Raw genomic sequence first — 230,686 nt, 5'->3', positions numbered from 1 at the left:
CATTCTCGTTCAACCGCTTGAAGTCCTGATTATTTTCGGGGCTGCATTTGGTGCGTTTTTGACAGCCAATCCGCTAAACGTTGTCAAACGGTCGTTCTCCTACACGTTACGTGCCATGAAGGGCCCCAAGAAGAAGGTCGCCTATGTCGAGCTTCTGACCTGCCTTTACGCAATTTTTCGACTTGCAAAGTCTAAGGGCGATCTGGCCCTTGAGAGCCACGTTGAAAATCCCGAAAGTTCCAGCCTTTTTGCCAATTTTCCGATTCTGACGAAAGATCACCACGCGCTGGAATTCATGTGTGACTATCTTCGCCTACTGACCCTTGGCACAACCAATCCATATGAGCTTGAAGCTGTCATCGATCAGGAACTCGAAACCCATCACGAGGAAGAGCACGCGGTTTCCGATGCCGTTCAGACTGTTGGCGACGGGCTTCCTGCCCTTGGCATTGTGGCTGCTGTTCTGGGCGTGATTGTTACCATGAGCTCCGTGACAGAACCCCCTGAAATTCTTGGTGGTCTGATCGCGGCAGCACTGGTAGGGACATTCCTTGGTATTCTCGGCGCATACGGGTTTGTCGCCCCGACGGCTTCTATCATCAAGAACACCGTTGATACAGATGCAAAATATTACACCTGTATCAAGGCCGCATTGATCGGACACATGCAGGGATATGCGCCCCAGGTTTCGGTTGAGTTTGCGCGAAAATCCCTACCGCATGGCCTAAGACCAAGTTTCAAAGAACTTGATGAAGCCTTGCAAAATGCACCAACAGCTTGATTTTCTTGAATAGTAAAGTTCCGGTTTAGGGAAAAATACGACGCATGCCTGATATCGTCATAAAGAAAATCAAGAAAGGTGGACACGGCCACCATGGCGGCGCATGGAAGGTTGCTTATGCCGACTTCGTGACGGCAATGATGGCGTTTTTCCTGTTGCTCTGGCTGCTTTCTAGCGCCACCGAAGAACAGCTTCAGGGGGTGTCAAACTATTTTACCCCGGAAACCATTTCACAAAACGACTCTGGGTCGGGTGGTTTGCTGGGCGGTACCAGTCTTGCCGAAGAAGGTGCGTTGCGGTCTGAATTTGGGTCACCAACCGTCAGTATGGATATTCCACCACAACAATCGCCCGATGAACGCGAAGCCATTCGCGTGGCCCAAATGGAAGAACAGGAATTCAATGAAGCCCAAGAAGAACTTCGCAAAGCCATCGAAAGCAGCGAAGAACTCCAAGGGCTAGAGAAGAATATCCGCATTGAAGATACCGATGAAGGCCTTCGCATCCAGCTGCTTGATGAAGACGGCACCGCAATGTTCCCAAGCGGCAGCCCCTCGATGGCCGAACATACGAAAAAGCTTCTGCAAAAGGTCGCTGAGATCATTGCAAAACTACCACAAGACGTTGCAATTGAAGGCCATACAGACTCGGTTCCGTTTAACCGCGCCGACGGTTATTCCAACTGGGAACTTTCCTCTGAACGCGCACTTGCAACACGCAGAACCCTTGAAGATCTTGGTCTGAATACGGACCGCTTTGCCAAAGTTGCCGGTCTTGCCGATACCGATCCACTGATGCCCGAAGCCCCTGATAACGAGCGCAACCGACGCATCAGCATTACGTTGCTGCGCGGTACCGGTGAACGCACCGCACTTGAGGGTGGTCAGGAAAGTGGTACAGGTGGGGAAACAACGGGCACGTCGGGGGAAAATATTGCCCCAAGGACATCACCAGCCCCGGTGCGACGTCCGTCATTCTCCGTCCCGTCACAGCCATAAAACAGCTGCGCAAACCGGGTTTGCGCGGTCCTTTTGTGTCTCAGCCCTTTAAACTGTCATAAACAACACTTAATCTCATATAATAGAGAAGGTTGAATGTGACCGGGACACAGAAAAGCTAAATGACAGTCAATCAGCGCCGACTTACCCAGCATTATTTCATGACGGCCCCAATGCCCTGCCCCTATTTGCCCGGGCGTTTTGAACGCAAGCTGGTGACAGAATTGCGTGGACCAGAAGCCAATGGTGTTCATGATCTTCTGTCACGTGCCGGATTCCGCCGCAGTCATTCAATTGCGTATCTTCCCGCCTGCAGCGATTGCAACGCCTGTGTGCCAGTTCGGGTGTCGTGTGCTGACTTCAAACCCGGTCGTTCTTTCCGCCGCATTCAAGCCAAGAACGACGACATTGTGCGCAGCATCGTTCCCGCATCTGCCACACAGGAACAGTTTCAGCTTTTTAGCACCTATCAGGATGCACGCCACGGCAATGGTGACATGGCACGAATGGATGCGCGTGATTACCGTGCGATGGTCGAAGACAGCACGATTGACACATCCATCTTTGAATACCGGCGTCCGGATGGCAGCCTGATTGCCGTCGCACTGGTTGATAATTTGTCTGATGGTCTTTCAGCGGTTTATAGCTTTTTTGATCCCAAGGAGCATAAGCGCTGTCTTGGGACCTACATCATTTTGGACTTGATAGCAGAAGCACAGGCGTTTGAATTTCCTCATATTTATCTGGGTTACTGGATTTCTGATTGCCGTAAAATGTCCTATAAAATGCGTTTCCAGCCGCTTGAAGGCTTCAAGAATGGTCGATGGGAAATCATGTCAGAAGACGCAATCCAAGCCCGTCCCGACGACACTGCCTGACCTTTCTTTCTCTACATTATACTAAAGTTCAATCACGCAACTCGATCCCCGGTTGCCTGCACCCAAAGACGCATATAAGCTGCCTGACAAAGTCAATTAACTGGCTTTTACATATAAATCATGAGCTTGCATCTTTGGGAGGCTGTAACAAATGAAACGTCGCCAATTTCTATCTGGCGCCGCAGTAGCAGGTGCAACTGCTGCCGCTGCATCGACCTTTGCCAAACCGGCAATTGCACAAGATGTCCGTGAATGGCGTCTGGTCACGACATGGCCAAAAAACTTTCCGGGTCTGGGTACGGGCGGAAATCTGCTTGCAGAATACATCAACAAAGCATCCGATGGCCGTCTGCAAATCACTGTTTTCGGTGCGGGTGAAATTGTCCCGGCATTTGAAGCAATCGACGCTGTTGGCAATGGCACCGTTGAAATGGGTCATGGTGCGCCTTACTACTGGAAAGGCAAAGTCGACGCGACCCAATATATCGCGGCAATGCCGTTTGGCCTGAACGCACAGGAACAGAATGCATGGTTCCAGTGGGGCGGCGGTCAGGAATTGGCCGACAAGGTCTATGCTGAACTGAACTGCAAATTCTTCCCGTCAGGCAACACCGGCACCCAGATGGGCGGCTGGTTCAACAAGGAAATGAATACCATTGATGACTATAAAGGTCTGAAAATGCGTATTCCGGGCCTTGGGGGCGAAGTCGTCAAAGCAGCTGGTGCAAACGTTGTGAACCTTCCGGGGGGCGAAATTCCGCCGGCTCTGCAGTCTGGCGCGATTGATGCGACCGAATGGGTTGGTCCATATAACGATCTGGCCTTTGGTCTCTATAAATCAGCGAAATATTACTACTACCCAGGTTGGCACGAGCCAGCGACCGTTCTTGATAACTTCATCAACCTGGATGCATGGAATGCGCTTCCAGATGATCTCAAGGCGATTGTTGCGCAGGCCAACACGGCCGTGAACCAGATGGTCCTGTCGGAGTTCACCGCACGGAACAATCAGGCACTTGAGACTCTGCGTGACAAGCACAATGTCGATGTACGTCCGTTCTCTGACGACATTCTGACGGGCCTTGGCAAACTGTCGGGCGAAGTACTGCGTGATCTCGTTTCGTCCAACCCACTGTCGCAGGAAGTCTTCGAAAGCCTGATTAAATTCCGGACCCAGTCGATCGCATGGTCGAAATTCTCGGAATTGTCCTTCGCACAGGCACGTATCCTGCCGTTCAAATACTAAGTCTCTGCCGTATGGTGTGCCGTCCTAAAATACGTTGACGGTTTTCAAGGAGCCAGCGGATATCGTCCGCTGGCTTTTTGATGCACTTGTTCTGGTGTTTGCATCGCCAGTGCGAGGTGCGGTCGCATGGTATTGTATGTCTGTATGGCCTCCTTGACCAGTTGCCTGAGATCTTCGAATGTCTTGCAGCGGTGAAACAGGAATTCCTGTTTGAGAATGCCGTTGATGCGTTCGGCCAGCGCGTTCTGATAGCAATCATATCCATCTGTCATCGACGGAGTGATCCTGTGTTTGCGCAAGACAGATTGATAGCAGCCAGAGCAGTACTGTAATCCCCGGTCAGAATGATGGATCAGGGGATGTGTCGTCAGTCGATTGCGCACGGCCTGTTTCAGGGCGCCAACCACATCCGATGCTTTCATTTCGCGGCTGAGAACATGTCCCATGATTTTACGTGAGAAGGCATCCGTTACCAGAGACAGATAATGGATGCCCTGGTCACTCTCGACATAGGTGATGTCGCTGACAAAAATCTCCTCGGGGCGAACCACCTTGCGTTCGATCAACAGGTTTGGGTGTTTGCGCATCCAGTGGTGACTGTTGGTTGTTTTGGTGAAGTTCTTACGCGGCCTGACCAGAAGGCGTTGTTCACGCAACCAGTCAAACAAACCGTCTCGCCCCAGCTTGATGCCAAGTCGGCGCAGATCCCCGGTAAGCAGGTGATAGAGTTTGCGTGTGCCGAGACGGGGCATGTGCTGACGCAAGCGCATCACACATGCATGCAACGGTTCAAGCTGCACCTGTCGCTGTCGACGACGGTGCAGTAATTGGTAAACCGATTGCCGCGACAAACCAAAACAACGGCAGCTTCTGCTCAGACTGACTTTGCCTTGCGCCTGTAGTGTTCTTGCAGTTCGGATGAATACTTTTTTCGCAAGCCCGCTCCATATTCCTGATCCAGAATGGTCATCATGCCATCAAGGACCATGACGCGGATCCGCTCATCCTCAAGCTCCCTTTCAAGACGCTTGATCTTTTGTTCCGGGGTTTCTTCCAATTTGGACATGGCTGTGTGCCTCGCTGTGGACCAGTCGAGATTACCATGTTTGCGCAACCAGTTCAGGACTGTACTTCGTCCCTGAATGCCATAGCGGTCCTGCGCTTGCTTATAGGTCAGTTCACCTTTTTCAACCTGATCAACAACAGCCAGTTTAAAGCCCATGTTGTAATCTCGTTGTGTGCGCTTACGACGCACTTTGCCTGAAGTAGACATTGTCATCTCCTGTAGGTGACAACGTATTTCAGGACGTGACATGGAAACGACAAAGGGCTGGCATTTTGCCAGCCCTTTTTTCATGTGCGCTTCATACAAACCATTCGATCCGAAAGATGCCCAGAAACGAAGAAGGGCACCCATTTGAGCCTGTGTGAAAACAGGCTTCCCAAGCGTTGTCTGATTTGAGAAACTGCCCGGAGGATGAATTTCGGGCAGTTTTTTTATGTCAGGCTTTATCGAAGGAACCAGTCGCGAACAGGGAACACTTTTCCCGGACCGGCTTGATGATCTTGTTGCCGATGACAATGGGGTGCGGGTGATTGATGCCTTTGTCTCGGCCCTTGATCTACAGGCACTGGGTTTTGTCCGGGTGCAGCCAAAGGCGACAGGTCGTCCGGGCTATCATCCTTGCGTTCTTCTGAAATTGTATCTGTATGGCTATCTGAACCGTTTGCGTTCGAGCCGGGGGCTGGAACGCGAATGCCACCGCAATATCGAACTTTTGTGGCTGCTGGACCGTTTGGCCCCTGATTTCAAGACGATTGCCGATTTCCGCCGAACGAACCGGGAGGGGATAGGCCGGGTTTGTCGCAGTCTTGTGCTGTTTCTGCGCGGGGAAGGGCTGATCGCGGGTCAGTGCCTGGCCGTGGACGGATCGAAATTCCAGGCAGATACCAGTCCGCAAAAAGTCTGGACGAAATCACAGCTTCAAAAGCGGATCGCCGATATTGACCGGCAAATATCGGACTATCTCGCAGAGATGGACGCCATTGACCATAGCCAGAATGCTACGGATGGCCCGTCGGTACACCCCGTCGGACGTCCCGGGCGGCACAGGAGGTAAAACAGGTGATGTGCGTGCAACCCTTGCAAAGTTGCGCGCGCAGAAAGCCGATCTGGCCCAGTCGGTGCTTCTGATGGACGAGATGGGACAGACACAGGTGGTTATCGGAGATGGGGATGCCCGGATCATGCGATCAGGCAAAGGCCGGATTGTCGGCTACAATCTTCAGTCTGCGGTCGATGATGCCCACGGGCTGATCGCTCATCATGAAGTGACACAGGCGACATCGGACCAGAATGAATTGCATCGGGTCGCCAAAGCAGCAAAGGACGTGCTTGAGCGCACAAAGATAGATATTCTGGCCGATGCGGGCTATGCCGATGCAGAGCAGATCGCGGCCTGTGACGAAGATGGCATCACCGCTTTTGTTCCCCATCCTCGCTCACGTAACACGCATGGTGATTTCTTTGAAAAGTCCGACTTCGACTGGGATGCAGCCAAGCAGCATTATATCTGTCCGGCAGGAAATGTCCTGTCCTTCGAGAATGCCTCGCGCAAGAACCAGAGCGCCAATTACGTGGCCGATCCGAAGGATTGCGCCGCCTGTGCGCACAAATCCCGTTGCACCAAAGTTGACCGGCGACGGGTCAGCCGCCATTTGCTTGAGGGGCCCCTCGAGCAAACGGCCCAACGCATGGCGGACCATCCCGAGGCGATGACACGACGAAAATCCCTTGTCGAACATCCGTTTGGCATTCTCAAACACATGATGGGAACACCGAGGTTCCTGTGCCGGGGCTTGCCTGCGGTCAAGGCAGAAATGGCCTTATCCGTCACAGCTTTCAATCTCAAGCGCGCCATCAACATCCTCGGGGCAAAAAACATCTTCGAAAGGCTCTTGCTCGCCCCCGTATGAGGAAAACACACACAGTTTATGAAAAACCCCGCTACAGGAGCAGCGGGGTTTTGACACAGGCTCATTTGGGTGCCCTTCTCGCAAGATCGTTTTGGATGCTGTTAGTGGCTAGAACAGAACGCTTGGTAGCCACGTCGCAAGCCATGGGAAGGCTGCGACAAGGCACAAGCCCAGCATCTGAATGACCACAAACGGAATTATACCGCGATAGATATCAAATGTTTTGATCGACGGCGGCGCCACCCCGCGCAGATAAAACAGCGCAAACCCAAATGGCGGGGTTAAGAAGCTGGTCTGAAGGTTGATGGCGATCATGATGCCCAGCCAGACCGGATCAATATCCATCTTAAGCAGGATCGGACCGACAATCGGGACCACAACAAACACGATTTCGATGAAGTCGAGGAAGAAGCCCATGAAGAACATCAACAGCATCACCACCAGCATCGCGCTAAACGCGCCACCCGGCAGGTTGTGCAAAAGGTCTTCAACCAGTTGATCGCCACCAAGACCACGGAACACCAATGAGAACACCGACGCGCCGAGCAGGATGACAAACACCATCGCGCTGACCTGAACCGTCTGACGCACAACATGGCGCAGAACTGCCATATCAAGACGACGATAGAATGCGGCTAGAACCATCGAACCGACAGACCCGAAAGCAGCCGATTCCGTTGGTGTGGCAATCCCGGTCAGGATAGATCCCAAGACAGCAACGATCAAAAGAGCCGGCGGCAAAAGTGCACGCAGCACCTCCCCCCAAAGCCCTTCCGGACGCTTGCCTTCGACAAGGGCCGGTGCAGATTCTGGGTCAATGATCGACTTGATGATGATCCAGCCGATATACAACGCAACCAGCATAATCCCCGGGATAAAGGCACCTGCAAACAGGTCCATCACCGAAATCGGTTCAGGGGCCCAGTTGCCAATCGAACGCTGTGCTTCGGCATAGGCCCCTTGCAGGATATCACCAAGCAGAACCAGCACGATTGATGGCGGAATGATCTGCCCCAAGGTGCCCGACGCACAAATAATACCGGTCGACAGTTTCGGATCATACCCGGCTTTGTTCATCGCAGGCAGGCTCAATAAGCCCATTGTAACAACCGTCGCACCGACAATACCGGTGGATGCTGCGAGCAACATGCCGACAATCACCACCGAAATACCAAGACCACCTCGCATGGTGCCAAACAGCATTCCCATGGTGGTCAGAAGTTTTTCGGCGATACGCGCACGTTCGAGCATCACGCCCATAAAGACGAACAGCGGGATCGCAACATAAAGCTCGTTGGTCATCACACCGAAATAGCGTGACGGCAAAGAGCCCAGAAGCGGCATATCAAACGCGCCAAGCGCATTACCAATCAGTGCGAAAGCAAGACCGGTGCCCGCAAGCGAGAAGGCAACCGGAAAACCAAGAATAAGCACGCCGCACGCAACGGCGAACATTACCAGGCTAAGAACTTCACCTGTCATCAAACGCCCTCGTGCTCTTCTTCGTTGATTTCAAATTCTTTATGACCGGCAAGCACCAGAACGCTACGCGCTGCCAGGGACAACCCTTGCAGCAGCATCAAAACGCAAAACACCAGAATCACGGATTTATAAAGGAACAGCCCCGGAAGACCGCCCGTTTCGTGCGACCCTTCAAGACGGTGCCAGCTGGTCACCACATACGGGTAGCTGTACATCAGGATCATGATGATAACCGGCATCAGCAAGAACAGCGATCCAAACAGATCAACCCACGCCTTATAGCGCGCAGATGCCGGACGATAAAACACGTCAACGCGCACATGACCACCATGCAAAAGCGTATATCCCGCGCCGACCATGAACATGATGCCGTAAAGCCACATATAGCTTTCCTGCATCGAAACCCAGCCGATCGCAAAGCCATATCGTAATGTGGCGACCAAAAAAGTAATCACCACCATCGGGATCACCAGCCAAGCCACCCCGCGACCGATCAGGTCATTCAGACCATCAATCGCGCGGACGAAATTTCCCAGAAATCTCACTTTCCACTCCCAAGCCCTTATGTATCGCACAGGAAAATTGCGGGCTTCCTGTTATTCAGGTTGCGAAGTTACATATTAAACATCGAAAGCGCTATATCTTTTGGTGCGTATTTCCGCCATTTCCGGGCATTTTTACTATCATGGATATTGTTTCAGATGTCTTTGGCCCGTCCGAACATAAAAAAAGCCGGATGGAACGGCTCCATCCGGCTTTTCAATCGTTCTGCGTTCAACAAATCAGAGCTTATTCAAACTTGTTGGACCGTGGGAAACCATTTGGCGGCAGGCGCCCTGCCCCGGCACGTTTGCCGGTCCATTCGGCGAGATCAGTCACGGTGCGCGTGCGACCTTCGTTGCCGCCCATGGCCCAGCTCAGACCGTCTTCAAGCTTGAACATGATCAGGTCTGAAAGACCACCTTGGCGGTATTTCTGCAAAATCACACCGCGGCCGCGCGTCATTTCAGGCACTTCGGCAATCGGATAGATCAAAAGTTTACGGTTATCGCCCAAAACAGCCACATGGTCGTGTTCGACCGGCAGGCATATCTTGGCAACTTCACCCGCGCCAAGATTAAGGATCTGTTTGCCGTTCTTGGTCTGGGCGACAACGTCTTTCTCAGCAACCTGGAAACCACGTCCGGCTGAACTTGCCACAAGCAGGTTACGATCATTCTTGTGAACAATCATGGAGACGATGTCATGTTCCTGTGGCAGGTCGATTGACAGACGGATCGGTTCACCATTGCCACGACCACCGGGCAGCTTGTCACACGACATGGTGTAACAACGCCCTGCCGTTGACAAGATAATCACTTTGTCGGTCGTAAAGGCCTTAAGCGCAAAGCGGCCTTCATCGCCATCCTTGAATTTAAGGTCGCCCAGGTCGGCAACATGCCCCTTAAGGGCACGAACCCAGCCCATTTTCGAACAAATGATCGTAATCGGTTCGCGTTCAATCAGAGCCTCAAGCGGGACTTCAATTTCCTCTGGCGCATCGCCGATCTCGGTACGGCGTTTGCCAAGTGCTGTTTTCTTGCCAAACTTTTCGCGCATCAGTTCGACTTCGTCGCGAATGCGTTCCCAACGCATTGTCTCGCTGGCAAGAAGCGCTTCCAGGCCTTCCTTTTCTTCGGTCAGTTTGGCGTGCTCGTTCTTGATTTCCATCTCTTCGAGCTTGCGCAAAGACCGCAGACGCATATTCAGGATCGCATCGGCCTGAACTTCTGTCAGGTCAAACGCCTTCATCAAAGACGCCTTTGGCTCATCCTCAAACCGGATGATGCGGATAACCTCATCAAGGTTCAGATAGGCAACAAGATAGCCTTCCAACACCTCAAGACGATGATTGATCTTGGCCAGTCGATGGTTGGAACGGCGGATCAGGACATCCTGGCGATGCGCCAGAAACGCGCGAAGAACTTCGCGTAAATTCATCACACGCGGCGTATTATCACCATCAAGAACGTTCATGTTCAAACCAAACCGGATTTCCAGTTCGGTGTTTTTGAACAACATTTCCATCAGATGTTCTGGTTCAACCGCACGGGTGCGTGGTTCCAGAACAAGACGGATAACGTCGGTCGATTCATCGCGCACATCATTAAGAAGCGGCAACTTCTTGGCAATCATCAAATCGGCGATGCGTTCAACCAGCTTGGCCTTTTGAACCTGATAGGGAACTTCAGTGATCACAACCTGATAGAGGCCATGGCTGAGTTTTTCCACTTCCCACTTTGCACGCAGGCGGAAGGATCCACGCCCGGTCGCATAGGCCTCAAGAATGTTTTCGCGCGGTTCAACCAGAACACCACCCGTCGGGAAATCGGGCCCCGGCACACAGCGCACAAGTTCGGCAATCGAGGTTTCCGGATTGTCGATAAGCTTGATCAGACCTTTACACAGCTCATCGGCATTGTGGGGCGGAATATTGGTTGCCATACCAACTGCAATGCCCGACGCACCGTTCGCCAAAAGGTTCGGAAACGCGGCGGGCATAACGATCGGTTCTTGTTCTTCACCGTCATAGGTCGAACGGAAATCAACCGCGTCCTCGTCCAGACCGTCCATCAAAGCCGCCGCAACGGCGGTCATACGGGCTTCGGTATATCGCATGGCCGCGGCGTTATCGCCGTCAATATTGCCAAAGTTACCCTGCCCATCGACAAGCGGATAACGCACCGCAAAATCCTGTGCCAGACGCACAAGCGCGTCATAGACCGACTGGTCACCATGCGGGTGATACTTACCGATCACGTCACCAACCACACGCGCGCATTTCTTAAACCCGTGTTCCGGGTTCAATTTCAATTGGCGCATTGCGAAAAGAAGACGGCGATGTACTGGTTTCAATCCATCGCGAACATCGGGAAGAGAACGCGACATGATCGTTGACATCGCATAAGCAAGGTAACGTTCGCTCAGCGCGTCGGCAAGGCGGGTTTCCCTGATTTGGCCGGCACCGGCCGGGTCGGAAGTCTTGGTGCTCATGAACGGTTTTTCTTATTTCTTTGCAGATTTGCAGAATGGACAGGTGTGACAACACAAACGGCTTTAGCGTCAATGTCTCACTGTTCTGGCAACATACTACGCCCGGCGTAGGAGTGGTCAACATGTGCTGTACAAAATGGGTGATTTATTTTTCTTGCACGGGTACGGACCGCCAGACATGACTGACAAGACGGTCGCGTGCCGCGACAGGCTTTAGGGCTTTTGCTTCGAAAATATCGCGGTGAATGAAGAACCCGGTAAGCTTAAGCCCATCGCGTATTTGATCAGAAAGCGGTGCGGCCATGCGTGCGTCCGATCCCCGCCCACCGGCAAGAAAGGCCGGCAATGGCAACAGACGATCACGATAGGCATGACCGGCTTCTTCCGCCACAGCCCGCCCACTTTTGGGCGACACATAAGCAAGCCCCGTGGTCGCATTTGTCGCCGCACAGCAATCAAGTGCAAGACCATAACCAAGTTCTTCAAGAAGGCCGACCTCCCAACGGATATAGGCCGGCAGCCACTGTTCGGCCTTTAAAGCCGACAGCAATGCGATGGTTCCATGGAATAAATCAGGATGGGATTCACGTTCGGGCAAGGTCGCATCAAGCATGGCACAGGCCGAACTCATCGCCATCAACGGCCCCGCAGACAGCAAAAGATCAGCCGCGTGCGCACCAGTTAACTCACAGCGAAATTGTCCAAGATGTTCCGCCAGCCGTGCCGACCACCCCACCCGCACTTCATTGCCCGGCTCAAGTGTACCGCGCATTGATTTGCTGGTGGCACCTCGCACCATGCCAGCATGGCGGCCATAATCACGGGTCAGGACGGATAAACGAACGGCATTTTCGCCGAGTTTGCGTGTCGAAAGAACAATGCCGTCATCACGCCAGTCCATGCACGCACCTTAGAAAAAGCCGCTGGGCACTATCAGTCGGGTCACAAGGAAAAAGAAACCAATCAAGCAGGACGCAAGACAGAAAAGCGCCACGCCCAGAATAGCTTTTCTACCCCAGGAACGGTTTTCGACGTCTTCGACAGCCATATCGATTGGATCGGTGGAATGTTTGGTCATTAATTCGGGCCTCCGCCCGTCATCTTCCAAAACAACCCGAGCAAAAAGATGCTCAGCGCTGCCAGCAGCGCAATAAGGTTAAGTGGTCGATGCAAAAAAGAAGTTTCGCGACGTACGGACGAACGATCAATCCGTTTCCGGAAAGGTTTTCTGGCAATGCGCGCAACAATCATTGCGGCAACGGCGCCAACAACAATCAAGACAACGCCCCAAAACGATCCGATTTCCATTATCTATCCCGTGATTGATAGCTCATCCGTACGGCGCGTTTAAGTCAGGCGTTGGGATCCAGGCCCCACATGGCGAACCGATTGGGATCGTCGCCCCAGTTTTCGCGCACCTTAACAAACAAGAACAAATGAACACGACGTTCGAAAATCGCCTCAAGTTCCTTACGCGCATCACTGCCCAGTGCCTTGATCCGTTTGCCCCCCTTGCCCAGAATGATGGCCTTTTGGCCTTCACGCTCGACAAAAATGGTTTGCTCAAGCTTGACTGAACCGTCTTTGCGCTCTTCCCAAAGCTCGGTTTCCACCGTTGCAGAATACGGCAACTCCTGCTGAAGCTGATAATATAGCTTCTCGCGGGTGATTTCCGCTGCCAGAAGACGAAGCGGCATATCAGACACATCGTCTTCAGGGAACATCCAAGGGCCATCAGGCATTTTTGCCGAAAGGAAATTAACCAGATCCTGTGTTCCGGCACCCTTTTTGGCTGAAATCATAAATACATCGGTAAAGACTTCATGCGCAAAAAGCTCCTGCGATAGGCGCAGAAGTTTTTCCTTATCCGTAACCTTGTCGACCTTGTTTAAGGCCAATATGGCTTTGCGGTGCTGATCTTTAAGCTGCTTGATGATGGCCTGATCTTCTGCAGTAACACCTGCCCCGGCATCAATCACAAGAACAATCAGATCCGCATCATCTGCACTGTTCCACGCGGCTTTAACCATGGCACGGTCAAGGCGGCGTTTGGGGGCGAAAATCCCCGGCGTATCAATGAAAACAATTTGTGCATCTTCGGTCATGACAATACCGCGCACACGGGTACGGGTTGTCTGCACCTTGGGCGAGACAATCGATACTTTCGTACCGACAAGTTGGTTCAGCAGGGTTGACTTGCCCGCGTTTGGTGCACCAACAAGTGCAACAAAGCCGCAGCGCTGCTGATAAGGTAATCTGTCTTCACTCACAGGTGTGGGAACCTCATTCATAGCTCAGTTTATCCAACATCAATTGGGCGGCTATCTGTTCCGCCTCACGTTTTGATTTGCCTTCGGCACTGACACTGTCGCCATCACTGGTGGTCAGTTCGATGGTAAAAACAGGTGCATGAGCCGGGCCTTCACGGCCAACCATTTCATACTTTGGAAGCGGCTTCCCGCGTCCTTGCAGCCATTCCTGCAACTGGGTTTTCGCATCCTGGGGCGGCTTGTTATCTTCATCAAGAAGCGGCGTCCACAGCTTTTCAATAAAGCTACGCGCCGGTTCCAAGCCACCGTCAAGATAGAGTGCGGCAATCACTGCTTCCATGCAATCAGATAAAATTGCCGGATTGGTATCGGCACCCGCAGCGCGTTCGCCTTTTGCCATCTGGATGTGATCACCCAGATGGATCTGGACTGCAACACGCGCAAGTGTCTCACGCCGCACAAGGGCGACGAAACGCTTGGCCATAGCCCCTTCGCGTTCGCGCCCGAAACGGGTGTATAGCATATCAGCCACGACCAGACCAAGAACACGATCGCCAAGGAACTCAAGGCGTTCGTTGCCCCCACTCAGTGCGTCTTTGCCCTTTGCCGCACTACGATGAGTTAAGGCGACACGCAGAAGGTCCGGGTCAGAAAAACCGTGATCAATTTCGGGGATCAGCGGTGCACCATCGCCCATCAGTTAACCCCTTGGAATAGGCGGTCATAGCGGATGCTGCCCAAATCATAGATCGGCTGCGAACTGTCCTTGGAATAGAACAGGAATTCAGCGCGGCCGACAAGGTTCTCAATCGGAACGAAGCGGAAGCGTGACGGGAATGCGCGGCTGTCTGCCGAATTGTCGCGGTTATCACCCATCATGAAGAAATGGTCTTCAGGTACGGTAAATGGCTCGGTGTTGTCACTTGGCCCCTGATCGCCAAACAGCTCAAGGATACGGTGCACTCGACCATTGGGAAGCGTTTCAAGATACTGTGCAACGGCTGCTGAACGCCCGGTCCCATCGGTCAGGATGTAATCTTCGATCCGTTCGCGTTCGACCATCTTGTTGTTGATGTAAAGACGCCCGTTGGTCACCTGAACGGTGTCACCCGGAAGTCCGATCACACGTTTGATGTAATCCTGCGACGTATCAGACGGCAGTTTGAAAACAACAACGTCACCGCGCTCAGGCTGTGATTCCATCACACGACCCGGTATCAGCGGCAGGCTGAAGGGCAAACTGTGTTTGGAATACCCGAACGAAAACTTTGACACGAACAGGTAATCGCCGACCAGCAAGGTCGGAATCATCGACCCGGACGGAATGTTAAACGGTTCATATGCGAATGTGCGAACCAGAAGCGCGATGAGAACGGCCCAGAAAACGGTTTTCAGAGTATCGAGAATTCCACCCGTTTTCTTTTTATGCACTAGCTTTTCCATTCCGTGTCTTACCAATCACTTTAATCTGTCAATCCGCCGAAATAACCACAACAGCGTTGGCCAATGGATATTCATCCGTCAACGTCACATACACTGATGCAATTTTCCCGTCAGGGGTCAATTCTTCAAGTCTTTTCAAAGCACCGTCTATCAAAACCATGTCGGGTTTACCACTGGGTTGATGCACAACCCCCATCGTATTGTGATAAACACCCCGGCGAAAGCCTGTTCCCAATGCCTTTGAGCACGCCTCTTTGGCAGCAAAAGACATGGCAAGCGACGATGCAGTCCGATGTGGGCGGCGCTTTGCACGGGCAATTTCAACCTCGGTAAAGACACGTTTCATGAAACGTTCGCCGTGACGCTCAAGGGCCGTCTCTATTCGGCGGATGTCACACAAATCTGTGCCAATCCCGATAATCATTTAGCACCCGTTTCAATGCCACGCGCCTCATCCATAAGACGGCGCATTTTGCCAATAGCAGCTTCCAGACCGACAAAGATCGCCTCGCCGATCAAAAAATGCCCGATGTTAAGTTCCGCAATAGCTGGCATCGCCGCAATCGGCTTGACCGTGTCATAATTCAATCCATGCCCGGCATGGATTTCAAGCCCGATCGCAGAACCATAGGCGACAGCCTTACCGATACGCTGAAGTTCCCGGTTACGGTCATCGTCGGTCTGTGCGTCACAATAGGCACCGGTATGAATTTCAACAACGGGTGCGCCAAGACTTTTGGCCGCATCAAGCTGTTCTTTCGATGCTTCGATAAACAGCGATACCCGGATACCAGCATCACCAAGCTCAGACACAAACCGCTTGAGATGATTGTGCCCACCAGCGACATCAAGACCGCCTTCGGTCGTGCGTTCTTCACGTTTTTCCGGAACCAGACAAACAGCGTGCGGCTTTGTTTCAAGCGCAATCGCCAGCATCTCATCGGTTGCGGCCATTTCAAAATTCAACGGAATATCAATATGTTCACGAAGTTTTTTCATGTCATCATCAGAAATATGACGACGGTCTTCGCGCAAGTGCGCGGTAATTCCGTCTGCGCCGGCGGCCTGCGCAAGGGCCGCCGCACGTGCAGGATCAGGTGCAGCACCCCCACGGGCATTCCGCACAGTCGCAACATGGTCAATATTGACGCCGAGCCGAAGTTTCGAACTCATGAAGTTTCATCCTGCTTTTTGGTGGCACTCTTTGCCGCACTTCCGATCTTTTCCTTCGCACTTTCAAGCATCGGCACCAAACCATGGCGATCCGATTTTTTCATGCGACGCAAAATACGGTTATGGCGATAAATCCCCACAGCGCGGCGCACCGGGAAGTAAAACAGCATCCAGACCACAAGTGAAGTCGGAACACAGCCAACAATCATCGGCCAGATAATATCGACAATGCCATGCCACAGATTTCCCAGTGTCGTGTGATCGGCCGGATCCCAATGGCCAAAAATCAATCCCCCGCCAATATAGCTCAGCCCCAAGGTGATGAAATCCCAAAGAACGGTCATATCAAAATGAACCGCCTGTGCGGTTTCATCCACACCGAGTATCCAGTTTCCGCTGGTATAAAGCCATATCCAGATAAACGGGAATGTCCAGGGATTACCGATAATCGTGCCCAGCAGCGATGCAACAAGATTGCTTCGCAAGACAAAGCTTAGAATCGCAGACAGAACAAAATGAAACCCGATAAACGGCGTAAAGGAAACCGCCGCCCCAATCGCAAAACCCGACGCAATGCTATAGGGGGAACCGGGCAAACGTGCGACACGATGGGCAAAATATTGCGACGAGCGCCGCCATCCGCCGCGCGGCCAAACCACGTTGCGAAACTTTTCAAAGGAATTTGGTTTGATGCGGCGCCGAAACATGCGGGATCAGTTCTGGGAAAAATCAGGTAAACCAAGACAAAGTCGAGGCATATGGGTAAGTGCTACCTGCGCACTTGGCAAGGCTTTTACGCCGAAACAATCGAAAAGGCGAAGGACGTTACGTTTCCCCATTACCCGCGCGCGCGCTCCACAGTATTGACCACCGGGGTTGCCCGCAAAGCGGCAATGATATTGGTCAGGTGCTTGACATCGACAACATCGACATCAATCAACATCTCAAAGAAATCCGTGGTGCGGTTGGTAAAGCGCAAATTGGTGATATTGCCATGGTTCTTGGCGATCACACTGGTAATGGAACTAAGCGCGCCCTGCTCGTGCCCGACGGTCAGGCCAAGGCGCCCGATAAAGTGTTCAGGGTCGCCATCATTGTCCCAGCCAACATCAAGCCAGCGTTCAGGTTGCTCGGTAAAGGTTTCAAGCGTATCACAGTCAATCGTATGGATGGTAACGCCCTTACCCGTCGTCACAATCCCGACAATGCGGTCACCCGGCAAGGGATGACAACACCCGGCATAATGCACCGCCATGCCCGGAATAAGTCCCTTAAGCGGAATGGCATGCTCGTGCTTGCGGGTGCGCCCTTTTTCAAGCGGTATAATCTTGCGTGCGGTTTCGGTGTCTTTTGATCCCGGGAACACGGCATGAACAACTTCGCGCCCAGTATGGTGCCCTGCCCCGACCGAGCTTAGCAACGACTCAACCGTCGGCAGTTTGAAGATTTTCAGAACACCATCAATGGCCTTGTCAGAATAATCGTAGCCTTCCTGACGGAACGCCTTTTGCAGGATCGCTTTGCCAAGGTCCTTGTATTGGTCTTCTTGCTGTTGGCGGATGAACCGGCGAATTCGCGCGCGTGCTTTGCCGGTAACAACAAACCGTTCCCACGTCGGATTAGGCGTTTGTGCCTTTGACGTCACGATCTCAACCTGATCGCCGTTATTCAGCACGGTGCGCAACGGCACCATCGCCCCATTGACCTTCGCACCGACACAGGTATCCCCGATATGGGTATGGATCATATAGGCGAAATCAACCGGGGTCGCGCGTGCTGGCAATGCAATGACTTCGCCCTTCGGGCTAAAGCAGAACACCTGATCCTGGAACATTGCGAGCTTGGTGTGCTCAAGGAACTCTTCAGGCTCGGACGCATGTTCAAGAATATCAAGCAGATCGCGCAGCCAGCGATACTGCACACCTTCTTTTTGCGGACCAGCCTTTTGCGAACCGCCTTCCTGCTTGTACGCCCAGTGTGCCGCAACGCCGTTGTCATTGACTTCATGCATCTCACGAGTACGTATTTGCACCTCGATACGATGGTTTTCCGGGCCAAGAACGGTTGTGTGGATGGACCGGTACCCGTTCGGTTTTGGGGTCGAAATGTAATCCTTGAACCGCCCCGGCACGACCTTGTAATTGGCATGCAAATAGCCAAGTACCTCGTAGCATTGCGGCATATCTTCGACCAAAACCCGAAACGCCATGATGTCAGACAGCTCACCAAAGGTGATGTTCTTACGCTGCATCTTCTGCCAGATCGAATATGGCCGTTTTTCACGCCCATAAATATCAACCTTCAGGCCCTGCCGCACGACGACGTCTTTAAGCTCGGAGACAATGCGATTAACAACATTGTCGTCTTTCTCACGCAGGAATTCCAACCGGGCAAGGATCGAGTCACGGCCTTCAGGGTTGATATGCTGAAACGCCAGATCTTCGAGTTCTTCCTTGATGTCATGCATACCGATGCGTTCGGCAAGCGGGGCATAAATTTCAAGCGTTTCTGCCGCAATGCGCACCCGTTTTTCGGGTTTGTCGATATAATGCAACGTGCGCATATTGTGCAGACGGTCCGCCAGCTTGACCAACAGAACCCGAATGTCTTCTGACATGGCAAGCAGCAGCTTGCGGAAGTTCTCGGCCTGCTTTGAATCGGCTGATTTCAACTCGATCTGGGTCAGCTTGGTAACACCATCCACCATCTTGAGGATGTTGGTACCAAACAGCTTGGTGATTTCTTCTGGCGTGGCATCGGTATCTTCGATGGTGTCATGCAGAAGCGCCGTGATGATCGTATCGCAATCGAGCTTGTAATGGGTCAGAATGCCCGCGACTTCGATCGGATGGGAAAAATACGGATCCCCCGAGGCGCGCTTTTGAGAACCATGTTTCTGGGTCGCATAGACATAGGCCCGATTAAGCGTGGTTTCGCACGCATCGGGGTCGTAAGCCTTTACCCGTTCAACAAGTTCATATTGGCGCATCATTCAGGGGCATCTCCGCAAATCACGACTGGGGCACAAACCGCGCCCCGTTCATAAGATAGTACGATTTGGACAAAAAAAAGCCACGGAAGATAAACACCGTGGCTTTTCTTTTGAAACGGTCTCACAACAACGTCGCTGTGACCTTATTCTTCTTCGGATGGTGCAACCACACCAACCGACGCATCTTGGACTGCTTCTGCAACCAGTTTCGGTCCGAAGTCATCTTCGGATTCTTCTGGTTCATCAGGTTCAACATGTCGCTGCAGACCCTGAACCAAGCCATTGCGCAGTTCGTCGAAATCAACTTTTTCTTCAGCGATTTCACGAAGCGAAACAACAGGGTTCTTGTCGTTGTCACGATCAATGGTCAGTTCAGCGCCAGCCGAAATGTTGCGTGCACGCTGAGCAGCAATCATAACCAGCTCAAAGCGGTTCGGAATCTTGTCTACGCAATCTTCGACGGTAACGCGCGCCATAAATGTCTCCAGAAATACTTTTGGGGTGTCCAGACCGAGCTTTATAGCGCCGGATCGTTTGTGTTGCAACAGCGAAACCACACTTTAGAACAGGTTTTCACTGCATTTTTCAACCATCTGCCTGTTGTCGTATCTGCTGATCGGACGGAAGATCGGAAATCAGGTCTTCGACCGACCTGTTCAAAACCGGATGTACCCACCCTGGCGCAACATCGCGCAACGGCAAAAGAACAAACGCCCGTTCTGCCATTCTGGGATGGGGCACCTGAATTCCGCCGTCTTCGGCGATCAACTCACGGCCATAAGCCACCAGATCAAGATCAATCACCCGTGCGGCATTGCGTTCGCGACGCACCCGACCAAATTCAGATTCAACGTCATGCAGACGTGATAGCAAATCATGGGCAGAAAGGTCCGTCGACAACCGCGCAACACCATTCACATACCAAGGCTGATCGGAAACGGGTACCGGGGCTGTTTCATAAAATGATGACACATCATCAACAGAAACATCGCCATCCTTGGTCAAATGTTCCAGTGCCGCCTTCAATGTCTGCGCTGGCGCACCATATTGATCGGTAGGCAGATTGGCACCAAAAGCGATCAGGATGGCGTTTTCAGACGTATATTGAGTGTTGGACGTTAACGAGGTGCTCACAAAGCAGGCTTTCGGGTCTGTTGGTGTCGGGAAAGACGGCATATCTAAGGGAGTCAGTATATTCTGTCCATGACATTCTGTGACATTTTCACCTTTCCTTGTCCCCGCACCCACGGTAAACATTTGATGTTCCGCTTTTTAGGAACGGCATACTTAAATTTGATGTTTGAGGAATTTATATGATGATTTTTTACCCGCAAGAGCGGATCGGGCTCTTTATTGATGGCTCCAACCTCTATGCTGCGGCACGTGCGCTTGGTTTTGACATTGATTACAAACGCCTTTTGGAACTGTTTTCGCAAAAAGGTCAGTTGATCCGTGCATTTTACTACACGGCCCTGATTGAAGATCAGGAATATTCCCCCATTCGCCCGCTTGTCGATTGGCTTGATTACAACGGCTACACCATGGTCACAAAACCGACCAAGGAATTCACCGATGCCACTGGCCGTCGCAAGATCAAAGGCAACATGGATATCGAGTTGGCAATTGACGTCATGGAAATGGCGCAACACCTTGATCATGTTGTTATTTTCTCAGGAGACGGTGATTTCCGTCGTCTGGTTGATGCCATCCAGCGTAAAGGTGTCCGTGTAACGGTTGTCTCCACGGTGAAATCGAACCCGCCGATGGTTGCCGATGAATTGCGCCGTCAGGCCGACAATTTCATCGAACTGACCGACCTTGAAGGCACAATCGCACGCAAGGTTCAGCAACGTCGTGACGATGATCATCCTGATATTGATGATCACCCCGACCACCCTGAACTTGATGATGAGTTCGATTACACCTGATTGAACGCAGTGCCCGCCCATCCTGATCACGACCGGTTACGGCCCGCACCGTAACCGGCAAACTGTCAGATCTGCCATGACCACCTATCAGCAGCCCGACCGAGATTGCCTACTTTGCCCGCGCCTTGTTGAATTTCGCCGGGCAAATCAGGAAAAATTTCCCCATTTCTATAATGGCCCGGTGCGGCCATTTGGCCCGATTAATGCCCGGCTTTTGATTGTCGGCCTTGCCCCCGGACTAAAGGGTGCCAATGCCACAGGTCGCCCGTTTACGGGCGATTATGCCGGCGATCTTCTCTATGACACGCTCAAGAAATTTGGATTTGCCAAGGGCACCTACGACAAACGTCCTGATGACGGGCTGGAACTGCTTGATTGTCGCATTACCAACGCCGTTAAATGCGTTCCGCCGGAAAATAAACCGACCGGGCCAGAAGCCAACACCTGCCGACCGTTCCTGATCAGTGAATTTGACGCGATGACCAACCTTTCGGCCATTTTATGCCTTGGTCAGGTCGCCCATCAGGCGATGATGCGCACCTATGGCTTGAAGCTTTCAGCATTTAAATTCGCCCACCGTGCATCACATCGCATGGAAAATGGCATCACATTGTTTGATAGCTATCACTGTTCGCGCTACAACACCCAGACCTATCGCCTGACGCCAGAGATGTTTGAAAACGTCTTTGTTGACATCCGCGCACATCTGGACGGTTAAATTGCCCGATATACCACCCATGCACGACTTACTCGACCGACCTGCTCAACGTCTGCCGATTGACGTTCTGCGCGACGTTTTTGGCTATGACAGTTTTCGCGGTCAACAGGCCGAAGTCATTGACCATGTGATTGCCGGCAACGATGCGCTTGTCCTGATGCCAACCGGCGGCGGAAAGTCGCTTTGCTATCAGGTTCCAGCCCTCTGCCGACCGGGGACCGCGATTGTTGTCTCGCCCCTGATTGCCTTGATGAAAGATCAGGTCGACGCGCTAAGCCAGCTTGGTGTGAAGGCCGCCTTTATCAATTCGACACTGGCCCCCGATGCCGCACGCGAGATCGAGGCACGTGCGATTGATGGCGATATCGATCTGCTTTATGTCGCACCGGAACGCTTTGCATCTGATCGATTTTTGAACCTTTTGGACCGCATTAGCATTTCGCTGTTTGCGATTGACGAGGCCCACTGCGTATCGCAATGGGGCCATGATTTCCGCCCCGAGTATCGTCGCCTTGATCTGTTGCCGACGCGCTTTGCCCATGTGCCGCGCATTGCCCTTACCGCAACGGCAGACACACCAACGCGTAAAGACATCGCAGAAAACCTTCATCTGACAGATGCCCAGTGTTTTTTGACCGGCTTTGACCGCCCCAATATTACCTACCGGATTGAAACCAAGGGCAACGCCAAACAGCGGTTATTGTCATTCTTAAACCGTGAACACGTCGAAGATGCCGGGATTGTCTATTGCCTGTCGCGTCGCAAAACCGAAGACATCGCCCAATGGCTGACCGATAATGGTCGCCCGGCCCTTCCCTATCATGCCGGTTTGACACAGGACGTGCGCCAACGCCATCAGGACCGCTTCCTGCGCGAAGATGGAATGATCATTTGCGCCACCGTAGCCTTTGGCATGGGGATCGACAAACCCAACGTTCGGTTTGTCGCCCACCTCAATCTGCCCAAAAGCATGGAAGCCTACTATCAGGAAACCGGCCGTGCGGGTCGTGATGGGTTGCCCGCCAATGCGTGGATGAATTACGACCTGTCTGACATCGTATCGATCCGCAGCATGGTCGCCGGGTCTGAAGCCCCCGAAGCGCAAAAACGCATTGAATCGCGCAAACTCGACGCGCTTGTCGGTTTGGCCGAAACCACCAAATGCCGCCGACAAGTCATCTTGTCGTATTTTGGCGAAGATCGCCACGAGCCATGCGGCAATTGCGACACCTGTCTTGAGCCGGTGGAAACATGGGACGCGACCGAGGCATCACGTAAGGCCTTGTCAGCGGTTTACCGCACCGGACAGCGGTTTGGACCGGCCCATGTGATCGAGGTTTTGATCGGACGCAAAACTGAAAAAATCCGCCAAAACGGTCACGACAACATATCGGTTTATGCAATCGGCAAAGACATCGCCCAGCCGCAATGGCGATCTGTTTTTCGTCAACTGCTGGCTATGGGGTATCTGCAAGTCGATGTCGAAGGCCATGGCGGCGTTTATCTGACCGAGGAATCACGACCGGTCTTACGTGGTGAAAAAGTCGTTGAAATGCGTAAAGACCCGGGCGAAAGCAAACGCGCAACAACGCGGCGCCTGCGCGATTTCGACACCGAATTTGAAAATGAAGAAGACCGCGATCTTTGGGAACGGCTGCGCACCATGCGCCGTGAGCTCGCCACTGGCCAGAATGTCCCGCCGTATGTGATCTTTAGTGACCGCACACTTTGGGAAATGGTGCGTTTCAAACCCCGCACCCTTGAAGACATGATGTCCATCAATGGCGTTGGTATGAAAAAGCTCGACCAATATGGCTTGGCATTTTTGGATGTTATGGACGGGCGGCGTTAATCACAGCCGCCCATCTATCTGAAGTTAAGTCAGGCCATTCGGAAAATGAGCTACTGATCTGCAAGTCCGGCCTTGATTGCGGTGAGGACTTCATCATCACCGGGTTTGACGCGCGTTTCAAAGCTGTTGATTAACGCCCCGTCCCGACCAATCAGATATTTATGGAAGTTCCACTGCGGCGCATTATCCGCACCAAGTGTTTGTTCCGCCCACTTAAAAAATGGGTGAGCGTCTGGCCCCTTAACCCCGGTTTTGGACGTCAGCGGGAAATCGATATCGAAATTGACTTCGCAAAAATCCTGGATTGCTGCGTCGTCACCATATTCCTGCCCCCCAAAATCACCTGACGGCACGCCCAGAACGACCAAACCATCGTCCTTGTAGTCGTCCCACAGCTTTTGCAGCCCCTCATATTGCGGCGTGTAACCACACATGGATGCGGTATTGACCAATAAGACGACCTTATCACGATAATCTGACAGATTAATTTCACCACCATCAATGGCAGGAAATGAAAAGTCATACGCAGTGTGCGCATCACCCGATGCCATACTTCCTCTCCCGGAAAAAATGACTATTACAAGAAGAAGCGAAAACAATACAACGAATTGAAATGACTTGCTACTTGGGTAATCGCGTCTAGCCATATCGTTCCTCCGTCCAGGGATCGGCGTTATTGTGATATCCGCGTTCTTCCCAGAATCCCGGTTTGTCGTGCTTGGCGAAATTGATCTCTCGCACCCACTTCGTACTTTTCCAGAAATAGAATTTCGGAATAACCACGCGAACCGGACCACCGTGCTCCTCGGTCAAGGGCTCACCTTCCCAATGGTGGGCGATGAGCACATCGTCATCAAGGAACTGATCAATGCGCACATTGGTCGTATAACCGTCATGGGCGGTGAACAAAACATGTGTCGCATCTTTGGTCGGTTTGACGATATCGGCCAGTGTCAGCGCCGACACACCATGCCAGTGATTATCGTACCGCGACCAACTGGTGACACAATGAATGTCATTCTTTGCCTGAACATTTGGCAGATCAAGAAGCGCTTCAAAATCAAGGATGAGCGGATTTTCCACCTCCCCCGTAATTGACAGTTCAAAAAGAATCTGGGCTGATATGCGGCGTAATCCCAAGATCAAGAACCGGCCAATCCTTGACCAAACGTTGGCCCGGCGGCAAACGGTTCTCGTGCTTTTCATCCGCAGCACCAGTCAGAAGACGACCGTCTTCAGCCCATTTGCGTTTGGCCGCAATCAGCTTGTCCTTGATTTTGCCACTGAAACTTTGCGTCACAGAACTCTCCCTTACTACAAGCTGATACGAAAAATGGCGCCGACATGTTCACCATGACGTCGCCATTTAATCACTAAATCTTGGGGCGTGTGCAATTCACATACGCGCGATGTTACCCGCTAACGGTCAATATCAGCTGAAATCGCGCAGAATACGCGCTTTATCACGCTGCCAGTCACGCGCTTTAACCGCTTCTCGCTTATCGGCTTTTTTCTTACCTTCTGCGATGGCGACTTCAAGTTTGGCGATGCCGCGTTCCGTAAAATACAGCTTCACGGGAACAAGGGTGAAACCCTTTTTGTTCAACGCGTCGTGCATTTTTGTGATTTCACGCTTACGCAGCAGCAACTTGCGCGGACGGCGTTCTTCGTGCCCGAACGGCATTTTGCTTTGATATTCAGGAATATAGCAATTCACCAGCCAAACTTCGCCATTTTTGGCCTCGGCATAGGATTCCTGAATATTGCCTTTGCCATCGCGCAGCGATTTGACCTCGGTTCCACGCAAAACGATCCCGGCTTCGAAAGTTTCCGTCAGGAAAAAATCAAAGCGGGCGCGCCTGTTTTGCGCGACGATATTCGTGTTATCGGTCTCTTTCTTGGGTGCCATAAATCAGCTTTAATCGCCTAGTGGCCGAGAATACCAGCGCCCTTAAGCGCGGCTTCGACCTTGCGTTTGGTTTCATCGGCAATCTCGACCATCGGCAGACGCATGTGGCGTCCGCACAGGCCGAGAAGTTCTGCCGCGTATTTTACAGGTCCGGGGCTGGATTCACAGAACATCGCCTTGTGAACCGGCATCAGTCGATAATTCAACTCCTGAACCTTCGAAAGGTTCCCTGCCGCCCATGCACTATGAAGATCAGCGCAGAGTTTCGGGGCAATATTTGATGTCACCGAAATGCAACCATGTCCGCCCTGTGCAAGGAAGGGAACAATTGTCCCGTCTTCGCCCGAAAGCTGGCAGAAATCAGCCCCTGCTGCCAAACGGGTCAATGCAGGACGCTCAAGATCGCTGGTCGCATCTTTAACACCGACAATACGCGGCAGTTTCGCAAGCGACGCCATGGTATCAACTGACATGTCAACGGTCGAGCGGCCCGGAATGTTGTAAATCACAATCGGAATGTCTGTCGCATCGTGAATCGCTTTGTAATGCGCATGCAGTCCCGCCTGGGTCGGTTTGTTGTAATAAGGTGTCACAACAAGAGCTGCATCCGCCCCGGCATTCTGGGCATGACGTGTCAGCGAAACGGCTTCTGCGGTCGAATTTGAACCTGTACCGGCGATAACCGGACCGCGCCCCTTGGCAACTTCCAGTGCCAGTTCAACCACGCGATGGTGTTCGGCATGGCTAAGGGTCGGCGATTTACCGGTGGTTCCGACAGGCACAACACCCGCCGTGCCCTGTTTAAGCTGCCAATCCACAAAATCCTGGAACGCCTTTTCATCGATCGCACCATCACGGTCAAACGGTGTAATCAAAGCGGTAATAGAACCCTTAAACATAGAGATCTCCAAATCTTGGATGGATTGAAAGCGGACGCGAAAATAGCGGCTGTTGGTCATTCCCGCAAGCACTGTATACATTAATAAGTCGGTTCTGCGATTGCGGTTGCAATTTCCGACGAGGACTGTTTGGCTTTTGTCAAATTCACTGCCATAATGCGCAGGTCTAAAGCGCAAAAGCTGCCGAAAGGCACAAGGGGACAATTACATGGCGCAAGCGTCTTTCCGCAAGATTTCGGTCTGCGCATTGGCACTGGGCTTATCGATGCTGATGCCAACAGGCAATCAGGCAAAGGCCGAGGCATACGAAGACAATCTTCTTCTAACGCAACCGCCCTCGCCGGCCTATTCCGCAGTCAGCCGGGCCAGACTGAATGCATTTCTTGATGCTCTTGAAAACGGGCGTACAGAAACGTTTGAGCAATTGCTCCCGAATTTTGAGGATCCGTTGCTGCAAAAGGCCGCAGAATGGATGTGGCTTGTTGCCCCGAATTCGGGGCGCAGCTTTGAAGAAATCACCACTTTTATCGACGCCCATCCAAAATGGCCCAGTCAGTCATTGCTGCGCCAGCGTGCCGAAGAAGTCATGACCGATGCGGTGCCTGACGCCGAAATTCTCGCATGGTTCAAACGATCTGCACCGGTAACCGCCGATGGCGCAACCCGCCAGATCAAGGCCCTTTTGAACGCCGGACAGGTATCTGCTGCAACCGCCTTGATCCGTGCAAGCTGGATCAACGAAAATTTCGGCAGTGGACAGGAACGCCGTTTCCTTGACCGGAACAGCAAATACATCGATCAGGATACCCATCAACAGCGCCTTGACCGCCTGTTGTGGGAAGGCCGACTTGGCCCGGCATCACGCACGATGGAATATGTCAGTGACGACTATCGCCTACTGGCAAAGGCCCGTGCAGCATTGCGCTCAATGAGTGGCGGAGTGGATGCGGCAATCAACCGCGTCCCTGAAAAATACCGCAATGATCCGGGATTGATATACGAACGTGTTCGCTGGCGTCGCATTAAGGACCGTGATCAGGAAGCCCGTGATCTGCTGCTGTCACAGGCAAATGATCTCGCCTACATCTCGATCCGCCCACAATACTGGTGGCTTGAAAAGGCCATTTTGGCGCGTCGCGCCCTGCAAAAGGGCCATATCACCGATGCCTATCGTTTGGTCGCCAACCATGGTCAGACCGATGCAGGGGATATTGCAGAAGCCGAATGGTATGCCGGGTGGATTGCGCTCGAGTTCCTTGGCGATGCGGATATTGCCCTAACGCACTTCCAGAACCTTTATGATGTTGTGCAGTACCCGATCAGCCTGTCTCGCGGTGCCTATTGGGCCGGTCGGGCCAGTGAAAAAATTGGCGACAAGGACCGTGCACACCATTGGTATAAACTTGCCGCGGAACATGCCCATACATTCTATGGTCAACTGGCAATCGATGCGCTTGGCGCCAAACCAAGCTATTCAGTGATCCAGCCGGTTCCGACAGCAGAACAACGTGCCGATTTTGAAAATCAGGAACTGACACAGGTTGTTCGCAAACTTGGCGATCTTGGCCTTGGCAACATCATCCGGCCGTTCATCATGGCACTGGTTTATGAACATGATGAACCGGAATATCTTGCCATGGCGACCGATCTTGCACGTGAATATGGCCGGGCCGACCTTGGCATTATTGCTGCCAAACGAAGCATCCGTTCTGGCAGCGGCTATCTTGATGCCGCCTATCCGGTCCATGAACAGGTTCCGTTGGGACGCAATCCAGATCCTGGCCTTGTACATGCGATCATGCGCCAGGAAAGCCTGTTTAACCCGAATGCAGTGTCGTCTGCCGGTGCACGCGGTTTGATGCAATTAATGCCCGCAACGGCAAAACGCATGGCACAGTCGCTGGATCTTGAATATGACACCGAACGTCTGACCGAAGACCCGTCGTTCAATATTGCTGTTGGACGTGCCTATCTTGCGCGGTTACTCGATCGTTGGGGCGGCGAAGAAGTCCTGACAATTGCCAGTTACAATGCCGGACCAACCCGTGTGCGCCAGTGGGTCAACGAATATGGTGATCCGCGTGATCCCGATGTTGATGTCGTCGATTGGATTGAAATGATCCCCTATAGCGAAACCCGAAATTACGTGCAGCGCGTGATGGAAGGAACCTATGTCTATCGCAGACGTTTTGCCCGCGACGAAATCGCGATGGGGCAAGACAACGCCAAGACCGACGAATAAACCACCGTTGCGCACAGTCGAAAAACACACCGGCTTGCGCAACGGTTACCATCGCACCAAATTTGATCCATCCTGCTTGTCAGAAGAAGGTCGAAAACATGTCCGATAAAGAACTTTCATCCTGCCGCGCATTTGTATTCGATGCTTACGGTACACTTTTTGACGTCGGCTCCGCCGTTGCCAAGTTTCGCGACACTGTCGGCGATGAGGCAGAGCGACTTTCCGCAGTCTGGCGGCAAAAGCAACTTGAATACACATGGCTGCGCAGCCTGATGGGTGATTTCACCGACTTCTGGACCGTTACTGGCGATGCCCTTGATTTCGCCATGGAACAGACTGGCAAAAAAGACCCGGTGTTACGTGCCAAGCTGATGGAAACCTATCTGTCACTTGATACCTTCCCGGAAGTTGTCGAAACGCTTAAAGCCCTTAAATCGCAGGGCCACAAGCTGGCCATCCTGTCGAATGGGGCCAAGCACATGCTGATTTCAGCGGCCAAATCATCGGGTATACTGACGTTGTTCGATCACATTATCTGTGTCGATGATCTCAAAACCTATAAGCCGCACCCAGATGTCTATCAGTTGGCAGTCGATCAGCTCGAAGTTGACGCCGCCGAGATATCATTCCAGTCGTCCAATGGCTGGGATATTGCCGGTGCCGGGCATTTCGGGTTCCGCACCGCCTGGATCAATCGCAGCAAACAACCGATGGAACGCCTGTCACATCAGGCTGATGTGGTGCTAAACGGTCTGGATGAACTTTTGCCCCTGATTGAGGGACCACAAAAAGCGTAACTGGGAAGACTGGACAGCGGTTTTTCTGACAGACGACATTACGACCAATAAAAAAGGCAGGCCAAACGGGCCTGCCTTTCATTTTATGGAACCAGCGGATCGCGACTTTTTGGTCGCGCCCTTGGTGATCATCTTTAGATCACTTGCTGTGTTGTTCTTTTTTGATATGAGACGCAACAACCTGCCCTGCCTGAATAACCGTCAGGCCACCTTCTTCGGCAAGGCCTTCAATACGGCGGCAGTGCCCTTCGATATGGGCACCGGGCTCGATCGACAGGCTTTCATGAAGGATATCGCCCATCATGCGTGCTGTGTCTGCCAGCGATACGTCACGGGCTCGGACTTGCCCGGTGACGGAACCGCAAATGCGAATCTTGTCGGCAACGATTTCGCCGCGGACTTCGCCAGATTGACCAATGGTCAGATTACGGGTGCGAATGTCACCATTCACAGAACCATCAACCTGCACATCAGATTCCGAGATCAGATCGCCGGTTACCCGAAGATCCGCATTAATTACTGAAAGGCCACCCTTCTTCTTGGCAGCAGAACCACCGTGATTAGTTGTTGCCGTTTGTTTCGTCTTGCTCGTTTTTGAAAACATAACGTCCCGCCTCAATGAACTTTATCGGATTGACCGGTTTGTCATTAACCAAGACCTCGTAATGAACATGGCTTCCCGTACTTCGACCGGTACTTCCCATCAATGCAACGATGTCTCGATAACCTACTTCATCGCCCTTCTTTACGAGGACCTTGTATAAATGCCCAAAACGGGTTCGAACGCCGTTCCCATGATCGAGTTCGACCATCTTCCCGTATTTGCCACTCCACCCTGCATGCACCACTTTTCCGGGTGCTGTAGCAAAGATCTTTGTTTTGACCGGCCCGGCAAGATCGACGCCGGAATGAAAGGCCCATTTCCCATTGATCGGGTCTTTTCGTTTACCGAACGGACTGGATAGATAATAAGCCCCTGCCGGTTCCCCGATCGGTGCCTTCGTTATTCGCTCATTCAGATTGGCAAGATGATCCATGCGATCATTCAAGGCCACGGCTGTATTGACGAATTCCTCGTCCTGCGGATGTTCGGGCTCAAACGCCACGAACGGACCACCAACCCCCGGTTCATCGGGCTTCATCGGCGGCAGGATAAATTCTTCCGGCTGCAAGCCGGTCATTTCAAGAACACTTTCCAGTTCAAGAATAGTACTGTCTGCGGTTTCTGCCACCCGCTGCATCGCCTGTTGCTGCACGGTATGCAGATCAGCAATACGTTGGCGCGTGTCACTCAGTTCAACCTGCAATTTTTTTGACCGCTGCAAGGCCTGATCCCGTTCACGCATGAGCCGCGACATCACAGTTTCAACTGTTTCGAGTTCATCGCGCAGTGCCAGATTGCGGTTGGTAATCCCGTCGATCTGCCCTTGAAGAGCCGACATCTGGTTGTCCATTGACGTCCGAAGCGCAGAAATACGGGTTTTTTCTTTCTCACTACTTTCGAGCTTGGACGTATAATCCTGTACACGCGCTTGAAGCTGCATGTTCTTTTCGGCCATCGACAGAAGGTTGCGGTGCGTCCCTTCCATCTGGGTCGTAATTTCGCCAAACCGACGCTGACTTTCTGTAACCCGCGTAATCAACTGGTTATAGGACAGCTCGCTGCGAAAAAGTTGCTGTTCGCGCGTCGCCAGCCTTTGATCAAGGTACCAACTATACCCCGACACACCGACCATCCACGTGATGGCAGCCGCCCCGAACGAAGCCAAACCGAGCTGTGCGTATTTTCCAAGCCGAAGCTGGTAAACAGAATCGTTTGATCGGACCAGTATCTGCCGGTCCGGGAACCATTTATTCACCAAGCGACGCGTGCGTTCAAACGCCGACATATTCAGTATATAACCCCTACTTGCCCGTACTCACGCATCCGGGACCCCCGATCACGCATTGTTTCTTCTTAGCCCCATCGATCTTATTTTTTGCTTTATCTTTACGCTACCTGTTACTCGCCACTCAGGCAAGCATGTTAACGCAACCTTAACTTCAAAATTTTCTCCGGTCGGTTGCTTTGCTATGGTACTTAATGGCATGTTCAATAGCTAATGTGCGGATCAGTAATGCCTTTTTCCCGTTTTTTGATCACCTGCTCCGCCACCTGGTTCTATAGCGGAAAAAGTCCAAAGGCCCCCGGCACGATGGGGTCTTTTGCCGCATTACCGTTCGGCTGGTTGTTGTGGGCTTACGGTGGCAACACCGCCCTTATCGTTGCCAGCATCGTTGTTTTCGTTTTCGGCGTGTTTATCGCTGATCGATACAGCCACATGATCGGCGTCCATGATGCCGGTGAAATCGTCATTGATGAAGTTGTCGGTCAATGGATGTGCCTGATGGTCATTCCGCTTGGCAATGGCTGGATTGATCTTGCCTGGCTGTTTGGGGCTTTCGTAGCGTTTCGTGTATTTGACGTTTTAAAGCCGTGGCCGATCCGCTGGGTTGATCGTCGTGTCGGGGGCGGGTTTGGCATCATGTGCGATGATGTTCTGGCAGGAATATTCGCAATGATCATACTTGCCGGCATCCATCATTTCATCAGCGGGGGATTTGTATGATGATAGATGACACTATCCTGACCGCCGCACGGAATCTGATTGAAAAATGCACCCAACAAGGCGAAATGATCGCAACGGTCGAGTCTTGTACCGGTGGATTAATCACCGGCGCACTGACCGCCGTCGATGGCAGCTCATCTGTGGTTGATTGCGGGTTTGTCACCTATTCCAACGAGGCAAAGCACTGCTTGGTCGGTGTAAGCCAAGATGTACTGGCCGAACATGGTGCCGTGTCACAACAGGTCGCCGAGGCGATGTGCGAAGGCGCATTGCAGCGCGCCCCGAATGCAACCATTGCCGTCTCTGTCACCGGCATTGCTGGTCCGGGGGGCGGAAGTGCCTTAAAACCAGTTGGCCTGGTTCATTTTGGCTGTGCAGGCAAAGGACGAGCAACCAAACTGTATCACGAAGTCTTTCCCGGTGATCGCCATGCGGTGCGTAAGGCAACCATCCTTCAGGCCTTTGCCATGATCAACGACATGCTAAGCGACTGATCAAGCAATATACGCCTGCCCCAACCTCCATGATCGAGATATAAAAGAGAGTTAGTCGCCCGATGGCGGCACGTTCGGCGCGCCATACACTTCGCGGGCGCGGTTTTCAAACGCCCCCACCATTCTTTTGACCGCTTCGTTAAAGACCACCCCGATCATCTTTTGCAAAAGAGCTGATCGGAATTCAAAATCAACGAAGAAATCAAGCCAGGTCCCGCCGTCCTCATCCTTTTCAAACACCCAATGGTTGTTGAGGTATTTGAACGGCCCTTGCAGATACTCGACATCAATCCGGTCCGGGCGCTGCAAGGTTACTTTGGACGTGTATTTCTCGCGGAACATCTTAAAGCCAATCACAAGATCGGCCTTAAGAACATCACCCTCACGGCTTCGTACACGCGATGCAACGCACCACGGCAAGAACTCGGAATAGGAATCGACATCCTCGACGAGTGCAAAGAGTTGTTCCTGCGTATAAGGCAGCTTCCTGCGCTCTGCATGCGTCGGCACTCGATATCTCCCCTTATCGTCGCGCGTGTCGTTTCTAACTTATTCGGCGGCTTCGGTCGCGCGTGCCGCTTTTGCTTTGGCCTGATCTGCCGCCGCCAGCTTTTTCTCACGTGCTTCACGCAGCTGTTCGAAATCGCGGTCCGCGTGATAGCTCGAACGCGTCAACGGCGTTGCTGACACCATCAAGAAGCCCTTGCCACGTGCCATCGATGCATATTCATCGAATTCATCAGGCGTGACGAACCGATTGACCGGCTCATGTTTAAGGGTTGGCTGCAAATACTGCCCAATTGTCAGGAAATCGACATCAGCAACCCGCAGATCATCCATCACCTGTGAGAGTTCCTTACGTTCTTCGCCAAAACCAACCATCAGGCCCGATTTGGTAAAGATCGTCGGATCAATCTGTTTCACCCGATCCAGAATACGCAGCGACTGGTAATAGCGCGCGCCCGGACGGATGTTGGTATAAAGACGCGGCACGGTTTCCAGATTGTGGTTAAACACATCCGGGCGTGCCTTGGCGACGATTTCAACCGCTCCCGGCTTATCACGGAAATCCGGGGTCAGAATTTCAATGGTGGTTTCCGGCGCTTTATAACGGATCGCTTCGATCACGCGGGCAAAGTGGGCTGCCCCGCCATCGGCAAGGTCATCACGGTCAACAGACGTGATCACAACATGCTTAAGCTGCATGTCGGCAACCGCCATCGCCAGATTTTCCGGCTCAAACGGGTCAAGCGCGTTCGGCATCCCGGTTTTAACGTTACAGAACGAACATGCACGTGTGCAGGTGTCTCCCATAATCATGAAGGACGCGTGTTTTTTCTGCCAGCATTCACCGATATTCGGGCATGCGGCTTCTTCGCAGACCGTATGCAGGTTCAGACCACGCGCAAGTTCGCGGGTTTCCTGATACCCCTTCGACGTCGGCGCCTTAACACGGATCCAGGACGGCTTGCGTCCTGATGGACGATCCGGGCGTTTTTGCTTTTCCGGGTGACGAAGTGCTTTCGCCTCGTTCTGCGCCGTCGACATAGAGTGACCTCCGAAGGATTTGACGGGCGGCAATGTGCCGCCACGCCGCGTATTTGTCAAACCGACATTCGTCAAATTACGTCATACCGGGCATGCTTGCCCGGTAAAACGCGATATTTTAGAAATGGATCGCACGCCCATAGGCGTCAAGGACCGACTCATGCATCATTTCCGAAAGTGTCGGATGCGGGAAGATCGTATGCATCAGGTCCTCTTCGGTCGTCTCAAGCCCCATGGCCACGACAAAGCCCTGAATAAGCTCAGTCACTTCGGTCCCAACCATATGCGCGCCCAGCAATTCGCCGGTTTTCGCATCAAACACGGTTTTCACCAGACCTTCGGGCTCCCCCAATGCAACCGCCTTGCCGTTGCCAATGAACGGGAATTTGCCAACTTTGACATCATACCCGGCGTCTTTGGCTTTGGCTTCGGTCAGGCCGACACTGGCGACCTGTGGATGGCAATAGGTACAGCCCGGAATCTTAAGCGGATCAATCGGGTGGACATTTTTGACACCGGCGATTTTCTCGACACAGATGACACCTTCATGCTCGGCCTTATGAGCCAGCATCGGCGGACCGGCAACATCGCCAATGGCATAGATGCCCGGTTCTGCGGTGCGCGAATATTCATCGGCGCCAATAACGTTGCGATCAACTTTGACTTTGGTGGTTTCAAGACCGAGGTTTTCGGTATTGCCAATCACACCAACAGCCGAAATCACGCGATCAACGGTGATTTCCTGTTTCTTGCCGTCTTTGGTCTCAACCGTCACAACAACGTTATCCGCATTGCGTTTCAGATTGGCAACCTTGGCTTCGGTCAGGATTTTCATCCCGTCCTTGGTCATCATTTTCTGTGCAAGGGCGGCAACTTCCTTGTCTTCGACCGGCATGATCTGCGACATGATTTCAACCACGGTCACATCCGCACCCATGGTGTGATAGAAGCTGGCAAATTCGATCCCGATTGCACCCGACCCGACAACCACAATGCTTTTGGGCATTTTGTCCGGCGTCATCGCCTTTTTGTAATCCCAAACCACCTTGCCGTCGGCCTCAAGCCCCGGCAGTGAACGGGCACGTGCGCCGGTGGCAATAATGTAATGCTTGGCCGTATAGGTGCCTGCATCCTTGCCTTCAACAACGATCTTTTTCGGGCCATCAAACTTGGCTTCGCCGTTGATGACGGTAACCTTGTTCTTCTTGAGAAGATGACCAACACCGCCGGTCAGCTGTTTGGAAACGCCACGCGACCGCTGAATGACGGCATCAAGATCAAAGGACGGCTTTTCGCACGAAAGGCCATATTCCTTTGCATGGTTCATATTGCGATATACTTCGGCTGAACGCAGCAACGCCTTGGTCGGGATACAGCCCCAGTTCAGGCAAATACCACCAAGATGTTCACGTTCAACAACAGCCGTTTTCAGGCCAAGCTGGGCAGCACGGATTGCGGTTACATAACCACCCGGACCTGCACCAATCACGATTACGTCGAAATTGCTATCCGCCATCGTAGGATCTCCTTCGCCTGCCCGTCACCGGTTACAGGTCTTGAAATTCAAATGCTTGCGGGGACTAATTAAAGTCCCCGCGCAACTTTGGACCCTCAGAGCAGCATGCTCAGCGGATCTTCAATCAGCTTTTTGAATTCGGCCATGAACTCGGCACCGACCGCGCCATCGACCGCACGGTGGTCAACAGACAGGGTGCAGCTCATGACCGTGGCAATGGCAAGCGCGCCGTCTTTAACAACCGGACGCTGTTCGCCTGCACCGACGGCAAGAATGCAACCCTGCGGCGGATTAATGATGGCAGAAAATTCCTTAATACCAAACATGCCCAGATTGGAAACCGAGAAGGTTCCGCCCTGATAATCTTCCGGCTTAAGTTTGCCATCACGTGCTTTGCCAGCAAGTGCTTTCATCTCGCCCGAGATTTCAGCAAGGCCTTTGGAGCCCGCATCACGCACAACTGGCGTAATCAGCCCACCCTCAATGGCAACCGCCACCGAGATATCCTGTTTCTTGCACATCAGGGTCGCTTTGTCGGTCCAGATGGCGTTCGCCGCCGGAACTTTTTTAAGTGCCAACGAAACAGCACGGATGACAAAGTCATTGACCGAGATTTTGACACCGTCACCAGCTTTTTCATTCAGCTGCTTACGGGTGGCAAGAAGGTTGTCGAGTTCGCAATCGACCGTCAGGTAGAAATGCGGAACCTGCTGTTTGGATTCTGTCAGGCGACGTGCGATGGTTTTGCGCATGCCACTGTTCGGAACTTCTTCGTATTCCGGAAGACCGGTCAAATCCGGGTTCCAGCCAGATGCCGCCGGTGTAGCAGAAGCAGCCGGTGCAGATGGCGCAGCCTCTGCGTCCGATTTCTTCTCAGCCGGTTTCGACGACATGGCCGCTTCGACGTCACGTTTAACAACGCGACCACGCGGACCAGAGCCGGATACAGCCGCAAGGTCAACACCTTCGTTCGACGCAATGCGTCGCGCAAGCGGGCTGGCCTTAACGCGCTCACCACCAGATACAGGGGCTGCTGGTGCCTGACTTGCTTCTGCCGGGGCAGAAGCAGCCGCTGGTGCGTCTTCTTTGGCGGGTGCAGGCTCTTTTGTTTCTTTGGAACCTGCCGCCGAGGTATCGGCTGCTGACGTATCAGCACCGTCAAGCGCGCTTTCGTCTTCGTCTTCTTCAAGCAGAAGCGCGATTACCTCGTTTACAGGAACACCCTCGCTGCCTTCGGCAACAAGGATTTTACCGATTTTGCCTTCATCGACGGCTTCGACTTCCATCGTGGCTTTGTCGGTTTCAATTTCTGCGATGACATCGCCCGATTCAACGGTATCACCTTCCTTGACGTGCCATTTTGCCAAGGTGCCTTCGGTCATGGTCGGCGAAAGCGCCGGCATCAATACTTTTACAGGCATGAACACATTCTCCCGGTAACGGGGCGGTGCGTTTTATAACCGCACCTGCCCCTGTCCGTATCACTTAGCGATAGCAAACGGCCTTGGCCGCATCGACGATGTGCTGCTCTTGCGGAAGTGCAAGCACTTCCAAGTTTGCAGCATACGGCATCGGAACATCTTCCCCGGCGACACGCGCAACCGGTGCGTCGAGGTAATCAAATGCATGTTCCATGACCGCCGATGCGATTTCCGCACCGATACCGGCGAAGTGCCAGCCTTCTTCACAGGTGACAATACGGTTGGTTTTCATCACCGAGCGAATGATCGTGTTCACATCCAGCGGACGGATCGTACGCAGGTTGATAACCTCGGCCGAGATGCCCTGCTCTGCCAGCTGTTCAGCAGCTTTCAGTGCCTTGCCAACCATGATCGAGAAAGCAACGATGGTGACATCGGTCCCTTCGCGTTCAATTTTGGCCTGACCGATTGGCAGAACGAAATTGTCGTCATCAGGAACTTCGAAGCTCTGACCGTACATCAGTTCGTTTTCAAGGAAGACAACCGGGTTCGGATCGCGGATCGCCGCCTTAAGAAGACCTTTGGCGTCTGCGGCCGAATACGGTGCAACAACCTTAAGACCCGGGCAATGTGCGTACCATGATGCATAGCACTGCGAGTGCTGGGCACCCACGCGCGATGCGGCACCATTTGGACCACGGAACACAATCGGACAGCCAAGCTGGCCACCAGACATATAAAGCGTCTTTGCTGCCGAGTTGATGATCTGATCAATCGCCTGCATGGCGAAGTTGAACGTCATGAATTCAACAACCGGTCGCAGGCCCATAAATGCGGCCCCCGTCGCAAGACCAGCAAACCCCTGTTCGGTGATCGGCGTATCAACAACACGCTTGTCACCAAACTCATCAAGCAGACCCTGGGTAACTTTGTAGGCCCCCTGGTACTCCGCAACTTCTTCGCCCATGACAAAGACGTTTTCATCACTGCGCATTTCTTCGGCCATTGCATCACGCAAGGCTTCACGCACCGACTGGGTTTTAAAGCTGGTGTAGGTTTTCTCATCCTGCGTTGCGTTAACAACACTCATGGCGCGCGGATCAGACTCCGCACGTTCAACCGTACCACTTGCGGAAACCGGGGCGGCTTTTGCCGTGCTCGGTGCCGGTGTTTCTTTTTCTTCGGCGGGTGCCGGTGCGGCTTCTGCTTTGGGCGCAGGTGACGCAGAAACATTATCAAGTGCAGATGCATCCTCGTCTTCGTCGAGGATGTACGCGATGACTGCATTCACCGCGACATTTTCGGTACCTTCAGCGATCACGATCTTGCCCACAGTACCTTCATCGACAGCTTCGACTTCCATCGTCGCCTTGTCGGTTTCAATTTCTGCGAGGACGTCACCGGATGCGACAGTGTCGCCTTCCTTGACAATCCATTTGGCAAGCGTGCCTTCGGTCATGGTCGGCGACAGCGCCGGCATCAAAACTTCAATCGGCATTGTTCCCTCTCTCCCGGGAAAAATCGTTCAAAAGCGGTTCGCGAGAGTTCGCGATCACGCGTCGATCAGAATATCGGTAAACAGCTGCGAAACATCCGGTTCCGGGCTGTTCTGTGCGAACTCGGCCGCTTTTGCGACGTCGGATTTCACTTCCTTGTCGATATCTTTCAGGCCAGCTTCGTCAATGATGTCGCCATCAATAAGAAGCTTTTTGACCATATCGATCGGATCGTGTTCTTTGCGCATCTTGTCGAGTTCGTCCTTGGTGCGATATTTCGCAGGATCCGACATCGAATGACCGCGATAACGATACGTTTTCAGCTCAAGGATATAAGGGCCCTTGCCTGCGCGGCAGTGTTCAACCGCACGTTCGCCAGCGGCTTTCACCGCCAGAACATCCATACCGTCAACCTGTTCACCCGGAATGCCATAAGCAGAGCCGCGCTGATAAAGATCAGGACTGGATGAATGACGCTGGGTAGAGGTACCCATGGCGTACTGGTTGTTCTCGATGCAATAAATCACCGGAAGCTGCCAGAGTGCGGCCATATTGAAGGACTCGTATACCTGCCCCTGGTTGACGGCACCGTCACCAAGATAGGTCAGGCAGACCTTGTCTTCACCGCGATATTTGTAATTGAAGGCAATACCGGTCCCAAGCGGAACCTGTGCGCCAACGATACCATGTCCGCCATAGAAATTCTTTTCCTTGGAGAACATATGCATCGAGCCACCCTTACCTTGGGAGTACCCGCCTTCGCGTCCTGTCAGCTCTGCCATCACGCCACCGGCATCCATGCCACATGCAAGCATATGTCCATGGTCACGGTAACTGGTGACAACACCATCGTCGCCGGTAACAGCAGCCTGCATGCCGACAACGACTGCTTCCTGCCCGATGTAAAGGTGACAGAAGCCACCGATGAGACCCATGCCATACAGCTGACCGGCTTTTTCTTCAAAGCGACGGATCAGAAGCATTTCACGGTAATATTTGAGGAGATCGTCACTGCTCGCCTGATTGTCGGCGCGCGTTGTGGCGCGTTTGCGTTTCGTGGTCGCCATGTTTCCTCCCGGTGGATGGCTGTCGCTTAAGCATCATGTATGAGCGCTTAATTCGGTACTGGACCACCGAAATGACTACCTAAAACCACGTGGAAGGGCAAGTAATCTAACACTGAATAAACCGTTGTTTTGCAACGCACAATTGCTGATAAACCATAAAATGGTTAATTATCGCAATTTCACAAATATACAGATTTTCAGAGTTTTCAGCTACTTGGGGCGATCCTTTAAAATCCGTTCATTCCCTCACGTCACAAATGCTATGCTTTTATGAACATAATATCGCATAGCCGTAAAAGAACAAATACAACCCCAGAAGGCATTCAATATCAACGCCCTCAACTGTTTTCCTGAGGAATTGGCATTTCAACCAAAAGTCAGTTGAAACAAAACCTTATCCAAAGGGATTTATTACTGAAGCCATTTCACAACTATAAATATTCACATCAAGCACAGGATTTGTGCCAAACCGGTGCCAAAACGGCAAAAGTTACAATAATTGCAATCAATGGATTCTCCGGCCTGTTTTAAAGCACCGGAAGAAACGATGACGTAGTGCCGGGAAGATTACTTCTGCGCTGTGATGGTTGCGGTGTCGCTGTAGCCATCATGATGGAAGATAATCACATCATCTGGATGGGCGGCATTAAGCATCGCACGCGCGCGTTCATCAAGCAGATCGGGGTCAAGATGCTTGGCGCGCAAGGACACAACATGTTGTTCAAGCAGTTTGCGCTTTTGCGTCGTCTCATCGCGGACCAAAGCAATCTCGGTGACACGATCCTGCATCGACCAATAGGTCAAAAGGCCGCGATCACCTTCCACACTATGGAAGATGAAATACGCCATTACTGTAAATGCGATGACCGGTGCAACAGCCTGTTTAAGGCGACGAAAGACCGGTGATGTTGAAGACATTTACCCCTGCCCGTGCGCACAAAGCCGATCTGACGGCTTAAAAAGTTATTCCGGCTCCGCAACATGAAAACAACATACGTTATTCTCATGCCTTATCAGGTAGATAGCACCTGCTAAGGTCAGAAGCCGGATAATATTACCCGTCAAGTAACACCCAAACGCGTAAAAATAGAGTTAACCGCGCGCTTCAAACGCACAAAAATACGGTCAAACAGGTAATTCTGAATTAGGAAAATGGTGTTGCAATAGCACGCAGAAGCAGCCGCTTCATACACCATTGCCTTGGCATCTCAACCTTTTCGGGCACCACTCATTGCCCATAGAAAACGGGCCATCCCGGAATTCCCGGAACGGCCCGCTTTAATATCTGTTGATCGTTAAAACCGATACGGCTTACTTCAGGATCGAACGCCCCGGATAATACGCACCGGCATCAAGCATCTCTTCGATGCGGATCAACTGGTTGTATTTTGCAAGACGGTCAGAACGTGACAGCGAGCCGGTTTTGATCTGACCACAATTGGTGGCAACCGCCAGATCGGCAATGGTCGAATCTTCGGTTTCGCCCGAACGGTGCGACATCACGGCAGTATAGCCTGCACGATGGGCCATCTCGACAGCTTCAAGCGTCTCGGACAGTGTGCCGATCTGGTTGACTTTGACCAGGATCGAGTTCGCCACACCCTTTTTGATGCCGTCGGCAAGACGGATCGGGTTGGTCACAAACAGATCATCGCCAACCAGCTGGGTTTTAGCACCGATTGCTGCGGTCAATTCTGCCCAACCGTCCCAGTCATCTTCGGCCATGCCATCTTCGATGGAGAAGATTGGATATTTCCCGACAAGATCGGCCCAGTATTTCACCATACCACCGGCATCAAGGGTCTTACCCTCGCCCGCCAGCACGTATTTGCCGTCTTTGTAAAATTCGGTTGATGCGGCATCAAGCGCCAGAACAACGTCTTCTTCCGGGCGATAACCAGCGGCCTCAATCGATTTCATGACATAGCTGATTGCCGCTTCGGTCGATGCGATGTTCGGGGCGAAACCACCTTCATCCCCGACCGAGGTGCTCAGACCGTCTGCTGACAGTGCCTTTTTCAGGTTATGGAAGATTTCAGCACCCATACGGATCGCGTCTGACCCGGTTTCGGCGGAGACCGGAACAACCATGAATTCCTGAACGTCGATGGCGTTATCGGCATGCTCGCCACCGTTGATGATGTTCATCATCGGTACCGGAAGGGTTCTGGCAAACGAACCGCCCACATAACGAAACAGCGGCAGGCCCGCATCTTCGGCCGCAGCCTTGGCTGTGGCAAGCGACACACCAAGGATCGCATTTGCGCCAAGGCGGGCTTTGTTCGGGGTACCGTCAAGATCGATCATCACGGTATCAACAGCAATCTGGTCTTCGGCATCCATACCAACCAGCGCTTCAAAAATCTCACCATTGACCGAGGCCACTGCCTTGGTGACACCTTTGCCCATATAGCGGTCTTCTTTGTCACGCAGCTCAACAGCTTCGTGTGCACCGGTTGACGCGCCAGACGGAACGGCAGCACGACCAAAGGCGCCATTTTCCAAAGTGACATCAACTTCGACCGTCGGGTTACCACGGCTGTCAAGGATTTCGCGGCCGCGAATATCGATAATAGCGGTCATGACTGAAACGTTCTCCTTAAGGACGAGGAAGCAAGCCCTTTATTGAGCCTGCGGGTTACAGTAAAAACAATGCCGCCAGACATGTTCTGGCGGCATTTTTATTTTCAGACGTCAAACATATCCAGACGAACCGGGTTGGCTTTGGCCACCTTGTCGAGTTCCATCAGGACCGAAAGAACTTCGGGGAGTTTGTTCAACGGAATTTGGTTCGGGCCATCGGAAATGGCCGTCGCCGGGTTATCGTGGGTTTCGATAAACAGTGCCGCGATGCCAACCGCAACGGCCGCACGTGCAAGCACCGGCGCGAATTCGCGCTGGCCGCCGGATGTCGTGCCCTGCCCGCCCGGCTGTTGAACCGAATGGGTAGCATCAAAGACAACTGGATAGCCCTGACGGGCCATGGTGGGAAGTCCGCGGAAGTCTGTGACAAGCGTGTTATAGCCAAAGCTGGTTCCACGGTCGCACAGCATAATATTTTCATTGCCGGTGGCGGCAATATTATTGGCGACATTGGCCATGTCCCAAGGGGCCAGGAACTGACCCTTTTTGACATTAACCACGCGCCCGGTTTTGCCCGCCGCCTGCAACAGATCGGCCTGACGGCACAGGAATGCCGGGATCTGCAGAATATCGGCAACTTCGCCCACCGCCGCACACTGATCAGGCAAATGCACATCGGTTACAATCGGAAGGCCGGTCGTGGCTTTGACCTCGGCCAGAATATCAAGCCCCTCGGACATGCCAACACCGCGTTTGGATGTGGTGCTGGTCCGGTTGGCCTTATCAAACGAGCTTTTATAGACAAGCCCAATGCCCATTCCCTCGGAAAGTTCCTTAAGGGCAATGGCCATTTCAAGCGCATGCGCACGGCTTTCAATCGCACACGGGCCCGCCAATACAGCAAACGGCCGGTCATTGGCGATTTCGATATTTCCGACTTTAACGGTTTTGATTTCGGTCACTTCACTGACTTTCACTCAGGGCTTCAGGCACGCAAGCGATTGGATTGGATCACACCAGACGACTGCGCTCTTTGGCAGCCTTGATGTAGGACACAAACAGCGGATGCGGATCAAGCGGACGCGACCGCAGTTCCGGGTGGAACTGAACGCCGATAAACCACGGATGATCCGGGTATTCGACGATTTCCGGCAACCGCCCATCCGGCGACAGGCCCGAGAATTTAAGCCCTTTTTCCTCAAGCTGCCCCATGAAGTTTACGTTAACTTCATAGCGATGGCGATGGCGCTCAAGCACGGTTTCACTGGCATAGATGTCGCGCGCACGCGATCCGTCAACCAGTTTGCACTCGTAATTGCCAAGACGCATGGTGCCGCCAAGATCGTCTTCATCCGAACGTCGCTCAACCGACCCACCGTCTTTGGACCATTCGGTCATCAGACCGACAAGCGGTGTTTTCGTCGGACCAAATTCAGATGACGATGCATCTTTAAGGCCCGCCAGGTTACGCGCCGCCTCAAGAACCGCCATCTGCATGCCAAAACAAATGCCAAAATACGGCACCTTGTTTTCACGGGCATAGCGCGCAGCGGCAATCTTGCCTTCTGCGCCACGCTCGCCAAAACCACCCGGCACCATGATTGCATCAAGCTTGGACAGGATTTCGCTAACGTCGCCCTCTTTTTCAAGCGCGTCTGACGCAATCCATTCCAGCTTAACCCGGACCTTATTGGCAATGCCGCCATGAGTAAGGGCTTCGGTCAGGGATTTATAGGCATCGGGCAACTGAATGTATTTGCCAACGATCCCGATGGTGACTTCACCTTCCGGGTTCCGAATGGTGTTGCAAATTTCATCCCACGGACGCAAATCGGGGTCCTGTGCCTGCAGGCCGAAGTGATGAAGCACTTCGTTATCAAGACCATACTGGTGATAGCTGATCGGCACCTGATAGATGTTATCAACATCATAGGCCGGGATAACAGCCGCTTCACGCACGTTACAGAAACGCGCAATCTTGCGGCGTTCGTTGATCGGAATTTCACGATCACACCGGCACAGAAGGATATCAGGCTGAATACCAACACTTTGCAGTTCCTTGACGGAATGCTGGGTTGGTTTGGTTTTAAGCTCACCGGCCGATGAAATATACGGCACCAAAGTCAAATGCATGAACAAGGTCCGGCCATCGCCAAGATCATTGCCCATCTGACGGATGGCCTCAAGGAACGGCAGGCTTTCGATATCACCAACCGTGCCGCCAATTTCGACCAGAACGAAATCCTCGGTCGCATCGGACTGAACGAATTCCTTGATCGCGTCGGTAATGTGCGGAATGACCTGCACCGTCCCGCCAAGGTAATCCCCGCGACGTTCGCGCGCAATCACATTGGAATAAATCCGGCCCGTGGTCACGTTGTCAGAACGGCGCGATGATACGCCGGTGAAACGTTCATAATGGCCAAGATCAAGGTCGGTCTCGGCCCCATCTTCGGTGACATAGCACTCACCGTGCTGATATGGGCTCATGGTGCCCGGATCAACGTTGATATACGGATCAAGCTTGCGCAGGCGAACGGTAAAACCACGTGCCTGTAGCGAGGCACCCAAAGCAGCCGACGCCAGGCCTTTGCCCAACGAAGAAACAACGCCACCGGTGATAAAGATATAACGAGTCATTTCTTTGCCTCATCTCAAAGCACAAAGCCTCGGTTCCAATGCAGTGCATCATGAACCGGGAAATACAACAATCAAAAAATGAGGCGGCAAGTTTGCCGCCTCGGGTCGTCGGTTATTTTGTCTAGCGGGTCGGAGCCGCGGGCCCGGTATCCTCAGCGGGTTCAGTAACCGCTGGGGCATCCGTGGTCGCCGAGGACGATGCTGCTGGAGCCTGCTCCAAGATGGAAGCCGGCTTGGTGTGGCTATTGGACTGGAGGGCCAGGATGATGCTGGTGATCATGAACGCGCCGGCCAGTATCGCAGTCGTGCGGGTCAGCAAGTTTGCGGCACCGCGTGAGCTCATCACGCCAAAACCGCCGCCGCCACCGCCGCCGCTGTTACCACCGATACCAAGCCCACCGCCCTCGCTGCGCTGTACGAGAATGACGGCAATCATGCCAAGCGCGAGAAGAAGGTGAATTACCAGAATAACTGTTTGCATGGTGTCGAAACTCTTGTCCTAACTTCCGATCCGAACACAACCTGCCCCGGATCGGGCATAAATTTGATGCGTATTTAACCCGTTTTATGGCTGTTGGCTAGGCGCAAGTTTCAATAATTTTCCAAAAATCATCAACCTTGAGGCTGGCCCCGCCGACCAAAGCACCGTCAACATCTTCGACAGCAAGCAATTCTGCCGCGTTGGACGGTTTGACCGAACCACCATAAAGAATACGGAATTCATCACCGTCTTCAAAACGTTCAACAAGTTCGGCACGAATTGCCGCATGAACCTCGGCAACTTCGGCAACACTGGCCGTCCGCCCGGTGCCAATGGCCCAGACCGGCTCATAGGCAATAATCGTGTTTTTCGCCGTCGCCCCATCGGGCACCGACACCGCAACCTGACCATTAACCACCGCAAGTGTCGCCCCAAGATCACGTTCCTGTTCGGTTTCACCGACACAGACAACCGCCGCCAACCCCGCATCATGCGCGGCAATGGCCTTCAGACGGATGGTGGTGGAACTTTCATCGTGATCGGCACGCCGTTCGGAATGCCCGACAAGAACATAACCCGCACCAATGTCAGCCAGCATCGGGGCGGCCACATCCCCGGTATGTGCACCCGACGTCGCAACATGGCAATCCTGCCCGCCAACCATAACAGCACTGCCTTTGGTCGCCGCAACAACCTCCGACAAAAGAGTTGCCGGCGGACAGACAAGAACGTCACAGCCCAAAACCCCGCGTTCGCCCGCCTTGGCCGCAAGGGCCGTGGCCAGCGCGACACCATCCGCGCGCAAACAGTTCATTTTCCAGTTTCCGGCGATCATGGGACGGCGTTGGGTCATGGATGTGGTCCTCTTGCTGGGTCAGGGTCAAACAGGCTCGGTATCTCTAACAAATGCGTCGTCGGGTGCATAGCCCGGTTACGATCCGTTACATTCTATCTTGATACGCGGTTTCTAGCACGCGGCATGCTCTGCGCCAAGCCCCGGAAACGGTGGTGATATGGCCCTTGTTTTGTCCTGCTTATTTGTTCTATGTAATCGGATGTTGCCGGGGGTACCTCTCGCCATTAAGATGCGCGACAATTCCGAACCGGGCTCCGTACCGTGACGGACAAAATTATAACCTGTCGAGACACCATTTCGACACCAAACCACGAATTGTTAGGCTTATTCATATGCTTGCTGGCATTCGCAAATTTTCGAAATCAATCTTTGCCAAAATCATCTTTGGCCTGATTGCATTGAGCTTCGTCGGCTGGGGCCTCAATGCGTCCATGCTTGACCTTGGAACATCACGTCAAGTCGCGGAAATCGGCAATCAGTCGATCACCCCCGTCGAACTGGACCGCGCTTTCCAGCGCAGTGTTCAGAACATGCGTAATGTGTTTGGTCCGAACTTCAACCAGCAGCAGGCCGTGCAAATGGGCCTCCTGAACAATACGGTTCAGTCACTGGTTTCCCAGAAGATCATGCGTGAAGACGCACGCGACAAGGGCATTGGCATCAGCGATGAAAAAGTCCGTGACGCCATCTTTGCGTCGGACAATTTCAAAGACCCGGCAACCAACCAGTTCAGCCGTGATCGTTTCATGCAGTCGCTCTATGCCGCAGGTTACACGGAACAGGAATTCATCGACGGCGTGCGTGGCGACCTTATGAGCCAGCAGATCGTTGGTAGCCTGACCGGCACTGCCGCAGTTCCTGAAATTATGGCACAGCAGATCGTTTCATATCGGAACGAACAGCGTTCGGGGTCATTCTTTACCCTTAACCGCGCAGAGTTTGACGACATCGCAACCGCCGATGACGCCACCCTTCGCAAATATCACGAAGACAATGCCCCGCAGTTTACCGCACCTGAAACCCGTGACGTCACCTTGGCGACACTGTCTTCTGCGGATCTGATCAGCACAATCAACGTGACCGACGCAGAAATCCTCGAATCCTATAACCAGCGCATTGCCGAATTCCAGACACCGGAAAAACGCACCGTGCAGCAGATCCTGTTTGCACCGAACGAAGAACAGACTGCCAAAGACGCTTACAAACGTCTGCAAGAAGGCGCTGACTTCATGGATGTCGCCAAAGAAGCCGACATGGACAGTTCTATGGTTAATCTGGGTGAATTCACTGCCAATGACATTCTTCCTGATTTGCGCGATGCAACCTTTGATCTGCCTGAAGGTGGTGTTTCCGAACCGGTTGAAACCGCTCTTGGCTGGCACATCCTGCGCGTTCCGTCGATCACAGCTGGCAAAACCCAGTCACTTGATGACGTTCGCGACACTGTTGTTGATGGCTTGAAACAGTTCAAAGCCGAAGACGCGATCTATGATCTTGCCGTCACCTTCGACGAAGAACTTGGTGCAGGCACCCCGATCAAAGATGCCGCACGCGAGGTCGGGGCAAAAACCTATGACCTGTCGGGCGTTGTCCGGGGCGAAGGTCTGGCCGGTCAAACCATCGATGGTTCGGATGAAATCAACGCCAAAATCTTTGAACTCGAAGGTGGCGAAGAAAGCCTGCTTGAAGAAACTGCAAACGGCGTACGCTATGTCCTGCGGGTAAACGAGATCACCCCGTCAGCCTTGCGTCCGTTTGAGGACGTACGTGACGAGGTTGTGGCCGCCTGGACAGCCGATGAACGTCAACGCCTGATGCTTGCCAAGGCCGAAGAACTGGCCAATGACATCAACAACACAGGTGCTGACATCGCCACCACGGCGGCCAATGATGGTGCGGAAGTCAAACAAAGCGGCCTGACCAAACGTGACGGCAATGGACTTAACGATGACGTTAGCCCATCTGTTGCCGCTGCCCTGTTCTCGCTTGAGGATGGCAAGGCCAAAGCACTCCAGACCAGCGATAACGTCATCATCGTCAAACTTGATGACATCAAGGCTGCCAATACGGATACCGCTGATGCGGCCCCTGTCACCGATGAGCTTAAACAAGCCATCAATCAGGACATCCTCGCGCAGTATCTTGATTACCTGAACGAGGAAATCTCGGTCAGCATCAACAACAGCGTGATCAACGAGCTTTATGCGCCCGCCGCGGCAAACTGATCATCCAACGCAAAGGGCGGCTTGTTTAAACAGGCCGCCCTTTTTCTTATAAAAACCCACCCACACCACAAGACCGGAAATCGGACATCCCCATGGAAATCAAACCGGATTTCACCAGATTCAAGCAAAACTATGAAAACGGCATTTCGCAGGTTCTCTCGACAGCGCTCACCGCGGACCTCGATACACCTGTCTCGGCTTTCCTTAAAATTGCCGACGGCATGCCCAACACCTATTTGCTTGAATCTGTTGAAGGCGGCGCTGTTCGCGGGCGTTATTCGTTCCTTGGCCTGAAACCCGATCTGATCTGGCGGTGCTTTGGCGATCGCGCCGAACTCAACCGGCGTGCCATGGCCGATGCCGACGCATTTGTTGCCGAAAAAGACGCCCCGCTCGAAAGCTTGAAAAAGCTGATGGCTGAAAGCCACATTACCCTGCCCGACAATATGCCCCCCATGAGTGCCGGTCTTGTCGGCTATATGGGCTATGACACCGTGCGTCTGATGGAAAAGCTACCCGACAGCAACAAGGATGAACTTGGTGTTCCTGATGGCATTTTCATTCGCCCGACGGTCACGGCAAGCTTTGACACCATCGCAGACACCGTAACCGTGGTAACCCCGGTGCGTCCTGAAGACGGCATAAGCGCCGATGCGGCCTATGATCTGGCCTGTGCGCGCCTCAATGACGTGGTTTTACAGTTTCAGCGCAATCTGTTTATCGACCGGCGTTCGAAATCGGTGCCCGACACCCTGCCCGCCCCCAAGATCAGCGTCAACGAAGCCGGGTTCCATAAAATGGTCGATCAGGCCAAGGAATATATCCGCGCAGGCGATATCTTCCAGGTGGTGCTGTCACAACGCTACACGTTGCCCTATCAGCTCCCGCCTTTTGCGTTTTATCGTGCGCTGCGCCGGATCAACCCGTCGCCGTTCATGTTCTATCTCGATATCGGCGGGTTTCAGGTGGTTGGCGCCAGCCCGGAAATTCTGGTGCGCCTGCGCGATAACGAAGTCACCATTCGCCCGATTGCTGGTACCCGCCGCCGCGGTCATACACCCGAAGACGACAAAGTCATGGCGCAGGACCTTCTGGACGATCCCAAGGAACGCTCGGAACATCTGATGCTGCTTGATCTTGGCCGCAACGATGTGGGTCGGGTGTCAAAACCCGGAACTGTGCGCGTCACCGACCGCGAAAAGATCGAATATTATTCCCACGTCATGCACATCGTTTCCAACGTCGTGGGTGAAGTTGACGAAAAATATGATGCGATGGACGTGCTTAAGGCAGGTTTCCCCGCCGGAACCGTCTCGGGCGCGCCAAAAGTCCGCGCCATGGAAATTATTGATGAACTGGAATCGGTCCGTCGCGGTATTTATGCCGGGTGTATTGGCTATATTTCCGCCGATGGCTCAATGGATACCTGTATCGCACTGCGCACCGCCGTCATCAAGGATGAACAAATCCACATTCAGGCCGGGGCTGGCATCGTTGTCGACAGCCAACCCGAACTCGAAGACAAGGAATGCCGAAACAAGGCAGGCGCGCTTATGGCTGCGGCCCGCGAAGCCCATCGGTTTGCTTAAGACCATTTAGTTCAGAACGATTTCGCACCACAAAGGGCCGCATCATGAATGCGGCCCTTTGTGGTAAATGGATGATTGTTGTCAGTCCGGCGGCTAGCCTGTCGCACTTTGCGTTGTACGCCTGAGAACCTCTGTCGCCGGGACAAGCACAAATCCCTTGGCTTTGAGCGATGGAATCCAGTTTCGAAGTGCTTTAAGCGTTCGGTCACGTGGATGGCCAATGGCAATGGCGTAGCCCTGCTTGGCGGCAACCCGCTCTATTCTTGCCAGCATATCAGCGATTTTGGCGTCATCATCGGCATCATCAATAAATACATCACGGGTGATGGCCGGCACACCGAAATCATTGGCGGTTGAAAAACCAACCGATTTGGCGCTGGTGCGTGAATCAAGGAACATCAAACCCCGCGACTTCATGACTTCCATGACGATCTTCATGCGGTCAGGGTCGGATGTGAATTTGCTGCCCATGTGGTTATTAACCCCGACATAACCGTCAAACTGATCCAGCATCCATGTCATTTCGTTTAAAATCTTTTGCCGGTCATACTTGGCCAACAAGGCATGCGGCCCCGGATCAACCGATGCCGACGATGGCTCCATGGGCATATGCAGCATCACTTCGTGTCCTGCCTTGCGCGCGGCATTGACCTGTGGCTGCAAATCGCGGGCATAGGGCAGATATGAAATGGTGACCGGTCCGGGAAGCAAAACCGTGCGTGCCGTACGCGGTTGGTCAAGCCCCGCATCATCAATGACAATGGCAATCACCGGCGCATTTCCGGCATTCGGGGCAAGGGCGGCATATTTGCGCCACGGCGCATTCCTGTCACTGTCTGGCGCAACACCGTGATCTGATCCACTGTCACCGGGAAGAATATCTGGTTCCGGTTTGTTGCCACGTGGTTTTGGTACTGCTGCCGTTTCAGGCGCAGCACCTTCTGTTTCTTCCTCGTTGCCAACAAGATAGCCCGTCCGACCGCGTGTAGGTGTGTCTTCCGAAAGCTTGTAGTCCTTGCGCAGTTTTGGCGTCGGGGCCGGTTCGGCCAGGGTATAATCCGGGGCCTTTTGATCGACGGCACGACCAAATTCATCCGATGCGCGGTCAAGTTCAAGCATACTGCCAACCGCAATGATCGCCGACAGAGTCCCGGCCACAAAAGCCCCGCCCAGCATCAAGCGACCGATACCGCCCGATTTCTTTTTCGGCGCAGACTTCTTGCGGGTTGTTTTTTTGGGTGCCGCCTTTTTACGTTTGGCGGGTTGTGCCCGACGTGCCACGTGGTCGTCTCCAGTCTTGTTTGCCCGGCCTCGTTTACCGGATCGTGCTACCCATATGGTGATTATAGGCCGACCCTGTCGGCTGTTGTTTTGCTGCTTTTACACCGCGTCTGGTTAGCACCCTGTTAACCCCGGACCATCACCACCCCATGCAGGCGAAAAAATCCTTATCCTGCTTCCGCTTGACGTGGCCGCAGGTGCGTTTATTCTCTGGCGACCTTGAATATGCATAGGCCTTTCTCGCGATGTATCTCCTCATCGACAATTACGACAGCTTTACCTTCAATTTGTGGCATTACCTGCGCGAACTCGGCCCCGAGGTCGAAGTGCGCCGTAATGACGAAATCACGGTTGATGAGGCTCTTGCACTGAACCCCGAAGGCATTGTGATATCACCCGGCCCCTGTGATCCGGAACGGGCGGGTATTTGCCTTGATCTGATCAAGGCAGCCGCGGGTAGGGTTAAGCTTCTGGGCGTGTGCCTTGGCCATCAATCAATCGGTCAGGCCTTTGGCGGCAAGGTCATCCGTGCGCCAAACTGCATGCATGGTAAAACCGATGCCATGAACCACAACGCGACAAGTGTGTTTGACGGGCTGCCCAGTCCGTTTACGGCAACACGGTACCATTCTTTGGTCATTGAACGCGACACCCTGCCCGATTGCCTTGAAATTACCGCCGAAAGCGAAGATGGTCTGATCATGGGGGTGCGTCATAAAACCCATCAAATTCATGGCGTTCAGTTCCATCCCGAAAGCATCGCGTCAGAACATGGCCACGCATTATTAAAGAATTTTATCGATTTTACCGGCGCATGACCCTGCACCGGACCGCAAACCGAGGACACCTGTATGTCAACTGATTATGATCTCAAGGCCATATTGGCCGAAGTCGCAACTGGCGAAAAGCTGAACGAAAAACAGGCCGAACAGGCCTTTAACGTTCTGATGTCGGGTCAGGCTACCCCATCGCAGATGGGCGCGTTCCTGATGGGGTTACGCCTTCGCGGCGAAACGGTCGATGAAATCACCGGGGCGGCCCGCGTCATGCGCGCCAAGGCGACCGGGATTATCGCACCTGAAAACGCGGTTGATACCTGCGGCACAGGTGGCGATGGCAGCGGGACCTATAACATTTCAACCGCAGCCGCGATTGTGGCCGCAGCCGCCGGTGCGACCGTTGCCAAACATGGAAACCGTGCCGCATCCTCCAAATCGGGATCAGCGGATGTTTTGATGGCGCTTGGTGTTAATATTGACGCCGACATGGCGCTTCTGGAAAAGGCGCTTAAAAACATCAATCTTTGTTTCATGATGGCGACCCGTCACCATTCGGCCATGCGCCATGTCATGCCAACCCGGGTTGAGATGGGCACACGCACCATCTTTAACCTTCTGGGCCCGCTTGCCAACCCGGCCAAGACAAAACGTCAGGTTCTCGGCGTTTTCGCCCGTGAATGGGTCGAACCGATTGCCAATGTGCTGAACCGTTTGGGATCGGTACATGCATGGGTTGTTCATGGTCATGACGGGCTTGATGAAATTTCAACCACCGGGCCGACTTTTGGTGCCGAAGTCAAAAATGGCAAAGTCACGACCTTTGAAATCAGCCCCGATGACTATGGCATTGAAACCGTAACCCTTGATGCACTTAAGGGTGGCGATGCCGATGTGAATGCCAAAGCCATTCTTGACCTTCTGGCCGGTCAGAAAAGTGCCTATCGCGATATCGTTTTGATGAATGCCGGTGCCGCCCTTGTGGTCACCGATATCGCAAGCGACCTTGCAGACGGCATTCAAAAGGCTGCCGACGCCATTGATAGCGGCAAGGCGGCAGAAACGCTGCAGGGCCTTGTTACGATCACCAACGAAGGAAACGCAGCGTGAGCGACGTACTGACCAAAATATGTGACGACAAACGCGATCACGTTGCAGCGTGCAAGGCGCGCACGACGCTTGGTTCCCTTGAAGCTGCGGCCAATGAACAGTCTGCACCACGTGGGTTTATCAAGGCGCTTGAGACGTCGGTGGCCGATGGTCGCTATGGCCTGATTGCCGAAATCAAGAAGGCATCCCCTTCAAAGGGACTTATTCGCGCCGATTTCAATCCGCCGGAACTCGCCAAGGCCTATCAGGCTGGCGGGGCGAGTTGCCTGTCGGTTTTGACCGATGCGCCGTATTTCCAGGGTGATGACAGCTATCTGGTCGCTGCGCGTGCTGCTGTGGATCTTCCGGCGCTTCGCAAGGATTTCATGATTGATCCCTATCAGGTGACCGAGGCGCGTGCACTGGGTGCCGATTGCATCTTGCTGATCATGGCGGCCCTTGAAGATGCACAGGCTGCTGAGCTTGAAGATGCGGCCCGTGCGCTTGGCATGGATGTTTTGATCGAAGTCCACAACGCTCCGGAACTTGAACGGGCGTTGAAGCTTAAGTCGCGTCTGATCGGGGTCAACAACCGCAACCTCAAAACCATGGAAACGTCACTCACCACCACCGAAGAACTGGCCGCCATGGTTGATGCGGACCGTTTGCTGGTCGCCGAAAGCGGTCTGTTCACACCAGATGATTTGTCGCGCATGGCAAAGGTCGGCGCGCAATGCTTCCTGATTGGCGAAAGCCTGATGCGTCAGGACGACGTTGCCACGGCTACCCGCACACTACTTGGCCACACGGCCTGATTGGGATCGGACAGTTTTATGGCAGACAAACTTTCCCATATTGATGCAGGCGGTAACGCGGTGATGGTCGATATTTCGGCCAAGGCCGAGACTGCCCGCATTGCCGTTGCCAAGGCCCGCGTTTTGATGTCGCCCGAAACAGCGAAACTGATTGCCGAACGCGGCCACAAAAAGGGGGATGTTCTTGCCATCGCCCAATTGGCCGGGATCATGGGGGCCAAGAAAACCCCGGATCTGATCCCGCTCTGTCATCCCCTGCCGCTGACATCGGTGACGGTTGATCTTGAACTGGTTGACGGCGTTGATGCGGTTGATATTACCGCCACCTGCAAGACCACGGGTAAAACCGGGGTCGAGATGGAGGCATTGACGGCCGCCTCTGTTGCGGCACTGACGGTGTTTGACATGTGCAAGGCGGTCGATAAGGGCATGCAGATTACTGATCTACGTGTGACCCGAAAAGAAGGTGGCAAATCAGGCACCTTCGTCGCCGATTAGACCCCATTCGATTATTCACATATTTTGAATAATGATGGCGATTAGACAGATTTGATGTGAAATCATATCGATGCGCTTGACCTGTAAAAAGAACTAAAGTAGAACATCTATGTATTCTTTTTGTTCTTGTTACAGGTTCGGAAAATATCATGCTGACGCGCAAGCAATATGAATTGCTGGTCTATATCGACAATTACCTTCGCGATCGCGGTATCTCGCCCTCTTTCGATGAAATGAAGGAGGCACTGGACCTTAAATCCAAATCGGGCATTCATCGCCTGATTACCGGGCTTGAGGAACGCGGGTTTATCCGCCGCCTTGCCCATCGCGCACGGGCACTTGAGGTCTTGCGCCTGCCGGAAAACAGCGATGATGATGCGCCCGAGACCCCGAACAATGTGACATCGCTTGCCAGTGCGCGCAAAACCCCGCATCGGCCAACAACGGTCCCGACGGCCTTTTCTGACAACAGTGACGCCATTTCGCTGCCGCTGTATGGCCGGATTGCTGCGGGTACCCCGATTGAGGCGCTGCGCGATCAAAGCACGATGGTTCAGGTACCCGCCGCCCTTCTGGGGGCTGGTGATCACTATGCGCTTGAGGTCTCAGGCGATTCCATGATTGATGCCGGGATTCTTGATGGCGATACGGTGCTGATCCAGCGGTGCGAGCAGGCCCATGACGGCACCATCGTCGTTGCCCTGGTCGATGACAGTGAAGCGACCCTTAAGCGCCTTAAACGCGGCCGCGGTGAAGTCATGCTTGAACCTGCCAACGCGCGTTATGAGACCCGATCATTGTCACCGGACCGGGTTCGTATTCAGGGGCGTCTGGTGGGACTTTTGCGCCAGTACTAAGGCAAGCCAGACTAAGCTCTGCCCCATACATACATCCATTTTTGTTTCGCCCGGCTTTGATGAAGGCCGGGCGAAATTTATTTGTATGATGATTACTTTTTTGGTGGTTTCGTGCTGTTTGTTACCGGCTGTTTTGCCGGTTCCGGTGCGGCTCAGCGGGCAATCCTGCCACCAATGACAATCCATGGCCAGCCGCCGGTTTCGGTTCGAACCGATCTCACCGGGTTTTCATGATTGTCCGGATCAATGGTCACTCCGCCCTGCCACCACAACACATCATCATCGACCAGAATATCAGCCCCTGCTGCGCGGCATTGGGTTTGGGGCAGATCACTTTTGAGATCGACCACGATATCGGCATTGCGACAGGCATAGAACGGGTTGGCGAATGTGTTGGCGATCACGATGGTCTTTTGCCCATCACCACCCATTACATCACCCCCCATCACAACACGGCACGGATCATTGGCACATGTTTGCAGATGCCGGTCTTCATTTTCAGGACGCAGCCCAAACCGTGCCATCCATAGGGATTTTTGAAATGAAGACAGTTTTTGCGGGATGTGGAGAACCTGTTGGTCGCGATCAAAAACCGCCCAGCTTTCCCTGTCCCCGGAAATCAGAATATCGGGTGAATGATGGCGCGATTGAATGATTATCCCCGCGATCAGTATCGGGATCACAGGTAACACCAACCAGCGATCCCGCCAGATCACGCACCATGTTAGCGCTAACATCGCGCAAGATACCGCCACGGCATCAAGGCCCGCAACGTACCATAATCCCCATTCGACACTGCCCAACCCGGATGCGGTATCAAGTAAAACGGTCAAACCGGGCTGCATCAACCACAGTACGGGGTATTCCAACCCAAAGGGCATCAGGGCAAGTGCGGCAACAATCAATGGCATGATCCAAAACGCCATTACCGGTATGGCAATCAGGTTTGCCACCACGCCCAAGGCCGATATCCGGCCGAAGTGATAGCCAATGATCGGGGCCGTCACAGCGGTAACAATGATGCCCGTGATGACAAGCCCGACCAGATAGACCATCACGCGTTCAAACCATGGTCGGGCTCCCTGCCCGTCAAGCCAACGCCGTCCCGGTCCATCATAAAAAGCAACCAGCGCGCCGACAGCGGCAAAGGAAAGCTGAAAACTTGCGCCCAAAACCACATCCGGTCGCAAGAGCAAAACAATCACCGCAGCCACCCCGACCAGACGCAGCGAAATGGCGCGTCGATCCAGTAGCAAGGCAACCCAAACCACAAGCAGCATGACATATGCCCGTTGGGTCGGAACGGTCGCGCCGGATAATCCGAGATAGACCAGCCCGGCCACCATCGCACCAACGGCGGCCCATTTCTTGATCGGATAACGCAAGGCAATCGTTGGGACTGCCGCCAAGCCCAAGCGGATCAGGAAAAATACCGTTCCGCACAGAAGCCCCATATGCAGGCCAGATATTGCCAAAAGATGGGCCAGTCCGGATTTTCGCAAATCTTCGGCAATATCGGGCCGGACATCACCCCGTTCACCAATGATCAGGGCCTTGGCAATTCCGGCTTCCGGGGGGCGCATACCATCGTCAATCCTGCGCGATACGTTTTGTCGCAAAACTTCGAAATAACTTAATAATGAACTGATTTCATTAGATTTATCACTTTGGGATCGAGACACTTCGAATTGACGACCAAAGGCAAAACCGGTTGCGCCAATATCACTAAAGTAAAGATTGCGGGCAAAATCGGGATCACCGGGCACGGACGGCGGGCGCAATGGAAACAGGCGGGCCTTGGCCGATATCTGATCGCCAATCGCAAGATCGCTATCGCCGAGAAAACTGATCCGCACTTTCCAATCAAAACCATCCTGATCCAAACCGTCGATATGCGTTGGATCGATGGTTGCGCGCAATCGGCTGCCACGCGGTTCAAGACCAGAAACCACGCCGGTCACTGTGGTTGAATACAACGTCCGCGTCAGAAGATTCGTTGACCCGGCCTGGGTATGAAGAGCGGCGATCAAAAGTCCGGCAACAAGACATGCCACCGATTCCAGGATAAACGCCACCATGGCCCGGCGGCGGGACCGCCAAAATCCGCACAGCAAAAGAATCAAAGCCAAGCCAGCCTGATGCGGCCAGATACGCGCAGGGAGACAAAAATACAGCGCACATCCCAACCCAAAGAAGAGAACCGATGACAGGAACCATTTATTTCTTTGACGTGCAACAGCCGATGCAATCTGTGAAGGTACCTCCACAAGATATTGTTTTTTCAATATTCCACTGAACTGTCTTCGACGAATGTCCAATAGCCTACCCGACGGTTAGTTTCTATCTAACATCGGCTGTGGTGCAACAGCGTGTCATTTGTGCTATAGCCTGCACGCCAAAAGTCCTTGCGACAAGCGACAACATCCAAATAACGGATATATTGAATGACGGTTGTTACCCGTTTTGCCCCGTCCCCGACCGGGTTCTTACACATCGGCGGCGCACGTACCGCCCTTTATAACTGGCTTTATGCCAAACATACTGGCGGCAAGTTCTTGCTGCGTATCGAAGACACTGACCGCGAACGTTCAACCCCTGAAGCTGTCGAGGCTATTTTTGACGGGTTGAACTGGCTGGGCCTGACCGCCGACGAAGAGCCGACTTTCCAGTTTGCCCGTCGCGACCGCCATGCCGAGGTTGCCCAATCCCTTCTGGATGCAGGCAAGGCATATTATTGCTATTGCTCGCCCGAAGAACTGACCATCATGCGCGAAAAAGCACGCGCAGAAGGCCGTCCGATGAAGTACGACGGCACGTGGCGTGACCGCGATGCGTCTGACGCCCCCGAGGGCATCAAGCCTGTCGTGCGGCTGAAATCGCCACAAGAAGGCGATGCGGTGATCAATGATCAGGTGCAGGGCGAAGTCCGGGTTGGCAACGAACAGCTTGACGATTACGTCATTCTGCGCGGCGATGGCACGCCGACCTATATGTTGTCAGTTGTTGTCGATGACCATGACATGGGTGTCACCAATGTCATTCGCGGCGATGATCATCTGACCAACGCATTCCGTCAGAAAGCTTTGTATGACGCACTGGGTTGGGATGTTCCAACATTTGCCCATATTCCGCTTATTCATGGCCCGGACGGTGCAAAACTTTCCAAACGTCATGGCGCGTTAGGTGTTGATTCCTATCGCGATGAAATGGGCTTCCTGCCCGAAGCGGTTAACAACTATCTGCTGCGCCTTGGCTGGGGCCACGGTGATGATGAAGTCATCTCCCAGGAGCAGGCAATTGAGTGGTTTGACATCACCGATGTCGGTAAGGGTGCGGCGCGATTTGACTTCGCGAAGCTGACAAACCTTAACGGCATCTACATGCGCCAGGCAGATGACAAGAGGCTAGTAGACGAGATTTCCCAACGGGTTGCGGCCCTGATTGGAAGCGATGCAATTGATGCAGCGCAAAAAGAAATCTTGATCAATGGCATGTCAGGCCTTAAAGAAAGGGCTAAGACACTCATCGAGCTCGCCGGTTCTTCGGCCTTCTACGTTACGGATGGCGTTACGTCATTTAACGAGAAAGCTCAGTCCCTCATTGATAGCGCACCCGAAGGTCTGTTTGCTGAACTGGCCAACAGTCTCGAAGCGCTTGATAGCTGGACCGAAGAGAACGTTGACGCAAGTGTCCGCGAAACTGCCGAAAAACTCGATCTTAAACTCGGTAAAGTCGCGCAACCCTTGCGGGCGGTGCTCACAGGTTCCAATTCTTCACCAGGCATCTTCGACGTAATGATCGTGCTTGGCAAAGAGCAAACGCTGAAACGCATCCGACATTTCGATGCATAACAACAGCGAATAACGAAAAAGTTAATAGTCTGTTTGCGCTTGGTGCGCCGCAGCATTATGCTGCATTCAACTTGAAACCGTGTTCGTTCAAACAGGGAAGGAAAAATAGTCATGGCTGATAATTCCAAGACTTCCCACACCGTAACCTTGACCGACAACGCCACAGGCAAGTCGATCGAGATGCCGGTGCTTAAGGGTAGCGTAGGACCGGATGTTATCGACATTCGTAAACTCTATGCTGAAACTGGATTTTTCACATACGATCCTGGCTTTACGTTGACCGGCTCCTGCCAGTCCGAGCTGACCTATATTGATGGCGATGTAGGTATCCTGCGCCATCGTGGGTATGCGATTGACGATCTTGCAGAAGACTTCAGACTTCCTGGAAGTTTGCCACCTGCTGATTTATGGCGAGTTGCCAAACGCCACCGAAAAGAAACAGTTCGAAACCGACATCACCCTGCACACCATGGTGCATGAACAGATGCGCAATTTCTATAACGGCTTCCGCCGCGATGCGCATCCGATGGCCATTATGGTTGGTGTTATTGGCGCGATGTCTGCTTTCTATCATGACAGCACCGACATCAATGACCCGCAGCAGCGTCTGATTTCGGCATATCGCCTGATTGCGAAAATGCCGACCATCGCAGCGATGGCATATAAATATTCGATCGGTCAGCCGTTCCGTTATCCGAACAACAAACTCGGTTATGCGGAAAACTTCCTGCAGATGATGTTTGGCAACCCGTGCGAAGAGTATGTTGTTAATCCTGTTCTGGCCAAAGCAATGGATCGTATCCTGATCCTCCATGCCGACCATGAGCAGAATGCATCGACCTCGACCGTACGTCTTGCCGGTTCTTCGGGTGCAAATCCGTTTGCATGTATTGCTGCTGGTATCGCGTCCCTTTGGGGACCGGCACATGGTGGTGCGAACGAAGCCGTTCTTAAAATGCTCAACGAAATCGGCGATGTTAAAAACATCCCGGAATATGTTGCAAAAGCAAAAGACAAGAACGATCCGTTCCGCCTGATGGGCTTTGGTCACCGCGTTTACAAAAACTACGATCCGCGCGCCAAAGTCATGCAGGAAACCTGCCACGAAGTTCTCAAAGAACTCAACGTCAGCGATCCGTTGCTTGACGTTGCGCAGGAACTTGAACGCATTGCACGTGAAGACGAGTACTTCATCGAGAAGAAACTCTATCCGAACGTCGATTTCTATTCGGGCATCATCTTTAAGGCGATGGGCATTCCGGTCAGCATGTTTACCGTGTTGTTTGCGGTTGCACGTACCGTCGGCTGGATCGCCCAGTGGAAAGAAATGATCGAAGATCCTTCGCAGAAAATCGGTCGTCCGCGTCAGCTGTTTACCGGCGTCGCAGAACGTCCGTTTGTTCCGGTCGACAAGCGTTAATTCGCGGCGACCACAGACGCGATCTGAACAAAAAGAAAGGCCCGGATTTTTCCGGGCCTTTCTTGCATCTAACGTATGAAGCGACGGTGTTTTACCAGCTTCCGGTGTTTTCCATGCTGGCCCATGGTTCAGCTGATTTGAGGTTTTCACCCTTTTGCAGGAACTCGATGGAAATGCCATCAGGGGAACGTACAAATGCCATCCGGCCATCGCGGGGCGGACGGTTAATGGTCACACCGGCATCCATCAGTTTCTGGCAGAGCGCATAGACGTCATCAACTTCATAGGCCAGATGGCCAAAGTTGCGACCGCCTGAATAGCTTTCCGGATCCCAGTTATAGGTCAGTTCAAGTTCCGGTGCCTTGGTTGCCTTGGCACTGTCAACATCAGCAGGCGGTGCCAGATAAATCAGGGTAAAACGCCCCTGCTCGCTTTCGATGCGGCGGGTTTCGCTCATGCCGAGCAGGTCACAATAAAATTTCAGCGAATCATCGATATTTTCGACACGCACCATCGTGTGCAAATAACGCATAACAATGTCTCCGTCATGAAGTGATCAATGACGTGAAACTATGCGTTATCAGGCGATAACGCCACCCTGCGTCGATTATTTTTTGGCGATGATTTTCAAAATCTGCTCGGCGGCCTTTTCACTTGGCGCACGCCCGCCAAACCCCAACAGGTGGCAGGCTTCGTCAAAGCCGTCCTTCTGCTCTTGGCGGATCGGACTGTCTCCGAGCAAGCCATCAAGTACGGGTGTAATATTGCCCGGCCGACACTTATCTTGCAGGAATTCGGGGATCAGCTTACGCCCCAGCACCAAATTGACGATGGTTACCGTATCAATCTTGATCAGGCGTTTGGCAATCCAGCCGGTTATTGCGTTCACCTGATAGGCAATAACATGGGGCACGCCGGAAATGGCAAGCTCCAAAGATACCGTGCCCGATGCCGCCAAGGCGCAGTACGCGGCGGCAAACGCATCGTGACGTTCCTGATCGGTTGAAACAACGATTGGCGACAGTGGCCAATCTTTCATTTCCGCGGTTACCGTATCGGCGACCTTGGCTACGGTTGGCACGACGATGCGTGTATCAGGATATTTGGCCGCAATGTCCATGATCACGGTCTTAAACACAGGCAACAGACGTTTGACTTCTGAATTGCGGCTGCCCGGTAAAACAGCGAGCAGCTTTGTTTTGTCGCTCAGACCATGCTTGGCCCGAAAACGATCTGCATCCCCATCGTGGCGCTCTTCGACGGCTGAGTGGCCAATAAAGGTGGTTGGCAGGCCTTCTTTTTCGAAATAGGGCGGTTCAAACGGCAGAAGTGCCAAAAGATGATCAAGGAAACCGGCAATTTTGCGCGCGCGCCCTTCGCGCCATGCCCAGACAGAGGGTGCGACATAATGGACAAGCGGGATGCCCTTGCCCTTTAACTTCTTACCAACACGAAAACTGAAATCGGGGGCATCGATTGTCACCACGACATCGGGTTGTTCGGTTTGGGCAAATTTTGCGGTCTGTGAAATACGCTTGAGAAGATGCGGGATGTGCGGCACGACTTCCGTCAGGCCCATGACCGACATTTCATTCATCGGAAACAGGCTGCTTAGGCCTTCGCGTTCCATGCGCGGGCCACCAACGCCGATAAAGCGCGCATCGGGTGCCTGTGCCTTGATGGCAGCCATCAAACGCCCGCCCAACTGATCGCCGGATGCTTCACCGGCAACAAGCATGATCTTAGGGCCGTTAGAAACGGTCTGATTGGTCATTGATCATCATCCGCGCGCAAACCAACGACAAACATCCCAAGCGCATCAGCACGGGCCAAAACCGCCTCACGATCAATGATCATGGTCCCACCGGCAAGAAGTGCGATGCCACGCAGGCCTGCCTTATGAGATTCTTCAATGGTTTTCAGTCCAATGGCCGGCAGATCAAGGCGTTTGTCCTGTTGCGGCTTGGCCGATTTCACCAGAACACCACCGACGCCTTCGCGTTTATAAAGCGCAGAACGGCGGAGCATTTCATCGGTGCCCTCAATCGCCTCAAGGGCCAGAACAAGTCCTTGTTGAACCACACAGCCCTGCCCGACATCGGCCTGACCAAGGATCCGGGCCACTGAAAGACCGTGTTTGGCGTCGCTCATCGCCTGTTCATCTGGCTGAACTGTGCCAAGAACGCCTTCTTCGACCGCCAAATCGGTCAGGATTTCATGCGCCCCGATCAGCCGGAAACCTTCGCGTTCCAGTTCCTGACCAACAAGACGCAAGAGCCCATCATCGCCCAGCGCCTTCATGCCGACTTTCATCAGAAGTTTGGTGGCGCGCCAATCAGGCCGCATGGCGGAAAAGCTTGGTCGTGCGACCTTGCCTGCCAACACAATATCAACGCAGTCCTCTGCGCGCATGGCATCAAGGATTTTAGCCGCCGCACCAAGACGCAAGGTGGTTTGTGGGTAGCTTTCAAGCGTCGGGTCATTGGCATGACCCTCAAGCATCACAACGAAAACAGCCCGCCCGGCAGCCTTGGCAGCAGCAGCCAAACGGGCCGGAAGCGCGCCGCCCCCCGCAATGATGCCCAATTTCGGCGGCGAATTATCCTGAGGAGCTGTCATATTTTGGTGTGCATACGGAACGCATGCTTTCTGCTTTCAGGAAGTCGATGATTTCCATCACCGGACCGAGGCCCTCGAAATCCTTGGAGACCTCTTCGACACGTTCGGCAAGCGTCCCTTCCTGTGCGAACAGCAGGCGATAGGCTTTGCGCAGGGAATGGATCGTTTCACGATCAAACCCGCGCCGTTTCAGGCCAATGATGTTCAAACCGGAAAGATAGGCCCGGTTGCCAATCACCGATCCATACGGGATCACGTCGCTGTCAACACCGGTCATGCCGCCGATCATGGCGTGTTTGCCGATGCGGACAAACTGGTGAACCGCCGACAGACCGCCAACAATCGCGAAATCCTCGACCAGGACATGGCCCGCCAAGGTTCCGTTATTGACCAGAATGCAATGGTTCCCGACATGACAATCGTGACCGACATGGGCCCCGGTCATCAAAAGGCAATCATCGCCGATTGTGGTTTCCATCCCGCCGCCTTCGGTGCCGGGATTAAGGGTGGCACCCTCGCGGATTTTGGTACGGTTGCCAACAATCAGGCGGCTTTGTTCGCCCTTGAACTTAAGGTCCTGCGGGGCATGGCCGACAGAGGCGAACGGATAGACCTCACATTCGTCGCCAAGGGTTGTCACACCCGCCATTGCCACATGGCTGTGCAGTTTTACCCGGTCCCCCAAGACAACCTTCGGGCCGACCACGCAATAGGGCCCGATTTCGACATCCTGACCAATCTGCGCGCCATCTTCGACGACGGCGGTTGGATGCACTTTTGACATTATCAGTTATCCCGGATCATCGCGGCGATTGTGGCCTCGGCAACAACTTGCCCATCCACTTTGACTTGGCTTTCGAATTTCCAGACCGGGCCACGGCTTTGTTTTTTGACCACGTGAATGTGCATGACGTCCCCCGGCGTTACCGGTTTGCGGAAACGGGCACTGTCGATGCTCATGAAATAGACGAGTTTGCCTTCGGCACCCTCACCAAGGGTCTGAACAACAAGAATGGCCGCCGTTTGCGCCATGCTTTCGATAATCAGAACGCCCGGCATGATTGGTTGCTGCGGGAAATGACCGGTGAACTGCGGCTCGTTCATCGTGACGTTTTTGATGCCGGTCGCCGACTCACCCGGGGCAATATCGATTACTTTATCGATCAGCAAGAACGGGTAACGATGCGGAATCATTTCCATAATGCGCTGAATATCAACACTTAACAGTTCGGTCATGCGTATCGTCCTTATTTCTTTTTTCGTATCAGACGCGACAAGGCCACCGTCTGCTTATGATAGTCCATGACCGGGACAGCGGGGCTTCCGCCCACGGTCTCACCCGGTCCGATATTTTTCATGACACCTGATTGCGCAGCAACTTTGGCGCCATCGCCGATTTCAAGGTGCCCGGTTATGCCAGCCTGACCGGCAAGAACAACAAAATTGCCAAGCTTGGTCGAACCGGAAATCCCGACCTGGGACACAATAACACAGCCCATGCCAAGTTCGACGTTATGGCCGATTTGCACCAGATTGTCGATACGACACCCGTTCCCGATCACGGTATCGGGTCCTGCCCCGCGGTCGATCGTCGCGTTTGATCCGACTTCGACATCGTTGCCGATGACAACGCGGCCAAGTTGGGGAACCTTTGCATGGCCTTGCGGACCCATGGCAAAACCAAAACCATCCTGACCGATACGTGCACCGGGATAAATCAGGCACAGATTGCCAATCAGGCTGTGGCTGATGGTTGCACCGGCACCGACCTTGCAGCCCGAACCAATAACAACGCCATCCCCGATCACCGCGTTGGACGCAATGATTGTGCCGTCACCGATTTCACAGTTGGCACCAATGACGGCACAGGCATCAATTTGAACCCCGGTGCCAAGCTTGGCCGTTGGATCAATCACTGCACGATCCGAAATGACACCATTACCCGTTTCAAATGGATAATACGCGGTTGCGGCCTTGGCATAGGCGCGGTAGGGATCATCGGTCGTAAAAAGCACCATGTTTTTGGGGGCGCGATCTGCAAATTCGGGACGCACGAAACACGCACCAGCGCTACTTCCGACAAACGCATCAATGTATTTGCGATTGTCAAAGAAGCTCAGGATTGTGCTGTCGGCGATTTGCAGCGGTGCGACATCATCAAAACGGCGTTCCGCGTCCGGTGCATTGACCGGGGTCGCACCAGTCAGCTCAGCGATGTCCTTAACGCTGAACGGTCCTTTGCGATGAAAGAAACGCGGATCAGCCATTACGAGCCTTCCTTGAATTCAACCTGGATAGTTGGCAGTTGCGCATTCATGCGGTTGAGGATTTCAGCCGATGCATTCATCCCCTTGGCATGGAGGATGACCTCACTTTTACGCAAAACCAAGGTTGATTTACGTTCTTCGGCCAGTGCGGCAACGATTTCAATCAGCTTTTTCTGAAACGTGCCGTTGGCAACCGCACGTGCTTCGTCAAGTACGCGGTTCCGTCCCTGTGCGAATTTCTGAAAATCGGCAACTTTCTGCTGAAAGGCCTTTTGCTTTTCCTGAAAGACATCGTTGGCAAGCAGGGTTCGCTGCTGAGCCATTTGTTTGTCTTCTTCACGCAGGGCCTGTTGGCGGGTTTCGATTTCCTGCTGATAGGCCTGCTGACGCTCTTTAAGCTGCTTATTGACGTCGCGCATTGCCGATGATTTACGCAAGATACCGTCGATATCGACGATCATGACGTTTGCAAGCGTCTCCGTCGAAAGCGCATCTTGCGCCCGAACTTCGGTTGACAAACCGATGCCCGAGATAACTGCAACAGCGAACGCGACGTTACGGATCGATTTCATAATGCTCATGTTAGAATCTGGTCCCGAAGTTAAGACGGAACACTTCCTCTTTGTCGTAATCTTCTTTCAAAACGGCCTGTGACAGATCGACACCGATGGGGCCAAACGGCGATTCCCAACCAACGCCAACCCCGACAGATCCACGCAGTGAACCTTCGTCATAGATTTCGCCAGGCCGGGCACCGTCTACACCTTCGGACGAACCGAAATCACTAAAGACGCGACCTTTAAGAGCAAACTCAGACGGCAGTCCAAGCGGGAAGTCCATTTGCACAGACCCCGTATAGTAGGTTTTTCCGCCAAGAGCATCGCCTGTGGCGATGTCCCGCGGCCCAACGCCAGCTGATTTCAAACCCACGCAGGTTTGCACCGCCTGTAAAGAAGCGCTGGGAAATGCGCGTGTCGTCCCCAATACCAAAGATGTACCCCGTCGACGCACGTGTCGAGAGCACCCACTCATTTTCACGATCCAGCGGATAATAATATCCACCTTCAATACGCGTGCGAAGATAGGTTTCATCACCACCGAGCCCGGCGAAATCGTTCGACAGCCGTGCGAAATAACCTTCGGTGGGAGAATAAGAGCTATCACGTTTGTCATAGGTCAGTGTGTGACCGATAGAAGATTCAACGAATTCTGTTTCTTCAGCCAACAACAGTCGTGACGCTTCATTTTCGTTGATGTCAGAATATGAATTCTGTTCCAGACCGTAACGGAACGAATGTGACAATTCCTCTGAATATTTGAACCCGGCGCGCAGGCGGCCACCCGTTTGCTCTTCGTCGTAAGAACTTTCGTCCTGATTGTCCTCTTCACGGCGATAAACATCAAAGCCAGCCGCGATTTCACGGTCCAGGAAATATGGCTCGGTAAAGGAAAGATCGACCTGTTGATCCGTCGATCCAAGTGTAAAGTTAAGACGCAAGTCCTGACCTTTACCAAGCAGGTTACGTTCACGAATACCGAGCTGACCAAACGCACCATTATCGGTTCCGTACCCGGCCCCAATCGAGAATTCACCTGTCGATTTTTCTTCAACGTCTACTTCAAGAACAGTCTGGTCAGGCGTTGTACCCGGCAGGGTCTTGACGTCAACCGATTTGAAGAAGTTCAGGTTCTCGATACGTTGTTTAGACCGCTTCATTTTCGAACTGCTAAACGCATCGCCCTCGACAAGGCGGAATTCACGCCGGATCACTTCATCAAGTGTCCGCACGTTCCCGACAACGTTGATGCGTTCGACATAAACCTTTGGTCCTTCGGCAATCGTGAAGGTCACATCAATTGTACCGTTTTCACGGTTCCGCTGAACATTTGGCCGAATATCAATGAAGGCATAGCCCTGATCGCCAACCTGGGTGGTCAAAACTTCAATGGCGTCATCGACCATATCGGCATTGTACCATTCGCCAGCCTCGATTTCGATCAGCGGCACCAGTGCCTCGGCATCAATTTTATCAATCTGCGACACAACATTGATCGTGCCAAACTGGTAGCGGCGGCCTTCGCTGACGGTATATGTGATGAAGAAGTCAGAGCGATCCGGTGTTAATTCCGCAACGGAAGACAGCACTTGAAAATCAGCGTAGCCCGCCGAAAGATAAAAACGACGCAGCAGTTCACGGTCGAACGTCACGCGGTCCGGGTCGTAATTGTCATCAGATGTCAGGATTTTCCACCAGGCACTTTCGGTGGTGCGAATAACTTCGAGAAGCTCACCATCGTCAAAGGCCTTATTGCCAACAAAGTTGACTTTACGAATGCCTGTCGCCTCACCTTCTTCAATCTCGAAAACCAGATCGACACGGTTTTGCTCAAGCTGGATGACTTTGGGCTCCACCGTGGCAGCAAACCGGCCATTGCGGCGGTAAAGTTCGAGAATACGCTGCACATCGGACTGAACCTTGGTGCGCGTGTAAACCACACGTGGACGCAATTGAAGCTCGGTGCTGAGCGTATCGTCTTTCAGACGTTGATTACCTTCAAAGGCAATACGGTTAATGATCGGGTTTTCAACGACATTAACCAGAAGCACGCCTTGATTGAATGAAATCGACACATCGGCAAAAAGTCCTGTCGAAAACAGGGCTTTAAGGGAATCGTTGATTTTCTGCGCGTCGTAAGGGTCGCCTGCTGCAACCGTCAGGTAGGCATCAACCGTCGCACTTTCGATACGATTGTTCCCATCCACCTTGATATCGCGGATTACACCCGAACTTTGGGCATAGGCAACCGTGGAAACAATCATTGGCGTCGTCGCGCCGAGCAGAGCCGCAACAATCGCGGCCGCTTTTACCGTACGCAGCAAGTTAACCCCCCTTTTGCCGTCATTCATTAGCCAGCAAGTCCTTTGAGGAAACTAAAGACGCCCAACTGCGTCAAATCGTTCCAGGTTGCGAAAATTATTAAGCTGAATACCAAACCCGCGCCAATACGGAAACCATATTCTTGTGCTTTTGCGCCCAATGGCTTACCGCGAATTGCCTCAATCGCATAAAACACCAGATGCCCCCCATCAAGAACCGGAACAGGCATCAGGTTAATCAACCCTAGGCTGATGGACAAATACCCCATAAAGAACAGCAAGGGACCAAAGCCACCTTCGGCGACTTCGCCAGACATTTGCGCAATGCGGATCGGTCCGCCCAATTCCGAACTATCACGATCACCACTGATCATTTCGCCAATGGCCGAGAATGTTTGTGTTGTTAAGGTATAGAACGACGTAAATGCCCGCCCCGCGGCATCAATCACGCCATCCCGACTGGTTTCAAAAGCCCCGGCTGTAATACCAAGACGCCCGAACGTCTGCGTGCCATCGCCCTCTTCGGGCGTTACAGCTTCCGGGATGACAAGCAGGTCAAGCGGTGCATCGTTGCGAACAACCGACAAACGCAGTTCTTCGGCCGGATGAGCACGGACAATTTCAGATAGATCCGAGAACCATTCGACCTGATCACCATCAATCGCGGTAATGCGGTCTTCGGCCAAAAGGCCGGCACTCGCGGCCGGGCTGTTGTCCATGACCTCGCCAACCACGGGCAAAGCGCGCTGTTGACCAACGGCTGCAAACAGGAAGGTGAAAACAACGATTGCAAACAGGAAGTTAGCAAGTGGGCCCGCAAAAACGATGGCAGCCCGTGCGGCAACACTTTTGTTATGGAACGCGAACTGTTTTTCGTCTTCGGCAAGGTCATCACGCTGCCCGGCACTTGCCGGGTTCATGTCGCCAAACATCTTCACATATCCGCCAAGCGGCAGAAGACTGACTTTCCAGCGGGTTCCTTTTTTATCAACCCAGCCAAACAGTTCCGGCCCGAAACCAATTGAAAAGGCTTCGACTTTCACGCCGTTTTTGATCGCAACCCAGTAGTGCCCGTACTCATGAACAAAAACGAGAACCGAGAGCACAAATAGAAAAGAAAGCAAGGTTTCCATCAAGACGTCCCTTATCCGGTAAAACCGGTGTTATTTACTTAAACAGCAGCAATGCGTGCTGCTGTTTCACGTCGGACCATGGCATCTGTCGCAAATACCTGATCCAGATCGACAAGGTCTTCCTTGCCGATTTTATCCATCATGTCCTCGACGATTTCCGCAATCGCAAGGAAGCCGATTTTGTCGCCAAGGAACGCTGCAACCGCAACCTCGTTTGCCGCATTCAAGACAGTAGGCAGTGTGCCCCCCGCCTGCAAGGCTTCTCGTGCCAAACGCAGTGCCGGGAAGCGAACAATATCTGGCGCCTCGAAGTTCAAACCTCCGATCGTGGCAAAATCAAGACGCGGTACGTTAACCTTGATCCGTTCAGGCCATGAAAGCGCATAAGCAATCGGTGTTCGCATATCGGGCGAGCCAAGCTGGGCCAGCACAGATCCATCAGCATATTCGACCATGCTGTGCACGACCGACTGGGGATGGACAACAATTTCGATCCGTTCTTCGGGAACCGGGAAAAGGTGGCGCGCTTCAATCAGCTCAAGCCCCTTATTCATCATGGTTGCCGAATCAATCGAGATTTTAGCCCCCATGTCCCAGTTTGGGTGAGCCAGCGCCTGCGCGCGGGTCACCGATTTCATCTCGTTCAGTGACCATGCCCGAAACGGCCCCCCGGATGCGGTGAGCAAGATACGCTCGATCTGTTCTTCGGCGCGGTCTTCGAGGACCTGAAAAATAGCACTATGTTCCGAATCGACGGGAATAAGGGTTGCGCCGTGCACCACAACTTCCCGGGACATAAGACTGCCCGCACAGACGAGCGTTTCCTTATTGGCAAGCCCGACCCGCGCACCACGGCGAATGGCCGCCAGTGTTGGCTTAAGGCCCGCCGCCCCGACAATCGCAGCAATGACAATATCAGATGGCCGTGAAGCCGCCTCGACAAGGGCATCTTCGCCAGCCGTCACCTCAATGTCGGTATCTGACAATGCGTCACGCAGTTTGGAGAAACAGTCAGGATCCCCAATGACAGCACATTTTGCGTCAAGGTCACGGGCGGTTTTGGCAAGTGCATCAACATTGCGGTGCGCGGTAACCGCATCGACGCAATATTTGTCAGCGTGCGTTTTTAGAATATCGACCGTACTTGTGCCGACAGATCCCGTAACGCCAAAAACACTGACGGATTTCTTCAAATTCATCAAACACCTGTCAGAAAAGAACCGGATGTATATCAGGCTCTATCGCAATGTGAGTCCAGCGAAACAGACAATGGCAAAGGCAACTGGAAACACCGTCAGCATTCCGTCCGCACGATCAAGCAGCCCACCATGCCCCGGGATCAAATTGCTGCTGTCCTTAACCTTGAAACGCCGTTTAAGGGCAGACTCACCCAGATCACCGATCTGAGCCACAATCGCCAGAACCATACTGACCAGAACAATGAGCCAGTTGACCGCATCATTGCTGAAATAGGTCACAAGACCGCCAATAACGCCAGCACAGAACATACCGCCAATCAAACCAGCCCATGTTTTCTTTGGACTGAAACGCGGTGCCAGTTTTGGTCCACCAATCGCCCGACCAAAGGCATAGCCGCCTGTATCGGTCGCCCAGACAAGGAAGAACAACCACATGATGGTCAGAAGACCGTCAGCATCCTGATTGCGCAACCACAATGCCGACAATCCGGCAAGTGAGATGTAAAGAACACCAAATCCAGCCAGCAGCCAATTTTTGCCCCCACGGGCAACGGCAATAATCACACCGATTGCAATTGGCATAAACGTAAGCGGGCCCTGCCCGGTCATTTGCATCAGCATGGCAACGCCAACGGCCACAGCTGCGACAATAGACACACCGTTATAATGGGCAGGCACGCACATGCGCGCCCATTCCCACATCATGCCCGCGCAAAACAGAAATAACAGAATGTCGAAATAGGGTGAACCAAACCAGACAGCGGCAATTGCCACTGGTGTCATGACCAGCGCAGAAAGAATGCGTGGTTTTAGTCCGGAATTCGTATCTTTTTGACGTTCGGTTTCAGATGACTGCACCAAAACGCCGCTCCCGTCCGGCAAAGTTGTCAATGGCTCTTTCCAGATGGCTGCGGTCAAAATCAGGCCAGAGAACGTCTTCAAAGACAAACTCTGTATAGGCCGATTGCCACAGCAAGAAATTGCTGATCCGTTGTTCACCACTGGTTCTGATCAGAAGATCAGGATCGGGCATGCCAACGGTTCAACAAGTTCTGTTCGATCAAGTCTTCGGTTACAGCATCTGCTGAAAGTTCCCCCGATGCGACTTTGCGCGCGATCTCGCGCACGGCCTGCGTAATTTCGGCCCGTGCCCCGTAGCTCAACGCAATCGTCAAGTTAAGACGCGTGTTGTCACGGGTTTGGTCTTCAGCCTTGGCGAGAAGGTCGCGAATATCATCGGCAAAACGTGTTCGGTCGCCGATGATGCGAATTTTTACGTTATTTCGGTGCAACGTCGCAAGCTCACGCTTTAAAAATAGCCGCAAAAGTCCCATCAAATCACTGACTTCGCTTTCCGGGCGTTTCCAGTTTTCCGTCGAAAACCCATAGAGCGTTAGATACTCAATGCCAAGCTCGGCAGATGCCTCGACCGTGCGACGTACCGCTTCGACCCCGGCACGATGCCCCATCGTGCGGGGTTTGCCACGCCCGCGTGCCCAACGACCGTTGCCATCCATAATGATGGCAACGTGACGCGGAACACACAGCAGTTCTTGTTGGTGAGTTTGCGAAGACAGAACAGCCATGATCAGACTTGCATGATTTCCTGTTCTTTGTGCGACAGCGTCTCATCGATGTCGGAAATGACCTTATCGGTCAGCTTCTGGATCTCTTTTTCTTCGTCATGCATCTCGTCTTTGGAGATGTCGCTGTCCTTTTCCCATTTTTTCAGCTGGTCCATGCCATCGCGGCGGACGTTACGGACTGAAATTTTGGCTTGTTCGGCATATTTTCCGGCAACTTTGGACAGCTCGGCACGGCGTTCTTCGTTCAATGCCGGAATCGGAACACGAACAAGGGTGCCATCAGCCGCCGGATTGAGGCCAAGGCCAGAATCCCGGATAGCCTTTTCAACGGATTTGACCATGGTTTTGTCCCATACCTGAACCGAAAGCATCCGGGATTCAGGAACACTGACAGAAGCCACCTGATTGAGCGGGGTCGGAACGCCATAGGCTTCGACCATGACCGGCTCAAGAAGGCTTACACTGGCACGTCCGGTGCGCAGACCGGTAAATTCCTTGTGCAGTACTTCTACGGCCCCTTCCATACGGCGGGACAGGTCCTTTTTTAGGCCAGCAACGTCAGACACGTTCAGTCTCCATTCGAAATAATCGTAAACGTCCCCTTTGCAGAGACAACATCTGCGAAGGCACCCGGATTATGCAAAGAAAATACGATAACCGGAATATCATTTTCGCGTGCCAAAGAAATAGCCGATGCATCCATCACACGCAAATCTTTGGACAAAACTTCCATATAGGTAAGTGAGTCGTAACGCTCGGCGGTCGGGTCCGTTTTCGGGTCAGCGGTATAAACACCATCGACCTGCGTGCCTTTAAGCAGCGCATCACAGCCCATTTCAACCGCACGCAATGCCGCAGCAGTATCGGTGGTAAAGAACGGATTGCCTGTTCCCGCAGCAAAGATCACAACGCGACCTTTTTCCATGTGGCGAACAGCACGGCGGCGAATATAGGGTTCGCAAACGGAAGACATTGGAATGGCAGACTGAACGCGAGTCTGAACACCATGGCGCTCAAGCGCGTTTTGAACCGCGAGCGCATTCATGATGGTTGCCAGCATGCCCATGTAATCGGCTGTGGCACGTTCCATGCCCTGAGAGGCACCTTTGACGCCACGGAAAATATTCCCGCCGCCAATCACCATGCAAACTTCAGCCCCCATGTCATGAACGACCTTGATTTCGCTGGCAATCCGGTCGACCGTCTCAGGATCGATACCATATTGCTGTTTACCTAGAAGTCCCTCACCCGAGAGCTTCAAAAGGACGCGGCGAAATTTCAGCTGGTCGTTTTCTGCCATGTCTTCAATGCCTCTTAATGCCGATGTCACACATTCCCAAAACGACGGGGAATGCAAAATTCAGATATAAAAAGACCGGCGAGTAACAGGGCGGATTTGCGCTGCCGACCTCGCCGGTCTGGATCATACACGAAATGGCGCGTAACGCACCATTTCGAAAAGATGTTTTATTTGTTCAGCTGCTCAGCAACTTCGGCCGCAAAATCTTTCTCTTCTCGCTCGATGCCTTCACCGAGTTCGAAGCGAACAAAGCCCTTAAGGGTAATCGGCTTGCCAGCTTCTTTAGCGACATTCTCGATTACGTTTTTAACTTTGTTTTCGCCGTCAATCACGAAGGTTTGCTCAACAAGAACAACCTGCTCGTAATATTTACGGATACGACCTTCGATCATTTTTTCAATGATCTCGATCGGACGGCCCGATTCTTTAGCCTGTTCGGTCAGAACGGTTTTTTCACGCTCGACCAGTTCCGGATCAAGATCCGCAACGGTTGCCGAAGCCGGGTTGGTTGCCGCAATGTGCATCGCGATCTGTTTGCCCAGACCTTCGAGAACAGCAGCGTCAGCTTCGGATTCCAGAGCCACCAGAACGCCGATTTTACCGAGATCGGTAGCAACAGCAGAGTGGATGTAAGAAGCAACAACACCTTTTTCGACCGACAGGCCAGCCGAACGACGAAGCGACATGTTTTCGCCAATGGTGGCGATCATGTGGGTGACCTGCTCTTCGACGTTACGCGATGTGCCCGGGAAAGCAGCAGCTTTCAGCGCATCGACGTCGCCATCAACAGAAACGGCCTGAACGGCAATTTCGTTGACAAATTTCTGGAAGTCTTCGTTACGCGAAACGAAGTCAGTTTCAGCGTTCAGCTCGACAACAGCACCTTTGGTACCGTTAACCGCAACAGCAACAAGACCTTCGGCAGCAACGCGGCCAGCTTTCTTGGCAGCATTTGCAAGACCTTTGGTCCGCAGCCAATCAACAGCAGCGTCGACATTGCCATCGGTTTCGGAAAGCGCTTTTTTGCAATCCATCATGCCAGCGCCGGTGGTTTCGCGAAGCTCTTTTACGAGAGCAGCGGTAATAGCCATTTCTTAAAGCCCCTATTACGCAATCAAGTTAACACCTAAAGAAACGGCGGCATCCTAGCCGCCGTTTCCCCGGGTACAAAATGAAAGTTATGCGGAAGCTGCTTCTGCAGCTGCTTCTTTCGTCGCGTTCGCTTCAGCCGGAACTTCTTCCGCTTCACCGAGATCCGCGCCAGAAGCGGTCATTTCTTCCTGAATACCATCAAGAACAGAACCAACGAACAGATCGCAATACAGCTGGATCGCACGGATCGCATCATCGTTGCCCGGAACCGGGTACTGAACGTTCGCCGGGTCAGAGTTGGTATCGAGGATCGCAACAACCGGGATGTTCAGGTTCTTGGCGTCTTGAATGGCAAGTGCTTCTTTGTTGGTGTCAACCACGACGATGATGTCAGGAAGACCACCCATGTCCTTAATACCGCCCAGAGCGCGTTCAAGTTTGTCGCGCGAACGGGTCAGGTTCAGGATTTCTTTTTTGGTCAGACCTTCGGCACCCGAAGTCAGGATTTCGTCCTGTTCTTTGAGGCGTTTGATCGAATTGGAAACAGTATTCCAGTTGGTCAGCATGCCACCGAGCCAGCGATGGTTCACGTAGTACTGGCCGCAACGTTTTGCAGCTTCAGCAACGATCGGGGATGCCTGACGTTTCGTACCAACGAAAAGAACACGACCACCTGAAGCGGTAACGTCACGAACGGCCTGCATCGCACGATGCAGCATCGGGACAGTTTCCTGCAAGTTCAGGATGTGGATGTCGTTACGTGCACCAAAGATGAACTGCTTCATCTTCGGGTTCCAACGGCGGGTGTGGTGACCAAAGTGGACACCAGCTTCCATGAGCTGGCGCATGGTAAAGGTTGGCAAAGCCATGATAATTCCTACCTTTTTCCGGTTAATACCTCCGCGAAAGGGAATTTCATGCCTCATGCATGAAACACCGGATGGACGAGTTGCCATATGACGGCAGTCGCCGCTCTTTCGCGTGCGATGTTCGAGCGGGTTTTAATCCCGTCCCGTAAAGAATGCAAGCCCTAAAGTACCTGTAAATGCGCGGCTTGTGAACCTTTTGGGCATTCACATTCCGATTCCATTCGAAACCGTCAGATTTCCTCGGCAAATTCAACGCCCGGAATAGCCCCGATGGCGCCGATCAGAGATGGCCCGACCTTATAACTGTCCTCAAGCTCGATCTCGGCCATGCGGCCATCGCCACACATGGATGACAGGGTCACAAGGCCCCTTCCCTTACCCACCGTTTCCAGCAATTCGCGGATTTCTGAAACCGGATCAGGGTGGTTCAACCGAATGCGAATGCCTTCGGCCGCCCCTGAAACAGCCTGTTCAAGATCCTCTACGCGCTGACCTTGAATGCGCAGTTGCCCCTCGCGCATTTCAGCCGCAACAATCAACAGAACCGGCCGCCCGGCATTGATGATTTCCTTGTATGCCGCCCAGGCTTCTGCCCAGAAAGCAACTTCGAAGCTGCCGGTCGGATCGGAGAACATGACAAAGGCAAATTTCGAACCGTTCTTTTTCGAAATCATTTCACGGGCATTGATCAAGGTTCCGGCGAGTTTGATCGCCCCTTTATTCTGCGCACGCATGCGGGCAGGCAGTTCCTTGATCGGCGCAATGCCAATCCGCTGAATACTTTTGCCGAACGTATCAAGCGGATGGGCCGACAGGTAAAAGCCGATGGCCGAGAATTCCTCGGTCAGTTTTTCCATCGGCACCCAGTCACGCTCATCAGGCAGTTTGATCGCGTCCTTGGCAAAGGCGCTTTCGTCACCAAACATCGAAATCTGGTCATCATTGCGCGCCTGCATTTCGCGCTGGGCAACGGCAATGACTTTATCAACATGCTCCAGCATGACTTTGCGGTTGGTTGCCAGACAGTCCAGTGCACCGGCACGGACAAGGTTTTCAAGCAGTCGTTTGTTGACGGCCCGGCTATCGATGCGCGATGCAAAATCGGTAAGGTCTTTAAACGGCCCGTTGGCTTCGCGCTCGGCAACTAGGCTTTCCATCGCCGCATCGCCGACATTGCGGATTGCCGCCAGCGCATAGCGGATTTTACCGCCGCTCTCGTGGTTTTCGACCGAGAAGGCGACTTGCGAATGGTTGATGCAGGGCGGCAGAATTTCGATTTCAAGCCGTTCGACTTCTTGTTTAAACACCGCAAGTTTTTCGGTGTTGTGCATATCAAGCGTCATCAACGCGGCCATGAATTCGACCGGATAGTTGGCCTTTAGAAACGCAGTTTGATAGGCCACCAGCGCATAGGCAGCGGCGTGCGATTTGTTAAAGCCGTAGGATGCGAATTTGGCGACCTGATCAAAGATGTCGGATGCCTGTCCGCGATCAACACCGTTCTTTTCCGATCCTTCGACAAACAGCGACCGCTGCTTTTCCATTTCCTCGGCGATTTTTTTACCCATCGCACGGCGCAGCAAATCTGCACCGCCAAGCGAATAGCCCGCCATGATCTGGGCCAGCTCCATGACCTGTTCCTGATAGATCATGATGCCATAGGTTTCTTGCAGGATCGGCTGCAACATCGGGTGCATGTAGTCAGGTTCTTCCTGGCCATGCTTACGTGCGATGTAATGGGGGATATTGTCCATCGGGCCCGGACGATACAGCGCCACGACAGCGATAATGTCTTCGAGCGTATCTGGCTTCAGACCGCGCAAAACGTCCTGCATGCCTTGCGATTCAAGCTGGAACACGCCGACGGTTTCAGCGGCAGACAACAGCTTGAACGATGGACGATCATCAAGCTCAATGGCACTGATATCAAAATCTTGCGGGACGTCTTTGCGTTGACGCATCAAATTGACGGCTTCGATAATCACCGTCAGGGTCTTAAGCCCCAAGAAGTCAAACTTCACCAGCCCGGCATTTTCAACATACTTCATGTTGAACTGTGTCACCGGCATGTCCGAGCGCGGATCACGATACAGCGGCACGAGCTCATCAAGATCGCGGTCACCGATCACAACCCCGGCCGCGTGGGTCGAGGAGTTGCGGTACAGCCCTTCGATCTGCATGGCGATGGTGAGCAAGCGGTCGATGTCCGGGTCTTCACGCGCAATCCGGCGCAAGTCCGGCTCCATATCGATCGCTTCTTTGAGCGGGATCGGTTTGGCCGGGTCACCGGGAATCATTTTACAGATTTTATCGACATAACCATACGGGATGCTCAGCACACGCCCGACGTCACGCACGGCGGCCTTGGCTTGTAGCTTACCGAATGTGATGATCTGTGCAACACGATCATGACCGTATTTTTTCTGCACATACTCAATCACTTCGCCACGTCGATCCTGACAGAAATCGACGTCAAAGTCTGGCATGGACACACGTTCCGGATTGAGGAAACGTTCGAACAGAAGCGAGAACCGCAGCGGATCAAGATCGGTAATCAAAAGTGCATAGGCCACAAGCGACCCTGCCCCCGACCCACGGCCCGGCCCAACCGGGATTTCATGATCCTTGGCCCATTGGATGAAATCGGCAACGATCAGGAAATAGCCCGGAAAGCCCATCTGATTGATGATGCCAAGCTCATACTCAAGACGCGTCCAATAGGGTTTGGCCGTTTCTTCCTTATCCGCGTCAGACATGTCAGGGGTATAGACGTATTTTTCCAACCGGCCCTTAAGGCCCTCTTCGGACATATGGCGCAGTTCATCAACCTCGGTGCGGCCTTCGCCACAATCAAAGGGCGGCAGGATCGGATCGATTTTTTCGACGTGCCATGAACAGCGTTTGGCAATCGCCACGGTGTTGTCGCAGGCCTCAGGGATATCGGCGAACAGGTTGCGCATTTCATCTGCAGTCTTAAACCGGTGATCGCGCGTCAGTTTCCAGCGTTCATCCTGCCCGACGACCGCCCCCTGCCCGATACAGATGAACACGTCATGGGCTTCATACATTTTGCCCGACGGGAAATAGCAATTGTTGGTCGCAACCAACGGCACATCATGATCGTAGGCCAGCTTGATCAAACCCGGTTCGACCTGCTCTTCAAGCGCCTCACCGTGTCTTTGCAACTCGATATACAGGCGATTGCCAAAGATGCCCTTTAATTTCGTCAGGCAGGCTTCGGCCTTATCGACCTGTTCCTCGGCCAGAAGGCGCGCCAACGGCCCGGTTGGACCACCGGTCAGGCAAATCACATGGTCGGAATATTTTTCGATATGCTCATACAGCGCTTTGGGCTCGCTTCCGGCCTCAGACGTCATATGGGCGCGCGAAACAATTTTCAGAAGGTTGAAATAACCTTCCTTATTCTGGGCAATCAGAACAAGGCGGTCGGGCATCGGTTCGCGCATGATTTTGCCAACAGCAGGCTTATCACCAAACCGTTCAAAACCCATTTGCACGCCAAGGATCGGCTGAATACCCGCACCACTCATGGCGCCTGCGAAATCAAGCGCGCCAAACATATTGTCGGTATCGGTCATCGCAACGGCGGGTTGGCCGTCAGCTGCACAAAGACTGGCAAGCTCCTTCGTCGTGATGGCACCTTCGGCAAGCGAATAGTTGGTGTGAACACGCAGATGGACGAAACCGTTTTCCATCGTAATTTTACCCCGGAAAAGAAGACAAAAGACTGGTCACGCGGTATTTCACACAATGGCGAAACACCGCGTTTAATCAGCTTAGAGAATTTTGAGCCGTTGCGAAAGATCGCTTAGGGACAGAACCTAGGCGAGTTCGGCTGGATCAAGTTCGACCAAATGACCATCACGCAAGGTCACAACCCGGTCCATCTGGCTTGCCAGTGCAGGGTTATGGGTTGCGATCAAGGATGCCAGACCCGTTTCACGCACCAGTGACATCAACATGCCAAAGACAGTTGCCGCGGTTTGCGGATCAAGGTTCCCGGTCGGCTCATCGGCAAATAAAACGTCTGGCACATTGGCAAGGGCACGCGCAATGGCAACCCGTTGCTGCTCACCACCCGACAAGCGCGCGGGACGATGTTCAGCCCGGTTTTCAAGACCAAGACAGCGCAGGAGTTCAAGACCGCGCACTTCGGCTTCGGAGCGTTTCAGGCCATTGATCATTTGTGGCATGACGACATTTTCAATTGCAGAAAATTCCGGCAGCAAATGATGGTACTGATAGACAAACCCGATGTGGCGACGGCGCATTTCGGTCCGCGCAAGATCGGACAGATCCGTGCTGCGCTTACCGCCAATCGACACCAAACCGCCGTCAGGCTTTTCAAGCAATCCGGCAATCTGAAGCAAGGTTGATTTACCCGCACCCGACGGCCCGACAAGGGCGACAATTTCGCCCTGATGGATTTCAAGATCGACTGATTTGAGGATTTCAAGCTGATCGGGGCCCTGATTGAAAACACGATCAATCTTTTCAAGGCGCAGAACAACAGTGCGCGACCGTTCCTGAGCGGTTGTTTTGACCTGATCACTCATAGCGCAGAGCCTCCACCGGATCGAGACGCGACGCCCGCCATGCCGGATAAACCGTAGCAAGGAACGTCAGTGTGAGCGACATGACGCAAACCAGAACGACCTCGCCGGTATCCATATCGGCCGGCAGTTGCGACAGGAAATAGATTTCAGCATTAAACAAATCGGTGCCCGTCAGGGTCTGAATGAATTGGCGGATATTTTCGATGTTCAGGCAGAACAACACACCGATGATCAAACCACTCAGCGTGCCCAAAACCCCGATGGATGCACCCGCCAGGAAGAACACCTTCATGATTGATTTGCGGGTCGCCCCCATGGTGCGCAGGATGGCAATATCGCGTCCCTTATCCTTGACCAGCATGACCATGCCCGAAATGATATTGAAGGCGGCAACAAGAATGATCAATGTCAGGATCAGGAACATCACATTACGTTCAACCTGTAACGCATTGAAGAACCCGGAATTTGATTGTTGCCAATTGACCAGCCGCAACTTTTCACTGGCAAGCGTTGTCAACAGCGTATCCATGGTGTCATCGAGTGACGAGATATCATCAAGCATCACTTCAAAATGTGTGATTTTCTCGGGCAGGCGGAAATAAAGCTGTGCGGCAGACAGCGGCATAAAGATAAAGCCACTGTCATATTCATACATGCCAATATCAAACAGCCCGGCCACGGTATAGGCCCGTACACGCGGAACAGCACCAAATGCGGTGACATTGCCCTTGGGCGAAATCAGATTGACGGTATCACCGACCCCGACACCAAGCTTCATAGCAAGGCGTGCGCCCATGATGATGCTGTCATCGCCCTTAAAATTATCAAGCGACCCAAACACGATGTTATCGGCAATGGTTTTACGCTGTTTAACATCGTCAGGACGCATGCCGCGCACAATGGCACCGCTTGCCCGACCATTTTTCGATGCCATAACCTGTCCTTCAACGACAGGAACGGACAGCTTTACATTGCCGGTTTCAGCGATCTCTTTTTCAATCGCATCATAATTGGCAATGCCGTCATTGCTTTGTGCATAGACAGATATATGCCCGTTCAACCCTAAAATCCGACCAAGTAATTCGGCGCGGAAACCGTTCATGACCGACATCACAATAATCAGCGTTGCCACACCAAGCATGATGCCCAGCAACGAGAAAATGGCGATAACGGAAACGAAACCTTCCTGCCGACGTGGACGCAGGTAGCGAAAGGCCACCATACGTTCGAACGGACTGAACATGGGCACTCTATCCTTGTGGAAGCTGGTCAGGAAATGGCCCCGCATGCGTAAACATCAAACGAAGCCGGAAATCACAACGGGGCAGCGATTGCTGCCCCGTGTTTTAATATTTGATCAGGCGCTAAGCTGGTTCAGAGCGGCATCGAAGGTAACTTCGGTTTTCTCACCGCTTCTGCGGTTTTTAAGCTCAACCACACCGTTTTTAAGTCCCTTCGGACCAATGACGATCTGCCACGGCAGACCAATCAGGTCCATATCGGCAAATTTACCACCGGCACGCATGTCACGGTCATCATAAAGAACCTCGATGCCAGCATTTGTGAGCTTGGCATAGGCGTCTTCGCAGGCCGCGTCACAAGCATCATCACCAGTACGCAGATTAATCAGGCCAACCTTGTACGGGGCAACTGCGTCGGGCCAGATGATACCGTTTTCGTCATGGGATGCTTCGATAAGCGCACCAACAAGACGCGAAACGCCAATCCCGTAAGAGCCCATCTGAACCGGCGTATCCTTGCCATCCGGGCCAAGAACAGTTGCGCCCATCGGTTCGGAATATTTCGCACCGAAATGGAAGATGTGACCAACTTCGATCCCGCGCGTCGTCACCAGATCATCACCCAGTGACTTAACCGCATCCTGTTCTGGATCATGCATGTCCTCGGTCGCAGCGTAATCTTTAAGTGTCGTCTGCACCCAGCTTTCAAGGCCGGTACGGTCATTGAGGTCAACACCCTGCCCGCTCAGATCTTTTTCCAGCCATTTCTGATCGCAGAAAACTTCACTTTCACCGGTTTCGGCAAGAATGATGAATTCGTGGCTCAAATCACCACCAATCGGGCCGGTATCAGCCACCATCGGGATCGCCTTCACACCCAAACGGGTAAAGGTCCGGCAATAGGCCAGGAAAATCTTGTTATAGGTGTGACGCGCGCTTTCATAGTCGATGTCGAACGAGTAGGCATCCTTCATCAGGAATTCGCGGCCCCGCATCACGCCAAAGCGCGGGCGGATCTCGTCACGGAATTTCCACTGAATATGATAGAGCATCTGCGGCAGCTGCTTATAAGAACGCACATCATTGCGGAAGATATCGGTGATGGCTTCTTCGTTGGTCGGCCCAAACAGCATTTTACGATCATGACGGTCGGTAATGCGCAGCATCTCCAGACCGTAATCATCGTAACGACCACTTTCCTGCCAGAGCTCGGCGGGCTGAATGGTTGGCATCAGCAGTTCGTTAAAGCCGATCTTGTCCTGTTCTTCACGAACGATCTGTTCGATTTTCTTGAGAACACGGTGGCCAAGCGGCAGCCAGGAATAGATACCCGCCGTGAGCTGGCGGACCATACCAGCGCGCAGCATCAAACGGTGAGAAGCAATCTGGGCTTCTGACGGGGTTTCCTTCAGGGTCGGCAGAAAGAACTGGGAAAGACGCATCAATGCCTCGTGATGAACAAATCTGAATTGTTGGGTTTATGAATTACCTTGCCCGGAAAATGCGACAGCATCGCGCGAAACGCAAGCTGGAACTTATGTTATCTGATCGCAGTCTGGTTAGTTTCCAATGATGGCAAAACTACGATTGTCCGCGAAGGCCTGCATCTGTGTGTACAGATTGCCCCCATAACGCCCACCGGGCGACGTTATCTGAACCCCGCCTGACGACAGGCTTCGATCAATTCGGCACTTGCACCATCGTCGCCCAGCGGTTGATCGTTAAAATAAACCCGACCGTTACGATAGGAAATCTTGCCGATGCTTTGCTCGCCACTGACGCCATCAGGGACGGAAATCCCGGAATATTCGAAGAAATCAACCGTCACCGGAAACTCAATTTCCTTTGGCAAGGAGTTCAGAATGTTGCTGCCACCGTTAAGATCAGCCGGTGCAACCTTTTTGCCCCGCACATCCACACCGGACTGATAGGCAACATCGTCGTCGGGCACATGTTTGACCAATTGCTTACAGGCCGAACGCGTTACCGTGATGGTTGGCTTGGCGTCTTCGCCCTGCGGCAGTGCTGCGGCATCATTGCCCGCGCCAACGCCATCTTGCTGCGATGACGGGAAAGGAGAATCGGCTTGCGCCCACCCTGTAGAGGGCAAAACAGAAATCAGTGCAACCGATGCCAAGGCCTTTAATAGTCTGATGTTAAGACCAGAAACATGGCGTTTAATAGGTTTAGACAATGAGTTACCATTCATCTTTGAGTTTCACCCTATCTGTGTGCAATGCAGCATCGAATCATTTGTGAATATTCGTCAAAACATCTTGCATAAAACGGAAACATGTGGCTTTTTAGTCCTCCGCTAACGGCGCAAGATCGTTGCGGTAGGCGTATCGCAGCCGCTCATAAAATTGCGGGAGGCTTTGTTGCCAATAAGCATACAAGAAGCAGGCGCGACGTCGAATTAAAACCTGTGCTAGATGCCCAGGTCTTAGGAGGAAGCATAAGAAGATTACGGGAAAAACAGCTATAAAAATAGTATCTTAGCAAGATCCTTTGGATCTTGCTTTTTTTTGGTTTATCGCCTTCTCGACCATTTTTGTGCAGCCCCAAACGACAAAACCCCGCAACATATGTGCGGGGTTTTCTGTTTTGGCAAAGGATCAAAACGCTTATTGTGGCGGACGGACTTCAATCATACCGCTGGTGATCACGAACCATGCCACCACCCATAAAATGCCTGAAATGGCACTGGTGGCCAGAACCTTTTTCCACATATGAGCTTGCTGCGGTGCGCCACTGTCATGACCGGCTTCGACATTTTCGGTGCGTTTGACGCCAAAGGGCAACACCATAAACAGAACCAGCCACCAGATGACGATATAGACCAGAGTTCCGGAAAACCAGTTCATGAAATGCTCTTTTTGTTGATGGTGAAGCGTGTGTCGATCACTTGATCAGATTGCGGGGCGGTTAATCGGGAGCCCCACAATCAGCTAAACCTGTTCGAGTTCAACCAGTGTGCCGTTGAAGTCCTTGGGATGCAGGAAAAGAACCGGTTTGCCATGCGCCCCGATTTTCGGATCCCCGTCGCCAAGTACGCGCGCGCCAGTCGCTTTAAGCTTATCACGCGCGACCAGAATATCATCGACCTCGTAACAGACATGATGAATACCACCAGAGGTGTTCTTTTCAAGGAACCCCTTTATCGGGGAATTTTCCCCCAGCGGATACAACAATTCAATCTTGGTGTTGGGCAGTTCAACAAAAACGACCGTTACCCCGTGATCCGGTTCATCTTGCGGTTCGGAGACCTTAACCCCCAGCACATCGCGATATTGCGCAATGCTTGCCTCAAGGTCGGGGACTGCGATGGCGACATGGTTCAGCCGTCCGATCATATTCTTACTCCTGCAAAGTGATCTGCCCGATCGCTTCTAATCTAGGTTAGCGTTAGCACCCGTGACAATTGCCCATTTGGTCGAATATGGCCACCAAACGGGATTTCAAAGCCCCTTTCTATTCCTTAACGCGGACCAGATGGACTTCGATCAGCGGACGCTTGCCAAGACGCTGACGCACAGGACGGCGTAAGGCTTGGCGGATCGCCAGGATCACAGAAGAATCATCAAGGACTTCCTCATCACCCAGCCGATCTACCCGATTGCCGATCTCAGCAGCAAAATGATCAAGACGGACATCGTCATCTGCCTCATCAAACAGGCTAGGTGCGGAAATCATCGGGTCCTTGACCATTTCGCCAAACTGATTGAGCACCACGGTGACAAACATCACGCCATTCCAGACGATACGATTGCGGTTACGGATGGTGTTTGCATCACGTTTGAGCAAACGACCGCCATCAAGTGCAAGAATGCCAGCTTCGGCCACACCAATGACCTGTGAATTGCCTGGCGATAGACGGATGACCGTCCCATCATGGGGGATCACCTGTTCAGGGATCTGGCATTCTGCCCCAAGGGCGGCCTGTTCGCACAAATGGCGAGTTTCACCGTGCACAGGGATCAGGATTTTTGGACGGGTCAATTGATACATCCGTGCCAAGTCCTGACGGCCCGGATGCCCCGATACGTGGATCGGTTCATCGCGTGCGGTAATGACCTTAATGCCACGACGGATCAAAAGGTTCTGGATATAGCCGATGGATTTTTCATTACCGGGAATCTCACGCGCAGAGAACACCACCGTATCGCCCGGATCGAGTTCGACCATCGGGTGATCGCCCTTGGCAATGCGCGAAAGTGCAGCACGCGGTTCGCCCTGTGACCCGGTGCAGAGAAACAGCACCTGATCCTTGGGCACTTCCATCGCGTCCTGATCGGTCAAAAGGTTCGGATAGGATGTCAGATAGCCGACTTCGCGGGCCGCCTCAGTCACACGATACAGCGAGCGGCCGACCAAACCAACACACCGGTTGTTTTCGTGGGCCGCTTCGATCACAGACTGCAGACGCGCAACATTGGTCGCAAAACACGCAATCGCGATACGTCCTTGCGGATGTTCGGCAAACAGTTTCGACAAATTCTTGGCAACATCGCCTTCGGAGCCAGCTTGGCCTTCGGAAAAGACATTGGTTAAGTCACAGACCAGCGCCATAACACCCTCGTCGCCAAGCTCTTCAAGCTTTTTGACATCGGATGCTTCGCCAATCTGCGGATCAGGGTCAAATTTCCAGTCGCCGGTATGAACGATCAACCCCTTGGGCGTGCGAATGGCCAAGGCATTGGGCTCAAGGATCGAATGTGTCATGGTGACAAATTCGATGTCAAAGCACCCCAAGGTAAACCGACCGCCCAGTTCGATCACATGGATCGGAACTTCGTCGGCAAAATCGGTTTCCGAGAGCTTGGCTTTAAGGAAAGCTGCGGCAAAGGGCGTCGCATAGATCGGGCACTTAAGGCGTTTCCACAAATACGGAATGGCCCCAAGGTGATCTTCGTGTGCGTGGGTCAGAACCAGCCCAAGAAGCTTGTCCTTACGCTCCTCGATAAAGGTTGGGTCGGGCATGACGACATCGACACCTGGCAGGCCTTCCTCGCCAAAGGAAACCCCCATATCGACCATCAACCACTGATCATCATACCCGTAAAGGTTCATGTTCATGCCGATCTCGCCAGAACCGCCTAGCGGCACAAACAGCACTTCGTCTTTTGGCAAATACAAATCCACGGACGGTCTTCCTTTACATTCGGCATTCTGATCAGGCGGGGCTTATGCCCCTGCCCGGTGCAAACCCTTATTGGGCCTGAGTATCTTTTTCCTGGCTGTTGCGACGGTAAATCATCAACAGGCCAAGCATGGTCAAATCGCCATGCAAATGTTCAATTTCGTCTACAGCCTTGGTAAACAGTGGCGCAAGCCCACCGGTTGCAACCACCTTGATGGTTTCAAGGCCCTGCTGTTGGCGAATACGCGCGAGCAACCCTTCGATCATCGAAACATAGCCCCAATACACGCCAGACTGCATGGCTTCAACGGTGTTTTTACCAACAACATTGCGCGGCGCCTCGATTGCGACCATCGGCAACTGGGCGGCTGCCATATGCAATGCCTTGATCGACAGATTGACGCCGGGCGCAATCACGCCGCCAAGGTAGTCGCCGTTGTGATCAACAACGTCAAAGGTGGTCGCAGTTCCGAAATCGAGAACCACAAGCGGACCACCAAAAAGCTTATGGGCGGCAACCGCATTGACAAGACGGTCTGCCCCAACCTCGCTTGGCCGGTCCATGATGATGTTCATGTCCAGTTTAACATCCGGATCACCAACCACCATTGGATCGACATTGAAATACCGACGACACAGGGTCTTTAAGCTAAATTCCGCGGCCGGTACCACCGTTGCGATAATCGCCCCGGAAATCGCATCAACCGGCACGTCTGAAAGCGTGAACAGATGATGCAACCAAACGCCCAATTCATCGGCAGTACGTTCGGTTGTGGTCGAGCAACGCCATTGCCCCTTGATGGTATCCCCATCAAAGACAGCAAAAACGATATTTGTGTTCCCGGCATCAATCGCAAGCAACATGAAGCTTACACGCCTCCACTTCGCAGCAAGATATTATTCAATTTAGCCCCTGAAGAAAACTTCGCCAGCACCAATTCGATGCTCAAACCCGCTGCCTTCTCTTAAGATAAGGGAACCATCATCATCAAGTCCGACGAAAGTTCCCTGCAACTCACGTTCCGTCAATCGGGCAACCACCGGCTCGCCAATGCCATATCCCCGTGTCAGCCACGCTTCGCGGATCGGCGTAAAGCCCTGCTGTTCCCAGATCGGCAACCAGTATGCAATACGTTCGACATAGACAGAAACAAGTTCATGAACCGAAACCGGTGCGCCAAGGGATGCAAGCGAGGTTGCCGGACGTTCGGAATCGTCGGGATAAAACGCCACATTCACCCCTGTCCCAATGACCAGATAGTCGGTTGACGACAGGTGATTGGATGCACTTTCAAGAAGAATACCGCAAATCTTGCGCCCATTGACCATCAGATCGTTGGGCCATTTGCAGTCGGGTCGGACCTGCATCCCCGTGACCGTTTCAATCGCCTCGGCCATGGCAACGGCAATCAGAAACGTCAGGCGTGCGGCCTCGGCAAGTGAACAGGTCGGACGCAGCAACAACGACGAATACAGGTTGCCCACCGGGGACGACCACGCCCGTCCGCGGCGACCGCGACCGGACGTTTGTGTTTTGGCTAAAACAAGGGCGCCACTCTGGGCGCCCTTGTCTGCGAGGCGTTTGGCCTCTTCATTTGTGTTATCGACCGAGTCCAGTTGGTGAAGGTAGAAACCTTCTGGAAGACGGATCGTGTTCGACTTCATACTTACTGGCCGAACAGTGAGGCGGCAGCAATAGCTGCGCTATCCATCAACGGGTTAGGGAAGAAGACAAAGGCCAGAATGGCGATCGTGGCAACCGCCATGATAACGTTCATTTCTGTGCCATTGCGATCAAACCCTTCGACCGGCTCGTCGAAATACATGACCTTGATGATGCGCAGATAGTAGTACGCACTGACAACCGAGGTCACCAGACCAATGACAGCCAACGTCACAAGACCGGCATCAACGGCGGCCTTAAAGACATAGAACTTGCCAAAGAACCCGGCGAGCGGCGGGATACCCGCCATCGAGAACATCAAGATTGCGGTAATCGCCGCCATCAGCGGTTTGGTTTTGGCCAGACCGGCAAGATCGGTGATTTCCTCATTCATCCGGTCATTACGACGCATGCAGAGGATCACGGCAAACGTGCCAAGGTTCATCACAAGGTAAATACCGAGATAAACCAGAACGCCGGTCACACCTTCCTCGGTGCCTGCGGCCAGACCGACAAGCGCAAACCCAACGTGACCGATGGACGAATAGGCCATCAGACGTTTGATGTTTTCCTGACGCAAGGCGGCAAACGAACCAACCAGCATCGACAGGATCGAGATCAGAACGATGATCTGCTGCCAGTCTGCAACAACGCTGCCAAACGGTCCAATCGCAACACGGACAAACAGTGCAAGACCCGCGATCTTTGGCGCGACCGCAAAGAATGCCGTTACCGGGGTCGGTGCACCTTCATAAACGTCGGGCGTCCACATGTGGAACGGTACTGCGGAAATCTTAAAGCACAGACCGGCAAACATGAATGCCAGACCAACCATTGCCCCAACCGGCAGATCACCGCCCGTAAGGGTATCGGCAAGAACTGCGAAATTGGTGGTCCCGGTAAAGCCATAGACCATCGACATGCCATACAGCAGCATGCCCGAGGCAATCGAGCCAAGGATAAAGTATTTCAAGCCCGATTCTGTCGAACCGGATCGTGTCACGGCGGATCGCAGCAACCACGTAAAGTGCCAGCGACTGCAGTTCCAGACCAAGATACAGCGACATCATGTCGGATGCCGAAACCATCGCCATCATGCCAACCGTGGCAAGGGTGATCAGGATCGGAAACTCGAAACGTGCCATGTTTTCACGTTCGGCAAACTTCATCGACATGATGATGCCGACACTTGAGCCGATCAGGATCATGACTTTGCAGAACTGTGCAAAGGCGTCTGCCGTGAACTGGCCAAAGAAGGCAGGACCGCCCTCGCCCGTCACCACAAGGATGACGGTGATGATCTGGGCGGCAACGGCCAGCCAGGACACGGTACGGAACGCTTTGTCCTTGCCGGCGAAAACCCCAAGCATCAACAGAGCCAAGGCAGAGACTGCCATAAAGATTTCGGGCAGTGCGGCCCCGAGGTTGAGCATAGAAACTCCCATGATCATTCCCCTCAATTCACAGCCAGCTGGGCGGCACTTGCCGCGGCAGCTTGGGCCGTTTCGACCTGGTTGACGAGGTTCTCAACCGAGACATGCATGATGTCGAGGAAGGAGACCGGATAGACCCCCATCCAGACAACAACGATCACAAGCGGTGCAAACAGCAGCCATTCACGCGGGCTCAGATCGAGGATCGATTTGAGGTTATCGTTTGTCAGGGCCCCAAAGATAATCCGGCGATAGAGATAAAGCGCATAGGCCGCACCAAGGATCAGACCGGTTGCAGCAAAGAACGCGACCCAGGTATTGGCTTCGAACGCACCGAGCAACGTCAGGATTTCACCAACGAAACCGCCCGTTCCCGGAAGACCAACAGATGCCATGGTAAAGAACATGAAGATCAAGGCATAGCTTGGCATGCGATGAACCAGACCGCCATAGGCGTCGATTTCGCGGGTGTGGATGCGGTCATAGACAACGCCAACACACAGGAACAACGCGCCCGATACCACACCGTGGCTAAGCATCTGGAAGATCGAACCTTCGATACCGTGCTGATTAAAGGTGAAGGCACCGATCGTCACAATCCCCATATGGGCAACCGACGAATAGGCAATCAGCTTTTTCATGTCCTGCTGGGCAAGGGCCACCAGAGACGTATAGATGATTGCAACAATCGACAGTGTGAAGATCAGCGGTGCAAAGGTTTCAGACGCCAGTGGCATCATCGGCAACGAGAACCGAAGGAAACCATAGCCGCCCATTTTCAAAAGCACACCAGCCAGAATAACCGAACCAGCTGTTGGTGCTTCGACGTGGGCGTCCGGCAGCCAGGTATGAACCGGCCACATCGGAACTTTCACCGCGAAGGATGCAAAGAACGCCAGCCACAGCCACAACTGCATATTATAGTCGAACCCGTATGCCATCAGCGTCGGAATGTCGGTGGTGCCTGCTTCGAAATACATCGCGAGCAGCGCAACCAGCATCAGGACCGAGCCGAGAAGCGTATAAAGGAACAGCTTGAATGCAGCGTAAACGCGGCGCTGACCGCCCCAGACGCCGATGATGATAAACATCGGGATCAGGACGCCTTCGAAGAACAGATAGAACAGCAAACCGTCAAGCGAACTGAACATGCCGATCATCATCGTTTCAAGAACGAGGAAGGCGATCATGTATTCCTTCACGCGCTTTTGGATTGCTTCCCATGCCGACAGAATACAAATCGGGGTCAGGAAGGTCGCAAGCAGGACGAACAGAACGGAAATACCGTCCACGCCCATGTGATAGGAAATGTTCAGGCCCGGCATCCAGTCCGCCTGTTCGACGAACTGGAAGTCAGCAGTTGTTTTATCGAAGTTCACCCACAGCATCAAAGATACAAGGAAGGTGAACACCGACGTCCAAAGCGCAACTCCGCGGGAATTGCGGGCGACATTCGCCTCTTCACCATTGATGAACAGCAGCAGAACTGCGCCCAGCAACGGCAAGAAGGTGACGATCGAAAGAATTGGCCAATCACTCATCGCCCGTTAACCCATCTTCCAAATTGTGTAGGAGACCAGCGCAGCAATGCCAATCAGCATTGCAAATGCATAGTGATAGACAAAACCACTCTGAATGGCGCTGACGCGACGTGCGATGTTACGGCAGGCAGCAGCAACCCCATCAGGGCCACAACCATCAATGATCGCACCATCACCCGATTTCCATAAGCCATAGCCAAGTGCAAAGGCCGGTTTTACGAAAATCTTGTCGTAGAGTTCGTCGAAATACCATTTGTTCAGCACGAAGCGATACAAACCGTTGAAGGTGTTCGCAAGGGTGCGTGGCAACGACGGAACAAGCTTGTACATCACAACCGCAATGGCAAAGCCGGTAATCATCGCAACAAACGGTGCCAGTTTAACCCAGCCCGGAACATGGTGTGCACTTTCAAGGGCTGTGTGGCCCTCGGCCATGAAGATCGCACCGTTCCAGAAGTTCAGCATTTCTTCGTAGTTGCCACCACCGAACCAGTCCTTGGCAAACCAACCGGCAAAGATCGCGCCGACAGCCAGGAACAGAAGCGGTGCTGTCATGACAGCCGGGCTTTCATGCACATGTGCCATGGTCCGTTCATCAGCGCGCGGAGCACCAAAGAAGGTCATGAAGATCAAACGCCAGCTATAGAACGAGGTCATAAGGGCCGCAAGGATCCCGGCCCAGAAGGCATAAAGACCAACATTGGTATGGGCAGCATAGGCACTTTCGATGACCAGATCCTTGGAATAGAAGCCCGCAAGCCCCGGAACACCGGTGATGGCCAGCGTACCGATCATCATCACGCCAAAGGTAAGCGGAACCATTTTCCAGATGCCACCCATTTTGCGCATGTCCTGTTCATCAGACATCGCATGAATGACCGAACCGGCCCCAAGGAACAGAAGCGCCTTAAAGAAACCATGTGTCATCAGGTGGAACACACCCGCAGAATAAGCCGACACACCGCAGGCAAAGAACATATAGCCGAGCTGCGAACAGGTCGAATAGGCAATGACGCGTTTGATGTCGTTCTGAACACAGCCGATGGTCGCCGCAAAGAACGCGGTTGACGCACCAACGATGGTAACGATCATCAAGGTGGTTTCCGCATATTCAAAGATCGGCGACAGACGCGCGACCATGAACACACCGGCCGTCACCATGGTTGCCGCGTGAATAAGGGCGGAAACCGGGGTTGGGCCTTCCATTGCGTCAGGCAGCCATGTGTGAAGACCAAGCTGTGCCGATTTACCCATCGCCCCGATAAACAGCAGGAAGCAGGTAATTTCCAAAGCCGAGAATTCATGGCCAAGGAACATCAGCGTCGCACCGGCGACTTCTTCGGCATTGCCAAAGATCACATCGAACTGAACGCTATCAAACAGCACATAGACCGCAAAGATACCAAGGGCAAAGCCAAAGTCACCAACGCGGTTAACAAGGAATGCCTTGATCGCAGCGGCCGATGCCGACGGTTTTGAATACCAGAAACCGATCAGAAGATAGGATGCAAGCCCCACCCCTTCCCAGCCAAAGAACAGCTGGATCAGGTTGTCGGCGGTAATCAGCATCAACATCGCAAAGGTGAACAAGCTGAGATACGCCATGAAGCGCGGCTTGTCCGGGTCATGCGACATATAGCCGATGGAATAGATGTGAACCATCGAGGAAACGCCGGTCACAACAATCAGCATCACACAGGTCAGCGTATCAATACGCAGCGCCCATGAAACATCAAAGTTGCCCGAGGTAATCCAGGTAAACAGTTCAATCGTCACCGGGTTGCCGCCAAGGGCAACATCGACAAAGGCAAAGATCGAAATGATAAAGGAAATTACCACGCCGCAAACGGTGACAAGCTGTGCCACGCGGTCGGCGGAGGAAACACCATGGTGGTGATGACCGTGCGCGTCATGCGGGGCATCTTTCGCGGTCGACATGGCGCCGACCAGCGTGATGGTCCCGGCAATGGCTGCCGCGATCAGGGGCAGGAATACAATCAACGGATACATATCTGCCTTACCCCTTCATCATGTTGATATCTTCAACCGCGATGGTGCCGCGGTTACGGAAGTAGACGACCAGGATCGCCAGACCAATTGCAGCTTCGGCCGCCGCAACCGTCAGAACGAAGATGGTGAAAACCTGACCGACGAGGTCGCCAAGGAACGACGAGAACGCCACAAAGTTGATATTGACCGCCAACAGCATCAGTTCGATCGACATCATGATGATGATGACGTTCTTACGGTTCATAAAGATGCCGAAGATCCCGAGTGTGAAAAGGATCGCCGCGACGGTCAGATAATGTGCAAGACCGATTTCCATCAGATCCCCCTTCCGACCGGAACTTTTTTGATTTCAAGCGTATCAGCGCGGGTACGCTTGACCTGCTCGGAGATTTTCTGACGGCGGACACCTTCACGGTGACGCAGCGTCAAAACAATTGCGCCAATCATCGCAACAAGCAGAACCAGTCCTGCCGACTGGAAGATGTATGCGTAATCGGTATAGATCAAACGACCAAGTGCCTCGACATTTCCGACCCCTGCGGGCGTTGGCTGGGCCAGAACCGCAACCGCCTCGTCGGTCAGCGTCCATCCGGCACCGACAAACGCCAGTTCGACGAACAGAACAACCGCGATCAGAACCCCGATCGGCAGGTAGTTCAGGAAACCCTGGCGCATTTCAACAAAGTTGATGTCCAGCATCATCACGACGAACAGGAACAGAACCGCGACCGCGCCGACATAGACGACGACGAGCAACATGGCGAGAAACTCAGCACCCAGCAGGACGAAAAGCCCGGCTGCGTTAAAGAATGTCAAGATCAGCAACAGTACCGAATGCACCGGGTTGCGAACGGTCACAACCGCTGTCGCGGACAGAACCGCGATGGTAGCAAACAGGTAAAAAGCCAAAGCCTGTACGACCATAAGGTACCCCCTTGGCGAATCGTTGCCGCCCCATTGGCAAACAACGATCCATGAACTCTCTTTATAACGATCAGACGCGACACTTACCGATAAGGTGCGTCTGCCTCCAATCGTGCAGCAAGCTCGGCTTCCCAGCGCTCGCCGTTTTCGAGAAGCTTGTCTTTGTCATAAAGAAGCTCCTCGCGGTTTTCGGTTGCGAACTCAAAGTTCGGACCTTCGACGATGGCATCCACCGGGCAGGCTTCTTCGCAGAAACCGCAATAAATGCATTTCGTCATATCAATGTCGTAGCGGGTTGTACGACGTGAACCATCGTCACGCGGTTCTACCTCAATGGTAATGGCCTGTGCCGGGCAAATCGCTTCACACAGTTTACATGCAATGCAGCGCTCTTCGCCGTTCGGGTAGCGGCGCAGGGCATGTTCACCACGGAAACGCGGGCTCAGCGGGCCTTTCTCATACGGGTAGTTCAGCGTCACTTTTGGCTTGAACATATATTTCAAGGTGAGCGCCATACCCGATACGAGTTCCGCGAGCAGGAAGCTCCGGGCCGTCCGATCAATAAATGACATCGTTTACCTCTCTCTTTCCGATGCGCGGCGATCAGGCCGGGACCTTGTCAAAAACTACCAGGAACGTAGCAACGAGCATGACCCAGGCAAACGACAGCGGCAGGAAGATTTTCCAACCCAGACGCATCAGCTGGTCATAACGGTAACGCGGGAATGTTGCACGGACCCAAAGGAAGATGAACAGAACGAAACAGATCTTCAGAATGAACCAGATCGCGCCCGGGATGAAGTCAAGGAACGGCAACGGTGCGGTCCAGCCCCCCAGGAACAGAAGAGCACACAGGCCGCTCATCAGGATCATGTTGGCGTATTCACCCAGGAAGAACAGCGCAAAGGTCATTGCCGAATAATCGACGTTATAGCCTGAAACCAGTTCTGCTTCCGCTTCGGGAAGGTCAAACGGTGCGCGGTTGGTTTCTGCCAGAATGGACACGATGAAGACGATGAACATCGGGAAGTGATAGATAAAGTTCCACTCCCATACGCCGCCAATCTGGCCGCGTACGATGTCGCTCAGGTTCAGCGAGCCGGTTGTTAGCAGAACCGAGATGATGATCAGGCCAATCGAAATCTCGTACGAGACCATCTGAGCGCCAGAACGCAGTGCGCCGAGGAATGCGTATTTCGAGTTTGAAGCCCAACCCGCCATCACGATGCCATAGACACCCAGCGAAGAAATCGCGAACAGGTACAGAATACCAACGTTCAAATCTGCCAGAACCATGCCCTCGTCGAACGGAATAACCGCCCAGGCAATGATGGCCAGAATGAAGGTCAGCATCGGGGCGATGATGAACACGCCCTTATTTGCACTTGTCGGAATGATTGTTTCTTTCAGAAACAGCTTCAGACCATCGGCAAGCGGTTGCAAAAGGCCAAACGGCCCCACAACGTTCGGGCCCTTACGGAGCTGAATAGCACCGATAACCTTACGCTCAGCGTAGGTCAGATAGGCGACAGCAACCAGCAGCGGGACCACAATCGCCAAAATCTTGGCGACGATCCAGACAAGTGGTTCAATATATCCGTCCCAAAGAAGTTCCATCGGTCAAACCGTATCTTTTGCGTTTCGTCCCTGAATTGGGACACCCCCTTGCGGAATAGGCGACGATCAGATCGCCGCCCCCCTTACTCAGGCAACCTTCTCGGTAGCCGCATCTTTGACAAAGGCCTCAGTACATTTGGCCATCGTCACCGATGCACGGCTGATCGGGTCGGTCATATAGAAATTGCGAACCGGGGACATAAAGCCATCTGACTTCATCTCACCTGCTTTACCGAAATCGGTCCATTCGGCCTTGGTCGGAACGTTCAGTGACGCGAAGGTCGGGCTGAGTTCCACCATGCGCGCGCGAACGGCATCGATATTGTTGTACGGCAGGGTTTTGTCCAGGGCACCCGAAAGTGCCCGAACAATCGCCCAATCCTCACGTGCATCACCACGCGGGAAGACTGCGCGCCAGCCCTGCTGGGCGCGGCCTTCGGTGTTGACGTAAGTTCCGTTCTTTTCGGTATAGGCAGCACCGGGCAAAATTACGTCCGCTGCCTGTGCCCCGGCATCCCCCATCGCACCCTGGTAAATGACAAATGCCTTTTCCAGTTTGCTCATGTCAACTTCGTCGGCACCCAACAGATAAACAACTTCAACAGCGCCTTTTGCAGCACCATCAAGGATGTCGTTGGTTGCCAGACCGCCCTCACCCGGGACAAAGCCCAGATCAAGACCACCGACACGCGATGCTGCGGTATGGAGAACGTTAAAGCCGTTCCACTCACCGGCAACCATGCCGAATTTCTCGGCAATTGCGCGGGTTGCGGCCAGAACAGCATCGCCATCTTCACGGTTCAGCGCGCCCATGCCGACGATGATCATCGGTTTATCGGCGGCATTAAGAACCTTGGCGAAGTCGTTCTTGCCATCAAGAATTTCGGCAAGGGTTTCCGGACCGGCACCAAGATAATCGTTCTTGTAGGTCGGGTCCCACTTCTCGCCGATGATACCAACGCGGAAATCACCGTTGGTCGCACGCCAGCGCTTACGCAGGCGGGAATTAATGATTGGTGCTTCGGCGCGCACATTTGCGCCAACGATCAGGCAGGCGTCTGCCTCTTCGATGCCCGCAATGGTCGTGTTAAAGATATAAGAGCTGCGCGGACCGCCAACTTTTGATCCGTCCTGACGACAATCAATGTTCGCAGAACCAAGGCTGCCCATCAGATCTTTAAGCGCCGTCATCGATTCACAATCGACCGTATCCCCGGCAATGGCGGCAATCTTTTTGCCATCCAGACCGGAAACCTTGGCTTTGATCGCGGCAAAGGCTTCGTCCCAGCTTGCCGGAACGAGTTTGCCATCAACACGGACATAAGGACGGTCAAGACGCTGACGTTTCAGGCCATCAATGGCGTAACGGGTTTTGTCCGAAATCCATTCTTCGTTCACGTCTTCGTTGATGCGCGGCAGAACACGCATAACTTCGGAGCTGCGCGCATCAATGCGAATGTTCGAGCCAACCGCATCCATAACGTCGATGCTGTCGGTTTTCTTCAACTCCCAAGGACGGGCGGTGAACGCATAGGGTTTCGAGGTCAAGGCACCAACCGGGCAAAGGTCAATCAGGTTGCCCGAAAGTTCGGAGTTGATCGATGCTTCGATGTAAGGTCCGACTTCGGTGTCTTCGCCGCGGTAAACAGCACCCATGGTGCCAACACCGGCGACTTCCTCGGAGAAGCGCACACAACGGGTACAGTGAATGCAACGGGTCATGATCGTTTTAACGATCGGGCCCAGTTCCTTGTCCTTCACGGCACGCTTTTTCTCGGCATAACGTGAAGAGTCAAAACCATAGGCCATGGCCTGATCCTGAAGGTCACATTCACCACCCTGGTCACAAATCGGGCAATCAAGCGGATGGTTAATCAGCAAGAATTCCATCACGCCATTACGCGCTTTTTTAACCAGATCAGAATCGGTTTTAATCACCATTCCATCTGCCGCAGGCATGGCACAGGATGCGACCGGTTTGGGCGCGCGTTCCATTTCAACCAGGCACATACGGCAGTTGCCAGCGATTGACAGGCGTTCGTGATAGCAGAAACGCGGGATTTCCTTACCGGCCTCTTCACAGGCCTGAAGGACTGTCGCCCCGGCTTCTACTTCAACTTCTATACCGTCAACTGTTAGTTTCGGCATGTCTCAATCCCTCTCAACAGGTCCTTCTCAGGCCGCGATCCGCGCGCGATATTCCTTAATCCGACGTTCCATTTCGGGACGGAAATGACGGATAAGGCCCTGAATTGGCCATGCAGCAGCATCGCCAAGCGCACAAATGGTATGGCCTTCGACCTGTTTGGTCACATCCCACAACAGATCAATTTCATCAAGCGTGGCTTCGCCGCGAACCATGCGCGTCATCATGCGCATCATCCAACCGGTACCTTCACGGCACGGCGTGCACTGGCCACAGCTTTCATGTTTGTAGAATTCCGACAGACGCGCGATGGCATAGACAATGTCAGTCAACTTATCCATGACAATCACAGCCGCCGTCCCCAGACCCGAGCCCACTTCACGCAGGCCATCAAAGTCCATCAGCACGTCGTCACACACGTCTTTAGGCATCAGCGGAACAGACGAGCCCCCCGGAATAACCGCCAGAAGGTTATCCCAGCCGCCGCGAACACCGCCGCAATGCTTTTCGATCAGTTCACGCAACGGAATGCTCATGGCCTCTTCGACGGTGCACGGCTTTTCGACGTGGCCGGAAATGGCAAAAAGCTTGGTACCGTGATTGTTCTCGCGGCCGAAGCTTGAGAACCACGAACCGCCCCGACGCAAAATGGTCGGAACCGCAGCAATGGATTCAACGTTGTTCACCGTGGTCGGGCAACCATAAAGGCCCGAGTTCGCCGGGAACGGTGGTTTTAGGCGCGGCTGACCTTTTTTACCTTCGAGGCTTTCGATCAATGCGGTTTCTTCGCCGCAGATGTAAGCACCGGCACCTAGATGCAGGTAAATATCAAAGTCCCAACCCGACCCACACGCATTTTTCCCAACAAGACCGGCTTCATATGCCTGATCAATGGCCAGCTGCAGGTTGGATGCCTCGTGATAAAACTCACCACGAATGTAGATATAGGCCGCATGCGCATTCATCGCAAAGCTGGCCAGAAGGCACCCTTCGATCAGAGTATGCGGATCATTGCGCATGATCTCGCGGTCTTTACAGGTGCCCGGCTCGCCCTCATCGGCATTAACCACGAGGTAGCTTGGACGACCATCAGATTCTTTGGGCATGAACGACCATTTAAGGCCGGTCGGGAAACCGGCACCGCCACGACCACGCATCCCCGATGATTTCATTTCATCGATGATCCAGTCGCGACCTTTTTCGATCAAACCCTTTGTACCATCCCAGTTCCCACGTGACTGCGCGCCCTTAAGGCCAAAGTCCTGAAAACCATAAAGATTGGTAAAGATACGATCCTTATCCTGCAGCATATCAGGCGTCCCCTTTGCTTGCATCGGCGTCCTGCGGTGCAGCACCGCAACCACAGAATGCTTTCAGAACCTTCGGACCATCAATCGGCTCGCAACCTTTACGGCCACTTTGCGGACCGACTTTTGGCTTTTCACCCTTTTTGAGGGCATCAAGGATGGCCTTGGTCGTATCTGCGGTCAGGTCTTCGTAATAATCGTCGTTAATCTGCATCATCGGTGCGTTAACACACGCGCCAAGGCACTCAACTTCGATCATGGTGAACTGACCGTCTTGCGTCGTTTCGCCAACACCAATGCCGAGTTCCTTTTTACAGGTATCGACAACGTCGGCAGAACCGCGAAGCCAGCACGGCGTTGTGGTGCAGACCTGGATGAAATTCTTACCCACGGGGGCAAGGTTATACATCGTATAGAAGGTCGCAACCTCATAGACACGAATGGCAGGCATTTCGAGCATGTCGGCAAGGTAATCCATTGCGACTGTCGGAACCCAATTGCCTTCGGTCTGACGCTGTGCCAGATCAAGCAACGGCATGACAGCACTTTGCTGGCGGCCTTCCGGATACTTGGCGATGATCTTTTTCGCTTTATCCAGATTTTCTGGCGTAAAGGCGAAGCTGACAGGCTGAAGCTCTTTCGGAGCTGGTCTTCTCAAATGGCTCATCGGTCAATCTCACCGAACACGATATCTAGCGACCCGATATTTGCAACGACGTCGGCCAGCATGTGGCCTTTTGACATGAAGTCGATGCCTTGAAGGTGCGGGAACCCCGGGGCGCGGATTTTGCAACGATACGGACGGTTCGAGCCATCCGAAACAAGATACACACCAAACTCGCCTTTAGGTGCCTCGACCGCGGCATAGCATTCGCCAGCCGGAACGTGGAACCCTTCGGTGAAGAGTTTGAAGTGATGGATAAGAGCTTCCATCGAACGCTTCATCTGCGCGCGCGACGGCGGTGCCACTTTGTTATTCTGAACAATAACAGGACCATCAGGCATATTCTTGACGGCCTGCTTGATGATTTTCAGAGACTGCCACATTTCTTCGAAACGCACGAGGAAACGGTCATAGCAGTCACCGTTCTTGCCGACCGGAATGTCAAAATCGAAATCTTCGTATGAGTCATAAGGCTGCGACTTGCGAAGATCCCATGCCAGACCGGATGCGCGAATATTCGGGCCGGTAAAGCCCCAATCAAGCGCCTCTTCGGCGGTCACGGTTCCGATATCAACCGTACGCTGTTTAAAGATACGGTTGCCGGTAAGAACGCGATCAAAATCGTTCAGGAAGATGTCAAACTGATCAGCCCAGGCATCGATGTCTTCAAGCAAGCCAGCCGGAAGGTCGGCAGCAACACCGCCCGGACGGAAATAGTTGGCGTGAAGACGGGCACCACAGGCGCGCTCATAGAATTCCATGAGCTTTTCACGTTCTTCAAAGCCCCAGAGAAGCGGCGTCATCGCACCAACGTCGAGCGCAAATGCCGTCATATTCAGGATATGGTTCAGGATACGGCCGATTTCGGCGTAAAGAACACGGATATACTGAGCACGTTTGGGAACTTCGACGCCCATCAGCTTTTCGATGGCCAGGCAATACGCATGTTCCTGGTTCATCGGTGCGACATAGTCAAGACGATCAAAATACGGCGTTGCCTGAATATAGGTTTTATATTCGATCAGCTTTTCCGTGCCACGGTGCAAAAGGCCAATATGGGCATCTGCACGTTCAATGACCTCGCCGTCCATTTCCAGGACCAGACGCAGAACCCCGTGAGCAGCAGGGTGCTGCGGACCGAAGTTCATGGTCATATTTTTGATTTTTTGTTCGGACATCAGGCCTTGCCCTCCGCCTTTTCATCGCCCGGGAGAACATTCTGGATGCCTTCCCATGGGCTTTCGAAATCGAAATTGCGGAAATCCTGAACCAGTTTGACCGGCTCATAGACGACGCGCTTCTGCTCATCGTCATAACGAACTTCGACATAGCCGGTCAGCGGGAAATCCTTACGCAGCGGATGACCTTCAAAACCGTAATCGGTCAGGAGACGACGGGGATCGGGATGACCGGCAAAGAAGATACCGTACATGTCCCAGGTTTCGCGCTCGAACCAGTCGGCGGCGCTGAAAAGCGAGACACAGCTTGGTACCGGGCTTTCTTCGTCAGTCCGTACCTTAACGCGGATGCGCAGGTTATGCTTAAGCGACAGCATATGATAGACGACATCGAAACGCTCGGCGCGTTCCGGGTAATCTGCACCACAAACGTCGATAAGCTGCTTGAATAAGCAGCCGGTATCATCCCGAAGGAAGGTCAGAACTTTTAGAATGTCATCGCGCTTGGCAATGACGGTCAACTCGCCGTAACGAATCTCGGTTTCGAGAATTTCGTTTGCAAGCTGGGACACCACAAGATCTTTAAGATCTTTCAATGCGGCGCTGTTATCGCTGAGCAGTTCGCTCATGCAAGCCCCCTATTACGGATCAGCGTGTCAAAACACCAGTTCGGCGGATTTTCTTTTGCAACTGCATCACGCCGTAAATCAGCGCTTCGGCTGTCGGCGGGCACCCCGGAACATATACGTCAACCGGAACAACACGATCACAACCGCGCACCACCGAATAGGAATAGTGATAGTAACCGCCGCCATTGGCGCACGACCCCATCGAAATAACCCAGCGCGGCTCTGCCATCTGGTCATAGACCTTACGCAGTGCCGGGGCCATTTTGTTGGTCAGTGTACCAGCAACGATCATGACGTCTGATTGACGCGGGCTTGGGCGGAAGACAAGACCATACCGGTCAAGGTCATAACGCGACGCAGCCGAATGCATCATCTCAACAGCACAGCATGCCAGACCAAAGGTCATTGGCCACATCGAACCAGTGCTTGCCCAGCTTGCGAGCTTGTCAAGATTGGCAAGGACAAAGCCCTTGTCATTCATCTCGTCAAACACGCCCTTAAGCAGGGTATCCTGATCCGTGCCGGGTGCCAGGGATGCGCCTGTATTGGTGCTCACTCCCATTCCAAAGCTCCCTTCTTCCATTCGTAGATAAATCCGACCGTCAGAACGGCCAGGAAGATCACCATCGAAACGAAGCCGAATGTGCCGATATCACCGAGGGTAACAGCCCACGGGAACAGGAACGCGACTTCAAGGTCGAAAATAATGAACAAGATTGCAACCAGATAGAACCGCACGTCAAACTTGATGCGCGCATCTTCGAACGGCGCAAAACCGCACTCATATGCGGACAATTTTTCGACATCCGGTGCCTGTTTGGCAAGAACCAGCGACGCGATGATGATTACCGCCGAAAGACCGACGGCGATCCCGATAAACACCAGGATCGGAAGATATTCCGAAAGAAGCTCTTGCATCTCTCTGACCTCTCAAGAACAGGCCTTTTGACCCGACCAGGTCCCCACCTGGCCAATATCGGCGCACCATAGCGTATGCACCGCACAAGTTCCAGACATTCGAACAGTTTGACCCGTCTTAAGTCCAGAAACTTTCTAATCTTTTCGTACCGTTTACTATCGTCCGATATCGGGCCGCACATCGATATGATCAAGACCCAATCGTGCGAAGCAACGTTAGCAACACATGAAAAGGCGATCGCGGAAAAGACGAAACGCCCGATAAAAGGCAACAGATGAAGGGTCATGGCGCGAGCGACGAGACTTGAACTCGCGACCTCCGGCGTGACAGGCCGGCGCTCTAACCAACTGAGCTACGCCCGCAAAATGACCATCATTCGGCGCGCCTTTGTTAGACCACCCCCAAAACCAAGTCAAGCAGCTAGCAATGTTTTCAACCCTTTCGACATTTAGCCGCGCCAACATCACCCTGTGAATGACAATTTCGCCTCCTTTTGTACTGAATTAACCCTTTCTGCACATTTTACGCCCTCAATTCGTTTGGGGTTTTGCATTGGGGCGTCAGCTTTTATAGAATTGTTGACAAATTTCTCCTATCTTACGGTGCGATAGGGGCAAGTTCGAACATCCCACAACTGATTTCGAACAGAGTCATTAGGACGGAGAAGACCACTCGTGGGGCGCGTTAAAGAAGAATACAGATCACTGGCCGGTCCTGAGAAAGCTGCGATTCTCATGCTCGCACTTGGCGAAGAACACGCGACCAAAATGTTCAGCATGATGGATGATGAGGAAATCAAAGAGATTTCCCAAACCATGTCGAGCCTTGGCACCATCGGGTCCAACATCGTTGAACGCCTGTTTGTCGAATTTGCAGATCAGCTTTCTTCAACCGGCTCGCTTGTCGGCTCGTTTGATACGACCGAACGTCTGCTCTCGAAAGTTCTGTCCGAAGACCGTGTTAACGGCATCATGGAAGAGATCCGCGGCCCTGCGGGTCGTACCATGTGGGACAAGCTCAACAACGTTAACGAAGCCGTTCTGGCCAACTACCTTAAGAACGAATACCCGCAGACAGTCGGCGTTGTGCTCTCAAAGCTTAAACCTGGCCACTCTGCTGCCGTGCTGTCGCTTTTGCCGGAAAACTTCTCAATGGAAGTGATCATGCGTATGTTGCGCATGGAGGCCGTGCAGAAAGAAGTTCTCGACAATATCGAAAAAACGCTTCGCACCGAGTTCATGTCCAACCTTGCGCGCGGTTCGCGCGGGGATAACCACGAACTTATGGCCGATATCTTCAACAGCCTTGATCGACAGAGTCAGGACCGGTTCCTTACCGCACTTGAGGAACGTAACCGTGACTCTGCGGAAAAGATCAAAGCCCTCATGTTCACCTTCGAAGACCTTGCACGCCTGGACAACAACGGTGTTCAGACCCTGCTGCGTCAGGTGGAAAAAGACAAACTGGCCTTGGCCCTCAAAGGATCGACCGATCAGATGCGCGACCTGTTCTTCAAGAACATGTCCGAACGTGCAGGCAAGATGATGCGCGAAGACATGGACGCACAGGGGCCTGTCCGCCTGTCGGATGTCGAAGAGTCGCAAATGATGATTGTGCAACTGGCCAAGGAACTGGCGGCACAGGGCCAGATCGTTATTTCCGAAGGCGGCGGCGAAGACGAGATGGTTTATTAAGCCCCGCGGCCACGTCAAAACGCTTTTACAAAGGACAGCCTCGCGCTGTCCTTTTTCTTTTATGCACCCTCAACAACGGCGAAGGCTGTTTTGCGCGCAGCCTAACCCTGCCCGCCATTTTAATTATGTGCTTTGATTATCCAATGATGACGTTCGGGACCGGGTCGGTAATCGACTTGATTTCCCAACGCAGGCGGTTCTGCCCACCAACCTTGGTAAACTCATCTGCGTTATGGCTGCGGATACCAGCAGACGTCCGAACTTCAATCTTGCCGGTCATTTGATAGCCCAATGCCGTCAGGCGCTCCTCATAACGATCAGGAACGAACCCACCACGAATTTCGACGGTATTGGAGTTTGTATAAAAGAACATCTCGAGAATGCGAGAATTGCGGCGCACAAAGACAAAGCTTTTGTCGCGCATGATATTGCTGCGGCGCTCATAATCAATGTTGAACACCCCGCGCCCGTTGTACGTTAGCTGCCGCACACCGGAATCGCGTTTAAGATCGGCCAAAACAACTGCGACCTTTTCCTTTTCCGCATCAGCATCAAGAGTGCCATCCAAAAGGCCTTCAGTGATGGTTGGCTGCACAAGCAAGCCCCGGTAGCTCAGCCGATAATCACCGTTGCGCTCCATACTGAGATCAATGGTGAAGGCTTCGGGGAGATAACAGCCAACAAGGACCACAGGCATCAACAGCGCCAGCAGGAAGCTCCTGAGGCGTCGTAGAGCGACTTTGCCGCCCAGTGACGACAGATCCCTGCAAAACGGCGTGAGCCACATTGAAATCAGTTTGGATTGACAGTCGTTCATTATGGTTATTTTCCAATTTCTCGTGGCCACAAGATCAAGATTGCCTGTCAGGCTAGCAAGCGTCAACTTTTACAGTCATTTACACCGGTCCGCGCCATGAATGGTCCTCGATACACCAGCGGTCCGATTCGCCAGGCCTTGCGCGATTTGTGCGCCTGCACCGCAAATATCATCGCACTGCGGCACTGTGGGCCCAGCATCCATATGGATCATACATTTTATGGATGACGCACTGCAGGATGCCCTGACGCCATTTGACCCGTAAAAAGGATTTGGTGCACCAAAAGCGTGGCTGTTTTGGACGCACTGTGAAAACTGGCGTTATGTGGGGAAATGCAGGAATTATCGGGAATGTGAAACAGGCAAAGAAAAAGGCACCCTTTAGGGGTGCCTTAATCGTGGTGGGTGATGAGAGATTTGAACTCCCGACCCTCTCGGTGTAAACGAGATGCTCTAACCAGCTGAGCTAATCACCCGATGTTCCCGCGCTGTATTCTGCGGAAGCGGGGCGGAACTTAGCATGCTTTTTGCAAAAAGCAATCGATACATTGCAGAAAATTGAAACTTCTATTTCAAGGGTATTTAACATTGCCACATGGTCAACCGTGGCACCCTGTTTTACGCGATTTACAGCAGAAAACGGCGCGATATCAAAACAGCCCGAAACGAATTTAATGGCGATGTGATTCGATCAAAAACAGACAAAGAAAAAAGGCACCCTTTAGGGGTGCCTTAATCATGGTGGGTGATGAGAGATTCGAACTCCCGACCCTCTCGGTGTAAACGAGATGCTCTAACCAGCTGAGCTAATCACCCGATGTTTCCGCGCTATCTTGCGAAAGCGGGCGGAACATAGCATGGATTTTAGAAAAAGCAATGCCGGTGACTAATGTCACCGGCATTTTTATTCAAAACATCGCCAAACTTAGTTGACGGCGTCTTTAAGGCCTTTACCAGCCTTGAATTTCGGCTGTTTCGATGCCGGGATGTCGATTTCTTCACCGGTGCGCGGGTTGCGACCTTTTGAAGCAGCGCGAGCAGCGACAGCGAAGGTACCGAAACCAACCAGACGAACTTCGTCGCCGGATTTCAAAGAATCGGTGATGGAATTGAAAACAGCATCAACTGCCTTAGCGGCGTCAGCTTTTGAAAGATCGGCTTTAGCAGCTACACTTCCAACGAGATCGTTTTTATTCACTTCCTGGCCCCCTTGTTTGGACGTTCGGAGTTATGAGGAAATTTGGTTTGCCCCAAACCTGTTGCATGGGCAGTGTAAGCAGGTCGCAAACATCTCGTCAATGCGAGAGACGCAGTTTTCTGCGGTTTCTGACGTTTTTTTCGATTTTTTGCACTTTACACTCCTCCAGACATAGACCTTTGTCGATTCTTGGCCAAAGTTATCCACAGAAAAAGGGGAGCAATCATGCTGCTCCCCTTTGATTTCTGCCAGTTCGGACGTTTGTTAATGAGTGGTCACACCACCAACATCCGATTCTTCGTCGTCTTTGGATTTGACGACAACGTCATCGACACCCTCTTCCCATTCAATCGGCACCAGCGGATTGACCAGTGCGTGGCTGAGAACCTCGTTGACATGCGACACCGGAATGATTTCCATACCGCGTTTAACGTTATCGGGAATCTCTTCGAGATCCTTTTCGTTTTCCTGCGGGATCAGGACAACTTTCACCCCGCCGCGCAATGCGGCCAGAAGTTTTTCTTTCAAACCACCAATCGGAAGAACACGACCACGCAAGGTGACTTCGCCTGTCATGGCGACATCTTTGCGCACCGGATTTCCTGTTAGAACCGAAACAACCGACGTCACCATGCCAACACCAGCGGACGGACCGTCTTTTGGTGTTGCGCCCTCGGGAACGTGAACGTGAATGTCACGTTTCTGGAACAAGGTCGGCTTGATGCCAAAGTCTACGGCACGCGACCGCACGAACGATGTCGCGGCCTGAATCGATTCAGTCATGACCTCACCGAGCTTACCGGTGGTTTTCATGTTGCCTTTGCCCGGTACAGTGACCGATTCAATCTGCAACAGATCGCCGCCAAATTCGGTGTAGGCAAGACCGGTAACAACACCGACCTGATCTTCACCCTCAGTTGCGCCATAGCGGAACTTACGGATTCCGGCATATTTACCAAGGGTCCGCGGCGTTACACGCACAGATTTGATGCTTTCGAGCATGATCCGTTTGGTCGCCTTACGGGCAAGACGGGCAAGTTCACGTTCAAGACTACGCACCCCGGCTTCGCGAGTGTAGTAACGGATCAGATCGCGCAGCGCGTCGTCCGAAATGCTCCACTCATCCTTTTTCAGGCCGTTATCCTTGACCTGTTTGGGGATCAGGTGACGCTTGGCGATTTCGACCTTCTCGTCCTCGGTATACCCCGAAAGACGAATGACCTCCATACGGTCCAACAGCGGCTGCTGCATCCGAAGCGAGTTCGCCGTGGTAACGAACATGACATCGGAAAGGTCGTAATCGACTTCCAGATAATGATCGTTGAAGGTCGAATTCTGTTCCGGATCAAGCACCTCAAGCAGGGCTGATGCAGGGTCGCCACGGAAATCCGAACCCATTTTTTCAATCTCGTCGAGAAGGAAAAGCGGGTTGGAGTATTTGGCTTTTTTCATACCCTGAACGATCTTGCCCGGCATGGACCCGATATAGGTCCGCCGGTGACCGCGGATTTCAAACTCATCGCGCACCCCACCAAGTGACATCCGCACAAAGCTGCGACCGGTCGCATTGGCCATTGATTTACCAAGCGAGGTTTTACCAACACCGGGAGGACCAACAAGACACAGGATCGGGCCTTTGACTTTTTTGGTGCGCGCCTGAACGGCTAAATACTCAAGGATGCGTTCCTTGACCTTTTCCAGACCAAAATGATCCTTATCCAGAACCTTTTTAGCCTTTTTCAGGTCGTGCGACACGCGCGAACGCTTGTTCCACGGAATAGACACCATCCAATCAAGATAGTTGCGCACCACGGTGGCTTCTGCCGACATCGGGCTCATATTGCGCAGTTTCTTGAGTTCGGCTTCGGCCTTTTCCTTTGCCTCTTTGGGCATTTTGGCTTTGTTCAGCTTCTCTTCGAGTTCAGAAGCTTCGTCCTTGCCGTCTTCACCCTCGCCCAGTTCTTTCTGAATGGCTTTAAGTTGCTCATTCAAATAGTACTCGCGCTGGGTTTTTTCCATCTGGCGTTTGACGCGGTTGCGGATCTTCTTTTCGACCTGCAGCACACCAATTTCGGATTCCATGAACCCGAAAATACGTTCCAGACGGTCACCAACAAGGGCGGTTTCCAGAAGTTCCTGTTTTTCGGAAATCTTAAGCGACAAGTGCGATGCAACCGTGTCAGCAAGCTTCGCCGGTTCTTCGATCTGATTGACCGAAACCAGGACTTCTGGTGGAATTTTCTTGTTGAGTTTGATGTACTGTTCAAACTGTGTGACCACAGAACGGGCGAGAGCCTCGAGTTCGCTGTCGTCTTCGTCAGCATCCTCACGCACACCGGCATGGGCCTGGAAGAATTCCGGATTATCAACGTATCCCGAAATTTCGGCGCGTTTACCGCCTTCGACCAATACCTTTACCGTGCCATCCGGCAGCTTGAGAAGCTGCAGAACAGTTGCAACAGTACCAACTTCATAGAGATCTTCGACTGCCGGATCATCAAGACCGGCGTCTTTCTGTGTGACAAGCAGGATCTGCTTGTCTTCGCGCATGACATCTTCGAGCGCACGCACAGACTTTTCACGTCCCACAAACAGGGGGACAATCATGTGCGGGAACACGACAATGTCGCGCAACGGCAGCACCGGATATATTTCGCCACGCGCTAATTCGACCATTATGTTCTATTCCCTAATCTGAGCCAAAACGTTGCTGCGGTCCTGCTTTAGGCCCCGCCAGCAACGCGAACATTCAAAAGATAATCTGAAATTCCCGCACCGCAATAGGTTGCCGGTGCGGGAAATTGATATCAGGCAGAGTGCTCGACACCTTCTTGACGTTCCGCATGGATCAGCAATGGTTTTGCTTTTCCTTCGACAACATCAGCGCTGATCACGATTTCCTCGACACTTTCGAGGGTTGGCAGGTCGAACATGGTATCAAGCAAGATGCCTTCCATGATCGACCGCAAGCCACGTGCACCGGTTTTACGTTGAATCGCCTTCTCGGCAATTGCTTTGAGCGCATCGGTCTGGAAGGTCAGTTTAACGTCTTCCATATCGAACAGACGCTCATACTGCTTGATCAGCGCGTTTTTCGGCTCGGTCAGGATCTGGACCAAAGCATCATCGTCGAGATCTTCAAGCGTTGCCAAAACCGGCAGACGACCAATGAACTCCGGGATAAGACCGAATTTCAAAAGATCTTCCGGCTCAACACCGCGCAAGACATCACCCGTGCGCCGCTCTTCAGGGCTACGAACATCGGCACCAAAGCCAATTGCGCTGCCCTTGCCACGCTGCGAGATCACCTTATCGAGGCCCGCAAATGCGCCACCTACGATGAACAGGATGTTGGTCGTGTCAACCTGGAGGAATTCCTGTTGCGGATGTTTCCGGCCACCCTGCGGCGGCACAGAGGCAACAGTGCCTTCCATGATCTTCAGCAATGCTTGCTGGACGCCCTCGCCCGAAACATCACGCGTAATCGACGGATTGTCCGACTTGCGCGAGATTTTGTCAACTTCGTCAATATAGACGATGCCGCGCTGGGCGCGTTCGACGTTGTAGTCTGCAGCCTGCAACAGCTTAAGAATGATGTTCTCGACGTCTTCACCGACATAACCGGCTTCGGTCAGTGTGGTGGCATCCGCCATGGTGAAGGGAACATCAAGAATCCGTGCCAAGGTCTGGGCCAGAAGCGTTTTACCGCAACCGGTCGGACCTACCAGCATGATATTGGATTTTGCCAGTTCGATATCTTCGTTCTTGCTGGCGTGATGCAGACGCTTGTAATGGTTGTGAACCGCGACCGAGAGAACTTTTTTCGCATGGCCCTGACCAATGACATAGTCATCAAGGACCTTGCAAATCTCTTGCGGAGAAGGCACCCCGTCAGCCGATTTGACGAGATGGGTTTTGTGCTCTTCGCGGATGATGTCCATGCAAAGCTCTACGCATTCATCACAGATGAATACGGTTGGACCGGCGATGAGCTTGCGAACCTCGTGCTGGCTCTTTCCACAGAAAGAACAGTACAGAGTGTTCTTGGAGTCCCCGCTATTCGATTTGCTCATACAAACCCCAATTACGTTTGACGTTATCTTTTATCGCCATGTTAGCCGGTAAACGATACCGATCTCAACGTTTAATCTGCGCTTTTCGGCCATTTGGCTACTTGATTGATATGGGATCGCCATTGTGGTTGCGAAACCCCTTACTCTAATCACCCAAACGTTTGAGTAACCCGCAAGTTCCAATCAACGGCCAAAAAGCCACGCACCCTCTTGTCTATGACTTAAAACTGCCATGAGGCAAGTCATAAAAAAACGCCCCGGCCAACGACCGGGGCGTTTTCACCGACCGTTATCAGACGATCAGTCTTTCTTTTCGGCGCTTTCCGTCTTCGGACGCGACGTAACCACCTCGTCAATCAGACCAAATTCCTTGGCCTGATCGGGGGTCAGGAAGTTATCACGCTCCATCGCATCTTCAATCGTCTTGAGATCACGGCCGGTATGTTCGACATAGATCTCGTTAAGACGCTGACGCAGTGCCAGAATTTCGCGGGCATGGATTTCGATATCCGATGCCTGCCCCTGGAAGCCGCCAGACGGCTGGTGGATCATGACACGTGCATTTGGCAGGCAATAACGCTTACCTTTTGCACCGGCCATCAACAGTAGTGAGCCCATGGAAGCCGCCTGCCCCATGCACACCGTAGAGACATCACAACGGATGTACTGCATGGTGTCATAGATGGCGAGACCAGAAGTCACAACACCGCCCGGAGAGTTGATATAGAGCGAAATATCCTTATCAGGATTTTCCAATTCGAGATGCAGGAGCTGCGCGCAGATCAACGACGACATGCCGTCATGAACCTGACCGTTGATGAAGACGATCCGCTCCTTGAGCAAACGCGAAAAGATGTCATAGGCCCGTTCACCACGGCTGGTCTGTTCAACCACCATCGGTACGAGCGAGTTCATCCGTTCTTCAATCATCAACTGCAATCCTCCTGCATGATCCCAAACCGATTCCGGTAAGGATGTATTCACTTCCGATTAGTCAGCTTTCTTTTTAGCAGCCGGCTTCTTGGCAGCAGCTTTCTTGGCCGGAGCCTTTTTCTCTGCGTCCTTTTTCGCCGGTGCCTTTTTGGCAGCCGATTTTTTCTTCGGAGCTTCTTCTTCCTCTTCAGGCTTCAGAAGCTCTTCAACGGTGACGGTCTTTTCTTCAACCTTGGCAAGCTCAACGATGAAATCAACGACCTTGTCTTCATATACAGGGCCCTGAAGCGCCTGCAAGGCCTGCGGGTTATTTTTGTAGAATTCAATAACCTGCTGTTCCTGACCCGGATATTTCTGGGCTTCGGCAACGAGAACCTTGTTGACGTCTTCCTGAGTAACCTGAATGTCGTTGTTACGACCAACTTCAGCCAGAAGCAGACCAAGAAGAACGCGGCGTTCTGCGATTTCGCGGAACTCGGCGGTCAGCTCTTCTTCGGACTTGCCTTTGGTTTCGTCGTCTTCCTGTCCAGCTTCACGGGCCTGTTTGATCTGACCAATGATACCTTCGAGTTCGTTGTCGACCAAGGAGGTCGGCAGTTCGAACTTGTGGTTCTCAGCCAGCGCGTCAAGCAGTTCGCGCTTCATTTTCTGACGCGCGACCGATTCGTACTCACGGCCGTAATCCTTGCGGATTGCGTCTTTGAGCGCCTCAAAGCTGTCCTGACCGAGTTTTTTGGCCAGTTCATCATCCAGCTCAGCCGGTTTCTTTTCTTTGATTTCTTTGACGGTCACGTCGAACTCGGCATCTTTGCCGGCAAGTTCAGCCGCACCGTATTCTTCCGGGAATTTAACTTTAACGACGAGTTCGTCGTCAGCGTTAACACCGGTAAGCTGTTCTTCGAAACCTTCGATGAACGAACCGGAACCCAGTTCAAGTTCGTAGGCTTCGGCTTTGCCGCCTTCGAATGCTTCGCCATCGATTTTGCCGAGGAAGTCGATAACGACAACATCACCGGTTTTCGATTTGCGTTTGCGCGCCAACGGAGCAGTGGTGCCCTGTGCCGCTGCAATACGCTCAAGCGTTTCATTGACTTTGGCATCGTCGAGTTCAACGACTTCGCGGGTCAGCTTCAGCTTTTTGAAGTCCATGGCTTCGATCGCCGGGATGACTTCAACAGCAATGTCGAACTCAAGATCCCCGCCTTCATCGAATTTGGTTACTTCGATTTTCGGCTGAACGGCCGGGCGCAGGTCATTGTCGTTAAGAACTTTGCCTGTGTTTTCGTTCACAGTGGCTTCAAGAACTTCGCCCATGACCGATTGACCGTAGCGCTGACGCAGGAGTTTCGCCGGGATTTTGCCCGGGCGGAAGCCTGGAAGGCGAACCTGGTCTTTGATCTCGTCAAGCTTGGCGACGACTTTTTCTTCGATGAGTGCGGCTGGCACCACGACTTTGAACTCGCGCGCCAGGCCTTCGTTTTTGGTTTCAGTAACCTGCATAGATAACTCTTTTGCTTGGTTCGAATAATGTCCGTTACGCGACGCAGTCCGGACGTCAGAAAGTCAAAATGACTAAACGAATATGTAATCTGGTCCAAATGTATGGTCTGCAGAGTGGTACGGGCGAAGGGACTCGAACCCCCACGAATTGCTTCACCAGGACCTAAACCTGGCGCGTCTACCAATTCCGCCACGCCCGCACACAAGCATACCAAACACGCCGGACGAACCGGCATGAGTGCGCCTTAATACAAACTTCGCTGACCTCATGCAAGCATCGCCTTTCGACATTTGCGTTCTGGCTTCAATTAAACCGCTTCAACACCCCAAAACCTTGCGGTTCTGCTGGCTTCGTTATGTCATGAAACTAACGCAAAAGGCGCTTCACACTGCTTGAAACAGCGATTTCGCCCTGCCCGACATAGTTTTCATGATTTTTTTCGATCATCGGCAGGTGATAAAGATAATTGACCATCATGCCAAATGACTGCGCCCAGCCGTCCGGCTTACCGTTACCGTTCCAGTTTAAACGCTCGATGCGTGCGCCATTACTGAGATGGAAATGTGCGACTGGATCAAATGCCGCCCCGGTTTCTGGTCGTTTGGCATTCAGAAGATACCATGCAGTCAAAAACTCGATATTGGTTTTGGTGCGTTCCCCCACCGCATCGGGGCTTTGTGCGGGTGGTTTTGGCCCCATCAATTCATCACAATCGTTTAATGCCGCTTCGATGATCTTGGGTAAGCCGGTTTCCGCCCCCTTTGCCATGGCATCAAGCTGACGATCCATCCAGATCCGCAGCCCCGGTATGGGGGATAAGGTACAAAACTGTTTTAGATGCGGCAAATCGCGTTGCAGTTGGCTTACCACCCGCTTGATCAGGAAATCACCAAAGCTGATCCCGGCCAAACCGGCCTGCGCATTCGAAATGGAATAGAAAATTGCTGTATCAGCCCTCTCGACTGATCCCGCATCATCGCCATCATGACCTTCATCATTATCGTCGGCTTGAATAAGCTTGTCGATGTTTCCGGAAATTCCGTTGACCAAGGCAACCTCGACGAAGATCAAAGGCTCATCTGGCATTCCCGGATGGAAAAAGGCAAAGCAGCGCCGGTCTGGTGCAAGCCGACGTTTCAGATCATCCCAGCTTTGAATGGCATGAACGGCTTCATAGGCAATCAGTTTTTCCAGAAGCGACGCGGGTGAATTCCACGTAATCCGTTCGAGTTCAAGAAACCCGATATCAAACCATCCCGCCAGCAAGGTCTTGAGATCACGTTCCAACATTGCCAGTCCGGGGGCTTCTTTGCGCCAGCGCAAAAGATCACCGCGCAGATCAACCAGAAACTTCACACCCTGCGGTAATGAATTGAATTCCTTAAGAATTGATCGAAATGGCGGCACAAGCGCATCGCGCAGTTCAGATTCGAGCAACGCCCTTTCCGCCAGATCATCGGCCATATCCCAATCGGTCATGATGGCCGCAACCCGATCACGATCAATCCCAAATTCATTGACCAGCAAGTGCAAGAAAGCCCGCTTACCATCGTCATCAAGACGCAAGAAATCATGACCAAGGGCGGCCGCACGCCCTCGTGCCGACACCGCCCCACCGCGCCCGGCAAGACAATCGGCAATCTGCCGACGCCAATGTTCCTGACGGCTCTGGTTTTCATCGCGTCCCAAACTGCGCACAACCGAACTGTCACGCAGTTCACGCCACGCACCACGCAGATTATCAAGTGTTCTGTCGAGAAATGTTTGCGACATGGTGGCCTCCAACGGCCTATTGGCAGAAAATATAATGCCCACCGGCAATTTTAAAATCTGGCATGACAACACAAGATACGCATCGCTTCGTCATGCTTGATGTCCTGATATATCGGTGTTGTTTTGTTCTGCGTCCAGCATCGCAACAAAGATGTCATCGAAATGACCACGCAAAGGCTAAGTAAAAGCTATTTGCGCGATGCCAGCCACAATTCGCGCAAGATCACCGGAAAATGATCGGGGATGTCCTCGGCAATCAAACCCGGCCCAATATCTGTGCCACTGCGCCCGTGCAACCAAACACCCATGCAGGCCGCATCAAACATTTCCATGCCTTGTGCCATAAGCCCGGCAATCACCCCGGCCAAAACATCCCCCGACCCGGCTGTTGCCAACCATGGGGCGTCAACCGCACTGATAGCGGCACGTCCATCCGGGGCCGCAATAACGGAGTCCGCCCCTTTTATCAGGACCGTGGCACCACTGCGCTTGGCCGCCGCACGCGCACGGGCCAGCTTATCGCCGTCAATATCGGGAAACAGGCGTGTAAATTCGCCTTCATGCGGCGTCAGAACCGTTGGTCCCTGCACGGCAAAACATAATGTAGAGGGATCGTCGGAGAAACTGGTTAGCGCGTCCGCATCCAAAACGGTTGACCGGCAAAGATGCAAAAGCTGCAACACCAGACTGCGCGTACTGTCACCAACTCCGTAACCCGGCCCAACAACAAAAGCATTATGCCGACAGTCGTTCAAAAGGGCTTCAAGCCCGGAAATGGATGCCGTCATAGTGCCCGGGGCATCGGCGGCATAGACCGGCAATACAGACGCATCGGAAACAATGGTCAACAACCCAACACCCGAACGCCGTGCCGCGCGCGCGACAAGCCGTGTCGCACCCGTCATCATGGTCCCGCCAAAAGCCAGCAAATGGCCACGATGATATTTATGACCATCAAGCCCCGGCCAGCGAATACCAGCCCGCCACAACACCGGATCATTGCGCCAGCATGTCGGGCGGATTTCCGACACCACCTGATCGGAAATGCCAATATCACGGATGGCAAGTTCACCGCACAGCTGCCGTCCCGGCAACAAATAGTGCCCCGGCTTGGCCCGACAGAATGTCACCGTCAGATCCGCCTTGATCGCACACCCCATAATGCACCCGGTGTTTCCGTCAACACCGCTTGGCACATCGACCGAAACCACCACAGACATGCTGTCATTGACCGATGCAACAAGGTCGGCAACGTCGCCGGTAATGTCACGCGCCAGCCCCGCGCCAAAAATACAATCAACAATCAGATCCGCACCAATCACCAATGCCGGTGACAAGCGTTCGGTTGCACCGTCCCACTGTTTGGCATGAAAGGCTGCATCACCGCCAAGGTGTTCGACCTCACCCAGCAACCCAAGCCGCACTGACCAGCCTTCGTCACGCAGCAATCTGGCAATGACAAACCCATCACCACCGTTATTGCCCGGACCACACAGAACCGAAACTGATCTGGGCGACCAATGGCGTACGATTTCCTCAAACACCTTCCGCCCGGCATTTTCCATCAGAACATCACCGGGAATGCCACCATCAATCGTCTTGCGGTCAGCGTCATACATCTGGTCGGTTGTTAGAATTTCAAACATTTTTCACCCTCAAAATTCCCTACCAACATTCCCTATCAACATCCTTGGCGCAGTCAACCTAAGCACCGACTGTAAATCAGCAACAGACATCGGTAGCCATTTGTTTTTCGCCTCAGTATATTGCAAACGATTTCGCGAGTCAGACAGTTAAGACAGTTACGATCATTTGCATTGGTGTTTTGGTCTGATCGGCCCGCATACGCGAGAATTCACAACGAGGCTTTTCCGGCATGCATGTTGTCGTTTTGGGCGCTGGCGTCATTGGGACGACGGCGGCCTGGTATCTTTTGGAAAATGGCCATCAGGTTACTGTCATTGACCGCCAACATGCCAGCGCACAGGAAACCAGCTTTGCCAATGGCGGGCAAATTTCGGCCTGTCATGCCACACCCTGGGCCAATTCAAGCACTCCCAAACAAATCCTGAAATGGCTGGGCCGCGAAGAAGCCCCCCTTTTGTTTCGGATGCGCTTTGACCCAAAGCTGTTTGCCTGGGGGCTTCGCTTCCTGCGCAACTGCACCGATGCACGGGCCAAAGAGAACCTTGAAAAGGCGTTGAGGGTTGCGGTGTACAGCCGTGACTGCCTAAAGCAACTGCGCAAGGATACCGGCCTTGACTATGATCACCGCCAACAGGGTATCCTTCACATATGCCGTGATGACGATGAATTAACCGCGGTCGAGACAGCCACCGCGCAAATGCGTGACTTTGGTCTGAACCGGCGCGTGGTCAGTGCCGATGAATGTTACGAGATTGAACCTACCCTGCGTCACAGCAAGGCCCGCATCATCGGCGGTAGCTTTACCCCCGACGATGAAAGCGGGGACGCGCAAAAATTCACCAGCCTTCTGGCAGAAAAATGTATCGAACGTGGCGCAATTTTCAAATTTGGCGCTACGATCACGGGCCTTGACCATGATCAGGGGCGCGTTACGTCTGTACGCACCGATCAGGGGGAGATTTCCGGCGATGCCTTTGTTGTCTGCTTGGGCAGTTACAGCCCGTTTTTGACCAAACCCCTTGGCATTCATCTTCCGATATATCCCTGTAAGGGCTACTCTATCAGCATCGACACCACCGGGCATGATGGTGCTCCGCAAACCGCCCTGATTGATGACAGTGTGAAAATGGTTTATGCGCGCCTTGGCAACCGGCTTCGCGTGGCGGGAACAGCCGAACTGGATGGATATTCCCTGCGAATGTCCGAACGTCGCAAACAGTTGATTGTTGATAAAGCATTCGAACTATTCCCGAATTCCGGCGATCGGTCCAAAATTGAGTTTTGGTCAGGCCTGCGCCCGGTTACGCCGGATTCTGCCCCTATTCTTGGGGGCACAAAATATGGTAATCTATTTCTAAATACGGGGCATGGGACGTTGGGTTGGACAATGAGTTGTGGATCAGGCAAGGCAATCGCCGACCTGATAAGCCGCAAACGCCCAGACATTCCACTAACGGGGTTAGGTATCGAACGTTTTTGAACGGGCGTTACTGACGAATGATGGGATCAGGGGACGACATGACCAGCAATACACCGATTGGCACGCATACCGTACCATTGGCAGATCAGGTCGTTCTTAACGCCCTTCCGTATGCCGCGATCATTTGTGACCGCAACGGCAAGGTCCTGCAATGTAACGAAGCCATTGCACGGATGATTGGCGTTTCCAAGGAACGCATGCTGGGCACCACCGCCGGTTTCCTGTCCAAGGGCCTTCTGAACGACATTGAAGATGTTTTCGCATCCGGACGGTCTTGGCGCGGTGACATTGTGCTGGTCAGCGCAAATAACGACAGCCACGTCTGTGACCTGTCGATTGCGCCGCTGGAATACTTCCAGAACAATGAGACCCGCACGGCTGTCTTGATGACACTTCTTGAAAATGACCGTCAAAAACAGGCCGAACGCAGCCTGATGGAACAAAACCGCAATCAGTCCGATGCCAATGCGTCAAAATCCGACTTTATCGCCAATATGGGCCATGAGTTACGCACACCGCTGAATGCAATTATCGGCAATTCCGAATTGATTGCCGAAGGCGTGCTTGGCGATATTACCGACGGATACCGTGATTGTGGTCGCGATGTTTTTGAGGCTGGCAAGCACCTGCTGGAACTGGTCAACAACGTTCTTGATGTTTCCAAGCTGTCGGCAGGGTCCATGACGTTGCAGTTAAACGACGAAGACCTTGTGAGCGTCATCAAAGAAGCCACAAAGCTTGCACGTGAAGATATTTCCCGCCACCAGCACAGCCTGCACTTCAATATTGCCGAAACACCAGTTCCGATGCGCTGTGACAAGCTCAAGATCAAGCAAATCCTGATCAATATCCTGAGCAATGCGGCAAAATTCACCCCTGATGGCGGTGTCATCACCGTTGACCTAACCCAGACGGACAAGGACATCACGATTTCCATCGCAGATACCGGTGTGGGCATGAGCCCAAATGACATCCCGCGCGCCTTTGCAAGGTTTGCACAGCTTCATCCGTCCGGGGTTAAGGAAAGTACAGGGACCGGTCTTGGTCTACCGCTGGCAAAGCTTCTGGTCGAACTGCATGGTGGCCGCATGAGCATCGAAAGTGCGCTTGGCAAAGGAACGACTGTGGGCATTACCCTGCCCCGTCTCTGATCACCGCCTGAATAGACAGATCCAAAATACGTAAAGCCCGCAACGGAGCACTTTGGCTTCTGATGCGGGCTTTGCTGTCTATTGGCCTCTGGTCTGGCTTATTGCTGCTTGGCAGAAAGGTTTATCTGATCGTGGCGTTGCCTGATTTCGTCGGGCCAACGGCTTTTGACGTACGAAAGGCTGGCCAGAATTTCCTCATCCGTCAGGACATCCTCAAAACCGGGCATCGCCGACTGATAATCATCCCCGGCCATGACCGATGGCCCATATTTGGTTAGAGCAAACAGCACCGCATCAGGATGATGCCACGTATGTCCGGTTTCATCATGAGGTGGTGCAGGTAGCAATCCGTTGGCATCGCGTTCACGCCAGTTGTCCTGTCCTTCGAATTGCCGACCGTGGCAGGACGCACAATTGGCGTCATAGACTTTCTTGCCAAGTGCGACCAACTTCAAATCATCCGGGCGAAGTTCAACGGATTGATCCCCACCAGCCCCCGGTCCGAAGAAAGTGATGATGCCATAAACAATGGCGGCACCAACCACCCCACCGATGACGAAAACGCCTTTATCTTTCACTGTGAACTCTCTCTTTGTTTTTTATCGCGCGTTTTTAACTGGCGAGATCATTGATGATGGGGCAATGCGGGCGATCATCCCCATGACAGGCATGCACCAGATGAGACAATGTCTTTTGCAGGCTTTGCAGCTCAGCAATCTTGCGTTCGATTTCCACCAGATGGGTTTTTGCGATGTTTTTGACGTCCGATGACGCGCGGTTGCGGTCTTCATACAGCGACAACAACACGCGGCAATCCTCAACCGAGAACCCAAGCCCGCGTGCACGCTGTAAAAAGCGCAACTTGTGCAAATCATCCTCACCATAATCGCGATAACCATTGGCAAGACGTCCCGGCGTCACCAGACCGATATCTTCGTAATACCGGATGGTTTTGGCGGGCAATCCACAAGCACTTGCTGCGTCGGAAATATTCATTTTTGTGCCCCCCGCGCTTTCCAGCGTCGCAGCATCACAGAGTTACTGACAACCGATACAGAACTAAGCGCCATCGCCGCCCCGGCAATCGCCGGGCTCAGCACACCAAAGGCCGCCAGAGGAACACCGATGACGTTATAGGCAAAGGCCCAAAACAGGTTCTGGGCAATTTTGCGACGGGTCGCGATTGAAATATCAATGGCGTCGGCCACCAACGCTGGATCGGAACGCATCAGGGTAATGCCAGCCGTTTCCATGGCAACATCGGTTCCCCCGCCCATCGCAATACCGACATCCGCTGCGGCCAATGCTGGCGCATCATTGATCCCGTCGCCAACCATGGCGACATGACGGCCTTCTTTACGCAGTTTTTCAACCGCCAGCGCCTTGTCCTGCGGACGAATACGCCCTTCACCGCGTTCAAGACCAAGTTGTTCGGCGACATAGCTTGCAACTTCCTGACTGTCACCTGACAGCATGACGCTGTTAATCCCGCGCGCCTTAAGGTCGGCAATCGTCTGTTTGGCTCTTTCGCGAATGCGGTCTTCAAGGGTTATAAAACCGGCATATTTGCCATCAATCGCGATCAGGATGACAGTTCGCCCACACGCCTCATGTTGCGCAATATCAGCCGAAATGACATCGGCATCCGGCATGGAAACTGATTGATCGCGCAACATGGTGTCCGTTCCGATGACAACTGATTTGCCTTCGACCGTTGCCATCACGCCAGCACCGGTTTTGCCCCGGAACTCGGTCACATCTGGGATATCCATCCCCTGATCACGAGCAATCGACACCATAGCACGGGCCAATGGATGTTCGCTGGCCGCCTGAACCGCGGCGGCAAAACGCAAAAGGTCATTTTGATCAACACCGTCAACAGGTTTGACATCGCGCACCGTCGGGCTGCCTTCGGTCAGGGTGCCGGTTTTATCAAAGATGACGGTATCAATGTTATGTGCCTGTTCAAGCGCATCAAAATTGCGGATCAGAATACCCGCGCGCGCCGCACTGCCCGTACCGGCAACCAGTGCCGTTGGTGTTGCAAGACCAAGCGCACAGGGGCACGCAATCACCAGCACCGATACAGCAGCCACGATGGATGCCTCCATCCCGAAACCGGCGAACAACCAACCAGCCAGCGTCACAAGCGCAATAACGATGATGACGGGGACAAAGACAGCAGAAACCCTATCCACCAGTTTTTGAACGGGTGCCTTGCCAGTTTGTGCCTTTTCCACCAAGCGAATGATGCGCGACAACGTGGTGTCGTCGCCAACAGCACTGACCTTGATATCAATTCGTCCGGTGCCATTGACCGCCCCACCGACAACCTCATCCCCGGCCACGCGCGCAACCGGGCGTGTTTCACCGGTGATCAGGCTTTCATCAAGTTCGCTTTCGCCCGCATCAACAATACCATCAACAGGCAAACGTTCACCGGGCAACACCCGCACGATATCGCCAACCTTCAGTTCGTCGATGGCAACATCAATATCCTTGCCATCGACGATTTTACGGGCACGGCGCGGACGCAATGCCATCAATTCGCGAATGGCGGCAGATGCCCCGCGTTTGGCACGGTCTTCCATGATCTTACCGCCAAGGATCAGGGTGATGATGGCGGCAGACGCCTCAAAATACAGATGTGATTGGCCACTCTGGGCGACAATCATGTTGTACAGGCTCAGGAAATAAGCCGACGACGTGCCCAATGCGACGAGGACGTCCATATTCGCACTGCGATGGCGTAATGCGGCAAACGCCCCGCGATAAAACCGCCACCCGATCAGGAACTGAACCGGTGTTGCCAAGGCAAGCTCAACCCACGCAGGCAAATGATATTCAACGCCGAGATACATCCAGATCATCTGAAGCACCAGCGGTGCGGTCAGAACAACCGACGCGCCCAGCAACAGCAACGACCGGTCAACCGGTTTGCCTGACCGCGCCGCGGTTTCGCTATCATTGTTGTTGTTTGCAGATGATTTATTCCGTGATGTCGCATGATACCCGGCATCTTCGACCGAACGGATAGCGATTTCATCACTCATCTGACCGGGAAGTGCGGTGATGCTGGCCTGCTCAAGAGCAAAGTTCACAGTGGCCTCTGTCACACCGGGCAATGCGGCCAATGCCTTTTCCACACGACCGGCACAGTTGGCACAGGTCATGCCATCAATGTCATAGGACCAGGTTTCTTCGGCGACGGAATAACCGGCATCCGCGACCGCCTGCGCAATGCGCCGCACATCCACTTTGTCGCCATCAAATGCGACATGTGCGGTATTGAGGGCAAGATTGACATCAACGCTTGTGACCCCCTCAAGTCCACCAACCGACTTTTCCACCCGTCCGGCACATCCGGCACAACTCATACCGGTGATTTCAAGATTCACGTCGCGGCTGTTGGCGCTTCGACTTTGTGGTGTTTTCGCGTCTGACGCAGGATCGTTGATCGCGGCGTCTCTTGCTTCTGTCCGGCTATTCATTTTCCTGAACCCTTAACGTGGTTTCATGTCTGATATAGGCGACGATAGACCTTCCAGCAACTGGAAGGTCAAGCAGGAAAATCAAACAACCGCGAACCAAATGCCAAAGCAAGGTCGCAACAAACAAAAGGGCCCCGAAATGCAACACTGCACCGGGGCCTTTTGGATATTAATTTATCAAGCCTTATCCTTGCGGGGTTGGCTCGCCAGCGGCTTTGAACTGGATGTAGTTTGGCAGACCCATCATATCGATCAGGCGAATTTGCTGTTCGATCCAATACGCATGGTCTTCCTCGCTATCATCAAGCAGCACGGTCAGCATGTTCCGGGTCTGGAAATCGTCTTCTGCTTCGGCAACCTTGATCGCCTTTTTGAGAAGATTGATCACGTGATACTCGTGTTCGAGATCATTTTTCATCATCTCGGGCACGGTTTTGCCGATCTTGATCGGCTCACGTGATGCGGTATCTGGCACACCTTCAAGGAACAAAATACGCTCGATCAAACGCTTTGCGTGTTCAAGCTCTTCGTCCTTTTCATGATGCATGCGTTCATACAGCGCGTGCAGACCCCAATCAGCATACATTTCTGCGTGGGTGTTATATTGATCGGCTGCCGACAATTCAGCGGTAAGCTGTTTGTTTAGCGCGGCGATAACCTTTTTACTGCCCTTCATGGCGTAAGCTCCTGATCTGATTAATCGCCGTCGCCCGAACGGCTCTGGATGTAATTCTGCATTCCAATGTTCTCAAGCTGCCATTGCTCGGTCTCAAGCCAATCGACATGCTCTTCCTGTGCTTCAAGGAATTTAACCAGCAGGTCGCGCGTGATAAAATCCTCGGCGGTTTCACAGGCCGTGATTGCTTCGCGTAGCAGCGGCAAGGAAGCCAATTCAAACTTCATGTCGCAGGTGACGATTTCCTCAACATTCTCACCAATCATGAGTTTATTGAGGTTCTGAAGATTGGGCAGCCCTTCGAGGAACAGAATGCGCTCGATGGTGTCATCGGCGCGTTTCATTTCCTTGATCGAGAGCTTGTATTCATACTCGCCCATTTCTTCGACACCCCAGTCACGGAGCATACGGGCATGCAGGAAATACTGGTTAATCGCAGTCAACTGGCTGGTCAAAATGCGATTAAGATACGTGATGATCTTGGGATCACCTTTCATCGTGGCTCTCCTGATGGTTCGGCTGACCAGATATTGGTAACCATACACCCTTGTTTCAAGGGAAAACCACGCCTTTGATTACCATTATCAATAATTTAGGCGTTTTTTGACAAATACTGTTTCAGCAGCCGTTTAGTAAAAATCATTCGTACGTTACCGCATGAGAATGCAAATCGGTTCGCCGCATTTATGGATACCTATCGACCATTTGGTGTAGTTACCCTGCCCGACTCGCACATCCCCGTGTAGTCCGCAAAATACAGACTAAAACACAAAAAGCCGGACAGATGTCCGGCTTTCGCATGGCATTCCCTTATTGAAAGGGTGCCTATATATCGCTGGCGTTATGCAATCGCGTCGCGAGCTGCCTTACGTGCAACGTCTCGAATCTGCCATGGGGAAATCCCGACATCATCAAGGTCGCGTTTATCAAGACCGTAAAGTTCATTCGCAACAGAGCGAGCATAGGCCCAACGGCGAACAGCAACAAAAATACTAGATAAGATCATGTTGAACCTCCTTGGGTTACTAAAAAAGAACGCTGCCTAAAGCCTGATCGTTTTGAGCTTCTGTGTTTGTTGGCGCGTTCTGCTCATCAACTTCTGCGATGCAATATGCCCAAAACTCTTTCGATCCTCAATCACCTAAGTTTGCATATCATCTATTCCAAAACTTCACAGGTTGAGAGCAATAAACTGAGAACCCCCGCCCTTGGGTCGTGGATAGAGCGATTACTCCTCTGATTTTTCGGGCATTCCACACGTCAGGGAAATTTTGCGTCGCAGCATATCAAAGCTGTTCCAGCAAGAATGAGGCGCAGCTATTGGCCAGCATCAAACCCCAGCGGTATCAACGGCAAAGCGTTTTGCAGCGCATGCACCTTAAGCGGCTCGGCAACACCTTTGACCGCATACTCCCCGCAATAGGTTGTTTTCTCTGGTATCAGACCTGCCAGAACGTCTGACACCAGCAGCGGTATTCCAATTTACTTGGTCAGCTTCGAACCGTGCGGTGCGATTAACCGCAACGCCCATCACCGTGAAATCAAGACGATACGCGCCGCCGACGTTGCCATAGACAACTTCTCCGTAATGAAGCCCGACACCAAAGGAAAGCGATGGCAAACCAAGTTCGGGCAGATCAGCAACAATCGGGTGGTGATCTTTCAAATCAATCTTTGCCAATTTGATGCGCACCGGGATGCCATGCCGATGAACTTCATCAATCGGCTTCCGATATAAGAACTTGAGTTCACGTATGCCATCGGAAACTTCGTGAAGTTCCGCCCCCTTTTCGATATCCCAAAGATAGGGCCAAACCGCGACCTGCGAGTGCAAAGATTCGAGCGGACAAAGTGCGCACGCAATGTGAAGTCCGTTAGATTTCACCTGAAACATTTACTGTTCCAAAACACAAGAGGATCGCTGATCAACCGTCCTTATACACGCTATCCAATCAATAACCGGGCCGCTATTCCACACCTCACTCACCCCGCCAACTGCCATGAAACGCATTAATCTTGTTTAAAATGTCCGCATTTGTGCGCACAAGTCACAGCTTTGATGCCCACAAACGTTCTAATTGTTTTTGCTGCTTTGCAATATATTTACGGGCTATTATACTATTTTTGTAACACTTTGTTTCAGTTCGCATTCTGGAAACGCCCTGTTACAGTTTTGTGGATGCAATAGATCGCCTCTCGCAGCATGTTGTCGCTGTAATTGGTTTAAAGCCAGGGAGGAAACATATAATGTATCTGCGCAAAACCATCCTCGCCACAGGTGTGGCGTTATCAGCTCTCGCAACTGCCAGCTTTGCTCATGCCGAGCCTACCGCTGAAGTCCTGCATTGGTGGACTTCGGGCGGCGAAGCAAAAGCTGTCGCAGCTCTTAAAGAAGATTTTGAAGCCAAAGGCGGCAAATGGGTCGATAGCCCGGTCGCTGGTGGCGCTGGCGATGCAGCCATGACTGTTCTGCGTTCGCGCGTTCTGTCGGGTGATGCACCGGCTGCTGTGCAGCTTAAAGGTCCGGCGATCCAGGAATGGGCCGAAGAAGGCGCACTCGCCGACCTTAACGACGTTGCCGCTGCCGAAAATTGGGATGATGTCATTCCGGCAGCAATCCAGGACGTCATGAAGTACGAAGGCGACTATGTTGCTGTTCCGGTGAACATCCACCGTGTTGACTGGATCTGGGCAAACCCGACCCTTCTGGCAAAAGTCGGTGCTGATACGGTTCCGACCACTTGGGACGAGTTCAATGCCCTTGCTGACAAACTGCAGGCTGCTGGCATTACGCCGGTTGCCCATGGTGGTCAGCCTTGGCAGGACGCAACCATCTTTGAAACCGTCGTTCTTGGCCTTGGCGGCCCGGAATTCTATCAGGAAGCACTGGTTGATCTGGACGACGACGCGCTGAATTCTGACACCATGAAAGCGGTGTTTGACCAGATGCGTAAAATCCGTGGGTATGTCGATGCCGACTTCCCGGGTCGTGACTGGAACCTTGCAACCGCAATGGTCATGAATGGCGATGCCGCCATGCAGATCATGGGCGACTGGGCCAAAGGCGAATTCCTTGCTGCTGGTAAAGTCCCGGGCAAAGACTTCCTTTGCGCACCGACCCCGTCAGAAAATGGTTACCTGTTCAACACCGACAGCTTTGCAATGTTCAACGTTTCTGGCGACGACAAAATCGCTGGTCAGAAACTGCTTGCTGAGCTGATTGTTGGTGAAAAATTCCAGGAAACCTTCAACCTTCTCAAAGGTTCGATCCCGGCACGTCTTGGCGTTCCGATGGACAAGTTTGATGATTGTGCGAAAAAATCCGAAGCTGACCTCAAGTCTGCTCAGGATGCTGGCGGCTTCCTGCCGTCGATGGCACATGGCATGGCGCTTCGCGGTCACCTTTCGGGTGCCATCGTTGACGTCGTGACAGCACATTTCAACTCCGACATGACGTCTGACGAAGCTGTCTCACGTCTGGTCGAAGCTGTTGAATTGGCCAAAGACTAATCTCATCTGATCAGAACAGTATTTCTGTCTGAATAGCGCGCAGGCCCCGGTTTTCCGGGGCCTGCTTCCCACTACTTTAACTTTTGAGGCAAAGGGTATGGGGGCTTCTCAAAGCACCGAAAGCAACCTGGCGGCCAGCATCCAACGTCATCTTTCCAAGATCGTGGTTGCACCGTCCTTTGCTGCGTCCCTGTTTTTCGTTTACGGGTTTATCCTGTGGACCGGCTATATGGCGTTTTCCAAGTCGCGCATGCTTCCCGTTTGGGATTGGGCAGGCTTGCGACAGTACGAACGTCTGTGGCAGATGGAACGCTGGCATGTTGCCATTGAAAACCTGTTTATATTTGGCGGTCTGTTTATTGTGACCTGCCTGTTTATCGGGTGCCTTTTGGCAGTTCTTCTCGATCAGCGTATTCGCGCCGAAGGCGCCCTTCGCACGATCTTTCTCTATCCGATGGCCCTGTCGTTCATTGTGACGGGTACTGTCTGGAAATGGCTCCTTAATCCGGGCCTTGGCCTTGAAAGCATGATGCATAACCTTGGCTGGGAGAGCTTCAAGTTCGACTGGCTGGTAAATTCAGACATGGCGATTTACACCGTTGTCATCGCAGCCGTCTGGCAGGCATCGGGCTTTGTTATGGCAATGTTCCTTGCGGCATTGCGCGGCGTTGATCAAGACATCATTCGCGCAGCCTATATGGACGGTGCCAGCCTGCCCCGCATCTATTTCGGCATTATCATTCCGTCAATTCGCCCGGTCTTCCTGAGTGCGATTGTCGTTCTGGCCCATCTGGCTGTCAAAAGCTTTGATTTGGTCATCGCCCTTACCGGTGGCGGCCCGGGCTATTCATCCGATCTTCCAGCAACCTTCATGTACACCATGGCATTCCAGCGCAACCAGCTTGGTATTGGCGCGGCCAGTGCGATGATGATGTTGGCAACCGTTATGGCGATCATTGTGCCGTACCTGTATTCCGAACTGCGCGGAGGCAAGAAAAATGGCTGATATTCAGACCTATAGCCAAGACGCAGGCTGGAAAAACGTCGTACTGCGCGGGTTGCTGTATCTCGTTTTGATCCTGTTTGCGATCTACTACCTCTTCCCGCTGATTGTCATGATTTCAACCTCATTGAAGTCGCTAGACGAAATTCGCGAAGGGTCCCTGATTTCACTTCCGCGTGTCATCACATTTGATGCCTGGAACTATGCCTGGAACGAGGCATGTGTCGGCGTGGAATGTACGGGTATCAAAATCTATTTCTGGAACTCGGTCAAAATGGCGGTTCCCGCTGTTCTGATTTCGACCTTCCTTGGTGCGATCAATGGCTATGCATTGACCAAATTCCGGTTCAAGGGTGCGAACATCGTTTTTGCCCTTCTGCTGTTTGGCTGCTTCATTCCGTTTCAGGTCGTTCTGCTGCCGATGTCGCAGGTTCTTGGCAAGCTTGGTCTTGCCAGTTCGACCCCGGGCCTTGTGTTGGTCCACGTCGTTTACGGCCTGTGCTTCACCACCCTGTTCTTCCGGAACTACTATGTTTCGATCCCCGACGAACTGGTTAAAGCAGCCACCATTGATGGTGCGGGCTTCTTCACCATTTTCTGGCGTATCATTCTGCCGATCTCGACCCCGATCATCGTGGTTTCGGTCATCTGGCAGTTCACCCAGATCTGGAACGACTTCCTGTTTGGTGCCTCGTTGGCCTCTGGCGCAAACGCACCAATGACTGTCGCACTCAACAATATCGTCAACACCACTACCGGCGTAAAGCAATACAACGTTGATATGGCCGCAGCCCTGCTGACGGGTCTTCCGACGTTGCTGGTTTATGTTCTGGCAGGCAAATACTTCGTCCGCGGCCTGACCGCTGGTTCGGTGAAGGGATAAGCAAATGGCATCACTCACCCTCGATAAAGTTCGCAAGGCATTTGGCCCTGTTGAAGTTCTCAAGGAAATCAACCTGTCGATTGACGATGGCGAGTTTCTCGTCCTTGTCGGTCCATCAGGTTGCGGCAAATCGACCCTTCTGAACCTGATTGCAGGTCTGGAAACGTCCACGGACGGGGAAATCCGCATTGGTGATCGCGTCATTAACGACGTGCATCCCAAAGACCGTAACATCGCCATGGTGTTCCAGTCTTATGCGCTCTATCCGAATATGACGGTGCGTAAGAACATCACCTTCGGTCTGGAAATCCGTGGCGTCTCAAACGCGGAACGTGACAAGGCAGTTGCCGATGTTGCGAAACTTCTGCAGATCGAACCGCTCCTGGACCGTAAACCAGCCCAGCTTTCAGGTGGTCAGCGCCAGCGCGTTGCCATGGGTCGTGCACTTGTGCGCGATCCGGACATCTTCTTGTTCGATGAGCCGCTGTCAAACCTTGATGCGAAGCTGCGCGTTGACATGCGTACCGAGATCAAGAAACTGCATCAGCGCCTTGGATCAACCATTGTCTATGTGACGCACGATCAAATCGAAGCCATGACCCTCGCATCGCGGATCGCGGTCATGAAAGGCGGCATCCTGCAGCAGTTTGATACCCCGCAGAACATCTATGAGCGCCCGAACAACATGTTTGTTGCTGGCTTCATCGGCTCACCATCGATGAACTTCATGGATGCGACCCTGCGCGATGAAAACGGCACGCTTTCGGTACATATTGACCGCGAAGGCAGCCCGATCAGCCTTCCGCTGTTTGAAGCGCCGGAAAGCTACCGCGCATATGCTGGCAAGAAAGTTGTCTTTGGCATCCGTCCTGAGGCGCTTACGCACAAACGTAGCAGCTCAGACTTTGCCGACAGCCAGTACGTCAATTTCGATAGCAAAGTCGAAGTGATCGAACCGACAGGTGCCGACACCATGACTGTGATTGAAATTGCCGGCAAAGAAATCGTCGCACGTGTCCGGCCAGACCGGGCACCGACACCGGGCGAGAGCATGACGTTCTTGGCCGACATGTCTCAGATCAGTCTGTTTGACCCGGATTCCGAGTTGCGGATCTGATCTGACTGGCGGGTGGTTCTGGGGGCCACCCGCCATTCTTCTTTTTGGCGTATGCCCAAATCGAAGGCGGCGTCAGAACATGCATCAAATTGCAGGTTCACGTAGATTGTAAACGGTCCCGCTGTGGGCCGTTTTTTTTTGTTACCGCATTCAACAGATCACGGATTGACCGTAACGCGCCGGGGCAGCGATATAATCACCTCAAGCCCCCTGCCCGGCATGTTGCGCAACGCAATATGGCCGTCATGGGCATCAACTACGGTTTTGACAATCGACAAACCAAGGCCACTGCCGCCTGTCTTTCGCGCGCGTGATCCTTCAACCCGATAGAACGGTAAAAACACCTTATCCTGATGCTCATCGGGAATACCTGGGCCTTCATCGCGGATGGTGACCAAAACCGTGTCGGCTGTTGCCTCAAGACTGACTTTTGCCCGATGACCGTATTTCAGGGCGTTTTCAATCAGGTTGGTAAAGGCACGTTTTAGAGTACCGGGTCGACAGGACAAACGGATGCTGCGTTTGCCGTCAAAGGAATGTGGTTCATCCCCGCCGCCAAACACCGTATGGACGGAACTGAATTGCAACGGTTGAGGGCCATCAAAGGACACAGGGCGACCAAGATCCGCGTAATCGTCACAGATCGCCTCAAGAACAGACACGAAATCAACGGTGCGTTCTTCTTCCTTCTGAATCCAGTCGCCCAGAAAGTCGAGCGCATCGTTTAAAAGGCTGTCCATTTCATCAAGGTCGCGCAGAACCGTTTCGCGCAACTCATCATTTTCAATGAATTCCGCGCGCAGGCGCAACCGCGTGCTGGGTGTGCGCAAGTCATGCGAAATCGCCGCCAGCATCCGGGTTCGGTCGCCAAGCATGCGCGATATCCGTTCGCGCAAATCGTTATAGGCCGCCGCCATCGACCGGGCTTCGGTCGGGCCACGTTCTTCGACTGGCGGATTATCGACTTCATCTCCGTGATTGATGATGGCACGTGTCAGGTTCTTGAACGGTCCAGCCAGCAAATCAGCAAGGGCTGCAAACACCGCCAAAACCGCGGCGACCCCCATCAAAAACATCAAGAAAACAAGCGACGGCGACGAATAGTTTGCCCAAAGTTCATCATGGCTCACCAGAAACCGTTTGCCCGATGGCATCATAATTTCGACCTGGGCTTCCAGACCAAGCCTTGCAATCTCGCGCGACAGCTCGGCGAGAAATAGGCTGGGATTTTCGGTGGCCTCGATGACGGCGCGCTGTTCAGCACTTAGCCGTCCACGCAGAAAATGGACCTTTACCGAAATCGGCCACCCGGTGTTGGCCAACCTGACCGGAAGGGCAATGTGCTGTGCCGGGCGGGAGAACAAAAGCAACGTCCCCAGATCATCGGGTGGTAATATCCGCAGTACCATGCCATCGCGCGCCGCGATATCAACGATATTGGACTCAAATTCGGGATTTTCGGCAATACGAAGCAGTTCGCGGATGGTAAAGCCCAGTGTGTAGGCCCGGCCGATCCGCTCGTTGCGTTCAATAACATAGAGGGATGCCATGGTACTGAGAATGGCGATGATCACGCCCCCCAGCATCATGAGCATAAAGATGCGCCCGCCAAGGGTACGCGGTTTATAGCGGCGAAGATGGTTGCTAAATTCCGCGAACATACCGCCCATCAACCGACCCTAAAGCGTTTGCGTATCTGCGCAGAACTGATAACCGATACCGCGCACGGTTTTGATCAGCTTGGGGTTTTTGGCATCTTTTTCGATTTTGCGGCGCAGGCGGCTGATCTGGATATCGATACTGCGATCAAACGGCAGCGAGCTTTGCCCACGCACGATATCAACCAGTTGTTCACGCGAAAGCGCACGCTTGTTGTTTTTCACCAATGCCAGCAACAGCGAAAATTCACCGGTCGAAAGGTGAACCGCCACGCGGTCGGCATCAAGCAATTCACGTGACCCAATATCAAGGGTCCATTCGCCAAAAATGATCCGTTTGGTTGGCGCGACTTCATTATCAACCGGCCCGGCAGTACCGGTTTCAAACCGGCGGAACACGGCACGAATACGTGCCAGCAATTCCCGTGGATTGAACGGCTTGGTCAGATAGTCATCCGCACCAAGTTCCAACCCAAGAATACGGTCCGTATCCTCACCCACCGCCGTCAACATAACAATCGGCACCTTGGATGTGCGGCGTACGTCACGGCACAATGCAAAGCCGTCTTCACCTGGCAACATGATATCAAGGATTACCAGATCGATTTTCCAGTCGCGTAAAGCCCTGTGCATCTCATTACCATCAGACACCGTGGTGATCCGAAAGCCATGTTGCAGCAGGAATTTTTTCAAAAGCTTCTGGATTTCCTGATCGTCATCGACAACCAGAATATGAGGTTCACGTCGCGTAGTCAGAGTCCCCACCTCCCTATGGTAGACAGGCCCGTTTGAGCCTTGGGCGGAGTTTAGTCGATAATGCCAACGGTTTGAACCATTTTACCAATTGTCGCTGATAAAAGAAAAAGCCGGGTGTTTCCCGGCTTTCTCCAATGCGTTTCAACGCCTTCACATCCTAGAATGTGATAGATTATTTCAGGTCATAAACCTTGGTGCTGCCCGATACTTCGGACGCAACAACAAGCATCGCATTGCCGGTCGGGCTGTCTGTCGCCGCGACGAACTGGAAGCCCTCTGGTGCGAGTTCACCAGCAGTGTCATGTTCCGGGCTGCCCGAAAAACGACGATCACTGTGATAAGTAACAAATTGCGGGTTGCTCGGGTTTGTCAGGTCATAAACCATAAAGCCACCCTGACGTTCCAGACCGATAAAGGCATAAGGCGTGCCGTTGACATAGCCCGATGCGATGCCTTCGGGTTCTGGCCCCTTGTCATCAGAACGGTTGTCGCGGCTGTAGTTTTCGGTATCCGATGCGTTAAATACATTTGCGTAATTTGCTGCCAAGTACTGCTCAAACGCATCACCACTGTCAAAGACCATTTGGCCATCGGCATCAAGGACCGAGAACGACCGCGCCCCAAAGCTGTAAATCACATCGACGTCACCATCACCGTCGGTGTCGCCCTGTGCGGTTGTGGTTTTCAACCGGCCCAGATTTTCATCTTTCTGAAGGCTGCTTGCGTTCGGGAAGGCAACCGGATCAAGGGTCAGCTTACCGACACGGGTTTCTTCGCTGTAACCGTCGTAATCACGTGAATTGCCCTCGTTGGCGATCAGAACCCACGTTTTGCCACCGATCTCAATCGCATCAATAGTGTCTGGCATATACATGCCCATGATCGGCCATGTGCGGATGTTGATCTTGCCATCCTTGTCGCTGGCATCAAATGCATGGACCGAATGATCCTTGAAACCAAGACCAGCAACGCGTTTCACAGTGGCTGTTTCAATATCAATGATCGCAACCGCGTTGTTTTCCTGAAGCGAGACATAGGCGGTTTTGCTGTCTTTACTGACTGCTATGTATTCCGGCTCAACATCCTGCGCGACGCTGGAGGTGCCGGGGTTTGATGTCCGCATGCCATATGGCAGGTCCCCATTGTTCAGGAACGTAAAATCAACGGTGCGCACATCCGCATCGCTCAGCCCGTCAACACCGCCCGACAGTGAAATAATCGAAACACTGCCTTCCGGATCGTTGGTAAAGGCGTCGTTTGGCTCACCTTCATTAGCAATCAGAACATATTTGCCATCCGGGCTGAATTTGATCATGTCGGGCAATGCGCCGACGGTAACAGCCGAGATGAAGTCCCCATCAGTATTGAAAAACACTGCCTGTCCGGGGGCCTGTTTGTCGGCATTTTCAACCGCAACTGCAACGACACCGTTCATGATCGCAACGCTGTTGGCACCCTTACCCCACGTCGAAAGCGTGATGGCACCGACCTTAGTCAGTTCACCCGGGGTTGACATATCAAGAATATCAATCGCCTTGTCGGCACCATTTACCACGAAAAGACGCTGTGTTTCCGGGTCGAAGGCCGGAATTTCAGCCGCACTTTCGTCAAGCATTGCTGTCCGATATTCGCCCATCGGGACAATCGTGAGTGGATGTGCACCAACATTGGCACTTCCATCGGCCATCATGACATTGTTGCTTGCGGTCCCGGCACAGGCGCTAAGCAGTACGGAAACGGCGGCAGTTGCCAGAAGTGAAGAACGCATAATTCCCCCTTGGTAAATGGTTCATCAAAACAGACAACCTGCGGATTTGCTGTAACCGTTTGATGATCAAATGGTGACCGTTTCATAAATATCTTTTGGCAATGACTGCTCCAATCGGCACGCCAAGCCGTAACAATAATCAAACCACCGTGTTGTCAGGACCCAAACCAGACAGGATTGCCTTCATGCCACAGATTAACATCGCCGTTATCGGCGCTGGAATGGCCGGTTTAAAAGCCGCAAGCACCCTTCATAACATCGGAATGAACGTCACCGTTTTTGAAAAAAGCCGTGGGCTTGGCGGACGTCTGGCATCCCGGCGCACCGATTTTGGTCATTTCAATCATGGTGCTCAATATGTGACTGCCCGAAATCCCGGATTTAATGCCTTCCTGCGTCAGGCAACCGACCATAAATCCGCACGAAACTGGCGCCCGAACCTTCATCGCGGCGACATAGAAAGTGGATCGATATACCCTACCAAAGAGACATCACAAAACCCCGACACCATCTCGCAACTTGATAAAACAGCTCAGACCAGCACGGTCGGCAACCTTGCTGTTGATTGCTGGTTTCAAGGGGCGCCACAGATGAATAAGCTGATCCATCCGCTGGTGGATGACTTTGACATCAAAAAGCAGCACCGCATCATCGCGATTAAGCCATTCGGCCCGCGCCAGTTCATGTTGCATGATGATCTTGATGGCACGTTTGGACCATTTGACGGTGTGATTGTCTCCGCACCCGCACCACAAACTGCGGATATTTTACGCCCGCTCAGCACCCGTTTTGATCCGATTGGTGATGTGGTGATGGCACCCTGCTGGGCGGTAATGGTGGCATTTGAAAAGCCGCTACCGACGGCCTTTGATGCCATGCTCTATCCGTCTCCGGAAATTAGCTGGGCGGCGCGCAGCACACAAAACGAAGGCGTCTTTCATACCCGCACCCCGGACCCATGGGTTTTGCACGCAACACCACAATGGTCACGTGAACATCTCGAAGAAGACAAAGACCGGGTGATTGAAAAGCTTCTATCGGCCCTTCGCGCCGCAAGTGGTGTCAAACTGCCCGAACTGCATAGTATCGCCGCCCATCGCTGGCGCTATGCCCGCACGGAAGTGCCGCTTGGCAAAAGCTATTTGAACGGTATGAATGGTCGGGTGATTGCCGCAGGTGACTGGTGCCTTGGCGCGCGGGTCGAAGCTGCATGGCGCAGCGGCCAAACCGCCGCGCACGCCATGATTCAAACCCTGATCGGTTAACGGCCAACAACAGAACGTACCAACATGCCGCGTAACGCAAACGGACAACGCTCTTCAAAGGCCGACTTGCCACAAAAGACCTGCCCGGCCTGCAATCGACCATTTTCATGGCGGCGTAAATGGAAAGATTGCTGGGACACGGTGCGATATTGCTCGGAGAGATGCCGCAACCAGCGCTCACAAAAAGAGCGACGTTAGTCAAAGCCAACGTCGCTCTTTTCATGCATTAAATGCACGCGATGACTACCCCCGGCAGTCAGCTACGTAACGATTGCAATTGCTTCACAAGCCCCGCAGTTGAGGCATCACGTGATGCCGCACTTTCAGTGCCCTGTACCATCGGAAGCAGTTCCTTGGCCAATTGTTTGCCAAGCTCAACACCCCACTGGTCATAGGAATTCACATTCCAGATGATGCCCTGAACAAAGATTTTATGTTCATACATTGCCACCAAACGGCCCAGCGTAAACGGCTCAAGCTGCTTATAGAGGATCATCGTGCTGGGCTTGTTACCGGCAAAAACTTTTTGCGGGGCAAGGACATCGATTTCAGCCGGGGTCAAATCACCACCGGCAAGCTCATCACGAACTTCTCCTTCGGTCTTACCGCGCATCAGGGCTTCGGCCTGTGCAAAGCAGTTGGCAACCAGCTTGTCATGATGGTTTGACAGCGGATGCAGCGCCTTGGCCGCGACAATGAAGTCCACCGGGATCAGTTCGGTTCCCTGATGGATCAGCTGATAAAACGCATGCTGCCCATTGGTGCCGGGCTCCCCCCAGATGATCGGGCCGGTTTCATAAGCAATTGGCTGACCATCACGAGTCACTGATTTGCCGTTACTTTCCATATCGGCCTGCTGCAAATAGGCAGGCAACCGCGAAAGATGCTGATCATATGGCAGGATGGCCTGGCTCGATGCGCCCAAAACATTGCGATACCACACCCCGATCAGGGCAAGGGTCACAGGAATGTTGGCGTCAAGCGGTGCCGTCTTGAAATGAGTATCCATCGCCTGCGCACCACGCAGCAATTCTTCGAACTTGTCATAGCCGACAGCAAGAATGATCGGCAGACCAATCGCCGACCACAGGCTATAGCGCCCACCAACCCAGTCCCAGAAACCAAACGCATTATCGGTATCAATCCCGAATGCTGAGACTTTTTCAAGCGCGGTTGAAACGGCAACGAAATGCTTGGCAACGGCACTTTCATCACCCAATGCCTTAATCAGCCAATCACGCGCCGAATAGGCATTGGTCAGGGTTTCGTCAGTGGTGAAGGTCTTTGACGCAATGATGAAAAGCGTTGTTTGCGCATCAAGGTGTTTCAGCGTATCGACAATATGCGCGCCATCCACGTTCGACACAAAATGGCACCGGATGCCGTCAACATGATACGGGCGCAGCGCCTCATTAACCATCACCGGACCAAGGTCCGATCCACCAATGCCGATATTGACGACATCTGTAATTTTTTTGCCCGTATGGCCCTTCCACGCACCCGAATGAACCCGCGCGGCAAAGGCTTTTAGCTGTGCAAGAACGTCCTTGATGGCAGGCATGACATCCGCACCATCAACTTCAACCGCATCGCCATCAAGATTGCGAAGAGCGGTATGAAGCACAGCACGGTTTTCAGTCACATTAATCCGGTCCCCGGCAAACATCCGGTCGCGCCAGCCTTCAACATTGGCCGCAGTCGCCAGTTCACGCAGCGCGACCATGACATCATCACTGATCAGGTTTTTCGAATAATCAACAAACAGGTCATCCAGTGACACGTTAAAGCGATCAAACCGTTTGGGATCGTTGGCGAACGCCTGACGCAGGTTCAATTTTTCGGAAACATCCGCACCAAGGCGATCAAGTTTTTCCCAGCTATCGGTCATTTTATCTGCGGACATACCACCCTCGGCCAATTCAAATCATTTCACACACAATCACCATGCCAGGCAGCCTAGCACGGTGATCATACTGTTTGTGGGACAGTTTGCGTAAAGAGTGTGGCGGTGATGGGGCTGCCGCCACGCTTACACGGTATTCCTAAATCCTCAACGCGCGGAAAGAAAGGTTTCGACTTCTTTCTCGGTCGGAAGCGCGTTGATCGCTCCGCGTTTGGTGGCTGTAATCGCGCCCACCGCATTGGCAAAGGCGCATGCGGCGCGCAGTTTTTCTTCTGATCCCAGCAAAGCCGGATCTTTTAAAAGCCGCGACAGGAAACCTGCCGTGCAGCCATCCCCTGCCCCGGTGGCATCCACGGCCGTGATTTTATAAGACGGGACAAAGCCGTAAAATTCCGGGGTGATAAAGCGCGATCCTTTGGGACCATAGGTCACAACCAAGGCCCGCCATCCGTCACACCACAAATCCTTGATGCCGTCTTCAAGGTCATCCTTGCCCGATACAAACAGGATTTCCTCATCCGACATTTTGACAATGTCGGCCTGACTGATCGCCAGACGCAGGATTTCCTGCGCTTTCTCTTCGCTTGGCCATAGCGGCAAACGAAGGTTGGGATCACAGGAAATAATCGCACCGTTTTCGCGCGCGATCTTGATCGCTTCAAGCGTCGCGGCACGCGGATCATCATCAATCATACACAGCGTTCCGTAATGGAACAGATCGGTCGATTTCAGCATATCCTGATCAAGATCAGCCGGTGAAAGCAGCATATCGGCCGACGGGCTGCGATAGAACGAAAATTCACGTTCCCCGTCAGCGCGCAACGACACAAAAGCAAGCCCGGTCAGGGCTTCCTTGGTCAGGACGATACCGGATGTGTCAACATCGGCACTTTTAAGCGTATCAACCAGAAAATGACCAAAGGCATCATCGCCCAATTTGCCAATAAAGCCGGTTTCAATACCCAGACGTTGCAATCCCACAGCCGCATTCCCCGGCGCGCCACCCGCAGCCTTGGCAAAAGCAGGCGCATCGGCAAGGCCGGTTCCCGTCACAGTCGGCACAAAATCGATCAGAAGTTCCCCAAGGCAAACAGCTTTTGCCGTCATTACGTTTCTCCGTTTTTATCACCCGGATCATGGATCGGGATCATATCATTTGCTGTGGGACGCACCGCTTTTAAATCGATTCAATTCATCACGCAAAGGAATTAGGCCGTTTCCTTCGAAACGACCTGTTTTCCGATCTTCGAACTATGACCGCGCGGCACTCAGACTGCCCACCCCTGATCCACTTCACGTCCACGATCAAGGGACCGCATCCATTCATCAAAACTGGCATCGCGATTAAGCTGTGCGCGGTAATGGCGATGCAACGCCGCAATCAACCGGCCATCACGGCCCAGTAAATCATCGGCATAGCCAATCATGCGTGAATTTGGCCATGCAATCGGACGAATGGTCCGAAGCTCGTTAAACAGACTATCTTCGTCAAGGTCAGGCTGCGCTTGTGCCATCAATGTCAGCATTGCCGCAGTCGAACGTGACACCCCCATATGGCAATGAACAAGCAAATGCCCGTTTGACCGCTGATCAACTGTATTTTTCAGTGCTTCACCAAAACGCAGCACCTCTTCGACAATGTCGGGGCTCGGCGCAATCATGTCGGCTTTATCATCAATAATGTCATGAAACCGCAGCAAGGTCCGTTCATGCGGGCTGTAATGCGTAAAAACATCCGGATCATCCCGATCAGGATCAATCATGGACAACACATGTGAAACAGCACTGCTGCGATGGGTTGGCAGCTCATCAATGCCGCAAATTGTCAGCATGGAAATGGAAATCTGTTTCATGTCGTTCTCCTAAGTGATGTTTTCACGACATAAGAGCACAGCAATCTAAAAAAACAAGGGCCGGACTCATGAAATAAGCCCGGCCCAATGCGTTAAACATTTATGTCGCAATGCTTATTTCGAACGGTTAACCGCATGAATGTTCAGCATTTCCCATGCCATTGTCGCCCCGGCAAGCGATGTGATGTCAGAAACATCATACGGCGGGGAAACTTCAACAACATCACTGCCAATCAGATCGATATGCCCGGCAAGGCCACGCAGGATTGAAACGGCCTGATGGGTGGTCATCCCGCCCAGAACAGGTGTTCCCGTCCCCGGTGCATAGCACGGGTCCAGACCATCAATATCAAAGGTGATATAGGCCGGACGATTGCCGACCGTTTCCTTGATCTTCGCAACAATCGCGTCAATCGACATGTTCTGAACATCCGGTCCATAGAGGATGTTAAACCCATGCGCCGATTCATTATGGGTCCGAATGCCGACCTGAATGGATTTTGATGGATCGACAATGCCCTTCTGGGCGGCATGCCAGAACATGGTGCCATGATCAATCCGGTCGCCGTCATCTTCCCAAGTATCGGAATGGGCATCAAACTGGATCAAAGAAATACCATCGCCATATTTTTCGGCATGGGCCTTTAACACCGGATAGGTGATGAAATGGTCGCCACCAATCGTCAGCATCTTGGATCCAGATTGCACGATATCGCGCGCATGATCTTCGATCATGTCGGGCAGTTTTTCCGGATGGCCCGGATCAATAACCATGTCGCCATAATCAATCACCGACAGTTCGGCAAAAATATCGCGCCCTGACGGGAAGTGCGGCGCCCATGCCAGATTGGCCGAGGCACGGCGCACGCCCTGCGGGCCAAGTCGCGTGCCCGGTCGGCTTGATGTCGCCAGATCATAGGGAATACCGGTTACCGCCACATCAATGCCGGTAAGATCGCGGGAATATTTGCGGCGCATGAACGACAGTGCGCCGGAATACATCGGCTCGCTGGTGTTCTGATGCACGGATTTCGCCGTAAAGGCGTTATCGCCGCCTTTGGAATCAATGACCCCGGTGCTGCTCATTTTTCATCCCTTATCTCTGAATGAAGACTAAAAGTCTGCTCAGGCGTCGCCCAGTGCAATCCAGGTCGACTTCATTTCACAATATTTGTCCAACGCATGCAGGGAACGGTCGCGACCTGTCCCTGACTGCTTGTAGCCACCAAACGGCATGGTGATGGAGCCGCCATCCCAACAGTTGACCCAGACAAGACCAGACCGCAGTTTCTTTGCGGTCAGATGTGCCTTGTTGATGTCACGCGTCCAAACGGCTGCGGCCAGACCATATGGCGTATCATTTGCGGTCTGAACAGCTTCTTTCCAGTCCTTGACCGAAATAACCGACAGAACCGGACCAAAGATTTCTTCCTTGGCGATGGTCATGTCGTTTTTGATACCATCAAACACGGTCGGCTCAACATAATAACCACCGGTTTCGGTGCGCGCACGTTTACCACCAGTACGCAAAACGCCGCCTTCGGCAGACCCTTTTTCGATGTAGCCCAGAACACGGTTCATCTGACCTTCATCGACAATCGCACCCATCTCGGTTTTGGGATCGAGCGGGTCACCCGGCTGCATTTTTGCACCCGCAGCAATGACTTTTTCGATCAGTTCATCCTTGATGCTTTCTTCGACAATCAGGCGCGAACCCGCGGTGCAAACTTCACCCTGATTATAGAAAATGCCACCTGCCGCAGCCGCAGCCGCCGCATCCATATCCGGACAATCGGCCAGAACGATGTTCGGGCTTTTGCCGCCACATTCCAGCCAAACACGTTTCATGTTTGACAGACCGGAATACTGCAAGAACAGCTTGCCGACTTCGCCAGACCCGGTAAAAGTCACGCAATCAACATCTTCATGCATGCCAAGCGCCTTACCCGCTGTTGGGCCAAAGCCCGGAACAACGTTCAGGACACCTTCGGGAATACCCGCTTCAACCGCGATTTCCGCGACACGAAGGGCGGTAAGCGGCGATTGTTCGGCCGGTTTCAAGATAATGGAATTGCCCATTGCCAAGGCCGGGCCAAGTTTCCACACCGCCATCATCAGCGGGAAATTCCAGGGCACAACAGCCGCAATCACCCCCAGCGGTTCACGGGTGATCATGCCAATCGCATTGATTTCCGATGGCGATACTTCGTCATAAATCTTGTCGATCGCCTCGGCGTACCAGCGAATGCATTTATATGAAAGCGGGATGTCATCGCGCGATGACAGCGTGATCGGCTTGCCCATATCAAGGCTTTCGAGCAAGGCGAGTTCAGCAGCATTCTTTTCGAGAAGATCGGCGAAATGCAGCAGGATGGCCTTGCGCTTTGCCGGTGCTGCTTCCGACCAGCTGCCTTTTTCGAAAACCGCACGGGCTGACGCCACCGCGCGGTTGACGTCTTCGACATCACATTCGGCAACCTTGGTCAGAACCGAACCATCACGGGGACTGATACAGTCAAAGGTCTTGCCGGATGCCGCATCGACATAGGCGCCATTGATGAACGCCTTATTGCGAATATCAAGGGCTGCGGCCTGTGCGGTCAGCTGTTCAAAATTCAACGGATTGGTCATCGGAAGTCTCCTGACGGATGGCGCTTTGGGCCTTGTTCGATTTAGATAATCATACACGGGCATTTTGCCCGTTTTATGACGTGATCAATAGGATGGCGGTGTCGCGGCACTGACAACTTCGCATTCACCATCTCCGACATTTCGGAAACGGTGCGGGATTTCCGCATTGAAATAATATGCATCTCCCGGGCCAAGAATCTTGACCCGCTCCCCAACGGTCACCTCAAGTTTGCCACGCACGATAACACCGGCTTCTTCACCCTTCTGGACAATCAGTTTGTCACCCGTATCACCGCCAGCCGGATATGTTTCATGCAGAACACGCAAATTACGATCCTTGCGCGTTGCCCCGACAAGACGCATCGACATCGTCCCGTCGGCCAGCTCAACAAGATCTTCCTTGTTAAAGAAAATCTCTTCACCGGTATCAAGATCGATGGTGAAGAAATCGATCAGGGTCATGGGGATTCCTGCCAAAACCTTGGCCAGACTATCAATCGACGGGCTGACGCGGTTTTGTTCGATCGTCGAAATCGTGCTGTTGGTAACACCGGCACGCCGTGCCAGTTCCCGTTGTGACAGCCCATACATGCTGCGCACAGCCTTCAGGCGATCCCCTACCTTCTGTGACATTCCTGTTCTTTTCCCTATCGCACGCTTTTTATATTTTTATGCGCGGTCAGACCGCATCAAGGTACCAGCGATATTCAAGCTGGGTCACCTCAGAGAAAAACTCGTCATATTCGGCACGACGGCAAATGTCGAAAACTTCAACAAACTTCTCGCCCAAATATTCTTTAACGATATCGCCTTCGACAAACCGGTCGAGGGCAGAAATCATGCTGCGTGGGACGATCTTGCCTCCGTGCTGTTCATAGCCGTTGCCAACTGTTGGCTCACCAGGATCAAGCTTGTTTTTCATGCCGTAATGCACGCCAGCCAAAACACAGGCCAAAACCAGATACGGGTTTGCATCCGCACCAGATACACGGTGTTCAACACGTGCGGCCTTCGGACTGCCTGCGGGAATACGCAATGCTACAGTCCGGTTGTTCAAACCCCAGTTCGGCGACATCGGCGCATAGGCCTTGTTCTGGAACCGGCGGAATGAATTCGGGTTCGGCGCAAAGATCGCCATGCTTTCAAACATCGCTTCCTGCAGGCCACCAATGGCAAAGCGCAGATTGTCTGACACTTCTTCATCGCCTTTGGGCGACATGACGTTATTGCCGTCTTCATCGCGCAAGCTGACATGGACGTGCAAGCCGTTACCAGCCTGATCAGAATACGGCTTTGCCATGAAGGTCGCGGTTACACCGTGATCCCATGAAATGCCCTTAACCACGCGTTTAAGCTGCATGGCATGGTCTGCGGCCATCATCGGGTCACTGACATGGCCCAGATTGATTTCGAACTGTCCGGGGCCAGCTTCGGCAACGATGGTATCGGCCGGGATACCCTGACGGTTCAGTTCCGCAACCGCATCATGAAGAACCCGTTCGAAATCCTCAATCTGCTGAAGACCATAAACCTGCACACCATCCGATGCGATCCCGCCACCAAGCGGCTGCGGGGGCAATGGCACGGCTGTTTCCCGATCCTGATCGGCAAGATAGAATTCAAGCTCAAGTGCCACAGTCGGATAAAAACCGTCCGCGGCCATGCGATCAACAACCGACTGCAAAACATTGCGCGGGTCGGCAAAAAAGCGCGAACCGTCAAGGTTATACAAGCTCATCATCACTTGGGCCAAAGGCAGTTCGCCATATGGAACACGGCACAGCGTACCGGCAATAGGCTTTGCTATATTGTCCTGATCACCACTGGACCACAGAAGTCCCGTGCCTTCCGGATTGTCACCGGTGATATCGACAAGACAGACGGAACCCGGCAGATTAACGCCTTCCTGAAAGCTTTTAAGGAATTTCTGTTTGCTGATTCGCTTGCCACGAAACACCCCGTTAACGTCGGGGATCAGCAATTCAATAAGTTCGATATCAGGATTTTCTTCAAAGAATCGTTGGGCTTCTGCCCTACTGTCTTCGACGAACGACTTGTTCATCGTCTTATACTCCCAGAAAAGGCCTCGTATTCGCAGGGTTTATCCCTGCCGCATCGTGCCGTGCCAAACAGCCCCGGTCAAGCCCATTCGTGCGATATATCGTGCAATTCGCGCAGCGTACAATTTCTGAATACGTGAAATTAATCAGCGGACACCAGCATCCCACAACAACCAGCAGATAACAAAAAACAACGCATTTTACCGCAAAATATTATCCAAAATTTCCTCTTGCAAAGGTGTTCAAAAAAACGAACACTAAAAGCAGATGTTCAACATATCGCACAAAACAGGCAAGTACCGCTGTCAGGAGACGCTATGAATAATTTCGACAAAACCGCCTATTGGCAGGACATAGATCAGGCACACCATATTCATCCGTTCACCGATACGGCGGACCTGAACAATCGTGGCACGCGCGTTATTACCCGCGCGGAAGGCGTATTTATCGAAGATTCCGACGGCAAACGTTATCTTGATGGTATGGCGGGGCTGTGGTGCGTCAATGTCGGGTACGGGCGCAAAGAACTTGCAGAAGCGGCCTATAAGCAGATGCTTGAACTGCCCTACTACAACAACTTCTTCCAGTGTGCGAATACGCCTGCGATTGAGCTTTCCAAAGTTCTCGCCGAAATCACGCCCGAAGGCCTCAACCACGTATTTTACGCCAATTCCGGGTCTGAAGCGAACGACACGGTTGTTCGTATGGTGCATCAATACTGGAATCTTAAGGGCAAACCTGAGCGCACCCACATCATCAGTCGCAAGAACGCCTATCACGGCTCGACCGTGGCCGGTGCGTCGCTTGGCGGTATGTCGGGCATGCATGCACAGGGTGGTTCACTGCTGCGCGATGTCGTTCATATTGATCAGCCCTACTGGTACGGCGAAGGCGGCGACCATACCCCCGAAGAATTCGGTCTGCTGACCGCGCGCAAGCTTGAAGAAAAAATCGAGGAACTTGGCGCAGACCGCGTTGGCGCCTTTATCGGTGAGCCGATCCAGGGGGCTGGTGGCGTGATCATTCCGCCGTCAACCTACTGGCCGGAAATTCAGCGTATCTGCAAAAAATACGACATTCTTCTGATTGCCGATGAAGTCATTTGCGGCTTTGGCCGGACCGGCAATTGGTTCGGGTCTGAGACCTTTGACATCAAACCCGATCTGATGCCGATGGCAAAGGGTATGTCGTCTGGCTACCTTCCGATTTCGGCGGTTATGGTTGGCGAACGCGTTGCCGATGTTTTGATCAATCAGTGCGGTGAGTTCACCCACGGCTTCACCTATTCCGGCCACCCGGCGGCGGCCGCCGTCGCCCTTGAAAACATCCGCATCATGCGCGATGAAAAAATGGTCGAACGGGTCCGTGATGACATCGGCCCGTATTTCCGCAAACAGCTTGACACCCTTAAAGACCATCCGCTGGTCGGGGCGGTTGAAGCGGTTGGCCTGATTGCTGGTATGCCGCTGGTTGATGACAAGAAAACCCGCAAAGCATTTGATAAGCCGGGCACCGTTGGCACCATCTGCCGCGATGCATGCGTTGCCAATGGCGTCATCTCGCGGGCCTGTGGCGACCGTATGGTTCTGTCGCCACCGCTTTGCATTACTCACAACGAAGTCGACGAGCTGGTCAAACGGCTCCGTGCGGCACTGGATGATACTGCCAAGAAAATCGGCAAAATGTAATCATCATACAATTTCTGTGACTTAACGAAATACCCGGCATGACCTATTCATCGCCGGGTATTTTTAATCCAGCGCATCCGATCCCATCGTTTTGCCCATCGCAACGAGTGCCCCATGCTCAAACGTATTTACCAGCCCGCCGCCTATCAAACTGACACCCTGCCCGACAGCTATTGGGTCGAAAGTGCTGCACCACTGCCAGATTGCGAAAAGCTTCCGATTGATGGTGCGCTTAAAACCGACGTCGCGATTATTGGCGGCGGGTATTGCGGCTTGTCAGCGGCCCTGGAACTTGCGACGAGCGGCACAAATGTTACCGTCTTTGATGCCGGACGCAGTGGTTGGGGTGCATCGGGACGTAATGGCGGTTTTTGCTGCATGGGCGGCAGTGGCAAGGGATACGGCTATCTTGCCAAACGGTTTGGCGAGGATGAAACCCGTAAATTTGCCCGTATTCAACGCGATGCAATTGATCTGGTCGATCAACGCCTGAGCGATTGGGCCATTGATGCCGACCGCCATTCGGATGGCGAGGTCGTTCTGGCTCATAAACCCAACCGGGTGCGTGAACTGCACGAAGAAATCGAAGAACTCAACCATTTCACTGACATTAAATCAGAACTTCTTGATCGTGATGCCCTTGTGGAACGTGGCCTGAATGCCGGGGAAACGTACGGCGGGCTGCATGTAAAAGCCGGATTTGGCTTAAACCCGATGAAGTATCTGATCGGATTACACGCACAGTGCATCAAGGCCGGTGTTCGAATATTCGAACAGGCAAAGATCGACCGTTTTGACGAAGCTGACGGCAAATACACCCTGCATGCAGGCGCAACCGAAATCACTGCCGATAAGATCATCATCGCCACCAACGGATACAGTGCGGAAAACCTGCCCGACTGGATTGGGGGCAAGCTGATGCCTGTCTTTTCGGGCATTTTTGTCACCCGCCCCATGAGCAACAATGAACTTGCCGCACAGGGCTGGACCAGCGACCTGATGGCATTTGACAGCCGGATTTTACTGCACTATTTCCGCAAACTGCCCGACAACAGGTTTCTGTTTGGTGGACGCGGCGGCATTACCGCCACCCCGGCTGCCTTTGAGGCGGGCAAACGCGACTTGTTGAGCAACTTTAACCGTATGTTCCCGGCATGGCATGATGTTGAGTTCACCCATCACTGGAACGGGCTAGCCTGCCTGTCACAAAGCTGGCGGCCCTATATCGGGCGGGTTCCCGGTCATCGGGATGTGTGGACAGCCCTTGCCTGGCATGGCAATGGTGTTGCGCTGGCAAGTCAGGGCGGCAAACTTCTGGCCCAACGGATGCAAGGTGCAATTGGCGACGAAGATCTGGGCGCGGTTCTTGGCACGCCAATGCATAATTTCCCGTTGCCAAAATTGCGCCGTGTCGCCCGGTCAGCGGCCTATCGATATTACGGATTACGGGATCGGTTTGCGTAATTGGTCAAACTGACATATGTCATGATGAACCGTCGCAGGTTGCGCTAATCCTGTGACATTCTGACCGCATCACAGGCCGATTGACCATGTCCGACAAACAGCCAACCCTTGCCGAAATCAAGGAACGCCGCGAAATCGCCACCCGACGGATCAAGAAAGACACCGGGATTGATCAGGACATGATCAAAAACATCGTTCACGGCTTTTACGCCAAGGTCCGAGAAGACGACATGCTCGGTCCGGTGTTCGAGGAAAAAGTAAAAAACTGGGACACGCACCTTGATCGCATGGTGATGTTCTGGTCATCGGTCGCACTGGCGACCGGCAATTATGACGGCCGCCCGATGCAAAAGCACATGCAGCTTAAAATCACCCGCCATCATTTTGACCGCTGGCTGCAACTGTTCGCGCAGACCCTTTCGGAATATTGCGATGAACCCGCAGCCAAGCATTTCATGGAACGCGCCCTTCGCATCGCATCAAGCTTTGAAGTCGGGATCGCGGCCCACAATGGGATTATCCTGTCCAAGGGCGAACGCTATGACCCGGTTGCAAACTGGGAACCAAAGTAAACCGATTTGGATGCACGACAACAACAAGGCATTGAACCCAAAAGAAAATTATATCAATCTGTGTATTATCAGTTTTTGATAAAACTGACCGCCGCGAAGCCCACTCCAGAATGGAACAAAAACGGAGAAAATAACGATGTGGTCTGGGATCCTTGTTGCCGTCCTTTTGCTGGTTACACTGGTTGCCTATACTTTGCACGGACATCGCCGCCATCTGGCCATTAGTACTGGCCCGAAAATTGATCGTGCATCACGTTCAAATACTGCCCTGCTGCTGATTGATTTGCAGGATGATTTCACATCAAGCACCGCAAAATACACCTATCCCGCCGAGGCGTTGAACAATGGCATCGAGGCTATCAACAAACTGGTGGAAACAGCCAATGCCAATGGATCACCTGTTATCTCCATACGGCAAACATTTGTAGGCTGGTACATCAATTTTCTCGTCAAATTGCTAAATGAGGGGCGCGGCAGTCTGACATCAAAGGGGCTCGATATTGATGCCCGGATTGATGGCGATATTGACCACGACATCGTTAAATCCCGCGCCGATGCATTCCATGAAGCTGAACTGGATCGTGTCCTGGATCGGCATCATATCGGCAAACTTATCATTGTCGGACTTGATGGGGATTTTTGCGTTAAGGCGACCATGCAGGCCGCACTTAACCGCGGCTATGATGTTTCCTTTAGTGATGCGACCACGCTTGCGCACAATCAACAAAACTGGCGCGAAACGAAGTCCCGCCTTGTGGCCCTTGGCGCGAAAGACGGGATTGATCAAACCAGTTACACCCCATCAGCGACAAAGCCGCAAAGCGAACCGGCTTAAAGCCTGTCGCGCAGCGAATACCAAACCATAGCCGCCACGAGCATCGGATAGCGTAGAGTTTTCCCACCCGGGAATGCCGGTATTTTCAAGTTCGACATTACGTCAAACCGCTCCATTGTTCCGGCAACCGCGTCGGCCATGATCTGCCCGGCCAAGGTTGCCATCGCAACCCCATGCCCGGAATAACCCGTTGCGGTAAAGACATTATCCTCGATCTTACGGAAAAACGGCATCCGGTTCATCGTAATCGCCAGAGTCCCGCCCCAGCCATAATCGATTTTAACGTCTTTAAGCTGCGGATAGACTTCAAGCATATGCGGAGAGACGAACGATTTGATGTCGCTGGGGAAGCGATAGCCATATGTTTCCCCGCCGCCAAACAGCATGCGGTTATCCGCACTGAGGCGGTAATAATTGATCACGAATTTTGAATCGGCAACCGCCACATCATCGCGGATCAGGTCGCGCGCCAAATCATCGGAAAGCGGCTCTGTGGCAATGATGAAATTATTGATCGGCATCACGCGCTTTGCCACGCGGTCTTCAAGCGCATCAAGATATCCGTTGCAGCCAAGGATCACTTTGTTAGCGCTAACAACCGCACCGTTTCTGGTTTTAACCATGACCTTGCCCGACTGGTTTTCATAGGATGTCACCACCGCATTTTCAAAAATGCGTGCCCCTGCGATGCGGGCTGCATCGGCAATGCCAAGCGCGAAGTTAAGCGGGTGAATATGCCCCGCCCCCATATCAAGCGACCCGCCATGGTAAAACTCCGTCCCCAGCATCTCACGCATTTCAGCACGGTCAACGTTGCGGATCTGGTTATAGCCATATTCGCTTTGCAGTTTTTCGGTGTAGGCATGGGTATCTGACACAAACCGCGCGCGATGATCCGCATGTAAAATGCCCGGTTTCCAATCACATTTGATGTCGTGTTTAGTGATCAGGGATTTGACAATATCCTTGGATTGCTCGGCAATATCCCAAAGTTTTTTGGCATCATCGCGCCCGACCATTTTTTCAAGGTCATCTTGTTCGCGCCGCTGGCCCGATCCGACCTGCCCGCCATTCCGGCCCGAAGCCCCCCATCCGACCCGGTGGGCTTCAAGCAGGATGACGTCAAAACCACGTTCGGCCAGATGCAAGGCTGATGACAACCCGGTAAAGCCGCCACCAATGACCACAATATCGCACGACTGATCCCCTTCGATTGTCTCGAACGGTGCGGTCTTATTGGCGGTCGCGGCATAATAGGATGCCGGATAGGTTCCTGCCTTGTCATTGGCGGTCAGCAAATTCGGGGTAAACACGAGGGAGCCTCAATTTGGTTGTTCTTTATCGCGACATCCTGCCCGATCAGGGGCATCTATCAAGGGAAAACAGCCGTTTCCAGCTCTATTTGGATGGATTTCACCGATTATACCAAAATAGGCATCGCCAAGGAAAAAGGATTGCGCAAAGACGCCGATAGAACGCGATACCTGCGGCCCTTTTTTAATCTCACCGATCAAGACCTGCGCAATTAAAACAGAGTCTTAAGCCCCTTGGGTCACGGCTTCGACCATGCGAAGGGCGGTTTTGGTTGCAGCACAGCCGCCACGCGCTGTGCAGCGCAAATCAGGATGCATCATCGCACCGATTTTCACCGTCTGATCAACCAGTTCGTCATAGGCCAGAACCGCATCGAACCCGGCCAGAACGGCCATCGCCGATGAAAAGGCGTGTGATACCCCCGCGACATTGCGCGCATGACACGGGATTTCAACATCCCCACCCACTGGATCACAGACCAGACCAAGCGTATTCATCAAGCACATCGCGGCTGCGTCAAAGCATTGTTTGGCATCCCCGCCGTATGCTTGCGCAACGCCTGCGGCCGCCATCGCGGCCGATGCGCCGGTTTCGACCGAACATCCGCCACATTCGGCGGCAAACGTCCCACGTGCAGCAAACACCGCCCCGATCACCGCCATGACCTGAAGTGCATCGGTGGCACCTTCGATATCAATCCCATGGCGGATCAAGCCATACAGCGTTCCAGGCACAACACCGGCACTGCCCGCCGTTGGTGCAGCACAGACCAGCCCCCGGTTTGAATCACGCTCCATCGCCGACAGTGCGCCCGCCATGGCATCCTGCAAAACCGCACCGCCAAGGCCCGCTGGCAGATTGGCATCGCGGACTTTCCGTGCGCGCAGGGTTAAAAACCGCATCACGTTGTCTTCGGGTTTGGCATCGAACCCTTCGGCAACCACGCGCAACATCAATTCACACCGTTCACGGAAAAGGACACGCGTCGCGTCGCGTGACAGGCCAAGGCGTTTGGCCTCCAGCACAAGGGCGGCATCGGCCAATGATCCGCCCTGCTCCTCGGCAACCGCAACCACCGCGTCACTGGTCGAAAACAAATCATCGGTCGCACAAACCGGATATTGCGATGCATCAGCATACCGAAGGTCGGTAACACCCTGACGCCCACGCACAGCGGCAATCAAATCCGCCCCCGGCAAAGATTGCAGGGAAACTTCAATGCGGTTGCGTTCCGGATCAACCGATGTTCCAAGCAGCTTGTTGCCGCCCGCCGCCAGTTGCCCGGCAATATCATCGACCACCAAAACAGCAGCCTTGCCCCAGATAAAGACAGTGGCACTTTTACCCGTTTGAAAAACCGGCGCGCCATTCATCGTGTCGATGTAATACATCCCCCCGCCAACTGATGCTCCGGCATACAGATCGGTTCGCGCTTCCCCCTCGACGGTTTCGACCGTTAGTTCAAGGTCAACGCGGTTAGGATGGTTGTTGTTTTCAAGCTCACATATCTCAATGGCGAACTGAAATCCCTCGCCCCGCATCACGCGCGGTAAAATATCGCGGTAATCCGAATCGGTAAGCTGCACCCCGGCAAGACCGGCGGCAAAGTTTTCATCCGAACTTTGTGCCTTATACACCGGCGCAAAAGAGCCGCGTGGATCAAACCTTACAACCGCATCTTTCAACACTTCCCCGTTTGAGCAAGACAGTTCACGCGCCAGTTTCGCCATCATATAGGGCGCAGCACAGTGCGAACTTGACGGGCCACGCATGACGGGACCAATAACGGAATTCAGCAGACTGATTTCTTGCATGACAGGATACTTTAAAGGGGCGAGGGAAAGTGCGATGTGGTCGATACAATATGTTCGAATGATCACCTGCTTATGATGCGAATGCAATCACCCAAACAAAAAATCCCCGGCCAATCGACCGGGGATTTTAAGAACAAATAGCGTCCCTCGCAGCATTTTAACGCTGTTTGGTTTCCCATTCAGGATGCACGAAGTACGGCGCATTCGATGGTGCCAGCGGATCTCGCCCGCGAATGATATCAGCCGCCTTTTCGCCAATCATAATGGTCGGCGCATTCAGATTACCTGTGGCAATCGTTGGCATGATTGAACTGTTGACCACGCGCAGGCCTTCGACGCCATACACGCGGGTTTGCGCATCAACCACCGACATGTCATCACTGCCCATCTTGCATGAACATGACGGGTGATAGGCACTTTCGGCGTGATCGGCGACCCATGCGTCGATTTCCGCATCTGTCTGAATGTCCTTGCCCGGAGCAATTTCACGCCCGCGCAAATCGGCAAAGGCTTCCTGACCAAATATCTCACGGGTCAGGCGCACCGATGCGCGCATTTCTTCCCAGTCTTCGGGATGGCTCATATAATTTGGATCAATGATCGGACGGTCTTTGGGATCGGCTGATGCCAGTCGCACCGTGCCGCGTGATTTCGATCGCATCGGACCAATGTGGGCCTGAAAACCATCGCCTTCGGCGGCCTTCGATCCATTGTAGTTAATCGCCGCTGGCATGAAATGATATTGCAGGTCCGGATGCTTGACGCCTGCTTTGGACCGGATAAACCCGCCGGCTTCGAAATGGTTGGTCGCACCAAGCCCGGTTTTAAACAGATACCATTCCAGACCGATCTTAAGTTTGCTCCACCAATCAAGCTTGCTGTTCAGGCTGACCGGTTTGGTGCATTCCATTTGAACATAAAGCTCAAGATGGTCCTGAAGGTTTTCACCAACGCCGGGAAGATCGGCAACGACATCAATGCCATGTTCGCGCAAATGGGCCGCCGGACCAATGCCCGACAACATCAAAAGTTTGGGCGAATTAATCGATCCTGCCGATAGGATGACTTCACGGTCAACCAACGCACGCTTTGTTTCGCCTTCGTGGATGAAATCAACACCAATCGCACGTTTATCTTCAAAAACAACGCACTGCGCGAATGCCTTATTGTAAACTGTGACGTTATCACGCTTGGCGGCCGGGTGAAGATACGCCTGTGCGGTGGACCAGCGACGGCCTTTATAGACCGTCATATCCATGGCCCCAAGCCCCTCCTGGCGATAGCCGTTCTGATCGTCAGTATGGGTATATCCGGCCTCAACGCCGGCCTTCATCCATGCCTTGTGAAGATCATTTTGGCACGCCCCCGTGGTCACATGTAGCGGACCATCCCCGCCGTGATATTCATCACCACCGGTATTTTCATTACGGGTATCGGCCTTGCGGAAATAGGGCAAGCACCGCGCATAATCCCATTCCTTAAGTGCGGCGTCTTCTTCGGCCCAGCGATTGTAATCAAGCGCGTGACCACGGACATAGGCCATCCCATTGATCGAACTTGAACCGCCCGAAACCCGCCCACGCGGCGTTTCCATGCGGCGGTTGTTCAGATTGGTTTGTGGGGTGGTCCAATAGGCCCAGTTATAGGTTTCCGACTGCATCGGATAAGACAAAGCAGTTGGCATATGAATGCGCCAATCCCACCAATGATCGACGGGGCCGGCTTCAAGGACCAGAACCTTAACATCACGGTCTTCTGACAACCGGTTGGCCAAAACAGCCCCGGCGGAGCCGGAACCGACAATTACGTAATCATATTTTTCAGTCTTGGTCGGGGTCAACATATTTGATCCCTTTATCTTTCAAGCGTTGCACGCAGCCATTCTCTGATTGGTAAAAGCCAATCAGTACGGCGCCTCTACATCGCCGGTTTCGACATAGACCGATTTGATACGGGTATAATGTTCAATCGCCGCACGGCCATTTTCACGACCCACACCCGATTTCTTCACCCCGCCAAACGGCATTTCAATCGGGGTGATGTTATAGGTGTTGATCCAGCAGGTCCCTGCTTCAAGGCGCGATACAACACGATGTCCGCGCGACAGATCCTTGGTAAAGACGCCCGCGGCCAAGCCATATGGCGTATCGTTGGCGCGCTTGATGGCCTCATCTTCATCGGTGAATGTCAAAACCGACATCACCGGGCCAAAGATTTCTTCTCGCACGATGGTCATGTCATCAGTACATCCGGCAAACACCGTCGGGGCAATAAACATGCCGCCTTCTGGCATGCCGTCTGAAACCGCATGGCCACCCAGAACGCATTTCGCGCCCTCTTTCTTGCCGGTTTCGATGAACGACATGATCTGGTCATACTGGGTTTTGGTCACAATCGGGCCGACCTGTGTATCGGGCTTTTCCGGATCGCCCAGCACAAGATCCTTGCTGCGCGCAATCAGTTTTTCAATGAAGGCATCGGCGACACTTTCATGGACAAAAACCCGCGTCCCGTTTGAACAAATCTGCCCCGATGAATAGAAGTTCGCCATCTGCGCACCCGACACCGCATTATCAAGATCGGCATCTTCAAACACGATCATCGGTGATTTGCCGCCAAGCTCCATGGTCACGGCCTTCATGCCGCCCGCCGCAACAGACGCCACCTTGGCCCCGGTTGCCGCCGACCCGGTCAGCGATACTTTATCCACGCCGGGATGCTCAACCAGCGATGCACCACACTCGCGTGCCCCTTGCACAACGTTATAAACACCATCGGGAAGACCTGCTTCCTGCAAGGCTTCGGCCACCGCAATCGCTGACAGCGGGGTGACTTCGGATGGCTTGTAAACAACCGCATTCCCGCACGCCAATGCCGGGGCAGCTTTCCAGCAGGCGATCTGGATCGGATAGTTCCATGCGCCAATCGCGGCACAAACGCCAACCGCTTCGCGGCGGGTATAGGCAAAGTTCGCCCCAAGGTCGATATGCTCACCCGCAAGGCTCCCGGCGACACCGGCGAAATATTCCAGGCATTCGACACCAGAAACCACATCGACAATTTCGGTTTCCTGAATGGCGCGGCCCGTGTCGCGGGTTTCAACCAGTGCCAGTTCATCGTTGCGATCGCGCAAAATCTGGGCGGCCTTGAACAACACACGCGCACGCTGAGCGGCAGGTGTCGCTTTCCAGATTTCAAATCCGGCCCGTGCGGCCTTTACCGCCGCATCAACATCGGCGGCTGTACTTTCATTGCCCTTGGCAAGAACAGTGTTGGTCGCGGGGTTCAGCGTGGTCATTTCCGCGCCAGAACCGTTGGTTTTCTTGCCGTTGATGAAATTCTGTATCTGGTAAAGGCTCATGTCAAAACTCCTGCGGGCCGCATCCAAACCGGGCGACCGTAATCTTGGTGTGTCTGTTCGGCTCAGCGCGCCGGCGAATTGGCCAAATAGAGATGCATGGTACCCAGCACCATCACACGCGCGGCCCCGACATCTGCGCGCCCGGACGAAAGCCCCGAACGTACCCAGATGCCATCAATCATGGCCGCCATTGCGGCCGAAATTTCGTCTGCCCGCTGATCTGTTGTCAGTTGGCGCAGCTCGTGGCGTAAATTGGATGCCAGTCGCTGAAAATAGATGCTGTTGATCCGGTGCAACGCCTTTGAAAACGGCACCTGCGCCCAGAAGGACAACCACGCCACAGTTACCTGCGGGGTGAATTGTTCTTCATTAAAGTTGGTGTTTACAATCGCTTCGAGCCGATCAATCGGCGTCTTGGCACGATCCAGACGCATGAGGTAATCATTGCGCAATTCCTGCATCAGAAACCGCATGGTTGCTTCGAGCAACGCGTTCTTGCCACCGAAATAATGCGAAATAATGCCCGATGACATCCCCGCCGCACTTGCGATACGCGAAATCGTCGTATCGGCAAACCCATGACGGTGAATGGTTTCAATCGTTGCGTCGATCAACTGCCTGCGGCGTACAGGCTGCATACCAACTTTGGGCATTCAAGCAATCCAATTCAAAGCGATCTGAAGGGCTTGAAACCGCTGCAACGTCATGCAGCGTACTTTTTAACCCTTCTCAATTGACGTATCGGGAATATGCTGTATTTTAATTGAACAATCAATCAATAAAACACGCCGATATTTGCGGCGCAATGATCAAGGGTGCTTCCTTTGCTGCGCGGCTTTGCGGCTGTTTTTGTGATTATTCCGGTCCATACGGACAGGTTCGGGGGAACCTTTTCGTACGGCTCTGGGCGAGTGTTAGCGACAACGATATTGCGTTGATGTTCGTCTGGCCTCCGGAACCGAGAGCTTCTGCAGACCGCCGTTTGCGGTCCGCAGTAACATTAGGTTTACACAAGGGAGAACCAGAAACATGACCAATCTTTCCACTTTCGGCCGTCTTCTTGGCAGCACCATTATTGCCGGTGCGCTTTTTGGTGCGGCAAGTGCCAAGGCAGCTGATAGCGAAGCCTGCAAAACCGTGACGTTCTCTGATGTTGGCTGGACCGACATCACCGCAACCACGGCAACCGCATCGGTTATTCTCGACGCATTGGGCTATAACACCGAAACCGAACTTCTGTCGGTTCCTGTCACCTACACCAGCCTTGCCAATGGCGACGTTGACGTATTCCTTGGCAACTGGATGCCAACCATGGCCGCTGACATCAAGCCCTACCTTGACAAAGGAACGGTTGTTAGCGCCGGTGCAAACCTTGAAGGGGCGAAATACACCCTTGCGGTTTCCAAGAACGCCTATGACGCAGGTCTGAAAGATTTCGCTGATATCGCCAAGTTCAAAGACAAACTTGATGGCGAGATTTATGGCATTGAACCGGGCAACGATGGCAACCGCCTGATTCAGGACATGATCGATGGCGATCAGTTCGGTCTCAGCGGTTTTGAGCTGGTTGAATCTTCTGAACAGGGCATGCTGTCGGAAGTTAAGCGTAAATCATCACGCGATCAGTTCATCGTCTTCCTTGGTTGGGAACCGCATCCGATGAACGCGAAATACGACATGGCCTATCTTGATGGTGGCGACGACGTGTTTGGTCCGAACTTTGGCGGTGCCACGGTTCACACCAACCTGCGTGCCGGTTACACCGATGAATGTCAGAATGCCGGTAAATTCGTTACCAACCTGAAATTCAGCCTCGCCATGGAAAACGAAATCATGGATGCGATCCTGAACGATGGCACCGACCCGGCCGAAGCAGCCTCCACCTGGCTTAAAGCCAACCCGGACGCGGCATATGCATGGCTTGACGGTGTGACCACTTTTGATGGTGGCGATGCCAAGGCTGCGCTGAAAAGTGATCTTGGCCTGTAAGCTTCGCATCTAACCGGCAACGTCCGGTTTTATGATCCTGCCGATACGCCCCCGGACCCGATAATTCGGACCTTTGCGTGGGCGTATCGTGCATTTAACTGATTTTAAAAACAAACGGAAATATTCCCATGGAATGGCTCACGGAAACAAAGATTCCGCTGGGACAGTGGATTTCGTCTTTGATGGATGCGCTTAACGAACATGCCGATTTCGTTTTCTATACCATTTCGGATGTTCTTGAATTCATTATTGAAAACACCATCGATTTTCTGCTGTGGCTCCCACCGCTTTTGATTATTGCCGGATTTGGCGCACTTGCTGCTGTGTTGCATAGGTCCTGGAAACTGACGGCCTTTACCATTCTTTCCCTGCTTCTGATTGTCAATCTTGGCTATTGGGAAGAAACCATGGAAACGCTGGCGCTTGTGATCTATGCATCGCTGTTTTGCATGGTTATCGGGGTGCCGCTTGGCGTTGCATCCGCCCACCGCCCGTGGTTGTATCAAGCCATGCGGCCGGTTCTTGATCTGATGCAGACGATCCCGACCTTTGTCTATCTGATCCCGACCCTGATCCTGTTTGGCCTAGGGGTTGTGCCCGGCCTAATTTCGACCGTCATCTTTGCCATTGCCGCCCCGATCCGCCTGACACACCTTGGCATTTCCAGTACGCCAAAGGCATTGCTTGAAGCGGGCGAAAGCTTTGGCTGCACACCGCGCCAGTTGCTGTTTAAGGTCGAACTGCCATCCGCCATGCCATCGATCATGGCCGGTCTGACCCAGTGCATCATGTTGTCACTTTCCATGGTGGTGATTGCTGCCCTTGTCGGGGCAGATGGCCTTGGCAAACCGGTTGTGCGCGCCCTTAATACCGTGAACATTGCCCAAGGGTTCGAAGCCGGTCTTGCGATTGTGATCCTTGCTATTGTGCTGGACCGCATCTGCCGTCGTGATAACAACGAAACATCGGGGCAGTGATCATGAGCAATGCTGTTGAATTTGATAATATCGACGTGATCTTTGGCAACCGTCAGGCAGAATCGCTAAAACTGCTCGATGAAGGCAAAACACGCGCAGAAATTGCCAAGGTGACAAACAATGTGCTTGGCGTTGCCGATGTCAGCTTCAATGTCCCACAGGGCGAGATTTGCGTTCTGATGGGCCTGTCAGGGTCTGGTAAATCATCGCTTTTGCGCTGTGTGAACGGGTTGAACAAAGTCTCACGCGGGTCGCTACGGGTATATGATGGTGACTGGTCGGTCAACGTCACAAAGTGCGATGGTCCGACCTTGCGCAAATTGCGTCGTGAGTGTGTCGCCATGGTGTTTCAGCAATTTGGCCTTCTGCCATGGCGGACCGTTGCCGAAAATGTCGGCTTCGGGCTTGAGCTCCGCGGCCTTGCCCCAAAGGAACGCCGCGAAATCGTTGATGAAAAGCTGGCCCTTGTCGGACTGGATCAATGGGCGGATAAATATGCCCATGAACTGTCGGGCGGTATGCAGCAACGTGTTGGCCTTGCCCGCGCGTTTGCCACCGACGCGCCGATCCTTTTGATGGATGAACCGTTTTCGGCACTTGATCCGCTGATCCGTAACCGCCTTCAGGACGAATTGCTTGATCTTCAGGAAAAGCTGAACAAAACCATCCTGTTTGTTAGCCATGACCTTGATGAAGCCATGAAACTTGGTAATTCCATCGCGATCATGGAAGGCGGCTATGTCGTTCAGCACGGCACGCCCGAAGACATCGCGCTTCGTCCGGCCAATGGATATGTTGCCGACTTTGTCGCCCATATGAACCCGGTCAATATCCTGCGCGGGCGGGCAATCATGCACCGTGTGACCAAGGATCAACGCGACGCAACCGGTGACATCGCGATTGACGATGAAGATCTTCGCATCACGCTTGATGATGGGATGGTTCAGGCCGCCAGCACGGCTGAAAGCGGACAGCTTAAGCTGATCACCTATGATGGCACCCTGCCCGTCGATCTTGATGCCACCGATAACTCGGTAGTCTTTGTCGCCCCTGATGACGTGTTGCTTAAAGTCCTGATTGAAATGCGGTCGATCACCCAGAACCCGGTCATCCTGACCCGTGAAGGCAAGATATCGGGCACCTTGGGCCGCCGGGAATTCTTTGACAGCCTGACGCAGACCGCATCTGCACCAGACTGATTTCAAATCATCACATTAAAAATGGCGGCTCAATCATGGGCCGCCATTTTTGTATGACGAATTCAAATACGGCCTATCCGCCTGTTACCGGAGGGAACAGGGCAATTTCCGATGCCTTGGTCACATCGGTTTGCGGTGTGGCATATTCCTGATCAACCGCAACCCGGATAATCGCAGGCTCGGCCAGCGCATCGGCGAAGTTCGCCCCGCGTCCAGGCAACCATTCCAAAAGATCGGCAACGGTTTTCACATCTTCGGGCAGTTCAACGGTTTCTTCGGCCATGCCGATACGGTCTTTGACCCACGAGAAATAGACCAGCTTCATATTCAATCCTGATGGTTGGCGTTCAATGATAGACATGCTTACGCAATCAGTGTCATCGCGCAAGTCCTGATCCCGTGATTATGGATACACAAAATACCCCTCAGGCGCGTTTTCCAACCGTGCCGTTAGATTGTCGATGAAGAACCGTTCAGCACGGCTTTGCGACATGCGCGGGTTGGTGACAAGGTAAATGTCAATCGCGGGCGGGGCGTCATAGGGCGGCAACCGCCAAAGCTGCCCGCGTTCCGTGGCATTCTGCACCACGTGGATCGGAAGCGGCCCAATGCCAAGCCCGGCATTGATCAACCGCCGGACTTCTTCAAGGTGGGGACTGACCGCAACCACCTTGCCCTTCATGCCTTCCTGTGCGCGCAAAACCGCCACAGGTGCCAGCGCATCGGAAAGCTGATCGGTGGAGAAGGACACAAAGGCCTCGCTTTTTAAATCGGCGAGTTTGAGGTCCTTTCGGCCAAACAAATGATGGGTCGGCCCACAGAAAAACCCGAAATGTTCGCGGTAAAGTCGGCGATATTCCAATCGGGGATGCTGTTCGCGAACCAGACAGATGCCAAAACTGGCCTGCTGGGACAGGACCTGATCAATCACATGGCCCGATGTCGCGACATTGATCTCATAGGTCACTTCCGGATGGGATCGATTGAACTCGAACAACGCATCATCAAGTGGCGGAAACACCACATGACTGGCCAACCAAAGATGCAAATGCCCGGTCAATTGATTGCCGCTGTCTGACATCACATCAGACAGTCGCCCAATGGCGCCGCATATTTCCCGGCATTCATGATAGAGTGCCAAGCCCTGTTCGGTGACCTCAAACCGGCCGCGTTCGCGGTCAATCAACCGCGCACCAATCTGGTCTTCAAGCCGCTTCAACGCGTTGCTCACACTGGGCTGGCGCAACAACAGCCGATTAGCCGCCCCGGTGATGGAGCGTTCTTCGACAATCACGGTAAAGGTATGCAAAAGGTTCCAGTCAAACTGGCGGCGCAGCAGTTCATTCATACCTGTTCTTCCCCATTCTTTTGCATCCCATAGTCATTGGCTATGGGATCTATTCTACTTATCTATTTGCGCTATATGCAAGTCTGAGGTGGAATAGCTTCTCCATTTAATCACGGCCAAATAAATTCGCACGGCACAGCCGGAGCATATAACGGGAGGCATAAATGGCCGCAGATATCGCCGGGGAGCGCAGAGCCCCGTGGGTGCTGTTATCACCATCGCTGGCAACAGTCGGGTTGTTACTCATCATCCCGATGCTGTTTATCGTCGTGTATTCGTTCTGGCTGCGCACCGCAACCGGAGCGGATCAGGTTGGCTTTTATCTTGATAACTGGATTGAAGTTCTGGGCGACCGGTTTTACCGCGATATCCTGTTTCAGACCTTTGCCATTGCCTTTTACACCACGGTAATTTGTGCATTTGTCGGTTATATCCCGGCCTATTTCGTGGCGAACACCCCGATGAAGTCCAAGGCATTTTTGCTTTTGATGCTGATGCTGCCATTCTGGATCAGCTACATCATCCGCACCATGTCATGGATCAATATTCTGGGCACATCGGGCGCGCTCAACACGCTGTTTCTGTCGATTGGCATCATCGATGAACCGATACAGATGCTTTATAACCAGACGACCGTTGTTTTGGGTCTGGTGCATTATCTGCTGCCGTTCATGATCCTCAATGTCTATGTCAGCCTTGATGGCATTGATAAAAACCTGACCGAAGCCGCCCAAAGTCTTGGCTGCACGGGATGGCAGGCATTTCGCGAAGTCACCTTGCCGCTATCGATGCCAGGTCTGGCGGCGGGATCATTGCTGTGTTTTGTGCTGGCAGCGGGCACCTATATCACCCCGATTGTTCTGGGCGGACCGCGCGATGCGATGTTTGCCAATCTGGTGTTTGAGGCCATCGTCACCCAGCTCAACTGGCCGCTTGGATCGGCACTTTCACTCGTCCTGCTCGCCCTTCTGGGTGTGCTGGTCGTCATCTACACCCGGTATCTTGGCGTCGATCAAATCGCCAAGAGTTTCAAGTAAGGGGCAAGAAGATGAAAATCATGTCTGGCTGGTCCCTGATCCGAATTGCCACGATCCTTGTCTATCTGTTCTTGTTTGCGCCGGTCGCAGTTGTGATCCTGCTGGCGTTTAATGCCAATCAGTTTGGCGGCTTTCCGATCGAAGGATTCTCGCTGCGCTGGTTTGAAGCGCTCTGGAACAATGATGCCATTGTGCGGGCATTTAAAACGTCACTGTTGCTGGGGCTTTTGACCAGTGCGGTTTCGACCACACTTGGCACCCTCGCCGCCCTTGCCATGGTCAGATACGATTTTCCTGGGAAACGGACCATTTCGACCCTGTTGGTTGCCCCGATCCTGATCCCGGAAGTCGTTCTGGCTGTGGCATTGCTGTTGTTTTTGCAGTTCCTGTCCATGCCCAAAAGCTTTGGCCTTCTTTTGATGGGGCATGTGGTCTTTACCCTGCCCTTCGTCGTTCTGGTGGTTCAGGCCCGGCTTGTCTCCATTCGTCGCGACGTTGAAGAAGCCGCCATGAGCCTTGGCGCAACACCGATCCAGACATTCTTTGAAATCACCCTGCCGTTGATGTTGCCTGCGGTGATGGCTGGAATGCTGTTTTCATTCACGATTTCCTTTGATGACATCACCGGCACGCTGTTTTGGAAACCGGGCGGCGTTGAAACCGTTCCGACCCAGATTTTCGCCATGCTGCGCAATTCCATCAGCCCGGAAATCAACGCACTGGGCGCTGTGATGGTGATCTTTACCATCGCACTGCCGCTGGTGGCGGCATCGGTATCACGCGTTCTGTCGATGCGCAAAATCCGCGCCAGTAACAGAACAAGTAACCGTGCCGATAACAACTCTGAACAAACTGCCTAACACGGACTTTGAATATCGCGAGAAACCGCCAAAACCAACAACAAGACCAACCGATAATAACGACCAGGAACATAACCGATTAACGGACAATTCCTTATCAGGAGGCCTAAATGGACGATACCAAACGTTACGAACGCCTGCTTAATCGCTATCGCGACGGTGACATCAGCCGCCGTACTTTCCTGACCGCCCTTGGCGCTGCCGGTGTTGTTGCCGGTGTCACGGGTGGCCCGATGGGCATGCTGGCCCGCAAGGCACATGCAGCCACACCTGAACAGGTCCGCTTTGACGGCTGGGGCGGCGTTGTGTCCGAGGCGTTTGAGAAATATGCCTTCGCACCCTATACCGAAAAAACCGGCATCGACGTTGTCTCGGGCACCTTTGGCGGGGCGGATGAATATATCGCGCGTGTCAAAGCCGGTCAGCCGGGTGAGTTTAACCTCGCCCATCTTTCCGGTGTGTTTGACTATGCCCGCTATCATGGTCTGGAACTGACGTCTGAACTGAACGAAGACAACATTCCGAACCTGAAAAACGTCATCCCCAGCCTGATTGAGCCGTTGCGCAAAATCACCGGCGGCACCCTGTCGGCTGTACCATATGATTATGGCACCACCGGCATTGCCTATAACCGCAAATACATCAGCGATGAAGAAGCCAAGGCCAAAGGTGCAAAACTGATGGTCGATGAAGCCTACAAAGGCAAAATCGGCGGTTGGGGCGAATGGAAAACCCGTATCTGGTACGGCGCACTTCAGTCCGATCAGGATCCGAACAACATCAAGGACATTGATGCCGTTTGGGACATGATCCGTTCGCATCGTGATCTGGCTCTTAAATATTGGAGCTCAGGGGCAGAATTGATGAGCCTTCTGGCCGAAGAAGAAATCTATGTCACCGAAGGCTGGTCTGGCCGTATCAAGGCGCTTCAGGATCAGGGCCATGACATCGGCTATCATGATCCGGCCGGTGGTCTGGGGTGGCAGGAATGCATCTTTGTCCTGCGCGGAAGCCCAATGGCTGCCTGTGAAGAGCTTTTGAACTTCATGCTTGAACCCGAAGTCGCGATTGCGGTTGCCGAAGGTCAAAGCTATCCGCCTGCCCTTGATCCGAACAAAGTCGAACTTGGCAAGATCATCCCGACCTTGCCAGCATTCGATCCGTCCGGAACGCTTTCATCACTCAGCTTCTTTGATCCGGCGTATTGGAACGAAAACGAAGCGGACTGGTCGAAAACCTTCTCCCGTGTTCAGCGCGGCTACTAAGCCGTTCCTGCTTACGTGAACCGGTGTCCTGGCCTTTGCACAACCGGCCAGGACACCTTCGCCGCCTTTTTCAAGGTGCGGCTTATCTCTGACAGGGTATTTAACAATGGCAGACACCGAAAACGCCGTTGAACTGCAAAATGTCGTCAAACGCTACGGCGAATTTACTGCCGTCAAACGCATTGACCTGACCGTACCAGACAACAGTTTCGTCACGTTTCTGGGTCCGTCGGGCTGTGGCAAAACCACGACATTGCGCATGATTGCCGGTTTGACCGATATCACCGAGGGCGATTTACTGATCCGGGGTAAGCGGGTCAACAGCCTGCCGATCCACAAGCGCAATCTGGGTCTTGTGTTTCAGAACTATGCCCTGTTCCCCCATAAATCGATTTTCGACAATATTGCCTTTGGCCTGAAATACCGCAAAATCAGCAAGTCTGACATCCGCGACAAGGTCAATCGTGCACTTGATCTGGTGCAATTGCCCAATGTTGCCGAACGCTATCCCAATCAGCTTTCTGGTGGGCAGCAACAGCGTATCGCGCTTGCACGTGCCATCGTGATTGAACCCGATGTTTTGCTGCTTGATGAACCGCTATCGGCCCTTGATGCCAATCTCCGCGAAGAAATGCGCGTCGAGCTTAAACGCATTCAGCGCGAACTGGGCATTGCCACGGTATTCGTCACCCATGACCAGTCCGAGGCATTGGCGATGTCTGACAAACTTGTTGTGATGAACAATGGCTTTGTCGAACAGGAAGGCGCGCCCCAAGACGTCTATAACAATCCGGCGTCCGCCTTTGTTGCCGACTTCCTTGGCCATTCAAACATCATTGCCGGCGCCCTTGGCGGTCCCGATGCGGCCTTTACCAATGTAAACTTGCAATCGGGCGAAACGCTTTTGACCACTGATGAGCAAACGGCCAAGGCCAATGGCTCCAAAGACGTCCGTGCGGTCATTCGGGCGGAAAAAATTGGCCTGTCCGAACAAGACGGATCGGGTGACGGCGTTATTTCCATTCCCGGCAAGATCAAGACTGTCGATTATCTCGGTCAACAGGCCCGATATTTTGTCGAAGCCAATGGCCGCGACTGGCAGGTCATAAATCCGATAGATGCCCGCCCCCATCAGGAAGGTGCCGATATCTTTATGCATATCGCTGCCCGCAATTGTGTGTTGTTGCCCGGTCACCAGGATTGATTTCACCAAGATTGATTTGCCAATCTGACCGGATCAGGAGAGCCACCAAAAATGACGCATACCGACAAAGCCCCGGTCGGTCACAACCGGGAATCCCGCCTGTTTTACCAAAGCCGGTCACGCCGTCCGCTGATTGACCGTGCAAAAGGCGTCTATATGTGGGACGTCGATGGCAAACGCTATATCGATGCATCCAGCGGTGCCATGGTCAGCAATATCGGCCATAGCGACCCGCGCGTGATCGCCGCAATGAATGCACAGCTTGAAAAAGCCAGCTTTGCCTATCGCCTGCATTTTGAAAATGATGCGGCGGAAAATCTGGCATGGCGCCTTGCCGAACGGGCACCGGGCGATCTGGAACGTGTTTTCTTTGTCTCGGGCGGCTCCGAGGCGGTTGAAAGCTGCATCAAACTTGCCCGGCAATACGCACTTGCAAAGAGCCAAGCCCAACGCACCAAAATCATTTCACGGTTTCCAAGCTATCACGGGTCAACCTTAGGCGCGCTTGCCATCACTGGCTACACCCCGATGCACGCGCCCTTTGCCCCGATGATGGTTGATCAGCCAAAAATACCTGCCCCAACCTGCTATCTAGATCGCGATGACCTGTCCGATCATGAACGCGGCATCAAATATGCCAACATGCTTGAGGCTGAAATCCTAAAACAGGGTCCCGAAACTGTCCTTGGCTTCATCATGGAACCGGTTGGCGGGGCCGCGACCGGGGCACTGGTTGCACCCGACAGCTACTATCACCGTATCCGTGAAATTTGCGATCAATACGGCATCCTTCTGATCTATGACGAGGTCATGACAGGGGCCGGTCGTACCGGCAAATATTTCGCCGCCGAACATTGGGGCATCACGCCCGATATCCTTGCCGTGTCCAAAGGATTGGCGGCGGGTTACGCCCCACTTGGCGCGATGATTGCGCCCGACCGCATTGTCGGACCGGTGCTTGATCACGGCGGGTTCATTCATGGTTATACCTATGCCGGAAATCCACTGGCCTGTGCGGCGGGCAATGCGGTTCTTGATGTCATTGATGAGGACGGGCTTCTTGAAAATGCCGCAACCAGTGGGGCTGCGTTAAAGGCTGAACTTGGTAAACTTGCCGATGACTTCACCATGATCGGTGATGTGCGTGGCCTTGGTTTGTTGCTCGCCATTGAGCTGGTTAAAAACCGCAGCACCATGGAACCGCTTGATCCCAAACATTTGGCAGCCGCCCGTTTGGTCGATATCGCCTATGACATGGGCCTGATCATTTACTGGCGCCGCACACGCGGCGGGTATCGTGGCGATCACGTCATGATTTGCCCGCCGATGTCGATCACCCCGGATCAGTTTGCCGACATTCTGGGTCCGCTGCGCGCCGCCCTTAGCGACCTTCAGGACGAACTTGCCCTTGCCGGAGCCTTCTCATGAGCCGTAAAGTCATCATTACCTGTGCGATTACGGGATCGGTTCATACCCCATCCATGAGCCCGCATTTGCCTATCACCCCCGATGACATTGCCAAACAGGCCATTGATGCCGCCAATGCCGGGGCATCGATCCTGCATCTGCATGCGCGTGATCCCAAAACCGGCTTTCCCAGCCCCGACCCCGATCTGTTTCTGGAATTTCTGCCCAAGATCAAGGCCGAAACAGATGCGGTGATCAACATATCAACCGGTGGCGGCATGACCATGACGGTCAAAGACCGCATTCGCGCCGCCAGCATTGCTGCGCCCGAAATGGCATCGCTGAATATGGGAACGATGAATTTTGGATTGTTCCCCGCCCTTGCGGTGGATCGCGACTGGCAACATGACTGGGAACCGGAATTCCTTGAAAACAGCCGCGACTTTGTTTTCAAAAACACCTTTGCCGACATCGAAACCATTCTCGCCGATCTGGGTGATGCTAATGGGACGCGGTTCGAATTTGAATGTTACGACGTCGGGCATCTTTATACGCTGGCCCATTTTGTTGACCGCGGCCTGATCAAAGGCCCGTTGTTCATCCAGTTTGTCATGGGCATTCTGGGCGGCATTGGGGCGGACCCGGATAACCTCGCCCATCTGAAACGCACCGCCGACAAGCTGTTTGGCGACCAATACCAGTTTTCGGTTTTAGGCGCGGGCCGCCATCAAATGCCACTTGCCAGCATGGCCGCCGCCATGGGTGGAAACGTGCGGGTCGGGCTGGAAGATAACCTTTATCTGCGCAAGGGCGAACTAGCCCCCGACAACGCGTCCCAAGTCCGCAAAATCCGAGAGGTTCTTGACGGTTTATCGCTTGAAATCGCAACACCCATTGATGTCCGTGCTCAACTTGGGTTGAAAGGCGGCGATAAGGTCGCCTTTTAGCCAAAACATCATCGCGCGACCAGCGCCATGGAACAAAGACAAAGACGCCATCACCCGTTACGACCACGCTTAACGTGAAAGGCGGCAGCCATGATGCATGCCTATTTCTCAGACGATCAGTTACGCCATCACGGCAAAACATTCATTGTTGCTGGTGAACGCAAACCGATCCCCGAAGTCCCCGAACGCGCCGAAATCCTGAGCGGGGCGGTATCGCGCCTTGGGCTGTCGCTGCATGCGCCGCGTGATTTCGGGATGGACCCGATTGCCGCCATTCACGATGCCAATTATTTGACATTTCTTCAAACCATCTACTCGGAATGGCAGACTGCCGGTGGGTCGGAACTGGTGATCCCCAATATTCACCCCTTTGACCGCAATGGTCCCTATCCGCGTCATCATGTCGGTAAGGCAGGCTTCCATCTGGGCGATACGTCCTGTCCGGTATCGGAAACTACATGGTATTCGGCCTATGCCAGTGCGCAAACCGCCATTGCCGCCACGCGTCATGTCCGTGATGACGGGGCCAACACCGCCTATGCACTGTGCCGCCCACCCGGCCATCACGCCAGTTCAAACATCGCCGGTGGGTTCTGTTATCTCAACAACAGTGCGATTGCCGCACAGGAATTGCGCGCCAAATATGACCGGGTGGCGATCCTTGACGTCGATCTGCATCATGGCAATGGCACGCAGCATATTTTCTATGACCGTGATGATGTCATGACGCTTTCGATACATGCCGACCCCAGTGATTTTTATCCGTTTTTCTGGGGCCATGCGCAGGAACGTGGCGAAGGTGCCGGGGTTGGCTTTAACCATAACGATCCCCTGCCCCTTGGCAGCGGTGACGCGGCGTTTCTCAGCGCACTTGACCGGGCATTGGCCGTGATGGATGATTTCAATCCGGGCGCGGTTGTCATCGCCCTTGGACTTGATGCATCGCGCGATGATCCGTTTGGCGGCCTGACGGTTAGCCCGGACGGGTTTGCCAAAATCGGTGAAAAAATTGGCACCCTTAAGTGCCCAACCGTGCTAGTGCAGGAAGGGGGTTATGTCAGTAACACGCTGGCAGAAAACCTGTATCAATTCATCAGCGCGTTTCGCACCACCAACGACAAAAACGCCCCAAAAAACGCTTAGACATCAGAAGGCCCCAAATGACCCATTCCGACATCCTGATTATTGGCGGCGGTATCGCCGGTATGTCTGCGGCATTCTTTCTGGCAAAGGCCGGAAAGTCCGTCACGGTTCTGGAACGCGAAGACCAGCCCGGGTATCACAGCACCGGCCGGTCTGCGGCTCTGTATAGTGAAACCTATGGCCCCAAAATCATTCGCAAGATGTCAACGGCAAGCCGGGATTTCTTCATCACCCCGCCCGACGGGTTTACCGATCACCCGATCCTGACCCCGCGCGGCATCATCATGACCGCAGCACCGGGCGAAGAAGCCAAGCTTGACGAAATCCTGACCGAAGGCCGCGCAAACGGGGCAAATTTTGTTTCCCTGACCCCGGCCGAGCTCAAAGAAATCATCCCGGTGATCAATACCGATCTGATTGCCAGTGCGGCCCATGAAACCGATGCCATGGACATTGATGTTCACGCACTTCATTGGGGCTTTATCCGCCAGTTCAAATCACTGGGCGGTACGCTGATCACCAAGGCCGATGTCAGTGCGATCAACAAAATAAATGGCACATGGCAGGTAACCCTTGGCAATGGGCAAACCCACAGCGGTGATATCATCGTTAATGCCACAGGCGCATGGGTCGATGACATCGCCACCAAGGCCGGTGTCAAACCGCTTGGCATTACGCCCAAACGCCGCACCGCCGTGATGGTGGATTTGCCGTCCGATGTGAATGCCCACGGCTGGCCACTGGTCGCCAGCCTTGATGAAAGCCTGTATTTCAAGGAAGACGCCGGACGGTTGCTGGTCTCCCCCGCCGATACCACCCCGACCGAACCCCATGATGTTCAGCCCGAAGAACTCGATATCGCGATCACGATTGACCGGCTGATGACCGCAACCAGCATCGAAGTCCGCCGTCCCGGCGAAAGCTGGGCCGGGTTGCGCAGCTTCTTTGCCGATGGCGATCCGGTTTCGGCCTTTGATCCGGCTGACGGCAGTTTCTATTGGCTGGCCGGTCAGGGCGGATATGGCATTCAAACCGCACCGGCCATGGGGGAATATGCTGCCAGCCTGATCTGTGGCAACGGCATTCCTGCCCATATGCAAAAACTTGGCATTACCGAAGATGCGCTCTCGGCAACCCGCCCGTCGCTGGTGACCGGAAAATAACCGGCTGCACCGCCCCGAACGGAGACACATCAATGACCCGCTTTGACCGCAACAGCTTGCGCAAGGCCGTATCAAACCGCACGACGCAGGCGATCGATGACCTGTGTGCGCTAGTACGTCATGACAGCTTGCTCGGCAACGAAGCCTCCGCACAGGGCTGGATTGCCGATCAGTTTGCCGACATGGGCCTTGATGTCGAACGGGTTGCAATTGATATCGACGCGCTGCGCGATCAACCGGGCTTTTCCCCGCCGGTGATTGATGATTATGACGGACGCGAAAACGTCATTGGCCTGCACCGCCCCAAAAACCCAACCGGGCGCAGCCTGATCCTTAATGGTCATATGGATGTTGTGCCAACCGGTCCCGCGAACAAATGGCGGCGCGGCCCGTTTGATCCTTATGTCGAGGGTGACTGGCTTTATGGGCGCGGTGCCGGGGATATGAAGGCCGGGATCATTGCCTATTGCCACGCGCTTCGCGCCCTTCACGATATCGGGTTGGAACCCGCAGCCCCGGTAATTTTACAATCGGTTATTGAGGAAGAATGCACGGGCAACGGCGCGCTGGCCTGTCTTCACGCCGGATATAAGGCCGATTGTGCGATCATTCCCGAACCGTTCAACCAAACCCTTATGACCGCCCAGCTTGGCGTGATGTGGTTTCAACTTCATGTGTCGGGTAGCCCGGCGCATGTTCTCGATACCTCGGCGGGCAGCAACGCGATTGAAGCGGCCTTTGGCTTCTTTGAAGTTCTTAAAGAAGTCGAAGAAATCTGGAACCATCCAACCCATCGTCATGCCACCTATGGCGCGCATGTTCACCCGGTGAACTTTAACCTTGGTAAAATTGACGGCGGCGAATGGGCATCAACCGTGCCGCCGGTTTGCTCTGCTGATATTCGTGTCGGGTTTTACCCCGGCATGGAACTTGCAAAAGTCCGCGAAACGATTGAGGCCGTCAAACAAAGTGCGATTGACAACCACCCGGCGTGCAAGGGTGCGTCGTTTGACATCACCTATCGCGGGTTTCAGGCCGAAGGATGCGAGATGGATGTCAACCATCCGATGATGACGATGATGGGCGACATCCATCAGGAAGTCACCGGCAACACGATCAAAAACTATGCCTCAACCGCAACAACCGATGCCCGGTTTTTCCAGATTTACGGCAACATCCCGGCCACCTGTTATGGCCCCAAGGCCCAACGCATTCATGGCATTGATGAACGGGTTTCAATTGCCAGCATGATGGAAGTAACCGAAGTTTTGGCCCTGTTCATTGCCGACTGGTGCGGCGTGCAAAAGCGTGCTAGCTAATTCGTATTATTGAATAATATATACTGAACCCCACAAGGAGAGTTTCATGACCATTCAACGTTTTCACACCGGCCCGCGTATGAGCCAGGCCGTTGTCCATGGCGACACCATCTATCTCGCAGGTCAAGTTGGCGATGCCAAAAGTGACATCACCAACCAGACCAAAGAATGTCTGGCAAAGGTTGATGCCCTTCTGGCCGAATGTGGTTCGAGCAAAGAAAACATCCTGTCGACCACCATCTGGCTGGCCGACATGAAAGATTTCGCCGCCATGAATGCGGTTTGGGATGCATGGGTTCCGCAGGGTCACACCCCGGGCCGTGCCTGTGGCGAAGCCAAACTTGCCACCCCTGATTTTCTGGTCGAATTCATGATTATTGCTGCCAAGCCGTAATATTTAACGACCCAACAAAAAACGCCCGGCAGAGCAATCTGGCCGGGCGTTTTTTGTTTTAATCGATCCATGCCGAAATGTTCAGGCGCGCTCTTCGCGAGTCATGATCAAGGATTTGGCTTCAAGTGTGCGATGCACCGGGCATTTATCGGCAATTTCCAACAGTTTTGCGCGGGTTTGATCATCAAGATCACCGACGAAGGTGATCTTGCGTTCGAACCGGTCAATCTTGCCGCCTTTTTGCGTATGTTCCTCGGCACACTCCGCACAATCATCGGCATGAATTTTATCATGCAGGATTTCCACCCGCACAGCTTCAAGCGGGATGTTTTTATGGTCAGCATACATTCGAACCGTCATCACCGTACAACTGCCAAGGGCGGCTGACAAAAACTCATAGGGCGACGGACCGCTGTCAAACCCACCGACTTTTTCCGGCTCATCGGCCAGCATGCGATGACGCCCGGCCATGACCATCGCCTGAAACTTGCCCTGCCCGGTTTCGCGCACGACAACACCGTTACCGATGTCGTTTTTCACCGCTTCATCGGCGGGAATATACCGCCCCGCCCAAGCCGCAATCACCGATGCGGCATACTCCGCATTCGCCGGATCACGCAGCAAATGATCGGCATCATCAAGGGATACAAAGCTTTTGGGATGCTTGGCCGCGTCAAAGATTTTCGCCGCATTTTCAATCCCGACGGTCTGATCCATCGGCGCATGTAAAACCAGAAGCGCCTTGCGCATCTGACCAACTGCACGCCCAATATCATGATTGGCCAGATCATCGACAAACTGGCGCTTGATCACAAACGGCCGCCCGCCGAGCGAGACTTCCGCCTCACCGTTGTTTTTAATGTCGTCAAGATGGGCCGCAAAGTTATGCGTGACGTGATCAACATCGGCTGGTGCGCCAATCGTCGCGATCGCGGTTGCTTCGGGCACGCGGTCAGCAACGGCCAGAACCGCCGCCCCGCCCAACGAATGCCCGATCAAAAGCTTCGGCGCCTCAAATTCATCCCGCAAAAAGTCCGCCGCCCGTTCAAGATCATCAAGGTTCGATGTAAAATTGGTCGAGGCAAAATCACCGCTTGATCCGCCAAGCCCGGTAAAATCAAACCGCAGCACGCCGATGCCTTGCAAGGTCAAAGCTTCGGCAATTTTGCGCGCCGCACTTAAATCCTTGGTACAGGTAAAGCAATGGGCAAACAGGGCATAGGCCTTTACCGGCCCGGTCGGCATATCAAGCCGCGCTGCCAGCTTGGCACCATGGGCGCCGTCAAAAGTTAGTTTAACGGGTTTTCCGGGCATCGACAGTCTCCGACCAAGGCAATGAACAAAACGAACTTTTATCTTACGCCACACACGATAAGATTACAGTAGCGCCACCACCGTAACACGGAAATTTTAATGATCATTCTGCAAACACCGCGCACCATCGTGCGTCAGGCAACCCTCGATGATGCTGCATTTGTCATCGAATTGCTCAATGAGCCGGGCTGGATACGGTTTATCGGAGACCGCGACATCCATGATCTTGATGCGGCGCGTGCCTACATCCACGAGCGGCTGCTTTCAAGTTACGCAAAACACGGTTTTGGAAGCTATGTCACATGTGAAAAATCAACTGACAAACAGATCGGTCTGATCGGCTTTGTCAAACGCGATACCCTTGATGCACCCGACATCGGCTATGCCGTTTGCGAAGTCCATCAGGGTAAGGGATATGCCTTTGAGGTCTGTCAGGCATTGGTGCAGCACGGATGGGAAAATCTCGGCTTTGACAAGCTGTATGGCTATTGCCTTCCCGACAATGTGGCATCGGTCAACTTGCTGGAAAAACTTGGCATGACATATCTGCGCGACGACGACGTCAATCGATCCGATGAGATGTGCCGACTTTACAAGTCAACCCGCCCATAAAACCGACACCACCAGCCTCAATATAAACCCCGCACCTTTGCAGAATGCGGGGTTTATATTATTTGCGCCGAATGCCGATCTTGCGCCCGACACCTGACGGAATTTCAAGGCCTGCGTGCGCGTCTTTGATCTTATTCAGTGTCGCCATGATATCATCGGGAAACGGTGCGGAACGCCGCTGTTCCATATTGATATGCATGGTGATGATTTCATTGGTCGATGCCAGCCAGCCCTCGGTCCCATGACGCATTTCATGATACATGTGAATGCGTTTCGTATCACAATCTAGCACGCGCGTATGGATCACAAACGGCGCATCAAGATGAATTTCCCGGTCATAGGTCACATGCATTTCAAGACCGAACGTCGATCCGCCGCGCTCCTTGGGATAGGTTGCCCCCATCCCGACCGCGTTTAAAAACGCCATCGATCCCAGATCAAACGCCACCACGTAATAGCCGACATTCATATGGCCATTAAAATCAATCCATTCCGGTTTGATCGTGCCGCGATATGCCTCAAGCGGTTGTGGCGCAAAAAGATCCGTACTGATCATTTCCCGACGGCCTTGACCACGGCAACGGCGGCAGCGAAATCTTCCAGCGAATGACCAACCGATTTAAACACCGTACATTCGCCGTCACTTTCGCGGCCCTTGACCTCACCGCGCGTCAGGCCAAACAGATCGCCAATGATGTCGGATTTTGCAATCGCACCACTGTCGATTGCCTGCACCACATCACCGCCCTCGGCACTCGCTCCCTCAAAACTATCGACATAGATGCGGCATTTGGTCATCACCGCATCATCGGTTTCGCGCATGGTCGGTTTAAACGCCCCCACCAGATCAACATGAGTGCCATCGCGCAACCAATCGCCACGCACCAGCGGCTCGGTCGAAAGCGTCGCACATGAAATCAGATCGGCAGCTTTACACGCACCTTCAAGATCATCCGTACCGGTGGCATTAAAGCCAAGCCCGGCAATCTCGGCGGCCAGTTTATTGGCCTTATCGCCATTGCGGTTCCAGATGGTGACATTCTTGATCGGGCGGACCGATGCATGTGCGCGGATCAATTGCGGCGCCATCGCCCCCGACCCGACCATCACCATGTCGGTGGTATCTTTACGCGCAAGGTAATCCGCGGCCAGTGCCGATGCCGCCGCCGTGCGGCGCGTGGTCAATTTGGTGCCATCAATCACTGCCGATGGCTGCCCGGTCACCGCATCAAGCAGAATATAGGTCCCTGACACCGCCGGAAGGTTGCGCGCCGAATTCCCCGGCACCACGGCGGCGACCTTTACCCCCGCCGCACCGTCTTTTTGCCAGGCGGGCATAATCAGGAAGGTCGCATCATCCTCGTTGCTGCGTTCCATGTTGAAATGGCTGCGCAGCGGCGCCTCGCAACCATGGGCAAACCCGTCACGAAGGGCTTCGACCAGATCACGGGGCCAAACAAACTTGTCGATATCTTCTGCCGAAACGAAACGCATGAGCCTTCCTGTATAACTATTTTTGATTTCAGTGTGGTAGCAGCCTCTTTTATACCACGTCACACCGTCTCAGTCACAGGAAGAGGACTGGTTTTTTATGCTGTTTTTTTGGGAGTTGACGTCGTTTTACGGCTGCAAAAACCGTTTGAGATGGCCAAACAGTGATCCAGTGCCCAGAAAGACTTCTTCAAGCACGGTAAAGTGGTTCGCACCCCACGCCTTATAGACAGGAACGGTCAGGCCAGAACGCCTGCAATATGCGGCATAGGCATCACTTTGCCGGACAAATTCCGGGCTTTCATTGCCGCCAACAATTGCCATCATTTTCACATTCCGTGGCACCGCATCAAGCATCGGTGAATTGTCCGCCGCCGATGCTTCATCAAGGCGGATATCATCATTCATCGTTGTATGGCGCACCGGTTCAAGGTCAAACACACCTGAAATCGGCACCACAGCACAAAACGGGTTGGGATCGCCAAGGATATCTTCCCAGTCACAGGACGCCAGTCGCGCAACGATCTGCCCACCTGCCGAATGACCTGAAATTGAAATCCGGTCCTGATCGCCGTTAAACTCACCCACATGCTGATAGACATATTTCACGCACCGCACCGCTTGCTGGGTGATCTCGGCAACCGTCGCATCGGGACATAAATCGTAATTTGCACAAATCACCGTAAAGCCCGCCGCCACCAAATCACGGGCGACAAAGGCATAATCCTTTTTGTCCTGACTGCGCCAATATCCGCCGTGGAAAAAGATATGTACTGGTGCGCCTGTATCGGGCGATAGAAACACATCCATGGTTTCTTTTGGCCCGTCGCCAAAACGAACATCGATTTTAGGTTTGAGTTGTGCCCGCGTTTCATCGGACAATTTCACGAAGCGGTCGAAATGGGTCATGAACTCCGGCACGGTTTCGCGCGGATTATATTGCCATTCCAGTTCTGCTGCTGTGAAACCGCCCCAACTCATCCGCTACCTCGAATTTACGGGTCTGTCTTGTATACGATTGACTATTCCACAACGATCTTTGTTTAATTTTTGACCATTTGCAAATACTTCACATGCGCTCTACGTATTTTTTGCACTCAATGGCCAACAATGATTGAACCTATCCGACCGGAATGCGAAAATGCGCGAAAGCAATTTCAGATCAACTGGATAAATCATGACGACTGCCCCAAATCAAAGCCCGTTCCCCGAATCCGACCTTGATCGCAATCAGATTTGGCACATGCTGGTCCCGCGCGACATTGCCGCCTTTGTCGCCGCCGACTGGTCGATGGTCGAAGATGATTTCAAGGCCGATGGGTTTTACGCGATTGATGCCTGCACGTCCGATGATCCCGACACCTGGAAAATGATGTTCCCCGACCTTACCGCTTACCGGAACGAATGGCTGCGCCAAGCAGTTGCGGCCAAGGATGTGCCCTATGCCGAAGACCTCTATACGGCGGTTTTTCGCGCCACCACGCTTGATAAAATCGACATCACCGGCAACCGTGCGCTGGTCCGCAAACATTTTAACGGGCGTATAAAAAAAGCAGACGGCACTGAAGACCGTCTGCTTTGGAAAACCCATTATTACTGCGAAAAACAAGATAGTGGTAAATGGCTGATTACCGGATTTACCGGCTATCTGCCCAATCACGATCCGGCTTAACGGCCTTAAAGAACCTTGCCGCGCGCCGCGACATCAACGGTTTTAATGCTTTCCCCGCGCACCAGATGAACCTGATCAAGCATATTGCTAACCACACAAACATGGTTGGGAATGATTTCGATCCGTTCGCCAATTTCAAATGGCGTCAAATCCGGCTCGAAATGCAAAACACCGTGTTCTTCGGAAAGGCCAACCACATCGACCTCGGGATGGCCAACCACATAGCCAAATCCTTCAAGCCCCAAAAGATCGGACGTCAAAACTTTTGACCCGGCATCAATCACGGCCCGCCCCGGCGCCGGAAGCGATACCACTTCGGCCACAACCCGCAACGCGCAATCGTCTTCACCGCACACATCGCGCGCCATCAACGACCGGTCGTTATAGATATAGGTCCCGATGCGATGCTCGGTGACATTGGCAACTTCGTGCGCCTTCCACATATCTGGCGTCCCGCCGGAACTTCTGATCGGGCAGGCAATGCCAAGCCCGTCAAGTAACGCCATCGCATCGCCGAAGAAGCCGCCAACCTTTGGCCCACCGCCAGCCGACGGATAGGTCATCAAACCGGCAAAGGATACACCGGGCAGGCTTTCAATTTTCTGCGCCAGCGTTACCGCAGTATCCGGGGTCTGAACCCCACAACGCCCACCCCCGGTGTCACATTCGACCAGGATTTCAAGCGGCTTGTCACTATCGGCAAAGGCACGCGAAAGACCCTCAACCACGGCCACATTATCGGCCACCACGCGTAGCGTTTTCACCCGGTCAAACACGGCCCGCAAACGTGCCAGTTTTCGGGTCCCCAGCACGTTATAGGTCAAAAGGATGTCATCAAGCCCGGCATCGGCCATAACCTCGGCCTCGCCAATTTTCTGACAGGTAATGCCCTTGGCCCCGGCGGCCAGTTGCTGTTTGGCGAATGCCGGGATTTTGTGGGTTTTGATGTGCGGGCGCAATGCAATGCCATGTTTATCGCAATAGGCCTGATAGGCATTTACGTTGCGATCCACGGTATCAAGATTGATCACCGCACATGGGGTATCAAGTTCAGGATATTGCGGCGAGCGGGTCATAAAAACCGTCCTTCATTTTCGGTGGTGACGCGAAGGGTATTTGATCATCAACTTGCCTTGGCAGCAAACGGATCATCAACAATTGGCCAAAGCGGACGGTTCAAATGACGGTATCCATTGGTTTTAGGATCCGACGGATAGGGACCATGCACATCCACATAAATGATTTCACCGGCAATCTTGGCAAAGGAATCGTAGAAGTGATTGGTCGATTTGATGAACAGATATTTTTTTGATTTTGGATCAATGCCCATATTCGAAAACAGGCTGGGATCGAAACTTTGTGACCGGTTGGAATTCAGGATGACCTCCCCACCACCCGGCAGCTCAATCACCGCACAATCGCCAAGCGGAACAATACTTTCACCAAAATACTGCCACGCATTGCGTTCAAGCTTTTTGACTTTGACCTCGGCATCAATTGGTGCACCAGCATGGGCACCCGTTTTACCCCCGAAACGAAGCGGCAAAGTCGCCCCCTCGCCGGCCGAAAAACAGGTCCGCACCGCCATCGGGTCCCAAAGGGTACCCACGGCAAAATCACGTAGCCCCCGTTTCATCACCGCACGCAGCAACATGGTGCTGTCGCCCGGCACCCCGCCGCCCGGATTGTCCCAGACATCGGTCAGAACAATCGGCTTGGCATCTGATACCAACGCCTGATCAAGGGCGACGTCCGGTGTCACAAAACTCGGGCGGGTGGCCCCACGGAAACCAAACAACTCGACCCCCAGGTCGTTTGCAACCTGCTTGGCTTCCGCAGGGTTATTGTTGGTGGTGACAATCACCTTGGCCCCAAGGTCTGGGACGTCACCGGCCATAAATCCATGAATGAATGATACCGACAGGATATCGCCCGTGCCTTCCATATCCTTGGCACGGTCGATAAAGGATCGCATCGGTTCACGCGATGTCGGCAACACCTCGATCATATGGCAATCAAATACTGCCTTGGTCGGGATGATTTCGCCCCGCAGTGTTTTCAAAACAAGGTCAACAACCGCGCGCCCTGTTTCGACAAAATCGGTATGGGGAAATTCCTTGAACGCGACAATGACATCCGCGTTATTCACGCGCAAATCGGTCAAATGGCTATGCGGATCAAAACTGGTGCCAATTACCACATCCGGCCCGACCATGGCGCGAATGCGTGCAATCAGATCGCCCTCACAATCAAGGTAATCCTGTGCGACCATTGCGCCATGCAGGCCAAGGATCACACCGTCAACCGGCATGGCGGCCCGCAACTGGCCAAGGACCTCATCGCGAAGCTTCTCATATGTTTCGCGGTTGACCAACCCGCCCGGCTCGGCCCAGGTGGCGGTTCCTTCGATCAAATCCCAACCTTCTTTGGCGGCACGAAGGCGCCCTTCGGTAAAGACGGCACTGCACAGGGTCGGGGTAACCGGATGCTGCCCCGGCGGTGCATAAAAGCTTTCCTGAAAATCGGAAAAATCAGTACGTAAAGGTGAAAATGTATTGGTCTCGGTTGCAATCGAGGCGCAAAAAATCCGCATGGCCCGTGCCTTTTGTTTTTGGTCTTTTAATAACGGTTTAGGGTTTGAAGGGGCGAGGTTTTCGCCCCTTCAACAATGCAAAGGCTTATTCAGCCATGTAGCGATTATCGTTGGCTTTCTCGACTTCTGCTTTGAACAGGTCGAGCAACTCAACACCTTCGTCGCCAAGGCTTTCCTGAACGTGTTTGATCACGACCGGCTGGGTTGCCTCTTTGAACTTTTCACGGTCTTCAGCCGACAATGCGGTGATTTCCATTTTGTCTTTAAGACCGGCCAAACCACGATCAGATGCCTCGATCACACGCGAAACACCACGGCTTGCAACAACGCAGGACTGGGCGGCATAGCGCACGATTTTCTGCTGGTCTTCGGTCAGGTCATCCCAGAATGCTTTTGACAGCATCATGGTGTAGGGCGAAAACAGATGGTTGGTCAGGGTCAGATAGCCCTGTACTTCGTTGAACTTGGCAAAGGTCACGGTCGGAACCGGGTTCATCTGACCATCAATCACACCGGTTTGTAGACCGGCATAAACTTCACCCCATGCCATCGGATAGGCTTCGGCACCCAGTGCCTGCATGATTTTCTGATGCGATGGCAGCGACATGGTGCGCACACGAATGCCTTCGAAATCTTCAAGTTTGGCAATCGGGTGTTTGGAGTTGGTTACAGCAAAGAACCCGCCGGTGTCGGGGAAGCCAAGAACCTTAACATCGGCAAGGGTTGCTTCGATGTCTGCGGCCAGTTTTTCGCCAAACTGACCATCAAACACATCATAGGTCGATGCGTTGCTGTCAAAGGCGAATGCAAGGTTCAAAACGTCGATACGCGGGTAGTAGGATGCCAACGCCCCGGTGGAGGTCAGGGTTGCCTGAATGATACCATCACGCACCATCTGCACATGTTCCGCAGCCGAACCAAGCTGGTTGGACGGATAGACTTCAACTTCGATTTCGCCATTGGTGTCGGCTTCGACGATGTTGGCAAAAACAGCCGTACAGGCATGGGCCGGATTTTCAAACGGATCGGCCTTGTTATCATGGGCGAATTTCAGGACTTTCGTCTCGGCAAATGCCATTGACGTGCTGCCCATCAGCATTGCGGTTGCCAGGGCGGCTGCGCCCAAACGTTTTGCGGTTTTCATTATACTGCCTCTCCTTGATTAACGACTTTATGGTGTCCGATTGTTGGTTCATGTCGCACCCCGGCCCGGACCTGACCGGGGGCTATTTCGATGCCCCGTGCTTAGCGGAAACCCAGCAATCGCGGTATCGCAAGGGCCAAGTCCGACCAAAAGGCAAACAGGAACAGCACACCCAGTTCGGCCAGCAAAAATGGCCAAAGCTGCGCAGCGATTTTTTCAAGTTTTTCACCCGTGACCGATGACAGCACAAACAAGCAGGCCCCGACGGGCGGCGTCATCAGTGAGATATTGAGCGCCAGAACAAAGATGATCCCGGCATGGATCGGATCCATCCCGATCTGCATGGTCAGTGGCACCAGAACCGGGGCGAGAATGATCAATATCGCGTTGATATCCATCACCATGCCGATCATCAGCAGCATGCCAACGATCATGAAAATGACGATGTACCGGTTGTCCGAAACGCCCAGAACCATGTTCGCGACTTCTTGCGGGATGCGGTTAAAGCTCAGCCACCAGCCAAGGATCGATGCAAAGGCAATGATGACAAAGATCACCCCGGTCACACGCGCCGTTCTGATCAGCATCCTGAAGAAGGCATTGAATGTCAGGGCCCGGTAGATGAACACACCGATAAATAAGGCGTATGCAACCGCGACGGACGCCGCCTCGGTCGGGGTGACGATCCCGCCCAAAATACCGCCAAGGATAATCAACGGCATGATCAGCGCTGTGATCGATGATTTGAAAATCTTCCAGACTTCCAAAAGCGACGCCCGGCGTTCATTTTTTGGCAGGTTCTTGGACCGTGCCGTCACGGCAATCACGGTCATGCAAATCAGGCAAATCATAAGCCCGGGCAAAATACCTGCCGCAAACAGCCCGCCAATCGAAACCCCCATCAACGACCCATACACAACCATCAAACCCGATGGTGGAATGGTCGGACCAATGATCGATCCTGCTGCCGTCACCGCACAGGCATAATCACGGCGATATCCGCGTTCGACCATGGCCGGCACAAGGGTTTTGCCAAAGGCGGCCGCATCGGCGGTTGCCGCCCCGGTCAATCCGGCAAAGAACACAGACGCCAGCATATTGGTATGCGCAAGGCCACCGCGCAGATGCCCGACAAGTGCTTGCGCAAACAACACCAACCGGCTGGTGATGCCGATATGGTTCATGATCTCACCGGCCAGAATAAAGAACGGCATGGCAAGGAACGGAAACACGTTCAGACCGTTGAAAACCTTGCTTGGACCCTGGGATAAGAAAATCCCCCCGCCCATATCAAACAGGCCCGCAACACCGGCGACACCAAGGGCAAAGCCAATCGGCATGCCCAAAACCATCAGGACAACAAAAATAATGGCGACGATCATTCTGCGCCCTCCGCAATATCAATCGGAACGAAGCGGCCCTGATCGCGCAAGGCAACAAGCAAAAGCTGAATGGCCGCCAGCAATGACGCCACCGGCACAGCCGCATAAGGCAGCGCCAGGGACATGCCAAAAATCATGGCCTGTCGGCTCATGCCGCCCATGGCAAAATCAAATCCGTAAATCGCCAGATACAAAAATGCCGACAATGCGATCAAATCGACCAGAAACAGGATGGATCGCTGTAGTGGCATCGGCAGACTTAAAACGACCATGCCAATGCCGATGTGTTCGCGCCGTGCGATCCCGGCCGATATCGCCAGTAAGGCCGACCAGATCATCAAATAGCGCGCCAGCTCTTCGGGCCACGGCAACTGCCAATGAAAGATATATCGATCAATAACGCCAAGCCAGACATCGAGAACAAGGGTCAACATCAAAACCGCGATGACGCGTTCGACGACCCAGTTCAAAGACCGGCTCATGGTTGCTGCTGCTGTTTCAACACGGCGTAATGCCATCTTCGCCAAACTCTCCGCTGATGAATCTTTTATGTAATTTTTCTACATACTGAGTATCATTTTGTAGCTTGTCTACATATTTTTGACATGTATCGAGCGATTTTTCCACTATTGACCTTCCTAAAAAGCTGATTTAGGTAGTTAAACTACATTTTTAGATGGGCGTCGTTTTCAATCGCCCCCACCAGCCACAACAGGGAGATTATCCATGGCGATCAAACATTACGGCAATGAACGCAGCGGTGCCGGTGGACAGAAGCTGCCATTTTCACCTGCTGTTCGTGCAGGCGACTACGTCTATATTTCCGGTCAGGTTGCCATGAAAGAAAATGGCGAAATCGAATATGGCGGCATCGAAGATCAGACCCGTCTGACCATGGAAAACGTCAAGGCGACCTTGGCCCTTGCCGGGTGTACGCTTGATGATGTGTTTAAAATGAATGTCTGGCTGGCCGATACACGCGATTTTTGGACGTTCAACCGCGTCTATGCCGAGTTCTTCCCGGGCGAGCGCCCTGCACGCTCCACAGTACAATCGCAGATGATGGTCGATGCCAAGATTGAAATTGAAGCTATCGCTTATAAGCCTGAATAGTGATACTTCCCAAGGGGGTGCCGTTAATGGCACCCCTGCCCGTCCTTTGAACAGTACCGGACAAGACCCATGCAACCAACAGCCGACATCATCAGTCTGTTGCGCAGTCAATCGGGGAAATTCCCCAACCGCGAACAACAGGTTGCCGATTATGTCAGCGAGCATCTCGAAGCGGTGACCACCATTGCCCTTTCGGAGCTTGCCGAAAATGTTGGTGTAAGCGAACCAACCGTAATCCGGTTTTGTCGTACATTGGGCTGTGACGGGTTTCGCGATTTCAAAATGCAGCTGGCGCAAAATTTGGCCGTCAGCATGCAATATCTAACGTCCGAGGATATCTCGGACGATACGACCGCTGCCGATGTTTTATCAAACCACGTTCTTGGCGTGATCATTGATAACCTCCGCCTGCTACGTGATCAGATTTCGTCCGATCAGGTTGATCAGGCCGCCGACATTCTGGTCAAGGCCCGACAGATTGCCTTTTTGGGCGTCGGGGGCGGTTCGACAACTGTGGCCTTTGATGCCGCCAACCGTTTTTTTCGGCTGGGTATCCCCGCACAATCGCAAAGTGATGGCTATTTACAGCGCATGCTGGCGTCCACCCTTGGCCCGGAGGATGTGATTTTTGCCATTTCCACCAGCGGCCGACCGACCGAGCTGATCCATTCTGCAGCCATTGCTCGGCAATATGGTGCCAAGGTCATATCGCTGACCCATCCCGACAGCCCCCTTGCGGCCGAAAGCGATCTGGTGGTGGCGATTGATATGCCCGAAAACCCCGATATCTATAAACCGACCGCCACCCGCCATGCATTTCTGGCAACGATTGATGTGATTGCCACCGCCGTTGCGCGCCGCATGCCCAATCAGGCCAAGGAAAAGCTGCGCCGCATCCGCTCGTCCCTGTTAACCATCAATCCACCAACGGGCCGTCAGCCGATTGGCGACTAAGCCACCACGCACATCCGTATCCAGCATCAAAGGTTCCCCCAATGTCCCATATTGCCTTTATCGGTGAATGCATGATCGAACTGTCGGGCTCAAAACCCGATGCGATTTTTGGCGCCGCACAGCTTGGCTTTGCCGGGGATACCTTAAACGCTGCGACATATATGGCGCGGACAGCGCGTCTTCTTGCTGATGGCAAAGCGCAGAACACCAACGATGTTAGCGCTAACATGGCATCCTACATCACGGCATTGGGCACAGACCCCTACAGCAACGCGATGCTGCACGCATGGCAGCAAGACGGTATTGGAACCGACCTCGTGCGCCAGATTGACGGTGCCTTGCCCGGCCTTTATGCCATTCAGACCGATGCCCATGGCGAACGCAGCTTTTCGTACTGGCGCGCACATGCTGCGGCCAAACAAATGCTGTCTGATGGTCATGACGATAAAATCAGAACCGCCTTTCCACAATTGGACGGCATCTATCTTTCGGGAATTACGCTGGCGATCCTGTCGGAGTCAGATCGGACAAAAATGATCAAGCTGGTGGCTGATTTCGCCGATCAGGGTGGCAAGGTTTATTTCGATACCAATCACCGCCCGCGTCTTTGGTCTGATAGCCAAACCGCCATTGCCGCCTATACGGCGATTGCCCCGCTATGCCACACGGTTCTGCCGACATTTGATGATGATGCGGCCCTGTTTGGTGACGCATCCCCGACCAATACCGCCAAACGCTGGCTGGCTGCCGGGGCTTCGGAAGTCATCGTAAAGTCGGGCGGTGATCCGACATTCTATGCAACCCAAACCGGCGACACCGGATCGATCACGCCCCCCGTTATCACCGACATTGTCGATACCACTTCAGCCGGGGATTCGTTTAACGGGGCATTCCTTGGCGCAAAGTCACACGGAAAGACAACCCCACAGGCCATTGTAATTGCACAACAAGTGGCCGGCCGGATCATTGGCCGCCACGGGGCATTGGTTGACATCAGCGACCTTACCCTCGCCTAAGCCCCACCTTAATAATCAAGCCTGTATTGAATACCAGCCGTACTATCAATCTCGGTGGTTTCGCTGGTCACACTGATGTTCGGGGTGATTTCAATTTCGACTTCGACCCCGCTTGATCCCGGAGTTGAACCGGCCTTGGTGCCGACATAGACCCCGTCGGTCAGATACTTGCCAACCTTGACCTCCGGCCCGTCTTCACCGCCACCGACCTGTAAAACATCGGCACCAATAAACCGGCGCACACTGCCGACCACATCAAGGCCGCCGCCACCGCCCGACAATTCATTTAACGCACTGGCAAGCTGGACGGCCTCAACAGCACTCAGGCTGCCTTGCGACTTACCAAACAGGACTTGAGACAGAATTTCATCTTCCGGCAAGGACGGATTAGACGTCAGCACGAGTTCAGGGTCACTTGCTGGCCCCTGAAAACCTGCGGTGACTTCAAGCTCGGACGTTGTATAGACCCCCTTGATGTCGAGCATCGGATCAGGCGGGGATGCGCCGGCAAACGTGATGCTCGAATCCTTGATCACGAATGTTTTGCCAATGATATCAAGCTGCCCGCGCAACGCTGACAATTTGCCGACAATGCGCGGATCATTGGTTGTGCCTGAGATATCAAGCGTGCCGCCCCATTCGGAATCAAGCCCCTTACCGCGGACAAAAAGTCGTGCGGGGATGTTTACCGTTACATCAAGATTGCCGACAAAGCCGCCTTTTGCTTCCTGTTCTTTTTTGGCTTTTGCTTCTTCCTGTGCGCCCGGAAGGTTGGCAACATCAAGGCTTGGAACCGATTCAGGCAAGGCAAGGCTCAAGTCCACCTCACCGCGCTGAAGCGTCACGGTGCTTTTGATGTCCGCCCCGCCTTCGGTGCCCGTGACAGATGTGTCAACATCGGCCCAGAATTGCAGCTCATCTTTGCGCGACAGCGCCATATTACGGAGCTTAAGGCCGACATCGTATTTGACCATTGATCCTTGGTTAAGGGCCAGATCAACCGACCCATCAAGTGTCCCCGAACCACCATCGGTCGCGGTTATCGACGGGATTGAAAGCCCGGTCTGGTCAAAGTCACCGCTGAATGTCAGCCCATCAATAATGGTGCCGTATTCAAGGTTTTCATACGCACCATCGGCAAGCTTGATGTCACCTTTCCACGCGATGTCATCAAGACGCCCACTGACATCAAGGGCCAGCTTGATGTTGCCCGAAAGATCATGATCAGGCGCCGGGACATAAGGCCAGAATTCCGCAATCTCACCGTCAAGGCGCACCGATCCGACAACAGGTGCCGACATATCGGGACTAAATTCCTGCTCAAGGATTGAAATCGCCAAAGGCACCTTCCCATTGGCTTTCAGTATCTGCTCATCGGCATTGCCCAGAGATGCGGCACCGGAAAGCTCGGCATCTTTAAGGCTGACGTCCAAATCCATTTCAAGCGGCTTGAGCCCCTTGGCCGCCTTGGCAGTAATGCCGTCAATTTGACCTTTGACCGACGCAGTTGGCGTCTCACCCGGCTTTTCACGCAGCATGGCCGCAAGGTTCGCAGTCCCGTCAAGGCCATCAAACCCGGCAATCGCCCCCCACGGGCCAAGATCAACACCCTCAAGCGTGACATCAGCAGAAATCATCTGCTTTGCCTTGTGGTCAAGAACCGCACGCAACTGACCGCTGCCAACCGTGATATCGGCATCAAGCTGCTGGGTACCATCGCTTTTCTGAACAAAGCTTAATGGTTCACGCAAGGCAACTTTCTGGTCTGCGATAAAGACATCAAATTTGCTGGCATCCACACGCAGATCATCACCAAGACCAAGCTTGGTAAGCGCATCAACTGAAAACGGCACGTTGGCTTGCCATGTGCCACGGGTCTTAAGCGACACATCAAGCGCGTCCAGCCCACCATCAGCCCCAACCGTCACGTCATTGATCGCAACGTCACTGGCAAAGATATCTTTGCCTTCAACGGTCGCACTGATTACGGGGGCCTCAAACGCATTGGTAACGTCTGCGGCAAGATTGATATGATCGACCCTGATCGGGTCTTCACCCGGTGCAGCCTCCAGACGCAGCCCCTTGGTCGTCGCCGTCACATTGACGGTTTGCTGTGTACCGTCAGGCACCAGCGCGATGTCGGCTGTCATTGCACCATTGGTAAAGGGCACACCAAAATCAGACAGCATCACCGCATCAAGTTTCGATAGTGCAAATTTGCCCTGCATCGGCACGGCGTATTCAGGCAGGGTGATGTCCCCGCGAAGGTCAATATGCTCCCCGCGCAGGAAAATGCCCTCAACCCGCAATGCGTCACTTGGCAGAACAACATTGGCCGCAAGATCATATTTGGCATTCGCGCGGTTGAATTTGACCGTATTCGTCAGTGACAACACCGATTGCGCCGACCATCCCATCTTGCTGACAAGCTTGACGTTTTCAAGAACCTGCCCCGCCGCATCGACCTTGGCGGTGCTAAGGTTAATCAGCCCGGCGGGTGCACTGGTCGGGCCATAAAGTGCGATGGTCAATTTCGCCGGTGCAATCGCAACCCCGATCCCCGGCGGCACGGTTCCCGGTGCAATATCAAGATTGGCGTCGATGGCCATTTGACCAAATGTTTCAGTCAGATCGACCTTTGCCGCCCCTGTCACTGTGGCGGCTTGAACCTGATTGAGGTCAATGGCCATATCAAATGCCGGGCTGATCGCAACCGATCCGGCAAGGGTCGGCGACGGGCCAACAATCCGATCAAGATCAGAAATGCCAAATCCGGTTTGCGTGCCATTGACCGCAACGTCAAAACCGCCACCATTTTCCATCGACCATTTTATGTCCGACAGGGAAACTTGCCCCTGCCCGGATAAATCAAGCCCGGAAATAGGCCCAAAGATCGAAAGATCTGCCACATCAAACGTCAGCCCCGCATCAGACACAACCATGGCATCATCAAGCATTGCCTGCCCCCGCACCGTCATCGCGGGCGTTTCAAGCAACAACTGATCCAAGTTGATCGTGGCAAAGTCCGATGAAATCACACTTTCAAGCGACAGAGACTGATTGTCCCCGACAATCGCACCAAGACTATCATCCTGCCAAACATGGCCTTCGGTGGTCACCGTAACCGATGCCGCAAGATCATCATCGCCAATAATCTCGCCAGATACAGGTGCAAGATCGGCACGGGCCGAAAGTCCAGCAATGGTCGAAACTGGCGTTTCTATATCGCGTCCATTAATCGAAAGCTGCACGTCGGGCAGATCAAAACCACCCTTGGCGGCAAGATCAACATTAAGCATCCCCCAGCGGACCTGATCATCGATCAGGGACGATAAAACAGGATCGACATTGGCCGATATTTTTGCCGCAACCTGACTTTCGGCAAGATCGATATCCGCCGTACCCGACACATCCAACGCACCGGGCATTTCAACAGCCAGACGGTCAAACGAAAGATGGTCATTTTCAAGGTCAAACGAACGCCCCGGAAATGCCAAGCTCGATCACCTTGCGCACTTGCTCGGGCAATTGATCAGAAATCAGTTCAAGTGGCTCCAACCCGCCATCAAAGCCAAAACCAACCGCATCCGACGACAGCTGCACACCAACATCACCGCGAAGGGTCGCATAACCACTGGCCGACAGGTCAATATTACCCTTCCAGTCGCCCGCAGGCCCCGCCCCCTTAAGCAATATCGTTATGTCAGCTGCACTTTCCGGTTCCAGCCCGGCAAGTGTCATGACAAGGCCTTCGCGGTCAATCTTACCGTCAATGTCGGCACGAAGTTTCTGGTCTGGACCATCAAAATCCAGATCGACTGCCAACCGGTCCGCACCACCATCAAGCGGGGTTAAATCAAGTTTCGCCTTGGCCGAAAGATTACGTCCCACCGCCGCACTGGCATGCAGTTCATACAAAAAGCTTTTGCCCGATACCGGATCAACAATCGCGATCTCATCAAGGGCCAGTTCATCCAGCCCGATCTCAAGCGGCAGCGAAAACCCGGAACTTTCTTCGTCGGTTTCTTCTTCGGGTTCGGATGGTGCTGTTCCATCTGGCAGGATCACGCTGGTGCGCGCCATTGACACCCGGTCGATCTGTAACCGCCCCGTCAGAAGGGCCAGGGGCGACCAGTCAAAGACACCGTTACTAAGTTCAAGATGGAAACCATCGACGTCGCGGGCCATTAAAAGGCTGTCGATCTGCAATCCGGTCCAGATGCTGCCTTCGACCCGGCCAAGCTCAAACTGGCTGTCCGTGGCCGCAGCAACTGTTTCATTGATCATTGGTGTGATCGCACGCAACACTGGTCCGGTACCGGCAACACCAATGATCACCAGCAAAAGCACGATGAACGCACCCAATGCCATCGCACTTCGGCGCACCCACTTTATCAACGGGTGTTTCGATGCGGCGGGCTGGGTGGGACGTGGGGACAAGGGATCAGACTTGGTCAAAATGCCTGCCCCAGACTGATGTAGAACTGATAATCGTCATCAACATTTTCACGTTTATCAAGTGGCACGGCGACGTCAAAACGCAACGGCCCGACTGCCGTGTAATAGCGGAAACCAAGCCCAGTCGCCCACAGCAACGAAATGTCGTCAGGATTGTTGCTTTCATACACATTGCCGCCTTCGATAAACGGCACGATGCCAAAACTTTCGGTAATGCGCGCGCGAAATTCAAACCCGACTTCCAGCACAGAACGCCCACCAACCGGATCGCCATCATCGGCAAGCGGCCCGACCTTTTGATACTCATAGCCCCGGATCGAACCACCACCCCCGGAATAGAACCGTTTGTTCGACGGTAAATTGCCGCGTTCTTCACCAATGATGGTACCCGTGCGTGCACGGGCTGCCATGACATAATCACCGTCATCATCAATCGACAAATATTGCGACCCGCCCAGTGAAACGGACGTAAAGCTGGTGTCGGTATCGGTCAACCCGACATAGGGCGATACATTAAGTTCAAGACGGTTACCCTCGGTCGGGTCAAGCGGGTTGTCGGTATTGTCATGCTTTAAAATGCCGCGCAAACCGCCCAGATAGAATTGCTCATTGGGGGAATCCGCACCGGTCAGGTCTGAATATTCCGCTGTGAAGCCAAATGTCCCCGACCAGTTTTCACCCAGCCTGCGTTCGACACCGACAAAGCTGTCGACCAGTTCCCCCTGATACGCATCAGTATCATGGTTCTTGGCATTGCCCTCGGCCACAAGGGCCTGACGACGACGCAGGAACTGCGGTTTGCGAAATTCTGCGGTGAGCCCCTGCTCCTGACCAGATGCCTCAACCCCTAACCGCAATTTTTCGCCCGCACCAAACAGGTTACGATGTTCCCAAAACGCATTGGCCCCCGGCCCGTCGGCGGTTGAAAAGTTAACACCACCACCGATCGAACGGTGTTTGCGTTCAACCACTGTGATGTTAACGGGAATTTCGCCGCTGTCACTGATGGGGCCAACTGGCTTGACGATGACGCTGTCAAACAGGTTGGACTGCGCAAGATCGCGTCGCGTGGTTCTGACCTGTTCGGGATCGTATTTTTCGCCCGCCCCCCAACTCCGGTAACCGGCGATGAAGTCGGCATCGACTTCCTCTGCACCATTGACTTTGACTGCGCCGAAATTGGCCTCGGCTCCGGCATCAAATGCATATGTTACGGAAATTGTCTTATTGGCGGTGTCGGCCATGACGGTGCGTTTCCCTGCCTTAGCCAACGGGTATCCGCGGCTACGCAGTAAATCAACGCCATACTGTTCGGCTAAAATAATAGGTTCCGCCGTGGCGCGCTGCCCGATTTGCAAATGGGTTGCTTCAAGTTCGGCATCGGTTGCTGCGCGCTCGATCACCTTGTCGGGATAAGTTGTTTTAAGATCAACCGCCTCGATCAGGTAAGGTGTTCCGACATCAATCTGATAGCTCAGAACAAGCGGTGTTGGTGCATCGGCACCTTTGGCCTGTTCACTGCCCGCAGCACTGGCGTCAATATCGCCGTTTTTGTTTTCTGTCGGGTTTTCCGATGCGTTTTCAGACCCATCTTCGGCGTCTGGCGATTGGGGATCGACCGGATCAGTTGATACTTTTTCGGTAATGTCAAAGGTGACCTGGGCCTCATAGAAACCCTTTGAACGCAATACAGCCTGAAACCGTTCAATGTCATCTTCGGCACGGCGTTGAAGACCCGCACGTGACGCAGTCGGGCGCGACTGCAAACGCCGTGCGGTACTGGCCCCATTCAGACTTGCGATCAATTGTTCTTCTTGCGGATCAATACCGGTAAGTTCCACTTCATAGGGAATGGTCGAACGGAGATCGTTCTGCTGAACGGCCTCATCCTCGCCAAAGCCAAACCCCACAGCGCCCTCATCCGACGAACAGCCTGCAAGCAACGTTCCCGCCATTAAAAGCGGTACAAATGCAACACGTCGGCCATAAGACCGGAAGTTGTGGAACATGCAGTCTGTCAAAAAACGTCGTATCCTTTTGCTTCGTTCCAACCGGGCCTTTGGGGGCCGTTATTTTGACCGATAACAGTCTTTTGGTTTGCTATCATTTACGGCGATGGCGCGTCTTGGGATCAGAACAACTTTTAAAGCAGTTATCTGAAAACACCATATTTTCAATTACTCTACAGGTCGAGGACCAGCTGTGCCAACTCGCATGTAAAAATGGCATGGCAATGACCCATAATCGCACTTGTCAGAAAAATACATTGAGCGTACCGGGGGTTGAATGCACGATGCAGCGTGCCCCCAATTGCAGGAGATCCATCTCGTGACATCGACACAGTCCAATGCAGTCATTCTTCGTAATGCCATGCCTACCGATATTGACGGGCTTTGCGCACTTGAGACAGCGAATTTCACAAGTGATGGTATCACACGTGCATCCTTTTTGCGTTTTCTGCGCCGTAGCTCGGCGCGTCTTCTTGTCGCGGACGCAGGGGACGGCGAACATCCCAACGTTGTCGGCTACGGTTTGTTGTTGTTGCGCGAAAATTCGATAACAGCACGGATATATTCACTGGCAATTTCCAAAGACTGGCGGGGCATCGGTCTGGGCACGCAACTTCTGGCCGGGATGGAAAACCTTGCCATCGAAGCCGGCTGTCTTCGCATTCGCCTTGAAGTACGCATCGAAAACGATACCGCCCGTGGCCTTTATGAACGCCATGGATATCAAAAAGTTTCCGACCTGCCCGGATATTATGAAGATGGTGCCGATGGCATCCGTTTGCAGCATGACCTTTATGATGTCATTGCCGAAAAATCGCCTGCGGTTTCAACCGGTGCACCGCTCATCCTTGTTGATCGGCTGTCTGACATCCCCTTTGCCGTTTCGGGCGCGCGCGTCATGCGGGTGCGCGATTATCTCGCCCTTGATCACGGGGTGCGCAACCGCCGTGTGATCAACCTGTGCCGGTCCTATGAATATCTGTCGCGTGGTTATTATTGCAGCCTGCTGGCCGCGGCCCGCGCTGAACGCGTGATCCCAGAAGCCGATGTTTTGCTGGACCTCAACTGGAAACGCCTGCAAAAGGCCGCACGCAATGATCTTGGCCCGCAAATTACCGAGGCGCTGACAAAACCGGGCGATCATCCGACCTATGTTGATGTCTATTTCGGGCGCAGCACCGACAAACGGTTTCGCCACATCGCCCTACGGGCCTTTGATCAGTTCCGCTGCCCGATCCTGCGGCTGCATCTGAACAATAAAGATGGCAAAGCCTCTTTACGCGAAATAGAAGCCCCATCGCTAAGCCAGCTTAACAGCAGCCATATGACCGCATTCGAAGCCGCCTTGCGCGCCTATTTGCGTGGACGCGTGCGCAAACAGGGCAACGTCACCCAACCCACCGCCCTGGTCGCTATCTTGCACGACCCCGACGAAGTCATGCCGCCATCAGACAAGGACGCCATTGCCCTTTTCATACAGGCCACCGCCGACCTTGGCGCGCGCGCCGAATTGATCACGGCAAAGGATTTCCATCATCTGTCAGAATTTGATGCGCTTCTGATCCGCGAAACCACCGCCCTTGATCATCACACCTATCGCTTTGCCAAACGCGCGGTAAAGGAAGGCATCCCGGTGATTGATGATCCGGACTCGATGCTGCGCTGTACCAACAAGGTTTATCTGGCCGAATTGCTGCGCACGCACCGCATTCCGGCGCCGAAAAGTGCGATTTTCGATAAACGCCGCATTGGTGAAATCGGTCAGCAGTTTAGCTTCCCGTCGGTTCTGAAAGTGCCCGACGGATGTTTTTCACGCGGCGTGCGCAAGGTGAAATCACCCGAACATCTGGCCGAAGTTGCCAGCGATATGTTCAAGAATTCCGAACTTCTGGTCATTCAGGAATATGTCGAAACCACCTTTGACTGGCGCATTGGTGTTCTGGGCGGCGAAGCGATCTTTGCCAGCCGCTATTTCATGGCGCCGGGTCACTGGCAGATCGTCAAACATGAAGACGACGGTAAAAGTTACGAAGAAGGCGGGTTCGAAACCGTCGCCATTGAAGACGCACCCGAAGACATCGTCACAACCGCCCTTGCCGCCGCACGGTTGATGGGCGACGGGCTTTATGGTGTCGATATGAAAGAAACCCCAAACGGTCCGATGGTGATTGAGGTCAATGACAACCCCAACATCGATGGCGGGGTTGAGGATGCCGTGCTTGGGATGGAGCTGTATCGCCGCATCATCGCCCATCTTCTGGGCAAGATCGCCCGTCCTTAATCACGCGGCGTGCAGACAAATCAAAGGTCGGGGATCAAAAGCGCGGATCACCCGGCCTTTTTGCTAACAAATACCGCCGCCTGGACTTTATCGCGGCCATAGCGTGCCATCAGATCAAACTCATGGCGCAGGATCGGAAATGACAGGCAATCACTGCCGTTAAACGGGTCATGATCATCGCCAATATCAGGATCGGTGACATAGACAAACCGGTCATCAAACCCCGACACCACCACCCAGTGGGGAATTTTATCGCCGTAAATGCGGTACTGGCTGATCAGGACCAGCGCCATCTGGCCGTTACGCATGCGGTTTTCGATCTCGGTCACGCCAAACGCACCAACAGATACGGGAATGCCTGCCTGTTCGATCTGACGGGCAAAATCATAATGCACCAGTTCGACCACTTCGCGGCTTTTGGCTTTGCGCACGGAATCAACAAAAAGCGGCCCATCGCGGCTGCGCAAAACCTCGACGTTAAACCCGCGTCGATCTGCCGCCAATGCCAATCCCAGCGGACCACAGCCGCCATGACCTGAGGTCATGAAAATGGTGGTGGCTTCGCGCCACAATGCGATTTCAAGGCTCCTGTCCATTTCAACCAATGGATCAAGCGCATTCATCGCCATCATCAAGGATGCCGGACCACAGGTGAATGGCAGGGTCTGGTGATAAAAATGGATCGGCGATGGCAGGCGCATCGATTGGGGGACGAGCACCCTTTCCATGCGCAGAGCATCGGTATGATCGGGATAATAATCAGGATACAGTGCAAATTCACGGTAACCGGCACCGTGAAACAGCGCGATGGCAACCGCGTTGCCTTGACTGACCTCAAGTCGCAAAATCGGCGCACCGAAATCAAGGCTAAGCTCTTCTGCCTGCCCCACAAGCGCGCGCCCAATGCCTTTTTGGCGAAAGTTCGGATCGACCGCCATCGAATAAAGCCGGGCCAACGCTACGTTGCTACGAAAAACCACCAAGGCATAGCCAACAACAGCACCGCTACATTCGGCAACGCGCAGACGTGCGGTTTCACTACCGATAAAGCGTTTGAACGCCCGGCGGCTTAGTCGGTCAATGTCAAAGGAACGGTTTTCAATGTCACACAGGGCATCAAGATCCCCGTCATGTGCCAATCGAAACCCGATCTGGCTGTCATCAAGTTGGCCCAAAATCACACCTGCATTGCGCACCCACGACATTCAAAGCATGTCACGGCGTCATATCGACACGAAACGTTTAAATGCAATAGTGCAATTTCGGTAAGCGTGCCGCGCGTTTATGCTATGCAGCACTTCATGCAAGCACCCAACACTCAGCCGCGTGCGGAAATGCGTGGGACCAACGGCGACATATCATATCCGGCATCTGACGCTGATTTGATGATGTCTTGCATCGGCAGCTTACCCGCACTGGCCAAAGACCACAGGATCGTGCAACGCGTGCCACTGCGGCAATAGGCAAATACCGGCTTTGCTGCCGCGGCAAGATTGGCGGCAAACGCATCGGCATCAGCATCGGCAACATTGCCGCTGGCGACGGGCTGAAAAATCGCTTTCATACCCGCAGCTTCTGCCTTCGCGGCAATTTCCGCAAACGATGGCTGCCCCGGGTCTTCGTCATCCGGGCGATTGCAAATGACGGTTTTGAAACCGGCTTTGGCAATCTCGTCAATGGCCTCGATTGGCAATTGCGGCGATACGGTCAGCTCATCACTCAAGCGTTTCATTTTTGTCTGTCCCCTTACAGCAGTTGCTATAACCGATGCCATTATCTGGCGGCTATGGCAACTGCCTGCGGGAAAAATACAGACAAAACCCATCTTCCTCGATGTCCGTCCGCTAGATATCTACCGGATGTCTGACCTCATTTTCCGCCGATTACATCCGCGTCGAACAGGTCCGTATCCCCAAAACGCGATACATCGGGCAAAACCGGAATACTGCCGTCACCAGCATCACAACCCCGGCGGCAACCATCAGCCAGCCATAAGCCCCGAACGCAACGGTCGCATCATCGGCTTTAACCATCACGAACGGCACGGCCAAAAGTGCAAGCCCAAGAACAATCCGAAAGATACGATCCAACCCACCAATATTTTTCATGGTTCTTCCTCGTCAACAGATACTGGTAAAACACCACAAAACCATTACATCATAAAATAATGGAATACATTGACATGGCGCAATGTGGTGCGAAAACCTGTGACGACAACGGAATTACGCTGCCAGTATCTTGTCGCGATGCCCCCCACGTGCCAAAAGACAAGAAACTTGAATGGGAAATCCGATACATGAGCACCCTCGCCGCGACGCAACCTGCACCTAAAATTGAACCCGCTGATGACTTTCCGGTTTGGCAGGAAAGTCATCCATCGGGCACATTTTCCGACTGGCTGAAAGCATCGGTCTGTGATGACTGGAAACGGGTAACACACCATCCGTTTACCGATGCCTGGGGTGACGGTGCCCTGCCCGGCGCCAACCTGAAAAATTACCTTATTCAGGATCATCGTTTTATTGACCGGTTTGTCGCCCTGCTCGCTGCCGCAGTTTCCCGTGCGCCAACGCTAAAAGACCGCATTCCGGGGTGTCAGTTCCTTGCCCTGTTGACCGGTGCTGAAAACACCTATTTCGAACGATCATTTGACGCGCTTGGCGTTTCAGACGCGGACCGCGAAAATCAACCCGACTGGCCCGCAACCAAAGCCTTCAAACAGCTGATGACCGATGCAACAAACAGCAACAGCTACACCAACATGCTTGCAGTTTTGGCAGTTGCCGAAGGCACCTATCTTGGTTGGGCAGACCGGGTCAACACGGCCATCGTCAAACGCCCGGATGACTTTTGGTATTCCGAATGGCTCGATCTTCACATCGGTGCGTATTTCGAAAGTGTGATTGCCTATCTAAACGATCAGCTTGATCAGTGTGGCCCGGACCTATCGGCCGATGACCGCGCGCAATGCCTTGATCATTTCCGCCGCGCGACATCGCTTGAAGTCGCTTTCTTCGATACCGCGTGGGGACCACAGGAATGACGACCATTCGCCGGTTCAAAGACAGTGACGCGCCACAGATGACGGCGATTTATCTTCGTGCTGTGACCGAACTTGGCAAACTTCGCTATCACCCCGAGCAAGTCGTCATCTGGGCAAAGCTTACCCCTGATGCGGACCGATTGACCGAATTGATGAACGATGGACGTAACGGATTTGTGGCCGTCACATCAGACGACACAGTCGTCGCGTTTGGCGATCTCGAAGCAGATGGTCACATCCATTTTCTTTATGCGGATCCTTGCGTTGCCGGGACCGGTGTCGTCTCCACCCTTTATGACGCGATCGAGGCCAAGGCCATCGCCGACAATCTTGGCAAGATGTATTGCGAAGCCAGCGAACTCGCCAAAAGCTTCCTGCTGAAAAAGGGATTTAAGGTCGTCGAACGGCGCGACTTTGAAGTCGCAGGCGTTGCCATTCATAATTACGCCGTTGAAAAACGCCTGCGCGCACCGTCGCCCCGACAGTAGCTTAAACCAACTCAGATTGACGCCAGCCAATTGCCCAGTTCGGTCATACGGCGCTCCGCAAGACGCGCATTGTCATCAACGCCATATTGCCACGCCAAATCTTCCCGTCCGGGATGGTTATGCAGGGTCTCCCAGTCGTTTGCCATACGATCAAGTGCACCCTGATCGGCAAACAGACCCGCATCAATCAGGCGCTGCCCATAACGGCGGAAAATTGCCGCCAATTCGGCAAGCGTATATTCCGGATGATATTGCACACCCCAGAATCGCAGCCCGTCATTCTCCATGACAAACGCCTGAATATCGCTGTAATCGTTGCCCGCCAGAATAACCGCCCCTTCGGGCGCAACGGACACTTCGTCCATATGAACCGTCAAGGCCGAAAAACACGCCGGTTTTCCCAAATACATCGGGTGGCGGACTCCTTCCGGGGTCAATTGGATCATGCGCCCGATGCCAATTTCACGCCCCTTGGGGATGGCACGCACCTGCCCGCCAAACGCGCGCGCAACGATCTGCATGCCCCAGCAACTGCCAAATACCGGAATACCACTGGCGACCGTCGATTTCGCAAGCGGTAACTGGTTAAGCACCGCTTCGTCGTCGATATAGGCGTTCAGCGCCGATCCGGTCCAGGCAATGCCATCAAAATCCGAAAGCTTTGCCCCGCTTGGCAAACAGTCGGGACCGTCATCAGCAGGACGAATGATCGTGATATCAAGATCGGGATCAAGGTGCTTAAGGGCCGCTTCATACCCCTCGCCAGATGGTGTTCCGCCCAGAGAACGGTTAAGTTCGTTCACTGCACGCACATTGCCATCGACAATTAAAATTTTCATGCTTCCCTCATTCCAACACCCTGATCCCGCAAAAGACGCATTTACGCGATGCCCCTAGCCAAGATCACCGACACAGGCCCGGCGGAATATCGCCGTATAGTCAACAACCGAAAGTTCAATCGGGTTGCCACCATCAGACGGATCGCCCTTGGCCTTGACGGCAACTTCGTCGGCGCGATCAACATCAACACCGATTTCGGCCAGGGTATTAACCACCCCCAACCGTGAACGAAACGCCATAACCCATTCAAACAAAGTGTCAAAACCGGGTGATGCAAGGTCTAAAAGACGACACACGACTTTGCATTTTTCTTCAATCGCGCGGCGGTTGGCCTGCATGACATAAGGCAGCAAAATCGCATTGGTCAGACCGTGATGGGTATCGAAAATCGCCCCGACCGGATGGGCCAGTGCATGAACACCGCCAAGCCCCTTTTGGAACGCGGTTGCCCCCATGGATGCCGCAGCCAGCATATCGGCACGGGCTTCAATATCGCTTCCATTATCGTAGGCACGCGGCAAGGCCTCAGCGATCAGGCGCATGCCCTCAAGTGCAACACCTTCGGCCATCGGGTGATAGCCCGGCGCGCAATACGCTTCAAAGCAATGCACAAAGGCATCAACACCCGTCGCTGCCGTCACATGCGCAGGCAGACCAACCGTTAGTTCGGGATCAGAAATAACGATGGCTGGCAGCATTTTGGGATGGAAGATGATTTTCTTTTCGTGGGTGTCTTCCTTGGTGATCACACTGGCACGGCCAACCTCGGACCCCGTGCCCGATGTTGTCGGCACGGCAATAATCGGCGCAATACCGTCTGGGTCCGCACGCGTCCACCAGTCACCGATATCCTCAAAATCCCACATCGGACGGGTTTGTCCGGCCATCAGGGCAACGGCCTTGGCCGCATCAAGACCCGACCCACCGCCAAAGGCGATGACGCCGTCGTGGTTCCCTGCCCGGTAAACAGCCAGACCATCATCAACGTTCTTGCCCGTAGGGTTGCCCTTGACCCCGGCAAACAGGCCGGTCGGAATTCCAGCAGCCTCATTTGCAGCAATCGCATCACGCACCATCGGCAGGTCTTTAAGACCCTCATCCGTGATCAGAAGCGGCTTTTTCATGCCTGTCGCCTTGCAGGCATCAGGCAGTTCGGAAATACGGCCCGGACCAAAGCGAACAGAGGTCGGGAAGCTCCAGTTTCCAACAATCTTTTTCGTCATGTCTGTATCCTTTGCGCCAATCGGCGTCGTTAAATCTTTGTCCGCAGATGGAAGCTTTTAGGACGGGTAAGAAACTCGTAGCCGACTTTCGACAACGTACATCCCCGTCCTGAATTCTTAACCCCGGTCCAAGCAAGGGCAGGATCAAGATAATCCGCCCGGTTCATAAACACCGTCCCGGTCTGAAGCTGATCACCAATGCTCAGGGCCGCATCTTCATCTGTTGTCCAGATTGACGCCGTCAGACCAAATTCGCTGTCATTCATCAATGAAATGGCTTCTGCATCTGATTTGACTTTCATGATGCCGACAACCGGACCGAAACTTTCTTCGCTCATCACCCGCATCGAATGATCAACATTGATCAGAACCTGCGGTGCCAGATACGGCGTCCCTTCTGCGTTGGCGGCAAATTTTGTCGGATCAATCAGGGCCTTTGCCCCGTCACGGACGGCATCGGCAATCTGACCGCGCACAAATGCCGCCGAGGATGCACGCACCATCGGACCAAGATTGGTATCCGCATCAATCGGGCTGCCAAGTCGGTACCGCCCAACAAGATCAGCAGCCTTTTCGACAAACGCGTCAAAGACGCTTTCGTGGGCGTAAATACGTTCGATCCCGCAACAAGATTGACCGGTGTTAAAGAATGCACCGTCAATAACGTTTTCCACAGCATGGTCGAGATTGACATCAGAACGGATATAAGCAGGATCCTTACCGCCCAGCTCCATGCCGGTTGCGATGAATTTACCGCCGACGGCTTTCTGAACGGCGTGACCACCGGGCACCGATCCGGTGAAATTGACAAAATCGACGCGAACATCACCCATCAGTTTTTCAGCATTGGCATGACTAAGATGCAGATACTGGAACAGTCCCTTGGGCAGGCCTGCGGCCTCAAACGCCTGCGCAAAGCGTTCTGCGCACAGCGGGGTTTGATGCGAATGTTTCAGAACCACGGCATTACCAGCCATCAAGGCCGGTACAACACCATTCACCGCCGTCAGGTATGGGAAGTTCCAGGGCGCGATGATTGCAACAACGCCAAGTGCCTCACGACGGATAAACCGGTTGAACCCGTCCTTCTCGCCCGGATGATAATCGGCAAGGGCTTCGGGCGCGATGTCGATCATGTAATCGGCACGTTCTTTAAAACCGGCAACCTCGCCTGCACCCTGGGAAATCGGACGGCCCATTTGCCAACTGATTTCTGCGGCAATTTCGTCCTTCTTTGCGACAAAGGCGGCAACGGCCTTGCGCAGGATTTCCTGACGGGTTGCAACTGGTACGCTGCGCCATTCGGCTTGCGCCGCCCGGGCAACATCAAGTGCGGTATTGATCTCGGTCGCACCAGCAAGCGGGCGCTCGACATAAACCGAACCGTCAACGGGCGAGATAGTGCGTAAACTCTCAGACATAGTGCCTCACAGTTAAAGATGTGATGAGTGATTTGATCGAGGTATCAACAGGGTTGGTTCCACTCGACAGTCCCGATCAAATAATTTCGAAATAACGCTGCAATTCCCAATCGGTGATCGCCTTGCGAAACTCGCGTTCTTCCCATTCGCGTGACTGGGCGTAATGGGTGACGAATTCTTCGCCAAACAACGATTTTGCCGCTTCGGACTTGCGCAGGCGTCCGGCGGCCTCAAAAAGCGTTGCTGGCAATGTCACGTCTTCTGGGAATTCTTGTTCATAGGCGTTGCCGACAACCATTTCGCCCGGCTCCACCTTGTTCTCGATCCCCCAAAGTCCTGAACCAATCGCTGCTGAAAGCGCGATATAGGGGTTTATGTCCGCCGCAGCAATCCGATATTCAACCCGCTGCGATTTTTCACTCCCCGGAATGACCCGAAGAGCCGTTGTACGGTTTTCAACGCCCCAGGTCGCCGTTGTTGGCGCCCAGAAACCGGGAACCAGACGGGAATAACTATTTACCGTGCACGCCACCATCGACAGCAGCTCAGGCATCAGTTTCTGTTGCCCGCCAAGGAACCAGCGCATTTCATCGGACATGTTGTCGGGCTTATCGGCGTCATAGAATGCAGCACGGCCATCCTTGCCCTTAATTGAGACATGCATATGCCCGGACTGTCCCGGCCAATCGGGCGACCATTTTGCCATAAAGGTTGCCATCCAACCGGCCCGTTGCGCCAAAACCTTGGTAAAGGTCTTGAAAAGTGCCGCCTTGTCAGCAGCCATAAGGGCCTCGTCATGCATGATCGCAGCTTCGAGAACCCCCGGACCGGTTTCGGTATGCAATCCCTCAATCGGGAAATCCATGCTTTCGCCAAGTTCAAGCAGGTCGCGATAGAATTCCGAGTGCACTGAATTGCGCAACATCGAATACCCATAGAAACCCGGTGTGATGTTGGTCAGATTGCGATAGTTTTTCTCCCGCACGGAATGCGGCGTTTCCTCAAACAGGAAGAATTCGAACTCGCACGCGGCTGAGACGTCGTATCCCATGTTCGATGCCTTATCGAGGACACGGCGCAGCGTTCCACGCGGACAAACGGTTTCCGCCCGTCCTTCGAACTCACCCAGAAACAGGATTGTGTCGTCTTCCATCGGTAATTCACGGCAGCTTTCCGGGATCACCCGTACCGGTGCATCCGGATAGGCCGTATGCCAGCCGGTGAATTCCGATTTATCATAAAGCTGATCATTTGAATCCCAGCCCAGAACCACGTCACAAAAAGCAAAACCGGAATCAAGAGCCGACAAAAATTTATCGCGATGCATATATTTGCCGCGCATAATTCCATCGACGTCGAACACCCCGATTTTGACGAATTTGATATCACGTTCCTGAATAAGTTTTCGTGCGTCATCGGCGGTTTTGACATCTTGCGCCTGCATCGGTGGCCTCCTGTTATTTGGGCTTTGTTATTACGTCAAATTGGTCGTTTTTCCTGGCTTTCTCGACGCATTTTTTTGATTTTCTCAACGAAAAATATATTACATTTTCGGACAAATATACATAAATTTTGATTTTTTGTATTATTTATTACAACTTAAAAATACTTCAAATTCAAGTAGATGCAGGGCACCGAATATCCGAAAACATCTGGTGCCCTGCCCGCTCAATTTGATCGGCTTAGCTGTAACGATACGGCTTACCAGCCTTCTCCATCACAGCAGCATACTGCTTGAAGATATCGACAACCTTCGCGCAACGCGGACTGGTCTGTGCGATCTCGTCCCAGAACTTGTGTGCTTCGGCTTCAACCGTTGCCCATTCCCTGTCCGGGATTGAGGTCAGCTTCATCTTTGTGCCCTGTGTACGGAGTTTGGCTTCGCCACCCCAGTACCAGTGCTGACGATAATAGTGGGAACTGTCCATGCACAATTTAAACAGCACTTTCAAATGGTCAGGAAGCTCATTCCAGCGTTCTTCATTGGCAAAGAACGAACCACACCAGGCACCGGAGATATTGTTGGTCAGGAAGTAATTGGTCACATCTGCCCAACCGACCGTGTAATCCTCGGTAATGCCTGACCATGCGATGCCATCAAGCTCGCCGGTCTGAACTGCAACCTCAATGTCTTCCCATGGCAACGTCACTGGAACGACCCCGAAACGTGACAGGAACTTACCCGCCGTCGGGAAGGTAAAGACGCGCTTGCCCTTCAGGTCGGCAAGGCTGTTGATTGGCTCAACAGTTGCAAAGTGGCAAGGATCCCACGAACCAGCCGAAAGCCACTTAACGCCTTCAACTTCGCCGTATGCTTCTTCCCAGATTTCGTTCAGGCCGTATTCTTCAAACAGGACCGGAACATCAAGGCTGTAGCGGGTGGCAAATGGGAAATAACCGCCAAAGACCGAAACATCAACCGGGGCTGCGATCGAGTCATCGTCTGACTGAACCGCATCAATGGTACCACGCTGCATGGCACGGAAAAGTTCACCGGTCGGGACCAGCTGATCGGCATAGTAAAGCTCGATTTCCATTTCACCATTGGCGACCTTGTTAAAGGCATCAATCGCCGGTTTGATCACATGCTCGCCCAGTGCCGGGCCCGCATATGTCTGCAAACGCCAAGTGATCTTTGCGTTCTGTGCCTTGACGTAAGGCGAAGCAAACGCTGTGGTACCGGCTGCAGCAGTTACAATACCGGCTTTTTTCATAAAGTCGCGTCTCGTCGTCATTGTATCATCTCCCTGATCGATGAAGTTTGTTAACGCACTTGTTGTACTGCCCTGCCCGTCAATCGGGCTCGACAGCGCCTCCTCTTCTTGAAAATCAAAACCTCCCCTGAATTGCTTTTTTTGTGGCTGGCGGGGCCACTTCGACCCCGCCAGTAGTGGGTCTTCAGGCTGTTCACCGGGCGTAGTGCCATTCTGGCAGCCACAGCGCGATTTGCGGGAACACCATCACAACGCCAAGCGCAATCGCCATAATGATCACAAACGGCGTAATCGACTTATAGATGTCCTTTAATGTCACCTCCGGCGGTGCCATGGCGCGCATCAGGAACAAATTGTACCCAAACGGAGGTGTCATATAGGCGATCTGACAGGTGATCGTATAAAGCACGCCATACCAGACCAGATCGAAACCAAGTGCACCGACCAGCGGCACATAAAGCGGCGCGACAATCACCAGCATTGCAGTGTCATCAAGGAACATCCCCATCAGGATGAAGGAAATCTGCATCATGATCAGGATTTGCCACGGACCAAGTCCCAGCTGATCAACAAAGAAACCCTCAATCGCCTTGACTGCGCCCAAGCCATCAAACACCGCCCCGAATGCGAGGGCCGCCAAAATGATCCACATGAACATGCAACTGATCGACAGCGTCTTGCGAAGGGTTTCTTCCATGACCGACCGATTAAGGCGACGCTTGGCCAAGGCCGCAAGGGTTGCGGCAAGTGCGCCAACGGCCGAACTTTCAACAAGCGATGTAATCCCCATCAGGAACAAACCGGTCATCGAGAAGAAGATGAAAAGCGGAACAACCCCGGCCTTGAGCAAGCCGATCTTTTCCGACAACGTGATTTCCGCACGTTCTTCCTTGCTAAGTGCTGGCCCCATATCAGGCTGTATCCAGCACCGAACGGCGATATAAAGGATAAACATCCCCGCCATCATCAAACCGGGGAATACGCCCGCAAGCCACAGTTGCCCGACAGGCTGACGCGCAATCATGCCATAGAGCACCAGAACGACGCTTGGCGGCACCAGAATACCCAGCGAACTGCCCGCCTGGATCACCCCGGTCACCATGACTTTGTCATAACCGCGCCGTAAAAGTTCCGGCAAGGCGATACTGGCGCCGATGGCCATGCCCGCAACGCTAAGACCATTCATGGCAGAAACCGCAACCATCAAGACAATTGTCCCGATGGCAAGGCCCCCGCGCACCGGCCCCATCCAGACATGGAACATCCGGTACAAATCATCCGCCAGCCCGGATTCCGACAGCATATAGCCCATGTAAACAAACAGCGGCAACGTCAGAAGCGGATACCATTTCATCAGCTTCATGGCGGCACTGAACGCCATTTCTGATCCGCCGTCGCCCCACATACCAAGGGCAAAAACAACCGCGACAAAACCAATGGCACCGAAAACCCGTTTCCCGGTCAGAAGCATCAGCATCATCGTGGAAAACATCAGAAGAGCAATCATTTCATAACTCATGAAAGACTCTCCCCACGGGCTGCGGCTAGATCCTTAAAGAAGGTCGCAATCGCCTGAAGCAGCATCATAAACACGCCAAATGTCATGATCGACTTTATCGGCGTCATGGGTGGCGACCACGCCGAATAGCTGGTCTCGTTATATTGAAAAGCATATGAGGTCGACGAAATGCCGCCATACAGCAAAAATGCCAGATAGAAGATCAAAAACAGGATTGTAATCGCATCAAGTCCGGCCTGTTTGCGCGGCGACAATGCGCCATACAGCAAATCCATCCGGACATGTGAGTCCAGTTGCATGGAATAGCCGCCCCCGAGCAGAAAATACGACACCATGATAAATTGTGCGGCTTCCAGCGTCCAAAGAGCCGGGAACTCCATCAGCTTGGTGACCGAGGAATAAATAAGCACGGCAAGCATTGCGAAGATCAAATACATGGCAAACCGGCCAATAATCCGATTAACGCGATCCACCCATCTGACATAGGTTTTGATAAACTCAGGCATTTAACGCCACTCCAACATCTCCCAGTTTATAGGTCGCAACGGCCCGTAACGCCCCGGTCAGACGCAAATATACCTGTTGCCGTCCACACCATGTGCGGACAGATCCAGTATCGACGTCTGCTTTGAACGGAAAGACTTCAGGCCCTGACAACCCATATTACGCCCCCTTGAATGCATGCCCCCATGACGGGACATGCCGCGTGATAACCCGCCTCCCTGAAAGACCGAACAATCACCAAGTCATTGAATTATTTTGCTGCTTTTCGCGGCATGGGTTTACCCCTTTGTAATGAACGTTACATGAATTCAATTTTCATGACAAGAACATCAGTTGTTGTAAAATTCATTACAATCATTGTATTTGTATGACAGGCAGGTTAAACCGCGCCTGACCCTACCTATGCTGGGGTATTTGACCATTCTGGGTGGATGGTATGAACGGGGAAAATTGCACTTGGACGTGACGCCGCAGGACACAAAACCAACCGTCGCCGAACAAATCACGCAAAAGGCTGATACGCTGACGGCATCGGAACGCAAGCTGGCCCATGCCCTGCTTGGCAATTATCCAATGGCTGGGCTTGAGACGGTTGCGACTTTTGCTGATCGTTGCGGCGTTTCTGCCCCGACTGTCCTGCGTTTCGCCAGTAAAATCGGCTTTGACAGCTACCCCGACATGCAGGCCAGACTACGTGGTGAACTCGAAGCCCGCCTTCAGTCACCCTTGACCCGAAGCAGCCTGCCCCGGTCACGCAACCGGTCCAGCCATCCGATGGGTGAATTGCTTCATGAAATCGCCGAAGCAGCAACCAACAACATTCGAACCAGCCTTGCCAATATCAATCCGGCGGAATTGCAAAGTGCAATCGAACTGATCGGTGACTGCAAAGGATCTGTTTATTTGCTGGGGGGGCGGTTCACATCCGCACTTGCGGTCTATGCCTATGAACATCTTCGTACCATGCGAAGCCATGTCCGCCGCGTGTCGGGCCAAAGTGCAAAATGGGCAGAAGACCTTCTTGATATCGGCAAACGCGACGTTCTGGTTATCTTTGATGTCCGTCGCTATCAGTCTGATGTGATTGCCTTTGCCGAAGCCGCCTCAAAACAGGACGCAAAGATCATCCTGTTTACCGACCAGTGGCTAAGCCCCATCGCCCAGTTTGCCCGCCACGTTTTCCCGGTACGCATCGAAACCGGCACGACATGGGACAGCTCGGCCGCCAGCATGGTCATGCTTGAAGCCCTGCTCGAAGGTGTGGGTCAACATAACCCTGACCAAGTTCGCGCGCGCATCAAACATCTTGAAGCTTTGCGCCGCCCCTCACAGCCATAACTTCAGGGCAGTACCGCTCAGAAAACCGCTCCCACACATCACGTGCGTCAGCAGTATCTAATCGCGCAATCCACGCTTGGCCGTGGCCAGAACCCGGTCGATATAGGCATCCGATTGCCCGACATAATTTGCCGGATCACGCACCGCGGCCCAATCAACCGGCGCATCGGTCAGTTTGGGCAATTCATCAAACAGATTGGATTGATTGGCCGCCGACTGCGCCAAGCCATCCTTGACCAGCTTATCAGCCGCATCCCGCCCGACATGATCGGCAAGGGCAAATGTTGCCGCCTCGGCCAGCATCGCCCCGCGTGACAAATCAAGGTTGTCCGCCATGCGGTCCTGATTAACTTTAAGCGCGGGCACCATATCGACCGCCTGCGCAAGTGCGGTTCCCGCCGCCATAATCATTTGCGGCAAGGTTAACCATTCCAGAAGCCAGCTTGACCCGGATCGTTCGTGATCATGAAGCTGCGATTGGGCAAAGGTACCCAACTGACCGGCATTGAACCGCGCCAACGTCACCAGCATTTCCGCCTGCACCGGATTGGATTTATGGGGCATGGTCGATGATCCCCCGCCTTTGCCCGGCTGGACTTCGGCAATTTCCGACTGTGCGAGTAAAACAAGGTCCTGACCCATTTTACCAAGCGCGCCGGTTAACGCTGTTAACTGAGCTGCAAAATCAACCAAAACATCACGCTGCGCATGCCATGGCATGTCGCTGGTTTCAAGATCAAGTTCCTCGGCCAGATTGTTTTCAACCGCCGTGGCCTTGGCACCAAGGGATGCCAACGTTCCCGCCGCCCCACCAAACGACAGGCGCAGCAAATCATGCGAAAGCCCCTCAATCCGACGATCAATTCGCACCAACGGCGCCAACCATCCCGCCGCCTTAAGGCCAAAAGTCGTCGGCACCGCCTGTTGGGATCGGGTTCGGCCAATCATCACCGTGTTGCGGTGTGCCTCAGCATGGGCCGACAGCAGTTTGGCGAGTTTGCGAATGCGACGACGGATGATCGACACCACATCGCGCAACCGAAGCACAAGTGCGGTATCCACCACATCCTGACTGGTCGCGCCAAAATGGACAAAGCGGGCATCCTCCCCACCAATTTCGGCCTTAAGCGCCTTGACCAGTGCCGGAACCGGCACGCCTGAACTTGCTGTACCCGCCGCCAAACTCGCCGGGTCGGGCTGAAAATCGCGGCACACTTCGGCAATTCTGGTCGCACTTGCTTCGGGGATCACGCCCGCGCGCGCTTGGGCGGCGGCAAGGGCGGCCTCAAACAACAGCATCGATGCAATCTGCGCGCTATCCTCAAACAGCTCGGCGATTTCGCGGTCAGCAAACAGATCGCCAAGCAGGGCGGAATCAAAGGGCGAAATGGTCATCAGGCTTAATCCACCATCATCAACAGGTGTGAAATCAGGGTCAGAGTGTCGCGCCACCAACACCGTTGGTCAACACCGCAAAAAGCAAAGCCCCTGCCCGTCAAACGGCACAGGGGCTTCGATTTAAAAATCAGTCAAGATTAAACAGCTTCAAGCGCAATCGCGATGCCCTGACCAACACCAATGCACATGGTCGCCAGCGCATATTTACCGCCAGTGCGTTTAAGCTGAAGGGCTGCCGTCCCTGCAATACGTGCGCCTGACATACCCAACGGATGACCCAGCGCAATCGCCCCGCCATTCGGGTTCACCCGCGCATCGTCATCGGCAATGCCAAGATCACGAAGGGTCGCCAAACCTTGCGACGCAAAGGCTTCGTTCAACTCGATCACGTCAAGCTGATCGGTGGTCCAGCCCAAACGCGCCAAAAGCTTTTTGCTGGCCGGTGCCGGGCCAAAGCCCATGATGCGCGGTGCAACACCCGCCGTCGCCCCGCCAACAACCTTTGCAATCGGCGTCAGGCCGTATTTTTTAACCGCTGCTTCAGACGCAATGATCAGTGCCGCCGCGCCATCATTGACACCCGATGCATTGCCCGCCGTCACCGACCCACCTTCGCGGAACGGGGTCGGCAATTTAGACAGCTTTTCCGCCGTCGTACCCGGACGCGGATGTTCATCCTTATCGACCACAATCGCATCGGCTTTGCGCTGGGGAATGGTCACCGGGGTAATTTCCTCGCCCAGAATACCGTTTTCCTGTGCGGCAACCGCCTTATCCTGCGAACGGGCTGCAAACGCATCCTGATCTTCGCGCGAAACGTTGAAATCCTCGGCTACGTTTTCACCGGTTTCGGGCATGGAGTCCACGCCGTACTGTTTTTTCATCACCGGGTTCACAAACCGCCAGCCAATCGTCGTGTCATAGATTTCCGCATTGCGCGAAAAGGCCGAGGATGCCTTGGGCATCACAAACGGTGCACGTGACATGCTTTCAACACCACCGGCAATCATCAGATCGGCTTCACCGGCCTTGATCGCACGCGCGGCAATAATGATGGCATCCATGCCCGACCCGCACAGGCGGTTGACCGTGGTTCCGGTCACTGTTTCAGGCAACCCCGCCAAAAGTGCGGACATGCGTGCAACGTTACGGTTGTCTTCACCGGCCTGATTGGCACAGCCAAAAATAATGTCTTCCACCGCGCCAAAATCGACACCGGGATTGCGGTCCATCAACGCCTTGAGCGGAACAGCGCCCAAATCATCGGCACGCACCTGCGACAGGCTGCCACCAAAGCGGCCAATCGGGGTGCGGATGTAATCGCAAATATATGCGTCAGCCATGTTCTTGATCCTTGCTGGCAGTCTTACTGCTGGCCTTCATGGGCCTTGGCGGTACGGGCATGCAGTTCACGCAGAACTTTAAGCTCGTTTTCATTCGGGATCGGAGTTTGCGCAACTTCATCCGCAAATTCAACGTCCCAGCCGGTATTTTCGATAATATCTTCGCGGGTCACCCCGGGATGGATCGACGTCACGATGAACTGTTTGCCCACCGGATGCGGTTCCATGATGCAAAGATCGGTAATCAACCGCGATGGCCCTTTGGTATCAACGCCGTAAGACGCGCGATCGTCCCCGCCCTTGCCATGCCCAAGCGACGTGACAAAATCGATTTTTTGCACAAAACCACGTTTGCTTTGTTTCATCACCAAAAACACTTCGCCACAACTGGTCGCAATCTCCGGCGCACCACCACCGCCCGGAAGGCGGACTTTGGGATCGTCGTAATCGCCAATCACAGTGGTGTTGATGTTGCCAAATTTATCAAGCTGAGCAGCACCTAGGAAGCCGACCGAAATCTTGCCACCCTGTAGCCAATAGCGAAACATTTCCGGCACGGCCACGGTGTTCATCGCCGTTTCACACAGCTCACCATCGCCGATGGATAACGGCAAAACATCTGGCTTGGTGCCAATCGTGCCACTTTCATAAATCAATGTCAGTTCCGGCGCATGGGTCAACCGCGCCAGATTACAGGCCGCAGATGGCATCCCGATACCAACAAAGCACACATCGTCGTTTTTAAGCGCGCGTGCGGCGGATACCGTCATCATTTCAGTCGGGGTATAGTCAACCATGATCTTTTCTCCGCTTACGCTTTGTTAGCTTCACGCTTGGCCGCGAAATCCTCGGGCCCGCCATTCATCACATGTTCTTCGATCCAGGCGGTAAACGCCTCACGATCGCGCGCAATCGGATCCCACGCCTTATAAAACGCATTGTCGCGTTTGTAATATCCTTGGGCATAGGACGGATGTGCGCCACCCGGCACCTCGACAATCGCGGTCACGGCCCAATTCGGCAACATCACAGCATTTGGTGAAATCGCCCCGAAATCATCAACGATCTCTTCGACCGTAATGATCGATTTCTTCGCGGCCAGAACAGCTTCTTTTTGCACGCCGACAATGCCTTCAAACAGGACATCGCCCTTTTTGTTGGCTTTCTGGGCATGCACAACCGTCGCGTCCGGGCGGATTGACGGCACCGCGGCCAGACTTTCGCCAGTGAACGGGCATTCGATGAACTTGATGTTCTTGTTCACTCGCGGCAATTCCGCACCACGGTATCCCTTAAACACCGCACACGGCAGGCCCGCCGCCCCGGCGTCATAGGCATTTGCCATCGCCGCGTGACTGTGTTCTTCGATTTCAAGTTTGTGCGGCCAGTGTTCCTGAACCGCTTCGCGCAGGCGATGCAACGATCCAACCCCGGGATTACCACCCCATGAAAACACCAGTTTCTTGGCACAACCCGCCCCGATCAACTGATCGTAAATCACATCTGGCGTCATCCGGATCAGGGTCAAATCCTTGATCCCCTGACGGATCACCTCATGCCCGGCGGCATGCGGGATCAGATGGGTGAACCCTTCCATCGCGATGGTGTCGCCATCCTTAATACAGGATGCGACGGCTTCTTTAAGCGTCATGAAACGTGCAACCACGGCAAAAACTCCTGTGGTATCAAACCAACAAAACAGAACAAACGCGGGGCCAGGGCCCCTGATAACGTTAGGAATAAGGGTCGATGGCTGTGACAGCTGGCTTTCCCCAAAGCAGCACCCACAGCCATCGCGCCAGATCGACTTACACGTCGAAGAACACGGTTTCCGCATTCCCCTGCATGTGGATATCGATCCGGTATTCAATCCCGGTCAACGTTTCGACACGCTTGGCAATCAAGGTGTCGCGACGATCGGCGGGCACTGATTGCAGGACATCGTCCTTGGCATTCAATGCGGCCTCATCATCGAAATAAAACCGGGTAAAGGCGTGGACAAGCATGCCGCGCATAAAGACAATCACATTGACAAACGGTGCCTTGGCATCTTCGACGACCCCCGGTTTGATCGTCTCAAACCAGAACCGGTTATCAGCATCTGTGCCCGTGCCGCAACGGCCAAGCCCCCGGAAACCGCTATCGGCAACATCAACCGGGTTTTCGCTGTAAACACCACTGGCATCGGCCTGCCAGATTTCGATCATCGCATCGTTAACCCGGTTACCTTCGCCGTCAAAAACGGTGCCGGTAATGCGAATATGCTCGCCATCGGCATCCGGGCCCGCAACGACCGGATCGGCAATGTCGGTAAAGTCATAACCATATTGCTTAGGCGTCAAGCCATAGGCGAAATACGGGCCAACCGTCTGTGAGGGAGTTTCACCATATGCCATGACTTAATTCTCCATCGGGGTGGCGTTGCGTCCGCGCAGGACAATGTCGAACTGATATCCAAGGGCAAAGCCCTCCTCGGTCTTCTCAAGCGAGAATTTGGCAATCAGGCGCTCGCGCGCCGCCGCATCCTTGGTCTCAAGAAAGATCGGATCAAGATCAAGCAACGGATCACCGGGAAAATACATCTGGGTGACAAGACGGGTGGCAAACCCCGGACCAAACACCGACAGATGAATATGGTTTGGGCGCCATGCATTGAAATGGTTGCCCCACGGATAGGCCCCCGGCTTAATCGTATAGAACATGTAATTACCGTTGGCATCGGTGATGCACCGGCCCGATCCCCGGAAGTTCGGATCAAGCGGTGCGTCATGCTGGTTGACCTTATGCACATAACGCCCGGCCGCATTGGCCTGCCAAACTTCAACAACAATATCAGGCTGCGGGCGGCCATCGGTATCAAGCACACGCCCATGCACCACAATGCGCTCGCCAAGCGGCTCACCATTGGTGATGCCGTTTTTGGTCAGATCGAAATCAAGTTCACGCACCGATGCCGGGGCAAAACGCGGGCCGGTGCCCTCGGTCAATCCTGATTTGATCGCAAGGGGCGCGCGCGACGGGCCACGCAGCAAGGTGGACTTGTAACCCGGCGCAATAAGCGGGGCGTGGGATCCCCAATCACGCGGTTTGAAAACGGACATGTGACTACTCTCCCTTGGGCGCCGCATCGATCTCGGCATAGGTTTGTTTGGCAATGCGGAATGCCGTATTGGCGGCGGGAACACCGGCATAGACCGCAACATGCATCAGGGTTTCACGGATATCATCACGCGTCGCCCCGGTATTGAGTGTCGCGCGGATATGCATGGCAAGTTCTTCTTCATGACCAAGCCCCGCCAGAAGCGCGATGGTCACAATCGAGCGTTCACGCTTGGTGAATGTGTCACTCGTCCAGACACCGTTCCAGACATTTTCCGTGATATAGCGTTGAAAACCTTCGTCAATTTCAGTGATGTTTTTCGATGCACGATCTACATGCGCATCGCCCAAAACAGAACGGCGGGTTTTCATGCCAACGTCATACCGGCTCTCAGACAAGGTTATTCTCCTTGGTAAATCGGTCGATCAACCGGGTAAGCTGTTCCGGGGTTTCGATGCATGGCAAATGCCCGACCCCGTCGATCAGTTCAAATGTCGCATTCGGGATCATGTCCGCCATCGCGCGCACCACATCGGGCGGCGTTGCAAGGTCAACCGATCCACAGATGCATAAGGTCGGCACAGAAATTTTGCCCGCCGCATCGCGCAAGTCCCCGTCGCGAAGTGCCACACAGGTACCGATATAGCCATCTGCGGTCGTGCGGACCAGCATGTCGCGATACATCGCGGTTTCAAGCGGGCGGTTGGCACGGAAATCCGGCGATAACCAGCGTTCCATAATCGCATCACCCAGAACCTCGATCCCGTCGGCCTTGATCGCCTCAATCCGGCTGTTCCAGCCGTCATAATCGCCAAGTTTCGATGCGGTATCACACAGGATCAGGCCACGAATACGTTTGGGCTGCTCGGCAATAACTTTCTGGGCAATTAAACCACCCACCGACAGACCGCACAGGATCACGTCATCAAGACCAAGATGATCGAGCAACCCGATCAGGTCATTGGCATGCAGCGAAACGTCATATGGCGCATCACCAATCCCTGAAAGCCCGTGACCGCGCTTGTCATAGGTCACAATGTTAAAGCGGTCCGAAAGCCCGGCAACAACATCGTCCCAGATCCGCAAATCGGTACCGAGAGAATTCGAAAAAACCAGCACCGGTCCGTCTTTTGGGCCGGTCTGGGCATAATGGATATGTGTCCCGTTGATCGGGGCGACGTGTAAACTCATGTCGTTTCCACCCTGACTATTTCGCCCTACATTCTCAGACGGTTTTGGTTATGTAAAATGAGGATTTGCGTATTTTGCATAACTATATAAGTATACAAGTATCATAAATAAGACGATCATAATCACAATCCGCCTCAGGGTAGCAGGGTAGCAGGGTAGCAGGGTAGCATGCTGGACCAACGTATTAAGTTTCGCCACCTGACGTGTTTTCTCGAAGTTGCCCGCCAACGCAGCGTTGGCAAAGCCGCCGATACATTGTCAATCACCCAGCCCGCCGTCTCAAAAACCATCCGTGAACTCGAAGAACATCTTGATGCGCGGCTGTTTGACCGATCCAAACGCGGTGTCACCCTGACCGATTTTGGCAAGGTGTTCCTGCGCTATGCCGGGGCCAGTGTCACCGCACTCCGTCAAGGTGTTGACAGCATCAGTCAGGTCCGCATGCAAGGTGGATTGTCGATCAATCTTGGCGTTCTGCCCACCGTTGCGGCAAGTGTGATGCCCGCCGCCATTCGCCGGTTCAAGGCGCTTAGCCCCGATACGACCGTAAAGGTTGTCGCCGGGCCAAACGTCATGTTGATGGGGCAATTACGCGTTGGTGAACTTGATCTGGTGGTCGGACGGCTGGCCGAACCCGATCAAATGTCGGGATTGTCGTTCATCCATCTCTATTCCGAACATATTTCGCTGGTGGCCCGCCCCGGCCATCCATTATTGGCCGATAAAAACCCCGACATCACCCGCATTCGCGAATTTACGGTTCTTGTTCCGCCCAAACACGCGATCATTCATTCAACGGTTGATAAAATGCTGATTGCCCACGGGATCGGTGCGCTGCCTGACCGGATCGAAACCGTTTCGACATCTTTTGGTCGCGCCTTTACCCGTGAAACCGATGCGATCTGGATCATATCAAACGGGGCGGTCGCCTCCGATATCGCCGAAGGCAACTTGGTTGAACTGCCGATTGATACCAGCGACACCTTTGGTCCGGTGGGCTTGACCACCCGAATTGACAGCCCGGTATCGCCCCCCGTCGAAATGCTGATCAATGCCGTCCGTGAAGAAGCATCCGCCCATCACACAACACTTTCGAGCAGGAAGTCATAATCGTTTGGTTATGCATATGTGCTTACATATCATTATACATAACCATCTCGTGCCCATTAGATTGGTTCAAAATCGGCATGGCAGAATTGCGTCAACCGCAGGCCATCCCTAAAAACAGTAATAAAAACAACAACAAAATACCTTGGAAAACTTCGTACTTTAAGGGTGCGCATCGTGGCTGAAACGTTTGCCAGCGTCATGAACGCGGCAAAACGTTCAAAGGAGGAAGAATGAAACACATCACCAAATTGCTGGCTGGTGCTGCTGTCGCGACCATGGTGTCGTTCGGCGCACACGCACAGGAAGTTACCCTGACCGTTCACCATTTCCTGGGTCCGAAAGCACCGGCCCAGTCGAAAATGATCGAACCTTGGGCAAAGAAAATCGAAGAAGAATCAAACGGCCGCATCAAGTTTGAAATCTTCCCGTCCATGTCTTTGGGCGGCAACCCGCCGGAACTGTATCGTCAGGTCCGTGACGGTGTTGCCGATATCGTCTGGACCCTGCCGGGTTATACCCCGGGTGTGTTCCCGCGTTTGGAAGTCTTTGAACTTCCGGGAGTTCACCTTGGTGATGCACGCGCAACCAACCTTGCGATGTGGGACCTCAAAGACGAATACGCCGAAGACCTTAAAGACGTTCATACCCTTGCGGTTCACGTTCATGCCGGTCAGGCCATCCATCTGATCGAAAAAGACGTCCGCACGGTTGAAGACGTCAAAGGCCTGAAATTGCGCACCCCGACCCGTACCGGGTCATGGATGATCGAAGCATGGGGCGCTGAACCTGTTGGCATGCCGGTCCCGGCCCTGCCGCAGGCAATGTCACTTGGTGTTGTTGATGGCGGTCTGGTGCCGTTCGAAGTCGTACCGCCGCTTAAACTTGCTGAACTGGTTGCCTATTCCGTCGAAGGCGAAGGTGTGAATTCACGCTTTGGCACCTCGACCTTCCTGTTCGCGATGAACAAGGACCGGTATGACAGCCTGCCTGATGACCTCAAGGAAATCCTTGATCGCAATTCCGGTCGTGAGTTTGCCGGTCATATCGGCGATGTCTTTAACGACGTCGAAGAAGTCGGCAAAAAAATGATCAACGATGGCAAAGGCCAGGTCGTTCAGCTGACAGCAGAACAAAAAGCAACCTTTGATGCCCCGGCCGCAACCGTTGTGGATCGCTGGATCGAAGAAGCAAGCTCGAATGGTATCGACGGTGCAAAACTGGTCGAAGACGCCAAAGCAGCCGTTCTGTCCCATACCAAGTAACCTTTCCAAGGTACTGGAAAATCTTGTGGGGTCACGTATCATGCGATGCGTGACCCTGTTTTTCCCGCGAGATTGTTAAGGTCCGGACCCTAATCATATGAAAAACGTGCTGAATAAGGCTGCTGCCTGGTTTGCCGTTGCCGGCGGGTTTCTTGCCCTGCTGATTGCTGTGGTGACGATGGTCAATGTGACCGCCTTTGGCCTCGACAAACTGGCCCGACTGTTTGACGCCAATGTCCCTGCGATCATCGGCTACGAAGATTTCGTCAGCATGATCGTCAGTTCGGCTGCATTGATGTTCTTTCCCTACTGCCAATCGCGCCACGGCCATGTCGCTGTTGATGTGTTCATTAAAATGTTTCCGACGTGGTTTGCCCGTGTTGTTGACACGGCATCGGGCATCTGCATGACGCTGCTGGCACTGTTCCTCGGTTACATGATGGTCCATGGCCTCATCGAAGTGCGCAGCGACAATACGCTTTCGGCAATTCTGGGGTGGCAGATCTGGCCGTTTTATCTGCCGGGCATCGCATCGATGTTCCTCTGGGCGCTGATTGCCGGAAATCAGGTTTTCGAAAGAGAGTCCAATGTCTGAACGCGAATTAATCGGCCTTGGTGGCCTTGGGCTGCTGTTCTTTATTCTCGCACTGCGCGTTCCGGTTGGTCTTGCAATGGTTGGGGTCGGGATTGGCGGCAACTATGTGCTCAGCCTGTTCTTCCCGTTCCTGCGCTTTGATCCGTATTTGCAGCAATTCAAATCCCTGTTTTACGGGATTGTGTCGAACTATGAACTGTCCGTCGTGCCATTGTTTGTTCTGATGGGCTATCTTGCCAGTCAGGCCAACCTGTCACGCGACCTGTTTCAGGGGGTCAATGCCATCCTTGGCCGGTTCCGGGGTGGCGTTGCCATGGCCGCCATTGGTGCCTGCGCCGGGTTTGGTGCGGTCTGCGGATCATCACTTGCCACCGCATCGACCATGGGCAAAGTCGCCCTGCCTGAACTCGACCGGCTGAAATATTCGCCGCGTCTGGCAACCGGCACACTGGCGGCGGGCGGCACACTTGGCATTCTGATCCCGCCATCGGTCGCCCTTGTGATCTATGCGGTCACCGTCGAAGCATCAATCATTCAGATGTTTCAGGCCGCCATCATTCCGGGCCTGATTGCGGTCCTGTTCTTTATGGCGGTGATTGCCATTCAGGTGCGCATCAACCCGTCCCTAGCCCCGATACCCGCCCCGATGCCGCCTGCGGAACGCAAAGAAGCCCTGCTGCGCCTGATCCCGGTCATGGTGATCTTTGGCGCGATCATTCTTGGTCTGGGTGCCGGTCTGTTTACCCCGACACCGGCGGCCGGTGTTGGCGTGTTTGCGATCCTTGTTTACGGCGGTTATATGCGTTGGCGCGGCAAGGGTGGCTTGACATGGCAAGGTCTGCGTCAGTCGCTCAAAGACACGGCGGTAACGTCTTCGATGATTTTCTTCATCCTGCTGGGTGCGGAAATCCTCAAAGGCTTCTTTAGCCGTGCCAACCTTCCGGCCTATATGGCCGAAGCCGCCGCCACCAGCGGCCTTGATCCATGGTTGATCATGGTTCTGATGCTCCTTGCCCTGATCGTTCTGGGCTGCTTCATGGAAAGCTTATCCATGATCGTGGTCGTCATCCCGTTCTTCTGGCCGGCCTTGGTCGACATCAATGGTGGCGATTGGGCAACGGCAGCGACCGCTGCCTATGGCATGGGGGCCGAGGACCTTAAAATCTGGTTTGGTATTCTCGCCCTGATTGTCGTCGAACTGGGGCTGATAACCCCGCCCGTCGGGCTGAATGTGTTTATCATCAACGCGCTGGCCAAGGGTGTCCCGATGAGCCAGACCTTCCGCGGTGTGATGCCGTTCTTTGGCGCAGAGATCATCCGTATTTTGCTGATCATCTTCGTTCCGGCACTCACCTTGTTTGTGCCCTCGTTCCTCGGTGGATAGCCAGATACCAATAAAAACACCAAAGCCCGCCATTTTCGATGGCGGGCTTTTCTTTTGATCACACCCAAAACAGGGTAACCTTGGCCGTCCGTTTCAGTGCCCCATCATAAGAAAGCCCATGCGCAACAGCATCCCGATCTATAAACTTTATGGCGAACGTGATGCCGATGCCCGAACGGCTGGCGGGTTTGATGCCACGCGCGATCCGGAAAACAGCACCGCCGAACCACAACCGATCACCGAACCGGAATTCTTTCACCTTGAAAGCATCCCAGAACGGTCGCGCCTGCATGACTGGCACATCAAACCGCACCGCCACACCAACCTGTTTCAGTTGCTTTACATCAGCCATGGGCAGGCAAACATCAGTTTCGATGACCAGCATTTCACCATGCAATCGGGCCATCTGATCACGGTCCCGCCGGGCACTGTGCATGGTTTTAAATTCAGTGATGATATTGATGGCTGGGTGATTTCACTGACCGATTATCACCTGCAACAAACGCTGGCCCCCGCCCCCAAACTGCTTGCCCGGCTTGATCAGGCCGTCTGCGTTGATACGGTCACCGGCACCACATCCGCGCAACAAAGCCCGATCGACTTTCTGATCCATCAACTGGTCCTCGAATATTACAGCCACAAAACCGGCCGGATGTTTGCGCTGCGCCATATTCTGGGATTACTGTTGCTTGATATCGGGCGCAACACCCCGCAGCACAGCACCACCACCCGCCTGTCGCGTCAGGAACAGAAAACCGGCAAATTCCGTAAATTTCAGGCCCTTGTCGAGACGTTCTACAAACAGCACAAACCGCTTGAATTCTATGCGCGTGAAATCGGCATCACCACCACACAGCTTAACCGCATTGCCAAGGATATCTATGGCATGACCGCAAGTGAGGTGCTGCAAAACCGCCTGATGCTGGAAGCAAAACGCACCCTGATCTATACCGACATCGCCATTCAGCAAATCGCCGATGAACTGGGCTTCCGCGATGCCGGCTATTTTTCACGCTTTTTCGCCAAGCATGCCGGAATCCCGCCAGCAGAATTCCGGCGTGATCATCGCTAAGATCAAAACCGTCATTCCCGCGACGGCGGGAATCCATAACGTCATCTCAACCCGTTATGGTTTCCGGGTCTGCGCTGTGCGGCACCCGGAATGACGCATTCTCGCATTCCGGGCTATCGCAACATGGCCCTATAACCAGCCACCCGTCCCGCTTAGATGTTCTGGCAAATCCTTAAGCGGCAGCTTGGTCAAATCCTTGGTGATTTCACCCTCAACCGTCAGTTCAACCGCCTTTGACATTTTCTGGCGGACCGTGCCCATGATTTTTGGCGGTGCCACCACAATCAGATTATCAAACTTCCCGTCGTTACGCTTGGCCGTCAGGTACGACATCACATCATCAACAAATTCGACCTGTGCATGTTCATGCGGGTCGGTACTTGGCGGCATGGCGTGGCGTTGCTGATTGCCGCCGGGGTTGGCAAAACCGCGACCGGGTTTGTCACTGGCAATGTCCGAACTTGACCGATTATCGGCAATCATTTCATGAACGGTTTCCAGATGACGGCCTTCGGCATCGTGACGAACGGAAATCACATGCGCGCGGCCACCATCGGCGACAAGGATCCACTGGTTTTTATGGGGCATTTCAAACCTGCCATTCGTTGTTGCAGATACCTCGCCAACGCCCGCAAACGCCATGATGTTCCAGCCAATCCCCCGAAAAACAAAAAGGGCCGATCCTCTGACCGGCCCTTTGATCTCTTTCGCGGAATGTCGTTGCGTCTAACGCCAGCCCAAAAGCCAGCGATCCAACCGCCCCAGCAACCACGAAACGCACAATCCCATCAAGGACAACACCACCACACCGGCAATCAGTTGATCGGTCTGATACAGGTTCCCGGCCGCCAGAATAAGCGCGCCAATCCCGTATTGCGCGCCAATCATCTCGGCGGCAATCAGCAAGATAATCGCAATCGACGATGAAATGCGAAAACCCGACAATATGGTTGGAAGCGCGCCCGGCAAGATGATCTTGCGCACCACCGAGGTCATCGGCAAATCAAAGCTTTGCCCCATGCGGATCAGGTTGCGCTGCACATTATCGACCCCGCCAAACGTATTGATCACGGTCGGGAAAAACACGCCAAAGGCAATGGTGGCAAATTTCGATGGCTCGCCAATGCCAAACCAGATGATAAACAACGGCAACAGCGCGATTTTCGGGATCGGAAACAGGGCCGACACCAGAGCCACACCGGGCGATCTGGCCCATGTAAACATCCCAACCAGAAAACCGACGATCAACCCGGCCACCGTCCCCATGATCCAGCCACCGACAAGGCGCTGCAACGACGCACCAAGGTGCAACCAAAGATCACCCGACACAATCAACTGCCAAAGGGCCTTGGCCACCGCAACCGGGCTTGGCATCGCAAGTTCGGAAATAAACCCGGTGCTTGATCCCAATTGCCAAAGCGCAATCACCACCACAAAGCTGGCCCATGCCGCCACCGGATTGGATTTCGGGTTAAACCCCGTCGCCCGGAACCGCACCAGTGATGCAGGTGCGCCCTGCTCAACATCACGCGACATGGTCAAGCTCCTTGTCGGCCGCAATTGCCTCATCGCGGATCAACGCCCAAAGGGCCTGCTCATGCGCGATTAATTCGGGCATGCCCTCAACCCGATCCTTGATCGGCACGTCAATGTCATGAATTTCCTTGATCGTGCCCGGACGCCGGCGCAATGCCACCACCTTATGGGCCAGCCGCACCGCTTCATTCAGGTTATGCGTCACATACACCGCCGTCATGCCGGTGCGCGCAAACATGTCGGAAAACTCATCAAGCAATAAAATCCGCGTCTGCGCATCAAGGGCGGATAATGGCTCATCCATCAACAAGACTGCGGGCCGCACCGCCAACGCGCGCGCAATCCCCACCCGCTGCTTCATACCCCCCGAAAGCTGCTTGGGGTACGCATCGGCAAAATCCGAAAGATTGGTTTGCGCCAAAACCTCGGCAATGCGGTCATCACGTTCGGACTTGGATAATGCATGGTCTTCGAGCACCAGACTGATATTGCCCGCAACCGTGCGCCACGGCAAAAGCGCAAAGTCCTGAAAAACATAGGTCAGCGGGTTCAAACACCCCTCGGGCTTTGCCTGATCACACATCAGGACCTCCCCGCCGGTCGGCTTCAACAACCCGCCAATAATCGACAATAACGTCGATTTTCCACAGCCCGACGGCCCGATCAGGGCCACGACCTCACCCGGTTCAATGCCAAAATCAATGTCGCGCAATGCTTCGACCTGATCATAGCTGTGACTGACATTCTTGATATGAAGGCGCATCGCGCTCTCTTTTTAAAAGGACTAAAAAAATAACAACCGGCCCGAAGGCATGTCGCTTCGGCCCGGCTTAAAATCAGATGATCTTACTGACCCAGCAGTGCGATAAAGCTGGTGTCGATGAACTCATCCGGGTTGGCATCGGCCGAAACATACCCACGCTCCTGATACCATTTGACCTGCGCTTTGACGTCCTCGACATCAAGCTTGCCGTCCTCGGTGATGAACATCGCGCCATTGCGGATTTTCGGATAGGCCTTTTCAGCCGGATCGTCGCTATAGACATACTTATGCACGATCTCAAGAATCTCGTCGGTCGTGTCACTTTTCACAAGCTTGCCGTCACCGTCGGTTGCCAAAAGCCCCGCCCGGTAATCAGCCACACCTTTTTGATAGGCGCGCACGAATTTCTCGACCACATCGCGGCGTTCTTCAACATTGCGCGCCGATGTAAACAGACCACCAACCTGATAAGGCACATAATCCTTCACCCAGCCAATGATGTGTGCGGCCCCGGCATTGGCCAGCGGCTTTGCAATGTGCGGCACAATGATCATGCTATCGACCTGCCCGCTTTTAAGCGCACCAATCATGTTGGGCACGGACTGAAGCGGCTTAAGCTCCATGCTCTCAAGGTCCACACCGGCCTTTTCCGCCACATTGCCAATCATGTAGTGGAAGCTCGATCCAACTTGCGACAGCGCAAAGCTATGCCCGCCCAGCTGATCAACCGATGTCAAACCAGCCTCAAACGCCTTGTTCGACGCCAAAATCGCCGATCCATCATAGCCGACATCTTCATGAAGCTGCGCGCCAATCACCTTAAGCGCACCCTTGCCCGCAAGGTTAAAGAACCCGCCCGTGAAGGCGGTCACGCCAAAATCAGCATCCCCCGATGCAATCGCCACCGCAACCGGCTGGGCCGACCGGAAAAACGTAATTTCCGCATCAAGCCCTTCGTCGGCGAAATAGCCCTTTTCCTTGGCAATGAACAACGGCGAACTTGAAACGAATGTCAGCGCGGCAATATTGATTTTCTCTGCCGCACTTGCCGCACCCGCTCCCAACACAGCCGCACCAAGGGCAACCGCCAGCACCGAACGACGGGTCGCCTGCATGGCCCCGCGCATCAAATCATGTGAACGCATGTTTCCTCCTCAAAACCATTTTTTGTTCATTTATGTGTTCGCAATTTTGGTAGCCGATTAAGCGCCAAATTGCCAATGTTTAGCGTCTATTGCATGAAAATTGGCGGGTTTTGCCCCAAACAGGCAATCAGCATGAAACGATATTTCACCCGGCAGTGGAACGCCCGGCACCAGATTCCCGCCTGCGTGTTGTGTCCCGTGAGATTAAGAAGTGCTTCCAAAGGAGCCTTGTAACCGAGGGATCTCAATCGTGTTCTGTTATAGTTGTCGATGAAGGTTCTTATGAAATCGTTTCGTTCGGCGTGAGTTGAGAATCGATTGCGCCCGGCATTTTTCCCGTTTGCGGGGGCGTTTGCGAGGGCTTCGCCGAGGCGACGGTTGAAACGCTCGACCTTGCCATTGGTCTGTGGTCGATAGGGACGGGTCAGCTTGTGCTTGATCCCGTGTGCGGCGCAGACTTTGTCAAAAGCGTGCTTTCCGGTTCCTTTGTTGCGCGTTGTCCAATAAGCGCCGCCAAACCGGTCGGTGAATTCCGAACCGTTATCCGTCAGAACGGTGTGAACAGGATAGCCAAAGGCATCAAGGAAGCGCCCAAGGCAGGCCGCAATGGTTTCTGCACTTCGGTCCTGGACGATCTCGACATGAGCGAAGCTTGTCACGCGTTCGATGGCAACAAAGACGTAGGCCGGTCGCCCGCCGATCCGGGTCAGATGTTTGAGATCGGCATGGACATAGCCAAACGCCACCGGCTCGAAAGTCTGCGACACCTGTTTAGGGGCTGCAGGCCTGCCAGAGACGCCATGGCGTTTGAGGCAGCGATGTAAAGACGAGCGCGAGATGTCGGCCCGCACACAGCGGTGCATGACTTCCAGAATATCGTCAATGGACAAGCCAAGCCGCGAGCGTAGTTCAACGGCGATTTCTTCCTCGCAAGCGTCAAAGCGCGTCTGGATCCGTTTTGGGCGATGCGAGTGATCTTCAACATCGGCCCGGCCTTTCCATCGTCGGATGGTGGTCGCGCTTACGCCGAGTTCCACGGCCAGTTCGGCAACGGAAGCACTGCTTGCTTGAATGTAGGCGCGCGTGCGTGGCGTTGTGGTGGCATTGGCATGCAGCTTCAGATCCATGATACAGCCCTCTTCTTGAGATAAGCCATGCCTCTTTCTACACTATCACTATACAACCAATCATCCGAAATAAAACACGCAGGCGGGAATCTCGCCCCACAAGCTCCACACCCCGCACCCCACACCCAAAACACCCACACAAATTGCCACCCCACCCGAAACGCGATAAAACCAGCACACCACCTTCACCCGCACACAAGGCCAATCATGCCAGAACAATCCCCGACATCCGCCCCAACCCCCAACGGCAAAACCGCCATGATCATTGGTGCAGGTCCCGCCGGGCTGATGGCCGCCGAACGGTTGGCGAGCGAAGGATATGCGGTGACATTGTATGAAGGCATGCCCAGTGCCGGGCGCAAATTCCTGATGGCCGGGAAATCGGGCCTCAACATCACCCACAGCGAAGATTTGGAAACGTTCCTGAGCCGCTACGGCGCATCGCGCGAACGCCTCGAACCGCACCTTAGAAAATTTGGCCCCGCCCAAATCCGCGACTGGTGTACGGGACTTGGGATTGAAACCTTTGTCGGGTCGTCGGGCCGGGTGTTCCCCACCGCGATGAAGGCAAGCCCGCTTTTGCGCGCATGGCTCAAACGCTTGGATGGTTTGGGCTGTAAAATCCACTATCGCCACTATTGGACCGGCTGGAACGACGCCGATCAGGCGGTTTTCAAAACCCCCGACAGCCCGACAAATGGCGAAACCACCGCCACGGCCGACATCACCGTGCTGGCCTTGGGCGGCGGAAGCTGGAAACGGCTGGGATCAGACGGCAAATGGATGGATATCCTGCAAAACGCCGGGATCACATGCACCCCGTTCAAACCGGCCAATTGCGGCTTTGACGTCAACTGGACCGATCATCTCATCGACAAATGCGCTGGCCATCCCGTCAAACCCGTCACGCTCACCTGCGGCACCCAAACCGTGCGCGGCGAATTCGTCATTTCCAAAACCGGGATCGAAGGCAGCGCGGTCTATGCCATCTCGGCACCTTTGCGCGATCAATGGCTTGAAACCGGGGACGCCACCCTCACCCTTGACCTCGCCCCCGACCGCACAGTCAACGACGTCACCACCCGCCTCGCTAAACCGCGCGGCAAAAACTCCATAGGCAACCATTTACGCAAAACGCTGGGCCTCGACGCCACCAAAACCGCCCTGATTTTCGAAGTCACCTCACGCGAAACCCTGAACGACCCCACCAAACTCGCCACCGCGATCAAGGCCCTCCCGATCAAAATCACCAAACCCCGCCCAATCGACGAGGCCATCAGCACCGCTGGCGGCGTCGCATGGGAAGAACTCGACGAAACTTTCCAACTCAAAAAACGCCCCAGCACCTACTGCGTGGGCGAGATGGTTGATTGGGAAGCACCGACAGGGGGGTATTTATTGACGGGGTGCTTAGGAACATAAAAGATATTAAACTGGACAAAAGATAGTTGATTGAAAGTTTAATTTTGAGCAGTCCTAAGAACCATCATTATGTACCAATTTTCTATTCGTCTCGGTGGACCGATAGCGATAGTAAGTTACTGCGTTATTATCGCCCTTACGGGACCAAGATCGTTTCTGATCGCAAACCACCAAGTCTTGTTGGATATCAGTACAACTTATATGGTCCACTCGAAATACAACTGATGAAAAGCATTGACGACTTAGCTGCTAAATCTTTAAAAAAAATGGAAATATTGGACAGCTGCACTAACTTATCCGAAAAGTACAAGATGGCATGGTCTCAGTTCATCGTAGTTCAGCAGCTGAGGCTTCCCCAAGACATTCTACAAATAGAAAATGTTGTTCGTACAGAATGGGTACAAAGAAAGGGCAAGATCACATCCGATTTAATAAATGATTTTGGTCCAAGTTTATCAAGCTATCAAATCGGCGAATTGATAAAAATTCGCGAAGAAGACGTTGATCAAGAAACATATCAAATAATAAAAAACGTAATCCGAAACAAATCAATGACTTCATTCATAATGGGAATGTCGTGGGAAATAATAAATACAGAAAAATCACGATATGACCTCCTAACTTCTGACAACCCAATATACTTGACTGGAAACTTTGAATCGAAGGAAGCGTTCCTGATGATCCCAATCGGACGCTACAGAATATTCGTTGCAGCAAATTCAAAACGGACCATAGATTTCTTAAAAAACCGCCCCTCTGATAGATTGGTCAAATCTCTGAACAAACTCACAGCTCAACACGCTGTTCATTCCATTTTCTCTTATAACGAGGCCCATCATAGACTGATTGAGAACAATTTTTCGACGCGTCGATACGCCAGCCTAGCTGAACAACTTGCACACAAACGCAAGTTGCCAGTTGTAGACCCCAAGTCTCCTCTTTTTTCTAACATCTGAGGAAAAGAAAAAAGGGACAGATTTATTTTCCACCCTCCATCAGCTCCCTCAAAACCTCACTCTTGCGACCAAGGCTCCAATTCATCCGCATCAACTCTAAAGACTGCCGCAATTTTCATCGCCAGTTTCTTTGACAGCGGGCGGGCACCACGTTCGATGGTTCCGATATAGGTTCCGGTCACACCGACCTTTGCCCCCAATTCTTCCTGCGTTAGATCGTAATGCTCACGATAAACCCGCACCGGGTTCTCACCTGCACTAAGGCGATGAATCACTGCCGCAGGAAAGCGAACGCCATCATCATTCGCAAGCGCCTGCTGCAAGGCCATCGCGTCAAGGTCGTCCTCGCTGGGGCGGAAAACCCGCACATATTCATCCCACGGCACAACGGCAAATTCGGGTTTTTCGTCTTTGTAAATAATCTGGTGGGGCGCATTCATCGCCAGTCTCCTAAAGCTTGTCGTAAACGTCACCACGCGGACCAACTTTCAGCACATCAAGAATGACGCCGTCCTCGGTATAGATCACACGGTACTGGCCAACACGTAACCTGCATGCTGCAACACCTTTGAGTGGCTTTATATCCAGATCGGTGCGATGCGAGTTTTGCGCGATCAGGTCTATTTTTCCCGTGATGCCGTCACGTATCTTTTTCGGTATTTTGCGCAGCGCCTTACGGGCTTCTCTTGCATAGACAACCTGCAACATTTCCCGCCCTTTCAATGCAAACTTTTAATAACATTTAGACAAACAAATGAAAAGAAATTTCGGACACCGCCCCATACCACCATACCTAATGACAATGCACCGAACCCGCCTTGTTATCCATATGGCAACACTGACCGGGCGGGGAGCTTTTGCGGCAGCCGCCGCCATGCTCAACCATCTGATCCGTCACGGATAAGCCGCCTGCCGCATGAACCGGCACCGGGTCTGCACCAAGTGCAAACACGGCACCAATCACCAAAATCATCATCACTTTCATCATCCGTCCTCCCCTGTATATTCCAATATGTTTCTATGATGATACGCGCCAAACCGATGCGCGAATACTACCCACAAGGGCAGGACCAATTTGCATTCATGCGCGGCCTGTGCCTTAATGCCCGCTCCCGAGCCAAACACTCCAAAAGCAAAAACAGCGAGGCAAGAACCATGGTCGACGCCAGTAATGGCGATGCCAATCGTCATGATATTTCCGATAGCGCATCTGAACTGACCCGCATGACGGATGCCGATCCGCAAAGTCTGGCGGCCTATTACGATAAATGGGCCGAAAGCTATGACGCCGATTTGCCCAAGATGGGCTATGACGCACCAGTGCGTGCGGCCGCCATCATGGTCGCACAGGATATCGCGTTTGATGCCCCGATTTTGGATGCCGGATGTGGCACCGGCCTGACCGGGCAGGAACTGGCACGCGCCGGATATACCGACCTCACCGGGATTGATTTATCGCTGGAATCACTGCAAGCCGCCGAGGCCAAGGGCGTCTATCGCCACCTTAAAAAGCGCGACATGAACAAGCCGCTGGCCTTTGGCGACAATGGTTTTGCCGCCGTGCAATGCATTGGGACGCTCACCTATGTGCGCGAAAAACGCAAACTGATGGCCGAGTTTTGCCGCGTGGTCAAACGCGGCGGCATCGTCAGCTTCACCCACCGCGCCGATCTGTATGACGAGACCTTTGTTATGGTCCTGACCGCCACCACGCGTGCGGGACTCTGGGAACAAATATCGCATTCCGACCCAATGCCCTATCTGCCGAACCATAAGGATTTCGGCGATAAGACGCATGTTTTCTATGATGTCTACCGCGTGAAATAATCCCGCGATATCAGCCCCCTACATCACATTTCCCACCCAAAACCTGGAACACCCCACGCCATAAATGCGATCCATTCGCACTTTTATAGTTGACAAGATCAACCATTTTTAGGTAGTTGATTATGTCAACCAGTTGTGGCGGTGTGTTTATCCCCCAGTGTCCAAGCGCCCCACGTTTGCGGCCCTGCCCCAAAACCGCTCCGCATCACAGACCATTTACCATTTGCACCCCTCGCGCCACCAACGCCCGGTGCCACCACGAAAGCGATCTTGCCCCATGCCCTCTTTGCTCCGCGTTTCCCCCACGGTCTACCCGGACGGCCTGCCCGCCCCGCGCAACATCCTTGCCGCCGCCGCCGTGTTATTGACCATCACCATGGCCGTGCTGGATGGCACGATCATGAATGTCGCGCTTCCAACCATCGCACAGGATCAGGGGGTATCACCGGCCCATGCGATCTGGGTCGTCACCGCCTATCAGTTGGCGATTGTTGTCTCCCTGCTCCCGCTTGCCGCCCTTGGCGAAGCCATTGGCTTTCGCAAGGTTTACCTGAGTGGCATTGCGATTTTTGGCGTTGCATCGGGCCTTTGTGCCATCGCCCCCAATATCGAGTTTCTGACCGCGGCCCGCGTGTTACAGGGCCTTGGCGGGGCGGCGTTGATGAGCATCAATGGGGCCGTCATGCGCCACATCTTCCCGCAGGCCAAACTCGGCCGCGCCATTGGCTGGATCGCGATGACGGTGTCGGTCTTGGCCGCTGCCGGGCCGACGATTGCCTCTGGTATTCTGGCGGTCGCAGGCTGGCACTGGCTGTTTTTGATCAATGTGCCGATTTCCATTCTGGCGATTGTCATTGGCTATTTCGCCCTGCCGTTTACCCACCCGACCCGCACCCGGTTTGATGTCATCAGTGCGCTGTTAAACGTCTTTGCCTTTGGTGGCCTGATTTCCGCCCTTGGCAATGTCGGGACGCAAAGCCACCCGGCCCTGATCACCGCGCAATTTGCCATTGCCATTCTGGCGGGCGTGGCCCTGGTGCGTCACCAATTGTCCAAAGACCGCCCGATGTTGCCGATTGATTTATTACGCCTGCCGGTCTTTGCCTGTTCCATCGGATCATCTGTCTGTGGTTTTTGCGCCCAGATGATTGCGTTCGTCGCACTCCCGTTCTATTTCCATGATGTGTTGGGATATAGCGCGACCGTCACAGGACTTTTGATGACCCCATGGCCGCTTGCCACCGCCATTGCCGCCCCGGTTGCCGGACGGCTGGCCGATAAATATTCGCCAATCCGCCTGACCGGCATGGGCATGGCGCTGTTTGCCTGCGGGCTTTATGCCACCACACTGGTGTCAACGGCGGGAAGTTACGGCGAAATGATTACCGCGCTGGCACTGTGTGGGGTTGGCTTTGGCCTGTTTCAGGCCCCCAACAATCGCCTGATGCTGACCTCCGCCCCGCGTGATCGTTCCGGTGGGGCCAGTGGGATGTTGTCCACCGCCCGTCTGACCGGGCAATCAATTGGGGCGGCCACGGCTGCCATCCTGATTGGCACCAGCGGGTCGTTTGAACTGCACACGATCATGAGCTTTGCGGCCGGTGCGGCACTGCTTTCGGCCATCATCTGCGAAGGGCGTCGCCATGCCCTTCGGACCGGATGGATCACACGCCCGGCGGGCATGTAAGGACAGGACCATGAAAACCGACCCAAACGCCCCAACCGCGCCAAACGCCTCAACCACCCCAAACGATCCGGCACATGTTCCCGGCGAAACCCTGCATCGGTTGATCCATGCCTATAAACGCACGACCATGAATGCGATGCAGGCCGCAGATATGCCGATGCCGATGTCGCACAAGCGCGTGCTGAAATGGATCATCAAGCTGCCGGGCATCACCGCCCAGCAAATGGCCGAAAAATCCGGTCAGGACAAAGGCCGCATCACCCGGCTTATCAAAGAAATCGAAAACGAGGGCCTGATCGAAAGACGGCCCCATCCCGAAGATCGACGCAGCCAGACCCTGCATTTGACGCCCGCCGGTGACACACTGATGACCGAATTTCGCAGTGTCGAACAAGACGTCAGAACCCGAATGACGCGCGGGCTTACGCCACAGCAGATCCAGACATTTGTCGAAATCGCCAATCTGATGGCCGACAATCTGGAAAACCCCAATTGCAAGAAAACGGTCCAGCCGGACGAATAAATCCCAATGGACCAAGGAGCACCAAAATGAGTAAACCTGCCCCACGCGACCTGACCGTGATCGGCAAAAAATATGTCACCCCCGACATGCTGCGCGTCACCCTTGGCGGCGACGGCATGGAAGGCTTCCCCGACGATCAGGCAAGCGCCTATGTCAAACTGATCTTCCCGATTGAGGGCGATGAAAAGGACCGCGTTTTGCGCCGGACCTACACCATCCGTCATGACCGCACGACCGATCAGGGCCGCGAAGTTGACATTGATTTCGTCATGCACGGCGACAGTGACGATGGCGCTGATCACGGTGGCCCAGCCTCAAACTGGGCCGTCAATTGCCAGCCCGGTGACATGATCACCATCGGCGGCCCCGGCCCGAAAAAGCTGGTCGATACCACCGCCGACTGGTTCCTGATTGTCGGCGACATGACCGCCCTTCCGGCCGTGTCGGTCAATCTTGAAATCCTGCCTGCGGATGCACGCGGGTATGCGGTGATTGAAATCCATTCCGAAGCCGACATGCAGGAATTGGCAAAACCGGACAACATCACCATCGAATGGGTGATCAACCCGCATCCGGGCACCAACAGCACTGCCCTTGTCGATGTGGTCAAAAAACTGCCGTGGCATGAAGGCCAGATTTCGGCATGGGCGGCCTGTGAATTTACCGCCATGAAGGAACTGCGCAGCTATTTCCGCGATGATCGTGATCTGGGCAAGGATGATCTTTATATTTCAAGCTACTGGAAACAGGGCCTGAACGAAGACAACCACAAAACCATCAAGGCCGAAGACGCCAAAAGCGCGGCCTAAACCCCGCCACAACAGGCACCCAAATTCCAAAAACCATTCGGGCCCCTTGTTGGGGCCCGATTATTTTGGGTCTGCCATAATGCTACCGGGTAAACATCCGTTCCCGTCAAACGTACTGCGCATGCAGCCGCGCCATACGGCGACGGGCGAAAAAGCCGGCATGCTGGGTGGTTTGGACGTTTTCGGGGCTCAACGCGCCGTCCTCTTTGCGCCAAAAGGCCCGGCTGGCACCGACCACGCCCTTTTCGGAACTATAGACGGCGATCACGATGATCTCGACACGGCACGCATCGCCGGTTTCAATCGCATTGCTGCGCGAAATCCCGTCCGCACTGTTGTTCATCTCTGCCCGACGCCAGATACGATTGAGCAAATGCGCAAACGCGCCCAGCTCAATGCATTTCCCCGACCCAAGCGGCCCTTGAACCGTCACTTCGTCCAGCCGGGCCGACAGCATGGATTTCTGCTCGTTCCCGTGTGAATCCCGCTCCGGGTCGGCATCGGT

Annotated in this window: 213 protein-coding genes, 4 tRNA genes and 4 pseudogenes (2 of these 221 cut by a window edge); 68 read left to right on the top strand and 153 right to left on the bottom strand. The window is 53.4% G+C overall.

Features of this window, described 5'->3' with window-relative positions; all coding sequences use genetic code 11:
- The 4 genes from motA to AC0VXT_RS09240 form a co-directional block, all read left to right on the top strand.
- Positions 1 to 781, top strand: the 3' portion of a protein-coding gene (motA, locus tag AC0VXT_RS09255; protein ID WP_101300554.1) for a flagellar motor stator protein MotA. The gene continues 74 nt to the left of window position 1, outside the view; only the last 781 of its 855 coding nucleotides appear in the window; its start codon lies off the left edge, out of view; its stop codon occupies positions 779 to 781.
- A 44-nt stretch (positions 782 to 825) separates the two neighbouring features.
- Positions 826 to 1,779, top strand: coding sequence for a flagellar motor protein MotB (locus AC0VXT_RS09250; protein ID WP_475548374.1), 954 nt, complete (start codon positions 826 to 828; stop codon positions 1,777 to 1,779).
- A 122-nt stretch (positions 1,780 to 1,901) separates the two neighbouring features.
- Positions 1,902 to 2,657 carry an arginyltransferase gene (locus AC0VXT_RS09245; RefSeq protein WP_475548373.1) on the top strand — a complete coding sequence of 252 codons (756 nt, stop codon included), beginning with the start codon at positions 1,902 to 1,904 and terminating at the stop codon, positions 2,655 to 2,657.
- A gap of 151 nt (positions 2,658 to 2,808) precedes the next feature.
- Positions 2,809 to 3,903 (top strand): TRAP transporter substrate-binding protein, encoded by a 1,095-nt coding sequence (locus AC0VXT_RS09240; protein WP_475548372.1) that lies wholly within the window; start codon positions 2,809 to 2,811, stop codon positions 3,901 to 3,903.
- 44 nt (positions 3,904 to 3,947) lie between these two features.
- Here AC0VXT_RS09240 and AC0VXT_RS09235 read toward each other — a convergent pair.
- Positions 3,948 to 5,176, bottom strand: a protein-coding gene (locus tag AC0VXT_RS09235; RefSeq protein WP_475546142.1) for an IS3 family transposase whose coding sequence is annotated in 2 segments (ribosomal slippage) — positions 3,948 to 4,828 and positions 4,828 to 5,176 — 1,230 coding nt in all. Because the reading frame shifts where the segments join, the coding sequence is not laid out codon by codon here.
- A 226-nt stretch (positions 5,177 to 5,402) separates the two neighbouring features.
- Between AC0VXT_RS09235 and AC0VXT_RS09230 the strand changes: the two are divergent.
- A pseudogene (locus AC0VXT_RS09230) lies at positions 5,403 to 5,745 on the top strand (transposase); the annotation flags it as partial.
- Positions 5,746 to 5,973: 228 nt separating this feature from the next.
- Complete coding sequence (locus tag AC0VXT_RS09225; RefSeq protein WP_475545816.1) at positions 5,974 to 6,879, top strand: transposase; 906 nt, start codon at positions 5,974 to 5,976, stop codon at positions 6,877 to 6,879.
- Positions 6,880 to 6,987: 108 nt separating this feature from the next.
- Here the strand turns inward: AC0VXT_RS09225 and AC0VXT_RS09220 are convergent, their stop codons facing one another.
- From AC0VXT_RS09220 to folK, 15 genes are all read right to left on the bottom strand, one after another.
- Positions 6,988 to 8,361 (bottom strand): TRAP transporter large permease, encoded by a 1,374-nt coding sequence (locus tag AC0VXT_RS09220; protein ID WP_475548371.1) that lies wholly within the window; start codon positions 8,359 to 8,361, stop codon positions 6,988 to 6,990.
- Positions 8,361 to 8,906: a TRAP transporter small permease subunit gene (locus tag AC0VXT_RS09215; RefSeq protein WP_022732307.1), complete on the bottom strand. Its 546-nt coding sequence runs from the start codon at positions 8,904 to 8,906 to the stop codon at positions 8,361 to 8,363. The genes AC0VXT_RS09220 and AC0VXT_RS09215 overlap by 1 nt, the downstream gene beginning before the upstream one ends.
- Before the next feature lie 244 nt (positions 8,907 to 9,150).
- Positions 9,151 to 11,394: a DNA topoisomerase IV subunit A gene (parC, locus tag AC0VXT_RS09210; RefSeq protein ID WP_022732308.1), complete on the bottom strand. Its 2,244-nt coding sequence runs from the start codon at positions 11,392 to 11,394 to the stop codon at positions 9,151 to 9,153.
- A 145-nt stretch (positions 11,395 to 11,539) separates the two neighbouring features.
- Positions 11,540 to 12,295, bottom strand: coding sequence for a DNA repair protein RecO (gene recO / locus AC0VXT_RS09205; RefSeq protein ID WP_475548370.1), 756 nt, complete (start codon positions 12,293 to 12,295; stop codon positions 11,540 to 11,542).
- 9 nt (positions 12,296 to 12,304) lie between these two features.
- Entirely contained in the window at positions 12,305 to 12,472 is a 168-nt protein-coding gene (locus AC0VXT_RS09200; RefSeq protein WP_475548369.1) for a hypothetical protein, read from the bottom strand.
- Positions 12,472 to 12,702, bottom strand: coding sequence for a hypothetical protein (locus AC0VXT_RS09195; protein WP_022732311.1), 231 nt, complete (start codon positions 12,700 to 12,702; stop codon positions 12,472 to 12,474). Before AC0VXT_RS09195 ends, AC0VXT_RS09200 begins: the two co-directional genes overlap by 1 nt.
- Before the next feature lie 44 nt (positions 12,703 to 12,746).
- Positions 12,747 to 13,685, bottom strand: a complete 939-nt coding sequence (gene era, locus AC0VXT_RS09190; RefSeq protein WP_022732312.1) for a GTPase Era — start codon at positions 13,683 to 13,685, stop codon at positions 12,747 to 12,749.
- A complete protein-coding gene (gene rnc, locus AC0VXT_RS09185; RefSeq protein ID WP_022732313.1) occupies positions 13,678 to 14,361 on the bottom strand; it encodes a ribonuclease III in 684 nt (227 codons plus the stop codon). Before rnc ends, era begins: the two co-directional genes overlap by 8 nt.
- Positions 14,361 to 15,107 carry a signal peptidase I gene (gene lepB / locus AC0VXT_RS09180; protein WP_022732314.1) on the bottom strand — a complete coding sequence of 249 codons (747 nt, stop codon included), beginning with the start codon at positions 15,105 to 15,107 and terminating at the stop codon, positions 14,361 to 14,363. The genes rnc and lepB overlap by 1 nt, the downstream gene beginning before the upstream one ends.
- 28 nt (positions 15,108 to 15,135) lie before the next feature.
- Positions 15,136 to 15,531: a holo-ACP synthase gene (acpS, locus tag AC0VXT_RS09175; RefSeq protein WP_022732315.1), complete on the bottom strand. Its 396-nt coding sequence runs from the start codon at positions 15,529 to 15,531 to the stop codon at positions 15,136 to 15,138.
- Complete coding sequence (locus AC0VXT_RS09170; protein ID WP_475548368.1) at positions 15,528 to 16,280, bottom strand: pyridoxine 5'-phosphate synthase; 753 nt, start codon at positions 16,278 to 16,280, stop codon at positions 15,528 to 15,530. Before AC0VXT_RS09170 ends, acpS begins: the two co-directional genes overlap by 4 nt.
- Positions 16,277 to 16,987 carry a DUF2062 domain-containing protein gene (locus tag AC0VXT_RS09165; RefSeq protein WP_022732317.1) on the bottom strand — a complete coding sequence of 237 codons (711 nt, stop codon included), beginning with the start codon at positions 16,985 to 16,987 and terminating at the stop codon, positions 16,277 to 16,279. Before AC0VXT_RS09165 ends, AC0VXT_RS09170 begins: the two co-directional genes overlap by 4 nt.
- 131 nt (positions 16,988 to 17,118) lie before the next feature.
- Entirely contained in the window at positions 17,119 to 19,272 is a 2,154-nt protein-coding gene (locus AC0VXT_RS09160) for a RelA/SpoT family protein (RefSeq protein WP_430470331.1), read from the bottom strand.
- 143 nt (positions 19,273 to 19,415) lie between these two features.
- Complete coding sequence (gene rpoZ / locus AC0VXT_RS09155; protein WP_022732319.1) at positions 19,416 to 19,748, bottom strand: DNA-directed RNA polymerase subunit omega; 333 nt, start codon at positions 19,746 to 19,748, stop codon at positions 19,416 to 19,418.
- A 109-nt stretch (positions 19,749 to 19,857) separates the two neighbouring features.
- Complete coding sequence (gene folK / locus AC0VXT_RS09150) at positions 19,858 to 20,406, bottom strand: 2-amino-4-hydroxy-6-hydroxymethyldihydropteridine diphosphokinase (RefSeq protein WP_475548367.1); 549 nt, start codon at positions 20,404 to 20,406, stop codon at positions 19,858 to 19,860.
- Between the two features lie 182 nt (positions 20,407 to 20,588).
- On the opposite strand from folK, the gene AC0VXT_RS09145 reads away from it, so the two are divergent.
- From AC0VXT_RS09145 to recQ, 3 genes are all read left to right on the top strand, one after another.
- Entirely contained in the window at positions 20,589 to 21,200 is a 612-nt protein-coding gene (locus AC0VXT_RS09145) for a LabA-like NYN domain-containing protein (RefSeq protein ID WP_028791546.1), read from the top strand.
- A gap of 76 nt (positions 21,201 to 21,276) precedes the next feature.
- Positions 21,277 to 21,918 carry a uracil-DNA glycosylase gene (locus tag AC0VXT_RS09140; RefSeq protein ID WP_475548366.1) on the top strand — a complete coding sequence of 214 codons (642 nt, stop codon included), beginning with the start codon at positions 21,277 to 21,279 and terminating at the stop codon, positions 21,916 to 21,918.
- Between the two features lie 19 nt (positions 21,919 to 21,937).
- Positions 21,938 to 23,770 (top strand): DNA helicase RecQ, encoded by a 1,833-nt coding sequence (gene recQ / locus AC0VXT_RS09135; RefSeq protein ID WP_475548365.1) that lies wholly within the window; start codon positions 21,938 to 21,940, stop codon positions 23,768 to 23,770.
- A 50-nt stretch (positions 23,771 to 23,820) separates the two neighbouring features.
- Here recQ and AC0VXT_RS09130 read toward each other — a convergent pair whose 3' ends face one another.
- The 5 genes from AC0VXT_RS09130 to dapA form a co-directional block, all read right to left on the bottom strand.
- Positions 23,821 to 24,321, bottom strand: a complete 501-nt coding sequence (locus AC0VXT_RS09130) for a glutathione peroxidase (protein ID WP_475548364.1) — start codon at positions 24,319 to 24,321, stop codon at positions 23,821 to 23,823.
- 88 nt (positions 24,322 to 24,409) lie between these two features.
- Entirely contained in the window at positions 24,410 to 24,853 is a 444-nt protein-coding gene (locus AC0VXT_RS09125; RefSeq protein ID WP_475548363.1) for a molybdopterin-dependent oxidoreductase, read from the bottom strand.
- A 19-nt stretch (positions 24,854 to 24,872) separates the two neighbouring features.
- Positions 24,873 to 25,070 carry a hypothetical protein gene (locus AC0VXT_RS09120; protein ID WP_475548362.1) on the bottom strand — a complete coding sequence of 66 codons (198 nt, stop codon included), beginning with the start codon at positions 25,068 to 25,070 and terminating at the stop codon, positions 24,873 to 24,875.
- A gap of 132 nt (positions 25,071 to 25,202) precedes the next feature.
- A complete protein-coding gene (gene smpB, locus AC0VXT_RS09115; RefSeq protein WP_022732326.1) occupies positions 25,203 to 25,679 on the bottom strand; it encodes an SsrA-binding protein SmpB in 477 nt (158 codons plus the stop codon).
- A 17-nt stretch (positions 25,680 to 25,696) separates the two neighbouring features.
- The gene (gene dapA, locus AC0VXT_RS09110; RefSeq protein WP_475548361.1) at positions 25,697 to 26,578 is read right to left on the bottom strand and encodes a 4-hydroxy-tetrahydrodipicolinate synthase; all 882 of its coding nucleotides are present in this window, start codon (positions 26,576 to 26,578) and stop codon (positions 25,697 to 25,699) included.
- Between the two features lie 208 nt (positions 26,579 to 26,786).
- On the opposite strand from dapA, the gene AC0VXT_RS09105 reads away from it, so the two are divergent.
- Both AC0VXT_RS09105 and AC0VXT_RS09100 read left to right on the top strand, forming a co-directional pair.
- Complete coding sequence (locus AC0VXT_RS09105) at positions 26,787 to 28,820, top strand: lytic transglycosylase domain-containing protein (RefSeq protein WP_475548360.1); 2,034 nt, start codon at positions 26,787 to 26,789, stop codon at positions 28,818 to 28,820.
- Between the two features lie 98 nt (positions 28,821 to 28,918).
- On the top strand, positions 28,919 to 29,617 hold the full coding sequence (locus AC0VXT_RS09100; RefSeq protein ID WP_475548359.1) for a haloacid dehalogenase type II: 699 nt from the start codon (positions 28,919 to 28,921) through the stop codon (positions 29,615 to 29,617).
- Between the two features lie 139 nt (positions 29,618 to 29,756).
- Here the strand turns inward: AC0VXT_RS09100 and AC0VXT_RS09095 are convergent, their stop codons facing one another.
- Positions 29,757 to 30,221 carry a bactofilin family protein gene (locus AC0VXT_RS09095; RefSeq protein WP_475548358.1) on the bottom strand — a complete coding sequence of 155 codons (465 nt, stop codon included), beginning with the start codon at positions 30,219 to 30,221 and terminating at the stop codon, positions 29,757 to 29,759.
- A complete protein-coding gene (locus tag AC0VXT_RS09090; protein WP_417823651.1) occupies positions 30,178 to 31,506 on the bottom strand; it encodes a peptidoglycan DD-metalloendopeptidase family protein in 1,329 nt (442 codons plus the stop codon). The genes AC0VXT_RS09095 and AC0VXT_RS09090 overlap by 44 nt, the downstream gene beginning before the upstream one ends.
- Positions 31,507 to 31,734: 228 nt before the next feature.
- On the opposite strand from AC0VXT_RS09090, the gene AC0VXT_RS09085 reads away from it, so the two are divergent.
- Together AC0VXT_RS09085 and AC0VXT_RS09080 are read left to right on the top strand one after the other, a co-directional pair.
- Complete coding sequence (locus AC0VXT_RS09085; RefSeq protein ID WP_022732332.1) at positions 31,735 to 32,226, top strand: phosphatidylglycerophosphatase A family protein; 492 nt, start codon at positions 31,735 to 31,737, stop codon at positions 32,224 to 32,226.
- A complete protein-coding gene (locus AC0VXT_RS09080) occupies positions 32,223 to 32,720 on the top strand; it encodes a CinA family protein (protein ID WP_475548357.1) in 498 nt (165 codons plus the stop codon). Before AC0VXT_RS09085 ends, AC0VXT_RS09080 begins: the two co-directional genes overlap by 4 nt.
- 51 nt (positions 32,721 to 32,771) lie before the next feature.
- On the opposite strand, the gene AC0VXT_RS09075 is transcribed toward AC0VXT_RS09080, so the two are convergent.
- From AC0VXT_RS09075 to tpiA, 12 genes are all read right to left on the bottom strand, one after another.
- A complete protein-coding gene (locus tag AC0VXT_RS09075) occupies positions 32,772 to 33,230 on the bottom strand; it encodes a type II toxin-antitoxin system RatA family toxin (protein ID WP_101300585.1) in 459 nt (152 codons plus the stop codon).
- A gap of 39 nt (positions 33,231 to 33,269) precedes the next feature.
- Positions 33,270 to 34,268 carry a lipoyl synthase gene (gene lipA, locus AC0VXT_RS09070; RefSeq protein ID WP_475548356.1) on the bottom strand — a complete coding sequence of 333 codons (999 nt, stop codon included), beginning with the start codon at positions 34,266 to 34,268 and terminating at the stop codon, positions 33,270 to 33,272.
- A 118-nt stretch (positions 34,269 to 34,386) separates the two neighbouring features.
- Complete coding sequence (gene lpdA / locus AC0VXT_RS09065; protein ID WP_022732336.1) at positions 34,387 to 35,784, bottom strand: dihydrolipoyl dehydrogenase; 1,398 nt, start codon at positions 35,782 to 35,784, stop codon at positions 34,387 to 34,389.
- Between the two features lie 95 nt (positions 35,785 to 35,879).
- Complete coding sequence (locus tag AC0VXT_RS09060) at positions 35,880 to 37,205, bottom strand: pyruvate dehydrogenase complex dihydrolipoamide acetyltransferase (RefSeq protein ID WP_475548355.1); 1,326 nt, start codon at positions 37,203 to 37,205, stop codon at positions 35,880 to 35,882.
- A 64-nt stretch (positions 37,206 to 37,269) separates the two neighbouring features.
- Positions 37,270 to 38,703 carry a pyruvate dehydrogenase complex E1 component subunit beta gene (locus AC0VXT_RS09055; RefSeq protein WP_475548354.1) on the bottom strand — a complete coding sequence of 478 codons (1,434 nt, stop codon included), beginning with the start codon at positions 38,701 to 38,703 and terminating at the stop codon, positions 37,270 to 37,272.
- A 54-nt stretch (positions 38,704 to 38,757) separates the two neighbouring features.
- Positions 38,758 to 39,768 (bottom strand): pyruvate dehydrogenase (acetyl-transferring) E1 component subunit alpha, encoded by a 1,011-nt coding sequence (gene pdhA, locus AC0VXT_RS09050; protein ID WP_022732339.1) that lies wholly within the window; start codon positions 39,766 to 39,768, stop codon positions 38,758 to 38,760.
- 567 nt (positions 39,769 to 40,335) lie between these two features.
- Positions 40,336 to 40,686 carry an FtsB family cell division protein gene (locus AC0VXT_RS09045; RefSeq protein ID WP_022732340.1) on the bottom strand — a complete coding sequence of 117 codons (351 nt, stop codon included), beginning with the start codon at positions 40,684 to 40,686 and terminating at the stop codon, positions 40,336 to 40,338.
- A 393-nt stretch (positions 40,687 to 41,079) separates the two neighbouring features.
- Positions 41,080 to 42,351 carry a phosphopyruvate hydratase gene (eno, locus tag AC0VXT_RS09040; protein ID WP_022732341.1) on the bottom strand — a complete coding sequence of 424 codons (1,272 nt, stop codon included), beginning with the start codon at positions 42,349 to 42,351 and terminating at the stop codon, positions 41,080 to 41,082.
- Between the two features lie 104 nt (positions 42,352 to 42,455).
- A complete protein-coding gene (gene kdsA, locus AC0VXT_RS09035) occupies positions 42,456 to 43,313 on the bottom strand; it encodes a 3-deoxy-8-phosphooctulonate synthase (protein WP_412778373.1) in 858 nt (285 codons plus the stop codon).
- A gap of 49 nt (positions 43,314 to 43,362) precedes the next feature.
- Positions 43,363 to 44,991 carry a CTP synthase gene (locus AC0VXT_RS09030; protein WP_022732343.1) on the bottom strand — a complete coding sequence of 543 codons (1,629 nt, stop codon included), beginning with the start codon at positions 44,989 to 44,991 and terminating at the stop codon, positions 43,363 to 43,365.
- A gap of 121 nt (positions 44,992 to 45,112) precedes the next feature.
- Positions 45,113 to 45,472, bottom strand: a complete 360-nt coding sequence (gene secG, locus AC0VXT_RS09025) for a preprotein translocase subunit SecG (RefSeq protein WP_101300590.1) — start codon at positions 45,470 to 45,472, stop codon at positions 45,113 to 45,115.
- Positions 45,473 to 45,569: 97 nt separating this feature from the next.
- A complete protein-coding gene (tpiA, locus tag AC0VXT_RS09020) occupies positions 45,570 to 46,325 on the bottom strand; it encodes a triose-phosphate isomerase (protein ID WP_417823645.1) in 756 nt (251 codons plus the stop codon).
- Between the two features lie 335 nt (positions 46,326 to 46,660).
- Here tpiA and AC0VXT_RS09015 point away from each other — a divergent pair, with 335 nt between their 5' ends.
- The gene (locus AC0VXT_RS09015; protein ID WP_475548353.1) at positions 46,661 to 48,553 is read left to right on the top strand and encodes a peptidyl-prolyl cis-trans isomerase; all 1,893 of its coding nucleotides are present in this window, start codon (positions 46,661 to 46,663) and stop codon (positions 48,551 to 48,553) included.
- A 92-nt stretch (positions 48,554 to 48,645) separates the two neighbouring features.
- Entirely contained in the window at positions 48,646 to 50,142 is a 1,497-nt protein-coding gene (trpE, locus tag AC0VXT_RS09010; RefSeq protein WP_475548352.1) for an anthranilate synthase component I, read from the top strand.
- Between the two features lie 93 nt (positions 50,143 to 50,235).
- On the opposite strand, the gene AC0VXT_RS09005 is transcribed toward trpE, so the two are convergent.
- On the bottom strand, positions 50,236 to 51,423 hold the full coding sequence (locus AC0VXT_RS09005) for a divergent polysaccharide deacetylase family protein (protein ID WP_475548351.1): 1,188 nt from the start codon (positions 51,421 to 51,423) through the stop codon (positions 50,236 to 50,238).
- A 245-nt stretch (positions 51,424 to 51,668) separates the two neighbouring features.
- Between AC0VXT_RS09005 and AC0VXT_RS09000 the strand changes: the two genes are divergently transcribed.
- The 5 genes from AC0VXT_RS09000 to lexA all read left to right on the top strand — a co-directional run bounded on the left by AC0VXT_RS09000 (position 51,669) and on the right by lexA (position 55,458).
- A complete protein-coding gene (locus tag AC0VXT_RS09000; protein ID WP_475548350.1) occupies positions 51,669 to 52,241 on the top strand; it encodes an anthranilate synthase component II in 573 nt (190 codons plus the stop codon).
- Positions 52,242 to 52,274: 33 nt separating this feature from the next.
- The gene (gene trpD, locus AC0VXT_RS08995) at positions 52,275 to 53,309 is read left to right on the top strand and encodes an anthranilate phosphoribosyltransferase (protein WP_475548349.1); all 1,035 of its coding nucleotides are present in this window, start codon (positions 52,275 to 52,277) and stop codon (positions 53,307 to 53,309) included.
- The gene (trpC, locus tag AC0VXT_RS08990) at positions 53,306 to 54,103 is read left to right on the top strand and encodes an indole-3-glycerol phosphate synthase TrpC (protein ID WP_475548348.1); all 798 of its coding nucleotides are present in this window, start codon (positions 53,306 to 53,308) and stop codon (positions 54,101 to 54,103) included. Before trpD ends, trpC begins: the two co-directional genes overlap by 4 nt.
- A gap of 18 nt (positions 54,104 to 54,121) precedes the next feature.
- Entirely contained in the window at positions 54,122 to 54,601 is a 480-nt protein-coding gene (gene moaC / locus AC0VXT_RS08985; RefSeq protein WP_475548347.1) for a cyclic pyranopterin monophosphate synthase MoaC, read from the top strand.
- A gap of 149 nt (positions 54,602 to 54,750) precedes the next feature.
- Entirely contained in the window at positions 54,751 to 55,458 is a 708-nt protein-coding gene (gene lexA / locus AC0VXT_RS08980) for a transcriptional repressor LexA (protein ID WP_102782798.1), read from the top strand.
- Positions 55,459 to 55,610: 152 nt separating this feature from the next.
- On the opposite strand, the gene AC0VXT_RS08975 is transcribed toward lexA, so the two are convergent.
- Positions 55,611 to 57,587 (bottom strand): ComEC/Rec2 family competence protein, encoded by a 1,977-nt coding sequence (locus AC0VXT_RS08975; protein WP_475548346.1) that lies wholly within the window; start codon positions 57,585 to 57,587, stop codon positions 55,611 to 55,613.
- A 315-nt stretch (positions 57,588 to 57,902) separates the two neighbouring features.
- Between AC0VXT_RS08975 and gltX the strand changes: the two genes are divergently transcribed.
- Both gltX and AC0VXT_RS08965 read left to right on the top strand, forming a co-directional pair.
- Positions 57,903 to 59,309: a glutamate--tRNA ligase gene (gene gltX, locus AC0VXT_RS08970; RefSeq protein WP_475548345.1), complete on the top strand. Its 1,407-nt coding sequence runs from the start codon at positions 57,903 to 57,905 to the stop codon at positions 59,307 to 59,309.
- Between the two features lie 111 nt (positions 59,310 to 59,420).
- Positions 59,421 to 60,729, top strand: a pseudogene (locus AC0VXT_RS08965) (citrate synthase).
- Between the two features lie 91 nt (positions 60,730 to 60,820).
- Here AC0VXT_RS08965 and AC0VXT_RS08960 read toward each other — a convergent pair.
- From AC0VXT_RS08960 to AC0VXT_RS08755, 42 genes and pseudogenes are all read right to left on the bottom strand, one after another.
- Complete coding sequence (locus tag AC0VXT_RS08960; RefSeq protein ID WP_022732358.1) at positions 60,821 to 61,261, bottom strand: VOC family protein; 441 nt, start codon at positions 61,259 to 61,261, stop codon at positions 60,821 to 60,823.
- A gap of 75 nt (positions 61,262 to 61,336) precedes the next feature.
- A complete protein-coding gene (gene lpxB, locus AC0VXT_RS08955; protein ID WP_475548344.1) occupies positions 61,337 to 62,503 on the bottom strand; it encodes a lipid-A-disaccharide synthase in 1,167 nt (388 codons plus the stop codon).
- Positions 62,500 to 63,348, bottom strand: a complete 849-nt coding sequence (locus AC0VXT_RS08950) for an LpxI family protein (protein ID WP_475548343.1) — start codon at positions 63,346 to 63,348, stop codon at positions 62,500 to 62,502. Before AC0VXT_RS08950 ends, lpxB begins: the two co-directional genes overlap by 4 nt.
- Positions 63,329 to 64,132, bottom strand: coding sequence for an acyl-ACP--UDP-N-acetylglucosamine O-acyltransferase (lpxA, locus tag AC0VXT_RS08945; RefSeq protein ID WP_022732361.1), 804 nt, complete (start codon positions 64,130 to 64,132; stop codon positions 63,329 to 63,331). The genes AC0VXT_RS08950 and lpxA overlap by 20 nt, the downstream gene beginning before the upstream one ends.
- Positions 64,133 to 64,134: 2 nt before the next feature.
- The gene (gene fabZ / locus AC0VXT_RS08940) at positions 64,135 to 64,584 is read right to left on the bottom strand and encodes a 3-hydroxyacyl-ACP dehydratase FabZ (protein ID WP_022732362.1); all 450 of its coding nucleotides are present in this window, start codon (positions 64,582 to 64,584) and stop codon (positions 64,135 to 64,137) included.
- A gap of 11 nt (positions 64,585 to 64,595) precedes the next feature.
- Positions 64,596 to 65,615 (bottom strand): UDP-3-O-(3-hydroxymyristoyl)glucosamine N-acyltransferase, encoded by a 1,020-nt coding sequence (gene lpxD, locus AC0VXT_RS08935; protein ID WP_475548342.1) that lies wholly within the window; start codon positions 65,613 to 65,615, stop codon positions 64,596 to 64,598.
- Positions 65,615 to 66,196 (bottom strand): OmpH/Skp family outer membrane protein, encoded by a 582-nt coding sequence (locus tag AC0VXT_RS08930; protein ID WP_475548341.1) that lies wholly within the window; start codon positions 66,194 to 66,196, stop codon positions 65,615 to 65,617. The genes lpxD and AC0VXT_RS08930 overlap by 1 nt, the downstream gene beginning before the upstream one ends.
- A gap of 1 nt (position 66,197) precedes the next feature.
- A complete protein-coding gene (locus tag AC0VXT_RS08925) occupies positions 66,198 to 66,545 on the bottom strand; it encodes a BamA/TamA family outer membrane protein (protein ID WP_475548340.1) in 348 nt (115 codons plus the stop codon).
- Complete coding sequence (bamA, locus tag AC0VXT_RS08920; RefSeq protein WP_475548339.1) at positions 66,427 to 68,523, bottom strand: outer membrane protein assembly factor BamA; 2,097 nt, start codon at positions 68,521 to 68,523, stop codon at positions 66,427 to 66,429. Before bamA ends, AC0VXT_RS08925 begins: the two co-directional genes overlap by 119 nt.
- Complete coding sequence (gene rseP, locus AC0VXT_RS08915) at positions 68,523 to 69,626, bottom strand: RIP metalloprotease RseP (RefSeq protein WP_475548338.1); 1,104 nt, start codon at positions 69,624 to 69,626, stop codon at positions 68,523 to 68,525. The genes bamA and rseP overlap by 1 nt, the downstream gene beginning before the upstream one ends.
- Before the next feature lie 38 nt (positions 69,627 to 69,664).
- Positions 69,665 to 70,825, bottom strand: coding sequence for a 1-deoxy-D-xylulose-5-phosphate reductoisomerase (locus AC0VXT_RS08910; protein ID WP_475548337.1), 1,161 nt, complete (start codon positions 70,823 to 70,825; stop codon positions 69,665 to 69,667).
- Positions 70,826 to 70,864: 39 nt separating this feature from the next.
- Positions 70,865 to 71,683 (bottom strand): phosphatidate cytidylyltransferase, encoded by an 819-nt coding sequence (locus tag AC0VXT_RS08905; protein ID WP_240626342.1) that lies wholly within the window; start codon positions 71,681 to 71,683, stop codon positions 70,865 to 70,867.
- Positions 71,670 to 72,411 (bottom strand): annotated as a pseudogene (locus AC0VXT_RS08900) (isoprenyl transferase). The gene AC0VXT_RS08905 and the pseudogene AC0VXT_RS08900 overlap by 14 nt, the downstream one beginning before the upstream one ends.
- Positions 72,412 to 72,413: 2 nt before the next feature.
- On the bottom strand, positions 72,414 to 72,977 hold the full coding sequence (gene frr / locus AC0VXT_RS08895) for a ribosome recycling factor (RefSeq protein WP_101300630.1): 564 nt from the start codon (positions 72,975 to 72,977) through the stop codon (positions 72,414 to 72,416).
- Positions 72,978 to 72,979: 2 nt separating this feature from the next.
- Positions 72,980 to 73,711, bottom strand: coding sequence for a UMP kinase (pyrH, locus tag AC0VXT_RS08890; protein ID WP_022732371.1), 732 nt, complete (start codon positions 73,709 to 73,711; stop codon positions 72,980 to 72,982).
- Between the two features lie 167 nt (positions 73,712 to 73,878).
- A complete protein-coding gene (gene tsf, locus AC0VXT_RS08885; protein ID WP_475548336.1) occupies positions 73,879 to 74,802 on the bottom strand; it encodes a translation elongation factor Ts in 924 nt (307 codons plus the stop codon).
- Between the two features lie 87 nt (positions 74,803 to 74,889).
- Positions 74,890 to 75,672 carry a 30S ribosomal protein S2 gene (rpsB, locus tag AC0VXT_RS08880; protein WP_022732373.1) on the bottom strand — a complete coding sequence of 261 codons (783 nt, stop codon included), beginning with the start codon at positions 75,670 to 75,672 and terminating at the stop codon, positions 74,890 to 74,892.
- A 230-nt stretch (positions 75,673 to 75,902) separates the two neighbouring features.
- Positions 75,903 to 79,388 (bottom strand): DNA polymerase III subunit alpha, encoded by a 3,486-nt coding sequence (gene dnaE / locus AC0VXT_RS08875; protein ID WP_475548335.1) that lies wholly within the window; start codon positions 79,386 to 79,388, stop codon positions 75,903 to 75,905.
- Positions 79,389 to 79,514: 126 nt separating this feature from the next.
- Positions 79,515 to 80,249: an ABC transporter ATP-binding protein gene (locus AC0VXT_RS08870; protein WP_022732377.1), complete on the bottom strand. Its 735-nt coding sequence runs from the start codon at positions 80,247 to 80,249 to the stop codon at positions 79,515 to 79,517.
- Positions 80,242 to 81,492, bottom strand: a complete 1,251-nt coding sequence (locus AC0VXT_RS08865; protein ID WP_022732378.1) for a lipoprotein-releasing ABC transporter permease subunit — start codon at positions 81,490 to 81,492, stop codon at positions 80,242 to 80,244. Before AC0VXT_RS08865 ends, AC0VXT_RS08870 begins: the two co-directional genes overlap by 8 nt.
- A gap of 114 nt (positions 81,493 to 81,606) precedes the next feature.
- Complete coding sequence (gene proS, locus AC0VXT_RS08860; RefSeq protein ID WP_102782810.1) at positions 81,607 to 82,932, bottom strand: proline--tRNA ligase; 1,326 nt, start codon at positions 82,930 to 82,932, stop codon at positions 81,607 to 81,609.
- 206 nt (positions 82,933 to 83,138) lie between these two features.
- Entirely contained in the window at positions 83,139 to 83,684 is a 546-nt protein-coding gene (locus tag AC0VXT_RS08855; RefSeq protein ID WP_475548334.1) for a hypothetical protein, read from the bottom strand.
- A gap of 430 nt (positions 83,685 to 84,114) precedes the next feature.
- Positions 84,115 to 84,354 carry a DUF1467 family protein gene (locus AC0VXT_RS08850; protein WP_022732382.1) on the bottom strand — a complete coding sequence of 80 codons (240 nt, stop codon included), beginning with the start codon at positions 84,352 to 84,354 and terminating at the stop codon, positions 84,115 to 84,117.
- 84 nt (positions 84,355 to 84,438) lie between these two features.
- Complete coding sequence (mce, locus tag AC0VXT_RS08845) at positions 84,439 to 84,843, bottom strand: methylmalonyl-CoA epimerase (RefSeq protein WP_475548333.1); 405 nt, start codon at positions 84,841 to 84,843, stop codon at positions 84,439 to 84,441.
- Between the two features lie 118 nt (positions 84,844 to 84,961).
- On the bottom strand, positions 84,962 to 86,632 hold the full coding sequence (locus tag AC0VXT_RS08840) for a ribonuclease J (RefSeq protein ID WP_475548332.1): 1,671 nt from the start codon (positions 86,630 to 86,632) through the stop codon (positions 84,962 to 84,964).
- Between the two features lie 67 nt (positions 86,633 to 86,699).
- Positions 86,700 to 87,494 carry a type III pantothenate kinase gene (locus tag AC0VXT_RS08835; protein WP_101300643.1) on the bottom strand — a complete coding sequence of 265 codons (795 nt, stop codon included), beginning with the start codon at positions 87,492 to 87,494 and terminating at the stop codon, positions 86,700 to 86,702.
- A gap of 42 nt (positions 87,495 to 87,536) precedes the next feature.
- Complete coding sequence (locus tag AC0VXT_RS08830; RefSeq protein WP_101300645.1) at positions 87,537 to 88,295, bottom strand: biotin--[acetyl-CoA-carboxylase] ligase; 759 nt, start codon at positions 88,293 to 88,295, stop codon at positions 87,537 to 87,539.
- A 2-nt stretch (positions 88,296 to 88,297) separates the two neighbouring features.
- Positions 88,298 to 89,738: pseudogene (gene nuoN / locus AC0VXT_RS08825) on the bottom strand (NADH-quinone oxidoreductase subunit NuoN).
- 11 nt (positions 89,739 to 89,749) lie between these two features.
- Positions 89,750 to 91,267, bottom strand: coding sequence for an NADH-quinone oxidoreductase subunit M (locus AC0VXT_RS08820; RefSeq protein WP_475548331.1), 1,518 nt, complete (start codon positions 91,265 to 91,267; stop codon positions 89,750 to 89,752).
- A 6-nt stretch (positions 91,268 to 91,273) separates the two neighbouring features.
- Positions 91,274 to 93,277, bottom strand: coding sequence for an NADH-quinone oxidoreductase subunit L (nuoL, locus tag AC0VXT_RS08815; RefSeq protein WP_475548330.1), 2,004 nt, complete (start codon positions 93,275 to 93,277; stop codon positions 91,274 to 91,276).
- Positions 93,278 to 93,284: 7 nt separating this feature from the next.
- Entirely contained in the window at positions 93,285 to 93,593 is a 309-nt protein-coding gene (nuoK, locus tag AC0VXT_RS08810) for an NADH-quinone oxidoreductase subunit NuoK (RefSeq protein ID WP_022732390.1), read from the bottom strand.
- A complete protein-coding gene (locus AC0VXT_RS08805) occupies positions 93,593 to 94,201 on the bottom strand; it encodes an NADH-quinone oxidoreductase subunit J (protein ID WP_022732391.1) in 609 nt (202 codons plus the stop codon). The genes nuoK and AC0VXT_RS08805 overlap by 1 nt, the downstream gene beginning before the upstream one ends.
- An 83-nt stretch (positions 94,202 to 94,284) precedes the next feature.
- Positions 94,285 to 94,773 carry an NADH-quinone oxidoreductase subunit NuoI gene (gene nuoI, locus AC0VXT_RS08800; protein ID WP_022732392.1) on the bottom strand — a complete coding sequence of 163 codons (489 nt, stop codon included), beginning with the start codon at positions 94,771 to 94,773 and terminating at the stop codon, positions 94,285 to 94,287.
- 31 nt (positions 94,774 to 94,804) lie between these two features.
- Complete coding sequence (gene nuoH, locus AC0VXT_RS08795) at positions 94,805 to 95,818, bottom strand: NADH-quinone oxidoreductase subunit NuoH (RefSeq protein WP_475548329.1); 1,014 nt, start codon at positions 95,816 to 95,818, stop codon at positions 94,805 to 94,807.
- 87 nt (positions 95,819 to 95,905) lie between these two features.
- The gene (gene nuoG / locus AC0VXT_RS08790) at positions 95,906 to 97,966 is read right to left on the bottom strand and encodes an NADH-quinone oxidoreductase subunit NuoG (RefSeq protein WP_475548328.1); all 2,061 of its coding nucleotides are present in this window, start codon (positions 97,964 to 97,966) and stop codon (positions 95,906 to 95,908) included.
- 27 nt (positions 97,967 to 97,993) lie between these two features.
- The gene (nuoF, locus tag AC0VXT_RS08785) at positions 97,994 to 99,274 is read right to left on the bottom strand and encodes an NADH-quinone oxidoreductase subunit NuoF (protein ID WP_475548327.1); all 1,281 of its coding nucleotides are present in this window, start codon (positions 99,272 to 99,274) and stop codon (positions 97,994 to 97,996) included.
- Between the two features lies 1 nt (position 99,275).
- The gene (gene nuoE / locus AC0VXT_RS08780; RefSeq protein WP_101300654.1) at positions 99,276 to 99,938 is read right to left on the bottom strand and encodes an NADH-quinone oxidoreductase subunit NuoE; all 663 of its coding nucleotides are present in this window, start codon (positions 99,936 to 99,938) and stop codon (positions 99,276 to 99,278) included.
- Positions 99,935 to 101,113, bottom strand: a complete 1,179-nt coding sequence (locus tag AC0VXT_RS08775) for an NADH-quinone oxidoreductase subunit D (RefSeq protein WP_101300655.1) — start codon at positions 101,111 to 101,113, stop codon at positions 99,935 to 99,937. The genes nuoE and AC0VXT_RS08775 overlap by 4 nt, the downstream gene beginning before the upstream one ends.
- Positions 101,113 to 101,742: an NADH-quinone oxidoreductase subunit C gene (locus tag AC0VXT_RS08770; protein ID WP_022732398.1), complete on the bottom strand. Its 630-nt coding sequence runs from the start codon at positions 101,740 to 101,742 to the stop codon at positions 101,113 to 101,115. The genes AC0VXT_RS08775 and AC0VXT_RS08770 overlap by 1 nt, the downstream gene beginning before the upstream one ends.
- A gap of 19 nt (positions 101,743 to 101,761) precedes the next feature.
- The gene (locus AC0VXT_RS08765; RefSeq protein ID WP_022732399.1) at positions 101,762 to 102,304 is read right to left on the bottom strand and encodes a NuoB/complex I 20 kDa subunit family protein; all 543 of its coding nucleotides are present in this window, start codon (positions 102,302 to 102,304) and stop codon (positions 101,762 to 101,764) included.
- Entirely contained in the window at positions 102,295 to 102,660 is a 366-nt protein-coding gene (locus AC0VXT_RS08760) for an NADH-quinone oxidoreductase subunit A (protein ID WP_022732400.1), read from the bottom strand. Before AC0VXT_RS08760 ends, AC0VXT_RS08765 begins: the two co-directional genes overlap by 10 nt.
- A gap of 286 nt (positions 102,661 to 102,946) precedes the next feature.
- Positions 102,947 to 103,023, bottom strand: a tRNA-Asp gene (locus tag AC0VXT_RS08755).
- Positions 103,024 to 103,335: 312 nt separating this feature from the next.
- Here AC0VXT_RS08755 and fliG point away from each other — a divergent pair.
- A complete protein-coding gene (gene fliG / locus AC0VXT_RS08750; protein WP_022732401.1) occupies positions 103,336 to 104,355 on the top strand; it encodes a flagellar motor switch protein FliG in 1,020 nt (339 codons plus the stop codon).
- Between the two features lie 136 nt (positions 104,356 to 104,491).
- Here the strand turns inward: fliG and AC0VXT_RS08745 are convergent, their stop codons facing one another.
- The 11 genes from AC0VXT_RS08745 to AC0VXT_RS08695 all read right to left on the bottom strand — a co-directional run bounded on the left by AC0VXT_RS08745 (position 104,492) and on the right by AC0VXT_RS08695 (position 116,296).
- A complete protein-coding gene (locus AC0VXT_RS08745) occupies positions 104,492 to 105,172 on the bottom strand; it encodes a hypothetical protein (RefSeq protein ID WP_475548326.1) in 681 nt (226 codons plus the stop codon).
- Between the two features lie 399 nt (positions 105,173 to 105,571).
- A tRNA-Val gene (locus AC0VXT_RS08740) sits at positions 105,572 to 105,648 on the bottom strand.
- A 263-nt stretch (positions 105,649 to 105,911) separates the two neighbouring features.
- Positions 105,912 to 105,988, bottom strand: a tRNA-Val gene (locus AC0VXT_RS08735).
- 109 nt (positions 105,989 to 106,097) lie between these two features.
- The gene (locus tag AC0VXT_RS08730) at positions 106,098 to 106,370 is read right to left on the bottom strand and encodes an HU family DNA-binding protein (RefSeq protein ID WP_475548325.1); all 273 of its coding nucleotides are present in this window, start codon (positions 106,368 to 106,370) and stop codon (positions 106,098 to 106,100) included.
- 264 nt (positions 106,371 to 106,634) lie between these two features.
- On the bottom strand, positions 106,635 to 109,046 hold the full coding sequence (gene lon / locus AC0VXT_RS08725) for an endopeptidase La (protein WP_475548324.1): 2,412 nt from the start codon (positions 109,044 to 109,046) through the stop codon (positions 106,635 to 106,637).
- Positions 109,047 to 109,177: 131 nt separating this feature from the next.
- The gene (clpX, locus tag AC0VXT_RS08720; RefSeq protein ID WP_022732405.1) at positions 109,178 to 110,443 is read right to left on the bottom strand and encodes an ATP-dependent Clp protease ATP-binding subunit ClpX; all 1,266 of its coding nucleotides are present in this window, start codon (positions 110,441 to 110,443) and stop codon (positions 109,178 to 109,180) included.
- A gap of 300 nt (positions 110,444 to 110,743) precedes the next feature.
- Positions 110,744 to 111,373 (bottom strand): ATP-dependent Clp endopeptidase proteolytic subunit ClpP, encoded by a 630-nt coding sequence (clpP, locus tag AC0VXT_RS08715; RefSeq protein WP_475548323.1) that lies wholly within the window; start codon positions 111,371 to 111,373, stop codon positions 110,744 to 110,746.
- A gap of 60 nt (positions 111,374 to 111,433) precedes the next feature.
- Positions 111,434 to 112,876, bottom strand: a complete 1,443-nt coding sequence (gene tig / locus AC0VXT_RS08710) for a trigger factor (protein ID WP_022732407.1) — start codon at positions 112,874 to 112,876, stop codon at positions 111,434 to 111,436.
- Positions 112,877 to 112,991: 115 nt separating this feature from the next.
- Positions 112,992 to 113,076, bottom strand: a tRNA-Leu gene (locus AC0VXT_RS08705).
- Between the two features lie 167 nt (positions 113,077 to 113,243).
- On the bottom strand, positions 113,244 to 114,650 hold the full coding sequence (locus tag AC0VXT_RS08700; protein ID WP_475548322.1) for a malonyl-CoA decarboxylase: 1,407 nt from the start codon (positions 114,648 to 114,650) through the stop codon (positions 113,244 to 113,246).
- A 188-nt stretch (positions 114,651 to 114,838) separates the two neighbouring features.
- The gene (locus tag AC0VXT_RS08695; RefSeq protein WP_475548321.1) at positions 114,839 to 116,296 is read right to left on the bottom strand and encodes an NAD(P)H-hydrate dehydratase; all 1,458 of its coding nucleotides are present in this window, start codon (positions 116,294 to 116,296) and stop codon (positions 114,839 to 114,841) included.
- A 230-nt stretch (positions 116,297 to 116,526) separates the two neighbouring features.
- Here AC0VXT_RS08695 and AC0VXT_RS08690 point away from each other — a divergent pair, with 230 nt between their 5' ends.
- Entirely contained in the window at positions 116,527 to 117,777 is a 1,251-nt protein-coding gene (locus tag AC0VXT_RS08690) for a D-amino acid dehydrogenase (protein WP_475548320.1), read from the top strand.
- 38 nt (positions 117,778 to 117,815) lie between these two features.
- Entirely contained in the window at positions 117,816 to 118,928 is a 1,113-nt protein-coding gene (locus AC0VXT_RS08685) for a PAS domain-containing sensor histidine kinase (RefSeq protein ID WP_475548319.1), read from the top strand.
- 98 nt (positions 118,929 to 119,026) lie between these two features.
- Here AC0VXT_RS08685 and AC0VXT_RS08680 read toward each other — a convergent pair whose 3' ends face one another.
- The 7 genes from AC0VXT_RS08680 to AC0VXT_RS08650 all read right to left on the bottom strand — a co-directional run bounded on the left by AC0VXT_RS08680 (position 119,027) and on the right by AC0VXT_RS08650 (position 124,989).
- Positions 119,027 to 119,506, bottom strand: coding sequence for a c-type cytochrome (locus AC0VXT_RS08680; protein ID WP_475548318.1), 480 nt, complete (start codon positions 119,504 to 119,506; stop codon positions 119,027 to 119,029).
- 34 nt (positions 119,507 to 119,540) lie between these two features.
- A complete protein-coding gene (gene cueR / locus AC0VXT_RS08675) occupies positions 119,541 to 119,924 on the bottom strand; it encodes a Cu(I)-responsive transcriptional regulator (RefSeq protein WP_475548317.1) in 384 nt (127 codons plus the stop codon).
- Positions 119,921 to 122,419 carry a heavy metal translocating P-type ATPase gene (locus tag AC0VXT_RS08670; protein WP_475548316.1) on the bottom strand — a complete coding sequence of 833 codons (2,499 nt, stop codon included), beginning with the start codon at positions 122,417 to 122,419 and terminating at the stop codon, positions 119,921 to 119,923. Before AC0VXT_RS08670 ends, cueR begins: the two co-directional genes overlap by 4 nt.
- A 184-nt stretch (positions 122,420 to 122,603) precedes the next feature.
- Positions 122,604 to 123,095 carry a bacterioferritin gene (gene bfr / locus AC0VXT_RS08665; protein WP_022732415.1) on the bottom strand — a complete coding sequence of 164 codons (492 nt, stop codon included), beginning with the start codon at positions 123,093 to 123,095 and terminating at the stop codon, positions 122,604 to 122,606.
- 20 nt (positions 123,096 to 123,115) lie between these two features.
- Positions 123,116 to 123,592 carry a bacterioferritin gene (gene bfr / locus AC0VXT_RS08660; RefSeq protein WP_475548315.1) on the bottom strand — a complete coding sequence of 159 codons (477 nt, stop codon included), beginning with the start codon at positions 123,590 to 123,592 and terminating at the stop codon, positions 123,116 to 123,118.
- A 344-nt stretch (positions 123,593 to 123,936) separates the two neighbouring features.
- On the bottom strand, positions 123,937 to 124,101 hold the full coding sequence (locus AC0VXT_RS08655; RefSeq protein ID WP_022732417.1) for a DUF1127 domain-containing protein: 165 nt from the start codon (positions 124,099 to 124,101) through the stop codon (positions 123,937 to 123,939).
- A 372-nt stretch (positions 124,102 to 124,473) separates the two neighbouring features.
- A complete protein-coding gene (locus tag AC0VXT_RS08650) occupies positions 124,474 to 124,989 on the bottom strand; it encodes a hypothetical protein (RefSeq protein WP_475548314.1) in 516 nt (171 codons plus the stop codon).
- A gap of 353 nt (positions 124,990 to 125,342) precedes the next feature.
- Here AC0VXT_RS08650 and AC0VXT_RS08645 point away from each other — a divergent pair, with 353 nt between their 5' ends.
- From AC0VXT_RS08645 to AC0VXT_RS08630, 4 genes are all read left to right on the top strand, one after another.
- Positions 125,343 to 126,605: an ABC transporter substrate-binding protein gene (locus tag AC0VXT_RS08645; RefSeq protein WP_276651368.1), complete on the top strand. Its 1,263-nt coding sequence runs from the start codon at positions 125,343 to 125,345 to the stop codon at positions 126,603 to 126,605.
- A 97-nt stretch (positions 126,606 to 126,702) separates the two neighbouring features.
- The gene (locus tag AC0VXT_RS08640; RefSeq protein WP_022732420.1) at positions 126,703 to 127,611 is read left to right on the top strand and encodes a carbohydrate ABC transporter permease; all 909 of its coding nucleotides are present in this window, start codon (positions 126,703 to 126,705) and stop codon (positions 127,609 to 127,611) included.
- The gene (locus tag AC0VXT_RS08635) at positions 127,604 to 128,491 is read left to right on the top strand and encodes a carbohydrate ABC transporter permease (RefSeq protein WP_475548313.1); all 888 of its coding nucleotides are present in this window, start codon (positions 127,604 to 127,606) and stop codon (positions 128,489 to 128,491) included. Before AC0VXT_RS08640 ends, AC0VXT_RS08635 begins: the two co-directional genes overlap by 8 nt.
- A gap of 4 nt (positions 128,492 to 128,495) precedes the next feature.
- Positions 128,496 to 129,608 (top strand): ABC transporter ATP-binding protein, encoded by a 1,113-nt coding sequence (locus AC0VXT_RS08630; RefSeq protein WP_475548312.1) that lies wholly within the window; start codon positions 128,496 to 128,498, stop codon positions 129,606 to 129,608.
- A gap of 158 nt (positions 129,609 to 129,766) precedes the next feature.
- Here AC0VXT_RS08630 and AC0VXT_RS08625 read toward each other — a convergent pair whose 3' ends face one another.
- The 3 genes from AC0VXT_RS08625 to AC0VXT_RS08615 all read right to left on the bottom strand — a co-directional run bounded on the left by AC0VXT_RS08625 (position 129,767) and on the right by AC0VXT_RS08615 (position 133,790).
- Complete coding sequence (locus AC0VXT_RS08625) at positions 129,767 to 131,278, bottom strand: sensor histidine kinase (protein WP_101300675.1); 1,512 nt, start codon at positions 131,276 to 131,278, stop codon at positions 129,767 to 129,769.
- 9 nt (positions 131,279 to 131,287) lie between these two features.
- The gene (locus AC0VXT_RS08620) at positions 131,288 to 132,031 is read right to left on the bottom strand and encodes a response regulator (RefSeq protein ID WP_028791561.1); all 744 of its coding nucleotides are present in this window, start codon (positions 132,029 to 132,031) and stop codon (positions 131,288 to 131,290) included.
- 163 nt (positions 132,032 to 132,194) lie between these two features.
- Positions 132,195 to 133,790, bottom strand: a complete 1,596-nt coding sequence (locus AC0VXT_RS08615; RefSeq protein WP_475548311.1) for a choice-of-anchor I family protein — start codon at positions 133,788 to 133,790, stop codon at positions 132,195 to 132,197.
- Between the two features lie 185 nt (positions 133,791 to 133,975).
- On the opposite strand from AC0VXT_RS08615, the gene AC0VXT_RS08610 reads away from it, so the two are divergent.
- Both AC0VXT_RS08610 and AC0VXT_RS08605 read left to right on the top strand, forming a co-directional pair.
- On the top strand, positions 133,976 to 135,055 hold the full coding sequence (locus AC0VXT_RS08610) for an NAD(P)/FAD-dependent oxidoreductase (protein WP_475548310.1): 1,080 nt from the start codon (positions 133,976 to 133,978) through the stop codon (positions 135,053 to 135,055).
- A gap of 24 nt (positions 135,056 to 135,079) precedes the next feature.
- Positions 135,080 to 135,253, top strand: coding sequence for a DUF2256 domain-containing protein (locus AC0VXT_RS08605; RefSeq protein ID WP_475548309.1), 174 nt, complete (start codon positions 135,080 to 135,082; stop codon positions 135,251 to 135,253).
- Between the two features lie 58 nt (positions 135,254 to 135,311).
- On the opposite strand, the gene pgi is transcribed toward AC0VXT_RS08605, so the two are convergent.
- From pgi to AC0VXT_RS08570, 7 genes are all read right to left on the bottom strand, one after another.
- A complete protein-coding gene (gene pgi, locus AC0VXT_RS08600; protein ID WP_475548308.1) occupies positions 135,312 to 136,958 on the bottom strand; it encodes a glucose-6-phosphate isomerase in 1,647 nt (548 codons plus the stop codon).
- A 147-nt stretch (positions 136,959 to 137,105) separates the two neighbouring features.
- A complete protein-coding gene (locus tag AC0VXT_RS08595; protein ID WP_475548307.1) occupies positions 137,106 to 138,065 on the bottom strand; it encodes a PfkB family carbohydrate kinase in 960 nt (319 codons plus the stop codon).
- Between the two features lie 161 nt (positions 138,066 to 138,226).
- Positions 138,227 to 138,811: a tyrosine phosphatase family protein gene (locus tag AC0VXT_RS08590; protein WP_475548306.1), complete on the bottom strand. Its 585-nt coding sequence runs from the start codon at positions 138,809 to 138,811 to the stop codon at positions 138,227 to 138,229.
- A gap of 114 nt (positions 138,812 to 138,925) precedes the next feature.
- Positions 138,926 to 139,897, bottom strand: coding sequence for an agmatinase (gene speB, locus AC0VXT_RS08585; RefSeq protein WP_101300687.1), 972 nt, complete (start codon positions 139,895 to 139,897; stop codon positions 138,926 to 138,928).
- A 39-nt stretch (positions 139,898 to 139,936) separates the two neighbouring features.
- Positions 139,937 to 141,442, bottom strand: a complete 1,506-nt coding sequence (locus AC0VXT_RS08580; protein WP_475548305.1) for an aldehyde dehydrogenase — start codon at positions 141,440 to 141,442, stop codon at positions 139,937 to 139,939.
- Positions 141,443 to 141,526: 84 nt separating this feature from the next.
- The gene (locus AC0VXT_RS08575; protein WP_022732432.1) at positions 141,527 to 142,075 is read right to left on the bottom strand and encodes a cupin domain-containing protein; all 549 of its coding nucleotides are present in this window, start codon (positions 142,073 to 142,075) and stop codon (positions 141,527 to 141,529) included.
- A 46-nt stretch (positions 142,076 to 142,121) separates the two neighbouring features.
- A complete protein-coding gene (locus tag AC0VXT_RS08570) occupies positions 142,122 to 143,504 on the bottom strand; it encodes a glutamine synthetase family protein (RefSeq protein WP_022732433.1) in 1,383 nt (460 codons plus the stop codon).
- A 315-nt stretch (positions 143,505 to 143,819) separates the two neighbouring features.
- Here AC0VXT_RS08570 and AC0VXT_RS08565 point away from each other — a divergent pair, with 315 nt between their 5' ends.
- The 4 genes from AC0VXT_RS08565 (at position 143,820) to AC0VXT_RS08550 (ending at position 148,061) form a co-directional block, all read left to right on the top strand.
- Entirely contained in the window at positions 143,820 to 145,190 is a 1,371-nt protein-coding gene (locus AC0VXT_RS08565) for an aspartate aminotransferase family protein (protein ID WP_475548304.1), read from the top strand.
- Positions 145,191 to 145,304: 114 nt separating this feature from the next.
- Positions 145,305 to 146,654, top strand: a complete 1,350-nt coding sequence (locus tag AC0VXT_RS08560) for an NAD(P)/FAD-dependent oxidoreductase (protein ID WP_475548303.1) — start codon at positions 145,305 to 145,307, stop codon at positions 146,652 to 146,654.
- Between the two features lie 86 nt (positions 146,655 to 146,740).
- The gene (locus AC0VXT_RS08555; protein WP_475548302.1) at positions 146,741 to 147,226 is read left to right on the top strand and encodes a group III truncated hemoglobin; all 486 of its coding nucleotides are present in this window, start codon (positions 146,741 to 146,743) and stop codon (positions 147,224 to 147,226) included.
- Positions 147,227 to 147,362: 136 nt separating this feature from the next.
- A complete protein-coding gene (locus AC0VXT_RS08550; protein WP_475548301.1) occupies positions 147,363 to 148,061 on the top strand; it encodes a cysteine hydrolase family protein in 699 nt (232 codons plus the stop codon).
- On the opposite strand, the gene AC0VXT_RS08545 is transcribed toward AC0VXT_RS08550, so the two are convergent.
- From AC0VXT_RS08545 to betI, 5 genes are all read right to left on the bottom strand, one after another.
- Complete coding sequence (locus AC0VXT_RS08545) at positions 148,058 to 149,374, bottom strand: NAD(P)/FAD-dependent oxidoreductase (protein ID WP_475548300.1); 1,317 nt, start codon at positions 149,372 to 149,374, stop codon at positions 148,058 to 148,060. The two genes, AC0VXT_RS08550 and AC0VXT_RS08545, sit on opposite strands and share 4 nt — an antisense overlap.
- Before the next feature lie 225 nt (positions 149,375 to 149,599).
- A complete protein-coding gene (locus tag AC0VXT_RS08540; protein WP_475548299.1) occupies positions 149,600 to 151,189 on the bottom strand; it encodes an L-serine ammonia-lyase, iron-sulfur-dependent, subunit alpha in 1,590 nt (529 codons plus the stop codon).
- A gap of 157 nt (positions 151,190 to 151,346) precedes the next feature.
- A complete protein-coding gene (gene betA, locus AC0VXT_RS08535) occupies positions 151,347 to 153,032 on the bottom strand; it encodes a choline dehydrogenase (RefSeq protein ID WP_475548298.1) in 1,686 nt (561 codons plus the stop codon).
- Positions 153,033 to 153,092: 60 nt separating this feature from the next.
- Entirely contained in the window at positions 153,093 to 154,550 is a 1,458-nt protein-coding gene (gene betB, locus AC0VXT_RS08530; RefSeq protein ID WP_475548297.1) for a betaine-aldehyde dehydrogenase, read from the bottom strand.
- A gap of 62 nt (positions 154,551 to 154,612) precedes the next feature.
- Entirely contained in the window at positions 154,613 to 155,203 is a 591-nt protein-coding gene (gene betI, locus AC0VXT_RS08525) for a choline-binding transcriptional repressor BetI (protein WP_101300707.1), read from the bottom strand.
- Positions 155,204 to 155,579: 376 nt separating this feature from the next.
- Between betI and AC0VXT_RS08520 the strand changes: the two genes are divergently transcribed.
- The 3 genes from AC0VXT_RS08520 (at position 155,580) to choV (ending at position 158,715) form a co-directional block, all read left to right on the top strand.
- Positions 155,580 to 156,539 (top strand): choline ABC transporter substrate-binding protein, encoded by a 960-nt coding sequence (locus tag AC0VXT_RS08520; protein WP_022732444.1) that lies wholly within the window; start codon positions 155,580 to 155,582, stop codon positions 156,537 to 156,539.
- 128 nt (positions 156,540 to 156,667) lie between these two features.
- Positions 156,668 to 157,516 (top strand): choline ABC transporter permease subunit, encoded by an 849-nt coding sequence (gene choW / locus AC0VXT_RS08515; RefSeq protein ID WP_101300710.1) that lies wholly within the window; start codon positions 156,668 to 156,670, stop codon positions 157,514 to 157,516.
- Between the two features lie 2 nt (positions 157,517 to 157,518).
- Complete coding sequence (choV, locus tag AC0VXT_RS08510; RefSeq protein WP_475548296.1) at positions 157,519 to 158,715, top strand: choline ABC transporter ATP-binding protein; 1,197 nt, start codon at positions 157,519 to 157,521, stop codon at positions 158,713 to 158,715.
- A 73-nt stretch (positions 158,716 to 158,788) separates the two neighbouring features.
- On the opposite strand, the gene moaD is transcribed toward choV, so the two are convergent.
- Both moaD and AC0VXT_RS08500 read right to left on the bottom strand, forming a co-directional pair.
- Complete coding sequence (moaD, locus tag AC0VXT_RS08505) at positions 158,789 to 159,076, bottom strand: molybdopterin converting factor subunit 1 (RefSeq protein ID WP_475548295.1); 288 nt, start codon at positions 159,074 to 159,076, stop codon at positions 158,789 to 158,791.
- Between the two features lie 42 nt (positions 159,077 to 159,118).
- Entirely contained in the window at positions 159,119 to 160,063 is a 945-nt protein-coding gene (locus AC0VXT_RS08500) for a LysR family transcriptional regulator (RefSeq protein WP_240626345.1), read from the bottom strand.
- Between the two features lie 164 nt (positions 160,064 to 160,227).
- Between AC0VXT_RS08500 and AC0VXT_RS08495 the strand changes: the two genes are divergently transcribed.
- The 10 genes from AC0VXT_RS08495 (at position 160,228) to AC0VXT_RS08450 (ending at position 170,802) form a co-directional block, all read left to right on the top strand.
- Positions 160,228 to 161,100 (top strand): ABC transporter permease, encoded by an 873-nt coding sequence (locus tag AC0VXT_RS08495; protein WP_101300725.1) that lies wholly within the window; start codon positions 160,228 to 160,230, stop codon positions 161,098 to 161,100.
- Positions 161,101 to 161,111: 11 nt separating this feature from the next.
- Positions 161,112 to 161,960, top strand: coding sequence for an ABC transporter permease (locus AC0VXT_RS08490; protein ID WP_475548294.1), 849 nt, complete (start codon positions 161,112 to 161,114; stop codon positions 161,958 to 161,960).
- A 110-nt stretch (positions 161,961 to 162,070) separates the two neighbouring features.
- Positions 162,071 to 163,225 carry an extracellular solute-binding protein gene (locus AC0VXT_RS08485; RefSeq protein WP_101300726.1) on the top strand — a complete coding sequence of 385 codons (1,155 nt, stop codon included), beginning with the start codon at positions 162,071 to 162,073 and terminating at the stop codon, positions 163,223 to 163,225.
- 106 nt (positions 163,226 to 163,331) lie between these two features.
- Entirely contained in the window at positions 163,332 to 164,429 is a 1,098-nt protein-coding gene (locus tag AC0VXT_RS08480; RefSeq protein ID WP_102782856.1) for an ABC transporter ATP-binding protein, read from the top strand.
- Positions 164,430 to 164,480: 51 nt separating this feature from the next.
- Entirely contained in the window at positions 164,481 to 165,857 is a 1,377-nt protein-coding gene (locus tag AC0VXT_RS08475) for an aminotransferase family protein (RefSeq protein ID WP_475548293.1), read from the top strand.
- Positions 165,854 to 166,783: a 3,5-dioxohexanoate:acetyl-CoA acetone transferase gene (gene kce / locus AC0VXT_RS08470; RefSeq protein ID WP_475548292.1), complete on the top strand. Its 930-nt coding sequence runs from the start codon at positions 165,854 to 165,856 to the stop codon at positions 166,781 to 166,783. Before AC0VXT_RS08475 ends, kce begins: the two co-directional genes overlap by 4 nt.
- A 90-nt stretch (positions 166,784 to 166,873) precedes the next feature.
- Positions 166,874 to 167,926, top strand: coding sequence for a histone deacetylase family protein (locus tag AC0VXT_RS08465; protein ID WP_475548291.1), 1,053 nt, complete (start codon positions 166,874 to 166,876; stop codon positions 167,924 to 167,926).
- 17 nt (positions 167,927 to 167,943) lie between these two features.
- A complete protein-coding gene (locus AC0VXT_RS08460; RefSeq protein ID WP_475548290.1) occupies positions 167,944 to 169,089 on the top strand; it encodes an NAD(P)/FAD-dependent oxidoreductase in 1,146 nt (381 codons plus the stop codon).
- 32 nt (positions 169,090 to 169,121) lie between these two features.
- On the top strand, positions 169,122 to 170,408 hold the full coding sequence (locus AC0VXT_RS08455) for a M20 family metallopeptidase (RefSeq protein WP_475548289.1): 1,287 nt from the start codon (positions 169,122 to 169,124) through the stop codon (positions 170,406 to 170,408).
- 46 nt (positions 170,409 to 170,454) lie between these two features.
- Positions 170,455 to 170,802: a RidA family protein gene (locus AC0VXT_RS08450; protein WP_022732458.1), complete on the top strand. Its 348-nt coding sequence runs from the start codon at positions 170,455 to 170,457 to the stop codon at positions 170,800 to 170,802.
- Between the two features lie 81 nt (positions 170,803 to 170,883).
- On the opposite strand, the gene AC0VXT_RS08445 is transcribed toward AC0VXT_RS08450, so the two are convergent.
- Complete coding sequence (locus tag AC0VXT_RS08445) at positions 170,884 to 172,116, bottom strand: bifunctional alpha/beta hydrolase/OsmC family protein (protein ID WP_475548288.1); 1,233 nt, start codon at positions 172,114 to 172,116, stop codon at positions 170,884 to 170,886.
- A 99-nt stretch (positions 172,117 to 172,215) separates the two neighbouring features.
- Here AC0VXT_RS08445 and AC0VXT_RS08440 point away from each other — a divergent pair, with 99 nt between their 5' ends.
- Positions 172,216 to 172,728 (top strand): GNAT family N-acetyltransferase, encoded by a 513-nt coding sequence (locus AC0VXT_RS08440; protein ID WP_475548287.1) that lies wholly within the window; start codon positions 172,216 to 172,218, stop codon positions 172,726 to 172,728.
- 58 nt (positions 172,729 to 172,786) lie between these two features.
- Here AC0VXT_RS08440 and AC0VXT_RS08435 read toward each other — a convergent pair whose 3' ends face one another.
- From AC0VXT_RS08435 to AC0VXT_RS08425, 3 genes are all read right to left on the bottom strand, one after another.
- The gene (locus tag AC0VXT_RS08435; RefSeq protein WP_475548286.1) at positions 172,787 to 173,284 is read right to left on the bottom strand and encodes a thioesterase family protein; all 498 of its coding nucleotides are present in this window, start codon (positions 173,282 to 173,284) and stop codon (positions 172,787 to 172,789) included.
- Positions 173,281 to 174,222: a bifunctional Delta(1)-pyrroline-2-carboxylate/Delta(1)-piperideine-2-carboxylate reductase gene (gene lhpI / locus AC0VXT_RS08430; protein ID WP_475548285.1), complete on the bottom strand. Its 942-nt coding sequence runs from the start codon at positions 174,220 to 174,222 to the stop codon at positions 173,281 to 173,283. The genes AC0VXT_RS08435 and lhpI overlap by 4 nt, the downstream gene beginning before the upstream one ends.
- A 126-nt stretch (positions 174,223 to 174,348) precedes the next feature.
- Complete coding sequence (locus tag AC0VXT_RS08425; RefSeq protein WP_475548284.1) at positions 174,349 to 175,200, bottom strand: alpha/beta hydrolase; 852 nt, start codon at positions 175,198 to 175,200, stop codon at positions 174,349 to 174,351.
- 196 nt (positions 175,201 to 175,396) lie between these two features.
- Between AC0VXT_RS08425 and AC0VXT_RS08420 the strand changes: the two genes are divergently transcribed.
- Positions 175,397 to 175,891, top strand: a complete 495-nt coding sequence (locus tag AC0VXT_RS08420; RefSeq protein WP_475548283.1) for a hypothetical protein — start codon at positions 175,397 to 175,399, stop codon at positions 175,889 to 175,891.
- Positions 175,892 to 175,896: 5 nt separating this feature from the next.
- On the opposite strand, the gene AC0VXT_RS08415 is transcribed toward AC0VXT_RS08420, so the two are convergent.
- The 5 genes from AC0VXT_RS08415 to AC0VXT_RS08395 all read right to left on the bottom strand — a co-directional run bounded on the left by AC0VXT_RS08415 (position 175,897) and on the right by AC0VXT_RS08395 (position 181,528).
- Positions 175,897 to 176,967: a D-TA family PLP-dependent enzyme gene (locus AC0VXT_RS08415; protein ID WP_475548282.1), complete on the bottom strand. Its 1,071-nt coding sequence runs from the start codon at positions 176,965 to 176,967 to the stop codon at positions 175,897 to 175,899.
- Between the two features lie 47 nt (positions 176,968 to 177,014).
- Positions 177,015 to 178,484 carry a M81 family metallopeptidase gene (locus tag AC0VXT_RS08410; protein ID WP_475548281.1) on the bottom strand — a complete coding sequence of 490 codons (1,470 nt, stop codon included), beginning with the start codon at positions 178,482 to 178,484 and terminating at the stop codon, positions 177,015 to 177,017.
- A gap of 85 nt (positions 178,485 to 178,569) precedes the next feature.
- Positions 178,570 to 179,628, bottom strand: a complete 1,059-nt coding sequence (locus tag AC0VXT_RS08405; protein WP_475548280.1) for a TRAP transporter substrate-binding protein — start codon at positions 179,626 to 179,628, stop codon at positions 178,570 to 178,572.
- 101 nt (positions 179,629 to 179,729) lie between these two features.
- Positions 179,730 to 181,010: a TRAP transporter large permease gene (locus AC0VXT_RS08400; RefSeq protein ID WP_022732468.1), complete on the bottom strand. Its 1,281-nt coding sequence runs from the start codon at positions 181,008 to 181,010 to the stop codon at positions 179,730 to 179,732.
- Positions 181,007 to 181,528 (bottom strand): TRAP transporter small permease, encoded by a 522-nt coding sequence (locus tag AC0VXT_RS08395; protein ID WP_022732469.1) that lies wholly within the window; start codon positions 181,526 to 181,528, stop codon positions 181,007 to 181,009. Before AC0VXT_RS08395 ends, AC0VXT_RS08400 begins: the two co-directional genes overlap by 4 nt.
- A gap of 208 nt (positions 181,529 to 181,736) precedes the next feature.
- Here AC0VXT_RS08395 and AC0VXT_RS08390 point away from each other — a divergent pair, with 208 nt between their 5' ends.
- The 3 genes from AC0VXT_RS08390 to AC0VXT_RS08380 all read left to right on the top strand — a co-directional run bounded on the left by AC0VXT_RS08390 (position 181,737) and on the right by AC0VXT_RS08380 (position 184,093).
- Positions 181,737 to 182,123 (top strand): RidA family protein, encoded by a 387-nt coding sequence (locus AC0VXT_RS08390; protein WP_475548279.1) that lies wholly within the window; start codon positions 181,737 to 181,739, stop codon positions 182,121 to 182,123.
- 69 nt (positions 182,124 to 182,192) lie between these two features.
- A complete protein-coding gene (locus AC0VXT_RS08385) occupies positions 182,193 to 183,077 on the top strand; it encodes a MurR/RpiR family transcriptional regulator (RefSeq protein WP_430470406.1) in 885 nt (294 codons plus the stop codon).
- Between the two features lie 41 nt (positions 183,078 to 183,118).
- On the top strand, positions 183,119 to 184,093 hold the full coding sequence (locus tag AC0VXT_RS08380; RefSeq protein ID WP_475548278.1) for a sugar kinase: 975 nt from the start codon (positions 183,119 to 183,121) through the stop codon (positions 184,091 to 184,093).
- Between the two features lie 8 nt (positions 184,094 to 184,101).
- Here the strand turns inward: AC0VXT_RS08380 and AC0VXT_RS08375 are convergent, their stop codons facing one another.
- The 3 genes from AC0VXT_RS08375 to AC0VXT_RS08365 are packed head-to-tail and all read right to left on the bottom strand — an operon-like array spanning position 184,102 to position 190,572.
- The gene (locus tag AC0VXT_RS08375) at positions 184,102 to 187,590 is read right to left on the bottom strand and encodes a translocation/assembly module TamB domain-containing protein (protein ID WP_475548277.1); all 3,489 of its coding nucleotides are present in this window, start codon (positions 187,588 to 187,590) and stop codon (positions 184,102 to 184,104) included.
- Positions 187,565 to 188,551, bottom strand: coding sequence for an AsmA family protein (locus AC0VXT_RS08370; RefSeq protein ID WP_475548276.1), 987 nt, complete (start codon positions 188,549 to 188,551; stop codon positions 187,565 to 187,567). Before AC0VXT_RS08370 ends, AC0VXT_RS08375 begins: the two co-directional genes overlap by 26 nt.
- On the bottom strand, positions 188,548 to 190,572 hold the full coding sequence (locus tag AC0VXT_RS08365) for an autotransporter assembly complex protein TamA (RefSeq protein WP_475548275.1): 2,025 nt from the start codon (positions 190,570 to 190,572) through the stop codon (positions 188,548 to 188,550). The genes AC0VXT_RS08370 and AC0VXT_RS08365 overlap by 4 nt, the downstream gene beginning before the upstream one ends.
- A 307-nt stretch (positions 190,573 to 190,879) precedes the next feature.
- On the opposite strand from AC0VXT_RS08365, the gene AC0VXT_RS08360 reads away from it, so the two are divergent.
- Positions 190,880 to 192,841 (top strand): GNAT family N-acetyltransferase, encoded by a 1,962-nt coding sequence (locus tag AC0VXT_RS08360; protein WP_475548274.1) that lies wholly within the window; start codon positions 190,880 to 190,882, stop codon positions 192,839 to 192,841.
- Between the two features lie 47 nt (positions 192,842 to 192,888).
- Here AC0VXT_RS08360 and AC0VXT_RS08355 read toward each other — a convergent pair whose 3' ends face one another.
- The 3 genes from AC0VXT_RS08355 to AC0VXT_RS08345 form a co-directional block, all read right to left on the bottom strand.
- Positions 192,889 to 194,046, bottom strand: a complete 1,158-nt coding sequence (locus AC0VXT_RS08355; RefSeq protein ID WP_475548273.1) for a GNAT family N-acetyltransferase/peptidase C39 family protein — start codon at positions 194,044 to 194,046, stop codon at positions 192,889 to 192,891.
- Between the two features lie 113 nt (positions 194,047 to 194,159).
- Positions 194,160 to 194,573, bottom strand: a complete 414-nt coding sequence (locus AC0VXT_RS08350; protein WP_475548272.1) for a protein tyrosine phosphatase family protein — start codon at positions 194,571 to 194,573, stop codon at positions 194,160 to 194,162.
- 151 nt (positions 194,574 to 194,724) lie between these two features.
- Entirely contained in the window at positions 194,725 to 194,949 is a 225-nt protein-coding gene (locus AC0VXT_RS08345) for a YgaP family membrane protein (RefSeq protein ID WP_475548271.1), read from the bottom strand.
- 188 nt (positions 194,950 to 195,137) lie between these two features.
- Between AC0VXT_RS08345 and AC0VXT_RS08340 the strand changes: the two genes are divergently transcribed.
- Positions 195,138 to 195,884: a TenA family protein gene (locus tag AC0VXT_RS08340; protein ID WP_475548270.1), complete on the top strand. Its 747-nt coding sequence runs from the start codon at positions 195,138 to 195,140 to the stop codon at positions 195,882 to 195,884.
- Positions 195,881 to 196,372, top strand: coding sequence for a GNAT family N-acetyltransferase (locus tag AC0VXT_RS08335; RefSeq protein WP_475548269.1), 492 nt, complete (start codon positions 195,881 to 195,883; stop codon positions 196,370 to 196,372). The genes AC0VXT_RS08340 and AC0VXT_RS08335 overlap by 4 nt, the downstream gene beginning before the upstream one ends.
- Positions 196,373 to 196,383: 11 nt before the next feature.
- Here AC0VXT_RS08335 and AC0VXT_RS08330 read toward each other — a convergent pair whose 3' ends face one another.
- The 7 genes from AC0VXT_RS08330 to AC0VXT_RS08300 all read right to left on the bottom strand — a co-directional run bounded on the left by AC0VXT_RS08330 (position 196,384) and on the right by AC0VXT_RS08300 (position 204,595).
- Positions 196,384 to 197,211 carry a type 1 glutamine amidotransferase gene (locus AC0VXT_RS08330; protein WP_475548268.1) on the bottom strand — a complete coding sequence of 276 codons (828 nt, stop codon included), beginning with the start codon at positions 197,209 to 197,211 and terminating at the stop codon, positions 196,384 to 196,386.
- A 54-nt stretch (positions 197,212 to 197,265) separates the two neighbouring features.
- Positions 197,266 to 198,435 (bottom strand): iron-containing alcohol dehydrogenase, encoded by a 1,170-nt coding sequence (locus tag AC0VXT_RS08325; RefSeq protein ID WP_475548267.1) that lies wholly within the window; start codon positions 198,433 to 198,435, stop codon positions 197,266 to 197,268.
- 29 nt (positions 198,436 to 198,464) lie between these two features.
- Complete coding sequence (locus tag AC0VXT_RS08320; protein ID WP_475548266.1) at positions 198,465 to 199,856, bottom strand: aldehyde dehydrogenase family protein; 1,392 nt, start codon at positions 199,854 to 199,856, stop codon at positions 198,465 to 198,467.
- 76 nt (positions 199,857 to 199,932) lie between these two features.
- A complete protein-coding gene (locus AC0VXT_RS08315; protein ID WP_276651255.1) occupies positions 199,933 to 201,300 on the bottom strand; it encodes a glutamine synthetase family protein in 1,368 nt (455 codons plus the stop codon).
- 238 nt (positions 201,301 to 201,538) lie between these two features.
- Positions 201,539 to 202,591 carry a TRAP transporter substrate-binding protein gene (locus tag AC0VXT_RS08310; protein WP_475548265.1) on the bottom strand — a complete coding sequence of 351 codons (1,053 nt, stop codon included), beginning with the start codon at positions 202,589 to 202,591 and terminating at the stop codon, positions 201,539 to 201,541.
- Positions 202,592 to 202,763: 172 nt separating this feature from the next.
- Positions 202,764 to 204,089, bottom strand: a complete 1,326-nt coding sequence (locus AC0VXT_RS08305) for a TRAP transporter large permease (protein WP_101300785.1) — start codon at positions 204,087 to 204,089, stop codon at positions 202,764 to 202,766.
- Positions 204,086 to 204,595 carry a TRAP transporter small permease subunit gene (locus AC0VXT_RS08300; RefSeq protein WP_022732487.1) on the bottom strand — a complete coding sequence of 170 codons (510 nt, stop codon included), beginning with the start codon at positions 204,593 to 204,595 and terminating at the stop codon, positions 204,086 to 204,088. Before AC0VXT_RS08300 ends, AC0VXT_RS08305 begins: the two co-directional genes overlap by 4 nt.
- A 460-nt stretch (positions 204,596 to 205,055) precedes the next feature.
- Between AC0VXT_RS08300 and AC0VXT_RS08295 the strand changes: the two genes are divergently transcribed.
- Positions 205,056 to 205,931: a MurR/RpiR family transcriptional regulator gene (locus tag AC0VXT_RS08295; protein WP_475548572.1), complete on the top strand. Its 876-nt coding sequence runs from the start codon at positions 205,056 to 205,058 to the stop codon at positions 205,929 to 205,931.
- A gap of 57 nt (positions 205,932 to 205,988) precedes the next feature.
- Here the strand turns inward: AC0VXT_RS08295 and AC0VXT_RS08290 are convergent, their stop codons facing one another.
- From AC0VXT_RS08290 to pcaD, 8 genes are all read right to left on the bottom strand, one after another.
- Positions 205,989 to 207,326, bottom strand: coding sequence for a 3-carboxy-cis,cis-muconate cycloisomerase (locus tag AC0VXT_RS08290; protein ID WP_475548264.1), 1,338 nt, complete (start codon positions 207,324 to 207,326; stop codon positions 205,989 to 205,991).
- Between the two features lie 140 nt (positions 207,327 to 207,466).
- Positions 207,467 to 208,672, bottom strand: coding sequence for a 3-oxoadipyl-CoA thiolase (pcaF, locus tag AC0VXT_RS08285; protein ID WP_475548263.1), 1,206 nt, complete (start codon positions 208,670 to 208,672; stop codon positions 207,467 to 207,469).
- Positions 208,673 to 208,695: 23 nt separating this feature from the next.
- Positions 208,696 to 209,469, bottom strand: a complete 774-nt coding sequence (locus tag AC0VXT_RS08280) for a CoA-transferase subunit beta (RefSeq protein ID WP_475548262.1) — start codon at positions 209,467 to 209,469, stop codon at positions 208,696 to 208,698.
- 14 nt (positions 209,470 to 209,483) lie between these two features.
- A complete protein-coding gene (locus AC0VXT_RS08275) occupies positions 209,484 to 210,338 on the bottom strand; it encodes a CoA transferase subunit A (protein ID WP_475548261.1) in 855 nt (284 codons plus the stop codon).
- Between the two features lie 142 nt (positions 210,339 to 210,480).
- Entirely contained in the window at positions 210,481 to 211,068 is a 588-nt protein-coding gene (gene pcaG / locus AC0VXT_RS08270; protein ID WP_475548260.1) for a protocatechuate 3,4-dioxygenase subunit alpha, read from the bottom strand.
- A 3-nt stretch (positions 211,069 to 211,071) separates the two neighbouring features.
- Positions 211,072 to 211,773: a protocatechuate 3,4-dioxygenase subunit beta gene (gene pcaH / locus AC0VXT_RS08265; RefSeq protein ID WP_475548259.1), complete on the bottom strand. Its 702-nt coding sequence runs from the start codon at positions 211,771 to 211,773 to the stop codon at positions 211,072 to 211,074.
- A gap of 4 nt (positions 211,774 to 211,777) precedes the next feature.
- Positions 211,778 to 212,170 carry a 4-carboxymuconolactone decarboxylase gene (pcaC, locus tag AC0VXT_RS08260; RefSeq protein WP_475548258.1) on the bottom strand — a complete coding sequence of 131 codons (393 nt, stop codon included), beginning with the start codon at positions 212,168 to 212,170 and terminating at the stop codon, positions 211,778 to 211,780.
- Positions 212,163 to 212,963, bottom strand: a complete 801-nt coding sequence (pcaD, locus tag AC0VXT_RS08255) for a 3-oxoadipate enol-lactonase (protein ID WP_475548257.1) — start codon at positions 212,961 to 212,963, stop codon at positions 212,163 to 212,165. The genes pcaC and pcaD overlap by 8 nt, the downstream gene beginning before the upstream one ends.
- Before the next feature lie 168 nt (positions 212,964 to 213,131).
- On the opposite strand from pcaD, the gene pcaQ reads away from it, so the two are divergent.
- From pcaQ to AC0VXT_RS08230, 5 genes are all read left to right on the top strand, one after another.
- Positions 213,132 to 214,073, top strand: a complete 942-nt coding sequence (gene pcaQ / locus AC0VXT_RS08250; protein ID WP_022732497.1) for a pca operon transcription factor PcaQ — start codon at positions 213,132 to 213,134, stop codon at positions 214,071 to 214,073.
- 230 nt (positions 214,074 to 214,303) lie between these two features.
- Positions 214,304 to 215,335 (top strand): TRAP transporter substrate-binding protein, encoded by a 1,032-nt coding sequence (locus AC0VXT_RS08245; RefSeq protein ID WP_475548256.1) that lies wholly within the window; start codon positions 214,304 to 214,306, stop codon positions 215,333 to 215,335.
- Positions 215,336 to 215,432: 97 nt separating this feature from the next.
- Positions 215,433 to 215,930, top strand: a complete 498-nt coding sequence (locus AC0VXT_RS08240) for a TRAP transporter small permease (protein WP_417824233.1) — start codon at positions 215,433 to 215,435, stop codon at positions 215,928 to 215,930.
- Positions 215,923 to 217,314 carry a TRAP transporter large permease gene (locus AC0VXT_RS08235; protein WP_475548255.1) on the top strand — a complete coding sequence of 464 codons (1,392 nt, stop codon included), beginning with the start codon at positions 215,923 to 215,925 and terminating at the stop codon, positions 217,312 to 217,314. The genes AC0VXT_RS08240 and AC0VXT_RS08235 overlap by 8 nt, the downstream gene beginning before the upstream one ends.
- 118 nt (positions 217,315 to 217,432) lie before the next feature.
- On the top strand, positions 217,433 to 218,386 hold the full coding sequence (locus tag AC0VXT_RS08230; RefSeq protein ID WP_475548254.1) for a helix-turn-helix domain-containing protein: 954 nt from the start codon (positions 217,433 to 217,435) through the stop codon (positions 218,384 to 218,386).
- A 129-nt stretch (positions 218,387 to 218,515) separates the two neighbouring features.
- Here the strand turns inward: AC0VXT_RS08230 and AC0VXT_RS08225 are convergent, their stop codons facing one another.
- From AC0VXT_RS08225 to AC0VXT_RS08205, 5 genes are all read right to left on the bottom strand, one after another.
- A complete protein-coding gene (locus AC0VXT_RS08225; protein ID WP_475548253.1) occupies positions 218,516 to 219,028 on the bottom strand; it encodes a host attachment protein in 513 nt (170 codons plus the stop codon).
- Between the two features lie 84 nt (positions 219,029 to 219,112).
- Positions 219,113 to 219,922, bottom strand: a complete 810-nt coding sequence (locus AC0VXT_RS08220) for an ABC transporter permease (protein ID WP_475548252.1) — start codon at positions 219,920 to 219,922, stop codon at positions 219,113 to 219,115.
- Complete coding sequence (locus tag AC0VXT_RS08215; protein WP_475548251.1) at positions 219,912 to 220,685, bottom strand: ABC transporter ATP-binding protein; 774 nt, start codon at positions 220,683 to 220,685, stop codon at positions 219,912 to 219,914. Before AC0VXT_RS08215 ends, AC0VXT_RS08220 begins: the two co-directional genes overlap by 11 nt.
- Positions 220,686 to 220,768: 83 nt before the next feature.
- Complete coding sequence (locus AC0VXT_RS08210) at positions 220,769 to 221,830, bottom strand: ABC transporter substrate-binding protein (protein WP_475548250.1); 1,062 nt, start codon at positions 221,828 to 221,830, stop codon at positions 220,769 to 220,771.
- A gap of 86 nt (positions 221,831 to 221,916) precedes the next feature.
- The gene (locus AC0VXT_RS08205) at positions 221,917 to 222,957 is read right to left on the bottom strand and encodes a DDE-type integrase/transposase/recombinase (protein ID WP_475548249.1); all 1,041 of its coding nucleotides are present in this window, start codon (positions 222,955 to 222,957) and stop codon (positions 221,917 to 221,919) included.
- Positions 222,958 to 223,164: 207 nt separating this feature from the next.
- Here AC0VXT_RS08205 and AC0VXT_RS08200 point away from each other — a divergent pair, with 207 nt between their 5' ends.
- Both AC0VXT_RS08200 and AC0VXT_RS08195 read left to right on the top strand, forming a co-directional pair.
- Positions 223,165 to 224,379 carry a TIGR03862 family flavoprotein gene (locus AC0VXT_RS08200; protein WP_475548248.1) on the top strand — a complete coding sequence of 405 codons (1,215 nt, stop codon included), beginning with the start codon at positions 223,165 to 223,167 and terminating at the stop codon, positions 224,377 to 224,379.
- Positions 224,380 to 224,405: 26 nt separating this feature from the next.
- A complete protein-coding gene (locus AC0VXT_RS08195) occupies positions 224,406 to 225,335 on the top strand; it encodes a DUF4238 domain-containing protein (RefSeq protein WP_475548247.1) in 930 nt (309 codons plus the stop codon).
- Between the two features lie 56 nt (positions 225,336 to 225,391).
- On the opposite strand, the gene AC0VXT_RS08190 is transcribed toward AC0VXT_RS08195, so the two are convergent.
- The 3 genes from AC0VXT_RS08190 to AC0VXT_RS08180 form a co-directional block, all read right to left on the bottom strand.
- Positions 225,392 to 225,775 carry a helix-turn-helix transcriptional regulator gene (locus AC0VXT_RS08190; protein WP_475548246.1) on the bottom strand — a complete coding sequence of 128 codons (384 nt, stop codon included), beginning with the start codon at positions 225,773 to 225,775 and terminating at the stop codon, positions 225,392 to 225,394.
- 10 nt (positions 225,776 to 225,785) lie between these two features.
- Positions 225,786 to 226,043 (bottom strand): type II toxin-antitoxin system RelE family toxin, encoded by a 258-nt coding sequence (locus AC0VXT_RS08185; RefSeq protein WP_475548245.1) that lies wholly within the window; start codon positions 226,041 to 226,043, stop codon positions 225,786 to 225,788.
- Positions 226,044 to 226,128: 85 nt separating this feature from the next.
- On the bottom strand, positions 226,129 to 226,323 hold the full coding sequence (locus AC0VXT_RS08180) for a hypothetical protein (RefSeq protein ID WP_475548244.1): 195 nt from the start codon (positions 226,321 to 226,323) through the stop codon (positions 226,129 to 226,131).
- Positions 226,324 to 226,490: 167 nt separating this feature from the next.
- Here AC0VXT_RS08180 and AC0VXT_RS08175 point away from each other — a divergent pair, with 167 nt between their 5' ends.
- The 4 genes from AC0VXT_RS08175 to AC0VXT_RS08160 all read left to right on the top strand — a co-directional run bounded on the left by AC0VXT_RS08175 (position 226,491) and on the right by AC0VXT_RS08160 (position 230,181).
- Positions 226,491 to 227,162 carry a class I SAM-dependent DNA methyltransferase gene (locus AC0VXT_RS08175; protein ID WP_475548243.1) on the top strand — a complete coding sequence of 224 codons (672 nt, stop codon included), beginning with the start codon at positions 226,491 to 226,493 and terminating at the stop codon, positions 227,160 to 227,162.
- Between the two features lie 277 nt (positions 227,163 to 227,439).
- Positions 227,440 to 228,849, top strand: coding sequence for an MFS transporter (locus tag AC0VXT_RS08170; protein WP_475548242.1), 1,410 nt, complete (start codon positions 227,440 to 227,442; stop codon positions 228,847 to 228,849).
- A gap of 10 nt (positions 228,850 to 228,859) precedes the next feature.
- The gene (locus AC0VXT_RS08165; protein ID WP_475548241.1) at positions 228,860 to 229,372 is read left to right on the top strand and encodes a MarR family winged helix-turn-helix transcriptional regulator; all 513 of its coding nucleotides are present in this window, start codon (positions 228,860 to 228,862) and stop codon (positions 229,370 to 229,372) included.
- Between the two features lie 26 nt (positions 229,373 to 229,398).
- A complete protein-coding gene (locus AC0VXT_RS08160; protein ID WP_475548240.1) occupies positions 229,399 to 230,181 on the top strand; it encodes a siderophore-interacting protein in 783 nt (260 codons plus the stop codon).
- Positions 230,182 to 230,287: 106 nt separating this feature from the next.
- Here AC0VXT_RS08160 and AC0VXT_RS08155 read toward each other — a convergent pair whose 3' ends face one another.
- Positions 230,288 to 230,686: the 3' portion of a hypothetical protein gene (locus tag AC0VXT_RS08155; protein WP_475548239.1), read on the bottom strand. 261 nt of this gene lie beyond the right edge of the window; the window shows 399 of its 660 coding nt (coding positions 262-660); the start codon falls outside the window, past its right edge; it ends in the stop codon at positions 230,288 to 230,290.

This window comes from Thalassospira sp. Z349TD_5, assembly GCF_056173045.1.
This window is presented reverse-complemented; position numbering and strand designations above follow the sequence as displayed.

Bases quoted from the DNA above. Each gene is read 5' to 3' on its own strand.
- AC0VXT_RS08425 (WP_475548284.1), bottom strand. From the start codon at position 175,200: ATGAGTTGGGGCGGTTTCACAGCAGCAGAACTGGAATGGCAATATAAT.
- AC0VXT_RS09200 (WP_475548369.1), bottom strand. From the start codon at position 12,472: ATGACCAAACATTCCACCGATCCAATCGATATGGCTGTCGAAGACGTC.
- nuoE (WP_101300654.1), bottom strand. From the start codon at position 99,938: ATGAGCCATTTGAGAAGACCAGCTCCGAAAGAGCTTCAGCCTGTCAGC.
- rseP (WP_475548338.1), bottom strand. From the start codon at position 69,626: ATGGAAACCTTGCTTTCTTTTCTATTTGTGCTCTCGGTTCTCGTTTTT.
- dapA (WP_475548361.1), bottom strand. From the start codon at position 26,578: ATGTTTAAGGGTTCTATTACCGCTTTGATTACACCGTTTGACCGTGAT.
- pcaF (WP_475548263.1), bottom strand. From the start codon at position 208,672: ATGGCTGACGCATATATTTGCGATTACATCCGCACCCCGATTGGCCGC.
- AC0VXT_RS08330 (WP_475548268.1), bottom strand. From the start codon at position 197,211: ATGAAAATTTTAATTGTCGATGGCAATGTGCGTGCAGTGAACGAACTT.
- bfr (WP_022732415.1), bottom strand. From the start codon at position 123,095: ATGAAGGGCAGTAAAAAGGTTATCGCCGCGCTAAACAAACAGCTTACC.
- AC0VXT_RS08820 (WP_475548331.1), bottom strand. From the start codon at position 91,267: ATGAGTGATTGGCCAATTCTTTCGATCGTCACCTTCTTGCCGTTGCTG.
- AC0VXT_RS08555 (WP_475548302.1), top strand. From the start codon at position 146,741: ATGTCCGACAAACAGCCAACCCTTGCCGAAATCAAGGAACGCCGCGAA.
- clpP (WP_475548323.1), bottom strand. From the start codon at position 111,373: ATGATTGAAGAACGGATGAACTCGCTCGTACCGATGGTGGTTGAACAG.
- AC0VXT_RS08565 (WP_475548304.1), top strand. From the start codon at position 143,820: ATGAATAATTTCGACAAAACCGCCTATTGGCAGGACATAGATCAGGCA.
- AC0VXT_RS08960 (WP_022732358.1), bottom strand. From the start codon at position 61,261: ATGCGTTATTTGCACACGATGGTGCGTGTCGAAAATATCGATGATTCG.
- AC0VXT_RS08325 (WP_475548267.1), bottom strand. From the start codon at position 198,435: ATGACGAAAAAGATTGTTGGAAACTGGAGCTTCCCGACCTCTGTTCGC.
- nuoK (WP_022732390.1), bottom strand. From the start codon at position 93,593: ATGGAAATCGGTCTTGCACATTATCTGACCGTCGCGGCGATCCTTTTC.
- AC0VXT_RS08350 (WP_475548272.1), bottom strand. From the start codon at position 194,573: ATGAAACGCTTGAGTGATGAGCTGACCGTATCGCCGCAATTGCCAATC.
- gltX (WP_475548345.1), top strand. From the start codon at position 57,903: ATGACGGTTGTTACCCGTTTTGCCCCGTCCCCGACCGGGTTCTTACAC.
- AC0VXT_RS08765 (WP_022732399.1), bottom strand. From the start codon at position 102,304: ATGGGAGTGAGCACCAATACAGGCGCATCCCTGGCACCCGGCACGGAT.
- AC0VXT_RS08395 (WP_022732469.1), bottom strand. From the start codon at position 181,528: ATGGCATTACGCCGTGTTGAAACAGCAGCAGCAACCATGAGCCGGTCT.
- AC0VXT_RS09240 (WP_475548372.1), top strand. From the start codon at position 2,809: ATGAAACGTCGCCAATTTCTATCTGGCGCCGCAGTAGCAGGTGCAACT.
- AC0VXT_RS09080 (WP_475548357.1), top strand. From the start codon at position 32,223: ATGATGATAGATGACACTATCCTGACCGCCGCACGGAATCTGATTGAA.
- AC0VXT_RS08460 (WP_475548290.1), top strand. From the start codon at position 167,944: ATGACCCATTCCGACATCCTGATTATTGGCGGCGGTATCGCCGGTATG.
- acpS (WP_022732315.1), bottom strand. From the start codon at position 15,531: ATGATTATCGGGATTGGCACAGATTTGTGTGACATCCGCCGAATAGAG.
- AC0VXT_RS09055 (WP_475548354.1), bottom strand. From the start codon at position 38,703: ATGCCGATTGAAGTTTTGATGCCGGCGCTGTCGCCGACCATGACCGAA.
- AC0VXT_RS08950 (WP_475548343.1), bottom strand. From the start codon at position 63,348: ATGACAGCTCCTCAGGATAATTCGCCGCCGAAATTGGGCATCATTGCG.
- AC0VXT_RS08455 (WP_475548289.1), top strand. From the start codon at position 169,122: ATGACCCGCTTTGACCGCAACAGCTTGCGCAAGGCCGTATCAAACCGC.
- AC0VXT_RS08500 (WP_240626345.1), bottom strand. From the start codon at position 160,063: ATGAATGAACTGCTGCGCCGCCAGTTTGACTGGAACCTTTTGCATACC.
- lpdA (WP_022732336.1), bottom strand. From the start codon at position 35,784: ATGGCGGATAGCAATTTCGACGTAATCGTGATTGGTGCAGGTCCGGGT.
- AC0VXT_RS09015 (WP_475548353.1), top strand. From the start codon at position 46,661: ATGCTTGCTGGCATTCGCAAATTTTCGAAATCAATCTTTGCCAAAATC.
- AC0VXT_RS08290 (WP_475548264.1), bottom strand. From the start codon at position 207,326: ATGACCATTTCGCCCTTTGATTCCGCCCTGCTTGGCGATCTGTTTGCT.
- AC0VXT_RS08160 (WP_475548240.1), top strand. From the start codon at position 229,399: ATGAGTAAACCTGCCCCACGCGACCTGACCGTGATCGGCAAAAAATAT.
- trpE (WP_475548352.1), top strand. From the start codon at position 48,646: ATGGAAATCAAACCGGATTTCACCAGATTCAAGCAAAACTATGAAAAC.
- AC0VXT_RS08485 (WP_101300726.1), top strand. From the start codon at position 162,071: ATGGACGATACCAAACGTTACGAACGCCTGCTTAATCGCTATCGCGAC.
- AC0VXT_RS09140 (WP_475548366.1), top strand. From the start codon at position 21,277: ATGACCACCTATCAGCAGCCCGACCGAGATTGCCTACTTTGCCCGCGC.
- lexA (WP_102782798.1), top strand. From the start codon at position 54,751: ATGCTGACGCGCAAGCAATATGAATTGCTGGTCTATATCGACAATTAC.
- AC0VXT_RS08235 (WP_475548255.1), top strand. From the start codon at position 215,923: ATGTCTGAACGCGAATTAATCGGCCTTGGTGGCCTTGGGCTGCTGTTC.
- tpiA (WP_417823645.1), bottom strand. From the start codon at position 46,325: ATGACCCAACGCCGTCCCATGATCGCCGGAAACTGGAAAATGAACTGT.
- choV (WP_475548296.1), top strand. From the start codon at position 157,519: ATGAGCAATGCTGTTGAATTTGATAATATCGACGTGATCTTTGGCAAC.
- lepB (WP_022732314.1), bottom strand. From the start codon at position 15,107: ATGGAAAAGCTAGTGCATAAAAAGAAAACGGGTGGAATTCTCGATACT.
- AC0VXT_RS09195 (WP_022732311.1), bottom strand. From the start codon at position 12,702: ATGGAAATCGGATCGTTTTGGGGCGTTGTCTTGATTGTTGTTGGCGCC.
- tig (WP_022732407.1), bottom strand. From the start codon at position 112,876: ATGCAGGTTACTGAAACCAAAAACGAAGGCCTGGCGCGCGAGTTCAAA.
- era (WP_022732312.1), bottom strand. From the start codon at position 13,685: ATGAATGAGGTTCCCACACCTGTGAGTGAAGACAGATTACCTTATCAG.
- tsf (WP_475548336.1), bottom strand. From the start codon at position 74,802: ATGGCTATTACCGCTGCTCTCGTAAAAGAGCTTCGCGAAACCACCGGC.
- AC0VXT_RS08465 (WP_475548291.1), top strand. From the start codon at position 166,874: ATGATGCATGCCTATTTCTCAGACGATCAGTTACGCCATCACGGCAAA.
- AC0VXT_RS08380 (WP_475548278.1), top strand. From the start codon at position 183,119: ATGTCCCATATTGCCTTTATCGGTGAATGCATGATCGAACTGTCGGGC.
- AC0VXT_RS08570 (WP_022732433.1), bottom strand. From the start codon at position 143,504: ATGAACAAGTCGTTCGTCGAAGACAGTAGGGCAGAAGCCCAACGATTC.
- AC0VXT_RS09045 (WP_022732340.1), bottom strand. From the start codon at position 40,686: ATGTCTTCAACATCACCGGTCTTTCGTCGCCTTAAACAGGCTGTTGCA.
- dnaE (WP_475548335.1), bottom strand. From the start codon at position 79,388: ATGGAAAACGGTTTCGTCCATCTGCGTGTTCACACCAACTATTCGCTT.
- betI (WP_101300707.1), bottom strand. From the start codon at position 155,203: ATGCCCAAAGTTGGTATGCAGCCTGTACGCCGCAGGCAGTTGATCGAC.
- AC0VXT_RS08670 (WP_475548316.1), bottom strand. From the start codon at position 122,419: ATGAATAGCCGGACAGAAGCAAGAGACGCCGCGATCAACGATCCTGCG.
- pcaG (WP_475548260.1), bottom strand. From the start codon at position 211,068: ATGGCATATGGTGAAACTCCCTCACAGACGGTTGGCCCGTATTTCGCC.
- AC0VXT_RS08550 (WP_475548301.1), top strand. From the start codon at position 147,363: ATGTGGTCTGGGATCCTTGTTGCCGTCCTTTTGCTGGTTACACTGGTT.
- AC0VXT_RS09105 (WP_475548360.1), top strand. From the start codon at position 26,787: ATGGCGCAAGCGTCTTTCCGCAAGATTTCGGTCTGCGCATTGGCACTG.
- parC (WP_022732308.1), bottom strand. From the start codon at position 11,394: ATGAGCACCAAGACTTCCGACCCGGCCGGTGCCGGCCAAATCAGGGAA.
- AC0VXT_RS09085 (WP_022732332.1), top strand. From the start codon at position 31,735: ATGCCTTTTTCCCGTTTTTTGATCACCTGCTCCGCCACCTGGTTCTAT.
- AC0VXT_RS08305 (WP_101300785.1), bottom strand. From the start codon at position 204,089: ATGAGTTATGAAATGATTGCTCTTCTGATGTTTTCCACGATGATGCTG.
- AC0VXT_RS08775 (WP_101300655.1), bottom strand. From the start codon at position 101,113: ATGTCCGAACAAAAAATCAAAAATATGACCATGAACTTCGGTCCGCAG.
- pcaQ (WP_022732497.1), top strand. From the start codon at position 213,132: ATGCTGGACCAACGTATTAAGTTTCGCCACCTGACGTGTTTTCTCGAA.
- lhpI (WP_475548285.1), bottom strand. From the start codon at position 174,222: ATGCGTTTCGTTTCGGCAGAAGATATCGACAAGTTTGTTTGGCCCCGT.
- AC0VXT_RS09095 (WP_475548358.1), bottom strand. From the start codon at position 30,221: ATGTTTTCAAAAACGAGCAAGACGAAACAAACGGCAACAACTAATCAC.
- AC0VXT_RS08445 (WP_475548288.1), bottom strand. From the start codon at position 172,116: ATGCCCGGAAAACCCGTTAAACTAACTTTTGACGGCGCCCATGGTGCC.
- moaD (WP_475548295.1), bottom strand. From the start codon at position 159,076: ATGTCTATCATTGAACGCCAACCATCAGGATTGAATATGAAGCTGGTC.
- AC0VXT_RS08770 (WP_022732398.1), bottom strand. From the start codon at position 101,742: ATGAGCGAACTGCTCAGCGATAACAGCGCCGCATTGAAAGATCTTAAA.
- smpB (WP_022732326.1), bottom strand. From the start codon at position 25,679: ATGGCACCCAAGAAAGAGACCGATAACACGAATATCGTCGCGCAAAAC.
- AC0VXT_RS09170 (WP_475548368.1), bottom strand. From the start codon at position 16,280: ATGAGTTCGAAACTTCGGCTCGGCGTCAATATTGACCATGTTGCGACT.
- AC0VXT_RS08540 (WP_475548299.1), bottom strand. From the start codon at position 151,189: ATGCAAGAAATCAGTCTGCTGAATTCCGTTATTGGTCCCGTCATGCGT.
- kce (WP_475548292.1), top strand. From the start codon at position 165,854: ATGAGCCGTAAAGTCATCATTACCTGTGCGATTACGGGATCGGTTCAT.
- rpsB (WP_022732373.1), bottom strand. From the start codon at position 75,672: ATGGCTTTGCCAACCTTTACCATGCGCCAGCTCATGGAAGCTGGTGTC.
- bamA (WP_475548339.1), bottom strand. From the start codon at position 68,523: ATGAATGACGGCAAAAGGGGGGTTAACTTGCTGCGTACGGTAAAAGCG.
- AC0VXT_RS08390 (WP_475548279.1), top strand. From the start codon at position 181,737: ATGGCGATCAAACATTACGGCAATGAACGCAGCGGTGCCGGTGGACAG.
- AC0VXT_RS08170 (WP_475548242.1), top strand. From the start codon at position 227,440: ATGCCCTCTTTGCTCCGCGTTTCCCCCACGGTCTACCCGGACGGCCTG.
- recQ (WP_475548365.1), top strand. From the start codon at position 21,938: ATGCACGACTTACTCGACCGACCTGCTCAACGTCTGCCGATTGACGTT.
- lipA (WP_475548356.1), bottom strand. From the start codon at position 34,268: ATGTCGACGGCGCAGAACGAGGCGAAAGCACTTCGTCACCCGGAAAAG.
- AC0VXT_RS08630 (WP_475548312.1), top strand. From the start codon at position 128,496: ATGGCATCACTCACCCTCGATAAAGTTCGCAAGGCATTTGGCCCTGTT.
- AC0VXT_RS08495 (WP_101300725.1), top strand. From the start codon at position 160,228: ATGGCCGCAGATATCGCCGGGGAGCGCAGAGCCCCGTGGGTGCTGTTA.
- AC0VXT_RS08310 (WP_475548265.1), bottom strand. From the start codon at position 202,591: ATGACGACGAGACGCGACTTTATGAAAAAAGCCGGTATTGTAACTGCT.
- cueR (WP_475548317.1), bottom strand. From the start codon at position 119,924: ATGAATATTTCCGACGCAGCAAGTGCTTGTGGATTGCCCGCCAAAACC.
- bfr (WP_475548315.1), bottom strand. From the start codon at position 123,592: ATGAAAGGTGATCCCAAGATCATCACGTATCTTAATCGCATTTTGACC.
- AC0VXT_RS09145 (WP_028791546.1), top strand. From the start codon at position 20,589: ATGATTTTTTACCCGCAAGAGCGGATCGGGCTCTTTATTGATGGCTCC.
- eno (WP_022732341.1), bottom strand. From the start codon at position 42,351: ATGACCGCTATTATCGATATTCGCGGCCGCGAAATCCTTGACAGCCGT.
- AC0VXT_RS08850 (WP_022732382.1), bottom strand. From the start codon at position 84,354: ATGAACTGGTTTTCCGGAACTCTGGTCTATATCGTCATCTGGTGGCTG.
- pcaH (WP_475548259.1), bottom strand. From the start codon at position 211,773: ATGTCCGTTTTCAAACCGCGTGATTGGGGATCCCACGCCCCGCTTATT.
- AC0VXT_RS08300 (WP_022732487.1), bottom strand. From the start codon at position 204,595: ATGCCTGAGTTTATCAAAACCTATGTCAGATGGGTGGATCGCGTTAAT.
- AC0VXT_RS08655 (WP_022732417.1), bottom strand. From the start codon at position 124,101: ATGATCTTATCTAGTATTTTTGTTGCTGTTCGCCGTTGGGCCTATGCT.
- AC0VXT_RS08315 (WP_276651255.1), bottom strand. From the start codon at position 201,300: ATGCAGGCGCAAGATGTCAAAACCGCCGATGACGCACGAAAACTTATT.
- AC0VXT_RS08215 (WP_475548251.1), bottom strand. From the start codon at position 220,685: ATGCGCCTTCATATCAAGAATGTCAGTCACAGCTATGATCAGGTCGAA.
- AC0VXT_RS08240 (WP_417824233.1), top strand. From the start codon at position 215,433: ATGAAAAACGTGCTGAATAAGGCTGCTGCCTGGTTTGCCGTTGCCGGC.
- AC0VXT_RS08635 (WP_475548313.1), top strand. From the start codon at position 127,604: ATGGCTGATATTCAGACCTATAGCCAAGACGCAGGCTGGAAAAACGTC.
- AC0VXT_RS08610 (WP_475548310.1), top strand. From the start codon at position 133,976: ATGCCACAGATTAACATCGCCGTTATCGGCGCTGGAATGGCCGGTTTA.
- moaC (WP_475548347.1), top strand. From the start codon at position 54,122: ATGGCAGACAAACTTTCCCATATTGATGCAGGCGGTAACGCGGTGATG.
- lpxA (WP_022732361.1), bottom strand. From the start codon at position 64,132: ATGTCAAAAGTGCATCCAACCGCCGTCGTCGAAGATGGCGCGCAGATT.
- AC0VXT_RS08280 (WP_475548262.1), bottom strand. From the start codon at position 209,469: ATGGTTGACTATACCCCGACTGAAATGATGACGGTATCCGCCGCACGC.
- AC0VXT_RS08165 (WP_475548241.1), top strand. From the start codon at position 228,860: ATGAAAACCGACCCAAACGCCCCAACCGCGCCAAACGCCTCAACCACC.
- mce (WP_475548333.1), bottom strand. From the start codon at position 84,843: ATGATCGGACGGCTGAACCATGTCGCCATCGCAGTCCCCGACCTTGAG.
- AC0VXT_RS08805 (WP_022732391.1), bottom strand. From the start codon at position 94,201: ATGGTCGTACAGGCTTTGGCTTTTTACCTGTTTGCTACCATCGCGGTT.
- AC0VXT_RS09245 (WP_475548373.1), top strand. From the start codon at position 1,902: ATGACAGTCAATCAGCGCCGACTTACCCAGCATTATTTCATGACGGCC.
- AC0VXT_RS08410 (WP_475548281.1), bottom strand. From the start codon at position 178,484: ATGCGGATTTTTTGCGCCTCGATTGCAACCGAGACCAATACATTTTCA.
- AC0VXT_RS09225 (WP_475545816.1), top strand. From the start codon at position 5,974: ATGGCCCGTCGGTACACCCCGTCGGACGTCCCGGGCGGCACAGGAGGT.
- nuoG (WP_475548328.1), bottom strand. From the start codon at position 97,966: ATGCCGAAACTAACAGTTGACGGTATAGAAGTTGAAGTAGAAGCCGGG.
- lon (WP_475548324.1), bottom strand. From the start codon at position 109,046: ATGGTCGAATTAGCGCGTGGCGAAATATATCCGGTGCTGCCGTTGCGC.
- AC0VXT_RS08220 (WP_475548252.1), bottom strand. From the start codon at position 219,922: ATGTCGCGTGATGTTGAGCAGGGCGCACCTGCATCACTGGTGCGGTTC.
- AC0VXT_RS08225 (WP_475548253.1), bottom strand. From the start codon at position 219,028: ATGGCGTTTGCGGGCGTTGGCGAGGTATCTGCAACAACGAATGGCAGG.
- AC0VXT_RS09250 (WP_475548374.1), top strand. From the start codon at position 826: ATGCCTGATATCGTCATAAAGAAAATCAAGAAAGGTGGACACGGCCAC.
- AC0VXT_RS08640 (WP_022732420.1), top strand. From the start codon at position 126,703: ATGGGGGCTTCTCAAAGCACCGAAAGCAACCTGGCGGCCAGCATCCAA.
- AC0VXT_RS08335 (WP_475548269.1), top strand. From the start codon at position 195,881: ATGACGACCATTCGCCGGTTCAAAGACAGTGACGCGCCACAGATGACG.
- AC0VXT_RS08930 (WP_475548341.1), bottom strand. From the start codon at position 66,196: ATGAGCATTATGAAATCGATCCGTAACGTCGCGTTCGCTGTTGCAGTT.
- lpxB (WP_475548344.1), bottom strand. From the start codon at position 62,503: ATGACCAATCAGACCGTTTCTAACGGCCCTAAGATCATGCTTGTTGCC.
- AC0VXT_RS08435 (WP_475548286.1), bottom strand. From the start codon at position 173,284: ATGATCAGTACGGATCTTTTTGCGCCACAACCGCTTGAGGCATATCGC.
- AC0VXT_RS09160 (WP_430470331.1), bottom strand. From the start codon at position 19,272: ATGATGCGCCAATATGAACTTGTTGAACGGGTAAAGGCTTACGACCCC.
- AC0VXT_RS09165 (WP_022732317.1), bottom strand. From the start codon at position 16,987: ATGTTTCGGCGCCGCATCAAACCAAATTCCTTTGAAAAGTTTCGCAAC.
- pgi (WP_475548308.1), bottom strand. From the start codon at position 136,958: ATGTCCGCAGATAAAATGACCGATAGCTGGGAAAAACTTGATCGCCTT.
- AC0VXT_RS08650 (WP_475548314.1), bottom strand. From the start codon at position 124,989: ATGTTTCAGGTGAAATCTAACGGACTTCACATTGCGTGCGCACTTTGT.
- trpD (WP_475548349.1), top strand. From the start codon at position 52,275: ATGTCAACTGATTATGATCTCAAGGCCATATTGGCCGAAGTCGCAACT.
- AC0VXT_RS09060 (WP_475548355.1), bottom strand. From the start codon at position 37,205: ATGCCTGTAAAAGTATTGATGCCGGCGCTTTCGCCGACCATGACCGAA.
- AC0VXT_RS08645 (WP_276651368.1), top strand. From the start codon at position 125,343: ATGTATCTGCGCAAAACCATCCTCGCCACAGGTGTGGCGTTATCAGCT.
- AC0VXT_RS09130 (WP_475548364.1), bottom strand. From the start codon at position 24,321: ATGGCATCGGGTGATGCGCACACTGCGTATGACTTTTCATTTCCTGCC.
- AC0VXT_RS08865 (WP_022732378.1), bottom strand. From the start codon at position 81,492: ATGTTCAGTCCGTTCGAACGTATGGTGGCCTTTCGCTACCTGCGTCCA.
- AC0VXT_RS08760 (WP_022732400.1), bottom strand. From the start codon at position 102,660: ATGCAAGAGCTTCTTTCGGAATATCTTCCGATCCTGGTGTTTATCGGG.
- AC0VXT_RS08575 (WP_022732432.1), bottom strand. From the start codon at position 142,075: ATGTCACAGAAGGTAGGGGATCGCCTGAAGGCTGTGCGCAGCATGTAT.
- choW (WP_101300710.1), top strand. From the start codon at position 156,668: ATGGAATGGCTCACGGAAACAAAGATTCCGCTGGGACAGTGGATTTCG.
- AC0VXT_RS09030 (WP_022732343.1), bottom strand. From the start codon at position 44,991: ATGACTCGTTATATCTTTATCACCGGTGGCGTTGTTTCTTCGTTGGGC.
- AC0VXT_RS08625 (WP_101300675.1), bottom strand. From the start codon at position 131,278: ATGGGCGGTATGTTCGCGGAATTTAGCAACCATCTTCGCCGCTATAAA.
- AC0VXT_RS08580 (WP_475548305.1), bottom strand. From the start codon at position 141,442: ATGACCAATCCGTTGAATTTTGAACAGCTGACCGCACAGGCCGCAGCC.
- lpxD (WP_475548342.1), bottom strand. From the start codon at position 65,615: ATGGCTGATCCGCGTTTCTTTCATCGCAAAGGACCGTTCAGCGTTAAG.
- nuoH (WP_475548329.1), bottom strand. From the start codon at position 95,818: ATGGAACTTCTTTGGGACGGATATATTGAACCACTTGTCTGGATCGTC.
- AC0VXT_RS08835 (WP_101300643.1), bottom strand. From the start codon at position 87,494: ATGTTGCTTGCGATTGATGCCGGGAACACAAATATCGTTTTTGCTGTC.
- AC0VXT_RS08490 (WP_475548294.1), top strand. From the start codon at position 161,112: ATGAAAATCATGTCTGGCTGGTCCCTGATCCGAATTGCCACGATCCTT.
- AC0VXT_RS09220 (WP_475548371.1), bottom strand. From the start codon at position 8,361: ATGACAGGTGAAGTTCTTAGCCTGGTAATGTTCGCCGTTGCGTGCGGC.
- AC0VXT_RS08590 (WP_475548306.1), bottom strand. From the start codon at position 138,811: ATGAAACAGATTTCCATTTCCATGCTGACAATTTGCGGCATTGATGAG.
- AC0VXT_RS08450 (WP_022732458.1), top strand. From the start codon at position 170,455: ATGACCATTCAACGTTTTCACACCGGCCCGCGTATGAGCCAGGCCGTT.
- secG (WP_101300590.1), bottom strand. From the start codon at position 45,472: ATGCAAACAGTTATTCTGGTAATTCACCTTCTTCTCGCGCTTGGCATG.
- AC0VXT_RS08205 (WP_475548249.1), bottom strand. From the start codon at position 222,957: ATGGATCTGAAGCTGCATGCCAATGCCACCACAACGCCACGCACGCGC.
- clpX (WP_022732405.1), bottom strand. From the start codon at position 110,443: ATGAGCAAATCGAATAGCGGGGACTCCAAGAACACTCTGTACTGTTCT.
- AC0VXT_RS08415 (WP_475548282.1), bottom strand. From the start codon at position 176,967: ATGACCCGCTCGCCGCAATATCCTGAACTTGATACCCCATGTGCGGTG.
- betB (WP_475548297.1), bottom strand. From the start codon at position 154,550: ATGAGCCTTTACCAGATACAGAATTTCATCAACGGCAAGAAAACCAAC.
- AC0VXT_RS08200 (WP_475548248.1), top strand. From the start codon at position 223,165: ATGCCAGAACAATCCCCGACATCCGCCCCAACCCCCAACGGCAAAACC.
- rpoZ (WP_022732319.1), bottom strand. From the start codon at position 19,748: ATGGCGCGCGTTACCGTCGAAGATTGCGTAGACAAGATTCCGAACCGC.
- AC0VXT_RS09090 (WP_417823651.1), bottom strand. From the start codon at position 31,506: ATGTCGGCGTTTGAACGCACGCGTCGCTTGGTGAATAAATGGTTCCCG.
- AC0VXT_RS08910 (WP_475548337.1), bottom strand. From the start codon at position 70,825: ATGAATTTGAAGAAATCCGTCAGTGTTTTTGGCGTTACGGGATCTGTC.
- AC0VXT_RS08685 (WP_475548319.1), top strand. From the start codon at position 117,816: ATGACCAGCAATACACCGATTGGCACGCATACCGTACCATTGGCAGAT.
- AC0VXT_RS08230 (WP_475548254.1), top strand. From the start codon at position 217,433: ATGCGCAACAGCATCCCGATCTATAAACTTTATGGCGAACGTGATGCC.
- AC0VXT_RS08180 (WP_475548244.1), bottom strand. From the start codon at position 226,323: ATGATGAAAGTGATGATGATTTTGGTGATTGGTGCCGTGTTTGCACTT.
- nuoL (WP_475548330.1), bottom strand. From the start codon at position 93,277: ATGTATCCGTTGATTGTATTCCTGCCCCTGATCGCGGCAGCCATTGCC.
- AC0VXT_RS08700 (WP_475548322.1), bottom strand. From the start codon at position 114,650: ATGTCGCAAACATTTCTCGACAGAACACTTGATAATCTGCGTGGTGCG.
- AC0VXT_RS08520 (WP_022732444.1), top strand. From the start codon at position 155,580: ATGACCAATCTTTCCACTTTCGGCCGTCTTCTTGGCAGCACCATTATT.
- AC0VXT_RS08695 (WP_475548321.1), bottom strand. From the start codon at position 116,296: ATGTTTGAAATTCTAACAACCGACCAGATGTATGACGCTGACCGCAAG.
- rnc (WP_022732313.1), bottom strand. From the start codon at position 14,361: ATGGGCGATGGTGCACCGCTGATCCCCGAAATTGATCACGGTTTTTCT.
- AC0VXT_RS08690 (WP_475548320.1), top strand. From the start codon at position 116,527: ATGCATGTTGTCGTTTTGGGCGCTGGCGTCATTGGGACGACGGCGGCC.
- AC0VXT_RS08440 (WP_475548287.1), top strand. From the start codon at position 172,216: ATGATCATTCTGCAAACACCGCGCACCATCGTGCGTCAGGCAACCCTC.
- AC0VXT_RS08480 (WP_102782856.1), top strand. From the start codon at position 163,332: ATGGCAGACACCGAAAACGCCGTTGAACTGCAAAATGTCGTCAAACGC.
- betA (WP_475548298.1), bottom strand. From the start codon at position 153,032: ATGTTGACCCCGACCAAGACTGAAAAATATGATTACGTAATTGTCGGT.
- AC0VXT_RS08345 (WP_475548271.1), bottom strand. From the start codon at position 194,949: ATGAAAAATATTGGTGGGTTGGATCGTATCTTTCGGATTGTTCTTGGG.
- fabZ (WP_022732362.1), bottom strand. From the start codon at position 64,584: ATGACCGAACTGTTAAGTGTTGATATTCAGCGCATTATGGAAATGATT.
- AC0VXT_RS08475 (WP_475548293.1), top strand. From the start codon at position 164,481: ATGACGCATACCGACAAAGCCCCGGTCGGTCACAACCGGGAATCCCGC.
- AC0VXT_RS08400 (WP_022732468.1), bottom strand. From the start codon at position 181,010: ATGATCGTCGCCATTATTTTTGTTGTCCTGATGGTTTTGGGCATGCCG.
- AC0VXT_RS08745 (WP_475548326.1), bottom strand. From the start codon at position 105,172: ATGAACGACTGTCAATCCAAACTGATTTCAATGTGGCTCACGCCGTTT.
- AC0VXT_RS09000 (WP_475548350.1), top strand. From the start codon at position 51,669: ATGTATCTCCTCATCGACAATTACGACAGCTTTACCTTCAATTTGTGG.
- AC0VXT_RS08830 (WP_101300645.1), bottom strand. From the start codon at position 88,295: ATGAAGTCGAACACGATCCGTCTTCCAGAAGGTTTCTACCTTCACCAA.
- nuoI (WP_022732392.1), bottom strand. From the start codon at position 94,773: ATGTCATTTATTGATCGGACGGCCCGGAGCTTCCTGCTCGCGGAACTC.
- AC0VXT_RS08340 (WP_475548270.1), top strand. From the start codon at position 195,138: ATGAGCACCCTCGCCGCGACGCAACCTGCACCTAAAATTGAACCCGCT.
- AC0VXT_RS08320 (WP_475548266.1), bottom strand. From the start codon at position 199,856: ATGTCTGAGAGTTTACGCACTATCTCGCCCGTTGACGGTTCGGTTTAT.
- AC0VXT_RS08605 (WP_475548309.1), top strand. From the start codon at position 135,080: ATGCCGCGTAACGCAAACGGACAACGCTCTTCAAAGGCCGACTTGCCA.
- AC0VXT_RS08175 (WP_475548243.1), top strand. From the start codon at position 226,491: ATGGTCGACGCCAGTAATGGCGATGCCAATCGTCATGATATTTCCGAT.
- AC0VXT_RS08245 (WP_475548256.1), top strand. From the start codon at position 214,304: ATGAAACACATCACCAAATTGCTGGCTGGTGCTGCTGTCGCGACCATG.
- AC0VXT_RS08210 (WP_475548250.1), bottom strand. From the start codon at position 221,830: ATGCGTTCACATGATTTGATGCGCGGGGCCATGCAGGCGACCCGTCGT.
- AC0VXT_RS08185 (WP_475548245.1), bottom strand. From the start codon at position 226,043: ATGTTGCAGGTTGTCTATGCAAGAGAAGCCCGTAAGGCGCTGCGCAAA.
- pyrH (WP_022732371.1), bottom strand. From the start codon at position 73,711: ATGGCAGAAAACGACCAGCTGAAATTTCGCCGCGTCCTTTTGAAGCTC.
- AC0VXT_RS08560 (WP_475548303.1), top strand. From the start codon at position 145,305: ATGCTCAAACGTATTTACCAGCCCGCCGCCTATCAAACTGACACCCTG.
- pcaD (WP_475548257.1), bottom strand. From the start codon at position 212,963: ATGAGTTTACACGTCGCCCCGATCAACGGGACACATATCCATTATGCC.
- AC0VXT_RS08615 (WP_475548311.1), bottom strand. From the start codon at position 133,790: ATGCGTTCTTCACTTCTGGCAACTGCCGCCGTTTCCGTACTGCTTAGC.
- nuoF (WP_475548327.1), bottom strand. From the start codon at position 99,274: ATGCTGCAGGATAAGGATCGTATCTTTACCAATCTTTATGGTTTTCAG.
- recO (WP_475548370.1), bottom strand. From the start codon at position 12,295: ATGGACTGGCGTGATGACGGCATTGTTCTTTCGACACGCAAACTCGGC.
- AC0VXT_RS08385 (WP_430470406.1), top strand. From the start codon at position 182,193: ATGCAACCAACAGCCGACATCATCAGTCTGTTGCGCAGTCAATCGGGG.
- AC0VXT_RS08405 (WP_475548280.1), bottom strand. From the start codon at position 179,628: ATGAAAACCGCAAAACGTTTGGGCGCAGCCGCCCTGGCAACCGCAATG.
- AC0VXT_RS08355 (WP_475548273.1), bottom strand. From the start codon at position 194,046: ATGTCGTGGGTGCGCAATGCAGGTGTGATTTTGGGCCAACTTGATGAC.
- proS (WP_102782810.1), bottom strand. From the start codon at position 82,932: ATGCGTCTTTCCCAGTTCTTTCTGCCGACCCTGAAGGAAACCCCGTCA.
- speB (WP_101300687.1), bottom strand. From the start codon at position 139,897: ATGAGCAGCACCGGGGTCATTGATTCCAAAGGCGGCGATAACGCCTTT.
- AC0VXT_RS08870 (WP_022732377.1), bottom strand. From the start codon at position 80,249: ATGAGTGATCAGGTCAAAACAACCGCTCAGGAACGGTCGCGCACTGTT.
- AC0VXT_RS09100 (WP_475548359.1), top strand. From the start codon at position 28,919: ATGTCCGATAAAGAACTTTCATCCTGCCGCGCATTTGTATTCGATGCT.
- AC0VXT_RS08190 (WP_475548246.1), bottom strand. From the start codon at position 225,775: ATGAATGCGCCCCACCAGATTATTTACAAAGACGAAAAACCCGAATTT.
- pdhA (WP_022732339.1), bottom strand. From the start codon at position 39,768: ATGGCGACCACGAAACGCAAACGCGCCACAACGCGCGCCGACAATCAG.
- AC0VXT_RS08595 (WP_475548307.1), bottom strand. From the start codon at position 138,065: ATGACGGCAAAAGCTGTTTGCCTTGGGGAACTTCTGATCGATTTTGTG.
- AC0VXT_RS08420 (WP_475548283.1), top strand. From the start codon at position 175,397: ATGACGACTGCCCCAAATCAAAGCCCGTTCCCCGAATCCGACCTTGAT.